Below are 230,686 nucleotides of genomic sequence, written 5' to 3'. Positions count from 1 at the left end.
TTGTATCCTTCAAAACTGCAGGGGCGACACTTCCCGCCGGGATTTTATCTTTTGAGGATATCTCAATTTTTTCTGCAGGTGCAGTATCTGCCTTGCATCCAACGATGGTGAGGATGACCATTAACACGAATACTCGCATTGAACTCAATCTTAAATGTCCAGTTTTCAAATATATAAATTTCTCAAACAGCAAACCCCCTCCAACTATCTCCCCTCTCCCGTCAAACCTTTTTATCCCTGACAACAGAAATTATTGCATTATTGGATTACTGCATTACTGCATTGTTCAGTTTTCCAGGAAGATGCTTTCGGTTTGATCGTCGTAAACAAAAATCTCGGCGTATCTGCCCCAGTTCATCAGGATGTCAATCTGGTCTTCAGCCTCCTGCGGTAAAAACTCGAGTTCGAGAGCTGAAAGTAGAATATTTCTCTCAATCTCATGATTTGCAGCCCGCTTCAACATGTTCAGGAGCCACTTGAAGATTGGAATCCGTTTTACTCTCGAGGCAAATATCTCTTTTCTTGCGGTGATTGACGCTTCTGCGTAGGTTTCACCGAGAGGTGTAACGGAAATATCCCCTGATGTGATAGTAACAAAGCCAAGCAGCTCCGCTGCCTCGGTAACTTCGAGAAGTTCATCTGATTCAAGTCCGAGTTCATCCGCCAGTTTGTAGATATCCGAGTTTTTACCCGGCATATCGATCAGATTTTCGAGAATGGAGGAGATGTTTGCCAGCGGAATGTTCGGCAGCTTACGGGTGATACCGGGCTCACCGGGTGCGGTACCATACTCGAGGTACTCGGGTTGTGTCTGTCCCGCAAGAACTGAATAGACCTGATCCACCATGTGCTGAAATTCGGCATTTTTCCTGTTCCGGGGATGTGCCATCGACACGACCATTTCGTTGATGATCTGACCGGGATTTTTATCCATCACAACAATCCGGTCTGCCATTAAAACAGCCTCTTCGATATTGTGTGTAACCATTAAAATCGCCTGAGTGGGGAGTTTTCCCTCGGTCCAAAGCTCAAGAAGTTCACCACGAAGTGTCTCGGCGCTTAATACATCGAGCGCTGAAAAAGGTTCGTCGAGACAGAGGAGCTCCGGTTCGGCAACTATCGCTCTGGCAAATCCGACTTTCTGCCTCATTCCTCCCGAAAGCTCTCTCGGGTACGCCATTTCATAACCGTCCATTCCCACTCTGTCAATCGCTTCAATTGCTCTTGCGGTTTTCATTTTAGCGGGGATGTCACGGTTGGCGAGCGCCAGTTCCACATTCTCGATCACATTGAACCAGGGGAAAAGAGCGAAAGTCTGGAATACAATTGTTGCGTTTGGATTTACCCCTTCGAGCTTCTCACCGTTGTAGAGGACGGAGCCCTCTGAGGCTTTCTGGAGTCCTGTTATTATCCTCAGCAGTGTGCTCTTGCCGCAACCTGAGGGTCCCACCAGAGCAACAAACTCACCCGGATTGATCTTCAACTCTATATCCGAAAGGGCAGTAAATTTCTTTTGATCTTTGCCATAGATTTGGCTGACTTTTTTTACATCAACCAGGGATGCGTTTTTTTTCATCGTGCTCATACTACTCCAACTTGAACCTGTCTTCAGCCAGATGGTAAAGACGGCGCCAAAAAAATCTGTTGATCAAAACCACGGTTATTACCATAACGAGTGTCGATGCGAGCAGTTTAGGGAAATTCCCCTCCGCTGTTGCTTTAGCTATCGAAGAACCGATGCCAATTGTTGAAACCGTGTTACCGCTAAAGGTTACAAACTCTGCAACCACACTTGCGTTCCAGGCACCACCTCCCGCTGCAATTGCACCTGTAATTAAATAAGGGAAAAGTGCCGGAAGTATCAGGGTTTTCCATTTTTTTATCTGCCCAAGATGCAGGAGCCGCGCGGTATATTTTAAATCCTGCGGAATCGCCGATGCACCTGCGATGATATTAAAGAGAAGATACCACTGCGTTCCCATTAACATAAGAAGAATTGACGCAAGATTTACACCAAAAGGAAGTGTAATGACGAACATCAAAACCACGGGGAAAAGGGCAGTTGCGGGAATGGACGCAAAAATCTGCACCATTGGTTGTAAAAACCTTGCCACTTTTTTGTTTGTCGCAATTAAAACCCCTACAGGTATCGTCCACATAAAAGCTATCAGCAATGCTGCACATACCCTGAGAAATGTAGCGAAGACACCCAATAGAATTTCCAGCCAGTCAGCCGGACCGACTTCGACCAGCATCACTCCCGCTCCTGCCAGACCGATCAAAATAATTCCGCCTGTAAAATAAACTGCAATCTTTGCGGCAAGATCAGAGGCTTTTGAGTGTTCAACCGGGACTACGGGTTTGCTTCGCCGCGAAAAAAAGAGGTCTATTTTCCTTCCAATCGGGAAAAGAATATTCTCTTTTATCGAGTAAACAATGTTGGAATTTACAATTACAGAATAGAACCATGAACCGGGAGGATCATCGCCCGTTGTCATTTCAAACTTGAATTTATCCGACCACGCAAGAAGGGGACGCCATATCACCTGATCGAGAATAACGATTATCAGGATAAGTGTCACTACTCCATACATAATTGCCGTATAGTTTCCCTTGTCGGATGCTTCGTGCAGGAAGGAACCCAGACCCGGAAGTCGAAAATCTTTGTCTCCCACGGTGAATATCTCGGCAGCCATCAGGAAAAACCAGCCCCCCGCCCAACTCATCATACTGTTCCAGATAAAGCTGATTGTTCCAAAGGGAAACTCAAGATTTCGAAACCGTTGCCACCTGTTCAGTTTGTTTATTTCCGCCGCTTCCTGCAGATCTTTCGGAATTGTGGTGAGCGACTGGTACCAGGCAAAAGTCATGTTCCATGCCTGCGAAGTGAAGATCAGGATAATTGAACCTGCCTCAACTGCAATTCCCTGCGGAAGTACAGCCGTTAGGCTAAGGACAACCACGGGTAAAAATGAAAGTATTGGAACACTTTGGAGTACATCGAGAACGGGGATTAGAAATTTTTCGGCTTTTTTGTTGTATGCTGCAACTCTGCCGTAAACAAGAGTGAAGAGTACCGACAGTGCGTAGGCTGCAAACATCCTCATGATTGAGAAGAATGCATAAACCGGCAGCGCTGAGGGGGAATCAGAAATGGTCGGTGCTGCTATATATTCGGGAGCGTATGCGGCAAGCTGTACCCCGGCATAGAGCAGGGAAACAAGGCAAAGCACTACAAAAAGATCGACCAAACTGAATTCGCGCCGGTCGTTGAAAAAGAGGCTGTATATGAAGTTGCGCATAATTTCCTGAAACCGTCCCGTAAATTTACGAATTTAGCAACTATCGGGAGAGAGGAAACCAAGAATTAATAGTGAGCCATTCAGGTGTTGTACGCTAAACCTTCGATTGGTTAGTAACGTTTTTCCACCACCAGTTTTCCTTCCTCTTTTAACCTGGCGATGATAAGCGGAATTATTTTCTCCCTGCCAAGTATTCCCATCTGAGCGAATGAAATGTCATCGGACGCCGGATTTTTGGCAGACCCGATGAAAAAATTTATCCTGTCCGCTGCAGTAAGGAGAGAATAGAGCACTGTTACCGGATTGTCAGCATCGAGTTTTCGTGAATCTTCATCCCAAATATTGTAAACCTGATTAAGTGTGACAGCTCCCTCGGTAACGAGATCGACACCTTCAATTTCGTAATCGGGCGGGGTTATCGAGTCAGAGAAATCCTCATTTACTGAGAGCGGTTTATTCAAAAACCGGGCTGCTATTTTCGCAGTTGAAGCTCCGCAGACAATTTTTACCCCCGAATTTCCAAAAAATGAGTCAAATGCTTCATCGTCCCGTGAGGGATCTGCAGGTGGACCGGTAAAAACATTTACAATTCTACCTTTTCTTGCAAATCCGAGAGCAACGCTAACATCGTCCCCCTGCTTCTCTCCCCAGTGAGTCACCGCTTCATCTCTGACAAGATCAGGGAGATGCTTAAACGATTCCCCTTTTTTCAGGAGATGGTTTAAGTGTGCGGTAAGCCCTTCAACTTCCCATCCGTGAGTGAAAGATTTTCCGATTCCTGCCTGAGTAACCCCGTCGGTCACTGCAAGGATTCCCTCTCCCAAATTTAAGACACAGTTGATCTCCGTAATAAAGGCGGTTCCGTTGTTATAAACTCTTCCTTTTAACGGATAGGCTGTTTTCCCCGAAAGGAATACCGGAAGCGGTGTCTCATACGACAGAATCGTGGTCAAACCATCGTTGAGCACCCTGATGATGGTAATTGCAGAGTAAGGAAGATCAGCCCTTTTGGCATCCTCCATGGTAACGACTGTGTTTGTGAATGCTTTGCGGAGAGAGAAACCCGTGCTCAGTAATTCTTTAAGTCGTGACGCTGCCATTTCCGCGAAAATGTTCGCCCTGACTCCGGAACCGAGCCCGTCACACAGAATCAGGGTTGTATGTTGTTCTGTTCGAAGAATTTTAACTACATCACCACTGGGATGCCCTGTTTTTTTTGCTTTCTGCGAAACCTCTATTTCGATGTGTAGATATCCCATAGCCATTTCGATTTATTTGTTGATCCCTTTCTGCTTTCATCTTCGGTAATTTTCATCAGATTTTCGAGCAGTTCCTCACTTTTTGCAGTTCCCTCTCCGAGAATTTTTGCGAGAAACTGAGCTGTTTTTATCTGATGCTCGAGCAGTTCCTCAGCCTTTTTAAGTGTCTCTCCCCTTAGAGTGTCAAGCTGTTTCTTTTCAGATTCACGGGTCGTTATATCCACAAAAATGCCAACAAACGCATTGTCATTTATCCTGAAAATTTTTGCTTCGGTGGTTAGACTGTACCTCGACAGTGTGACTGTTTCTTCGATCAAATCGACACCTCCGCCGATAATTCTCTCGAAGAGGTCAGGATCCATGATATTGGAAACATGTTTCCCGATTGATGATCCGGTGCACATAAACATTTTTTGAAAGGCTTCGTTTATGCTGATTATCGAGAGGGTTCTGTCTAAAACAATAATACCGTTAGGGGTTCTGTCAATTATCTGGTCAGCCCTTCTTTCGGCAAATCTCCTCATGTATGGGATGCACATGGTGGTTTCGGCCATGCCTGCCAAAACAGCTTTTGCTTTGTCGCGACACGATTCATAGCCACAGGCTCCGCAATTCAGTTCGTCGTCTTTTGTGTATTTTCCCGTTTGCAAAAGAATCTCTTTGATTTTTGCCTCTTCAAAATCGCTGAGAAAATTTTCCGACTTGTCGTGAAAGATTGTCGTGAGCTGCAATTGCTCTTCCACCAATGGTTCACCGCGCTCCTTTTTGGATTGAGCATAAGCAAGTACATTCAGTTTTCTTTTCAGAATGTTCACTTCCGACTTGATACCGGGCCCGTTTATGCACCCCATCGAGCAAACGAGAGGCTCAATCAGTATCTTGCCGCCCCTTTCCCCTGCAATGTTTAACGCCTCGAGAGTCCTCTCGAAGCCCGAAACAGAGATTATTTTTGTTTCATCAGCTTCCGAAGTGTTGCAGACCCCGGCTGTGTCCACAATACCTCCCGAAAGACAATACGACTCACCACCGGTGTGTTTTTCCCAATCGAATCCGCTCTCTTCAAGTTTGTTCAGATCGATGTTCCTCTCTTCAAACCAGTCAAAAAGCTCTTCCATTGTAATCACAGCGTCAATCAGACCTTTGTACTCTGCTGAGTCGGCTTCCATCTTTTTTGCCACACACGGTCCGATAAAAACTGTCTTGCTCCCTAATCCTCTTCTCCTTTTTATCAATTTTGCCTCAGCTATCATCGGAGATGGCACCGGAATGATGGCATCAATAAGTTCGGGACGGTACTTCTCGGTATATGCAGTTGCTGCGGGACATGAAGCAGAGATACAACCCCTCCCCTTGGAGACCGACTTCAACGATTCCTTTGTAGTATAATATGCACCTTCAGCAACTTCGACAACGAGTGAAAAACCAAGCAACCGGAGAGCAGAAGGAAACCTCCGGATAAGTTCAGGCGGAAGCAAACCTGCAAACGAAGGAGCAACCGCTGCCACCACTTCCTCTCCCGATTCTAAAAGCTCCTTGACCTTATCGGTGTCCTTGCGGTAATATTTTGCTCCCTGCGGACATTCGGTTATACACTCGCCGCAGAAAATACACCTCTTCTCGTCCACATATGCCTGACCGTTGCTTACCCCGACCGCTTTTACAGGACATACCCTCACACAGCGGTAGCAATCCTGACATTTTGCCTTATTGGTAAATATATATGAGTTTTCACTTATGGTGTTTATCATTTTATGCCTTCGTCAATCTTTACGAATTTAATAGTACAATTTCCGTGCCGAAGCTGATTTTCGAGATATTCGTACTGTTTTGTTTCGGTTTTTCTCTTTTTCATCAAAAAAAATCCCGTATTTGAAAAATTTCTCTTGACAAATATCGTAATTTTCCATATTTTAATCAGTATAAATTTCTCGATATATTTTTCTCGATATAAAATTCTCTATTTAGAAAGACTTTTGCCATGATGACCAAAGAGATAAAACAAGTTCCTGAACCCGTTCTGAGGAGACTTCCACGCTATCTGCAGATTCTTCACAGAATGAAAGAAGACGGTATAAAGGAAGTGTCGAGCACCAAAATTGCCGACGAACTTTCCCTCGATCCGACACAGGTGAGAAAAGATATCGAGTTTACAGGAATTGTCGGAAGACCTAAAACAGGTTTCCTGATTCCCGAACTGATTCAGGCAATTGAGAGCTTTTTAAATTGGGACAACATTAATGATGCCTTCCTCGCGGGTGCCGGAAGCCTGGGTACTGCCCTGATGGGTTACCCTAACTTCAAAAGTTACGGGCTGAACATAGTCGCAGCTTTTGACAACAACCCCGGGAAGACTGATGGTTTGATCCGTGACATCCCCGTTATTCACATCGACAAACTGACAGATCTCGCCCAAAGGATGCACATCCATATCGGAATTATAACAGTACCTGCCCCTCAGGCCAACGCGGTCGCCGCTATGATGGTTGAAGGGGGCATTAAAGCAATTTGGAATTTCGCCCCCGTGCAACTCCGGGTACCCGAGGGCATTATCGTTGAGAATGTTCTGCTACACGCAGGACTTTCGGTTCTTAAAAGAAAACTCGGACAAGTGTTAAAAGACCAGTTATAAGGATAAATTATGCAAAGCACAGAAACAGGACAAGCGGCAAGAAAATTTGCCAAAGTGTGCGAAATACTCGAAAAATATGAATATAAATCTGAAAAACTAATACCCGTATTACAGGCTGTACAGGAAGAATACCGTTATCTCCCCGAAGATGTTCTTGCTTTTATTGCCACAACTCTCGACATTTCACCGGCGCGCATCTACGGTGTCGCCACTTTTTACTCACATTTTGCTCTCGCCCCGAAAGGTAAATTCGTTATCAAAGTGTGCGACGGCACTGCCTGTCATGTTAAAGGTTCACTCCCTTTGATAGATGAAATAAGAAAAACCCTTAACCTGAAACCGGGGAAAGAAACAACCGACGACCTCCTCTTCACACTCGAGACCGTGTCGTGTCTGGGTGCCTGCGGAATTGCCCCCGTGGTTGTAGTGAACGACGAAGTACACTCACTCATGACACCGGGAAAAACCACTGTCATGATTGAGGAAATAATCGGCAAGGAGAAATTAAACGATGAATAAGACAGAGTTAAACAGAATAAAGGAGGACTTCTCCAAACGGTATGCGCAGGTTAACCGGAGGATTATTATTTGTGCCGGAACAGGCTGTATGGCGAACGGTGCCCTCAAAATAAGCAACGAATTTAAACACATTACAGCCCTTATGGGGTTGCAACTCGAAACCGAACTAAAGCAGGAAGAGAACAAGTTCAACCTCCTGACAGGAAGCGGTTGTCAGGGTTTCTGTCAGATGGGTCCCCTTGTAACAGTGGAGCCTGAAGGAATCTTTTATGTAAAAGTTCAACCCGAAGATGTGGCGGAGATTATTCAGGAGACTGTCCTTAACGGAAGACCGGTGGAAAGACTCCTTTATAAAGGGAAACCCTCCGATAAAATCTGCAGAACAATCAATGATATTAATTTCTACAAAAAACAAACGAGAAAAGTGCTCCACGACTGTGGAAACATCAACCCCGAAGATATCGAAGAGTACATTCACAGAGGTGGATATGCTGCTGCCGAAAAAGCACTCACTGAAATGAGCAGCGAGGATGTCTGCAAAGAGATTCTCAACTCCGGACTAAGAGGCAGAGGCGGTGGCGGATTCCCGACCGGAAGAAAATGGCTCATGGCAATGGGTGAGAAAAACGAAAAGAAATACATAATCTGCAACGGTGACGAAGGCGATCCGGGTGCATTTATGGACAGAAGTGTGATGGAGGGAAATCCCCACTCTGTGGTCGAAGGAATGATAATTGCCGCCCGTGCTACCGGTGCTGACGAGGGATATGTCTATGTTAGACTTGAGTACCCTCTCGCTGTTAAAAGAATTAAAAAAGCCGTTGAGACCGCCGAAAAATATGGCATTCTCGGAAAAAATATTTTTGGAACAGACAAAAATTTTACGATTCATGTAATGGAGGGCGCCGGTGCATTTGTTTGTGGCGAAGAAACCGCACTTATCTCTTCCATCGAAGGAAAACGGGGCATGCCCGCTCCCAAGCCTCCATTTCCTGCTCAATGCGGGCTTTTTGGGAAACCCACGATCATTAATAATGTGGAAACACTCGCTTCCGTTCCGGGAATTATTCTGAATGGTGCCGCTGAATACCGTTCTCTCGGAACCCCAGAGTCACCCGGTACAAAGACCTTCGCCCTTACGGGTCATGTGGTAAACACAGGCCTGATAGAAGTGCCTTTCGGTTCAACCTTGAGGCAGATAATTTTTGATATTGGCGGAGGTGTAACCGATGATGACGGGAATCTTGATCCCGACGGATTCAAGGCGGTACAGATTGGCGGACCCTCCGGTGGATGCCTTACAAGCGAGCACCTGGACCTCCCGTTAAGTTTCGACTCGCTCCGGTCGATTGGTGCAATGGTAGGTTCAGGCGGCCTTGTTGTAATGAATAAAAATACCTGCATGGTAAAAATTGCCAAATACTTTATGCAATTCACGCAGAACGAATCGTGCGGTAAATGTGTCCCCTGCCGCGAAGGAACAAAACAGATGCTCGCCCTCCTCGACGACATCACAGAGGGTAAAGCTGATGAACATACCCTCGAGGTTCTCGAAAATCTCGGAAGGGCAATCACCAAGGCATCACTTTGCGGACTCGGAAAGACGGCACCAAATCCCGTCCTCTCTCTTATGACCAGTTTCAGAGAGGAGATGGAAACACATGTGATGCAGAAAAGATGTCCCGCAAAGAAATGTAAAAGCCTCCTTACTCCCGTCGTGATCGAGGAGAAGTGTAAAGGCTGTGGACTCTGTATCAAAAAATGCCCCGTGGGTGCCATTAGAGGAGAGAAGAAACAACCCCACTTTATAAATGAATCGCTTTGCATCAAATGTGGTGCGTGCGTCGAAGCATGCCGCCTCGATGCAATTGCGGAAGGAGTGTAAAATGAATAACGACAATATTGTTCATATCAATGGACGCGAAATAAAAATAGAAGGGGAGAAAAACCTCCTCGAAGTAATCAGAAAAGCCAATATCGATCTTCCGACTTTTTGCTACCACTCGGAACTGAGCGTTTATGGTGCATGCCGCCTCTGCCTCGTGGATGTGGATGGAAGAGGAATAAATTCATCATGCTCTATGAAACCCGAACCGGGAATGAGGATAAAAACCCACACCAAAGAACTCCGGGATATAAGAAAGATAAACATCGAACTTCTTCTCGCAGCCCACAAAAGAGAGTGTACATCCTGCGTAAAAAGTGACTCGTGTAAATTGCTCGATATCGCCTCCAGACTCGGAGTAGAAGATGTCAGATTCAAACAGAGCACCAAAAACCTGGGAATCGACACTTCCTCTCCTGCCCTGATGAGGGACATGGACAAATGTATCCTATGCGGTGACTGCGTGAGAGCCTGCGATGAAATTCAGGGAATAGGTGTACTCGATTTTGCTCACAGAGGAAGTGAAGCCGTCGTGGTGCCTTCCTTCGGGAAAAACCTCGGTGAAGTGGAATGTGTTGACTGCGGACAGTGCGCACGGGTTTGTCCGACTGCCGCAATCACCCCGAAATCTGATACCGAAGAAGTATGGAAAGCTCTCGATAACCCCGGGAAGTATGTTGTTATCCAAATTGCCCCGGCAGTTCGCGTCTCACTCGGTGAAATGTTTGGATACAGGGAAGGTGAGAATGTAACGGGACAAATGATCGCTTCCCTGAAACAACTCGGATTCAAAAAGGTTTATGATACCTCTTTTGGAGCAGACCTGACGGTGATGGAAGAAGCAAATGAATTTCTCGAAAGAATCAATTCAGGTGAAAAACTTCCGTTGATTACTTCCTGCTGCCCGGCATGGGTGAAGTATGCAGAGCAGTATCAGCCCGAGTTTTTGGGGAATTTGAGCTCCTGCAAGTCACCACAAGGAATGGTTGGAGCCCTCATAAAAAACCGGATTCACGATAAACTGAAAATGGAGAAAAAGGATATTATCTCGGTTTCCGTGATGCCATGTACCGCCAAAAAGTTCGAAATAACCCGTAATTCCGGTCCTGACAAAGATGTTGATTTCGTAATTACCGTTCCTGAACTTGCCAGAATGATCCGCGAAGCAGGCATCGTGTTTGATGAACTGTCACCCGAATCATTCGATATGCCGCTCGGCTTCAAGACGGGCGCGGGGATCATTTTCGGGAACTCGGGAGGTGTTGCAGAAGCTGTTGTGAGACACCTGAGTGCCACAATAAACGGTGAAGACGCCACCATTTCCGATGTAATCGAACTTCGCGGCAGCACCGGGATAAAAAAGAAAAAAATAACAGTAAACGGCAGAGATTTTGCAATCGCAGTTGTAAGCGGACTTAAGAACGCCAAGGCCCTCCTCGCCAAAGTGAAAAGCGGCGAAGAGCATTATGACTTCATCGAGATTATGGCCTGTCCTGCAGGTTGTGCCGGCGGTGCAGGTCAGCCTGTCACCCACAGCGAAGACACCGTGGCAAAACGCGGAAAAGGGCTCTACGAAACCGATAAAATGTTGCAACTGCACAATGCACATGAAAATCCGTATATCAAGGAACTCTATAACAATTTCCTCGAAACTCCCGGCAGTCATGTTGCCCACGAATTGCTGCATACCCATTACAAAAACCGCAAGCGGTTCGAGGGTGGAATAAGCCTTATTCAAAGCGGTGAAGAGAAAAAGAAGATTTCTGTCTGTGTGGGTACTTCCTGCTTTATAAAAGGATCACAAAAGCTCCTTAACAGAATAGTGAGACATGTATCCGTTGAAGGACTCTCAGAGGAATTTGAGGTCTCTGCAACTTTCTGTGCAGAAAATTGTGACAAAGGACCCACAGTCGTTGTTGAAGGTGAGCTCATTCACCACTGTTCATTTGAAGAGATTAGGGCAAAGATCGACGGTCTTCGCTCCTGAATGATACACGAACGGTATTCACTCCTCTCCCTTTCCTGCTCGGAAGGGAGCAGGGGTGGATATTTATTTTGTCATTTCGATCAATTTCAGAACAGTGTTCAAATTTCGTGTGGTCGCAACAGTTTTCAGTTTTTTCTCGATGAACGGGTTGGAAAGTTTTGTAATACCGTACCCCTCGGGACAGTAAAGAAACATTACACTTTCAAAAAACAAGTACACCTCTGAATCAGATTTTACCTTGTCCAATTCTTCAAAAGGGATCTCCTGCTGTGGCTTCCGGAAAAACGAAATGTAAAGCTTATTCCCTTCGGCTTCAGGAAATGGATTATTTTCAATAATTCGCCCAAACTCCTCAACAGTCCTTACCATCACCTCCACATCAAAACCGTATTTCGAGGAGATCGCCTGCATGATCTGTGATTCGAGATTTGAAGGCTCTTTTTCGGAAGATTCAAAAACCACATTTCCGCTTTGGATGTAAGTCTGAACATTGTTGCATCCGAGAGACTGAAAAAGCTCTTTCAAATCGGTCATTTTGATAAGTTTTTGTCCGCTGACATTTATTCCGCGAAGCAGGGCGATATAGACAGGCATGGGCCGGATAACTCTCTGATTAAATATTAATAAAATTGTGCAATGATTTCCGCAAATACTCTCTGTTCACCACACCATGAATCACATCAACAAGTTTTCCGTCTTTGACAAACAAAAGTGCGGGTGTGCTTTGAATGTCCATCCTCTCCCCGACTTCAGGATGCTCGGAGAGGTCAATGATTGTTAATTCGGGGCTTGGCGATAACTCACCCAAAGCAGCCGACAACTCCCTCTCCATCACTTCACATGGCATACATCCCGGTTTCTTGAAGAGAAGGAGTTTCTTTTGGGGCATTAAGCAGTTTTGTTTAGTTTCTTAGGCGATGGTGCGCCGCGGAGAAATCCTTCCGTACTTAAATCTTCGTCAAGATCAGGCCAATGGATTCCATATCCTCCTCCGGCAATTTCCCAGTTCATTAATTGCTCAGGGGTAGCGTTCATCAGCGATGGATACCAGACCAGTGGCACAGAAATTATCCGTCCGTCCATAAGATCCACAGTGATCAGATTCTCATCGATCTTTACATTTTTGATTCGCTCATCTGCGACACTAGTTAAAGTACTCATACCATCGTTCCGTCATCATTTTGTTATTATTTCTGACTATCTCCATTATTTCTCTTAACTCCCTGGCGTTGAAGCCGATATTCTTTGCCATGGATAGTTCTATCAACCAGATTTTAGCTGTACAACCGCCTTTATCAACATGAATATGTGGCGGTTCAAAGTTTTCATGACTGTAAAAATAAAACCTGAAGCCATTTTCGTTGTGTACTGTTGGCATTAAAATCTTTCCAAATTACTTCAATAAAAGTAACGGTTAATCGGAATATATCAAAATACAAATATTCCTCTCTTGAAACGCTCTCCGGGGGATATTTTTATGTACCTGATGAAATGAAACAACTGATTAGTTTTGAATCGACGAAACTTATTATTACCGTACCATTATCAACAATTTGGATTGCCAAGCCAATGCTTAACAGACTCTACTTTAAATATTTACTTGCCCTTTTTACAATTACATCCCTTTCGGCTCAGTCACAATCTGAGTTCCAAAAATTCTTTGATGAGATCGGATTTAGAGGAAGCATTACCATTTATGATAAGAAGGCTGACAAGTGGATTTTCAGCGACACCCTTGACGCAAAACTTGAACTGTTGCCCGCATCATCATCAAAAATTTTCAATTCCCTTGTGTTTCTTGAAGAAGGCATTCTAAAGGATGAAAATGAAATCGTGAAATGGGACGGAATTAAAAGATGGGTTGACGACTGGAATCAGGATCTTGATCTCCGCAGGGCATTCAAATTCTCTGCTGGCTGGGTATATTTCAGCCTTGCTCCAAAAGTCGGCAGGGAAAAATATCTCGACTACCTCGACAAATGCGGTTACGGAAATAAATTCATCGGCGCGCATGTCGATTCCTTCTGGATCGATGGCTCCCTGCGGATTTCACCAATACAACAGGTCAATTTTCTCCGAAACCTTGACGCAGAGACACTTCCCTTTTCAAAAAGGACATTCTCAATCGTCAAAAACATCATGATAGAAAAAGAAGATTCAACCAGGATAGTTCGTGGGAAAACAGGCTGGGGCACCGTTCCCGGACAGGATGACACGGGTTGGTGGGTCGGTTATCTGACACTCAAAGACAATGTTGTCTACTTTGCCACCCGGTTGAGGAAGAGCGACGATGGCAGAGACTCCGCATTTTTCACAAGCAGAAGAACAGTGACAGCTAAAATCCTTAAGTATCTAGGCTATGGGGAGATATTTTAAGCGTAATTTCCGTATTCTGTTCCGATTTTATACTTTAAACAGTATAATAATGAAATAAAACAAGCAGAAAGCTCTTAAATCTAACAATACAACAATGGAGATCCGAATATCAGCAGAGTCAGGTATTTCAAGGAATTCATCGAGGGGTTGGGGAGAATACAGTTTTCATAAACAGCCGAAAAGTAATTACCCGGTTACCCGTGAATATTCTGCAAATTGTTATCTTTCAGTCCTTGACATTTATTATTTTGGAACATGAAAAAGCGAATTTATCAGACTCCCGATCTTGAGGCATTAGTTGCGAATGGTGGATATTATGTCGATAAAACGCATTTTATCCCGCTGATAGAGAATTTTGCCAATCCGAATCTCTTTTTCCTGAGACCCCGCCGTTTTGGGAAATCGATGTTCCTCTCTGTTTTAGAACTATACTACGGCATTGAGCATGGAGGTAAATTCGAGGAAATATTTGGCCAATATTACATTGGGAAACCTGAAAATACCACCCCCCTAAAGAACTCCTTTCATGTGATCAAATTTAATTTCAGTGGAATCAGAACCGAGAGCAGTGTTGATATTGAAAGAGAATTTTGTGTCGAGCTGTCCACTAAAATCGCAAACTTTCTAAGTACCTACAATATCGGTTCCATCTCCGAAAGAGAAATTCTGCTTAGCAGTCAGAGCGGTACAGAGTTATTGAGAAGATTTTTTTCGCTCTTTAAGCGGGAAATGCCGAGCGGCAAAATTTACTTGCTGATAGATGAGTACGATCACTTCACCAATGAATTATTCTCTTTCGATCGAGACAGTTTCAAAGAATTTGTCTCCACCAACGGTTGGGTACGCAAATTTTATGAAGTAATAAAACAGTATAACGGCGAGGGCGTAATAGATCGTTTTTTTGCAACCGGAGTAACTCCCGTTACGCTCGACAGCATGACCAGCGGATTTAATATTGCACGGGATATCACTCTCGACAACAGTTTTCACGAAATGGCTGGATTTACGGAAAGCGAGTTGAAAACCCTGATCCTGAATACCCTGAACGGGGATGGTGCATATGACATGGATACACTTCTTGACGATATGCGGTTGTGGTATAATGGCAGCAAGTTTTCCAGAAACGAAGCAGAGCGAATCTACAATCCCCAACTCGTACTCAATTTCCTGATCTCATTCCAAAATTCATGGCGTTATCCTGAAGAGATCACAGATAATAATGTGACAAGTGACTGGAAAAAGATAAAGGACATTGTATATCGCCTTCCGAAACCTGAGGCAGATGCTTTAATTGAGGAAGTTTACACAAATGAATCGATCAAAGGGAATTTGATTACCAGATTTAATCCTGAATTGACTTATACAAAATCAGATGCGATATCCATTCTTTTCTATAATGGTTTGCTGACTATTGACTCGGAAAAATATGGGATTATCAAATATGTCATCCCCAATTATGTGATTAAGAATGTGTACTGGGAATTTCTGAGAGCAGTATATGAGCTGGAGCTGAATCTCCAGATTGATTTGACAGGTAAAACAGAGATTTTTGAGGAAATGGCGGAGAAGGGTGAGATCAATAATCTCGTGAAAGAGACGCAAAGAATCCTGACTCTCCTGACAAATAATGACTTTCAGAACTTCAGGGAGAGCAACCTCAAAATGGTTGTTATTACCCTTCTGTCTCTGAATAAATCTTATATCATCCACAGCGAATATGAAGTTGAAAAAGGAAGGGTGGATATACTGCTGACGAAAAGAGAACCATTTGGAGGCAAATATCAGTTTTTGCTGGAATTCAAATATGTAAAAGTTCAGGACGAAAAAGAGTACGAAAAACGAAAAACTGAAGGCATCAATCAGTTGAAGAAATATCTGGCTTCAGAAAAAATTCGTTCCCTGCAAAATCTAAAGTCTTATCTGGTTATATTCCATCAAAAATCAGAAGGAGAGATAGTAAGGGTTGCTTGATTACCAAGTTATCTTCAATCTCCTCACTCCTCATCTCTTCCCCCAAACCCGATCCCACCCCCAAACTGCATGATCACTTTACCGGCAACTTCTTCAAGGAGAAGCCTGTCGTAGATGGTGTGTTTTTTTGCCTCGGTGGTAATGGTGTCGTAAACCTGCCAGATGGTGTCGGCTTTCTCAATAAACTTGATTAAATCGCGGGTTTGATAAACGGGTAGTGCCCGTGTAATCAAATCTTTGACGCGGAACGAGGTTTTTTTGTCGTATTTTGTGTTTCTGGCTTCTTTCAGGCAAATCTCAAAGTTGTCAACCCATTCTGAAAATTCTGTGGGGAACGATTCCAGCGAACTTGCAAACCCGGGAAGCCCTCCGGAATTATGATAATAGAAGTCTTTTTTTGCAAGTTCACTGCTTACAGCCCCGTTCTTGCACCAGTATCTTAAAATGAAGATTGAGCGGGTCATGGCACCAAATCCTGTCTGCGAGTTTGTGAAGTGCATCGAATACCCCATCCTGTCACCAACCACAGTTTCCTTCTGAATTTTAATCTCTGTAATAAAACGGGTAATGTGGTCATCATGAACAATCTTCTGAACACCAAATTCCTTTATGTACTCGTAAAGATCTCGATCTTCGATGGTCACATAGTTGTTGCCAAGAATGCTTAAAGCAACACCGTCTTCAATTCTTATCTTCACTTCGTTTACTTGATACTGTCTGCCCCTTTTGTAGATGGTGGATAAAAGATCATTGGTGATAGAATAAACGGAGTCGGGTGAAAGATAAGGAAGAATATCCGTGGAGGTGTAGAACCACCTTAAAAGCTTTTCAACAAATACATTTGAGACAGGGAAAAGGTCATTTTTCTGGTTTTCGATTTCAAGGAAAAGACGACCTTCCTTCAAAACGGTCTTGAGAGACCCGGGATTAACTTTAAGAATCTCTACCTTCTTCTTCTCGAGTAGTGAGAAATATTCATCGGGTGTGTAGCTGCTGTTGAATCTTCTGTTGGAATACACTTTTTCTCCGTGTGAAATTTTGGTTGTCGTACTTCCATAGAGTGAGAATAAGAGCACTTTTCCGAATTGTCACCCGTTTTCCCACAGTTTTTCCGGATTATGAACATACTCAATACATAGACTGTTTATGAAAGAAAAAGGAATCGAAATGCAGAAACATTATATAGCCGTCGGATCTTCTTCCGGAATCGGCGAGGAACTGACAAAAAAACTTCTCTCAGCAGGGCACAGGGTCACAGGAATCAGCCGCAGGGAAGTGTCGGGCTTATCCGGAAATTACTCCCATATTCAGGCAGACCTGGCAAATTTGGAGACCGTCCTCCCAAAAATTGAAGGTGCGGTTGATGGACTCGTTTATGCCCCCGGCAGCATAAATCTAAAGCCGTTCAGATCACTTTCTTTGGCAGATTTTCAGAATGAACTGAATATCAACCTCCTCGGTGCAATAAGGACGATTCAACACTTTCTCCCCAATCTGAAACTTTCGGACCAGGCATCGGTTCTTCTTTTTAGCACAGTTGCCGTCTCGACAGGAATGCCTTACCACGCATCCATTGCCTCGGCAAAAGGAGCAATCGAAGGACTCACACGATCACTCGCAGCAGAATTTGCTCCAAAAATCCGTGTGAACGCATTAGCCCCGTCCCTCACAGACACACCCCTCGCCGGAAAGTTGCTCGCAACTCCCGAAAAAGTTGAAGCATCCGCTAAAAGGCATCCTCTCGGAAGAGTGGGAAGCACGGGCGACATCGCATCTGCCGCTGAATTTCTCCTCGGCGACACTTCAAGCTGGATAACGGGACAAATAATCCACATTGATGGAGGGATGTCCTCAGTAAAACTGATGTAAAAATATTTTGGGCTCTCTAAGGGTTTTTCCGGAATAACAGGATTTTGTCCACTCTATCCCTGTAACAAACAATCATCAGGAAAAAATGGACAGCAAAGAACTTTACGCAAAAATTACCGGTCCCGAGAACCTCGAGAGAGCTTTTGTTTATGCATGCAACGAGAGGCAGCACGATTTCTTCCACGACCCGACCGAAATAGAGTGGGCAAAGACTAACCGCGATGCAATTATAAGTTCGATCTCCGAAATCCTCAAAGACCCTAAGTCCTACACACAGCAGACCTCATTTGCGTATTTTCCCCCAAAAACAAATATCTGTCGAAGACGAATGATCTTTATTCCCTTTAAAGATCTGGTTATCAGGTACGCTTTTGTTACCGTTCTTGCCGAACAGCTCGATATACAGCTTTCCGAAAATTGCTTCGCAAACAGAAGAGCCAAAGGGAAATCCATCAAAAAGCACCTTCTGCAAAACTACGGCAACGAGAGCTGGCCCCGGTTCGTTGACTGGCAAAAGGAAATGACGCCCAAATACAAATTCATGATCAAAACCGACATTTCATCATTCTACGATTCGGTCTCCCACAAGTACCTTATTAAAAAAGTTACGGAATCCCTCAACATCAAAGCCGGATCTGATGTCATCAAGCTTTTCGAAAACATCCTCAAGGTAAAGGTTGCAATGTACGGCCACCATCCGGGTTCACAGATCAGACCCGAAACGATGCGACAGGGGCTCGTTATCGGCTGCGGTACCGATGGCTTTCTTGCAAATATCTATCTGAAAGATGTGGATGAACTGATGGCAACCAAAAAAGTCGTGTTCGGAAGATATAACGATGACATGAAAATCTTTTCAAACGACAGGAAGGAACTCGATGATGCCGTTCTCCTGCTGCAGAAATCCCTTCTGACTCTCGGTCTGAACCTCAATTCCGGTAAAACAAGATTGGCTTCCAACGACAAGGAAAAGGAGGAACTTCGATCGAAGGCAGGAGACTATTATCACTACGGTGATGCTGTCGTTGAAATGCCCAACAAAAAGTTTGAAAAATTTCTCGACAAGCATTTCGCAGATGTCAAGCAATTTACTTCCGCATCTGAGATAAAAGACGATGGGGACGGCAGGGACTTCTGTAAATTTCTTTCCGCTCAGTCGAACTCCAAAAAAGGTAAAATAAAGATGGAGGAGAGAGCTCTTTGGCAGGTGGAGGCACTGGGGAATATATTCAAAAATTTTGCCGGGGCATCCAAACATGCTTCATGGCTGATTGTTCAATCCTCTTTCTTTGATGAAGTGAAACCGCAGGTAGCAAAAAGGGCAGTCGAAATTCTTGCAGAGACACTTCTCGATCCTAAAATAAATTCCTATAACCGGTACAGAATTCTCTATTTCTTGATTAACTCCCGAAACAAAAACAACAATTATCAGCCTTACCTAAAGCGGTTTCTTCCCCACAACAAAGACTGGTTTGTCGATCTTTGTAAACAGTTTCTCTCAGAACCTGCGATAGAATGCAATATTATAGCCATTCAGACACTAAGGACTCTTGGCTTCGGAAAAGATGAAATTTCACAGTTCGTTGCCAAACATTGCATCAAACCGCTCGCACAACCGATAGAGAACACACTCCACCATATCTCCGAAAAAACGGAAGTGCAGGTTCCTGAAATAGTCGAGCTGGATGTTTCTGAAGTGGAGGATATTTCGGGATATTTTTGAGGTACACTTGTAGAAGTGTACCCCAAAAGTTAAAATAAGACGGGTCGAATTAATCGACTTTCACCGTTACAGGCTTGATATTCCAGATGTTTTTGGCATAATCTGAGATCGATCTGTCGCTGGAGAATTTGGCAATTCTCGCTGTGTTAAGAAGGGACATTCTGGTCCATCTTTCGCGGTCACGATAGGCTTTTGCTACCTCTTCCTGAACTCTTACATAGTCTTCATAGTCGGCAAGTAACATATAATAGTCACTTCCCAGAAGTGAATCGATAATCGGCTGGAATATGCCGGGCTCAGCAGGAGAGAAACTGTTTCCGGCTATCATGTTGATTACGCGGCGAAGTTCGGGATTTCTGTCGTAGTAATCCATTGGATTGTAACCCTGTGCCCTGAGTGCCAGCACTTCATCAGCAAGAAGCCCGAAAATGAATATGTTCTCATCTCCTACCTCTTCCCTTATCTCTATATTTGCACCGTCCATCGTTCCGATTGTAAGGGCACCGTTTAATGCGAACTTCATGTTTCCTGTTCCTGAAGCTTCAAGACCTGCGGTGGAAATCTGTTCAGAGAGATCCGCTGCAGGAATAATTCTTTCGGCAAGCGAGACACCATAATTTGCAATAAAAACAACTTTTAACTTGTCACCAACTGCTGGATCATTATTTACCACATCACCCACGGCGTGAATAAGCTTAATGATGAGTTTTGCCATGTGGTATGCGGGAGCAGCCTTACCGGCAAAAATCACAGTTCTTGGTGTGGCCTCATATCTCGGATTCTCTTTGATACGGTTGTAGAGCGTAATCACATGAAGTACATTCAGCAACTGCCTCTTGTACTCGTGGAATCTTTTTATCTGTACATCGAAAATTGAATCGGTCGGAACCGTAATCCCGTACTCACTTTTGATGAATTTTGCGAGCAACTGTTTGTTGAACCACTTGATATGGCTCCAGTCGTTCAAAAATTCATGATCATCGGCAAATTTTTCGATTTCGGCAATTTTGTCATTGTGGAGTATCCAGTCATCATTTATTCTGTCGGAAATAAGGGATGAGAGGAGCGGATTTGCATGCCTTATCCATCTTCTGAATGTGATTCCATTGGTTACATTAGTGAACTTGGTCGGGAAAATTCTGTGAAAATCGTTGAAAATCAGTTGTTTCAGGATGTTTGAATGAAGTGCTGCCACGCCATTCACCGAGTGACAGGCAACTATTGCAAGGTTCGCCATCCTGATTCGCTTCTCAGGTCCTTCCCTGATTATCGAAATTTTGCTGATAACTTCATCCGTGAGGTTGAATTTTTCTCTAACATCTGTGAGGAAGTTGTGGTTGATGTCGTATACTATCTGAAGGTGTCGCGGCAGCAATTCTTCAAATATCGAGACAGACCATTCTTCGAGAGCCTCGGGGACGACGGTGTGGTTTGTGTATGCGAATGTCCCCTGGGTGATCTTCCATGCTTCATCCCATGACAAACCTTCTTCATCGATCAGAATTCGCATGAGTTCGGGGATCGCGATTACAGGGTGGGTATCATTCAACTGAATCGCCGTTTTCTCGGCAAATCTGTCAAAAGTATTGTGGTTATACCTGTACTTCCTGATAATATCCTGAAGTGAAGCAGAACTGAAGAAGTACTGCTGTCTTAGTCTCAGGAATTTTCCGCCGGTGTAGCTGTCATTCGGATACAAAACTTTGGAGATGTTTTCCGAGATGTTTTTCTTTTCAACTGCTGCAACATAATTGCCGTCGTTAAATTCCTTAAAGCTGAACTCCTCGTTCGCCCGGGCTGCCCAGAGTCTGAGGTTGTTGACCGTGTCCGATTTGTAACCGGGAACAGGCACATCGTATGCAGCGGCGAGAATCTCCTCGGTATCTATCCAATTGTGCTTCATCTTCCCTTCAGGAGTTCTTATCGAAACCACTCTTCCGAAGTATTTTATTCTGAAAGTCAATTCTCTTCTCGGAATCTCCCACGGACAACCGTATGCGAGCCAGTAGTCGGGCTGCTCCTGTTGTCTGCCATTCACAATTTCCTGCTTGAAAATACCAAATTCATACCTGATACCATATCCAAATGCCGGAAGCTGAAGCGTAGCCATCGAATCGAGAAAACAGGCGGCAAGTCTTCCGAGACCACCATTTCCCAACGCCATGTCGTGCTCAAGCTCCATGATATCTTCGAGGACATAATTGTCTTTGCGGAGAATCTGGCGGCACTCCTCGTAGTAGTCCATGTTGATGAGGGCATTCCCGAGGAGCCTTCCCATTAAAAATTCGAGGGAAAGGTAGTATACTTTTTTCACATTCTGTGTGTTGTATACATGCTGTGTGCGAAGCCAGTTTCTAACGAGCCTGTCACGAATCGAAAGCGACAGGGCATAATACATGTCGTTGTCGGTTACGGTTTGGCGCGTTTTTACGAGAATAAATTCGAGATGCTCGGAAAACTGGTTTGAGAGGGTAAAACTTTCAGGCGACTCGCGGTCGGTAAAAAACAAAGAATTTTTCATTTTTATTGTCTGGCGTTGTAAACAAATTGAGTATCAAGCTGTCCGAGGGGGACTCCCTGGACATCCTTTGGAGAAACTATCCCGGTCTCCACCTTCCAATCGATCCCAAGTTGTGGATCATTGTAGAGAAGGGTTCGCTCCGAGTCTTTATTATAAAATCCTGTACACTTGTAGTGAAAGATTGCTATGTCAGAGAGTACAGAAAATCCATGGGCAAAACCGGGTGGAATCCAAATCTGATGGTGATTTTCTTCCGAGAGGAGTGTCGAATAATGCTTGCCAAAAGTCGGTGACCCTCTCCTGATATCCACCACCACATCGAGAACTGTACCGGAGATTACCTGGCACAATTTCCCCTGTTGAAACGGCGGTTGCTGGAAGTGCAGCCCGCGGATGGTTCCTTTTGATGATTTTGAAAGGTTATCCTGAACAAATTCCATCGAAATCCCGGCTTCAGCCAGTTTTTCCTTGTGGAAACACTCAAAGAAAAAGCCTCTGTGATCTTCAAAGACCACCGGTTTTAATAAAAGTATGCCATCAAGATGGCTTTCTATTGCGTTCAATTTCTCCTCAATTCAAATATATTATCTGTTCTCTTCAAATTCCAGCAAAACTCTTTCGAGATAAGACCGGTACATGCTCTGCGGGATGGAGTTTATGAGAGACCTAAAGCCAGCCACATCCACAAAACCTTTGCTGAACGCGATCTCTTCGAGACATGCAACTTTAAGCCCCTGTCTCTCTTCGATTACACCAAAGAAATTGGATGCCTGAAGCAGTGCCTGAGGTGTTCCCGTATCGAGCCACGCCACACCTCTGCCGACGATTTCGACCCTGAGTGTCTCCTGCTGCAGATAAACATTGTTCACATCCGTTATCTCGAGTTCACCACGGGCAGACGGTTTCAAATTTTTCGATATTTCCACCACGCTGTTGTCGTAGATATAAAGTCCGGGAACGGCATAATTCGATTTCGGTACTTTCGGTTTTTCTTCGATGCTCAAAACCTTGCCGGTTCTGTCAAAATTTACAATTCCGTATCTTTCAGGATCGGTCACGCGGTATCCGAAGATTTTTGCACCCGTTTTGTGTTCCGCTACGGCATCGTAGAAGAATTCAAGGTCACCGAAAAAGATGTTATCACCGAGTATGAGGGTCACATTGTCATCACCGATAAAATCCGCCCCGAGGATAAAGGATTCAGCTATACCTCTGGGTGCATCCTGCAGTTTATATGAAATATTCATGCCAAGGTGACTGCCGTCATCAAACAATTTCTGATAAAGTGGAATTGTCTCCTCGTTCGAAATTATCAGCACATCCTTGATTCCTGCGAGCATAAGAACCGAAAGAGGATAATAAATCAGCGGCTTGTCATAGATAACCGCAAGCTGTTTACTGTAAACTTTTGTTATTGGGTAGAGCCTTGATCCGGAACCTCCGGCAAGAATTATACCTTTCATAGACTTCCTGTTTTAAAAATTAGAATAAATCGAAAAATAAATTTAACAGATTTTTGATTTTACCGGAAATAAATTAGTATAAAAATGGTTCTACAGTTTTTGGAAGGGGAAAATTTCAAAAGAAAGAGAACCAGATATGAGCTATGATCTATGAGCTACCCCGAACCTTGAATTTCGGAAAAGGAGCGACGATCGTCCCGATTGTCCAACCGACAAACCTCTAAACCAACCCGCCAGAGCGGTGTGATATGTTCGTAGCAATAAAAAAAAGGCTGCCCCTCTTCGGAACAGCCTCAAATTCACAGTATTCAGCCATCAACCTTCTGAAATTCAGCCGTATCTCACAGCCTCAATTCCACGAATTCAGCTTATAGCTCATACTTCATAGCTAATACCTATTTAGCCGCTCTTTTTCCCATGTCTCTGTCGAAAAGATAGAGGGAATTTTTCGATTCGCCGATCATTTCGAGTTTGGTTACGACTGCGAGAGCTGATTCCTCTTCTTCGATCTGCTCTTCAACGAACCAATTGAGGAAGGTATTGGTTGAGTAATCTTTTAGCTCATGTGCAAGTTCAACAAGTGAAAAGATGCTTTTTGAGATATACTGTTCATGTTCAAAAGCAGCTTTCAATCCATCAAGCGCGCCATTCCACTCGCTCTGTGGTTTTGCGATGGCTTCGAGGGTTACTTTACCGCCCCGGGTGTGCACATGATCAAAAATTTTCATTGCGTGAGCATATTCTTCACTTGCCTGTACTTTGAAGTAGGCTGCAAATCCTGAAAGATTTATCGACTCATAGTAAGTGGCAAGGCTTAAATATAAATATGATGAGAACATCTCTTTATTGATCTGTTCATTTAATGCTTTTTCCATTTTTTCGCTTAACACGGTTGCCTCGTTTTTTGTAATTAGAATTCAAAAAATTGATTTTTTTATATATCAATATAGTAACAAAGAATTATTGTTTTGTGTTCAACTCAAAAGATTCGATTTCTTCAAGCGTGTCAGGATTTACCGTTTCAACTGTAACCCTGTCACCATCCACGGTGATGAAAACAAGTGCATTTCTTGTGGTAAACGACTTACAATACTCGCTCCAAGGGAGTTTTTCCTTCGCATAATAAGGTGCACCGGCCGCTCCGTTGTTGATCTGAAAGATTGTCCTGCTCAACTTCACTTTTTTCTTGTCCCAGTTTTCAGGATACATCTTCATCTCAGGGTTTATCACGAGGTGGTTATAGTTGTGCTCGTCACCTGTGAGGACAGCTCTGGTTTTCTTCGACTTATTCACCATCAGATCGAGGAACATGTCGCGTCTCTCGATAATGCCTGTCTCCACATCCTTTCCGGCGATTCTTGCCCTCACGGAATTGTTGCCCGAGTACCACATGTCATCTCCCGAATGTCCGCCATTTGGGAACAAAGGAGTGTGAACCGAGACAAAAATGTGCTTGATGCTGTTGTCAGCTTCATATTCGAGCAATTTCTTGGCAAACCAGTTGAACTGATTCTCCATTATATACGCATGCGGATTTCCGGAAAGCCCCGGATTAGCTTTAGCATCGGGTGAAAACCAGTAATTTGAATTCATCACGATCATTGCACTGTTGCCAAAAGTGTAGCTGTACGCAGTTTCACTGTACGACGGGAAATCAATGGTTGAAGGGCTGGGATCATATTTCGATCCGTCCTCTGAAATCAGCTCTTCGTTGAGGGGATTCACCAGCTCATCGGCAAATACAGTCTCGGCAGAGAGTGAGTCGAAAGGAAATCTGTCCACTCTAAGATTCCGGGCAACCTTGCTTTCATCAATAAATCTGATGTGTTGTCCCTCGTGGTTACCCATGGTAGTGTATATCGGGAAGTATGCAGCGAAGGGTTGCACTGCATTTTTCCAGTTACGGAACTGCAGCCTCTGCTCCTCGGGGTTGTAGGAGTAACCGTTGATAAGATCACCCGTGAATTGCATGAAATTCACGCCCCTTTGACTGGCGAGAGCCATAATTTTCCGCATTATGTAAACATTTGAGCCAAAGAGACTCCTCTCACCACCACCTTGTGATGCCCTCGAATCACTTGCATAAGCGAAAGTAAATTTGGAATTGTCGCCCTTCCGGGGTGCGGTCTTAAATTTTTGCTCGAAAACTGTGTTTCCCGCTCTTACCGTATATACATATTCCGTGGAAGGCAGCAGTTCCGTGACCAAAAGTTCGTGTTTCCTGCCGGGCTCAAGTTCATATTCCCTCTTCCCGACCGTAACTGACGATTCGGTAACAAAATTTGTTCTGAATGAAATGATTGCGGAATTTTCAGTCACGACATTCACAAACGGACCGTCCACTATTGTATTTGAAACCATAAAAGGTTCACCAGCCACAAACTCCACTTTCCCGTCATACAGCATCGCACCTGCCGAATTGGTGATACGGTATCCGAGCAACCCGTATCCATTCTTCTGCCAGTCAATCATGTCATATGTGCCCGAAAGAGTTCCTCTGATATCAACGGAGCAGACCCCCTTTTCTATCGCAACGCTTTTGTTGAACCAGACAGGAAGCGGATACTTGCCGTCACCCACGGGAATCAATCCGTAGTAAAGTGTACCATTAAGAAGTGTATCACCGAAATTGAAGGAAAGCCCTTTGGAGTTGCCCGAAATTCCTGAGATGAATTTCTCGACATCATAACGCGGGTTACCGGCTTTTTCGTATAACTTTCTTCCATCCTCCTCGAAATAATAAAGCCTTTTGGAGGCATCATATTTGATATTTGAATAGGAGGCAGGCACCTCCTGACTGAGCGCGTTTGTTGCGAAAAGAATAAAAAGAACTGCTGTTGAAAAAATATATTTGTGCAAAATAGAATCCGTTCACATTTCATTATAATGATTATCAATTCAAATATATTAATTTTTTCCTCAATAAATATTATTTTTTCAAAATTCGATCATCCATGTCACAATTTCACGGCACAATTTCAATCAATGACGGGAAGCTCCTCCTCTTTTCCGGTGAGCAGGATCTTTCGGCACCCGATTTTCAATCCACCGGTCCCAATCTCATCCTTGCCCGGCATGGTGACTATTTGAATTTATGCCTGTCCGGTTTTGCAGTCTCATTAGAGGCCAACAGGGCAAAAATTATAACTGCGGAAAACCAGCAATACTTCTCCGAAACAAACAATCCGAAGCTTCCTTCCGGCCACTATGCGGGAGTTTATGTAGGTGAAAAACACATCCGTTTTTTTACCTGCGGGTCCGGATTGCGTGACATATATTTCATACAAACGGATGACCACATCCACTTCTCAACAGATTATCATACGCTTTTCCCCGTGGCAACTCCCGGTTTTGACCCCAAATCTCTCGGAAGCAGATGGCTCCTCTACAATCAGTTGAGTAACAGAAGTGTATTCAGGGACTATACCAGAGTCTGCTCGGGACAGGAATTTATCTTCGAAAAAGAGACTTCGAAATTCCATGTCACGGAGGGAACCGGCAGTCTCAAACAAGAACCGGCTAATTCCCCTGATTCCGAGGAAAAATTTACCGGTGCAATTAAATATTTCTTCACCTTGCAAAAGGAGAGCGGGCGACCGTTGGAGTTGAGTCTTTCCGGGGGTCTCGACTCACGGGTTTTGTTAAGCCTGCTTCTCTCGAGTGACATCCCTTTTTCGGCACACTCTTTCGGCTATCCCGATGACCCCGACGTGGCAATGGCAAGGAAGCTCTGCGAAAAAACGGGTGTGAACTTTACTAATTACACCCCCGATGAAATGACCCTCGAGAGCGCCATTCGGGATGTGCGGCTTCATGCCCGGTACTCGCTATTGAACCACCCGGCAACATCTCCCAATAACCTCGGTTATTACAAAAAAGTCGCTGAGAACGGATCGCCGGTAATTATTGACGGCGGATTTGGCGAGCTATGGAGACGACAGTTTTTCTACAAACTCTCAATAATGGGGAAAGAAGTCATTCTAAAAAGAGACTGGCCCGCGATTATCCCCTACCTTCGCCACCATAAAGCTGATATTTTTAGAAGTGAGGTGCTTGCTGAAATGGAAAGGGGCGTGATTCATGAGTTGGAGGAGGTGTCCTCCTCCCTTCCTGATCCTGAAAAGATCGGTGTCGAAAACTGGATTGATGCCTTTGCACTCAAAACCCGTCTCTCCAACTATTACGCACCGGAACAAACGATGATTGACTCCGTCGCCACATCTTTTATGCCCTATATCCAGAATAATGTGCTGGATATCCTCTTTTCGACACCTCTCGAAATGAGGAAAAACAGCACCATGCTTAAGAGGATAATCAGGAAGAATGCTCCAATTCTCGCATCGATGCCGCTTGTGAAGGGGAGAACAACAGTGCCGTTCGGTCTCGGCAGCCTGGGATCCAGTATCTGGTCAAAATTTTCGTCTTTAACGGAAAAAAGAGCCACAGCGGGGAATGACCATGAAACACAAAAACTGTTATTGCTTAGGGAGTTTGTCTGCGATCTTGCAAAATCGGGGAAGGTGAGAAACAGCGGCTGGCTTGATGATGCTAAAGTTGCGGAACTTCTGAAATTCTACAACGGCGACAATTCAAAAAAGAATGAACTTGCCTGGCTCATCTCTTTCATCGCTCTTCTCGACATCATGAAGCAATAAACGACAAAGCCGCGGTACCCCGCGGCTTTACATAATTTTTTTAGTCTTTCATGCGATTTCCCTTTTCTTCACGAATGAAGATCCAGGAAACAACCTTGCCTACATCGATGGTCTCGAAGTAATTCCAGTATTGCTCTGTTCTTACATGCAACGAACTGGTATCATCCTTCGCAATCGCATCGGCTTCAGCTATTATGGCTTCAATTCTCGATATCCACAGTTCCCAGTTTTTGGGTCGAAGGTCGATCCAGCCGGCTTCTGCCCATTTTTCGAGATTGTCTGGGGTGATTTCGAGTTCTGTTTCTGCTCCGAAAACGGGAATTTTCATCAGGTTTCCGCGGAGTAGATTTTTGCCATCGTTCATCAAAACAGGAATGCCCACCGAGATGGCTTCATTTCTGAATTTCTCGTTGTCGAGAATGAACTGAGTCGAAAGAGCGGTAAGCTCTTCGGGAGTTTTCTTTACGATCTCCTTCATGTTCCCGCAGGTTCTCTTCAGAATCTCGATTTCGAAAAGGAGTTTCGAAAGTCTCGGTGGTCCAAGCATCTCAAAAGCTACCGATGCCACACCGTGTTGCTCTTCCAGTTTCGAAAGTTTTGCCACGGCGAGGTGCTGCATATAACCCGCTCTGTAAGATGGTTGCATATTCGCATTGTCTAAAGCATTAATGATGTCGTGACCGGTGTTTCCGCCCATGATTTCGAAAACGGTGTTGTTTGCGATTTCTTCGGGGGTAACAAATTCCATCTGTTTTTGTGCGGTAATGGCTTCAAATTCGCCGCGTGAGAAGATTCCGTTCTCACCTGTGTCGATGTAAACAGATCTCAAAACGCCCTGGCGTTCAAATTTTCTGCCTGTCTCTTTGTAGATTTTCCCTTCAAGAGGAATGGCGGCATCGAGCGGGATGTCGTAGATTTCCACTTCCTTCCCCTGTTTCTTGATGGTACCGAACTCAATCTTTTTCCACGCAATCGCAGCAGCGGGTTTTATCTCCTTGGTGATGGCACTGTCAGGAGTTCTTGCCATAAGGAACAGCAGAAGTGTATGTGCACCGGCGATTGCCGACTTGCTCAAAAGCACCCTCGAAGGTCTCTCTTCGCTGTGTGTGTAGGGGATGTTCAGACCCATGCCGCCCGTGCCCGAAGTACCTATCTTCAAATATACTTGTGTTTCGAAGTGGTGCATCGAATTGTAGAGCACCTGAATATGCCTTATCAACTGAGGGATGTAGAGCACAGCTACAAGTTTTTCTGTCTCGGTAACAAGCTGATCTCTATCTTCCGACTCATAAAGCACTTTTTTTAGATTTTTGTAAGCCGTGAAAATATCCTGATAAGCAATACCGGTTGCTGTGTTGATACAGTCGATTATGATGTCAGGCTTGTGCTCTTCAAGCAGTTTGTAAAGCGACTGTGCCTTCAAAACTTCATCAGAAAGATCATCCATCACATCACTTATTATCGTTCGCCTCATTTCAGGATCTGCAAGCATTTCCTGACGGCTGAGGTCTTTATATTCATCACGAACAAGCACATTTCCCCACCACGGAACGAAGAAACCTTCGCCAGCTTCGGGGTATGTCTTTTTAAGATATTCAACTTCTTCTTTTGCTTCGCTCTCTTTCAGAGAGGTTATAATTATGCCGGCTGGTTTTTCAACCATCAGACGACGGGTTATGGCTTTTCCAACCAGTCCCCAGCCGCCAAGCACCAGTACTTTTTTTCCGTATATATCCATTTTTTCTATCCTTGAATAAGAAATTTTCCCATATTCAAACATACTAATAATAATATTCAGTACAAAGAAACTGAATTAGCTATCAGCTATGATCTATGAACTATGAGCTCTTTTTTTAGCTATTAACTATGATCTATAATCTATGAACTATGAGCCCTTTTTTTGCTGTATGCTTAATTCAGGACAAGACAAATAATACCTAATACCTAACACCTAATACCTCCTAAAGAGCCTTCTTTTCTTTATATTGCACCACTTAATAATTTAATATTGCCATGCCCGTACGAAAGATCAGCAGAAAAGCCGGCAAACCACCCGGTACAATTGAATACACCGGCCAGAATACCGAAACAAGAACCCGTATTATCGCTCTGAATTTTGATACTGAGCATTACGACAGAGTGATAATAAATTCCCTTCCTGACCTCGAGAAATATCTGCGCAAACACCACAAAGGACTAACCTGGATTCGTGTCATCGGTTTTAACGAAAAAGACTTCCTCTCCCTGCTCGCTGCAAAGTTTAAGATCCATGAACTGACTCTCGAAGATGTTATGAATGTCTATCAAAGACCCAAAATAGAAGAGATTGGGGATGCAGTATTTGCCGAGGTGAACAGACTGAGAATGACGACTCCCAACAACTATCTCTCGGAGCAGGTGAGCATATTCATGACGGACAACACCCTCCTTACATTTCAGGATTTCGATGACGATTTCCTGTCAATTATCGATTCGAGGATAGAATCAGGCAAAAATCTGATCAGAAAAAAGATCGATTTTGTCTTTTATGCAGTAATTGATTTGATGGTTGATGAATACTACATAGCACTGGAGCAATTGAATGATCATATTGAGGAGATTGAAGCCTTGTTCTTTTCCGATGTGGTGTCGGACAATTTTAAGATATTGCAGTCTCTGAGGAGTGAGTTGAGCAAAATCCGTCAGTCAATCTGGCCTGTCAGGGATATCATGAATAAAATTCACAAGAAGGAGATCACTCTTTTTTCAGAAGAAACCCTGTTTTACCTTAACGACACTTACGATCATGTAAATCAGATTATAGAAATTCTCGAGAATCTTCGTGAAAGCACCCTCTCCCTGATCGATGTCTACATGTCTTACACAAGCAACCGGCTCAATGACATCATGAAAGTGCTGACAGTCATTTCAACCATCTTCATGCCCCTCACATTTATTGCCGGTGTTTACGGAATGAACTTCCATTACATGCCCGAGATAAAGCAGGTTTGGGGATATCCTGCAGCTCTGCTACTTATGATAGTTGTAGCTCTTGGCTTCCTGAAATATTTCAAGAAAAAGAAATGGTTTTAGATTAGGTATCAGCTATGAAGTATGAGCTATGAGGTATGAGCTGTCTTGTCCTGAAATAAGTTTACAGTTATAAAAAAGCTCATAGTTCATAAATCATAGCTAATAGCTAACCTCATTCGTCCTTATTATACGCTTTTCGGATGAACGCATCGTAGCGGTCTTTTTTGATGATGCCGATGGGACCCGAGTAGATGCCCCCTTGCTGGAATGCGTCAAAAATTCTTACTGCCAGGATATTCGGACGGTCGGTGCGGATTAATCCTGCCGGAATTGTATAAACACGGTTCTGCATCCACTCTTCCGACTGAATATATTCCACTTTTGCATCCTTCATGTTGCCCGTCTTGCCGATCAGTCTGCCATTCAGATACACTTCATCAAAATCGTCAATTTTCCCGAGTAGCAGAAGGAGTTGTGACTTCAAATCGATCTTTTTATGATCAAATGAAAGCCGGTACCAGCCGTATCCCTCAAACTGTGAGAATCCCTGATTTTCGAGATATGAAGGCACAATCACCTCTTTCCAGGCAGAATCGTTTACAATATCACCCATAAAGACCGATGAGTCACCCGGAATAAACTTCCAGTTCCCCTCCAGATCGATGTCGGGAGTAATGTAGGTTTCATTCTCATAAATTCCCGGATCGCCGGACATAATTCCACCCTCAAGCTGGGCGTCATATACCCTCACGGCGATTGTGTTTTTCGAAGTGAAGTTTACAAGTGAAGCGGGGAGATAATAAATTCGATAGGCATTATATGCAGATCTGTAGTCCGGAGGGAAGCTTCCCGAAGTGCCGATTTTTACGCCGTTGAACCAAACTTCATCCACATCATCTATAAATCCGAGGTGAAGTGCAAGGTTCTTTCCTGCAAGGTCAGCAGAGCCGGTGAACGAGAACCTGTACCAGGCATAACCATTGTAACCGTGGAAACCCTGATTCTCCCATGAGGATGGAACCCTTATTTTATCCCATGCGGAATCGTTAAATTCAATCTTTGACCATGAAGAATCATCACCAATCTGGAATTTCCATTCTCCCGTCAGGTCAACAAGCTTATCATTCCCGGGTTCAGTTAAAGCCTTCTCACAACCTGTGAAAAGAAAGAATAAAACAACAATTATGGCATAAATGTGACGCATCTCGTTCTCATCCGATTTTTAATGATCTCCTTTCCAAAGATAATTTTTTCGGATCGATTAAGTTTCATTTTGCCGTAAAAGGTTGTAAAATCTTGTCACGCAAAGGAAGCTGTGAACTATTAACTTTGAACTATTAGCTATGATAATTCAAACTTCAAAATTCCTCTTTGCGTTCTTGGCGGCCTTTGCGGTTTGAGAGAATAAACCAATAAATCCTCCTGATAATTACCCCGTACCGAATTTATACTGAAAAAATTGCCCGTATCTTTCCCTTGTTTGTGAAATGAATATGTTGTATATTTGATTCAGGTTATGTGAGGTTTAATTAACATGTCCCTGTCACAAAAAACGGAGGTTGATCCCCTTTTTAGAGATTCAAAAAAAATAAGTAAATAAACAAAAGCAATGCACCCGAAAAATGAAGGGTGGATTTCTGTTTGTATCTGTGACAACTGTGATATCCTTGACACCTCTGTCCGTTATTTATTTTCCCCCTCAAAGCATTAACCTGCTCTAAAATCCCCGACAAAATCCACCGTATTTTCAATACACAATTCATTTTTAACTTTTTATTTTAGATTCCGCTGCAGTTCACCGGATGAATGCTTTGCATGTTTAGCATCACTCCGATAAGCCGGAATTAAAATATTCAATTCAGCAGGCAGATGCATTAACAAATCAGGAGACATGATAATGGCAGATCATTTAAGGATAAATATTCAACATTTGGTGAGGAATATGATTTTTACAGCTCTTCTCATCACGGCACTCATGCTAAAAGATGCCGAGGCTCAAACTGCAAACACTGATATGGCAGTTACAGATGGAAATGTAAGAGCAATCGTTGTTGACGGGAATTACACATACATTGGCGGAGATTTCACTTATGTGGGAACCAGTTCCGGACGCGGAGCAAAGGCGACTACTACAAACTCATCAATTGATAGCCGGTATCCAAAAGTTAATGCTCAGGTCATGGCCTGCATCTCTGATGGTTCAGGAGGATGGTATATCGGAGGTGATTTCACTGCTGTGGGCACTTCCATCAGAAACCGTATTGCCCATATCAAGTCAGACGGCTCTCTTGATTTAACCTGGAACCCGAATGCCTCAGGTATCGCGGTGTACACCCTGTTGCTAAATGGCACTGATCTGTATGTCGGTGGTTCTTTTACAGCAATTGGCGGCCAATCCAGGAGATATATCGCGAAACTCTCAACCACCGGCACTGGCGTGGCAGATCCAACATGGGATCCGAATCCCGATAATTTTGTTCGCTGCCTGTTGCTAAATGGCACTGATCTGTATGTCGGTGGTTCTTTTTTTGCAATTGGCGGCCAATCCAGGAGAAATATCGCGAAACTCTCAACCACCGGCACTGGCGTGGCAGATCCAACATGGGATCCGAACAGTAACGGTAGTGTCAGGTGTATACTACTCGACGGTAGTGACCTTTTTGTCGGGGGACTTTTTTCATCAATTGGTGGGCAAAACAGAAACCGTATTGCAAAACTCTCAACCACCGGCACTGGCGTGGCAGATCCAACATGGAATCCGAGTCCTTCCGATAATGTTACCTCCATGATACTAAACGGTACCGAACTTTTCATCGGAGGAGTATTCACAACGGTTGGAGGGCAAAACAGAAACCGTATTGCAAAACTCTCAACTACGGGAGCGGGTGCCGCGGATCCAACATGGAACCCTGGTGCCAACAATCTTGTAAATTGCTTCCTGCTCAGCGGAACGGATCTTTTTGTCGGAGGAGAATTTACTGCTATCGGAGGAACCGGTACAAGGTATTTGGCAAAACTCTCAACTACCGGAACGGGTGTAGTCGACGAAACCTGGAATGCCGGTCTTTCGGGAGGGGTTCTTTCAATCGCCAGCTATAACAACCAGCTCTATTTCGCCGGTAACTTTAATTCTGTGAACGCATCGGCAAAAGCCGGACTTGCAAGAGTTGACAATACAACTGGTGCTGTAGATCCGGATTGGGATCCGGGTATGAACGGTCCCGTCTATGCACTCGCAATAAGCGGCTCAAGTATCTATGCCGGTGGAGTTTTTACATCGGTCAACATCACTTCATTGCCGGCAACAAGAAAGTATCTTGCAAAATTTACCACTTCATCTCCCGCTGTTGTCGATCCGGATTGGGATCCGGGTATGAACGGTTCCGTCTATGCTCTCGCAATTAACGGCTCAAGTATTTATGCCGGTGGTAATTTTTTTTCAGTAAATGGTAGCACATCAAGAACTTTCCTGGCTAAATTTCCCCTCTCAGGTACCGCCATTACCGATCCGGATTGGGATCCGAGTGTGAACAGCACAGTCCAGGCACTGGCAATAGACGGCTCAAGTATTTATGTCGGTGGAGGGTTTACTACAGTAAATGCCGGAGTAACAACAAGAAACTACCTGGCAAGATTTCCCCTCTCCGGTAACGCGACTGTTGATCAGGATTGGAACCCGAATATGGACAACGCCGTTCAAGCACTGGCAAGTGATGGTTCATTCATTTATACAGGTGGTTATTTTACAACGGTTAATGGTGGTTTAACAACAAGAAACTATCTTGCAAAATTTCCCCTCTCCGGTAACGCGACTGTTGATCAGGATTGGAACCCGAATGTGAATGGCGTGGTAAGTGCCCTTGCAATAAGTGGTTCGAGTATTTACGCCGGTGGAGGGTTTTTTACAGTTAATGGTGGTTCAACATCAAGAAACGGGATTGCAAGATTTAATATGGTTACGGGATTGGTAGAACCATGGAATGCAAATGCCAGTGCCGAGGTACTTGCCCTGGCTGTAAGCAGCAATGATGTGTATGTGGGGGGGCGGTTCACATTGATGGGTGGAAAAATTCAACCATACCTCGCACTTTTCACTGACCGTGCCCTCCCTGTCGAACTTGTCTCTTTTACTGCTTCTATAACAAAAGGAGTTGTAAATCTGAACTGGCACACTGCTACTGAAATTGACAACAACGGTTTTGAAGTGCAGCGGGCTGTAGCCGGCAGCGGTGACTGGAAGAAAATAGGTTTCATTCAGGGGCACCACACAACAAACTCCCCCAAATACTACTCGTTTACCGATAACCCCTCTGTAACGGATGCGAACAAATACAAATACCGCCTGAAGCAGTTGGATAACTCGGGGAGTCATGAGTATTCGAACATCATTGAAGTAAGTCTGGGAGTACCAACCAACTTCCTTCTCGAACAGAACTACCCGAATCCTTTTAATCCCTCAACGGTTATAAGATATCAGTTGCCTGTATCCGGAATGATCACTATTGATCTTTACAACGCTACGGGAGAAAAGGTAGCAACACTTTTAAATGAAACAGAAGAGGCAGGTGTACATTCTCTCTCATTTGATGCAGTAAAATACGGACTTTCATCAGGCATCTACTTTTACAGGATGACAGTTGTACCGGCATCGGGTGAGGTTTTTTCGTCCGTCAGAAAGCTAAGTCTTATTAAATAAACCGCAGAGGCCGCGAAGAGAGGATTTCAAGTATTTAACCGCAGAGGCCGCGAAGAGCGCAAAGGGAAGGTTAAAAGATTTTCTTTGCGATCTTTGTGCTCTTTGCGGTTTCTCTCCTTTGCGTTCTTTGCGCTCTTTGCGGTTTCACACACTATCCTGGCGGTTTAATATCAAATCCTAAAGCAATCCGGCTGCATTAAACCAGTAGGTTACTTTTGCCATGAAGATATTGTTCGACTCTGAATTTATCAGGTTCGAGAAACTTTTTCCCATCTGAAACTCACCGGGATCATCGAAATTCGTGCGGTCGTGGCTCCAAACGAGGAAGAGTGTCGAACCGGGCAGGAATTCCCACCTGTAGATAATGTTCAAACGAAGCGATTTGAAATTGAAATCAGGATTACCGATTCTGAATGAATTGGCGCCTCCTCCCGGATTGATTTCATATTCACCATTCTCTTTGTCATACTGTATCGTGGTTCCCTTTGTACCATACACGGTAAAATCACTTGTTCTTTCTCTTTCAAACTCCTTGATATCGGAGTATTTTCCGATTGATATGAACGGCTGTGCGAAGAGTTGCAGCGACATCGTGGGAGTAAATGTATAGTCCAGGCGAATTGTAGCAAAAAGGGTTTTTTGATCAAGGAATCCAAAGATGTGTCGTGTACCATAGGTGTTCACCGCAGCGGGGTCATCATAGTTTGCTATCCACTGACCTGCATCATAATTCCACTCGTAACCGGGATAGATGGTGAGTCGTACCGCCTCGCTCGCTCTCCATGATCCGCCAAGCTGCAGACTGTAATTGTTACCTCCGAGTGCATCGCCACCGTAGTAGAAATCGCCGTCAATGGTGATGTCTTTTCTCTGATCAGTAGAGAAACCGATGGCGCCGTTGTAGCCTTCGGGCAGTTTTACGGTAGGGCCGCCTCTTGTGTGACGGGTGCTGTAAGATTCAAAGTTTACACCAAAATTGAATCTCAGACGGTGAAAATTTTTCATCCAAAGATTTCCCATCGTGAAAATACCGTCCGCTTCCTTGTCGCCGTCGAAGTTATATGATCTGAAATATCCTGCATAAATGCTCTTTGATCTGCTCCACGAGTCCTCTTTATAATCCCTGTAACCTGTTACGAGGTGCCCGTTTATGTAGCTTGTACGCCATGAAAATCCGAGATCATTCGAGTTGAAGCCGGGAGATATTGCACCGAGGGCTGCGTTGAAGTAGAACTCACCTTCCTGCTTGTTGAATGTTATTCTTCCTGCCCATCCGTTAAGTGAAGTGGCATTCGTATCAAGTTTTTGATATTTTGCATCAGGACGCTGGAACGAGTGTATCGGCCTTTTCTGCAATTCTGTGATGAAATCCTTTGTTCCGTTGATGTTCGACATCATGAAATAACCATTCATTACATACACTTTTGCCGAGTCGAAATTGATCCACCCGTCTATTCCACCCGTAAATGAATTGCGGCTGAAGCTGTTTTCGAGTCCGGGTTCATCAAATTTTCTGATGAGTGATGTACCCATGAAACCGAGACCATATCTCGAATTATCGAATTCTTTCAGGGTTCTGAAGACAGTTGCATTTGCGAGAGGCTCCACTTCCCTTTTGGTTGTAACTCCATTGGTGTATGACTTTGCACTCATTGAATTTGTGAGGGCATTCAGTGCATATACAGACCATCCGTCTGAGATTTTACCCGTCAGTTTTGCGGCACCGAGTATCTGTGTATTTGTGGGATAGTCAACAAAATCTCCGTCAGCAGCATCGCCGTTGGGGCTTTTACCGATTCTTCTTGAGTAGAAAAGGTCGGGATTTCCCCAGTTGAAGCCCCAGTTGTTGTTCGACCCGCCGTAACCGAACTGCAGAAGATTACTTCCCTCGATAAAGAAGGGGCGCTTCTCCTCGAAAAATGTCTCAAATGCCGAGAGGTTAAGCACGGCTGGATCCACTTCAACCTGTCCAAAATCGGGATTTACCGTCATGTCAAGCGTCAGATTGCTGTTGATGCCCCACTTCAGATCCGCACCGAAAGAGGTACCGTACTGGTTGCTTTTGTAAAACGGATCGTTTTGGTCGTGAATGAGATATTGTGCTTTCGAAAGGAGGTAGGGCAGCACTTCAATGTTTGCGTTGTTTCCAATCTCCTGAAAACCTTTCAGTTCGGCAAATTTTTCAACAAAACCGCTCTCGTTCTTTTTCAACAGTATATAATAACTCTCCTCACCTCTCCGGGCAATATTCCTTTTGAAGTTGATGCCCCATGTCATGTCTGGTCTTTTGTTGAAACGGAGCTGCGAAAAAGGAATCCTCATTTCTACCGTCCAGCCGTCACCCGTTCTCATGGTTTTTGCTTCCCAAACGCCATTCCATGAGCTCTCGTCCCAGTCCCTGTTGAAAAGGGTTCCGTCACCTGTCGAGCCGCTGGGGGTTGCATAAAAATAATAGCCCGATCTTTTGTCGTTGTAGGGATCGAGGAAGAGCATAAAATAGTCGGATTGAACCCACTGGTCTTTTCTGGAGAGAACTGTAACAATGGAATCAGGGTCGGTATCATAGCAGTATGCAGCCAGATAAAATGCTTCATCGTCATATGTTACTTTTAAAGCAGTTTTTTGGGATGAAGGCTTCCCCTCTTCAGGGTCTCTCTGAAAAAACTCCAGTACCTGAAGGTTCTGCCACACGGGCTCATTTAGCTTTCCGTCTATCTCAATGTTTCCGGAGAGCTTTGATATTTGAATTTCTTTCGAGCCTTTATTGCCACCGGCAAACGAAGTGGCTGTTGCGATTAAAGCAAAACAGAGTAGAGCTAATCTTCTCATATTTGAATGATTCCTTGTTTGTTTGTCTCTTTAGACCGGGAGAGTAAAAAATAGTTGTAGCAAAATTAAGGCGAAGGAATGCCATTTTTATGAATTAGTGATGAGTGGCGAAAAATCAGGGATGAAGGCTGAAAAATTGAGGGATGCAGGATGACTAGCGAGGGATGAATGTTTGAGATATGAGGTTTGAAAACCAAATGTCTTCGGATTCCAGGATGCAAAGCTGTTATGGAAAAGAGATGGACTTCATCCTTTCGAAACAATATGTACTGGCAGTAATCTTTTAAGATACGAACTTGAACCGTGGACATACTTTGTCATGCACTCAACTTTGGGAAACAATGAAGTTAGCTATCCACCCAAGGATACAAAGGAAATTACTGTAACCATCAAAGCACCCAAATGAGAAAACACATAGGGTTTAACGGTACATTATGGTGACAGAATCACCTGCCGCATCCACAAATTCAATGGTGATGGATCATTTCAGTAAAATTGCCCTAAGATAGTCCCGTTTATCTCTATGTAAGTGACAATTCAAAGAAACCGAAATATGGGAGTGCTGTTTTTTGTGTCACAGAAAATAAAGTTAATGAGAATTACACAATACCGTATTCCCTAAAAACTGAGAAGGGAGCTTCAATCATGCTTACAAAAATTCTTAATTCTGTACTTTTCATCTACGATAAGATCGATGTTGTCTCACTGATATATTCAATCATAACCAAAACATGGGCTACGACAACACATGTACTCGGGATTTTTGAATTTTCTTCGACTTTTAAGGATGGTTCAGTAGAACTTTCTCTAAGTGGAACACTTGTTGACGAAATTGCTGCTGTTTACTTTTATATAAATGGAAAAGATTTTATGATGTAGATGGCGAAACCATCGGAGCAGGGCTATACCTGTCCAGACTATTTCTTCTCCCCGATCTCAAGGCTGATATGCTCCACTTCGACTTTCCCCTGGATTACGAGGGGCTGTAGGTTATCGGGCATTTGGTGGATGGAACCACCGGGGTGGATGCGAAGTGTGAGGTTGTGGAGGGGCTCACCGCTTTGAGAGAATATGTAGATCTTTGTATCGTGCCGGGTAATGTTTGCTTTTATCAAATAGCGTTTGGTGCTGTCTATAAAAGTTTTGGAGGTGACACTCTCTTCCACTTCCACGGAGGCAGCGCGGTACTTGAGTTTTGGCTGTTTCTTGATATCAGAGCCGGATTTAAGAGGATACAAAAAAAATATCCTGTCGTTTGGCATGTAAACGCCGATTTTTGAGAGAATCAGGTTTCTGTCACTGTCGGAAATGTTTTCACTTGCACTCATGGCAAGTTCGCGGAAATGGCTGATTGATTCTTCAAACTTACTGTTCCCTGCAATATACTCCCTCTTTTCATTGCCGAGTTGTTCGGGATGAAAAACAAATAAATACAAATCATATTCTGATATTGAAGGGATAAGGTTCATTTTACTTTTTGGTTCTTTCTGATTAATAGTTAAAAAAAATGGTTACTCGGAGAATTCCGATTTTACCGATAGAAGGTGTGCAATTTCTTTTTTCAGAATCTTGAGGAGGTATTCCAGAATATTGTGATATTTCTCTTTGTAAATTTCGGGTGAAATGGTATTATCCAGATACTCAATATAATGGTATAACCCCGTTCTGACCCCGCCATCTCTCATGTCAGTGAGCATATCGTTCAGGGCTGTCTCAATCAGAAGTGCTTCCTTTTCCGTCAGTTTCCCTTTTTGCAGGTAGGAATGTTTTAATTTCTCAAACACCCTTAGCTTTGCACTCGATGAGAGCCTTTCAATGTCATATTCCGTATCAGTTGCCTGACAAACAATCACTGGATTTTCATATGCAAGATTCACTTCCTTAACCCTTTTTGCGAGAGCAAGAAGAGGAACTGCCGCCGGCTTGTTGTCATCTCCCGTCAACTGAGAGATAATCCCGCCTAAAGATATATGTTTGATTGTAAAAATATCAGAATGAAGTTTCAGCAAATCTTCATAGCTAAAATATTCAATGTCAAACTTTGCTGGATCAAGTTGCGACACATATCAGACTTTCAATCGTTCCGATTTTATCAGCTTTTCTTTTTTGATGTGGTAATTCAGCGAATCCAGAATTTTGGCAAAAAAGGGATCGCTTTCTCTCATCATTGTGTGGATGTGTTGCTTCACCCGGTGTGCGACTACTGATATTAGCATAAATCCGGCTTGCTCCTCTGTTGTTACGGGAGGAGTCCAGTCTGAGCATACACCTGCGAGATGATGGATGAGACCATCGGGAGAGGGTGTAAATAGCGGGGCTATTGCGTCAATGGCAATGTCTTTTGCGGTCAGATCACCCATGATGCCCGGTTTGTGAAGTTTTATGATCTGATACTTCACCTGAACTGTAGCAATTTTAAAACACTCCTCGATCAGCAAGTTAAGCTCTGACCGCTGTGTTACGGGGTCAACCGGCGATACTAATAATTTTAGTAAGCAGTATTTCACTTCCCGAAATTCTTTGTATTAGAAACTGACAATTTCACAAATGAAATTACAAATTTCAGAAATGTCAGCCAACAGAAAAGTAAAAAAAGAAGGCTATTTTATGGAATGGTTGTTTACAGCAACTTTTTGTGCACGGCGATATTCATTATATGAAACCCATTTGCCGTTAAGTTTGTATCTTGCACCGTTTTTGAGTATGTCGGTATATTCTTTTGTGTCTGTGTAAGGCAAGGGAAGGGTGCCTGCCTTAACGAGGGAATCTCTATTGCTTCTGAAAGCCCCCTCAATAAAATAGTCGATTTCATGAGTCTTTGTGTTTACAACCAGTTTATACATCCCGTGATTGATACTGTAGGTGAATCGAGAGAAAAAACCAATTCTGCCTGTTTCATCCGGATACAGTGTGCGGGCCATGAAGTTGTCCCTGTTAAAATGGGTGATTTTTACAGTATAATCGGTTGATACTAACGAAATCTCAAGTACAGGATCATGCTTTTTTTTACCGTGCAAAAAATAGTCGGGTCTTGTTTCAAGCATACCATCCTTAAAGGGGAACTCAACAGCAGCGATTTTATTAAAATTAAGTCCATTATCAGTGCATAGAAAAACAATATCCCTTTTCCCGTCAGAATTTGCATCAACGACCCCGACCTGGTGGATGAAACCTGCATTCCAGATTGTTCCGCTGACTCTTTGACCTGTCTCGGGATTAATTGTAAATAGTGCACTGGGATAAGTGGAAATATTGTTTGCCCCAAGAAGAAGCCTCATTTTACCGTCAATGGTGACTGTGTCGTAAATAGTCAGATGGTATTCAGCCGGCATGTTGCTCTCTTTGGGTGACGATACCGTGTCAAGAATTGTAACGCGCCACAATTCCTCTCTTCCACTATTGAAGCAGTAAAAGTATTTCCTTCCGTTCACATCTTTGGAATAAATAAACTCGCCGGATGCTAAAACCTCATTTTCTCCATCATTATTAACATCAAGTATCCTGATTCTCGTTTTGAGTTCATCAATATTCAGTTGTTCACCTATATTCTGATGCACTACCCAGCTCCAAAGGACCGCACCATATTTGTTCTTTATTTTAAGGTCAGTTTTGTCAAGCTCGAATGAAACAGGATTTGTGTCAAACTCTCTCGCATATAAAAATCCGAGCAATACCAAAAACGGAAGCAGTATCAGCGAACCATACCGGTATTTTTGTGCTCCCTCTATAACGCGTTCCTTAAGCGGTTTTCGGGAGATTCTTAAAATATCGCGTCTGTTTATTATCTCTGAAATATTGTTCACACCCATTACCTCGAAATTTCTTTCTGGCATGCGTTTTTGAAGTTTGGAAACTTCAGCCAAAGCCGCAATTTCATCTGCTTTAGTAACAATAAACCGGGAAACACCCGAGTAGAAAACAGCCCTGGTTTTTCGAGCTATGTGTCGTTTCCCTACCGGTTTTACACCACCCGAAATGTCTGTGGCGCCAGTGAATGCGAGACGGGGAGCAAGACTTAAAACCAGATTTGTATTAAAAATCCGTGTGAGTTCGACATACAGAAGTGTGGTTAACAGTGATCCGAATGAATTTCCCGAATAGATTCCAAGCATGGAGGCAAAGAAAACCTGGACTTCGAAAAACGGGATTTTCTTTTTCTTTTCAGCAGGTATCATGCTCAAAGCCGCCTCGAATGAAGTCCTTACCTGTTCAACAAGAAGTGTATCTTCATCCTTGTAGGTCGGGTGAATGATAAACCTCGTTCCGCTCTTAGAGGGCGCTACCTTCACTTCGAGACTGTCTAGGTGAGTAAAACCAAATGATTCTCCCGCGGATTCAATCACGGGGAACAACGGAATCTCTCCATCTCCGGAAGTCTCTTTCCCTTTAAGAAATGAGATTAAATGCCGGTACTCCTCTTCAATCCGCAATATCTGAGCTTTAAATTCATTTGATTTGAACTCACCCGAAGGAAGCCTGTAAAGCACCTTGGCATTGGTGATTAGCTTTTTTGTTCCTGAAGGATTTTGCCCAAGGGGATGATACCAGCCGAGCAGTTTCAGATAGAGAGGGAAAAATTCAGTGAAAGAGGATTCTATAAGAAGGGGATTGCTAGCGGAATCAAGCAAAGAGAGAAGATGATCGAAACTCGAGAGAATTAAGCCACGGGAGTGGTTTAAATTTACGACATCACGAACCTTCTCAATATAACTTTCAATTTCATCGAAATTGGGAGTCCTGCTGTTGCCTGCGCTTTCCATGCCTTATTAAATTGGTGGTAAACTCTCCCCAATATAATAAAAAATGAATTTATTTCATAAAAAACTATTATTCCACAAAAAATCTTTTCAGCCTTCAATCATCTTCTATCCATATGTCGCCACAAGGGCTCATTTGTGTTTGGGAACCGGATTCTACCCACATGCCACCCCTGCGGGGTTTTCAAACTTCATACCTCAAACTTCAAATTTCAGCCTTCAGCCCTCAGAAATTCAGCCTTCAAATTTCATCTCTTAAACTTCGGCTCCTCGAGTGTAAGGGTGATGGAGATTCTGTGAGAGTCGGGAAGTCTGTCGTCTTCAGCCATATTGAAACGGGCGAAGGAGTAGTCGATATTAAGTTTTGGGAGTTTTACACCGGCACCGATGGTGAATTGTTTTACATCGTTGTAGCCGGCTCTTACCATCACAACATTTTTGAAACTGTATTCAAATCCGAAGTGGGGATCGATCGATACTGGACCCACATTCATTGTAGCGGCGTACTTTCTGTTTTCAAATCTTACATCAAAATCGACTGCAGGAAGTAGGACACCACCGAGAATTTCAAGCGCATAAGCAGCACCGAGCTTTAGTGTCGGGGTAATGAGTTCATTTCGTCCTGTACTCCATGCAACGAGTGTTGTGGTAACATCCTGCACGGAAGCACCGAGGAAAAGTGCGTCGGTAGCTCTGTAACTTGCACCGATATCGAAACCGATACCTGTTGCGCCGTATTCGGCAATATCTCTGCGGATTACTTTAAAATTGGCACCGAGGGAGAGTCTGTCGTCAATTCTTTTTGCAGCGGAGAGATAAAAAGCCCAGTCCTGGTTGGAGAATTCTTTTATTTTCGAATAGTCAAGCTTGTCGTTTGTTCTGATATCGAGAACACCGTCACCATTTGCATCGTAGAGAGCTTCACGGGTATCGTAAATTCCATCCACTCCGAGGCGAAGGGCACTAATTGCGAAAGTATAGTCTTTCCCGAAAGGAATTGCCACACCTCCATAGTTGTAATTCACGAGATTTCCGTAGCGCTGGTCGTGCATCAGTGAGAGCTGTGGATAGTCGAGAGCAGCAAGTCCGGCAGGATTGTAATATGCCGCGGTTATGTCGTTCGCCACTGCAGTGAAGGCACCACCCATGCCGAGGGGTCTTCCGCCGACTCCAATCGCAAGGAACTCACCGGCATACTTTCCGGCTGCAGTCTGTGAATATATAAGGGGTGTTACTGTCAGGATGAAAAGCAGGCTTAAAAGGCTTCTTTTTGCCATTATTAATGATTCTCCGATACCTTTGAAAAACTGTTTGCTTTGAATTCGAATTTGTGAAATAGCAGATTCAAATTTATCAAATATTTTTTTATAAAAAGGGGGAAAATTTGGTTGGCTATTCGGGGAAAGGGTTTTGTGTGACTGTTATGTGACTGCTATGTGACTGAGATGCAATATTTTGCACATTAGAGATTCTGCTCCGATAGCTAACTGATTATTTTTTAATAGGTTAACACTTTTTCGGTTTTGTAGCTTTATGTGACTCTTATGTGACTAGTATGTGACTGAAGGAGATAAAGCATTAAATATTGATGATTCTTTCATGAAGTTTATTAAATTTGATTAACTGAAAAGAAAGTTTCGTAGAGAGACATGAACCCTGTAAAAGTAATTCAAGAATTGATCAAACTCCCCAAGGAAAGTGAATGGGTGGAGTTTAAACGGAATAATTCCAACCCAGATGAGATAGGCGAATATATTTCAGCAATCTCCAATTCTGCGGCACTTTGGAACAAGACCACCGGTTTTATCTGTTGGGGAATTGAGGATTCCTCTCACGAAATCACCGGAACGACCTTCAGTCCTTCAGATGTAAAGATCGGAAATGAAGAATTGGAGAACTGGCTTTTGCATCACCTCAATCCCAGAACCCATTTCTCTATCTACAAAGAATTTATTAATGCAAAACCCGTAGTACTAATTCAAGTAGCTGCTGCGACCCAAGCGCCCGTAAAATTTAAGAATGAAGCCTTTATCAGAATAGGTTCTTACAAGAAAAAATTGAAGGATCATCTGGAAAAGGAGAGATTGTTGTGGGATATCCTTTCCAAAAAAAGATATGAAGAAGAGGTTGCCCTTCCTGATCTTGATGAAGACTCGGTAATTAAGCTGCTAAACTACCCCTCCTTTTTTGAACTTCTGGGTCAACCTCTGCCTGATAACAAAAAGGGAATTTTGGAGCGGTTGAGCAAAGAATCATTTATCAGGAAAAATCTCAACGGGAACTATGATATTCTGAATCTTGGTGCCATTCTTTTTGCCAAAGATTTTAACCAGTTTCCGAGACTATCCCGGAAATCTGTAAGAGTTATCGTTTATAAATCCACTTCCAGAATCGAAACCGAGCGGGAATTTATCAACTCTAAAGGTTATGCTACTTGCTTCGGTGAGGTGGTTGATCTTGTAAACAGTCATTTGCCTCAAAACGAACTTATCGGAACAGCATTCAGGCGAAACATTAAAATGTACCCCGAGATTGCAATTAGAGAGTTGATTGCCAATGCCCTAATCCATCAGGATTTTTTTATTGCCGGTGCAGGACCAATGATCGAAATTTTTACAGATCGTATCGAAATAACGAACCCCGGTAATCCTCTAATCGATACCTTAAGATTCATCGATGAACCTCCGAGATCCAGAAATGACACCATCGCTGCCTTTATGAGACGGATAAACATCTGTGAGGAAAGAGGTAGCGGTATCGACAAAGTCATCTTTAGCATCGAGGCATTTCAGTTACCTGCTCCTGATTTTCAGGCGATTGGGGATAACACAAAATCCATACTATATTCGCCAAAGATATTTAAAGTCATGTCTCGTGAAGAGCGAATCAGAGCCTGTTATCAACATTGCTGCCTGCGTTATGTCTCAAATATGGAAATGACCAATAATTCTCTTAGAATCAGATTTAATATTGCCGAAGAAAATTATTCCATGGTTTCCAGAGTCATTTCAGAAAGTATAAAAACAGGTTTTATCCGCCAGAAGGATTCAGACAGTAAATCACGAAGATTCGCAAAATATGTACCGTATTGGGCTTAAACTTCATAAACATTTATGTGATTCTTATGTGATGGCTATGTGACTGGCGTGTCATTTTGACCACTATTGCCACGACACTCAAAGTCTTAACCTGTTGTTTTGCAAGGATTTAACCTATCTTGTTTTTACGGGTTTTATGTGACTGCTTTGTGACTCTTATGTGCACCCTTCAAAAAGTTCCCTCGTTTCTGTAATGCCTGTCACCCTCTGTTTGTGTGAATCTTTTAGTTTGCAAACGGAATTCATCATCTTATTCCGTAAAACTCTACAACAACTTACACGGCACGATTATGTCAACGAGCAAACACAATTTTATATCAGGGGCATTTCGCCTCTTTTTTGCATCACTTTTCCTGATAATCACAGTCCCCGCACAGATTCAGGTGACACTTCCTGACATGCTGAAGCTTTTCAACGCGGGGGATCATCACTACGGCACCAATTTTGACGGACAAATTAACATCGGACAACCGGGAGCAAACAGGATTTACGATTTTTCCTATATCCCCCTTTCGAACGAATTTTCGCTAAACCTTCTGACCGACAATATCCCTGCACTCGCAGCACGATATCCGGGATGTGTAACTTTCGGTGAGACTCCGCAGACCATCGAAAAAAATCCCGTCTTTCTTTTTTCGCCCGATTCGTTCTACATCGTGGGTCAGGCATCTCTCGTTCCAGAATGGCGGTTTATGCACCGGGAGCCATACGATGTTTTTCCTCTGCCTGTTATCTACGGAGCGACGCATTCCAGATTTATCAAACTGACCGATTCAACTTTTACAACGGGAGGAAGCCTGCTTCATGTAGATACATCCTCCAGTGAATACCGCTCCACAGTCGATGGCTGGGGTACTTTGAAGATTGGGCAGATGCAATTTCAATGTTTGAGAGTAAAGAGGGAATATGTTCAGTATGGAGATAAGGACTTTGTTTATCTCACGAAGGATGGTGCGTTTATCACTTTTATGACCTCTGCTCAGAATCCCGACTCCGGAATAGTAACGGGAGGAGGCACTATCCTCCTCGCCGCTAATCTAGTTGGTATTAATGATATGTCGCCCGTCCCCTCGGAATTCACACTTGAGCAGAATTACCCGAATCCTTTCAATCCCTCAACGGTCATCAGGTTCGGATTGCCTGCAACAGGTTACGCAAGACTCGAAGTGTTTAATTCCCTCGGCGAGTCTGTTGCAGTACTGGTCGATGGCGAATCTTCTGCCGGAACTCATTCAGTACGATTCGACGGTTCCAAATTTGTTTCCGGGGTGTATTTCTATCGTCTAACATCAGTGTATGGAATTCATACACAAAAACTGACACTTATAAAATGATTTCTGTGGGCTGATTCCTTAATCCAACGAAAACTTTATCAGATTGAAATATCCGCCTCCAAAAGCGGTTTTGCTGTTGATAATTTGCAGCATCTCGATTTTGTTCACTGTACTAAAAAGCGACCAGGTTTTTCCACCGTCTTTTGTGCGGTAGATGAAACTCGGTGAAAGTGGTGCTCCATAAGCTTTAAGCATCCATCCGTTCATCGGATCCAGAAAGAGTAATTCTTCAATGATGTCCTGTGTTCCTGCGAGGAATGATTTGTCCCAGGTTTTTCCGCCGTTTGTTGTTCTCCAGAGGACATAGGAAGTGTCGTTAAAAGTGCTTGTGTACCAGCCGTGATTTTTATCGAGAAAGCGGATCATCGAAGGATAACCCTGGTCATCGAGATATCTTTCAGACCATGTTGCGCCCCCATCGGTAGTGCTCTTCATATAACTGACCATTCCGTTGTTTTTCGTTGCCCCCGGAAGCAATGACACACCGGTTACCCATCCCGTGTTTTTGTCGAGGAAAAAGATTTCGAAAAGTTGCCCGTCGGGTGATGTATCAACCAGAATATCTTTCCAGGTTTTACCGCCATCGTCGGAACGAACTACACTTCGGCTCTTCTCTCCCATGGTCATGGCGAAAAATGTCTTCATATCGGTAAAAAATGGAGTTATCAGGTACATTTCAGTATTAAGCTTTGAGACCGACCAGTTTTCACCACCGTCTGTTGTTGAATACAGAAAAGCCGTTCCTGCATCATCATATCCTGTGGCAAGGCCCTCTTTCGAGTTGAAGAATTTTAGATTGTCAAACATGGTAGCCTCCACTTTCTTGACGACATTCCAGGTTTTTCCTCCATCGGCAGTCTTTACGATGCTGTTTTCACCAAAGGCGATTCCCGATTTTTCATCAAAGAAATGGAATGTGTGGAAGTGGTACCCTTTCCCTTTTACGAGCTGCTCAACAGTTTTGCCGCCATCGGTTGTTCTGAAAATCTTTGGCTCCATATACCAGAATCCGGGCATAAGTATACCGGTATTCTCATCAAAATATGCGATTCTGTTCACACCAGTGTCGTCGCTTGTGTAAATTTTTATCCAGGTTTTGCCACCGTCATCAGTTCTGAACACCTGATTTTGTACCGGTCCCTCCACTTCATTCGCTTTAATAACCCACCCGGTTTTAGGGTTTTTGAAATAGACAACATGCGGTTCTTTAATCTGGTTTGCTGCCACCTCAGCCGGGAAATCAGACTGTTTCCATGATTTACCACCGTCGTTGGTGCTAAAAATTACAAGTTTTGTTGCAGGACTCCCATCTTTGGTATTTGTGACTTCAGCTATTACAAATCCGTTTTTTGCATCCGGGAATGACATTGTAGAGAGGGATGCATTCGCAAATTCCTTCACATCAGTCCATGTTTTGCCACCGTCAACTGTCTTCACAAATCTGTCTTTTCCCGTTTTTTCGTCATTCTTTACTATTGTGAAACCCTCTTTTGCCGAGGTGAAATACATCTCCATAGGGAAAAATCCGAGGGATGCATTTTGCAGTTTCCAGGTCTTTCCGCCGTCGGCAGTTACATACATTTGATAAATCGATTCGGTCTGATTCTCGGAGAGAATTGCTGCTCCGGCTACAAATCCGTTTTTTGCATCAAAGAACTGAACTTTATATAAATACGCGATTTTCCCGATTTTTTCATTTTTCCAGGTTTTGCCGCCATCGTGTGAGGAGACGAGGAACTCACTAGGTCCCGTAGCCCAGATATGGTCATTTCCGACTGCAGAAATAGAGTTATACCAGATATCCTCACCGGTTTTTAGAGTTTGCCAGGTAAGACCGGCATCTGTGGTTTTTAGAATACTTCCGAGAGTTGCAGAGGCAAATGCAGTGGTTTTGTCGATCACTACCACATCGGTGATTATGTTTGGTGTCGGTGTGGGGAGGATTACTTCCATCCCTTTTTGCGGGAGAATTGTCCCCGATATGATTATAAGTGCTGTTAAAAGCAGGAAAATATTTTTACGCATGGCGTTACCTGTGGATTGATTGTTTAAAATTGGGAGGTTTATTTTTATTATACTTCCGGAGTATATTTGGATGTTCCGAAAAACTATTAAATCAGACGCAAAAGATATAATTATTTTTGTGAATTACAGCGAAATAATGTAATTATGTGCTGTTTTTGTGGGGAATAATTTAGTGAATTGCGGGGAATTTTGGGGGAATGATAATCATGCGGTCTGAATCATCCCGTCCTTCGGGAAGGATTTAAGTGCCAAAGACATCCCTTCGGGAGATCCACAGGATTGCCTGCTTAAGTAAAAATCCGGGACTAATTTCGCTCAGACATCATACTAATGACTGCTGCCTGCCCTTTAACTGGATTTCTCTTTTTTTAAATTTCAAATAAAACCCTTCACCGGAATTATGGAATCTTCCTTTACTATCGAAAATATCGAGACCACCGGGGATGTAGATCTGAACATCATCATAGAGAAGGTACCGTTCTTTGTGCCCGATTGAGTCATGATAAACGAAATCATAATAGATAAACTTGACCTTGGTTCCATTCCTAGTGAGTTGCTGAATGAAATTATAAAATTCAGTCATATCTTTTGGTTTGCCATCTCGAGACTTAAGAGTCTTTAAATCCCCGCATTTTATTATAATTTTTTTGAACTTACGCTGGCATGCGAGTTTTTTAAATTGGTTGAATGCCCGTAGATTGTGAATGTAAGGGTCAATAATTGAAAGTGTTTTTGAATGACGGGCATATGGTTCTACAATTTTAGGCAGGTCATAAAGCTCTCCATCCTCAATTAACAGTTCAAATGGTAACTTCTTAACAATATCAAATACACTTTTCCCATTACAAAATTTGATCTCAGAGAATGTCTTCGAAATCAACTCAAGTTCTTCAACAGATTTTTCAGGTAACAGGTATATTTTATCGGCTGAATTATTGCAGAGAGCGATTTCAGAATAATCACTTTCGACATTGAGTTCTTTTTTTCGCTTTTCGATAAATTCAAGAATCATAGATTCGTATTGTCTACTTATTGGAGATATAGTATCCATCTCACAAAAAGATTTTCCTAATTCTTCAAGATATCTTCCATTATTGTCAATGCAAATACGGTTGTCGAACAACAATGACAATAGTTCCTTATTGCGGTTCCATACATTTTCATACTCCTTGCACAGATATACCGGCAACCTCGAGGATATTGTAAGTTCCTGATTCATCAGTTTCTCCCGAGAAGAAGCTGCCTGTTCAGTTCCAGACTTTCATCAAAAAAGCCTTTGGGGGTTTCGGTCTTAAAAAAGCCATTGTTATCAAGCTCCATCTCGATGGCTTTTGTGTTCCCGTTTTTATCCTTTGCAAAATAGTAGATGGAGAGGGCGTCTTTGAGTTGAACTGATTTAGGCTCAATTACTTCTGGACCTGACTCCAGATATCTCCAATCAACAAAATACATTTTCATTCCCCGTGAGACCAGAACTTGAAGTTTTTTAATAATATGTTCTGAATGCGTTTCTAAAACTATAAATTTTGGTAATGTGAAGTCATCTAAGAATGATGAGATCTTATCCTTTAAAAGCCCGATTTTCCATGAGGGGTCCAAATCTAAATCTGAATTTATTGAAAGACTTTCAAAATTTGGATTTAATCGATCGATTATAAAATCCACAACTCTTGATTGCATCATGGGATGCAAATGTAACTCTGGCTGCTGAATCAAAAATACTGAACTTGAGGAAGGATTGGTTGTTAAAAAATAAATCACTGGGATAAATTGCAATGCACCACTACTTGCTTCCGCAAGTCTAATTTTCCTTCTCCCATTTATGCCCAATGCGATTGTTGAAACTTCTGTTTTTGAAAATACGGAAATGGAATTGCCAAATTCAAATTGGTTTATCCAATGATTTAAAGTTCTTTCGATATAGCTCCAATGATTGGCTTCATTATAATCGGCGGATTCAGTTAACTTCGATATTTTTTTAAGACCTTCAAACATACCATAATATGTATCTTTGTTAAGATATTCATTGAGATATCGACTTTTCGGAATTTCTCTTACAGTCCCCACTGAAAAAATATTGAAGAAAATTCCAAGACTAAACAATTTCTTAAACCCAAAGATATCGCGGGATAAATTGTGAACTTCATTGAATTTCTTGATAATATTTTTCTCATCCCATCGTTTAAGTATGCTATAAACGAAATAGGGCAAGTTTTCTAAATAATTTGAAGATGGTTGAATGTCGAATTCAGACATAACACATTCAATTACCTCAGATTCCGAATAATCAACATCAATCCAGAGCAGTAAACTGCTGAAAGCCACATTGAACAAAATTAGAGATAATTCCGCTGAGATTTCAGTCTTTCTGTTACTTATGTCATTTATTCTAAATAGACAGTCCAAATATTCAAGAGAAATTGCTCTATTGTTATATTTTTCTATCCATTCGGGAAATGGGCGGTGAAGGTATTCATAATTAAAACTGTATTTGTCTGCAAAAATTACATTTATATGATTTAATCGTCCATCTTCAAAACAATATTCATTTGAACTTGTCAATTGAGTGAGGTTTGTGCATTTTTCACGCGAACCAACAAATTGATCATTAAAAGGGTCATATGTGTCTTTACGGGTTTCCTTCCAATGGGCGTATCTCTCCTCCGTTGGATTCAGCTCAAACGGGCAGTTATCGATATCATATATCTCTTCTACTTCGTGGTCATAACCCCAGGTTTCCTCGGTGATTTTAATTGATATTGGCTTTTTCGGATCGTTTGCGATATGTTCCCAGCCGCCGAGATTGATGTCGTCGTCGATTACATATTTCAGTTTTTTGGCAGCTTCGTGGTCGTGGTTGTGCTTGAGGAAGAGGAGAGCTTTGAAGAGGGTACTTTTACCCGAGCCGTTTTCACCGGTAAGAATTGTCAATGGACTGAGCGTCACCTTCACATCTTTCAGATTTCGGAAGTTTTTGATGTGAACATGATATTTCCGCATGATCACTTCGCGGTCAATCACTATTCTCGATACGGTTTTCTTTTCGCTGTTTTCCATTTTCAATTCTTGCTTTTGTTCAAAATTGTTTAATATATGATAGAGTGCAAAATATATATTTTTTCTAAATTGTTACCCGCTCCCCAGTAAAAAACCCTCATAATTCTCTATGTTGACCACATTAATGTCTGCATCATATGTGGACTTAAATATATCCATCGACTTTACCTTCGCGTCCTTTGAATATTTAAATTCGAAACCGGTTATTTTACCTCCCGACTCTTCTACATAGTCCACCTCCTTTTGATCGTAAGTCCTCCAAAAGTATGAATTGACCCTTTTGCCAGAATTGTGGAGATACTTGATTCTCTCGGCAACACAGAAATTCTCCCAGAGCATCCCCTTATCCTGACGAATATCGAGCGGATTGAAATTCTGAATGAGTGAATTTCTTATTCCCAAATCGAAGAAATATATCTTTACTGATTTTGTTATTTCATTCCTCAGATTTCGTGAAAAAGAGTAGAGACGGAAAATGATGAATGACTGCTCAAGCAAGTCGATATATTTTTGAACAGTGATTTTATTGATCCCGAGTCGGTTTGAAAGTTCATTATATGTAACTTCACTTCCAACCTGAAGTGACAGACTGATAAGAAGGTTCTTCAGCACTTCCGACCGTTTTATATTCTCAAGCATTAGAAAATCTTTATACAGGTAATTGGAGGCTATTTCATCAAGTCTTTCAGATGATATCTCATCAGGAGAGGAAAAAACCTCGGGATATGAACCCATTCGCATCATTCTTTCAACCGAATTACCCAGACCGATTAAACCATATTGGTCTGAAATTTCCTGTAACGAAAGAGGGAACAGGGTAAACCGTATAGCCCTTCCCGTCAGGGGTTCATTAGTTTTATTTGCTATATCAAAACTGGAGGAGCCTGTTGCTATAACTTGTATTTCGGGAAGTTCATCGGCAATAGTCTGTAATATTTTACCGATATCGGAAATCACATGAGCGTCATCGAGCACAATAATTTTTTTATTCCCAAAATATGTTTTCAACCTTTCGGGTTCAGGAGCCGAAAGTGCGTTTTGAACAGAAAACATCTTGCAGTTGTAGTATCCCCCGTCATCACCAAACTTTGCCAATATGTCTTTTGCCAAGGTGGTTTTGCCCACATACCGGGCACCATAAAGGATGATTGTTTCCCCTGAAAAGAGGGATGAGATGATCCGGCTTTTGAGGATTCTGTTGATCATTGTCTTGTTTTCCTAAATTTCGTCAGTCTGCTGACCAAATTTAGTAAAATTTAGTCATTTGAGTGACTATTTTTAGAAAATTGTTTTATATTTCCTCTCTACGAACATTTCTCCCTCTACGACAGAATTTCGGCCACCATCAAATGGTATTCGTTTATTTGATCTTTTATCTTTTCGTTGGTGATTTCAGATATGTTTTTCATTTTCTCTTCATGGTTGTTACAGATAAAGAGTGAAAAAAAGGCGGATTTTCCGGAGTCTTCAGAAACCAAGAAGGCTAATTAAAGTAAATTAAATGTGTCAGCACGAATTCCGGAAAACCCGGTTCTCTTCCACTCTATCATACTATATCACAATCATAAAAGGAGAAATAAAATGACAACAATCTACACCCGATCCAAAAAATGCCCAAACTGTGGTACAATAAATGAAATAACTCAACTTGGCAGTACCAATGCCTTTGGTTCTATGGATCTGGACACCCGCCCACCCGAAATGCAGAGAAGCACGATGAGATACTGGCTGCAATCGTGTACCAAATGCGGATTGTCTGTATCTGACCTCTCCAAAGTTGAAAATGAGACCCTGAAATATTTCAAATCTGACGAATTCAAGCAAAAGCATGCCTCAGAAAACTTCAAATCCCTTGCGGAAAGATTTTGGACAGCTCATCTTTTATCATTAAAATCCGGAGACACCCGGGAAGCAGCAGGGAACATTCTCCACGCTGCATGGGCATCTGACGATTCGAAAGACACCCAAAGTTCAATACGCGCACGCGAAATTTTTATTGAAACACTCAAAGAAACCGGCAACGACCCATCCTTCCTGTCACCAAATGAACCTCTCGCAGGGTATTTGATGCTGTCCGATATTAACCGGCGAATTTCAAGATTTGACGAGGCAAAGAGACTGGCTCAACATGTTGTTGAGAACGGAGAAGGCTTCATTCAGAAAATCGGACAATTTGTCGTCGACCTGTGTGAGAAAAGGGATTCCGGTTGCTACAATGTTCAGGGACAAAAAGTAGCTTTTTAGCACCGTTTTCGTTGATTTCCTCCCCAGATTTGGAGTAATTCACTCATCCGGGGTTCGACAGGAATCTATTAACATCATGATTTTTATTATATTTAGAATTGGGTTTTTAAAATTCCAAAAAACGGAGAAATATAAACATGAGTAAAATAGTTGAATTATTAGGAAATGAAGCCGAGGGTCTGTTAACCCATGTGGCTAAGGTTCCAAAAGAAAGTCTGCACTTACCCGGTCCCGATTTTGTTGACAGGATATTTATCCCTTCAGACAGAAACATTAATGTATTGAGAAGCTTACAGACCATTTTTGAACACGGAAGACTTGCCGGCTCAGGCTATATGTCAATCCTTCCTGTTGATCAGGGTATCGAACACTCGGCTGGCGCATCATTTGCTCCAAATCCGATCTATTTCGATCCTGAAAACATCGTAAAGCTCGCAATTGAAGGCGGTTGCAACGCAGTAGCTTCCACTTTCGGCGTTCTCGGTGCAGTTGCAAGAAAATATGCACACAAAATTCCTTTCATCCTCAAACTGAACCACAACGAACTCCTTACCTATCCTAACAAATTTGATCAGGTAATGTTCGCTTCAATTGAAGATGCCTACAACCTCGGCGCAGTTGCCGTTGGTGCAACCATCTACTTCGGTTCAGAAGAGAGCACCCGTCAGATTCAGGAAGTATCGGCTGCATTCAAATATGCACACGAACTCGGAATGGCTACAATTCTCTGGTGCTATACAAGAAATGACGCTTTCAAAGTAAAAGGCGACAAAGATTATCATGTTTCAGCCGACCTTACAGGACAGGCTAACCACCTCGGCGTTACCATCGAAGCTGATATCATCAAACAGAAAGCCCCTGAAAACAACGGCGGTTACAATGCAGTTAACTTCGGAAAAACTTCACCAAAAGTTTATTCCGAACTTACAACCGACCACCCGATCGATCTTACCCGTTATCAGGTAATGAATTGCTACATGGGAAGAATGGGCTTGATCAACTCAGGCGGCGCATCAGGAAGCAACGACTTCGCAGAAGCAGCACGCACTGCAGTTATCAACAAAAGAGCCGGTGGTATGGGTCTAATCCTCGGAAGAAAAGCCTTCCAGAAACCACTCGATGAAGGTATCAAGCTGGTAAATCTTGTTCAGGATGTTTATCTTGATGAGAGCATCACTATCGCTTAATTGGGTATCTTGTTGATGCTTGATCTTTGATGTGATTTAATTGTTTTGAGGCTGAGTCATTAATTTGATTCAGCCTTTTTTATTCAATATCGAACCGTAGCCCAGCCAAAAATCGCGGCACTTCGGAAATGTATGACTCCAAAAACCAGCTTACCGCCTTTCGGGAAGTGATGGTTCCCTTAGCCTCTATGGTTACCGAGTTGCCAAACTTATAAAAATCATCGGTTAAAATTCCCCGCAACCCAATATTACTGTCGGTGTGATTGAAATAGACCTTCAAATCCATGTATTTGGCGAGGTCTTCCTCAATAAATGCAAGTGGAGCCGTAGTTACTGTAAACCCAAAGCTCAGGCTCTCCCTCTGAGTGTTGTAGAGCCCTTCGATCGCGAATTCCAGATGCTTTTTGCTCCCTTTTATCAAATCATAACGGTATTCGCTCCTCAAATAGTCAGATGAACCAAGTTTCTCATAGGAAAATTCGATAACGGAATTGGGGATGAATGTTCCCGAGAACTCAAACTCAAAGAAATTGGATACAAAAACCCTGTCGAAGAAATTCGGGTTGTTTATTTCGTTAATGCTTCCTCCGGCAACTTCGAATGTACCGATACCTGTTTTTTGGTCGAGCCTTAGTCCGTCCATCCAGCCATTGCTGCCAAGTCCTGTGGAAGAAACAAACCCTTTTATGGCAGGCAACGCACCAAACTGCACTCTGAAATCACTGATCTTTTTCTCGAGATAAAACTGCCTCAGATTCAGGTTAAATTTCCTGTTCTCCTCTTTCTTTTTCAAATCCTTGAGGGTTTCCCATCGCGACTGAAAACTGCTCCCGGTGGATGTCAGCCCGTTAATATTGAAAGCCCCTGCAATATCAATCTGAAAAGGGATCCGAAGTGATGCCTGAAGCCGGTTCTGCTCATTACCAAAATCGATCAGGTCATAACGGGTTTCCCAGATCATGGAGATCTTTTCGATTTTTTGAGCGGATATATCGAACCAGACTACAATGAGGAAAGTTAGAACGGGAAATATTTTACGCATTGAATGAGCCGCATTTAGTTGAAGTTATCTATAGTTACAACCCGGAAACGGCAAATTTTGTTCAACTGTGAGGACCGCACCGTTCTGTGACTGATCAGTTCATAGCGTAATAGAAGGTTAATCGGGGCGTAATGGCAGTCTTGAATGATGTTCCGTTAGGAAGGGATTCGTAGCTCTCGATCACAATGTTGGAACTGAAAATAACTCCAACAGCCGGATACCAGTTAACGGCGAACAAAAACAAATTTCTGCTGTCCCCGTCCTGAGATGTGAGGGGGTCAAAATAATCGTATCGGGCAGCAACTGCCATTTTTGGTGAGAAATACCATGTACCAAAAAGCGACAAAGCGGCACTGTAACTGTGACCTTCCAGATTCCTTTGTTGCTCGCCATTCTGTCTTATCCCGTAAAAAGCTTCAATTCCTGCTGATACCCTCTGTTTTTCCCTGTATCCTGCGAACAATGTGAAGTTAAAATCATCGTTAGGATATTCAAGATCAGTAGGTCCGGGAGTTCTGATAAGCAACGCAGGTTTCGAGACATAATCAAACGAAAATGTAAAAGTGAAGCGTTTGTCGGGAGAAAATTGGAGGTGGGAATATGCCCTTTTGTGTTTATCTGTTTCGGGTGAATTTCCGTTTCCGTTGCCAAACATTAACCAGTATTTCAGGATGCCATTCCCCCAAAGATTTCCGCGCAGTGATATCCCAAGATCGGATGAGGGTGAAATTTTCCGAAGGTCGAGCTGTGTTTTCTCAAGAAATCTGTTCTCCCAGTATGACTCGGAAATCCCGTAGACAGGTGGAGGTTGAAGCCCGAGAACAAGGTCACTCCCCGGAAAAATTTCGCTCCATTTGATATAGGCATCTTTCAGGAACACACCAAATTTGTTGTTAACCGTCGTGGCATTCTCAGCTTCAAGCCGAATTCTCCCGGAAAATTCTGCAGAAATATCATGGTCATAGGTGAGGTATATCCTGCGGATTTGAAAGGCATTCATTTTTTCAGCACCGGGAAGTGCCACATTATTCATAGACGCTGCATTGGAATCCCGTTGCAGATTGTAGTAATAGTCCCCAAAAATGAGACCTGAAAGTCTTCCTTTCCCAATATCTTCCTGTGAGTAAAGGGTAAAAGATAAAATCGAAAAAATCAGGATGGCTTTGTGCATCCGCTTCATTTTGCCTCGGATTGGTTGATACAGTTAACAAATGTTAAAAAACCGGTACCCAATTTTAACACATTCTGCTGTCACCACAAAAACGGAGCATTTAATATTTTATTAATACCTGCATAACATTTGCTTAACATTCATTTCAGAAATTTGGAGATTAAAAAAGGAAAATCATGATTAAAAGTTTGCTCATCTTATTTCTGGCTTCTTATCCTCAGGAATCCGTCATTCAGGATTCACTTCCCGCCAAGGAGTCATTTCTTGTGGAAGTGGTAACTTCGGCTGAAGAGATATATGATGACGGTGCCTACCGGTTGAAATATGCCCCCTTTACTGTGAGTGACTCAACAGGTGTAATCGTGTTAGAAGTTGCAGCAAAATATGACAGACCCGCAGTGATATCCCTCCCCAAGGGGAAGTTCCTTCTGCGAACAAAAATTCCGGAGCTGATCGAAAAGTTTATAACCACAGGGAATTCTTCAACCCTCAAAGTTGTCCTCTAATAGCAATTACCATATCCACCAATAAAAAAAGCCGCCTCATTTCTGAGACGGCTTTTTCACTAATTAGAATCAGAGAATAGAACACGGATTCCACGGATTAAACGGATTTACGCAGAAGGCTTTTCAGCCTTCATCCTTCCGAAATTCAGCCTTATTTCAGCAGCATCAATTTCTTGATTTCAGAGTTTTTACCTTGAACCAGTTTATAGAAATATGTACCTGAAGGGAGGCTTGAAGCTTCAAACTTCACTTCATATCTTCCGGGTTGTTTCACTTCGTTAACCAGTGTAACCACTTCATTTCCGAGAATGTCATATATCTTCAACGAAACCAGACCGGCCTCTTTGATGCTGAAGTTGATCATCGTTGAAGGGTTAAACGGATTCGGGTAATTCTGACCGAGGTTGAAGTTAAGATTCATCAGATCATCTTCAATTCCAACAGGAGTTGAGTTGATAACGAATGAATATGTTCCACTGGCGGTTACTGAAAACTCATAAGAAGTCTGCACAAGCATGTTGATACCTGATGAGATGCCGGGACCTCTGAGAACAAAATTGTAGCTGTCCCTGATTTCCTGAGGAACCTGGTTGATGATATCAAGCCAGCTTATCTTGAATGTACCAGCCTGCTTTGCATAAACTCTGAACGACCACGATTTGTTTACTCCATTCTGAAGTGGTGCTTGAATGTTCGTTGCGAATCGGGTGGCAAAGTTTGTCCAGCCCGACTGGAAGAAATACGATTCGATTGCGTTGGCAGCAGGTGCTATCGGTGCTTTTACATTATCGAATCTGTTATCAAATCCGTCGGTAGCCAGTTCATTGGTTCCGAATGTAAGGTAATTGTCTTTTATTCCGTTCATTTCAGAAAGGATGTTCACAAACCAGTTCGAAGGTGTTACCTCAATTTCAGGAACTGCCTTTGGCTCTGACGCATCACTCAAAGCATAAACATATTTCACACTAAGGTCTGAAGCCAGGGTGAAGAACCAGTGACCGTTCCAGGCGTCAAGCGAAGTCACCGTTGCATATCCCGGGGTTACTGTGTTGTTATACTTGTAGATGTTTGACTGAACGAGATTGGCAGTTACCGCTTCATCTATTGTGTAGGTGGTTGAACCCTGTATGATTCTCAGGTTGTTCTTTGGTGAGCCGCCTGCAAATGGTGAAGCGATCAGGTTCCATCCCCCGGCAAGAGTTTTGGTCTGGTCGGTTAGAAGCGGAGTACCTGTTAGATTTACAGTATCTGCGGTCTCTATTCCGAGCCAGTAACCAACAGCAGGGTCGATGGTTGTCGAACTCTGGTATGTTCCGCTCGCATACTTGTAGAGCAGGTATGAAGGAATTCCCGACAGCACATCCGAAGCGAGATTTGATACCGGATTCAACGGTATCGACATCAGGTTCCAGCCCGCAGCAAAGATTTTGGATGAGGCGGAAGTGGTGCCGGTACCCTTCAACTGAACCGTCTTTGTCGGTGTATCAGGGTCGTTGCTTGTGATTGTTATGGTTCCTGTGAACGATCCTGTAGTTGCAGGAGCAAACCTTACGGTCACCTGATTTGAATCATTAACAGCTACTGAAAATGAGGTGCTGCCACTGTAACTGAATCCTGTACCTGAAGCCACAACATTTGAGACAGCAAGAGCTGTATCACCTGTATTGGCCACATAAAACCCGAGATCGGAGGAAGTTCCTGCCACCACATCACCAAATTTGAGTGTATCGACCCAAACCGAGATGTTTGGTGACAACGACTGTCCGATACCAGTCAATTTAACGGTATCTGAAGGCGTAGCAGGATCGTTGCTCGTGATTACCAGTTGTCCGTTGAAGGTACCTGTAGCCCGGGGAGCAAATTTAAGGGCGCGGGTTGTGGATGCATTTTTTGCGAGGTAAGTTGTGGTATCACCACTGATCGAATAAAAATCGCCTGTAAGAGTCAAACCTGTAAGACGGAGTGTCTGATCACCCGTGTTCGAGATTGTAAGGGTGAATGTCGAGTCCTTGTCTGTTTTTATCACACCGTAATTATAGGTTTTGGTACTCAGATTAATCGTCGGATTGGAAAGGGTTACCCCGATTATCAGTTCGAAGTTCTTTGCGGTTGCTTCTCCTGCATTCGAATAGGTGTAGCTTCCCGTCCTGAGGTTGGTCAGTTCATTGTTCGACAAATCTTTCAGTGTGATTGCATAAGCGGATGGTATATCCGCAAATGAGGCTGCACTGATGGTGATATTGCCGACCACATCGGAATTTACTGTAAAATCCCACTTCGAAGTGGTAGCTGAAAGATCTGTGTGAAGTTTGAAATCTCTTTCATATTTTGGTCCAAGAGCAGAACCCCAGTCGTTATGCGGGAAGTAAACTTCAATAAAATTACTAGGAGAAGACGGTGGTTTGGGTAAATCAATACCTGCATCATAACCGTTTGTTGTATTCAGAAACATGCCTGCCAAAGCAGTGGTGTCAGACACGGTTCCGTTCATAGCTTTTAGTCTGAGCGACCAGCCAAAGTTGTTTAGATTGGCAGTCGAATTCGGAGCAATTTTATCGAGGAAATTGATATTCAGGAATTTGTTGTTGAAGGTGATGTTTCCCTGTGTCTGGGTGTTGGTGAAAAGTCCTTCAGGAAGACCGCCGGATATCCATGCAGTTCCACCCGTCCAGTCTTCTTCAACATACGCAACAATACTGATCTGGTTCGGGTTGCCGATACCTGATTTTGCGATCCTTGCTTCTAAATAGTTTGTACTGGTATTTTTCCAATTATTTGTAGCAAATGATGCATCCTGCCAACCGCTGCCATTATATCTTCTCTTAACTTCTTCTGGTCCTGTGGTTTTTACAACATAATGATAATTGGCTGTAAATGGCAGAGTCGGATTCCAGTTCCAGGCATTTCCTCCGGTGCTTCCTGTTCCTTGTGTCGGATTCAACTGCGGATCACTGTCGATATAGATGTGAATCGCTCTTGAATTGTCAGTCAAAGGACCGTTTGGAGTAGAACCCGAGAAAGCTATATAAACATAATCCTTGTCCCAGGTAACATATGATGATATCTGAGTTCTGGTTGTGTTAAATTTTTCGTAGGAGTTGTTGAAAGTGTTGTTACCGTCAATTGGTTCGGTTCGGAAAGTCGTATAAGTTGACTGTGCCATTCCCGCTGTGGCAAGCAAAGCAAACAACATGAGCCCGAAGAATCTTTTCATGGGGACCTCAATAATAGGTTGAACAAATCGTGATTGGCCTGCTTTATCTTGTCAATAACAAGTTAGTAAAAATACAAAAAAAAAGGGATGCCAAAAAGATATTTAGCATCCCTTAAACTGTATTTTTATTCTGTTACAGTGGTTTTTCGATATCAAAAACCCTGAAAGCACAGAATTTCAGGTATGATGTCTCAGGCATCGAAGGAATAACAGGATGATCTTTCGATGCTCCATTGTAGTGGATCATCTGAAGTTGTTTTTCTTCCTTGTAAGCAGACTCACGGATTATATCGAGCAGGTCTTCTTTCGTAATATGGAATGAGCAGGAAGAGGTTATGAGGTAACCACCGTTGTTAATCAATCTGAGGGCACTTCTGTTCAGTTTCTGGTAGCCTTGTTTCGCCGGAATGATGTTCTTTTTCTGTTTCGCAAATGCGGGGGGATCAACTATGATCATGTCATATTTTTTTCCTTCATCGGCACAGTTTTTCAGAAATTCAAACACTTCGGCAACAACAAAGTTTGCCTCTGACTGGAACTTGTTGAAGTTGAAATTGATCTCTGCATGACCAATTTCAGCAGGAGATGAGTCGACGAAATCAACCGACCTTGCACCGTTGTAGGCACAGTGAAGACCAAATCCGCCTGAATTGCAGAATGCATCCAGTACATCAAGTCCCTCGGCAAGTTCACCGGTAAAGGATCTGTTGTCGCATTGATCAAAATAGAAACCGGTCTTTTGACCTTCCTGGAAATTTACCAGATATTTCACTTTCCCGTCATCAATCTGCTGGACATCGTCAGTACCGAGCAAAATTTCATCGGTAAATTCAAGTCCTTCAAGCTGACGGAAATAGGGGGAATTGCGGGTGAAAATATTTTCAGCACCAAGGTTCCTTGAAAGCACATCAACAATAAGATCGAGATTTCTCTCCATGCCGACTGTGTTGACCTGCAATACATAAGTATCATTGTACTTGTCGATTATCAGACCGGGGAGAAAATCACTCTCGCTGAAAACCATTCTGTAAGACTGTCTGTTGGGATACACTTTTTCTCTTAGACCCAAAGCGGAGAATATTCTCTCAACAAACATCGTTCGAAGATCTGTGATCGGTTTTCTGTCGAGCAGCCTGATCGCAAACAGTGAATGCTTGTTGTAAAATCCTGTTCCAAGGTACTGCCCGCCCGAATAATAGACATCTACTAAAGCGCCGTTTTCAGGGTTTCCTTCAACATCCTGAATTTCATTGCTGAAAACCCATTGATGCCCTGTCTTAAGCCGTCGCTCTTCGATTCTTCTTAATCTTACTTTCGTCATTTTTTATTCCTGATACGATTACTTGTTGATAACGAATTTTTTGGTTATGGTTGTTGCATTAATATTGATTTCGTAGAAATAAACACCCGAACTTAAAGCAAGTCCTGCTGTTTTTGAGTTAAATTTCACATCATAATTTCCGGGTTCCTGAATTCCCTCGACAAGGGTTGCCACTTCTGCACCGAGTGCATCATAAATTCTCAATGCAACTCTTGCAGGTTCGTTCCCGCCGACGGTATATCTGATAACTGTTTCGGGATTGAACGGATTCGGGTAGTTTTGTCCAAGATCATGGGAAAGTACCAGTCCGGTGAATTCAGCGAATACCATCATTGAGATACTTGTCGTACCGTCATAGTCAACCTGACGGAGACGGTAGGCGTAGGTGCCTTCTTTTCCCGGTTTATCAATAAATGAATATTCGTTTTTAGAAGTGGTGGTGCCCTTTCCGGCTACAAATCCGGCATTTGTCCATTCCTGTTCCAGACTTCCTTTTCTCTCGATAACAAAACCTGAATTATTCAATTCGGATGCTGTTGTCCAGTTTAATTTTACTCCACCTTCAACAGCCTGAGCTGTAAAGGATTCGAGTTCAACGGGAACGATTGAAGAATCGAGGAAAGGATTGAAAAATACCCATCCGCGTGCGGGATCATCGACTTTGTGAGTAATGTGGAGTTCTATTGCAGCCGAGTCATAAACTGCCCAGTCGTTGTTCTGAGCGTAAATGTCGTTCGTGCAGTTGTTGAACAGGTCGAATGGCACGCCAGTCTGGAGATTGCCGTAAATTTTATTGTATCCGTTATCGGATGTATCGGCGTTTGTTATGTTTCCGAGCGATGGTGTCGGTCCGGCTGCTATGGCAGAACCGTTATATACAGTTATACCCCAAAGGTTACCATAAATTTTGTTACGGGAAACGATCGGTCTGTTTGTACCGTTACCACTGATGCTGATACCACTTCCCGTAGTAAGCGGATCGGGGTTGATGTTGTTGTTGTAGATCAGATTGTCATGAACATAGCATGTAATTTCAGCACCCGCCAGAGCGATACCATAGCTGTTGCTATAGATTTCATTGAATGCAATCTCGGATGAAGACGAACTCCCCGAAAGAAGAGTGGAAATGCTTATACCACCGGTTCTGTTGTAGGAACCGCCGTGTACTTTGTTATACCTGATTCGGGGTGAATTATTATTCTGTGTACCGAAAGTTATCTGGTTTTTCGGACTTGTGTTCTGACTGTTGTTGTTGTAAAGTTCGTTGTACTCAATTACCGGAGATGAACCTGTGGTACCGTAAATGCCATACTCATAAGCTTCTGAAATGTAGTTATACTTGATAACCGGACTTGAGTTTGAAGACATGTAAATTGGTCTTCTGCATTTGTAGAAGCGGGAGTTATATACTCTCGGGCTTGAATTCAGGCATCTTACCGGATAGTAACCGTGAACAAAAACGGCGTACTTTATTACTGAAGTGGTGTCTGCACCTGTGTCACGGAAGTAGAATCCTTCATAGACACCCTGTGGACTTTCAGTGGTACCCTTAAAGTAAACACTGTCTCCCGGTGCGCCATTTACTTCAACTGCACCAAGGATGACAAAGCCGTTTCCGGTCGTCGAAAATGTTACGACTGAACCTTGGGGAATAATCAGTCTGTCATTAACTGAAACCGAGCATACTGTGGCTACTGTGTAGTTCGGAAATGAACCGGTAATCAAACCACCTGATCTGGCGACCAGACTGTCCATATTCCATGTGACTCCCGTTCCGGGGGTGATGAATTGAGCGTTAATGGCTATAACGCCTAATATGAGAATCGTAAATAATTTTTTCATAGGGAACTCCTGTATCATAATTTCGAAATTTCCCCTGCAAAAATGACTGCCGGAGGGAGATATTTCCCCTTCCGGCAAATTAAAACTATTTTAAGTAATATTTATTCAATACTTTGCCGTCTTCAAACTCATATACGAGCGGAACACCGGTTGGAATATTGAGTTCAAGTACTTCCTCCCGGGTAAGACCGTCAAGGTGCATTACGAGTGAACGGAGAGAATTGCCATGAGCAACAACCCAGATATTCTGTCCCGCTTTCACCATCGGTTCTATTTTTTCAACATAGTAAGGAATGGTTCTTGCGGCAGTATCTTTCAGGCTTTCGCCGTTCGGGGGGTTAATGTCGTAGCTTCTTCTCCAGAGGTGCACCTGTTCGTCACCAAACTTTTGTGCGGTTTCGGCTTTGTTCAAGCCCTGAAGGTCACCGTAGTGGCGTTCATTCAGTGCCTGGTCTCTGTCCACAGGTATTTCATCATAACCGGCACTTTTGGCTGCCAGTTCGGCAGTCCTGATTGCTCTCTTAAGAACTGAAGTAAATAGATGATCAAATTTTAGATTTTTCGCTTTCAAAAGTTCACCGGCTTCGGTTGCTTCTTTTTCACCAAGTTCGGTGATATCAACATCAACCCAGCCTGTAAATCTGTTCTCAAGGTTCCATTGAGACTGCCCGTGCCTTAACAGAACTAAATAGTTCATTAGTCTCCTCTTTCTGTGTTTTGTGAAAAGTTGAGTGTCAATTTACAAAATCTTTGGGTAAATATTTGTAATCTTATTATTACAGCGAAGAAATTTCAACATTTTCAATCAATTTTGTTATGAAATGGAACAATTTTTCGATATTTTGGTAAATCATTAAGAAACTTAATTTTTATACTAATGCACCACGGAAAACAGATGCGATTCTCACTCATTCTAACAATCACACTTCTTTCACTCATCTGGCAGGGATGCAGTTGCCCCGTCTGTGAAATTACAGATAACAGATACCCAAAAACCTTCAAACTAACGGGTGTACCGGAACAGTTGAAGCCTAAAGTTGACTCCTATATCGCCGGGAAAACAGGCGAAACCTTCTTCACAAACTACATCAAACTGAACGAAACCGCCTCTTATTTCGATTCTGTGAAATACTTTTGGGTATATGACATCGTAGTACCCGATAAGGAATATGTTAGAGGTAAAATCGAACTTTTTACCGATGCCAAAGGTAACATCGACCCGCTGATGGAGGTGAACGGCATCCCGGACTGCGAGGCGAACCCTGCAGGCTGTTCATTTGACATTACTCCGCAAAAAGCATTTGTTTTAGCCACAAAAGAGGGCCTGAAACCGGGAATAAATGAATGGAAACTGAAGTTTATCTGGAGCCCCAAGTTCAACCGTTATGTCTGGCAGATAATCTCCACCCTCGAAGAATCACAAGGGAGCCAGGGCTTCCGCGGCTCGGGACAGGAACTCCTCCTCGATGCCTCAACAGGCGCAAAACTTGAGCTTTCGGAGTGGAAGGTGCGCTGACGCAGCTATTAGTATGATCTATGAACTATGAGCTGAAAAGAGCCCTTGCGGCGACATATGGGCGAAACTCCGCTCTTCCCCTACCACCCCTCGGGTTTTACCACATTTCCAGGTGCGTGTTTGAATTTTTCGATCATGTATTTTTCGGCGAAGCCGGCTATACCGCAGCCGACTTTGGTGAGGAGGAATTCGAGGTCGGGATTGGTTTTTGCGCATGCAAAGAAATCTTCAACACTTTTATTGATTTCATCATCGGTTCTCATTCCGAAATTTTCATCGAGTGTCGGGAAGGCATAACATTGTCCTGTGAAACCTTCACCGACACCAAATTCAGCACCAAATTTTTCCTGTGCCTGTCTTGCAGCACCACCGTAATGTTTCCCGGCGAGGTTTGATCCAAAAACAAATATTTGATTTGGTTTTAGTGATTCGATCATTTCGTTTTCCATTTGTTAGATTCTTGAATCATTTTCTTCATCAAGGTTCCCCTCTGCGAAAATCTCCCGAAGGGATGCCTTCGGCGTATCTAATCCGCTTGTACTTGGTCCGCTGTGGCGGATCTGCGTCCCCTACCCATATGTCGCCCTAAAGGGCTTTTTTGATGGATTGTCGTGTTTCTATACATATACCGCCCTAAAGGGCTTTTCCCCCTCTGCGAAAATCTCCCGAAGGGATGCCTTCGGCATGTCTAATCCGCTTGTATCTGCGTCCCGTTAAAAAACCTGTTCTCAATATAAATCTGTAATTTCGCAAAACCGTACCCGATTGCACTTCCGATAAGAGCTCCGGCAACAATATCGGAAGGATAGTGCAAACCGAGATAGGGTCTTGAGATTGCGATAAGTGCTGCAGTGATAAAAAGCACCCATTTTAGATTCGGAAAGAGGATCGCAAAAAACATCGCCACGGCAAAATTATTTACAGCATGACTGGAGGGAAACGACAATGTCCCTTCAGGTCCGATTGGTGTTATCACATCGGGGAGAAAGTTACAGGGTCGAACCCGATCGAACAGGTTTTTCAGGAAATTTGAGCTGATTTGATCACTCGTTGCAATCAGCAAAATTGCCATAACAGCAGCAATTCTTCCTCTTTTTCCCCCTTTCGTAACCAAAATTCCAAGCATGATGATATAGGTGATATACCAACTGTTCACATCTGTGATGAGCGAGAAGAATCTGTCGAGTGGTTTTGCACTTATTGTGTGGTTGAAAAAATAGAAAACCGCTTTATCTATCTCAAAAAGAAAATCCATTGTTGCCCCTTAATTCAAAAATTCCCAGGAGATGCCAAATCGGATGTTCCTTGGCAACACAGGGTAATATGATGAAAGATAATATTTTGATCCAAGAAGATTTTCCCACGAAAAGTAGAGAGTCGCAACCTTCTGAATTGTACCTGCAAGAGCGAAGTCAAGTTGTCCCGAAGCCGGAACATCATCCATGAAGGGGGTATAAAGCACCCGGTCAGTGAAGAAATTATAGAATGTCGCCACCGAAGAGGTTCTGTAAGAATATGAAAGAGTGGTTTTCAGGTCGAGAGCATCATTGAACAAGGTGTTCCTGAAAACTATTCCCACCTTTGAATTGAGCATCGGGATTATGTTTTTTCCCGAATCTTTGAGTTTTTTGCGGTTGTATTGGATATCTGCAAAACAGGAGAATGGTCCAATTTTGTAATCCGCAGATACAGCCGCTCCAAAAGTGAGGTTCTCGGGTTCTATCAAAGGTACAAAGCCAATTGCAACCATCGGGTCCATGGTTGGCATAAAAGTACCAACTAAAGTGCGGTCAGTGTTTGCAACCCAACCCAGAAGTTTCAGGGAGAGAATTCCGTCGGCATATCCAAGCTCCCCTTCCGCTCTGGTGACGGAAGATTTGGCGTTTATGTAACCATAATCCTGTTCAAAACTGTTAAGCCATGAAACTCCGCCCCTGAATTTGAAGTACTCCGCAAATTCGGCTTTCCCTTCACCACCAAATCCCGTGTAAACCTCCCCGTCATAAATAAAAATCTTTCCAAAACCGGAGAGAGCAAACCCGCCCGCTTTACCTGTCAGAATGCCCCCTGCAGAAAAGGAGTTTTTCCTCGCCAGACCTGATGGGACGAAGATTCCGCTTGAACTGTCGAACCAAAAAGATTCCTGCGTTACAGCATCATAATTTGCATGGACATCGGCTGCGAAATATTTGGTATCGAATGTCGTTCTGAACGATCCGCCCGTGGCTGAAAACTTTCTGTCAATCAGGAACCGGTTTGCATTTGTGAATAACGAATCCTCATTCTGACGGAATTCATTGGTATTGGTCTGGTGATACAATGCCCCTTCGAAATAACCTTTGCCGGCAAAATAGCCAAAAGCCTTAAGATTAATTCTGTGTGAAGCATTTTTTTGATATCGGTTTAGAAAATTCACGGGAGCAGCTCTGTCATCATACAATATGTCATCTATTGTCCTTCCGGGAATTGAAGCTGCAAGTGTTTTTGCAGAATCGTAATTTACACCACCGTTGAGACCAAGTGACTGTTGAACATAGTTGTATCCTGCCGAAAGATTAAAATATCTCGAAGCGATATATTTCAGATTTACTTTCCCTTTCCAAAGAGAGAGATCACTGTTTCTGAAGCCGTCATCAACCTTTTGGTTTGTGACTTCCGTATAAAAGACCAGTCTGTTTTTAATCGTCTGGTTGAACTGCACATCGATGTAACCCTCGCCATAAGGTCCCTCAAAGTATTTTACCCGTGAGTATGGTGCTCCTGAGACAAAATCCCGTCCCGTAATCGACAAAGTCATCTGGTTGGGTTTATTTCCGTACAAAAATCCCATGTAAGATGGGTAAAGGGAGAGTTTTTCGATATAACTCTCCTGAACATCATCAAAATAGAGAGTGTTTGTTGTTCGATTGTTGATTTCTATTCCATCTTCGAGAAAACTGATTCTCCCTAGTCCCTCACCATAGTAAATAATCTCGGAGGGAAGCCCCAGGAATCCCATGCTTCTGTTGTAAGCAACTGGGAACTGAGAGAAGAGCGTAGCACCATTTCGATAATTCAGATACCTCAGGTATTCTGAATTATACTCGTAGAGAGCTCCATGCAATGGAATTTGATAAACGGGCACGAGAGTATCCACAACTACACTGTCACGGGGAGACCGGGGCAGGCGGGTTGTATCTCCCGGCACCGGCAGCCTGTTTTTTGAAGTGTCGATCTTTGCCGGATCGAATGCCTGCGCAAATATCATGGCTGAAAAGAGGACAAAAATGAGCAGAAATCGCATTAAAACTTTCGGACTGATGATATCAAATAAATAATCTTTAAATTTGCTTCTTGAAAAATATTAAAAGATGGATTAAAATTGCCGGAAAATAAATCTCCCTTCCTTCCCGGAGGGGATTCACCCGTGAAATTCTTTCTGAAGGAATTCCCCGAAAGGGATTGTTCACTTCTAATTCTTGGGAATGGTTTCCCGCAACTCGTTCCTTTCTTCGTTGATGCGGGGTTCTCCTCGATCAAAGCTGCATCTGATGACAACACCGAAGTTTTCGAGTATAAGGCAAACACCCCCAAAGAAAAGCAGATTCCCTCTCTCTGTGTCGATTATGCATCACTCGACTATAAGGACGAATCATTCGATCATGTTTTCTGTCAGGCAACCCTTACACTTTCGGGCAGAAACAAACTGATAAAGCAAATCCGCAGGGTTCTTAAACCGGGCGGTCACCTGACAACCTCCGAAATTCTTTGCAACAAAAAACCTGCACCCACATTTCTGAATGACATCTGGGCCGAGTCGGGACAGGATCCGCTCTACGCTGATGAATTTGAGCCTTACTACACCTCCCGGGGATTTGTAATAAAATCCTCTGCAGATTTTACAAATGACCTTGATGAATTTTACATTAAATCCTACAAATTACTGGAAACGAGTTTGAAGTCACTGCCCGCCGATAAGAGGGTGCAGTTCCGGAAAGATTTTGTTCAGGAGAAACACGAGATTACCTCACTCGTAAAAGGAGGAGCCTTAAAATATATGAACCTTAAAACGATGATACTGCAAAAACCATGAAATTAGTAAAAAACAGCATAATTGAACTTGAAATAGAGAGCTACGCATTCGAAGGCAAGGGCGTTGCATTCCTGAAAGATGATGAAAATCCCGAAAATGAAAGAGGATTCGTGGTTTTTGTTCAGGGTGCTTACCCGGGTGAGAAGGTTCTGGCGAAACTGATCAAAACAAAAAAGAACTATGCCGAATCCGTTGTTGTTGAAGTGCTGCAGAAATCCCCTTTGCGTGTAGAACCCCTCTGCTCTCATTTTGGTGTTTGCGGTGGTTGCAAACAGCAGGACCTGGTATATTCAGAACAGATAAAGCACAAACAACAGCAGGTAGCTGAAATATTTAAAAATATCGGCGGCATCACTGATATTGATCAGGAACCGATTCTCGGGGCTGACAAGCAGTTCTATTATCGAAATAAAATGGAGTTTTCTTTTTCGCAAAAAAGATGGCTGACTTCAGATGAGGCGGGGAAGCCCGATGTTACAAATCAGGGGCTTTTTCTCGGGTTGCATGTTCCGGGAGTTTACGACAAAGTGCTTGATCTGAAGGAATGCAAACTGCAGTCGCCGGTCTCTGAAGAGATTGTTGATTTCACGAGAGAATACTTTACGGAGCTTGGTTTCGAGGCATATTCCACCAAAACACATACCGGTTATCTCAAAAATCTTGTAATCAGACAGTCAGCAAACACTCCCGACTTGATGGTCAATCTGGTCACGGCAGGTGAGGATCAGGCTGTAATTTACAATTATGCTTCTGCCCTCAGGACTAAATTTCCACAGATTACCACAATAGTAAACAACATCAACTCATCAAAAGCGCAGGTGGCAAAGGGTGAATATGAGATTGTGCTCTTTGGTGAAGGAAAAATTTACGACAAAATTGGTGATTACACATTCGGCATAAGCGCCAATTCCTTCTTCCAGACCAACACTTCACAGGCTGAAAAACTATATGATACAACTCTTGAGTATGCAGGACTTACGGGTTCGGAGATTGTATATGATCTCTATTGCGGTGCCGGAACGATAACAATCTACATGTCGAAACACTGTAAGGAAGTCTACGGCTTCGAGGCGGTTGCCGATGCCATTATGGATGCCGGAATCAATAAAGATTTGAACAAGGCACCACATCTCCATTTCTATCTTGCAGACCTCTACAAAAGTTTTCTCCCCGTTTTGGCAGCAAATGACATTCCAAAACCGGATGTGGTAATTCTTGATCCGCCGAGAAGTGGTATGCACCCGAATACTCTTGCCGATATGATAAAAATAAAACCGGCAAAAATTGTCTATGTAAGTTGCAATCCAACGACTCAGGCAAGAGATATTAAAGAACTCCTGGCTGAAGGTTACAAACTTGTGAAAATGAGAGCAGTTGACATGTTCCCGAATACATACCACATTGAAAATGTGGCTCTATTGATTTTGGAGTGAGAGGATTCAATTATTAATTAGATAACAAGGGATTATCATTTTAATAATTTCCTGTTTGAACGACCTGTATAACCCCTTTAGTTTTATTGATTTAGAGGGGTTTTAGGGCAAAATTCTGATTGGTACAGTTATTGATGAATAGAATTCATATTGCCGTGTGCAACAGTTTCATCTTTAATCAATTGGAGCTCCAATGAAAAAGTATTTCCTTCATTTTTTTGTAATCACAGTGCTCTCAGTAAGCACCCTCTTCGCACAGGGTCAGCCAACCCTCCCTTTCGATTTTGAAAATGGCACCCTCAACTACACATTCACCGACTTCGGCGGCGGTCTGGCTACCAGAGTTGCAAACCCGGTCCCGGGCGGAATCAATACCACAGGATTTGTCGGTAAAATGATCAAAAATGCCGGTGATCCATGGGGCGGTTCCTGGATATCGATGGCAGGAAATATCGATTTTTCTGTCAATAAAATATTCAAAGTAAAAGTTTACATGCCAAGAGTTGGAGCAAGACTCCTTCTTAAAGTTGAAAACGCTACCAATGGCGGAATTGCCTTTGAAATGCAAGATACCGGAACTGTCGCAAATGCGTGGGAAGAACTCACATTCGATTTCTCAGCTATCAATACAACCAACACCTATGCTAAAATGGTCTTCATTTTCGATCTTGGTACAGTTGGTGCAGGTGGTGCAGACTACACATACTACTTTGACGAAATCAGACTCGTTCAGGGCGGCGGCGGACCAACACTTACCCAGATGAATCTCCCCGTTACCTGGGATGATCCAACCATCAATTATGGTGTTGTCGGTTTTGAAGGTGCTGAACAATCTTCAATCATCGTTGATCCAAACAATGCTTCCAACAAAGTTGTCAAAGTCATCAAATCTGCAACTGCTCAACCTTGGGCAGGAACAACAGTTACTGCAGTTACCGGTGGACAGCAGACAGGTTTCTCTGCAAAAGTGCCCTTCACTGCAAACGAAAAAAGAATGAATGTAAGAGTTTACTCTCCACATGCTCCGATTCAGGTAAGACTGAAAGTCGAAAATTTTCAAAACGGCGCTGTCTCATGCGAAACTGAAGCGACTCTTGCTATCGCAAATTCATGGCAGACACTTGTTTTCGATTTCGGAAACCCTGCTCCTGGAACTGCTACCCTCGACCTCAACGCTTATCTTAACAAAGCTTCCATCTTCTTCAATTTTGGAGTTAATGGTGCAACTGCAGGTGAAAAAACCTACTACTTTGATGATGTAAGATTCGGGCTCGATTTTGTTCCAGTAGAACTCACTTCTTTCACCGCCAATGCAAACGGCTCTTCAGTTGATCTTAACTGGGCAACTGCTTCGGAAACCAACAACAAAGGTTTTGAAATTCAGAGAAGTGTAAACAACATCGATTTCGCTACCGTAGCTTTTATAGAAGGAAAAGGAACTTCAACCTCAACTTCAAACTATACTTATTCAGATGCAGTTCAGCCTGGTAAATATACCTACAGACTGAAACAAATCGACTACAACGGCAGCTTTGAATATTCAAATGCAATCGAAGTTGATTTGGCTCCATCATCCTTCAGTCTCGATCAGAACTATCCAAATCCATTCAACCCTTCAACTGTTATCAGATTTACACTTCCTGTTTCAGGATTTGTTACCCTCGCAGTTTACAACAGCATGGGCGAAATGGTCGGACAGCTCCTTAGCAAAGACCTCTCAGCAGGATCACACAATGTCTCCTTTAATGCTGCAAATCTTCCAAGTGGAACATATTTCTATCGCCTGAATTCAGGTGACTTCACAGCCACAAGGAAAATGCAATTAATTAAGTAATTTTGAGTTCAACTCATAATTCATAATTAATAACTCATAAATTGAAAGAGGTTGTTCGGAAACGGGCAACCTCTTTTTTTAATGCAGTAATCCAATAATGCAGTAATGGAGTTGGAGGTTTAGTGAATTTTGTGCCGGGTTTTTCTGTTTTTTAGATAATAATTCCCATTTTTGTATTGAATTTTTGGAAAAACGAGATGGATGAGATTTTAACAGCAGCACAGAAATTATTCGACGGTATTAAAAGACACTCCAATCTGACTCCGGAGTGCGAAGCTATGATTGCCTCCCGGCTGTCAAAGAGGATAATAAAGAGGAAACAATATTTTCTTCATGAGGGACAGATAGCCAAATCAGCGGCTTTTGTGATCAACGGTTGTCTCCGCTCCTTCTCGATAGATGAGAACGGCTTCGAGCATATCCTGCAGTTCGCTCCCCAAAACTGGTGGATAACTGATATGTACAGCTTCATTTCCGAAAAGGAAAGTTTCCTGAATATAAATGCACTCGAAGATTCCGAAGTGCTGATTCTCACCCGTCGCGATCAGATTGAACTCTTTGACAAAGTCCCCGCCCTCGAACGGTATTTCAGAATCATCACAGAAAACTCACTCGTAAACAGCCACCGCCGGCTCCTGGACAATCTTGCCCTCCCTGCAAAAGACAGGTACCTGAAGTTTTGTCAGATATACCCCACTCTCGTGAATACTCTCCCTCAAAAACAGATTGCACAATATCTTGGAATTACACCCGAATTTTTGAGCAAGGTAAGAAGTGAGGCCTTAAGGGGGAGGTAAAAAGAGTAACCTCATTCAACATACTCGTTAAGAATTTCCATCAGTTGGTAAACTGTTGTACATGACTCGCTACGGGAAGGAAGGGAAAGAATTTTGTCTTTATGAATTCTTGCTGCTCGACTGATTGCCAGATGAAGTCTCGGAACCCCACTTACTGGTTCAGAAGCTGACAACTCCCTGAAAAATGCTTCACTCACCTGCTTTTTACCGTCGATATTGTATTGTGCTTTTTCGTCTTTGATAAATCGGTTTATCCTGCTTTGGTAGTCATCCCGGTGGATTGATCCCCCTTGATGATCCTCAAAATGAAGAAGCAACCAATACTCGAATGACTGATTTGACCATGCAACCCCAAAACCGTTTTTTTCGGCTTTATCTATTGCCGTATCAAATAGATCGGAAGAAAAATCGTCCTTATCGAATACGCACCACTTCTGATCCGAAGCCCCGTCAAATTTTTCCGTCTTAATCCACCTGATTGCTTTTTCAACCAGCCCAAGGGTGTTGAGACCCAACCCGAGAGGTTTGATCTTAACTGTGGAAATCCGAAAAGAGTTGAAGTAATCCGGCTCAGTATTCTTCCCTTCACAAAAGATGTAAAACACCGGAATTTGTGACTTAAATGGTCTTCTGCGTTTTGTAAACTTAGGTTTTCCCATAACTCTTCTACACTGGTTGCACCTTATTTTGCTTTTTAAAATCTAGCTTGCTTTAATTCCAAATTTCCCCAAGTATGGCACCGCACCAAATCTGCCATCGAGATACCTTGCCTCAAGATTTTCCTCTTTTCTTGGTCCGTATTTGTAATCGGAAAGTGGCTCGACCGTTGCAACCCCCAATCCATCCTTTTTTGCGAACCAGATTTGATCCCGCCTTAGATTTCCCAGGGTGGCAGTATTATGAGAGTTAAAAATTAGCTGTGCGTTTTTGGGATTCTTTTCCTGGGAGTTAAATTCTTCAATTATTTTCTTAACAAGGTTGGGATGCAATTGGGTGTCGAGTTCATCAACCAATAGAATACCCCCCTTAATTAATGTATCCAAAATTGGACCGGCAAGAGCGATAAACTTTACAGTTCCTGCAGATTCTTCCGAGCGGGAAAATTCTACGACATCATAAGTTCCGTCATTTTTTAATCTTTTATGCTTTGTTTTTAATTCAATGACAGTTTTATCGGGAATCAGTTCCTGTACTTTATGAAATAACCGGGACACTTCTGCCACCCACACAGGCTGGCCTTCCATCGAATCGGGAAGCACTAATGAACCTTTCGATTTACTGAAAACGACATCCTCGATGCTAAAATCAGCGTTACGAATGAATTCAAGATGCCTGTCTCTGGTCGAAGTGTTGTAGTGATTTCCGTTCATGAACACCTCAAATCCGGATGAATCATTGCCGGGGAATGTACGAAGTCTGTCAAACCAGTCTCTGACCTCAAGAATCAGTTCATTTCCCGGTTGTTCATACTCGAAAGCCTTCGTCAGGTATAAATTCCATCCTTTAACCTGTTTGGCTTTTTGAATTATTTTACCTACCTTGAAATACAAAGAACTTGATTTTAACCCGGTCCCATCCCGGTGATATATTACAGTTTTACGGTTGGTAATCCATACATTCAACCATTCTTCAATAACTACATTGGTTCCGAGTACGATACCATATTCAAAAATCTTCTCATTCTGGAGAAATACGATTGTAAATGAGGTTGGACTCGAACCGGAGTGTTCGTCCAGTCGAAAACGGGGAATTTCCAGATGATCATTCCTGCTCGATCCTCCGGAAACAACAAAATGTCTCAACCATGTGAGAGCGTTGAGTAACTGAGACTTTCCCGATGCATTACTTCCATAAATAGCAGCAGTCTTTAAAAGCCTCAAATCATGATTCGGAATTTTTGCAACATTTTCTTCCTCAAAAGTCGTCTTGTCATAATTGGACGCAACCATCGAAAGAAGTATCTCGTCTCGAAAAGGACCAAAATTCTTAACTTTAAACTCAATTAACATGTTTTCACCGATGTTTTTGCATATTATCTGCAAATATCGCATTTAAAACATTAAAAACAAAATTTTATTTGTGATCTTAAAAGGGCACTATTAAACCCCGATCTTCCTGAATTTTATATACTCCCCAACCGGTAAAGGTCTCGCAAATATTGCCGGCATTCCTCCGGAATGAATGAAGATCACGGGTACTTCCCCGTTCAGTATACCGGCGCAGGCAAGCTCGAACAGCCCGTACATCGCTTTGCCTGTATATACCTGATCGAGAATCATTGCTTCGAGGTTTGCACAAACGGCACTTGCTTCCTGAGCTCCTTTGACCGGAACTGCATATTCTTCGTAATATTCGTCATAAATGTGGAGGTCTTGCTCTGCATATCTGTGATCAGCTCCAAGTAACCGGCAGCTTTCAGCCATCAATTCCCGGGTCCGTTTTTCAATAAATTTTTTGTCGTGTGAAACACTTATCCCGATGATTTTTGCTTGAGGCATGTACATCGCCGCACCAAGGGCGACTCCCGCGTACATGCCGCACGAGCTGACAGTAAGAACCACCTGAACGGGTTGGTCTCCGAACTGGTCTGCGATTTCTTTCATCGCTGCAACATACCCGATTGCTCCGAGCGGAGTGGATGCCCCCATTATGATCGTATATGGTTTCTTCCCCGAAGAAATGAGTTCGTCCGACCATTTGTACATTTCGCTGTTCAGTACATCTTCATCACAACTTCCGACTATATATCGGATATCCGCTCCATACAACGCATCCAAAAGGAGGTTGCCGTTCAGTTCATTTACATCATCGCCACCCAAAACGAGTTTGATATCAAGTCCTGTTTTCCGGCATGCGGCGGCAGTCATCCTCGCATGATTCGACTGGGTAGCTCCAACCGTAATAACGGTATCGCATCCCTTTTCGAGTGCCGCAGCAAGTTCAAATTCAAGTTTTCTAATCTTGTTTCCACCCAGTGCGAGACCCGTCATGTCGTCTCTCTTGATCAGGAGTGATTTTAAGCCAAGGTGTTTGGCAAGTGCGGGTGCGTTTTCAAGCGGGGTCGGAAGTGTCGCCAGACTTATCCGGGGGATATTTTCAAACATCTTTTATTCCATTTTAATTTGAAAATGACAAAAATAACGAAAAACGGCGATTCCCACCTCCGGAAACCCAAAAACACTTAATCTACATTAAGAGAATTTCATAATCCAGTTCATCGTTTCGCGGCTCCACATCACCGTAAGTTTGTACAGTTAATTTTTGAAAACAAGGAATTAAAATCATGGCAAGCTCAATTTTACACAAGTCAGCGACGCGGGGCCTAGCAAATCACGGATGGCTCGTTAGCCGCCACACTTTCAGTTTCGCAAACTACTATGACCCCGAAAGAATGAATTTCGGTACACTTCGTGTTCTTAATGATGATTTTGTTGCACCGGGCATGGGATTTGGTACACATCCGCACGACAACATGGAAATCATTTCCATTCCTTTGGAAGGCGATCTTGAACATAAAGACAGTATGGGAAACAGCACGGTAATAAAGCACGGTGATATACAGGTTATGAGTGCCGGCACAGGTATCAGGCACAGCGAATATAACAAGAACAAAGAGGTGCCGGTAAAATTTTTGCAGATCTGGGTTTTCCCGGACAAGAGAAATGTAACTCCAAGATATGATCAGATTACACTGAATGCAGAGGACAGGAAGAACCGTTTTCAGCAGATTCTCTCCCCGTCAGCAGATGATGAGGGTGTCTGGATACATCAAAACGCATGGTTCCACATGGCTGATCTCGAAAAAGGGACATCAACAGAGTATCAGATCAAAGGTGAAGGAAACGGGCTCTATGTTTTTGTTCTGAGCGGCGATGTTAAGGTAGATGGACAGCCCCTTGCAAGCAGAGATGGTTTTGGCTTGTGGGATACAAAAACAGTAAATTTTGCAGCAGATTCAAATACTTCCCTCCTCCTGATGGAAGTTCCAATGACAGTTTAATTATTAAAAACAAACAATAAAAAACCGGAGAAAAATACAATGGCAAAGTCAACATGGTCAATCGACCCGACACATTCCGAAATCGGATTTAAAGTAAAACACATGATGTTCACAAATGTTTCAGGAAAATTTAATTCCTTCGAAGCTGCAATTGAGAACGAAGACGACAAATTTGAAACTTCTAAAATCTCTTTCAGTGCAGATGTCAATTCCATCAACACTAACAATACTGACAGAGACAATCACCTCAGAAGTGCTGACTTCTTCGATGTGGAAAAATTCGCAAAACTTTCATTCGTATCCACTGACATCGTAAAAGTTGACGAAAACAACTTCAAGGTATCAGGCGACTTCACAATTAAAGATGTAACAAAGAAGATCACACTTGATGCTGAATACAGCGGATTGATGAAAGATCCATGGGGAAACACCAAAGCCGGATTCGCTCTTGAAGGAAAAATCAACAGAAAAGATTTCGGTCTTACATGGAATGCAGCTCTTGAGACCGGTGGAGTACTGGTAGGCGAAGATGTGAAACTGCTTATCGAAGTGCAGCTCGTTAAAAGCTAAATATTTCTTCGGGAATACCCAAAAAGCTGCTCTCTTAATTGAGTGCAGCTTTTTTTATACTCTCTTCCTCAAAAAGATCGGGAACAACCACCACACAAAAATAATGAGCAACGCAACAAATGCGGTAACAAAAACACTCGCTGTTGTCTCCATTACCTGCCAAACAACGAGCTGTGTCACGAGAATAAGTGCGAATGAGAGGAACAGAAGTCCCGTTAGTATCATTCGTGTCGCAAATAATTTGAATGTCATTCGATGGATAAGTGGTCTTATGAGGCGGTGATGAGCTGCCGGGGCGCTGAAGAATACCAGACTGGCAACGGAACACATGAATGTTGCAATGAAAACCCATTTCTCGAAATCATGGATATTTTCAAAACTTTGGTTGAAAGGGAGAACTATAAGAAATGCGGTTAATACCTGGGCACCCTGCAAAAGTATCCTGAGCTCTTGCAGCATATCATTGAGACTGTGCCCTGACTGAGCTTCATTTTCTTCCTGAGGTGTCAGCTTTCTGTCATTTGTTTCTATTTCATTCATTTATTTTTCCTGATTAAACAGCGAAAAATAATCACTTCCATACAAATCACACCATGATGATTTTCATCCCGCTTTCTTTTAATTGGAACGGGAAATCAGACACGATTTAATTCGACCACGGAAGATTTATATAGAGCTTCCCAAGACTTGTGAGTTCACCCGGAGTCGGATTAAACAGATAGGTATATTTGTTGTCAGGGAGTCCGCCCCTGCCGATAAACCACGCATATCGAAATACATCACTTCTGCTTTCACAGATAGCTACCATCTGTCGCATCTGCTCTGCCTGTTTGTCGTAGGAGTTGATGTTGGCGTTCCAGTTGGCAAGTTCTGTTATCCAGATCTGTTTGTTGTATTTCTTCAACCTGTCGAGTTGTGCGGCAAGGCCGTAGTCATACCAGTGAAAAGCGAGGTAATCGATGCGGGGAACCTTGCCCGGGTTGGCAATTTTATATGCAGCATAAAAAGCATCGAGCCACACAACGGGATCGGAATAACCTGTCATTGTCCCCCAGTTCATTGCGGGTCCGACGAGAGATATCGTTCTCCCCTGAGCTTCAAGGTCTGCTGCAACCTGTTCATACTTTAGCCAGTCAACCGCCGCCTGCTGAGGTGTTCTGTTTGCCTGATCAGTGAGATTTGGTTCATTCATCACGAGAATATATTTCACTTCGGGGTGGCTGAGCACAAAGTTTTTAATCGCCAGAATCTCGTTGTTGCTTGGGGTGCCGCCCCAAATCATCGGAATAAATTCCATTTTGTATGTGGAATTGTAGCCTGATGGTGCTGTAGTCGTGTAAAACCAGTTGTACCACCATGAAACACCGCCTTTTAGAGCTTCAAGGTCTGCAGCGTTCGTGAGATTATAAGCAATCCCCCGTTTCGGGCTTTTGGTAATCGTCACAGGTGGTGGATCTCCGCCGGTTGAAACTGCATCCTGTTTGCATCCAAACAATATCATTATCAACGAGACTGCAATAAAAATCTTAACTGTGTTTTTCATATAATACATCTCAAAAAATAAATATACGCGCTATTTTAAAAGTACAATCTTTCGAACGGAGACAAAACTTCCCGATTCCATTTTGACAAAATAAACTCCGCTTGAAAATTCCTTTGCATCGAAGACAACCGAATGAAATCCTGAATTCATCTCTTTGTTCACAAGCGTCTCAACTTTTTCACCAAGTGAGTTGTAAACGGCAAGTTTAACAAGTCCCGACTCAGGAAGTGAGAAACGAATCGAAGTTGAAGGATTAAACGGATTCGGATAATTTTGTTCAAGTGCAAATTCAACGGGCTGATTTCCTTCCGTGGCAATATCTGTAAGATCCCGTTTCACATTGATGTAGTTCAGGTTGAATTCGGGTCCCTCGACTTCAAATCTCATGATATGAACGCCGGCTTCAAGTCTTATTCCGGTTGAGACCACATCAGTCCAGAACTGCCATCCTCCCGTGACGGGGACATTCTTCTTTCCCGTAACATTAACACCGTCGATTGAGATATGATAACTTCCACCGCCCGGAACCGAAGCAACACGAGTCGATAATTCATAGTATCCTGTTTCGCTCACATTGATGGTATATTCCATCCACTCTCCCGTAACAATCCAACCGACATCGTATCCACCGCCGACATCTCCGCAGCCTTCGATATCGACACCTTCATTAGCACGGAAAGGAACTCCCTTGTTTTGCGGATCACTGTCATGATATGCGACACCTTCACCACCAAGATCGTACTCTTCTGCCTGAACAACTGCTGGAACGGTTTTGGGAGTACCTGCGTATGGTGTGCCATTCCCGTCAACCGTAATTACGATTTCACCTCTGCCAATAAGGTTCAGATTGTTTTTAACAGTCAGAACCGCCGTGTAAACACCCGGATACCTGTAGAGATGAGTGGTGTCAGCACTGAAAGCCTGGGTTGTATCACCAAAATCCCAGTGATACGAAGTGATGGTTCCATTTCTGTCAAAACTGTTGCTCCCTTTGAACTTGACAGTAAGAGGAGCTTTCCCCTTTGAAATATCTGAAATTGGAACCGCAACAGGGAGGCCGGCTCCCGAAGTGTCGCTGTTAAAAGAGTGCATCGAACGGGCAGGAACAGGCATCGAATAGCCGTCTGAGAAATTTACCACAACCGGATTGTTGCCAGGGTTATAAGCGACATAAGTCTTTTTCTGATTGTTTGCCGTGAAAACCGCATAAGTCGGAATGTCTGCCGTCACCGTTATATTCAGTCTACCGATTCTCCTGAGATTGCCAAGCCAGTGATAAGTATGAGCTTTTGTCTCACCGTCGAACGCTTCATAATTTGGATCAGCGTAAAACTCGTTCATCGCAAATTGCGGGTCGGCGAAAGCATACCACTGCCAGATTACATCTTTCCACTTACGGGGTTTGCTGCCGATTTCATTCACCATTTCAGCGTAATTCAATCCTATATACTCGGGATTCCTTCCATGGTAAAGTGAACCACCTGTCATTGGCAGGAAATTTATTCCGTGAATAAATTCAGGATCAGCACCAAACCATGTCGAGTGAACTCCCTTTCCTCCCCAAACCATCCCGAGAGCTTTTCTCGGATATGCGGCAGGAAATGTAGCATCGTTTATGTCAAAGAAATATTGCTCGATTGCTGATCTTTCATTCGCATAGAGATAGATACCAAGATCACGAATCGTGTCATTATGAGTTGCCGCGCCCCAGAGAGCCACCCCGGTTGCAAAATTCATTGACTCGGAGCTTGATTCCTCGTTGTTACCGTCTCCAAAATCACCATGACCGGCTTCCCACGAGTGACCCTCATACGGATCAAAACTTCTCAGGAAGGGGAATCGCCTGTCATTTCTGTCCCAGTTCACGCAATCCTTGATCAGGAGGTTGATCATCCCTCCCCATTGTGATTCAAGAGCCCATTGGGGGTCATACTGTGCAACCGTAGCCGCAGCTATGATCAGATAGCCATAATGAAAGTTATGATCGTTAAGCTGGTTGTCAGCCCCGTATCCCGAGGGGTATGCAGAAATGGTGTTCCAGTTTGCGATATACGACATCTCATGCCCGCCACCGACGGTAAGCCATGCTTCGAGTCTGGTTTTAATTTGCTGAAGAAAATGATCACGGGCAGCGGTCTTACCGAGCTGATCTGCTATGTGTACCACATTTGCGAATCTGGCAATTGCCTTGCCGTTTTCATAAATCGGACCTGCGGGGAGCGTTTCGCGGGCAACCGTATCAATATATGCCGCCAGGATCGAAGGATTATAAATTCCCTCATTTGGTAGTGCCGGCAGGATTCCGTTAAAATCGTGAGTTGTTGAAAATGTACTGCCGTCAAATATTCTCATTTGTCCGCGGACCGAAACATAGGAATAGCTTGTGAGTGGTGCGGTTGTATTCAGCCACTGGTGCCTGAAGAGTGCTGTCAGGGTACTGTTCAGATTTCCGGCACTGCTGTCTTTAAGGACTGTTTGAAGTGTAAAATTTGAGATCACTTTTGCATTTTGCTTGTCGTAGGTCCAGGAGACGGTACTTCCCGTAACAAATGCGTAGGCTCTTTTTCTGTAAAACTCAAGAGTTGCAGGGGAGTTGTCGGGTAAAACCGCAACAGAAAGGAAATCCTTCCCGTTAAGGTTTGAAACGAGTGTTGTGGTGCCTGTCCAGACCGAACCGGCAGGAGCAAATATCCCATAATGTCTGCCTGCGACCGTCAGACCAACCACTCCGTTTGAATTCGACCATATTACCGGGTTCTCAGTACACACTACTTTCGCATTTCCACCTGTCATGGTAAAGAATGCGTAAGGCAGACCATGCCCGATTGTCGATTTCATCGATCTGACCCCATCATTCCATGAAGCTGTCACGGTCCAGTCACCATAACTGTCAACGAGGGTTCTTGATGCCGCAAGTCCCTCGACTCCAACTGTAAGCTGTTGTTGATACGGATAGAGATAATCTGCAGCAGCGTAAACAGGATTCAGAGTGTAACCCATCCCAAGACCGTCACTTCCCGCTTTAACAACCAATGGGAGAACATACATCGTATTTGAATGCTGACTGCCATAGAAGGGGAAAATCAGGCTGCTCCACCAGTCATTGGTTTGAACAGGCTGATTGAAATTTGAAGAAACTTTTGGAACCACAGGAGAGCCCTGGGAAGAGGATGGACCAACCGCTCCGGAAGGGAGGACGGTGCTGTAACTTCCGTTGCCAACCTGGACGGACTGACTGTAGATGATTTCACCCTGACATACAAGGAGCACAACCATGAATAAAAAAGATCTGAATTGTGATTTTTTCAGACTCATAATGACTCCTTTTTCAGGCGAGTTTAAAGTTATTATAATTGATTACCTGAGTACTTCCAAGAACCTCGGTACTTCAGAACCCCGGAACCTCGGTATCTCCGAAGTTCTGAGGTTCCGAATCTCTGAGGTTCTACTTGAGCAGTACCATCTTTTTGGTGGAAACGAAGTTACCCGTTTCCATTTTGCAAAGATATATTCCACCTGCAAGGTCTTTTGCTTCGAATGAAACGGAATATTCACCGGCATTCAAGTTGTCATTTACAAGTGTTGCCACTTTTTCACCGAGTGTGTTGAAGACACTGATGTTAACAAATCCGTCCGAAGGAATGGAGTATTTAACCACAGTGGAAGGGTTAAACGGATTTGGATGATTCTGGCTCAATGAAAATTCAGCAGGAAGAGCCTTTTCGTCCTCAACATCAGTAGAAACAAGAGTAAAATCGATGTTGCTAAGATTGAATCCACCCGTGTAAAATCTGATCATGAATTTTCTGACTCCGGCAGTGAGATTCACATTTTCGAGTGTAACATTCTGCCAGCTCTGCCAGCCACCTGTTGCGGGAACATTGAGAAAATTGCCGAGTCCCTGTCCATCCATAAGGAGGAAGATGCTTCCGCCACCGTTTTGCGAAGCAACATTCAGTGAGATGTTATAAACACCACTTTGCTGAATTTTCACGGTGTAAGTAAGCCATTCGTTATTGTCAATCCAGCCGACATCATACCCGTTTGAGGAAAAATCGCTGCATTTTTCAATATCCACACCGTCATTTCGGTATTCATAACCTGAGTTGTAAGCTGTTCCGTTGTTGGTATTTTGATAAGCTGCATCTGAATATGCCACTCCATGTTTTCCCATGTCATAATCGGGTGCATATATTGTCCCGGGGATAAGATTTTCAGCATAAGGAGTAGTGGAATTCGAGAAGGGCTGTTTCAGGAGTGAGTGGATATAATCCTTGTTGTATGTGCAAAGTTCGAGCTTTAAGGCATTTGCCTGGGCACTAAGGGCACTTTGCGCATACGAAGCTGAAGGTCTGGGACCACTTCCACCCCAATAATTTAATAAAGTCTGATACAGTGGCGAAAGAGTAACCGAGAGGGGACCCACAGCGGATTTAATCTTCTTGTGGGGCCAGGTAGCCCAGCCGATGTTATTGTTTTTCATCAGTTCTGCCATGTCGGTTAGCCACTGATTTGAATTTTCACCTGTTTCACCAAGCCAAAGAGGTCTGTTTGTACTGTTTCTCATGTCGAGCAGATACTGAATTGAACCGGTATTGTTGGTATTCCAGTATTTGTGGAAACTGTAAACCATGTTGGCATCCCAGGGCGGGGTAAGTCCCGTAAAATTGGTTGCAAACCAGTTACCTTCGATATAGATAATGTGGTTGGTATCGACCGCTCTAATTGTATCCGTCAAGCGAATATAAATATCGCGAAGAGGCTGATTGTTGGCTCCGAGATCCCATTTGGGTTCGTTCAGAAGGTCATAACCGCCAATCCATTGTTTGTCTTTATATCTTTCAGCAATTTTTCGCCAGATTTTCACAGTCAGGTCTCTGTTCTGGGCACTTTGCCACAGGGACGGTAGTGCAGAGTTGTAGTCACTGATGGGCTCGTCGCTCTGCCCCCCCGGTGCTGCATGCATGTCGAGAATCAGGTAAATCTGATTTTCTTCACACCATGAGAGAAGGGAATCTACTATGTCAAACCCTTTAGTCAGAAACTGTGGCGGATTTGTATTCGTGGCAAACAGATTGTAGTGAAACGGCAACCTGATGGAATTGTAACCCCATGCTTTGATGGAATCAATGTCAATTTTTCTGACATAATTCTTTCTCCAGGTTTCATAAAACTGCTCAGTATTTGTTTCACCGATAAGATCAACTATTTTAGCTCTAATCTGCCATTGTGCATTGGCAAAAGCAGAGGTGTGGAGCATGTAACCTTCCTGCAGAAGCCAGCCACCGAGACCGACACCCTTAAGAAAGACTTCCTGTCCGTTACCATTAACAATTGTTTTTCCGCTTACTTTAAGAAACCCCTGGGCAGAGGGAGTAGCCGTTAACATCAAACAGAAGACTGCCCCGGGGAACAACATCAACAAAGATTTCATTTTAAAACTCTTTCGGAGATAACTCCTTATTTTAGTGTAAACTTCGCCTGAAGATCGTGAACTGTTACCATAAAATCACCTTTTTCGACAATTCTTTTGTTCTGAATGCCGATAAATGAAAGATGATCTTTGTTAATTACGAATGATACAGTTTTTGTTTCACCTGGTGAAAGTTCAACTTTTTCGAATCCCTTCAATTGTTTGTTGGGTCTGCTTACCGTACCAAACATGTCAGTCAGATAGAGCTGTACCACTTCCTTACCTTTTTTATCACCTGTGTTCTTAATATCAACGGTAACTTTGATTTCACCGTTTTCGGTCATTTCAGAGTCGTTAAGTTTCAAATTCGAGTATGCGAATTTTGTATAGCTAAGACCATGTCCGAAGGGGAAAAGAGGATCATATTTATTTCCGTCAAAGAACTCAATCGGTTTGTAGTCGTAGAGTGTAATACCATTTGGTGATTTTGGATAGGTTATCGGAAGTTTTCCACTTGGGTTTACATTACCGTAAAGGATATCGGAGATGGCTACACCGCCCTGCATACCGGGGAGAAAAGAAACTACAATTCCGTCAACTTTATCAGCAATCTCGGTTATTACTCTCGGTCTTCCTTCGAGCATTACAAGGACGACAGGTTTTCCGGTGGCAATAATCTTTTTGGCATAATCAAGTTGTGCTTTTGGAAGTGTAAGGTCTGTGATGTTTCCGGGTGTTTCGCAGTAAGCCGATTCACCGAGACAAAGAACCACGACATCGGATTCCTTTGCCAGCTTAACAGCGTTATCAACATCGAGCATCTTATCGAAAGAGCATCCTTCGTTAAAGATTATTTTCTTGGAAGAAACCTCGGAGACCATTGCTTCAACAACAGTTTTTTTGTCCATCTGCATGAGTGATTCTTCGTTCCCCTGCCATGTGATTGTCCAGCCGCCGTTAAGTGCGGATCTCAAGTTGGAAGTGGGACCTGTAACAAACACTTTTTTATCTTTTTTAAGAGGCAAGATGTTTTTGTCGTTCTTTAACAGTACTACTGATTCATGAGCGGCATCAAGATTTGCCTGTGTATTTTCCTTGGTTGCGAATTTTGAGAGGTATGTTTTGTCAGGGTAAGGATTCTCGAAAAGTCCGATTTTCATTTTTACATAAAGAATTCTGCTTACTGCCTCGTCGATTCTCGACATTGGTACCTTGCCATCTTTTGCAAGTTCGAGCAACAATTCATAAAAGCTAAGGTCATTGGGCACCATGCTCATATCGACACCTGCCATAACAGCCATGCGAACAGCTTCCTTTGGTGAATCTGCTACTTTGTCACGGGTGAAAAGTCTTTTGATGTCTTCCCAGTCGGAAACCACAAATCCCTGAAAATTCATCTCGCCACGAAGTACTTCTGTAAGAAGATGATAGTTTGCGTGACCGGGTATTCCGTCAACTTCAGCAGAGTTGACCATTACTGTAAGTGAGCCTGCTTTCACACCAGCCTCGAACGGAGGGAGGAAATATTCCCTGAGCATTCTCTCGGAAATCCATGCGGGAGTTCTGTCCAAACCGTTAATGGGGAAACTGTATCCGACATAATGTTTCAGACATGTTGTAAATCTGTTTTTGGGAATTAAGTTGTTTTCCTGCGAGGCTTTTATGTAATTAAACCCCATCTCTGATGCGAGGTAAACATCTTCACCGTAGGTTTCCCAGAGTCTTGGCCAAAGGTGCTGTCTGCCGAGATCGAGCACGGGATTGAAATTCCAGGGAATGCCGGAAGCATAGGTTTCAAGTGCGGTTATCTCACCTGCTTTTTTTGCTATTTCCCTGTTAAATGTGGACGCCATCGCCAAAGCCTGCGGGAAGAGAGTGGAATTTACCGTGTATGTGGCGCCATGAATTGCATCAATACCATAAATTACAGGGATGTTCAGTCTGGTCTTTTTTGTGGCAATATCCTGAATTTTTGTTATAACTTCGTGCCAGTAATCAATCTCATGAGCTTTATCGTAAACATTGAGAATGGAGCCGACATGATATTTTACAATCACTTCTTCAAGTTTTTGCAGATCAAGTTCGTGATGCTGGTCCTTGTTTCCTTGTTTTTTGGAAACTGCCTGAATTGTAAGTTGTGTCATCTGACCAACTTTTTCTTCAAGGGTCATTTTACCGACAAGCTTTTGAACTTCATCTTTAATTTCCTTGTCAGTCTTCTGGGCGAAGAGAACAACCGGAAGAAAAGTCAGAAGGAATAATGCTATAATTGACAGTCTGAGAGTTTTCATGGTATTTGCTGTTTTTTGTTGTATATGATAAATTTGTTTTAACCGTTTAGTTTAAGAGAACAAGCTTTCTGGTTTCAAATGACGAAGGGGTGGCAAGAGAAAAAAAATAGATGCCACTGGCCGTCAACTCCTTCCTCCCGAGGGGGAAAGAATGTGATCCTTCTTCCAGCCAGCCAAGCTCCCTTTTTACTATCTGCTGCCCCATGGAATTATGGAGTGAAAATGTAAAAAAGCCTGGTTTGTTCACAGAAAAGGAGATAACCGTTTGTCCGTTGAAAGGATTGGGGTAGTTCTGATTGAGTATGAATGATTCAGGTACATCAGTCGAACCCTCTTCGATACCGGAAGCCAGTTTCTCTATTACAATTCCGTTGATCAGAGGTTTATCCAGATGTGTTACGAAATGGAGGTCAATTTTGCCATCGTTAACTGCGATGTTGTTGAACTCTTTAATCAATGCAGTGTTTGCCCCGACTTCTGAAAAAATGTCGAGCTGATTGATAACTCTACTGTTTTCGAGAAACACACTGAAGATTCGTTTGCCCGCCTGTGTAAAATAGTTCTCAGCAAACATCAGTTTTACTTTGTAATTTCCGTTTGGAACTCTTACAGTGTAGGTGGCAAGTCCATACTTTTCACTTCTGAAAATTTCGTCCTCATCTGTTCCGTTAATCTGTAGTCCTGCTGAAAATGACCCGTTCGAGCCATCGAGTGAACCGTAATCCGTAGTATAACCATAGTCACTTTCGGGGAGGTACCCGAGTTGCGCAGTGCCGCCGCAATTAATTTTAACGGGCCAGCTCCAGTTTCTTTCGAGGATGATCGAGATTGCTCTCGCAGCAATTGTGTTATTGAACCGGTCTTTTACATTCAGTACGATAAGGTTTCTTGCCGAAGTGAAGTCCCATCCGTCCACTGTCAGTTCCACGCTTTTCAACCCGGTAAGGATTCTGGCAGAAGTTACTGTTGAGCCGGGGATGTTAAAGTTACCGGGTGTCTGAGCCGATGTTGAATCAAGCTCTTCGGAAAAATAAGCGATCACTTTGTTGTTGGTTACTCTTGCAGAAAGAAATACAGGTGACTTAACATCGGTATATCCGAGGTTGACGGCGTCTGTAAGGCAGAGAATCAACTTCGAATTGGTAATAACCGCGTTGGAAGCAACAAAATCACAGCCATTACCATTAAATGTGTGGGTTCCTTTTTCCCATCTTGCCGTATTCCAGTAGTCGAATTCATCAGACCATGAGAGAGAAAAATTGTTCCCTGTTCCATAGTTACCCGATCCGGGTGTATATGTGTAATACTTCACCCAGTCATAGTATGCAAAAGCAGGAAGAGCATTGGGATCGAACACACCCGCCCAATTGGTGTATGTAGGATTCCAGATGTTCATCATCAGCTTCTGAGCTTTATTGAGTGTCTGTATGTGTGCAGCTGTTTGTCTGTAAACTTCGACACCGTCGACAAACCATGCTACATAGTTTGGAGTCCATTCAAATCCGTAGGTATGAAAATCAGCACTTGGGAGGAAATTCAAGGGGTAATGACTCTCATGATTCACCTGATTTGGGGTAATGGCATTGAACTGGATATCATTTTCATATCTTCCGAGAATTTCGATATCGATCTCGTTCCAGTCCTGGATACCTGTGCTAAACTCGTGATAAGTAAAGAATGAAGAAAGCATTCCTTCGCGGGCGGCTGATTTCAACGAAACCTCGAACCTCCCGTAAAGGTATGTCTGCTTTGTTCTGAACTCGGCACCTTTGTAGTCCTTTGCGGCGAGATATCCTGTGAGCAGAATGGTAATAGTAACAAGTAGAAGCAGTTTCTTGGTCATGTTTTTATTTTCTTTTGTGAGAAACAAACCGGCTCCCGCATCGATGGAAGCAGGAGCCGGTTAAATAATTAGAATGTTACGGACATTGTAAATTTCTGAATATTGGAGAACCTTCCAAAATCCTGGTAGGCATAATCAAATATTACAGAAACATTGTTCATAAGATGCTGTTTGATACCAAATCCTGCGGTAAATCTTTCTTCTGAATCCTGAAGAAAAGCTGATTTGTAGCCGCCACGGATAAACAGGAATTTGTTGAAGCAATATTCAGCTCCGATGTTCAGACTTTCATAGTCATCACTCGGGTGGGTTGCATCAACAGCCAGGATAAGGTTGTGCATTTCAGATTTCACGGGTGCATACATTACACCAACTCTGAAATTCAGAGGCAGTGACCATGCACCTGTTTCAAGATATGCAGGAATCTTTCCGTTGTTTCCTGTACTTCCCGGATCGAGATCGTGAAGTACGAGATTTGAGTTTCCGAGCAACTGAACTTTCGTTCCGAAGTTTGAAATTGACATTGCAAGCACTGCATCGTCAAACGGTGTAACATACTGCACACCCATGTCGATTGCAAAAGCGGTTGCACTCATCTTCCAGATGCTTTGATAGATGAATTTCGGGTTAAAACCGATCGAGAACTTGTCCGTAAGTCTGATAGCATAAGCAAGGCTTATTGCCACATCACTTGCGGTAAAGGTTTCTCCCGTTCCACCGGGATAATCGATTGTTGTTACCTTCATTTCACCAACATTTGAACTGAGAAAACTAAAACCAATCGTTCCCATGTCACCGAGGTTATAGCTGGCGGCAAGGAAATTGTATTTTATATCCGCAATCCATGATGTGTGATCGAACATCATCTGAAAGCCGTCTGCCTTTGTAAGACCTGCAGGGTTCCAGTAGATGGAGCTTACATCGTTTGAAGCACCCGAAAAGGCACTTCCCATCGCAACCGATCTTGCACCCTGACCTATGGAGAGGAAAGGGGCTGCGGTTGTTCCGCGTTTGGAGACATCAGACTTGAAACCTTGGGCAAATGCCACATTTGCGGAAATAGCAATTAACATTATGATAAATATCTTCTTTTTCATTTCAATCCGTCCGCTTATTTGATTAGAGCAAATTTGCCGATGTGTTCTCCGACATTCGGTGCATCAACATGATAAATGTAAACACCGTATGCAGCGTCCATACCGTCATCTGTAACAAGGTTCCAGGAAATGCTGCCATCAAGATAGGTCGAGTTTTTATAAAGAGTCTTTATAAGCTGACCTGTGATGGTGTAGATCCTGACCGTACATTCACTCGGAAGATTTACAAAATCGATCTTCCTGTCTCCTCTACCGGTGGAATTGAGATTTCTTCTTTCCCATGAAGCAGCGCCAAGATATGGATTTGGTACTACATCAATTTTACCAAGCTGTCCTTTGGCAAGACTGTTGTCTACTCCGGCTGACTTGGTGGAGAAAAGGATTTTATCACCTTTCTTGAACGGTTTCTTTGTTGTGATCCGGTATTTGTCATTTGCAGCGGGATAAACCAGCGGAGCATTTGGATCAGCAGGCACATCGTAGGAGAGGTTCCATGCAAATCTAATATTTGCAGGTACAGGTGAACCCTGGAATTCGAGTATCTGTATCTGATCACCAATCGAAAGATCCTTCGAACCGTCATTGTCTTTTACGGCAACCTTGGAATATTTTTGTTCAGTGTTGTTCCAGACTTTCAAATTCAGAGGGAATTTTGTATAAAGTGGTGGTGACTGAATAAAACATGTATCCTGTGGTGTATCGTAGAAAGTGATTTCATAGTCAGCGGGCCATGCAATACCTCTTACAGGGGTCGGATCGGGAGTTACCAGCATCGTAAGATTACTCTTTCCGGTTACCCAACCTGTCAGTGTATCTCTCAGAGAGACAACCGAATCATTCAATACGGAGATTGCAAGTCCGTCGAATGGAGGGCCAATTCTCTCGGCTCCAAAGTAGGAGGAATCGACTGTGAAAAGTGTATCAACAACTCCGTTGTAGGATTTTATGACTTTATAAGAAAGAGTCTTGTAAAGCGGATAGGTGATTGTCGAATTGAATTCAACATCGTATGACGCACCGTTCTTAACTGCCGAAGGATCGAGAACTGTCACATTCAAAGCACCGGAACCGATACCCTGATTAACATTCTTGATGTCTCCGACTATGTTTGGAGGAATATATCCGGCAGCCGGTGCATTAGGAACTATGACCGCACAATTGATATCCACAAATTGCAGATTACCGGCGAAATCTTCTGTAATGATTTTTGTGCACTCGGAGGGTTGCAATCCGGCTGTACCGAAATTCGGATCTCCCATATCGTAGGAAACGAGAGCGTAATAGTATTTCTGTCCGTTATTCACATCGTTATCAATATAGGAATATCGCAAACCTGAGTTGTCGCCTCTCCAGAAATGAGCTCCATTGATGCCGACAGGATCGGGACCTTTGATACTGTCTTTAAGGTCAAACTGTGCAATCGGCTTCCAGTATTTTGTTGAGCCTTTCGAATCGGTGATAAGTTTGATATCATTAAATTCCGGTTCCTGACTTCTGTAAATGAGGTAGCCTTCGAAATCCTTCTTGTAACCCTTGGTCGGATCGTTATTCTGGAACCCGAGGAAAGGATCGCGTGATTCTTCAGCTATGTTGTCCCAGTAAAGATAAACCTTTCCATCACCGGGAACAGCAGTAAGCTTTGGTTTCAACGGAGGTTTCGAGAAGTTGTAGTTCGAGTTGTATATCTGCTGAACTGTCTCTTTGTTGAACATGATGTCGTTCAGGTCTTCGCCGAAAAGGAGAGCCATCGAGAATCTCTCTCTTAGACCCTGCTGAAGCGGGAAAGGACCGGAAGCAAAAACCATACTGATGTTTGCTCTCTGGAGCGAGGTATCGAAGGTTCCTGCTGACATCTTCAGCCACATCGCTTCATCATCTTTGGGCCAGCCACCGCCTGTACCACCCTGACCAAGTCTGTAGAGTGAAACCGCAGTAAGACCTATCTGATCAGATTCGTCTTTATCTGTTTTATCGAAATTTGGCTCGCCATCGGTAGGTATTCCGTCGCCTTCGCCTTCGTCGGGTCCGGTATATTGTCTGTCATAAGGACCAACACCGTCTTTTCCAACATCATCGTTCAACGGTTCATTGTCTGTAGCATCCCATTTGCCGTTGCCGTTAAGGTCGGTATATCTGACCCAGTCGCCATCGTTATCGATGTTGTCGTCTCTTTTTTCATCTGTGAGACCATCCTGGTCATTATCTATCGCATCATAACCGTTACCCGGGCTTTCGAGATATGCATATCCGTAATAGCCGGTTTTCCAGCTGTCTGGAAGACCGAGACCGTTGTTGTCATAGCAATAAGCCATGTCAAGTTTCAGATCGAATGAGGCGTTGTCATCTTCAGAGTCATCTGTTCCACCCACACCGCAGTCGGTATAGAAGCCGAAGAGGGTTTTTGGGTAGTTGTAATCTGAAATGTTCACGATGTCGTAATGCCAGAAAATAATGTCTTCTGCGAGTACATGTGACCACTGGAACCCTCTTACTTCAACTCTTATTCCGAGACCGCCACGGTTGGTATCCGCTGCAATCGGTTTAAAAAAGAAGGGATTTCTCATGAATTCCTTGTCCTTCGAATCATCCATGACAAAGAAAGTCTCGAAATCAGAGTTTAAAACTCCTCTTCCGAAATAACCGTACCAGTAACCATCCCACTCGGGTGTTAGATTAAGAGCAGGGGGCCAGAATTTAGGCCATGAGGTTGGATCGGTATTAATTGAAGGTTTCTTCGACGAAGAATTGTTGTAGCCGGGAACGGGTTCAAATCCCCAGATTTCACCTGTTACAGGGTCTTTATCCATCCATTCACGATAAGAAGTCTGGAGGGGGTGCACTATCTGTCCTGTACCGGGAGCGGTTATTTCGGAAGAAATAAGCACGCTTACACCGTCGAGGTATGAGTGTCCCGATCCTTTTGGCCATTCACCCGAAGGCTGGTAGGGCCACTGACCGACTTCACCGTTGTTGTAGAAGAGAGTTCTTACCTGATTTCCATCCATCACTCCTTCTCTTCTAAAGGAAATGTTGCCGTACTGATCGTTACGGTAACGCTGGGTGGAAGGGGATACCTGTGCAAAAACCAGTTCGGTAAGGAGCACAAGGGAAATTATAAATATTTTCTTTAACATTCTGAAGCTCCGGGAATTAAAAATCGAAACCAATTCCAACTCTGATCTCTCTTGGTGTCGAGTACATCGAAGGATTGTTAATGTATTCTTCAATAGTGTTCAAACCGATCACATCGACAGCGTACTGAGTGTTCAGGTCCGCATTGGCTCTTCCGGTTGTTCCGTAAACACCAAACTCATTTTTGATATCCAATGCGTTATAGATGGAGATGTAAGTTCTTACATTGACACCGAAAACATTGAATATTTTGTCTGCTCTTATATCAAGATTGAAATAAGTTGGTTTTATTCCACCATTTTCGAAACGGACACCTTTTGAGATCTTTGGATCTTCTGTGTAAGGCATACCTGAACCATACTGGAATATAGCACCTACTGTCCAGTCACCCGGTACACCGACATTGACACTCAGGTTGAATGTATGTCTCTGATCCCAGCTAAGAGGAACAACAGTTTTCGATTCTTCAATCGGTGGATTAGTCTGATTCTTGTTGTAAACTGCATAAGGATCAGAGGAATTGCCTTCGGCTATCTGATATGTGTAATCAAGTTTTGCGCTGAAGTAGTTTGAGAATCTCTTGTCGAGAACGAGTACAAGACCTCTTACATTTGCGTAATCTCTGTTGATGAATCGTGCATATTTGAATCCTTCATAGGTATTCACGATTTCCATTCCGAGCCAGTTTCTGATGTCTCTGTAATATAGAGACATATTCAGGGAGATATCCTCGAAAAGTGCCTGTTGAAGACCTATTTCATAGATGATATTCTTTTCAGCATTCAGATCGGGATTTCCGACAACCGTATTCAGGCTGTTACCCGGTCTTACAATGAAGTCGGGGTTCTGGTAGAGATTTTCGAATGAAGGAATCTTGAAGAAATGTCCATAAGAGAATCTGATGATACCACGGTCGGTAATCGGGAATGAAGCGCCGAGTCTCGGACTTACCTGCCACTTGGCATCGGCATCAATCCACTGGTCTGCACCGGGGAATGAAGCGTTGCGGGTCGGATTCTGTTTATTAACGGGCATTCTTGCATTTGATTTGAAGTAATCGAATCTGACACCTGCGTTTATGATCATGATGTCATATTCCATTTTATCCTGGATGTAAGCCGACACTTCAAGCGGTTTACGGGAGTATTCGATATTCGAACCCTGATCGGACATGGTACCTACAGCCGGATATCCGGGAGTAAAGATTACATTTCCGAGAGAGTCAATTTGACCGTCTGTCAGATTAACAAGGTCGTAATTGTGATTGTAGATCTCATGTTGTCTTGCTTCAATTCCCAAACCGATCTTGTGCTCTTTCGAGACCTGTGAAGAGAGGGAGTATTGTGCAACATAAGTTCTTGTTGTTCTGTAATATCTTCCACCCTGGTTTCCACCCGAACGGAATGTATAGTCCGAAAGGGCGATACCCTGGCTTGGGCTTACATATCTGGGGTCGAAAGGATCTTCATAAAGATAACCTTCAAACTTGTAGTTGTTAACCGAGAACTTAAGAGCATGGTTTGTAGAAGATGAGAGATAATTTGTTATCTGGAAATTTTGTATCCAGTCATCTCCGTAATTGGTCATAACACCATCAGGTGTCCATGAAAATCCGTGATCATATCCTTTGCTCTTTGTTTTATCCCAAAAGATCGAGTAAGTGAATGCGACAGTCGGGAGAGCATAAGTAAGTTTTGCGTTTAGTGAATATTTGGTATAAGGATTCATCGAAACATATTCCCCGTCACCTGTGTTGCGGGGTATCCAGAAAGATTTGTCAGCAGGATTTGGATAGAAGGGGACATCATCTGTTACATTATAAACTCTTTTCCCGTAAAGATGTCCAATATTATCAAAATATCGCCCTGTTACGAAGAAGTAAAGATTCGGTACAGGCGAAATTGGTCCGCTGAATGTCAATTGGAAATTTTTCTGTGCGAGACGGTCAATTTTGTCAAGATTCCTGAAAATTGAGCTGTGGGTTGTTACAAAATTACCCACATAAGCTGAAAAATCTGTTCTGAATTTGTTTGAACCACCTTCGGTTACAATATTAACCACACCGGAAAGTGCCTGTCCGTACTCGGCATTAAATGTACCGGTTATAACCTCCATCTGCCTGATGGATGCATTTTCCACTTCAATATTGAAGCCTCCGTTAAACGGGTCGGTAACCGAAACACCATCTATCAGGTAGGCAACATCGTTCGATCTTCCACCTCTGAAGTGACCGTCTATAACACCAGCCTGAAGATTAACTATCTGGCTGACATTTTCCACGGGCATCATTTTAATGTCGTCGGAAGAAATCGTTACCGAGGTGGAGGTAAGATCCTTCTGCACGAGTGGTCTGTCTGAAGTGATAACCACTTCCTTGTCAAGTGTAATGCCTGCATTTTTCAACTTTACATCGATGTTCGTTGTAAGGTCAATCTTTACAAGCACTTTTTCCATAATGGTTTTTTGATAACCAACCGCGGTAAAAATCACCCGGTAGGTTCCCGGTGGGACATTATTGATGGCGTAGTATCCGTCTGCATCTGCGACACCACCGAGAAATGTACCCTCGAGAACAGCCGTAGCACCAATAATCGGCTCGCCTGTCTTCTCGTCCATCACTCTGCCGGATATCTTGCCTGTCACACCACCGTAGGCGATATCAGTACCAATAATGCAGAGCAACAAGAACACTGCTGCATAAATATTATTATAAAAATGGTTTGTTTTTTGTCTCATCGGAATATCCAATAGTTATCTGATCAAAACGATGAGTGCAGAAGCACGGCGCTTCTGCACTCACGGGGAGAAATGCTACTTTACAAGCATCATCTTATTTATTTTCGTGAATGATCCACTTTCAAGTTTGTAGAAATAAATTCCACTTGAAAGGAGGGAAGCATCAAACTTAACCGAATAAACACCGGCTGCCTGATCCTGATTTACAAGGCTTGCAACTTCTTTTCCAAGGACATCGTAAACTTTAAGGGTTACGAGACCCGGTTTTTCAATCGCATACTTGATTGTAGTGCTTGGATTGAAAGGATTTGGATAGTTCTGAGCAAGAATGTAGCTGTCAGCAGTCAGTTCGAGATCATTGATGCCGGTTGGCTCCCAAAGGTTGCCTATCCAGGTATATATCCATCTTGAAACATCCTGATACGACTTGTCTTCGTTGTATGGTGAGTAGGTCATGATACCTTCTCTTGTGTTGGTTGCATCTGCATCGTTCAAAGCGAAATCGATAGGAATTCTGAAACCTTCTCTTGGAACGAATGTAAGATCGCCGCCATGGAGAGCGAGATCTGCAAGGCTGATACGGCATTCAACAATGTAACCTGAAGGGAATTTCTCTTCCCAATAGTAGTTGGCACCTTTACCGATAAGACTGTCAGTTCCGGCTGAACCATCGATAAGAACGCGGTTCCATGCGAATCTGAAGTGGTAATCAGGCTGCGCACCTCTCTGATATGAAGTGTGCGGCATTCCGCGCCAGTTGTAAAGACCGATATAGAGATCAGGACAATCGTTCAAGTATGATGATCCTTGTGCATTTGGAACCACGATATCATCATCGACATCAAATGCGATATACATATACTGGTTGTCCATTGCAACATAAGCTTTGGCCGAACAGTCAGCATCACCACTGATTGTAGTGTTGGTTACAAGGTGACCTGTACCGTCAGAAAGGTACATTCTGAATGGAGCGATTTGCTGCCATTCAGCGAGGTTACCATCAGCAACAAAGTTTGTGGGAGCATTAAGTGAAATTGTAGGTCTTCCTTTTGCTGTGTTGGTAATAGCTGAGGAGTTCTGACTTACAACACTCTTGTTGCCTGCAAAGTCTTTACATGTTACTGCATAGTAATATGTAACTGCCTGGTTTGTGTTTGGAGCGAGAAGGATGTGCTCGAAAAGCTGAGCATTCTCTGCAACACCGAGTTTCACAACTTCAACACCGGGTGCTGTAAGATCGGTAATCGGGTTCTTTGAATAATATACATCGTAGGTTTCGCCTGTTTCACCCGGAACATCAAGCCAGGTAACAACATTCTGGAATGTTCCTGCAAAAGCCGCAACACTTTGTGGTGCACTTGGAGCAATAACATCAAATTTAGGATTGCCTGTCCACCAGTCTGTTATCCAGACTACTGTTCCGGCGACACCCGAAGCTTCTGCCATGATCTGAACAACATTCACCTGAGTTGAATCGAAAAATGTTGTGTTATCCTGGAAAGCCATCTCCCTTAACGGGAATGAGTAACTGTGCCACTGATCATCAGCAACAGGTGTGAATACTGTACCTTTTTTACCGCCGCCGCCTTCGAGCTGAACTCTGAGCGCACCGGTTCCGGCAGGACATTTCAGTTTTATCTTCATGCTGTCCACCATCCATGAACTTCCGAGGTTGAAGACAGGGCTAACATTAAATCCTGTACCTGTCCATCCGTTACCCCATTCATTTCCCTGGGTCCATTTTGCAGCGTTGCTGTTTGGAACAGGGCCGGCACCGGCAACCACTTCAAGATTCGACTGTCCCCAGTTGAAACCTGAAAGATTACCCATGAACTGTAAACCGTTAAAGAAAACTGCAGGTACTGATCTGTTACCAAATCTTCTGAAACCGTCAAATCTTACTGTAAGTGAATCTGCAGGAAGGTTGGTTCCTGGTGTGTAACCTGAAGTGATTGCACCGATGTTGAACCCAACGATATGATCCCAGTCAAGTTCCTGGTTGTTCCAGAAATTGTTTGGTCCACCGCCCCATCCTGAAGGGAAAATAACAAAACCGGAATCTGATGGAGTCTGGCTTCCGTCTGTGCAGAGGAGTTTGATTGGTATTTTCAACTCTACCCAGTCACTCTGAGCGTCGAGAATGGTGGTATGTTCAAATACCCATTCTTCAAGAGTTGCACCATCATTAGGCCTGTCTGCAATGTGGATTCTGAATACCATGTTTACAGGAATTGTAGGAGGTGTAACCACCTTAATCCACAAAGCCAGTGAATCGGTAGCTGACCAGTCATAATACTGACCGGCAGGAAGTCTTTTAATCAACTGTCCATAGCTACCCCATTCGTGAACAGCACCGATCACAAATTTGATATCTCCCGCTGCTGCACCTTCTTTTTTGTCGGCAGTATTGACAGTGTAGTCCATACGACTCGTGTTTCCCTCAATGGAGAACTGATAGGTCGTATCTTCTCTAAGATTATTATCAAAGCTTTCTATGATCTGCGGAATTGCAGAGGTGGAAAGTCCGATAACAAAAAGAATTGATAGTACGATTCTTTTCATGTGTTTTACCTCAATAATGTGGTTTTTGGTTAATGAAATTTTGGTTTTCTTAAATTCTTTTCTCTATGACCAGATACTCCACAATCCGAGTATCATGATCAACACGATTGCAGAAAGAACAAAACTGGGACTAAGAGTATGTGTCTTTATAATATTTGAAAAACCCGCCGCCATTTCCCTGCCGCTTTCCCGGAATGAATTCTTAAATTGAACAGCAAAAGGGTTTGTGTCTTTACTCTTGCCTGTATTCAGACCCATGATCATTGCTACACTGATAATGAAGAGAAAGAGAGAGAAATGGAGAAAATTTATCGCCAGAACAGCTTCAAAAAATGAATGAAGTGCGACTCCGTTGGTTTGGAGCAACTCAAGCACCAGACGGCTAAGTCCAAGAGACTCCGTTACCGAAAGGGTAATAATCGCAGTACGCGAATTCATCTTCCCGGAAAACAATCCAAACAGAAATACCGCAGTAATCGGAGGACTAACAAATGACTGCACACTCTGTAAAAACAGATACAATTGCGAACTTACAATCTTCACCAAAGGAACTATGAGGATTGCAGCTATTACTGCTGTTGTGGTAGCAAGTCTGCCCACGAGCACAAGCTTCCTCTCATTTGTCTCGGGATATTTCAACTTGTAATAATCGTTTGTAAAGAGAATTGCGATACTGTTGAAAGCACCGGAGAGTGAGGACATGATTGCAGCCAAAAGCCCTGCAATGACCAGCCCTTTTAATCCTACAGGGAGTATGTTTCCATTGATTAAAGCAGAGTAGGCACCGTCACCTCTCGACTCGGGATATAAAATTGCGGCGAAAAGACCGGGGAGCACTAAAATAAAAATGGGGAGTAGTTTGAAAGTTGCAGCGAGGAGAGAACCTTTTCTTGCGTCTTCGACAGATCTTGCACTGAGCATTCTCTGTACCATGTACTGATCGGTACACCAGTACCAAAATGCGATAACGGGAGCCCCGAAAACGATGCCTGTCCAGGGATAATCGTTATCGGAGGATGATTTGAACATCGTGAAAAAATCGGCGGGAAGTTTTGAATATAATCCATCTATCCCGCCAACTGCTATGAAACCAAGTATTGAGAGAATTACCGCACCCGTAATAAAGATTATTCCCTGAAATGTCTGTGTCTTTATTACTGCGTGTGCCCCGCCTATAACGGTATACAGCCCGGTAATAAGAACTATCAGAATGGAAGATGCGTAAATATTGAGACCGAAAATGTTGTAGAAAAGAATTCCTGCCGCAAACAGCGACACAAGAATCTTTGTGAGGATGTAGATTACAATTGAGAAGGCTGCAAACAGCTTCCTCATTCGTACATCGAAATTTAACCCCAGAAATTCGGGAACTGTAAACACCCCCGATTTGAAATAGACAGGAGCGAGAAACCAGCCCGCAAACAGTAGAGTGAAAATTGCCATCAATTCAAACTGTCCGACTGCCAGTCCCCTGAGCGATCCTGCACCGGCAAGACCTATGAAATGCTCACTCGAAATATTAGTGGCAAATATCGACAGACCTATCGCGATCCAGCCGGTGTTTCTTCCCGCGAGGAAGTAGCCGCTGTAGCTTTCGTCATTCTTCTTCGAATAATAGAATCCGATACTTAATACCACGATCAAGTAGAGAACTATTACAAAAGCATCTAAATAGGTAAATGTGTTGGGCATCTGTTAAATTGTTTGTGCAATTTTGAAGATGCACAAATCGTGCCAACACTAATTTCCGTAATAACAAAGGAATAATTATCAAAAGTGAGAATTCATCCCCGACAGAAAGTGGCCACTATTATTATTTTAATAAAGATATTTTATCAAAATGATAAATTACCTGGCTTTCACATCCTGCTTCAATCCCAACTCCTTCATCATCCTGTAGTAATTTGGAGGAGCAAGTCCCATTTTCTTCGCAGCATCCGAGTCGGAGACAGAGTGAATTCTGACAAAATTAAAGTACCGCTCTCTGAATATCCTTTCGGCATCCTTGAGATCGAGGATTTTCTCTGCATTGAAAAGGTCCTTTAAAGTGTCGTTATCCGAGAGGACATCGAACATCATCCCGAGCGCCTTTGTAGCTTCAATTGGTGAAATGACCTTGTCAGAACTGAAAAGTACCCTCTGAACCACATTTTTTAGTTCCCTCACATTGCCCGGCCACTCATACCGGGTGAAAATTTGCATGGTTTCGGACGGAATGTGGGGTTTCTCCCTCCCCATATCCACACTGTTGTTGTGGAGGAAATGATGGATTAACAGAGGAATGTCTTCCACTCTCTTCTTTAAATCGGGAACAATAACAGGCAGCACATTCAATCTGTAGTAAAGGTCTTCCCTGAACCGTCTGTCCCTTACTTCCTGCTCAATATTCCTGTTTGTTGCGGCAATAACTCTTACATCAACTTTTACAGTCTCGGTTCTGCCGATTTTTTCTATCTCACCCTCCTGAATCACCCTGAGGAGTTTAACCTGTGCAGTCAGGGGAAGTTCAGTTATTTCATCGAGGAAGATTGTTCCGTGATTTGCGATCTCAAAAAGTCCCGGTTTTTTCTTGTCGGCTCCAGTAAAAGCTCCCTTTTCGTACCCAAAAAGCTCACTTTCAACAAGCTGTTCGGGAAGACTTCCGCAGTTGACCACCACAAAGTTCTCATACTTTCTGTCACTTCGGTAATGAATATTGTGAGCAACAAGTTCTTTTCCCGTACCCGAAGCACCCTTTATCAGGATGTTGATGTTGCTTTTTGCCAGCCTCAAAATGTCTTCTTTAAGCGATGTCATCAGGGGGGAGTCGCCGATTATTCTCCTCTGATGGAGAATATCTTCCACATTCCTTTTGATTTTTTGCAGGGATCGCATCCGTTCCCTCTCGAGCCAGCTTTTTTCATGGGCATTAAAGATACTCAGAATGAAATCGGTCGGCTGGTAGATGTAATCATCGATATCACCGGGATATTTGGTACAGTACCAGAACGCACCTGCCTTGATAAGTTTATTGGCAAAGTGATAATCTGTCAGATTTATCGTCATTTTTGTAATAACAATAATCTGGATTGACTGGTCGACTGTCTTAATCTTATGAATCAGTTCCTCACCCATCAGACCGCCCGAAATCTGGTAGTCCATAATCACTATATCGATTTTCCCTTTATTTGTCTCAAGGTACTCGAGTGCCGCTTTTCCGTTCGAGACATAATGAACAATCTCCATCTTGTCGGAAAACGGTTGGACTGTCTTTTTCACCCTTCTCACATCGAATTCTTCATCTTCAATCAGAAGGATACTTATATTTTTATCTTGAAAAATCATTACACTCTCCGGATGGTGTTAGCAGTGTTTTATTGTAATTGTAAATTGGCATCCTCTTTCAGGAAGGTTTTCGACATCGAGTTCCCACCCGCAACGCCTTGTCATTTCCCAGGCGATGTAGCAACCGTATCCAGAATTTCGCAATCCCTGGGTTTTTGTCGTGGTGTTTTCCACAAAAATCATCTTTAACCCGTTCTCATTTGCTTCAAGAAGATGCTGGTCTATTCCTTTCCCGTTGTCGCGAATAATCAGTCTGGAGCATTTTGCCGGTTCATCGTGGATGGTCTGAACCGTAATGATGAGTCCCGATTCAGAACCGTGATCAATGCTGTTTTGTATCAGTGGCTCAACAATTTCCCAGACGACGAACTCGTTTACATTAACTACAGGTAAATTTTGTTCCAATTCACAATTTATCTTAAATGCGTCGGATTCTGTGGAAGTACGGCGGAAGATGTTATCCACTATGAAAGTGACCACTTCGTTCAGATTTGTTCTGAAAATCTGATTCCTGATCGTCTGGATCGGGGGTTCGTACCACTTCATGTCATAGATTACACGGGATACGAAATTGGAATATTTGGTTACCCTGTATTTTATTTCATCGCTGTTCCCTGCCTCGAGTTTCCGAAGGTCTTCCTTGATGAATCCCATTATTTTTTCGGCTTTGTGATGGGTATGATATATCCTCTTCGTAAAAATCAGTTCATTTTCATAGTTTATCTGCTTTTTCAGATTCTTTTCGTGCTCTTCAAAAAGAAGGTTTTGTGTTTCATCCCTCTCCTTTACAGTATAGGAAGAGATAAAATACATTGCCAGCAGACCCAGCGTAATCAGGGAAAGGTAAATAACAGAAGTTTCATCATAACTGCTGATCACCTGATCGCTGATGGTACTGAAATCAGGTGAGATGAGCATATAGATGGCTCCAATAAATTCGCCCCTGATCACAAACGGGACGAATATATGGAAGGTTTGTTTGTCCGGTATTACACTTTTTATCCTCTCAGTTGTCTTAAGTTCCTCCTCAACGGATTTGTATAAGCTTATCACCCCATTGTCTGCAGTCGATACCTTTGACGGAAATTTCTTTTCAATAAGCGCTGAATAGAGGGTTTTCCCGTCGTTGATGCTGTATATTTCACTGCCATCGTGCACAATCAGGAAAAGTTTGTCGACATTATGGGTAAGCTGTTGCTGGCTGAATATGATATCGAACGACTGAATCACCTGCCTCTCCCGCTCAGGTTCGAGGTTTGTGGCAGGATTCACGGATTCCACAGCAAGTTCTATTGCGGTCGCAGTCAGATTGGCGATCTCTTCAGCCGACTCTTTCTGATACCAGTCCTGAGTGGTATCCAAAAAGTTTTTAATGGAAGACTTGTTGATAAAGGAAACTATCAACTGAAAAGAGAAGAGTATAATAAAAAGGACAGTGACATGCCTGAACTCGAAGTGGTACTCTTTTATCTTGTCAGAAAACTTCTGTTTCATGAATTACTCATTTTAATTTCAGATCTTTCTTGATACCTGTAACTGTTGCATCTCCGCTTTTATTGTTTTTTATTGCATCGTTAAGGTGTTTCACAATAATGTCCGACAAACCGGTATAATCTTCAAATATCGGTCGGTGAACGCCCGATTCAAACAATTTGGCGTAGAATGTCAGTTCCGGATGTCGTTTGATAAATTCTGCATCTTCATAAACCGATCTCTTCACAGGCAGTACATTTCCTTCTTCATAGTGAAATTTTTGATTCTCATCAGTTAGCAGATAATTAACAAACCTGACAACCTCGGGGATGTTATCGGAAAATTTTGAGATCATCAGATTCCAGCCCCCGAAAACATAAGCCGGCTTACTTCCTGAAATGTGTGGAAGTGGTACCGCCTTTACTTTACTTCTGTACTCTTCTTTCAGTGCCGTTGTTGACGGGCTCAGAAAACCGGGCCAGCCCCTCAGAGCAAACCCCTCGTTGTCGAAATAATATTGATAGCTCTGGTTTTCTTTTAACCCGGAAACCACAACCGGTGAAATCTTTGACTTGTGAACGAGATCGACCAGGAACTGAACAGCCTCTCCGGCAACTTTGTCATTTTTGCTGATATTGTCGTTTTTCAGATTGATCTGGTTGTTCATATTAGCCATTATTTCCACGAAACTGCACATAAGCCCTTCATATTCATCTGCCTGAAAAATGTAAAAAGGTTTGTTTCTCCTGTTATTGGCATCATCAACCAGACTTCTTAACTCGATGAACCGTTCCCAGGTGATCGATTCTGCAAGTTCCTTTTCAAATACTTCATAACCCGGCACCTTCTTCAGAAGATCATCCCTGTAGAACATTACTGCAATGTCAAAATAGAGTGGAATTGCGACAAGTGAGTCACTCGTGTAACTTGTCGGCAGGAAGTGCGGCATGATGTCGCCAACCAGATTGGAATCGAGTAACCGGTTCAACGGTAAAGCCCACCTTGAGAATCTTGGAACCCAAATGATATCAACGCTGAAAAGATCTATCCTGCTGCTTTTACTTCTCAGATATCTCGCTAAAAGCTCTTTTCTCTCGTTTGTGCTGAATTTGTCGAAAGAGAGGTCTATCGTCTCAACCCTGATCCTGCCGCGGTATACGGTGTTAAATTTATTAATTATCTTTTGAAGCGCCGGGGAAATGTTGTCTGCGTAATAGATTACCTTCTCCGATTTCTTGAGATTTTCATCATAAGAGACCGGAGAAAAGATAAAAACGATAAGGACAAAAACCGTTACGAGAACCGTACTCGCCACGATATAAAAGATCTTTTCAAGATTCATGGAATTTCCGCAAACTTTTAGTGCAAATATAGAATATTAATTTTCCTCTTTTCCCACCGATTTTATTCGTCTGTTTTCACCGGGATTATTATTTTGATAAGCAAAAATTATCAAATTAATAAAAACGAACAGCAGCGCGTGAAATAATAATACAAAAATAATGCCTAAAGTGAATTAAACAATTCGGGCACAGTTATTGCGTAGATATTATCTTTGTTAAAAGTACTTTCAGTCTTTCTATTGGAGAAAAAATGGCAACCATGGTTACTAATGCCGGCAAAACAAAAAGCAGCGGAAGCAATAAAAATTATCTTCCCGAACTGAGTATTCTTACATCCCTCTTTTTTATGTGGGGATTCCTCACATGTCTGAACGATATTCTCATTCCTCATCTGAAGAATGTTTTCTCACTCAGTTATACTGAGTCGATGCTGGTACAGTTTACTTTTTTCCTTGCTTATTTCCTCGTCTCCCTCCCATCGGGGAAACTGGTCGAAAAGGTGGGCTATAAAAAAGGTATCGTTCTCGGTCTCCTTATTGCCGGTGTGGGCACTTTAATTTTTTATCCCGCAGCGGGCATGAGGTCATATCCTGTTTTCCTGCTGGCATTTTTTATCCTCGCCGCAGGCATCACACTCCTTCAAGTGGCAGCAAATCCTTATGTTACCATTCTTGGTAAACCTGAGACAGCTTCATCAAGATTGAATTTAACACAGGCTTTCAATTCACTCGGAACAACAGTTGCCCCTTACTTCGGGTCTTTGCTTATTCTCTCTACAGCAGTAAAGTCTTCAGAAGAAATGGCAAAGATGGCTCCTGCACAACTCGAACTGTACAAGGCAGCCGAGGCAGCCGCTGTTCAAACTCCTTATCTTGGTCTCGCAGCAGTTCTTATTCTCCTTTCTGCTGTCTTCGCCTACATTAAACTTCCCCAAATAGAAGCCGGAAGTGTTGAATCCGATGACGGCGTAAAGCAAAGTTATGACGATCTTCACCCGAGTGCATGGGGATATAAACACCTGATCCTCGGAGCAGTTGGAATCTTTGTTTATGTAGGTGCAGAAGTGGCGATTGGCAGCTTCCTTGTAAACTATTTTGTTACCCTCGATAAAACCCTCGCCGAAGTGGATGCAGGAAAACTTGTTTCCTTCTACTGGGGTGGTGCAATGGTTGGAAGATTCATAGGCTCTGCCGTTCAAAGGAAAATCAATCCGGGACAGGTTCTTGGTTTCAATGCAGTAGCAGCAGCAGTTCTCGTGGTTGTTTCCATGCTTACAGATGGACAAATTGCAATCTGGTCGATCCTCCTCGTCGGACTTTTTAACTCGATCATGTTTCCGACCATCTTCTCACTCGCTATTAAAGGTCTGGGTAAACATACCGGACAGGCATCTGGTATTCTTTGCATGGCAATAGTTGGTGGAGCTCTTATCCCTGTTGTTCAGGGTGCAATTGCCGATTCAATCGGAATCCATCACGCATTTATCCTTCCTGTTATTTGTTATGCTTTCATCGCCTTCTATGGCGTGAAAGGAAGTGTTCCCACATTCGAAAAACAGGCACGGTAGAGGCTGACGGTGAAATATCTTCTCTTTGTCTTATTGATAATTTCTTTTGGCACTTTGAATGCACAAGGAACGGGTTATTTTTCCACAAAAGGGAAGGAAATTGTTGACCCGCAGGGAAAGCCGGTTCTCCTGAAGGGAATCGGGCTTGGAAACTGGCTCGTTCCTGAAGGATACATGTTTAAGTTTGACAAAGTGAGTTCACCACGGCTGATAACCGACCTCTTCAGGGTTCTTTTGGGTGAGGCGGAGGCGGAAAAATTCTGGAACAGATTCAGAGCCGACTACATCACCCGCGAGGATATCAAATTCATAAAGGAATGCGGATTCAATTCGATCCGCATTCCCTTTAATTACAGACTCTTTGTTTCCGAAGCCCCTTACCATGAACTAAAAGGTGTCGGTTATGCCCTGCTCGACAGTGCCGTAAAATGGTGCAAGGAGTTCAACCTCCCCGTGGTTCTCGACATGCACTGCGCCCCGGGCGGTCAAACAGGTGACAATATCGACGACAGCTACGGCTATCCTTTCCTTTTTGAGTCAGAAGAAAATATCCTCCTCACAGAACGGATTTGGGTAAAACTCGCCGAAATCTACAAAAACGAAAAAATTGTAATCGGTTATGATCTCCTAAACGAACCGATTGCCCACTATTTCGACAAGGATAAACTGAACCCTTTGCTTGAGCCCTTCTTCGTTCGATTGACATCCGCGATCAGAAAAGTCGATAAAAACCATATAATTTTCATTGCCGGTGCACAATGGAACAGTAATTTTTCCGTTTTTGGCAAACCCTTTGACGACAATCTGGTTTATACTTTCCACAAATACTGGACTCCCCCCACAAAAGATGTAATCATTGACTACATCAACTACGGTCAAAAATATAATGTACCGATATGGCTGGGTGAGTCGGGTGAAAACACAAACGAGTGGATTAACGATTTTCGTATTGTTCTTGAGAAGGAAAATATCGGCTGGTGCTTCTGGCCCTACAAAAAAATGGAGAGCACCCGTGGAGTAGTCTCGATATCAGCACCCGAAGGATACGAGAGTGTCATCGATTTTGCCAAAAATTTTGATATCTCCTATGGGTATATTAGGGATGCAAAAATTGATTATTCAAAAATGAAAACGGTTTTTAACCTGTACCTCGAGAATATTAAACTGAAAAACTGCACAATCAACAAAGAATACCTGAAAGCACTCGGATTGAAATAGATGTTCAAATCCCTCTCCATTTTTTTATTCTGCATCGCGTTATCCTCTGCATTTGCCCAGGATAACTCCGCCATTTTAGCAGAAATCGGCTCTGACAAAATAACATCGAACGAATTTAAATTCAGATATGAACTCTCTCCTTTTGTCTCACACAAAAACGGATGGAATAAAGATTCCCTAAAGGCTGATTTTCTCTATTCAATGATAGCTGAAAAGCTCTGGTATCTTGAGGCTCTCGATAGAGGACTTGACCGTGCGGAGAATTTCAAATTCTATTTTAACCCCGTAAGAGACATCTATTTACGCGATGCCCTGTTCAAAAAAGAAGTGGAATCTGCTATTGTCATCTCACCTGATGATATCACACACGGTATTTTTAAAGCGGGCAGAACCCTTAAAACAACAGCGATAGTATCGAAGGATTCTTCTCTGATCTACGAGTTCCACTCACTAATCTCGAATAAAGCCGTATCTGTCGATTCCATCTTAAGACTGCCAAGGTTTGCTTCAATCGCACAAAATCCTTTTGAAGTGGAACTGGGCACCCTGATGGATGAGGAAGTCGAGAACCTCCTTTTTAGTCTGAAACCGGGAGAATTTACATCCCCGATCAACAGTGAAGCTGGTAGAATAGTATTTTTGATCAAAGATATTATCAGTAAACCACTGGATTTGACTGACAGCAAAACCTCCCAACAGATCAAACAAAAAATCAAAGAACGGCGGGCGATGCACAGAACCCGTGACTACATGAGGGAATTGATTGCAGGAATCACAATTAATATCGACGAAAAAAGTTTTCGAAAAACCGGTGATGCGATATTTAAGGTACTCACACAATCAGCAGTCAATGGCAAACCGGCAGCGGACTCTTCACGAATTCTGACTGACGGTGAATTCGCCTCAGTGAAATCCATTCTCGGTGAGGACGGCTTGAAACAGCCGCTTTTTAGCTTAAAATCAAAAACTGTAACCGTTTGGGATTTCCTTGCAAATCTCGCGTTCGAAGAACACAGATTCAACCTAACAAATAAGAAAATACTCCTGCAAAAGCTTAACAAGCTTGTTAAAGACTTTGTGCAGCAGCAAATTCTCACCTCTGAAGCCGAAAAACAGGGACTTGAAGCCTTGCCGGAGATTCAAAAGGAATTTGTGTCATGGAAGCAGAACATCCTCTCACAGATGCTAAAAGTCTCCTTCCTCGACTCAACAAGGGTATCCGATCAGGAAATTGAAGATTATTACAGAAAAGATGTTCTCAAGGACAAAGATTTTCTCCTTGTAAACCTGCAGCTCATCACCGTAAATAACCTTGAAGAGATTGAAACCATTCTGAACTCTACCGGTAAGGAGAAATCGTTTGATCAGATAGTCCGCGGGTACGGAAAGACCGATCCGCTTGTGAATGAATCAGGTGAAACAGGACTGAAGCCTGCCATCTTTCTTGGAGATATTGGCATAATCGCTGCCAAACTTGAACTGAATCAGCTTTATGGACCAATTAAAAGAGGGGATGGATATTCACTTCTGATGGTAAAAGAAAAGCGGGCTATGAACGATTCACTCAAGATTGATTTCGAAAACTCAAAAGAACTGCTTCGAGGCTACCTTTTCCAGAAAAAGCTGAACGAATTCATCTCGAAAAAAACGGTTGAACTGTCAGCGAAATACAACGCAAAAGCTTACGAAAACCGTATTAAGGATATCAAAACCACTGATGTTGTCATGTTTGTTCATCGCCTCATGGGATTTGGCGGCAGAGTTTCAGGAGTTCCACTTCTCGACAACTGGGCAGATTTTATCGATATCAAGGAACTAAAAAGAGAGCTGATTCCTTAAAGATTCAATAACAGTCTCTTTCATTCTTTCTGTTTTACAACCACTAATGTAAGATCATCTTTGAGTGCGGTTTCTCCCCTCCACTTTTCTGCGGATCTAAGAATTGCGCCAAGAATTTGTTCTGCGTTCTCTGTCCCGGAATTACACAGAACAGGTTGGATTGACTCTATTCCCCACAATTCGTCTTTTCCGTTGAACAATTCCATCAATCCGTCACTCATAATAACCAGCACATCACCACTCTGGAACTCAATTTCTTCCATCGAATAAGGGAAGTCCAAAACAGCACCCAGTGGCATCGCCTTGATTATGCGGTTTTCCACGGTTCCCGTTTCTTTCCTGAAAATCAGAATTGGCGGCATCCCCGCGGATGTGTAGATGATTTTTCCATCTCTTATATTAACAAGTGACAGACACATCGTCAGCATCTTCAGATTCATGTTCTTGATGGCGATGTTGGCTCTTTTTAAGATTTCCAAAAGAGATGCTTTCCCGGAGAGCACATTCAAAAGACCTTTTGTTGCAATTACCATGTTTCCGGCTTTAAGTCCGTGCCCGGTAGCATCACCGACCGCGATTGTAAGTGATCCGTCTTCCTGCGGAAAGAAATCATAGTAATCGCCCCCCACTTCAGTTGCTGTCTGGAGGTATACCGCAATTTCAAGACCCGGAACTTCCGGTATCTTTTTCGGCAGCAGTGATAGCTGAAGTTCTCTCGCAGATTCCAGTTCCTTGCTCTGTCGTGCGTTTTCAGCCTCGATTAATCGTCTCTCAAGCTCCAGTCCGGCAGCAATTCTTTCCTGTTCGAGTGCTTTTTCCGAGAGGGATTTTACATTTTCCAGTTGAATTTTCAGATCTTTGTTGACATAGGCAAAATTGTAGGAAAGATACAGCGACATGGCAGCGATCAGTCCAAGCACACCAAAAACATAAACCTGGTTCGATCCGAAGAAGCGGGTCTCGACAAAGCCGTAGTCGAGCAGAATCTGGTATCCGACAAAAAATACCAGGATGGCAAATCCCGCAAACGATATCCATCCCCCCTTTCGGGAAGTTTTTATGTCACTTTTAAGTATGGAATAACCAAGGTCTGCCATGGAGATGCCGAAAAATATATAGTTTGCCGTGGAAATGTTCCCAACAGGTCTGAGATATGCCCAGATTGCAAGACAAATAAAACCAGCGACATAGACAATCCAACGACGGGGAAACTTTACTCTGCAAATGCTCCATGATGAAAAAAGCCCAAAAAGAACTGCAAATGGTACTGCGATCGAATTCAAACGGTAATAGAATATCACCAAAGAGGGGTCGGTAACTACCTGCTTCTCATATCCGAACCATGTGACTCCCGCAAGTCCGAGAAGGCTTAGTGAATAAAATAAATTTTGTCTCTGCCCCGGGTAAAAAACATAGAGAAAGAAGTGAAGAATAAACAGAATAAAAGGAACCATCGAAAAGAAAGTCTGATTGAAAGTGTATCTTTTTGCATCGGTGAGGAGTTTGTTTATAGTCTCTTCGATCGGGAACAACTTTATGATGAACCCTGCATCAAAATTCAGATTTGTGAGTTCCTCCTGATCATGATTCTCATAACGGACTGCAATCAGGTGCTCCCTTTGCCAGTCGAGTTGCAGCTCCTTAATCTCAGTCATCAACCATGTTTCGCTTCTGCTGTCAGCTTTTGACGCCGAGTTGACAGGATGAATCAACCTTCCATTATAGTAAACATCGCTCCTCCCAAGCTGAAACAAAGAGAGACCCAAAGTTTTTCCATAAAGTGTGGAGTCGATTATGAAATTAAATCTGAACCACCCCGTTCCCTTCCATTCTCTCGTTTCAGAGCTGTCTGGCAGAAGCATTGAATTGGCTCTCTTCCAGGTTCTGTCATCCACTCCGGGAAGAGCCCATTTTGGGTTGTCAACCGGATTGTATTTTCCACTAAAATTGAGATCAACCGACCTTTTCCCCGGAAAAAATCTTGATTCCGAAAGTTTCAGAGTATCACCCGAGAAATCATTCAACCAGCCATTTAGTTTTATATTGATCGTTGTATCTCCCTGAGGAACCAGCGGGTAATCCTGAAATGGCAATCCGGATTTGTCTGTTGCCTCCCTCCACCAGTCACCCGCCGTAAACTTGAACCGGATTTTCTCACCCTTTACAACATTGAAAGTCTTCACCCACTGAGTGTCGTTCAGTCTGTCCAGCTTCACTTTTCCGGCATCCCATTCACCCAGATACTTTGCATCCCCTGAAATATACACCTGATCATTTTTAATCGATTCATCAACCGTTACAACAATTTTTAGCTTTTGAAAAACCGGTTGTTCTCCACCACAGGAAGTGATTATAAGAGAAAAGAGAATTACCGGAATAAAGAGAATTTTTTTTATCATATTCTGATGAGTGCCTGGTCTATGAATGATTGTCAGTTGTGAATTAATACCGGTTTCCATTCCGAAACAATTGCTGAATCATCTTGATTAACTGTTTTTTGCTTTCAATTAATCTGAATAACCAAAACTATCCTTGCGGATTGTATCCTAAATGGAAGAATGGAATAATTTGATTAAGTTTCCCTCCATATTTTTTCAGATTAAGTACTGTAAATTAATAATGAACTATGATTATCTTATTATCGGCGGTGGAATTGTCGGCGCTGCCACTGCTTATTCAATTCTTAAAAAGAAACCCGGCAGCAGACTTCTCCTTATCGAAAAGGGCGACTCCCTCTCACAACATCAAACAGGCAACAACAGCGGAGTAATCCACTCGGGTCTCTACTACAAACCCGGCTCGTTAAAAGCCCGAAACTGCACAATCGGCAGGGAAATGATGTATAAATTCTGCGAAGAACACAACATTTACCACGAGAGATGCGGCAAGGTGGTGGTTGCCATCTCAAAAGAGGAGGTTCCACGACTCAATGACATCGAAGCCCGCGGAAGGGCAAACGGACTTGAGGGAATTAAGCGACTTTCGATCGATGAAATCCGCCGGTACGAGCCTCACTGTGCAGGAATAGACGGCCTGTTTGTTCCCCAAACGGGAATTGTTGATTACAGAAATGTTGTGGCAAAGCTTGCGGAACTGATAACCGGTCTCGGCGGTGAAATCAAACTGAATTGTGAATTTATTGTCCTCAAAACATCGGGAGATGAGTTGATTGCCCAAACCACAAAAGGCGACATTTCTACCCGTTTTTTGGTTAATTGTGGCGGTCTCCATTCAGATGTGATTGCGAAACAATGTGGCGTCGATCCTGAGATAAAGATAATCCCCTTCCGTGGTGAATATTATAAACTCGCTGCTTCGAAAGAATACCTCGTCGAGAATCTTATCTATCCCGTTCCCGACCCGGCATTTCCGTTTCTTGGGGTACACTTCACCCGAATGGCAAAGGGAGGGGTGGAAGCAGGACCAAATGCCGTACCCGCTTTCAAGCGCGAGGGATATAGTTGGGCAGACTTCAGTATGAGCGACACGATCGAATTTCTCACATTCCCCGGTTACCTCAAAATGAGCGCCAAGTATGCAACAATGGGTATGAAGGAGATTTTCCGCTCGTTGAACAAAACTGCATTTACAGAAGCACTTCAAAAACTGCTGCCAGAAATTCAGGAAGAAGACCTCGTAAAAGGGGGAGCCGGAGTAAGAGCCCAGGCACTCGACAGGAATGGCAAACTGCTTGATGATTTTTATTTAAAGCACACGAAAAACATGCTGCATGTGTTGAATGCTCCTTCACCTGCGGCTACTGCTTCATTGAGTATTGGAGAGTATATAGCAGAAGAAGTGTTTAAGTAGAACGGGGGAGAGATTATCCCCCGATCATCTCCGATTCAACGATATTAATTCCATGTTTTCCGGCGAGTGTGGCATCGATCATTGCCTTTGCAACAGCAGAGCCCTGAACCGGTTTGTATCTTTTCAGACTGCCGAAGAAGAGAAACCCAAAAACCTTAAAGAAAAACTCTCCGATTTTTTCTCCCGGTCTCGATTCTCCTCTGTTACCAAGAAGAAGTGACGGTCTGAAAATATGGACAGCGTCAAATCCCAATTTTGAAACCGCTGACTCCATCTCTCCTTTTGTTCGCAGATAGAAATTGGAAGTGCCGGTTTTCGCTCTGACAGAACTGACAACACAAAACTGTTTAACCCCGTTTCTTGCAGCCGTCGATGCAAAATCAACCACAAACTGATAATCAATCTTACGGAATGCATCCTGTGACCCCGCTTTTTTAATCGTGGTTCCCATTGCACAAAACAGAACATCTCCCTTGAGCAGCTCCTTGTATGTCTGAGGATCATCAAAGTTTATGACATGCTCTCTCAGTTTTGGATGGGTAATTCCCGTGCTTTTTCTCACCAAAACAGCAACCTCGTCATATCCGGAATTGTCCAAAAGCTGCCTGACAAGTTCCTTTCCTATGAGTCCTGTTGCGCCGATAACGATTGCTTTCATATAATAGCTCGATAATTGAAACAGTTTTTAAGAAGTAATTTCTTCAATATTAAAATAAATAATTCAAAATTCAATATGGTATGGAACAATGAAATTAAACCAAAAGTAAAAGAAAAAGGTCATTTCAGATAAAAAATAAACTTAAGCATTTCCAAATTTCTTTTGCTAAAATTTGATTAATTTTAATCATATTTGGGTATTACTTTAATTTTTTTTAATCGTTGTATTGTCTTTCGGGGAAACGGTCTTTATAATTTCCCCTTCTTTTAATAATTTCAACCAATTGGAGTACCCGATGAAGTTCATCGTATTATTTTTAATCGCAACGGTTTCCGTTTTTACGCAGGATTTTATTCCTAATTCTGAACAGTTTCAGACTTACGTTATTGATAAAATGCGCGATAACAAAGTTAAAAGAGTCGATATTACGACTTATGAAACAGATGCTTATTTCAAACCTCTCTCTGACAAAGCCAAATATGTTTACAGCTACGACTACGACCGGAATGGTATGCTCGTTTTGGCTGATTACTATAACATTTCGCAAGACATCAGAGTTGAGACCTCTTACGCTTACACAGAAGGAGGCACTCTCGAAAGTATCGTCTCCATCCAGACCGAATATGGCTCTTCAGGGAATCCGTTTGTTACAACCACAACCTGGTGGGCAACCATAACTGACGGCAGAATTGAGTATATAACCAAATATGTTTCAAGCGGTTCAGACAATAATGCTAATTCAACAGTTCCAAATAAATACATCTTTACTTATGATGCAAACGGGACACTCCTCACCATTCTCGATTCATCAACTGATCCTCAGTCAGGAGTCCCAAACACACTTTACGAGATGAATGTTCGCGGGGATGTACTTACCAAATCTTCAGATAACCAGGTGACCAATTATTTCTACGATAACAGAGGCAATCTGTTTCAGGAAATCATGGATATAAATGGTTCCAGATATGTAACCACATATGACTATGACATGGATGGAAATCTTTTATCCATTGGTGTCGATGGCAGTACTGATTCGTTCTACTGGTCAGCTCAGAACGATGCCATAGGTCTTCCTGTAAATGCATATTCGACATTTACCTCAAAGACAGACAAAAGCAAGATATACGAGTGGAATACATACACCTACACTTTCTATTGAAAAAAAGCCTCCGGGCTTTAGTTTTCGCAGCATTTTTTATTCCCTCTCTCACGGGTCAGGATTTCATTCCTTATGATATGAAATACTCACAGAAGGAGTGGGATTATTATGCTTCAAATAAAATAGTTACAGAAAAGATTACCCGATATTCAACAGGGAAAAATTTTATTCCCGACGGCAAACCGGTGGACAGGAAGATTTTCACCTGTTCACCGGATGGCAGGCTGGTATCTGCTGTTACCATCGATTCCACAGGCGAGAGAGTGGATTCTTTTTTCTACTATGCAAAAGGGAATTTCAGAAGAATCACCTCACACACCAGAAATTCCAAGGGTTTTGATCCAATCAAAACCCTTCAGTTTATCAATCAGTCAGGAAAATCACCTTCTGAAGTGCTGGTATTTACTCATTCTTCCCCAGACGGTCTTCCATCAGCAACTTACCTGTACGATTACAGTGAAGATAAAAGGAAAGTGGAGATTCTCTTCATGAACCTGACAGACAGTTCAGTGATTGATACATCGTACATTGAGTATGATAATTCCGGAAGGAAAACGAAGAAGTGGAGCCGACAGGAAAGCACAGAATTCAAATATGACGCTGCCGGCAATCTGATTGAGAAAAAGGAAGTGACAAAAGCAGGAACCGCCATCACAAAATATACACTTAACAATTCCGGAAGACCTGTAAAGATAGCAGAATCATCTCCGGGACAAACCACCACATCCGAACTCCTCTATAACATGAATGGAATCCTGATCCTCACGAAAACCAAAATTGATTCAGGCAAAACCTCCCCCGAAAAATACGAAATCGAAATCAGAGAGATCAGCTATTAGCTATGAGGTAGTAACGATGAGCTGTCAGCTCATAGATCATAGCTAACAGTTCATGGCTTTAATCGTTCCACAGTTCCCTGTCCAAAGTCCGGTACTGAATAGCCTCTGAAACATGAGCCGCCGTAATGTGGGGTTCCGCTTCGAGGTCTGCGATGGTGCGACTCACTTTCAGGATTCGATCGTATGCCCTTGCCGAGAGACCAAGACGGGTCATTGCGGTTTTCAGCAGTCCTGCTCCTGCATCGTCAAGATGGCAGAAATGCCGTACCTCCCTGCTTCCCATATCAGCGTTGTTAAAAATGTGCTTGTAATCCTTGAATCTCTCCTGTTGTATGGCTCTTGCCGCGATAACCCTGTCCCTGATGGCATCGGAACTTTCCCCCTTGTGGACTGATGTCAGGTCTTTATATTTTACGGCAGGCACCTCGATGTGGATGTCAATTCTGTCGAGAAGGGGTCCCGAGATTTTACTCATATACTTTTGAATCTGGTTGCCGTTGCAATGGCAGTCGCGGGAAGGGTCGGTGTAATATCCGCATGGACACGGATTCATTGCTGCCGCAAGCATGAAGTTAGCCGGAAACGAAAGGGTCATTTTTGATCTGCTGACTGTGACGACTGAATCCTCGAGGGGTTGCCGCAACACTTCGATTACATTTTTACGAAACTCGGGAAATTCATCGAGGAACAGAACGCCAAAATGGGAGAAAGATACTTCTCCGGGTCGTGGCACTGTTCCGCCTCCAACCATCGCAGCATCAGACACAGTATGATGCGGGTTACGGAAAGGCCGTTCGGTGATCAGGGCCGTTCCTTTGGGGAGTATTCCGGCGATGGAGTAAATTTTGGTGGTCTCCAGCGCCTCATCAAAAGACAGAGGTGGAAGAATTGAGGGGAGCCGCTTGGCAAGCATCGTTTTCCCGCTTCCGGGAGGTCCAATCATCAGGATATTGTGTCCCCCTGCGGCTGCGACTTCGAGTGCTCTTTTTACATTTTCCTGACCCTTGACATCAGCAAAGTCAAGATTATATTTATTCAGATATCCAAAAAGTTCGGAAGTGTCGGTTACAACAGGTGTCTGCGATAGAGAGCCGTTAAGAAACCCGAAGATATCGATAAAATTCCTGAAGCCGTAAACTTCCACACCCTCAACAATTGAGGCTTCCTTTGCAGAGTCTTCAGGCAGAATGATTCGAGTAATCCCCTTTTGGCGGGCACAAACAGCGAGTGGCAATGCCCCCTTCACCGCTCTTAAGGTTCCATCAAGCGATAATTCTCCGAGGAAAATGGTGTTTTGAAGCTGTTGTTGAGGTACAAGGCCTTCGGCGGCGAGAATACCGATACCGATGGGCAGATCGAATGAACTCCCCTCTTTTTTGATATCGGCAGGAGCCATGTTAATGGTGATCTTTTTACCCGGGAACTTGATTCCGCTGTTTTTAATCGCTGCGGTTACCCTCTCTCTGCTCTCTTTCACGGCATTGTCAGGCAAGCCAACAATGGTGAACGCCAGCATCGCCTTTTCAAGATGGGTCTCAATTTCAACAATAAAAGCATCGATGCCAAAAGTGGCGCCCGATAAAACCTTCGAAAAATTTATCCTGTCTTCCATCAGTAATTTATTCCGGAATTGTCGTCTGAACAAAAATATTCAGTCTGAGTGAACAAACAATATCTATTTTAATGTTATCTAAAATAAGTAACTATCGTTAATTTTGAAGCGACATTTCAAAAAAAAGTGAGAAATTTTATGTACCGGTTATCAGCTTCAGGAATCGCATATACCAAAACAGGTAACGGCAAGCAGACCATCGTTTTTATTCATGGATTCATTTTCGATTCCTCTCTTTGGGACAGGCAGGTTGCTGAGTTTCAAGATGATTACACAATCGTCACCCTAGACCTAAGGGGCTTCGGTCGTTCCACCGATTGTGACGGGATGATAACCCTCGAGAGTTATGTTGATGACATTCTCGATCTGATAAAGGAACTCGGGATTAAAAAGCCTGTGCTCGCAGGTCTCTCAATGGGCGGATACATCACTCTCAGAGCAGCGGAAAGGGACCCGGGAAATGTAGCCGGACTAATACTTTTTGACACCCGCGCCACTGCTGACAGCGATGAAGCAAAAATTAAAAGAGCTGCCGGAATCCGCATCCTTAAGCAGGGCGGAATCAGGGTCTATGCAACAGCTCTCATGGAATCAATCTTCTCGAAATCTTTCAAGGAAAATGAACCCGACGAGTACAAAGGTTTTATCGACAGGGGGGCTGCTGTAAAACCAGAGGGAGCCATTGGTGCGCTTCTTGCAATGATGGGAAGAACCGGCACAACTTCATTCCTCGAATCGACTGACCTTCCTGTTTTGGCAGTATGTGGTGAATCGGACGCACTTACACCTCCCGCAGAGATGGAAGGGATGATGAAAAATGTGAAAAACGGTGAGTTCCATGTTGTAAAAAATGCCGGACACGGTACTCCCTATGAAAATCCGGCAGCGTCAAATGAACCTATTCGGGCTTTTATGAAGAGGTTTGATTGAGCATAAATAATGGCTCTGAAGTTCCCGTACCTCACCCTTCAAGATTGGATCCCGAGAGATACGATTATCAAAGGATACTGGAGATACATGAAGAGGCGTGCAGAAAAGGAGAATCGGTTTATCGTGATCCCTCCACAGGTTATTCGGTGTTCACTGCTTTTTATCATTTAAGAAGAGGTAGTTGTTGCAGAAGCGGATGCCGGCACTGCCCGTTTGTGAAGGACTAAACGGAGGCAAAAGTACCCATTTTGACAATAAATCTTGTCCCTTGGTTCTTCTCACTCTCGAAGGTTATTTCCGCAGAATTGATATCACAGTACTTCTTTACGAGGGCGAGCCCGAGTCCGTTGCCCTCAAAATTTCGTCCGTAACCCTGATCCTCCTGCCTGAAAGGAGAAAATACTGTATCACGAAATTCATTGGAGATGCCTATTCCTGAATCCGCCACTTCAACAATCAGCTTTCCATCCGGGGAAAGCGACGAAGTAACCTTGACGGCTCCTGTATTTGTGTATTTGATTGCATTATCCATCAGATTGCCGAATATCTGGGTTAGACTGTATTCATCACCCAGGACATGGTGGTCACCCTCGCCGAGACTGATGGCAAAATCCAGTCCTTTGAACTTACATTTCATAAGATATTCCCCGGCAAGTTTTTTAAGAACCGGTTTAAGATCTACCGTCCTGATGTGTGGAACAAAATTCCCCGACTGCAATTCAGCCATATTGAGAATCATGTTCAAAGTCCTTACTATCCTCTGTCCTGAATTTTCAATAGCTGTGAAGGTCGAAGAAAGATCCACACCTTCGGGGTTCTCTATTTCATCCCTTAAAATGTCGATGGAACCAAGAATTACATTCATAGGAGATCTGATTTCATGCGACATTTGTGAAAGGAAGTCAGATTTCAATTGGGCCGCTTTTTCCGCGTGTTCTTTTGCTTTCCTGAGTTCCTCTATGAGTCTTTTCTTTGTGATGACTTTCCATAATTCAGAGGAATAAATTTGAAGGTCTCTTATATCCTCTGTTGTATATTCTGTTTTTTTGTTACCTACACCGACAATGAGTTTTGGGAGTTCATCTTCAAAAACGGGAACGCTAAGATGCCTTTCAACAGGGAAATGTCCTTCCGGATAGCCGCGTTTTCCTGCCATGTGTTGATAATCGTTATGGACGGCGGGCTTCCCTGTCCTGACACAATCAGCCCAGACTCCCGCATCTTTCATTGGGTACTTAATCAGTTCAGGAATCAGACACTTTCCACCAACCGACTTCGACCAGGTAAATAGGTTCAGTGAGACATCACCTTCGACCTGTGTCTCCACGAAATGAATATACCCCACTTCACTTTTTGTGATTCTTACCACTTCCTCCATTGCAAATTCCACAACCTCTCTCTCCGAAAGATCCTGAATAGTCATCAATTCATGGAGTGAATTCAGCCTTTCATTCTGAAGTCTGAGATCTTCTCTTACCAGAACCACTTCCGTAATGTTGGCTGCTGTGAATGCAACATATCTTATTTCACCGGAATCCAGTATAATCGGTCTGTAAGCAACCCTCCACCAAATGCTTGTTCCATTAATATATTTTATTTCCACTTCCTTGCTTAGCGGGATTCCATTAAAGGCATCGTTCACATTTCTTTTAAACTCTTCGATGGAATCGATTGTAGAATAGTCGAGGATCGATTCTCCTTTTTGAGGACACCTCCGGTAAATGCTTTCGATCATCGTTTTTACCGATTTATTAAAATATTTCATCCTGAAATCGCGATCAATCAGAACAAGAGATTCTGCGGTATTTTCATACAACGCAACCAGGGTATGCGACAGGTCATCCAAAACCGCTTGAGCAGCCTTTTCTGCTGTGATATCTTTCACTATGACAAGGGTAGCTGTTCTGTCCTCAAAAGAGATTGTGGATGCCGAGACAGTTGCCGGAAACAAAGAACCATCCCTCCTCTTGCCGGTGATTTCGTATGAGGAAGGTATAAGATCCCCGCTTTCTCTCATCTTGTTTTTAACAATTGGAAGGGTTTCAGCGGGATTGACAGAGAAAGCTTCCAACGGTTTTCCGACTATCTCTGATTTATCTGTAATTCCGGTAAGACTGTAAAATGCCTCGTTGGCATATACAAATTTCTGTTCCTGCGTGACACAAACTGCGCTAAGGGAGTGGTCAAAAAGTTGACTCAGGGTTTCGGTGGTTATCAATTTAGATCATACTGTTCATGTTTAAGAAACTGACGAAGATGTAAGAAATTTTCTACAATAAAAGTCCAAATTAACTAAGTTGTATAAAAAAATTATTACGGTTCTCACAACTTCTGAAAATTTTTATTTCTGATTCATTAAAATTCCACGCAACGGGTCGATCCCGGCTCCACTTTACCACTTCTAAATGCACTCTCCTCGAAAATCGTTATATTTGCAGTTCTATTTTACAAGGAATCCATGAACTTTTTTGAAAAGCTTGCAAAGATAAAGGATAAATTCGACCGCATAAACGAACAACTCGCGGACCAGGAAGTCCTTTCTGACACCGATAAACTGATCTCTCTCAGCAAGGAGAGAAGCGACCTTATTCCAATGATGGAAGCTTTCGACAAATATTCCCGCGTAATTTCCGACCTTGCTGAATCGAAGGACATCCTGGAGAATTCAACTGACAAGGAGCTCATCGAGATTGCCCAGATGGAACTCGAGGGCTTAAAGGAACAGAAAGAACTTTTGGAGGAAGAAATTAAAGTTCTTCTTCTGCCAAAAGACCCCAATGATGATAAAAGTATTATCCTTGAAATCCGTGCCGGTACAGGTGGTGATGAAGCCGGACTTTTTGCCGGTGACCTCCTCAGAATGTATATGCGCTATGCCGAACTGAAAGGCTGGAAAACCGAGTACATCGATTTCAGCGAAGCGGGTGGACTTGGTGGCGTAAAGGAAGCAGTAGTTTCGATCTCCGGAACAGGTGTTTACGGTGAACTGAAGTGGGAAAGCGGCGTTCATCGTGTGCAACGAGTCCCGCAAACAGAAGCACAGGGAAGAGTCCACACATCAGCAGCTTCTGTGGCAGTACTTCCCGAAGTGGAGGATGTTGCGGTCGACATCAACATGAACGATGTGAAGATTGATGTGTTCCGAAGTGGTGGCGCCGGTGGTCAGAATGTGAACAAAGTGGAGACCGCCATCAGAATGACACATCTTCCCACGGGTATTGTTGTTCAGTGCCAGGATGAAAGATCGCAGCTTAAAAACCGTGAAAAAGCCCTGAAGGTTTTGATGGCTCGACTTTATGACCTCAAGAGCAGCGAACAAAATTCCGAAATTGCTGCCCAAAGAAAACTTATGGTAAAAAGCGGCGACAGAAGCGATAAAATCCGCACCTACAATTTCCCTCAGAACCGCGTAACCGACCACAGAATCGGGCTTACTCTTTATAATCTCAGTGATGTAATCAACGGTGATTTGTTTAATTTGATAGAGCAGTTAAAAATTGCCGATCGTGCTGAAAAGCTGCAGGCGGAGGTTTAGGAGAACAACAAAAATTTGAGGTTTGAGGTTTGAAGTTTCAGGTTTGAAAATCAAATAAGATGCAACTGCCTCTCCTCCAATTCCTCTTTCAGCAGTCCATAGACGAGCAGATCCCAGTCCTGATCGTTTTTGTGGAAGGATTTACGGAGGGTACCTTCGAGTTTAAAACCGTTTTTCTCGAGGACACGGGCTGAAGCTGAATTGGGTGACGCCACTTCTGCTTGAACTTTTATAATATCAAAATAAGTAAATGCAAAAGTTGTTATCTGACGGCAGACTTCGGTTGCAATCCCTCTGTTCCAGAATTTCTCACCAAACCAGAACCCGATCTCGGCAGTTTTCTTTTGCACATCGGTAAGAAGGTGTGCACCTGCAATTCCGGCCATCTCTCCATAATATCTCACTGCGAAAACCGATTGTATATTCCCCTCATTCATCAGTTTAATGAATTCTCTTGCGTGCTCGACTGTGTAGGGTTGCGGGAAGGAATCTCGAAGGTAGAGGGCGACTTTGGGGTTGTTCGCCACCTCGGCAAGCTCGGGAGCATCCTCAGGGAAAAGGGAAGTAAGTTCTATGATTTTTGATTCTGTCAGCAATCTGATTTCAATTTAAAAAGAAAACTCGAGTGCTAAATTAAAGAATCTTTCCGTGAAAATCTGTGGTACGCGTAACGGGGAACGAACCCCGGGGATTACCTGATACCAGGAATAACCTGCTATGTTGTAGTTATTAAATACATTTAGCACCTCTGCAACCACGGTAAGAAATTTTTCTTCACCAAGCTGAAATTTTGCGGAAAGCCCCATATCCGCCCTCATATAGAAGGGGAGCTCCCACCTTTTGTTGTAGTCAACCACGAGGTAGTTTTTATTGTCAGTGCCAACTTCAACTCTTCTCGGATGGTAGAGTGTCCCGGTAGCCACTGAAAAACGGAGGTGCGACTGCCAGTTCGGGTGTTTCTTGATCTTGTCCTGAAGAAAAATCTGCAGATTGTGCGTCTGATCCAAAAGTCTTCTTTCATACCCGCCGCTGCTCCCTTTCAGCCTCTCACCGCTGTCAAGGTAGCCATAAACGAACCAACTGTTCAGCCCCTGCTGAATCTCACCTCTGAGCATTATATCGAACCCCCGGGCAAATCCTTCGAGCGAATTTGATTTCCCGTAGGACATTCTCATCCCGTCAAAATCCACCGGAATAAGGTCATCAAGTGATTTATAAAAGAACTCTGCCCTCATCTCAAGTCCCTTTTTGAAGACATAGTGAAGTGCGGCGATGTAATGAATCGACTTTTGCGACTTAAGTGTCTGTGTCTCATCGGGTGAAAGATCACGAAGCTCATAAAAGAAGGGTGGCTGATTGTAAACCCCCGCCCTTAAATTCACGCTGAATTTTTCGGTAAACTTGTACTCGATACTGACTCTTGGCGACCAGAATGTCTCACCGTTATACCCTGTGGAGGTAAACCTCAAGCCCGCATTGATATCGAGTCTTTCATTCAAAGACATCTCATCATTCAGATAAACCGAGTAACTGTTCAGGGTCTGTCCGATTGTATATCTGATAATCTCGGGTGCTGCAGGGATGGAAATACCCCCCTGTTCTTTTCTCTCTTCATAGACCGAGTTGTCGAGATTGGCAAATTTGAGTTCTGCCCCGGCTTTAACTTTGTGGACTCCCTTCGTCCAGATAAACTCAGGTGCAAAACTGACAACAGCCAGATCGAGTGTGTTTTCCCCTTTTTCAATTGCTGATTTGAGGTATTCTCTCGTGTCGGGGTCGTAAGCATCGGGAATCAGGTAAATATCTGAAGTCAGATTTCTGGTTTCTGTTTCCTTGATATTGAACCAGGAAAGAGAAGCACCAAAAACGAGATCATTGCCAAGTCTGATTCTCGAATTTACCCCAGCAAGTGAAGTGTTGTAGCCATAGTTCGTGGCACCCGAATAGTCTGCGGCAATGCCCTGAATCACTCCATCAAGCCGGAAGTGCCCTGTCCAGTTAGAGGGTGTGAGATCGTAATTGTTGATAGCCTTCAGGAGGAAAAATCGGGTCGATATGTTCCTGTCGGGAACCCAGTTCACCATCAGTTGAAGGTCTTTGAAGTCGGGTCTGTAATCGCCTGAAGTGTGTTGCTTGCTTGAGAAAATCTTGGGATAACTCCACCGCCCCGCGAGCGACGCCGAGAGCCCCTCTGAAACATGATGAAGTGCAAGTCCGGCTGAGAGTAGGCCCGCCCTGAGTATGCCGCTGAAAGAGGGTCCCGCACCCCTTCCGTAATTAATCTGAAGTGCGGAAGCCATTTTGTCGCCAAATACCGCGGGAAATGCACCACCGAAAAAGGAGAGGTCTTTCACCAGATCCTGATTTACGAGTGACTGGTTTTCCTCGATTCCCTGCCTTAAAAGAAAGGGCCTGTATATTTCAAAACCGTTCAGGTAAATTAAATTTTCATCGAAACTGCCACCCCTGACATTGTAACCCGAAGTCATTTCATTGTTCATTTTCACTCCGGGAAGTATCCTGACCGTCTGCAGCACTTCCCCGTTCAGAGTCGGGATGTTTGCTATCGTCTCGGCTTCCAGGGTTTCTTTTTCCATTCCCTTTCTTTCACCAACAACAACAAATTCCTCTTCCAGATATGAAGCATGCGAAAGAATAACGAGTATGGAATCATTTTTTTTCGAAGAAACTTCCACCTGTATGGATGTGTCGGTGTATGCGATGTGTCTTACACGAAGAGTGTAGGTGCCGGGGAGAAGATCGAAACTGAATTTACCGTCTGTGGATGTGATTACACCAAGGGGAGTTTTTTGAATAAACACGGCACAGCCATGTAGCGGCTCACCGGTGGGGGTTACAACTTTCCCGGACAATGTGACTTGTGTGAAAATCGGCACTGTAACGAGGACCAAAACCAATAATATATACTTCAGACAGCTCACGGCATTCTTTGTGAAATTTTAAAATGGTAAAACTGTTACGCCGCCGAATCCTCCGGGTTTTTAATAAAATGGTTACTCAATATACCCTTCTCGAACTTTTTTAACAATTGCAAAGTTTATCTCTATGCAGGGTAAAGATTTTAAATCAATCACAAGGAACATAACAACATGAGAAAACTTTTTGTCATTCTGACGTTTGTCATCCTCACTTCGGGTGCCTATGCTCAGGAAAGCTGTTGCAGCCCTTCCGGGAAACAGGACAAATCCTCCACTTCAACCAAAACAGCAGGTGATGCTGTTGCAATGTTTGCAAGCAATGCAGACGATCCAAATTTTGTCGCCGCCCACCTCGCTCCAAAACCTGTAGCTCCTGTAAACGGACGCGGTGCGATGATCGAACTTACTCTTGCAGACAGATCAAAAGCATCGGCCTACTTCGTAAGAGCAAACTCGAAATCAAATAAATGGCTTATCGTTTTCCACGAATGGTGGGGATTAAACGACTACATTAAAAATGAAGCCGAAAAATATGCAAACGCTTTTCCAAATTTGAATGTCCTCGCTCTCGATTTGTATGATGGACAGGTTACAGCCAGCCCCGATACGGCAGCGATGATAATGAAGGGGATAAAAACTGAGAGGTCGATGAAAATTATTGAAGCCGCAAAGAAACATGTCGGCGGTGCCGCTGAAGTGGCAACCCTGGGATGGTGCTTCGGTGGTGCAATGTCGATGCAGGCAGCCATAATTTTTGGGAAACAGGCTAAAGCCTGCGTGATGTATTACGGTATGCCGGAGATGGACGCAAAGAAATTAAAAAATCTTACCGCACCGCTTCTTGGTATCTTTGCTGAGAAAGATACATGGATCAACAGGGATGTGATCAACGGATTCGACAAGGTTTACAGAACATTCAAACGCAAATATGAAATTAAATGGTTTGACGCAGTTCATGCATTCGCAAATCCGAGCAATCCCGAGCACAACAGTGCCATGGCTGCGGAAGCTGAAGAATTGTCAATGAAGTTTATTAAAACCCACTTAATGGGCAAAAAGTAAACTCCATCTTAAACACGAAGCTAAGAAGGAAAGAAGCTAGAAAGACAGGAGAAGTAACTGATTTGTGCCGGGGCACCGGTATGAAGCTCATACCATCATACTTGAATCTTCTTCGCTTCTTTTCTTCGTGTTAAAATTTCTTTTGGGGAATTTTAATTAGTCGACTAAACTAAGTGAAATTCTTTTCCTGTCAAGATCAACTTCAGTGATTGTTACATCAAGTACATCACCTGCATTGACAACTTCACTTGGATTTTTAACAAATCCTTTTTTCATTTTCGAAATATGAAGAAGACCATCCTGCTTTACGCCGATGTCAACAAAAGCACCGAAATCAACTACGTTTCTTACGGTTCCTTTGACTTTCATTCCTGGTCTGAGTTCTTCCATTTTCATAATGTTGCTCCTTAGTATTGGTGGGGGTAATTCTTCTCTCGGATCACGCCCCGGTTTTTTGATGTTTTCGATTATATCTTGAAGTGTTATCTCACCGACATTTATTTCCTGCGAAATTTTCTTCAAGCCAATCTTGTTTAAATAAAAATCTATTACTCCACCCGTCTCTTTAATCTCTTCAGGCTTTATATTAACCATCTGAAGCAGTTTTTTTGCTGCATCGTAAGATTCAGGGTGGATTGATGTATTGTCAAGCGGTTCTTCACCATCGGGAATCTTGAGAAACCCGGCACACTGTTCATAAACTTTGTCTCCCACACCACGCACACCAAGCAGTTCGCTTCTTCTTTTGAATTTGCCTTTGCTCTCTCTGTGTTTCACTATCCCCTCAGCGAGTCTTTTATTAAGTCCCGATACATAGGTAAGAAGTGAAGTGGATGCGGTATTGAGATCTACTCCCACATAGTTAACGCAACTGACGACAACATCGTCCAGCTTCTTTGCAAGGAGTTTTTGATCGACATCATGCTGATATAAACCAACACCTATCGATTTGGGATCAATTTTCACGAGTTCGGCAAGCGGGTCGAGCAATCTTCTTGCTATCGAAATGTTGCCTCTCTGTGATGCTTCAAGATCCGGAAATTCTCTTTTTGCCACCTCTGATGCGGAATAAACCGATGCACCCGCCTCGTTCACAACGATATACTTGCAGTCAAGCGAGTTTTTGTTGATCAGCTCCGAAACAAATATTTCAGTTTCGAGACTTGCAGTACCGTTGCCGATTGCGATTACATCAACTTCGAATTTTTTGATCAAAGCGGTTATAATCTTTTCAGCTTCAGCCGTTCTGTTCTGGGGTGGATGGGGATATATTGTAGCCCCGTCGATATACTTCCCTGTTTCATCTATTATCGCCACCTTGGTGCCTGAAGCAAAACCGGGATCGAGCCCCATTATTATCTTGCCGGCAAGTGGTGGTTGAAGGAGTATGTTGTGGAGGTTTTCGGCGAATACTTCGATTGCGTGCAAGCCGGCCTGGTAAACCAGTTCGTTGCGGACTTCCCTGTCGATCGAAGGGAATATCAATCTTTTGAATGAATCTTCAACAGTTTTATCAAAAAACTCCTCAAAATTTGAGGTTTTGAATTTGAAGAAACTCTCTTTAATCTTTAAGTTGGCTGCAGCAGGCTCCACTGTGAAGTGGACTTTAAGGAATTTCTCCCTTTCGCCTCTGTCCAAAGCCATAACCTGATAAGGTTTTAATTTCGTAATGTCAATTTGGAAATCGTAGTAGGTTCTGTAAACATCCTGTTCACCTTTTGCCCGGAGTTTAAGATTTTTCTCATCCTGCTCGGGTGCATCCGATGATTTTTCAGATTTAACAAGTGCCTCGTTGGAAACATGTTCACGGACGACTTTTCTTACTTCCGCATCCTCGCTGATCATCTCGGCAATAATATCGCTTGCGCCTTTTATTGCTTCTTCAACAGTAAGAACACCCAACTCTTCGTTAATGAACGGAATTGCGAGCTCTTCAAGTGATTGAATTTCATCGGGATTTGAAAGAAGGTGAAGCGCCAGCGGTTCAAGACCTTTTGCCTTGGCTACAGTTCCGCGGGTTTTTCTCTTTGGTTTGTAAGGGAGATAAAGATCTTCAAGTTCCTGGAGCTTAAGCGAGCCCTCAATCTTAAATCGAAGTTCATCCGTCAGCTTCCCTTGCTCCTCAATACTGTTCAGAATAACAGCTTTTCTCTCCTCAAGCATATTGAGGTAAGAAAGCCTGTCTTCTATGGTTCTGAGCTGATCTTCATCGAGACCGCCTGTCCGCTCTTTTCTGTACCGGGCAATAAAGGGAATTGTAGCTCCCTCTGCCAGAAGTGCCAGAACGGTATTTACCTGATCTCTGCGTAAGCCAAGCTCTTTTGTAATTTGATCGGGTATATTCATGCTAATTCGATTGGATTAATTCTTCTAATTCGGTTGGAATACTTCTTAGGCGTGGAGTAACTTTAAGGAATAAACTGTAAAAATAAATGTCAACAATTCGGGGGACTACTACTGCTTCTGCTTAAAAAATTGATTTCAATGGTTCAATGTAAGCAATTAATTTAATATGCAAGCAAAAAATTTCATTTTTCTCACTTTTTTTCGATTAATTTTTTCCAAATTTGATGATTTCGCCCGGATTTGGGAGCAAAAGCCTGAATTTATACTTCCTTTTGTTGTATTCTTTGATTATTGTCCGCTGAGGATCACCAATCGGTTCATCCCCCATAGCGAAGGTTCCGTAGTGCATCGGGATTAAATTTCTGGTTTTCATCTCCCTTGCACCTCTCAATGCCTGAAGCGGAGAGGTGTGATTTGGATGCATAAACCATCTGGGTTTGTATGCTCCGATTCCTATCATGGCGATATCCACCTCACCAAAGAGCTCACCGACCTCTTTAAAATGACTGCCGTATCCTGAATCGCCGCCAAAGTAAATCTTTGTCTCTCCCGATTTTATGAGGTATGCACCCCAAAGACGGAGGTTTCTGTCAAATGGTCCCCTTTGGCTCCAGTGCCTCGAGGGAAGAAAAATTACCGATAAGTCCTTCAGCCCGAGTGAATACTCCTGATACCAGCCCGCTTCCATCACCTTTACTCCCGGAAGCCATTCAAGCAACAAGGGAGTTGTACGAAGTCCCGTGAGGATGGTTACATCCGGATTTTGTTTGTAAATCAGCTTCAGGCTCTCCTCATCCATATGGTCACGATGGTCATGCGACAGGAAGATGTAATCAATCCCCCTCAGGTCTTCCGTTTTAAACGGGAGAGGGCTGTATCTGATGTGAAACGCTGTGGGAGCAGTAAGTACGGGATCGGTTAAAATTGTTTTACCACCAATTCTTATCAGGAACGAAGCATGCCCGACCAGCACCACACCCTCTTCCTTGCTTTTAAGGAATTGTGTGGCATCCACTGTTTTCATCCTGAATGTATCTTTTTTCTTTGCTTCAGCTTCAGGATTTCCCCATGCCTGCCAGAGGAAAAAACTGTTGAAATCCTGATCAGCGGGAAACTCGTGATTCTGAAACCTGCCGCTTTCATCCACAGGTGTACCCTTCCAGCCCAGTTTCACCGTTTTCAGCGTGTCAATCCTCATCGTCATGGTTGCGCGGTCAAAGTCTTTCAGGGAGACACATCCGCTGAAAACAATTGTCATGACGATTGTCAAAAGCAGACTTGATGTGAATTTCGGGTGGAGTTTCTTCATATTAGTTTAAATCTGATTGAGGGGTGAAAAGGTTCCATAAATCCAAAGTGTGATTTTTATTCAACTCATGCGAATAATGTAACAGCAAATATCTAAATTTTGGAAATGAATTCAATGAATATAAATCCGTGTCCCGGTTTGCAATCCGGCTCTTTTGGAAACAGATCGACAGCAGCAGAGAAAAAAACAAATGCTTAAAAACGAATCAGCTTTTGAAAAATTGCTCGAACAAAATTACGGCATCATCCGGAAGATTTCCAATCTCTATGGACAGTCACCCGACGACAAGGCTGATCTCTCCCAGGAGATTTCGATTCAACTTTGGCATGCTTTTTCGAAGTATGACGAAAATCAAAAATTCTCAACCTGGATGTACAGAATAGCCCTGAATGTTGCCATTACGCATTGCCGGAAGAACCGGACAAAAGGAAATTTCTTCACACGGTACGATGAAAATATTCACAATATCCCTGCTTCCGGAGGGGAGAACGACGAGAACAGGCTGGCTCTTTTGGAAAAGTTTATTTCCGAACTAAAGGAACTCGACAAGGCTTTGATGCTGCTCTACCTCGATAAGAAGAAACATGAGGAAATCGCCGAAATCCTTGGCATATCAACCTCAAATGTCGGCACAAAAATTGCCCGCATAAAACAATCTCTGAAACAAAGATTTGAAAATCATAAAGGAGAAAATAATGGAAGATAACACCCTAAACGAACTGATGTCTGAATATGACAAACACCTTGATACGGAAGGTAAAATCGAAAAACCGGTTTTGAAAAAAACGAATAATCCAAGAACCGGTATGAGGTACTACTTCATTCGCACCTGTTTCGAACTTTTGATCGGGCTGATTACAATTAACTTTTTGGGGAGTCTTCTCCTGAATAACACTGAATCCCCGTCTTTGGTAATCTCAGCTTCCCTGATAATGGTTTTTGCTGCAGCGATAATTGTCGCATCAGTACGACAGTTGCGGCTGATTCTGAAGTTTGATTTTAACAGGGATATCGTAACAAATCAGAGCATTCTGACGGAGTTGCAGACCCGTTTTCTCTTTTGGCTGAGAATTTCAATTCTGCAAATACCCTTTTTTCTCGTTTACATCATTCTCGGCTTCGCAATCTTTTTTAATGTGGACATCTGGGTACACGGCGACAAAACCTGGCTCTACAGTAATATCGTGTTGGGAGCAGTCCTGTTGATACCTGTAATATGGCTGTTCACAAAACTCACTCCCGGGAATGTTGAAGTGCCGTGGGTCAGGAAAACGATCATGCTGGCGGGCGGTGACCACCTGATTCAGTCAATGGAATACCTGGAACAGTTGAAATCATTCAAAAACAGTTAACTGCCTGTCCCCGGTATCCATCAAGTCCGGGTTATAATGCTCATTTTTTGGGGGGAGTTACCCGATCATCAAAGATGACATCGAAATGGAGCCGAGCACCAGTTTGTCATTGAACCATGAGATTTTTTCTTCCTCTTCCTTCAAACCAAGAGTATAGAGGAGAGGAAGGAAATGCTCGGGAGTTGGAACTGCAAGATTCATCTCTCTCCCGAATTTTGAATAGTCGAAGAGACTTTTGAAATCACCGTTTCCGATCGTTTTTTTCAATTGTGAATCCGCTTCATAAGCCCAGTCGTATCCGTATTCACTCTCGTTCATCTTGTCCCACGCGATTACACGAAGATTGTGAACCATGTTACCACTTCCAACAATAAGAACCCCTTTTCTTCGCAAAAATGAGAGCTCCTTTGCAAGTTCATAATGATATGCAGGGTCTTTTCGTCTGTCGAGACTGAGTTGAACCACCGGCACATCCGCATTCGGGTACATATGCTTTATCACGCTCCACGCACCATGATCCAGACCCCACTTCTCATCAAGCCCCACTTCTGTGGATTTCACCCCCTCTTTAATATCATTCGCCAGTTCGGGACTTCCCGGAGCGGGATACTGAACCGCAAACAGCTCTTTCGGGAATCCGTAGAAATCGTGAATCGTCTCGGGCTTTGGAACTGCCGTCACATATGTGCCGTAGGTCTCCCAGTGCGCCGACACACAAAGGATCATCGAAGGCTTCGGAAGTGTCTCTCCCGCTTTTCTCCACCCCGCTGAAAACTCATTCTCCTCTATCGCATTCATCGGACTCCCGTGCCCCACAAACAATACGGGCATCTTCCCCGTCGATTCATGCGTGTTTCTGATGTTTTTGATGTCGTTAAGGTTCATTTTTCTCTCCGTGTAAGTGATTATATGTTATAACATATATTTTTGGGGGGAAGTTCAATTTGGGGGTCCCCGTTATTTCTACGAACATTCATCCCTCTTCGAGGGAAGGTGTGGTAGGAGATACATTTTTTCTACGAACATTCATCCCTCTTCGAGGGAAGGTGTGGTGGGAATACATTTATTTCTACGAACATTCATCCCTCTTCGAGGGAAGGTGCGGTGAAGAAGACATTTATTTCTACGAACATTCATCCCTCTTCGAGGGAAGGTGCGGCGGGAATACATTTATTTCTACGAACATTCATCCCTCTTCGAGGGAAGGTGTGGTAGGAGATACATTTTTTCTTCAAACATTCATCCCTCTTCGAGGGAAATTCATTCATACAATTTTATCACAAAGGATTCCTGAAAGAATATTCATTCCATCCTTTCAAATCCTGAATATCGTGTTCAACACAAATGTCGCCCGGGCGAGTTTCCCACAAAGTTAGAATTTGTCGGTTGGACAATCGGGACGAATGTCGCTCCTTTTCCGAAACCGGAAGTTTCAACCAGATCATAGATCATAGATAATAGTTCACAGCTCCCCTCCCATTCCTGTTCAAAAATTATTACAATTCATAAAAATTTTGTTATTTAGAGGTTCCATTAATATATTTTTTAAAGGAGTTATACGAAATGGCGGTCATAAGACCATTCAGGGCATTGAGACCCGAAAAAGGAGTAGCCGAGCAGGTAGCAAGTGTCCCTTACGATGTGGTAAGCACTGACGAAGCAAGAAACCTGGCGGAAGGAAATCCACTCAGTTTTTTGAGAATTACACGGTCGGAACTTGAATTCCCGAATTCACAGGATCCGTATGCATCAGAGATATACGCAAAAGCAAAAGAGAATCTTGAATCAATAACTGCATCCGCCCCTCTGATTGAGGAGAAGGACGCTTCGTTTTATCTCTATCGCCTGACGATGGATGGAAGAAGCCAGACCGGAATTGCAGCTACATTTTCTGTTGATGACTACGACAACGACATCATCCTGAAACATGAGAAAACCCGCAAGGTTAAAGAAGACGACAGAACAAACCACATTATAACCACCGGTGCACAAACCGGAGTGGTTTTCCTTACTTATAAAGGTGTGCAAAGCGTCAATTCACTTGTGGCTGAGATCATCAAATCGACCGCACCGTTGTATGATTTTACCGCTCCCGATGGCATCCGTCATGAAGTGTGGCAGATACCTCTTGAAAACAACGGAAACATCGTTGAAGAGATAAGAAAAGTAAAAAATCTCTACATTGCCGACGGTCACCACAGAGCTGCTTCAGCTTCGAGGGCAAGAGCAGTGGCTAAAGAGAACAATCCGGCACACAGAGGTTCGGAAGATTACAACTACTTTATTGCCGTCCTTTTCCCTGCGGAAGAACTGAAAATACTCCCTTACAACCGCGTTGTAGTTGATTTGAACGGCAACTCCGTTTCAGATTTCTTTACTAAAATTCAGCGCAATTTTGAAGTGGTTGAGCACGGCGCCCCCTCACCTGCAAAAAAAGGTGAATTCAGCATGTACCTCGACGGAAAGTGGTACGGACTTAAACTCACCGGCGACCATTATGCCAATGGAGTGCTGAAGGGCGCAAATTCAGTTGGTGATACACTCGATGTAAGCATTCTGCAAAACTTCCTTCTCGAACCGGTGCTTGGGGTGGATGACCCGAGAACGAGCAAAAGGATCGATTTTATCGGTGGCATCCGCGGAACTGCAGAACTTGAAAAATTAGTGGACTCGGGTAAATTTGGTGTGGCTTTCTCACTCTACCCTGTAACCGTTGAAGATTTGATGAAAATCTCCGATGCAGGCGAAGTGATGCCCCCTAAATCAACCTGGTTCGAACCAAAATTGAGAGACGGACTCCTTACCCACCTCATCGAAGTGGAATAGGAACGGATTAAAAAACAACAAAGGAATACGGATATGGAAAAAAGAATATATAACTTCAGTGCAGGTCCCGCAATTCTGCCCGAGCCTGTAATCAAAAAAGCCCAGGAAGACCTCTTTATGCTTCCGGGTGTTGGCATGTCCATTCTTGAGATCAGCCACAGATCAAAAACATTTGATAAAATACTGCAATCAGCAAAAGACGGATTGAAAAAACTGCTCGACATCCCCGACAACTACGACATTCTCTTCCTTCAGGGTGGTGCAAGCCTTCAGTTTTCGATGGTGCCTCTTAATCTGATGCCCCCTGTCAACAAAGCAGACTACATCGTAACAGGTGCATGGTCGAAAAAAGCAGTAAAAGAAGCCAAAAGGGTTGGTGTTCCCAATGTTGTTTATACAGCAGAAGCAACCAATTTCGACAGAGTCCCTACACAGGATGAACTGAAATTCGATCCCGAAGCTGCTTATGTCCACTACACATCGAACAACACGATTTTCGGTACGCAGTTTGATTATGTCCCTGAAGTCGGAAATATCCCTCTCGTTTGCGACATGTCATCCGACATTCTCTACAAAAAAATTGATGTAAGCAAATTCGCTCTCATATATGCGGGTGCCCAGAAGAACATCGGACCTTCAGGCGTTACTCTTGTAATTATCAGAAAAGACATGCTCGAGAGATGCCCCGATTCGCTTCACACGATGTTGAATTACAAGACCCATACAGAGAACGATTCAATGTATAACACTCCGAATACTTTCGGAATCTACATCATCGACCTCGTTGCTCAGTACCTCCTCGAAAACGGCGGACTTGATGCAATGTATGAAACCAACAAAAAGAAAGCAGCACTTCTTTACGATTGCTTCGACAACAGCAACGGTTTCTACAAACCACATGCTCTGCCCGGAAGCAGATCGTTAATGAATGTTACCTTCAATCTGCCGACTCCGGAGCTCGAGAAACAGCTCATCGCTGATGCAACTGCTGCAGGATTCGACGGACTTAAAGGTCACCGTTCGGTTGGTGGTTTAAGAGCCTCCATCTACAACGCATTCCCGCTTCAGGGAGTGGTTGATCTGGTCGCTTTCCTCAACGATTACAAGAAGAAAAACTCGTAATCAGCCGTTTTAATCATTTTAATGAACGGAATGTGAGAAACTTTATTTTTCTCCATTCCGTTTGTTTATAAAAAAGGATGTGTCAGAATGAAAAAACTTCATTTTATTATTCCATTGTTTGCCTCTTTAATCCTGATTTCAGGGTGCAAAAGTGAGGAAAGGGTTTTTGCAATCGTAAAAACTGAAGTATATCCGATGTTGATCGACAGCACCGCTCAGCAATGGGAAATCAATATCCCCGTGATAGTAAAGGGACATACAGAAAATCCCGATGGTGAGAAATTCAAACGGGAAGTTTTGTTCTCGGTCGATCTTATTGCTCCTGACGGTAAAAAACTTGATACTTTCGAAGAACTCGATTTCGGCACCGAGGATGAGAGCAAACCCGATACCAAAATGGATGTGCAGTTTTACATTCAACCTGCAGACTCGGGTGAGTACACAGCAAAGATCAGAATAACCGACAAATTCACTAAAAAGACAATTACAAAAGACCAAAAATTTAAACTAAAATAAAGAAATATGACATCTCAAGAGATCAGACAGCAGTTTTTAGACTTTTTCGCTTCAAAACAACACAGAATCGTTTCGGGCGCCCCCGTGGTTCCTTACGATGACCCGACACTTCTTTTCGCCAACGCCGGAATGAACCAGTTCAAGGATGTTTTTCTCGGAACGGGTAAAAGGGAATATACCCGAGCCGCCGACACGCAGAAGTGTATCCGCGTTTCGGGCAAACACAACGACCTCGAGGAAGTGGGGCACGACACCTATCACCATACTCTGTTTGAAATGCTGGGTAACTGGTCGTTTGGTGATTACTACAAAAAAGAAGCGATTGCATGGGCTTGGGAATTGCTGACCGATGTCTGGAAACTCCCGAAGGAAAGACTCTATGCAACAGTTTACAGAACTGATGATGAGGCTCTTGAGATTTGGAAAACCGTGACCGACATCAACCCTTCTCATATCCTGAAATTTGACGAAAAAGATAATTTCTGGGAGATGGGTGAAACCGGTCCGTGCGGTCCCTGTTCCGAAATCCACATAAACCTTAGTGACAACTACGAAGATGCCTCCCTGGTTAACGCCGGTTCACCGGAATGTATTGAAATCTGGAACCTCGTCTTCATTCAGTTTAACAGGGATGAAAACGGAGTATTGCACGAACTCCCCGCAAAACATGTGGATACAGGTATGGGTTTTGAAAGACTTGTAGCCGTGATTCAGGGAAAAAGATCAAACTACGACTCCGATGTTTTCCAGCCGCTGATTAAAGAGATCGAGAACATTTCAGGTGCAAGCTATGCATCCAAAGATGATATCGTCCCGATAAGAGTGATAGCTGACCATATCAGAACCCTCTCGTTTGCAATTGCCGACGGCGCTGTTCCGAGTAACGAGGGAAGAGGTTATGTACTAAGAAGAATCCTCAGAAGAGCCGCAAGATATGGAAGAAAAATTAATCTTAACAACCCTTTCCTTTTCAAGCTTGTGGATACTCTCGCAGAGCAGATGGGGCACCAGTTCCCCGAGATAGTTGAAAACAAGGAATTTGTGAAGAAAATCATCAAAAGTGAGGAAGAGAGCTTTAATAAAACCCTCGACAGGGGTATCAATCACTTTGAGGAAATCGCAACACAGCTTTCAAAACAAGGAATAAAAGAGATTCCCGGTGCAGATGCCTTCAAACTTTATGACACCTACGGCTTCCCTGTAGATCTTACCAGAGTAATCGCTTCGGAGCAGGGTTTTACCGTGGATGAAGCTGGTTTCGAGAAGCACATGGCAGAGCAGAGGGAAAGAGCCCGCGAAGCTACAAAAACCAAAATCGGCACTGTAAACATTATAGCAGGCGGACTCGACAATTTCGAGACCATCAGCAGCGACAGCACCGCATTTACAGGTTACGAATCGCTGTCAGACATCGCTACGGTCACCGGATTAAAAAGGGAAGGCGATGCCGAACTGATAATCCTCGACAAAACACCGTTTTATGTGGAAGCGGGCGGTCAGATTGACGACACAGGTATCATCCGCATCGGTGAGAACAGCCTCGCAGTGGAGGATGTCCTCAAAAATGAAGGGAGAGTGATACATGTTGTTGACAATAAATCGGGTGTTCTCGTTGATACAGGGATGGAAGTAATAGCCGAAGTTGACCGTAAAAGAAGATGGGATATTATGCGCAATCACTCTGCAACCCACTTCATGCACTCGGCTCTCAGGAAAACGCTCGGCTCACATGTCCAGCAAGCGGGTTCCTATGTGGGTCCCGACAGACTAAGGTTCGATTTCTCCCACTTTGGGAAGGTATCCAAAGAAGAGCTCGCCGACATCGAGGCACAGGTAAATGAAGTTTTGAGGGAGAACATCCCTCTGACACACCACAGAAACATGCCGATTGAGCAGGCAAAGGGAATGGGTGCACTCATGTTCTTTGGCGACAAATATGGCGATCTGGTGAATGTGGTTCAGTTTGGTGACAAATCAATCGAATTCTGCGGCGGAACTCATGTTCGGAATTCATCCGAAATTGGAATTTTCAAAATCATCTCCGAGTCCTCCATATCAAGCGGTGTAAGAAGAATCGAAGCTGTAACCGGTGCGGGAGTTGAACGGTTCATCAACTCGCAATTCGAGAAAATTCACGAGGCAAACGATTCGATCGCCAAACTTCTTGATGAGAAACGAAAACTTGAAAAAGAAATAGCTGATTTCAAACTCTCACTCAAGAAACAGCAGATTTCAAAAGTTGTTGCCAATCCTGTAAGTTTTGAGGGAATAAACCTTTACAGTGCGAAGATAGAAGCTGAGAGCAACGAGGAACTGAAGCAGCTCGGTGACGATCTGAGAGACCATATGAAATCGGGTGTCGGGCTACTCCTCTCGGTGTTCGATGGTAAAGTCGGACTCGTTTGTGTGGTTACCGATGACCTTGTGAAAGGTAAAAACCTCTCCGCCGGAAAGATTGTTGGTGATGTTGCACGGATACTCGGTGGTGGTGGAGGCGGCAGGCCTCAGTCAGCCACAGCAGGCGGCAAGGATATTGAAAAAGTAGATGAGGCTCTGAAAGAATTCAGGAACATCACCGGTAAATATCTGTCAAACTGACAAATCACCCTGTTTACAGCCGGTAATATGAATTAAGAGTGAAAATTTCACATTTATTTAATTTTTTTCTTTGAAATAAGATCAGATTTCGTATTTTGCAGGAAGGAAAATCGATAAACCTAATTACATTATTTTAAATTAATGCGGCATGGTTTATCGATCGTTAAATGTGTCTTGAGAGAGTGTTCGAATTGAGGAACATCCGTGAAACGGGGACAGTTCTTTTGCCGCATACATCTCCGGGTATTTATCAAATCATCAAGGAAGAAGTGCAATGAAAATAACAAGGTTTTCACTGACAAACGGATCAACCAACACCAAAGCTCATTTTGATATTGAGACCACTGACGGCATCATATTAAAAGGTTTCCAGGTTGTTGAAGGAAGAGAAAGTCTTTTTGTAAGGCCTCCAAAAGAAAGAGGAAAAGACAATCAGTGGTATGACAGAGTTATTCTGCCCGAACCCATGAAAAGCGACCTGGAAGAGATGGCTGTCAATGAATATAACAACAGACGCGATCAATAACTAAATTCAAACAGGTTTTTAACCCCTCAAGACAACACTTGAGGGGTTTTACTTTCAAAACCTGATTCAAATCACTCTCGTGATTTTATATGGTTGGCGCCTTGCACACGCAACCAGAAAATAACCATGACGCATTCAGAGAATTCTGCATTATTGCTGCAAGTAAAGCGTTCGAGCTTTCGGACTGCGTTGATTATTGCCCTCGCCGGATTTCTGATCACCACGGCAATCGCCCTCTACATAAAATACTCCAACAGTTTAAGTCTTAACACCCGGTTCCATGAAGCAGCCCGTGACAGAGTGGAGAGAATTACTGAAAAACTGCGGAATGACATCGATGAGTTGAATGACATCAGGAAATTCTTTGAAGCAAGTGATAATATCACCCAGTCGGAATTTACTCAGTACGCCTCTTCTGTAATTCAGAATAATCACTTTTGGATCATTTCGTGGGCAGACCTTCTCAATCCAAGTGAACTCGGGAAGTCCGTTCCCAAAAAGTACCGGAAAGATTCTCTTGTCACCTCCGACGAAAAGAAACAGTCTTTTTTCCTTATAAAGACTATTGAGCCTTATTCCCGGTTTCTCCACTTTATCGACTGGGATGTGTCAACTGACAGTTTTATCAAAAGTTCAATAGACAGTTCCCTTGCCGATCAGTCAGTCTATATTTCTGAACCTCCCCGGACCCATTTCAGTGATACAACTGCCAATTTCAGGCTCATTCTTACACCCGTTTACAAAAATAAATCGGGCAGGAATGAACTCGATGGAGTACTCGTCGCTGTTTACCCTATAGATTCAATTGTCCGCTCTCTCTCAGTTGTTGAGCAACCGAAAGGATTAAGTTTCACTCTTTTTGAGGGGGATACAACCGGGAAAATGAGGGAAATCTACCATCTTCCCCCAAGGGTTGGAGCAGAGGAAGTGGTCGATGACTCTGACCTTCTCTACACTTCAAATTTCACAATCGCTGACAAGGCATTTATGGTCGAAGTCAGACCGAATGATTATTTTATAAGAAATAACTATGCAGCGAGTCTGTACAGTGTTTTAATTTCCGGGTATTTATTAACATTTTTCCTCAGCTTTTTTATCTATCGGTATTTGACAGGTAAACGGTTTAAGAAACTGGTGGCAGGGATTGCCGAGGAAGCCCGAAAGAAAAATTTTTCCATAATAACAGAGTTCCTGAACAGCTCAGTCGACATGATGGGGATGAAAACAACGAGGGGCACTCCTGTAACTTTCAATAAAATTTTTGCCGAATTTGCCACAGGTCAGAAATTGGACAAACTTCCGGCGGCAGGTGATCTGAATATTATTCCCGAATTGAGCGAACATTTGAGTACTCTTGATGACAGGATTCAACCCGACTCCGAAGTGGTGCTCTATCAATTTGAATTCAAAGGATTTGTATATGATGTACGGAAATTCCCCGTCATACTGGATGAGGACGAGTATTATATCGGTTTCATAATTCGGGACATAACCACGGAGATAAACCAGCTAAACGAGATTCTAGGTTATTCAAAAAAACTCGAAGACAACAACAGAACCAAAAATAAGTTCTTCTCAATCATTGCTCACGATCTTAGAAGTCCGTTTCAGGGGATACTCGGTTTTTTGGAAGTCATTCTGGATGAGTTTGAGGAGATCGATGATTCTGAGAAGAAGAAACTGCTCACACAGATTTTTGCCAGTACACAAAACATCTACGACCTGCTCGACAACCTGCTGGAATGGTCACGTACACAAACCGACCGCATCCCCTGCCAGCCGGAAAAAGTACTGATGACTGATGTATTGGATGTGATTACCGGATTGTACGGCACCGCTGCAGAGAAAAAGAAAATTAAAATAGAAAACAAAATTTCTGAACCTGTGTCGGTTTTTGCAGACAGAAACATGGTTCGCACCATTTTCCGTAATCTGGTTTCAAACGCGATAAAATTCACACCGGCCGGTGGAAAGATAACACTTGATTCCCGTTTCGTTCCCGCAGCAGCACATTCACTGCCTCATATCGTCTTTAGTGTCTCGGATACAGGTGTCGGTATCGACGCCGAGACAATCGGTAAGATTTTCAGGCTTGACGAAAAAACCGTAACCCGTGGTACCGAAAACGAAAAAGGAACAGGCCTGGGCCTGATCCTCTGCAAGGAATTCGTCGAGAAGAACGGGGGCGAAATCTGGATAGAAAGCACCCCCGGTAAAGGCAGTTCGTTCTATTTTACACTGCCTGTCAGCGAAGACTGAACAGGAATCTTCCTAAATTCTTCTCCTGAAGCCATCTCCAAGGATCTCATGTACATTATTGATAATCATAAATGCTGTCGGATCAACTTTGTGTACAATTTCGGTTAGAATCGGCAATTCTTTGTTTGTAACAACAGTATAAATGACCTCACGATCCACATTTCTGTAGAGACCCCTCGACTTTAAAGCTGTTGCACCACGGCTCAGTTCATTCATAATCGCTTCACCCACTTCATTGTGTTTATCGGTTATTATCAAAGCGGCTTTTGCATAATCAAACCCGTCGATGATAAAATCGATCAACTGTGACGAAACGAACAGAAGAAAAATTGCATAAAGTGTGAGAGAAAGAGCCGGTTTTTCGGGACTGAGACCCTTCTGATCGATGATAAACCCCGCAAGAAGTATCACAAAAATGTCGATCATTATGATGGCTGTACCCGGCTTGATTCCGTATTTCTTTTTCAGAATTGCTGCCACTATATCGGATCCCGCTGTTGTTCCTCCAAACTTAAAGATTATCCCGAGCCCCGTTCCAAGAAGAACCGAACCGATGAGAATCAGAAAGAGGAAGTCGTTTTGGAGCAGATCCTTCACTGTCTGGGTATCCTGAAGTCTGATAAACGGGACTCCGGGGAAATCGCCCCGTAACAGATCGATAAAGAATGAGTTTAATGTAAATCCATAAAAAGTCCTGATTCCGAACGATTTTCCAAGTTCTTTCAGTCCCCATATGTAAAGCGGCACATTCAATATCCAGATAGCCACACCAACTGGCAATGCCCCGTTCGTAAAATAGTAAAGCGCCATCGAAAGTCCGCTGACTCCACCCGGCACCACCTTTGCATCAATAAGGAAGATGCTGATTCCGAGTGCCATCACAAAAGCACCGAAAGCAATCAGTATATATTCAAGGATTATTTTTTTCTTCGATTTAAGTATTTCCATGGTTTCTCTTTTTTCAAAAATTCAAACCGTAAAAATACCCAATATATGGATGGGAATAAAATTGATTTAAATGGAAACCGGCAGACCCCCGTGAGAGCAGTCTGCCGGAACAACCCAAAAACGCCGGTCGTTATTTTAGAAGTGTAAGTTTTTTTGAAGCTGAAATGTTTTTGCCGTCAGCGCCCGTATGGTTCAGTCTGTACAGATAAACTCCGGAACTGAGACCCATTTTGGTAAAATCGACAATTCTGGAGTGATTTCCTGCTGTGAGGTACTCAGAGATGAGTGTGGCGATCTTTTCCCCCTGCATATTGTAGAGCAACAGTTCGGTTTGACCCTCACTCTGCAGGGTAAATGAAAAGGTAGTCGAGGGATTGAAGGGATTGGGGAAGTTCTGATTCAGAGTAAAATCAACCGGGATTCCGTTTTCTTCCTCCACCGAAGTAGTGCCCGATAATTTGTAGATCGCGCTTTTATCGCCAACTGCCCAGCCGGTTCCGTTTGGAGTGAACACAACCGATCGGAAGTTTTCAAACATCGGTACAGGGTTTGTTGTCTGAGCAGTCCATGTTGTGCCACCATCTGTTGTCTTGTAAATTCCATGATTACCGAGAAAAAACATTGTCCTGCCGACAACATAACCCGTGTTAACATCGGTGAAATGAACACCGTGGAAATAGTATGGGCCTGTGGTAATTGTGGTTGTAGCCTGCCAGGTTGCACCCCCGTCGGTGGTTTTATGAACGAGATTGTCCTGTCCCCAGGTATCCGAGACAAATCCTGTATTGGCATCAAGAAAATGGATGTCGCGAACCTCTGCAAAATGGTTTACCTGTGTCCAGGTTGATCCACCATCTGTCGTCCTTAAGAATTTGGAACCACCACCAATCCAGCCGATATTGCTGTTATAAAATTTAATGGATTCAAAACCCGAAGTTACATTCGTGGGTACTGTCTGCCAGTTCGTTCCTCCGTTGGTGGTCTTCAGCAAGAGTCCGTCAGTTCCGGCAGCCCAACCGTTATTTTGATCATGGAAAAATATGGCGTCAATGCTCGAGAGGTTTGGTGCCCCGGTGGTCTGGGCAACCCATGTAGTCCCACCGTCAGTTGTTTTGCTTATTTTGCCAAATGTACCACAAATCCAGGCGGTAGTGGTGGAGATTGCATAAAATCCCCTGGTATCGTTAATATTGGTGTTTGCCTGACTCCATGTATTGCCTGCGTCAGAGGTACGAAGCACTTTTGATTCAGCAGCGATCCATCCATTTGAGTTGTCGAGGAACTGCACTTTCACAAATCTCATATCAGAAACGGGCGAAGAGACCACTGTCCATTGGGCTGAAACAGTGAGGGTAATAAAGAAGCCGAGCAGCGTTATATTAAACAGAATTTTTATCATTTCGATTACCTTAAATTGTTAATTGTTTAATCGCAATTTAAGGTGGGGCCATATCAGGGTCAATAACGCAAATGTGTCATTTTACAAGGTTTTCCCGCAATGCCTTTGCGACTGCCTGAGCCTTGGAGGTCACTTGCAGTTTGCCGTAAATGTTACGGAGGTGGTTCCTCACAGTTTCGTAACTGATGAAAAGATTGTTCGCTATTGTATGAGAATCCGTGCCGTCGACCAGACAGGCAAGAATTTCATTCTCTCTTTGGGTCAGTTTATAATCATTGTTTGCAGGACTTCCTGTTTTGAAGAAATCCACAACCTTCCGTGCGATGTAAGGTGACATCGGGGCACCACCTGATACCACTTCTTCTATTGACGATATTATCCTGCCAGGTGGGGTGTTTTTCAGAAGATATCCATCGGCTCCTGCCTGCATTGCATTAAATATGTTTTCGGAATCGTCGAAAATCGTCATCATGATTATTTTCAGGTCGGGATTGAGGTCTTTCAGGAGCGGGATTGCCTCGATACCCGATTTCCCTGGCAGGTTGATATCCAGAAGAACCACTTCAAACCCTGTTGGCGATTCAAGTGCACTTTCGACAGAGGGAAATGCGGCTACACAACGAAAGCCGGGTGAAAAACCAAGAAAACTCACCAGTCCTTCGCGGAAGTCACGGTGGTCTTCAACTATGGCGATTTTTATTTCATTCTTTTCCATGTGCTAAAATCGTGAAACTTTGCCGTTGATGAAATAGTCCAAACGGGTCATTTCTTCATCTCCCGATGGATCTCGATTATAGTGCCTTTTCCCTCCCCGGTTGAAATTTTTACTTCCGCACCGATCTCTTCACACCGCTTTCGGATATTTTTAATACCGTTTCCGCCGAGTTTTTCAGCCTGCGACTCCATCCTGAAACCCCTGCCGTTGTCACAAATTACAATCGAAATACCGGTTGCCTCACTACTGATCGAAATCGAGATGAGGTCAGCCCCCGAGTGTTTTACTGAATTGATTACAGCCTCTTTTACTGACAGGTACATGTTTCGTCTGATTTCGTCCTGCAGTATCATGGATGTATTTCCCATTTTTGAAAATTCGAATCTTATTCCTGCTGCCTCACACAATTCACCTGCCAGTAATTTTATTCTAAGCACAAGATTATCAACCGAATCATTTTCGGGAGAGACCGACCATACTATGTCCCGCATAGCCTGCTCCGCCTCCTGAAGAAGTGAAGCCGACTTCCCGATCATTGTTTTTGCCACCTCTTCATTCTCTCCGAGTATACTGTTTGCCGACTGAATGTAAAGCCCGGCACCGCTTACTGTGGAAGCGAGATCGTCGTGAAGATCACGGGCGATTCTATCGCGTGTTTTTGCCCTCTCCGCCATTACAAGGTTTTCCTTCTCCAGAGCTTCAATCTTTTTCCGCATTTTTCTTTTTGTGATCATTATCGGAATTGACACGATAGTCGAGAGCGCTATGATTGATGCGAGAGCCGTAAACCAGACGGTCTTCCAGAATGGAGGGGTTACGACAATCTTTGCGAGGAAGGTTTCATCGCTCCACACCCCTTCACGGTTTGAAACTTTTACAATCAACCTGTAATTACCGGGCGGAATGTTTGACAGATCAACTGTCCTCCTGTTTCCGGAATTTACCCACTCTTCCGTCAAACCTTCAAGTTTCCACATATACCCGTTGTACGCAGGATTCTCAAAATTCAGTGCCGCCATCTCGAAAGAAAAGAAGTTTTCGTCATAATTCAACTCCACTTCCCTGTTGACTATTCTGTTGAGAGAAGGTTTGTTAAATATCCTGAAATCGGTCAATGCCACCTTTGGTTTTACCGTGTCGGGAATCATCTCACCGGGATTAAAAACGGTAATGCCGTCTGTCCCTCCAAAATAGAATTTCCCGTCATTTCCCCTTAAATATGAATTCTGATTGAAACTGCCTGACGCAAGTCCGTCACTTTTTGTATAATTCCTTGACTTCAGTGTCAGAGAGTTTATTTTGGAGATTCCTTTGTTCGATGAGACCCATATGTTGCCCGACTCATCTTCGAGAATTCCGTATAGCGTGTTATTGGCGAGCCCCTCAGCGGTTGTAAGAGTTCTTACAGTCTTCAGGTCAGCCCCAAGCCTACTCACACCGCCCCCCATCGTGGCTAACCAGATGTTTCCATTTCTGTCTTTATGAATTGCCATTATCTTGTCGTTGTTCAGCTTGAGCGGGCTGTTTGCCTGAGTGCTGTAGCGGGTGTGGGTCATGTCCCGGGTATTGATCCTGAGCAGCCCTTCGGAATTTGTCCCTGCCCAAAGATATCCGTCATCATGGAGCAGTGAAAGGATGTAAGTATCTCCTTCCTGTCCAAAGTCGGCATGGTAATTGAATATTTTATAGTCTCCGGTTACCGGATTATATTTTATTATCCCGCTGACGGTCCCGATCCAGAGGTGTCCATCTTTGTCTTCGGTAATTGAAGTAACTCTGTTGATCCACTCATCAACCGAGGGATTTGCCCTGAAAGGAATTGCAGTTGTACCCGGTCTGTCACCCGTAAACTGCAGTTTCAGCAACCCCTTCTTGGTACCTGCCCAAATATCCCCCTTACTGTCTCTGAACAACCGGTACACCAGCACTCTATCAAAACCGGGAGGTAAATTTTGATTTTTGATGAATTTCCCAGTTTTCAGGTCCAGCGTGTAAATTCCTCCGGTTGTACCTGTCAGGATTTTGGAACCTGGTAATTCGATCATCGAAGTGATCCGGTCGGCCTGCGGGTTGATCCCTGAATCATCATCTTCTGGATAGTTGATAAACCTGCCACCCCGTTTCTCCAGTTTGATCAAACCCGAAGAGGTACCCGTCCAGATATTGCCTGCATAATCCTCTGATATGGCGAAAATCCTGCCGTCGATCTTTATTGTCTCTTCATTTTCTCCTGGTATAAGTTCATTAAAAACCTTCCTCTCTTTATCCAGACTAAAAAATCCTTCCGAAGTGGCAACTCTGATCACACCTTTATCATCGATGTGGAGTTTGTACCCGTCAAAGGAGGGCGGAGTGGCTACACTCAACACCCTGACCACCCTCTTAAACTCTCCAACGGGAACATTATATTCGAACAATTCCCCGGACTTTGAAAGCACCAGTACTGTCCCCTCTTTTATCTCAGAAATCATAATCACATCGAAACCTGTAGCAACTCTCGTCACTTTTTTCGACCTGTCAACGAGAAGAAGGTCTTGTCCGGAATAAAAAACAATCACCTCTTCCCCCTTTTGTGATTTAACCGCGCCTTTCTTTACTTCGTCAAGTTTTACAGAGGTGAGATCCGAAATCCGGGTAAGAATTACCCCATCCGGAGAAAGGAAGATCATGTGGTTTTTATCGAATTTTACAGGAAACCCGTTGTAAACTGCCTTAAGAAGCTTCCCTTTGCTATCCCTGAGCAAAGAAAATTTGTTTGTCCTTCTGTCGAGCAGATTGATTTCACCACTCACCGCTGTAACCCAGGGTCTGTCAATGCCGTCGATAGCAACATTCAAGAGATTGTTGCTGGAAAGAGAATAACTGTCTCCTGGAGTGTGATTGAAGTTCCTGAATTCGTGTCCGTCATACCGGTACAGACCGTCCCAGGTCGCAATCCAAAGGAAACCTGCAGAGTCCTGTTGAATTGACCTGACTGCAGACGACGAAAGGCCCTGCTCAACTCCGATGAAAACAGGTCTGTACTGGCAGAATATTTGTTGCCAGAGAACAAGCGTCAGGATCAGATAACGGAATCGCATCTTTTCTCCTTGACTGTACGGCAATTTCCATGGTTAATTCCGGGAACTGTGGATTCCTTCATGTCTGCTTGGTGATTTTTCAAATTTTTGAACGGGAAACTGCAAAGATACCCATTAGAAAAATTCTAATAAAATGCTTTGAAACCGTGAATTATGAGTCAAAATTCATTTTAAATTTTGTTCTTAAATTTAAAACTGTATATTAGTATTCGTTCACTGTCATCTTTTTTATCAACTATACGCACAGGTACATGTTTGGATGAAATTTTTACCCGGGATGAACTTGCTGAAAAGCTCGGAATCTCGAAAAGAATTCTTGCAGAATGGGAAAAAGAGGAGCTCGTAAAGCATTCCGGAATATCGGACGACGGCACGGAGCTCTATTCCCTCTATCAACTTGAAAGATGCCAGCATCTTAAAAAATTGCATGATTTGGGTTATGGTATCGAAGCAATCAAAAAGATAATCAAGAAGGTTGGCCTTCCCAAAATGTCGGTTGACAGCGAGAGATACAGACTGAATGTCACTTTTTTAACCGTTGGTCAACTCGCTGAACATGTAAAGGTAAGCCCGAGAACAATAAAACACTGGGAAGACATGGGAATAATCGAACCCGAGATGCGAAGTGAGGGTGGATACCGGCTCTATGCTCCGAACTATATTTTTATCTGCAATCTCATCAAAGACCTTCAGTTGTTCGGTTATTCACTCGAGGAAATCAAAAAGGTCGCAGATAAATTCAAGGTCTTCCTCGGTCTGACTCAGAACCTTGAGTCGCGCCCCTTTGATGAGGCTGAGCAACAACTCGAAGACCTGCTTGCTGCGGTGGATGGCTTGTTCACAAAAATGGAGCAATTCAAAGAGGGTATTGTCAGATGGGAGGATATTCTTCGGAAAAAACGAAAGGAAATTGTCTCACTGAAACAACGAAATGCTAAAAGAGTCGCAGACTCAAAAGGAAAAACCCAATGAGATACTCAAAATTGTATCCTTTGTTGAGAGAAAAATATTCCATTGAATACGACTCTCTTATAATCGATGAGCTTGATCTAAAAATAAGTAATCATGAGTTCAAAAGCGACATCACCGGGCTCTACCCGGAGGGAGATGAATATTCGGATCTCAATCCACTCGTAAAAGCTCTGATGAAATATTACCTCTCGCAAAATGAATTTTCCGACCGCTATCTTCTGAAGATGCTTAGCGTCCCCGACAGTGAGGTCGAAGAAAACAACCGGTTTCAATACTCAATTTTGTCCGATTCAAGAGTTGAAAAATCCTCTTCCGCTATAATTCTTCTTCATGGTTTGAATGAACGAGGCTGGGAAAAATATCTCACATGGGCATACTCTCTTTTGAAAAAAACAGGCAAACCCGTGATTCTTTTTCCCAATGCGTTCCATATGAACAGAGCCCCGAAGTGCTGGTCAAATTTCAGACTGATGAACGAAATTTCGAATGAACGGAAAAATCTTCTCCCCGGAGTGGTACTCTCCAGTCCCGTTAATGCGGCAATTTCAACGAGGCTGCAGTTCGTTCCACAAAGATTTGTCTATTCCGGAATACAAACCATCAGGGATATCATCGCTTTGGCCGGGGATATCAGGGATGGTCAGATCAGCGGACTTCACAAAGGAACCACCGTCGATTTCTTCGGATATTCGATCGGAGCTTTCATCGCCCAAATTATCATGATGAGCAATCCTCTTGGTGTTTTTAACAGTTCCAGATGTGTCCTGTTTTGCGGGGGAACCACCTTAAACAAAATGGCTCCCGTCAACAAATACATACTCGACAGTGAAGCCGCAAATACCATTCAGGATTTTTATGTACATAAACTTGAGCAAAACCTTCTGGTGGATGAAAGACTCAGGTCTCTCTTCGGATCGGAATCGGAAGAAGCATTTCTGTTCAAAGCAATGCTGGGGCATGATGAAAACCTCCCTGTGAGAAAACGGTACCTTGCCAAGATCAGGGACAGGATATTCGCAATGGGACTCGCCAAGGACTCCGTTATCCCTGCCGGTTCAATTCGGGATGCGCTTATCTCTGATCATCCAAAAAAAATCAGATTCGAATTGATAAATCCCGGATACAATTACACACACGAGAATCCGTTCCCTCTACTTCTGAAAACGGAAAATGAAGTGGAACAGGAGTTTGAACAAATATTTTCAAAGGCGGCAAATTTCCTGAGTTAGAAAGGAATTTGCTTTTTAATAAGAGAGATCCTCCGTAAGCATTCTTTCATATTTTTAAATTTTTCCGTCAATCTCCATATTTCGAGAACCTGTGATCAAGCGAGTTACGGTCTGAAAGAATAATTATCGAATCGTATTATTATACTAAACTATTTTATAAATATTGACATTTTTCTTGTTTGTCATTTAGAAGAAATTTATTTTAGGGTATAAAGTAATTTTAAATTCTGAATTAGAACAAGATTCTCAAAATGAAAAAAATAGTCATAATTCTGCTGGTGTTTTTTCTGACAATCGTGAGTGTGATACTCTTCCTTCGCCCAAAGGAAGTGTCACAGGATATGACTGTCAAACTGAAGGAAAAATACTCCAAAAAACATGTCCCGTCGGTGGATCACTCAAAATTTGCAGTACTTCAAAAGAAATTCAACCGCCCTCAGGAAATTACTGAGGCCTGTATTTCTTGCCACACCGAAAGACACAAAGAAGTGATGAAATCAAGTCACTGGAACTGGGAACGGGAAGAGTATGTGAAGGGTCGCGGCATCATTCACATCGGGAAACACAACGCGATAAACAACTTCTGCATCGGAGTGGAAGGTAATGAGCAAAGTTGTGCGAAATGCCATATCGGTTTTGGAATGACTGACGCCTTAAAAGGGTACACGGATTCCACAAATATCGATTGCCTTATCTGCCATGACAATTCGGAAACCTACGCAAAAGGTTCTGAGATGGGTGGCGCTCCCGATCCAAAACTTGATCTTAACAAGGTGGCTCAAAGTGTTGGTCAGCCAAAACGGACAAACTGCGGAGTCTGTCACTTCTTCGGCGGTGGCGGAAACAATGTTAAGCATGGCGACCTCGATAAAGCGATGTTTGACGGTTCAAAAGATATCGATGTTCATATGGGTACTGATGGTGCCAACATGTCGTGCGTCGATTGCCACACTTCACAGAACCACCTGATGAAGGGGAAGGTTTATTCACTTTCTTCGATGAACCGTGACAGATCAACCTGCGAACAGTGCCATACGGAAAGCCCGCATGAAGCTGCAATTCTAAACGAGCACACGCTTAAAGTCGCATGCCAGACCTGCCATATCCCCGTGTATGCTAAAGTAAACGCTACAAAAATGGAGTGGGACTGGTCAACGGCGGGTAAGCTAAAAGACGGCAAGCCCTTTGAGATCGATGACAAAGACGGAAACCACACCTACCTCTCAATAAAAGGCAGCTTCACCTGGGGAACCAATGTAAAACCCGATTATATCTGGTTTAACGGTACTGCGGATCATTATTTAATTGGAGACACGGTATCCGACACAACAAAACCGCTTCAGGTAAACACACTTAACGGCTCCTATTCCGATCCCGAGTCGAAAATTACCCCCGTTAAAATTCACAAGGCAAGACAACCATATGATCCTGTCAATAAAATGCTTATCCAACCCAAACTTTTCGCCGACAAAAAAGGTGAAGGAGCTCTCTGGAAAGATTTTGACTGGATCCGGGCTTCCCGCGTTGGCATGGAGGAAGTGGGACTTCCATTCAGCGGTCAGCTTTCATTTATAAGAACCGAAATGACCTGGCCCGTTAATCACATGGTCTCCACTAAGGAGAAAACGGTTTCTTGTACCGAATGCCACAGCCGCAATGAAAGCAGACTCGCCGGATTAAATGACTTTTACATGCCCGCAAGAGACCATTCACCCGTGATCGATACAGCCGGTAAATGGATTATTTTCCTGAGCATCCTCGGTATCTTTGCTCACGGCTCACTGAGAATATTCTCGAACCGTAAACAAAGAAAGGAAGGCTCAAAATGAAAAAACAGGTTTATATCTACAGATCATTCGAAAGATTCTGGCACTGGACTCAGGCATTCCTGATATTTTTCCTCGCAGCAACAGGGTTTGAGGTGCATGGATCATTCAAGTTCTTCGGCTATCAAAATGCAGTCGAATACCACAACATAGCTGCCTATGCTTTCATAATTCTTATTGCCTTTGCGATTTTCTGGCATTTCTCAACAGGTGAGTGGAAACAGTATCTCCCCACTTTTACAAATATGAAGGCACAGATCAATTTCTATCTGACCGGTATTTTCAAAAATGCACCACATCCTACAAAGAAAACGGTGCTTAGCAAGCTGAATCCTCTTCAGAGACTCGTTTATCTGGGACTGAAACTTCTCGTCATACCCGTCATGGTGGCTTCGGGACTGCTCTATATGTTCTACCGCTACCCTCAAAAAGGGACAATTGTCGGACTGAACATCGACACCATCGAGCCGATTGCCCTCTTCCATACAGCCGGTGCTTTCGCATTGATCGCATTTATTGTGGTTCACCTTTATCTGATTACCACAGGTCATAAACCGACTACAAATCTGAAAGCCATGATTACCGGGTATGAAGAACTCGATGACGAAACAGGGGAAGAAAACACAAAAAAAGAGGTTGAACCTGTCGCAGATTCAGCCGTAAAAATTGAGAATTGAGGTTTGACATGAACGAAACAAAATATATGAATCCCTATCTTGCAGGCTTTTTTCTTGGTCTGCTGTTGCTCGTAACAATTTTTGTGACCGGACGCGGTTTGGGAGCAAGTGGTGCAGTTAAAAGCGGCGTGGTTGCTACCGTAAGCAGTGTGGCACCCTCACATGCTCAGGAATCCAAATTCTACAAGGAATATCTCGATGAACACGAGAACAATCCCTTGAAAAACTGGCTCGTTTTCGAAGTGCTGGGAGTAATCGTCGGCGCCTTCATTTCGGGACTTGTATCCAACAGGCTCAACTTCACACTTGAAAAAATTCCGACCGTTACCACCAAAACGAGGGTGATTACCGCATTTATTGGCGGGGCACTCTTCGGTCTGGGCTCACAGCTCGGAAGAGGTTGCACCAGTGGTTCCGCACTTAGTGGAATGGCGGTTATGTCAACGGGTGGACTGATAACTATGTTCGCAATTTTTGGAGCTGCATATGCTTTCGCATGGTTCTTTAGAAAATTGTGGCTCGTGGAAGGAGGTAAATAATGGGACCATTAGTGCCCGATTTTATCGGAAATGAACTGAATTTTGTAGTAGCTATCCTTATCGGAATCGCTTTTGGATACATCCTCGAGCAGGCGGGGTTTTCAACCTCCAAAAAACTTGTAGGCCTGTTCTATGGATATGATTTTACCGTTCTTCGCGTATTTTTTACAGCCGGTATCACGGCGATGATCGGAGTAGTCATCCTCGGACATTACGGACTCCTCGACCTTAGCCTGATATATGTTAATCCGACTTTTCTTTGGTCAGCAATCGTTGGTGGCTTGATTATGGGTCTGGGATTCGTTATCGGAGGATTTTGTCCCGGTACAAGCGTTTGTGCAGCCGCTATTGGTAAAATTGATGCGATGATTTTTGTTGTCGGCGGTGCTTTTGGCGTTCTCTTTTTTGCCGAAGGTTATCCGTGGTTTGAAGAACTCTACAAAGCTGAAAACTGGGGAAATGTAACCATGTTTGATACGCTGGGAATATCTCAGGGCATCTTTGCATTCGGTATGACTGCAATGGCAGTGGGTGCTTTCTGGTTCACTACCTGGGTCGAAAAGAAGGTAAACAAATCTGAAAACCCCGAACTGCAGCCTAAAAAACTCTATCTGGGTCTCGGACTAACCCTTTTTGTTCTCGGAATTGTGACCATCTTCATGCCCGAAAGAAGAACAGAACTTCTCGCTGATGCTGCAACAGCCGCCACTTCCGAAAAAGTGAACACAGTATCAGTGGATGAACTTGCTTTCAAACTTCTTGATAACGACAAAAAGCTTCAGATAATTGACCTTCGTCCTGCAAAAATGTTCGCTCAATTCAGCCTTCCCGGCTCAGTAAACATGACATTTGAAGAACTTTTCGGCAAGGATGCATTCAAGATTCTCGCCCTTAAAGACAAAAAAATACTCTTCATTTCCAACACCGAAGCAGATGAGAAAAAGGCAGCTTTCATAGCCGATGAACTGGGATACAAAAACTTCTCAATCCTCGAAGGCGGTCTCGACACATTCAAAAAGGAAATCCTTGAATACGCTCCAAAATCCGAACCCGTCACCCGTCAGGAGAAAGACACACACAGGTTCCGCTCAAGAGCAGTAAACGAACTTCCCGTTCTCATTCAGAACGCCAAGAAAAGCGCCGCCCCCAAGAAGAAATCCGCAAGAGTAATTGGAGGATGCTGATTAATCCAATAATGCAATAATGCAGTAATATTTCATTAAGAATATTCACCGGCAATCTAAAAACCGATAGTTGAATCATTATTGCATTATTGGATTACTGCATTATTGGATTATCCTTTATCTTTCCATTCCTGATTTTTTAATTTTTGAGAGATATGAGCAAGCAAGAGATTAAAGAGAATGCTGTAAATATTGCCGGTTTTATGCCGTCAACATTGAGGCCTCCGCATTCTATCGAGATTGAGCAATTTGTTTTGGGCGCACTTCTGATTGATCCTGAATCGATAAACAAGGCTGTAGCCGTAATCGACAAGGATGCGTTTTACAAGCCGGCACACCAGTCGATATTTACCGCAATGCTTTCTCTCTATAATGAGCGGGAGCCTGTGGATGTATCCACCGTTTTTAACGAATTGATGCGGCTAAAAAAGCTTGACGATGTGGGTGGTCTCGGATATCTCTCCGAACTCGGGAACAATATTTCTTCCGCTGCAAATGTTGAATATCATCTCAAAATTCTCGTTGAGAAAAAGATTCTCCGCGATCTGATTTCCGTCTCCCATGGAATTGCAGGTAAGGCTTATCAGGCTGAGGACACAGCACTCAAAATACTTGATGAAGCTGAATCGAAGATTTTCCAGATTTCCGAAACCCGCTCGAAGAAAACCTATATCGACATGAAACGGGCGGTTACTCAGACGATGGAGTATATCGAGATCGTCCACACTAGAAATGCTGCCGGTGTTGTTGGTGTTCCGACAGGTTTCTACGACCTCGATGAGATGCTCGGCGGCTTTCAAAATTCCGATCTGATCATCCTTGCGGCAAGACCTTCGATGGGGAAAACCGCTCTTGCCCTCTCATTTGCCAGAAATGCGGCTGTTGATTTCAAACTTCCCGTGGCAGTATTTTCCCTTGAAATGGCGACAACTCAGCTTGTTACCCGTTTAATTTGCGGTGAAGCAAAAATCTCGGGTCAGGCGATCAGAAAGGGAAGAATGAGCGCGGAAGAGAGCTCCAGACTCGCAAGATATGGCGCCAAACTCGCAGACGCTCCGATGTACATCGATGACATGCCGGGTCAAACGGTGCTGGAGATCAGGGCGAAATCTAGAAGGCTGAAGGCTGAATACGGAATCAAACTGATAGTGATCGATTATCTCCAGCTCATGCAGGGACATACCGACACCGAGAGCCGTGAACGGGAAATTTCAATGATCTCCCGGTCGCTAAAAGGACTTGCGAAGGACCTCGACATCCCCATTATTGCGCTCTCGCAGTTGAATCGTGAATCAGAAAAAAGAGTGGACAAAAAGCCGATGCTCTCCGATCTTCGTGAATCGGGTTCAATTGAACAGGATGCGGATGTGGTTATGTTTATCCACAGACCCGAATATTACGGCAAGGAAGTGGACAACGATGGTAACTCTCTGAAAGGTATTGCAGAAGTGATCATTGCCAAACATAGAAACGGTCCCGTAGGAGATGTGAAACTGAAATTTTTACACGAATATACCAAGTTCGAAAACCTTGCACACTTCAATCCTTATGCAGCACTTCCCGAGGATGGTAAAAGCCCGATGTAGGAGATTTTAGGTGTTAGGTATTAGGTATTATTTTCAAACCATGAGACTTTAATGTCCTGCCGGGTAAATCCGACTCCGACCAGGAAAATCTTTTTGCCGGATGAGAGATATTTTTCGTAATATTTTTTCGCGAGAATCTGTTTCAACCCTTCTTCGGGAGGAAGATTAAACTTGAATTCGAGGATGTATATTTTGTCAGGAAACTCCATCACGCCATCGATTCTACCGATATTTGTACTCACCTCTGCCTCCACTTCGATACCTGACAGGTACATAATCATTATAAATAATGAATGATAGAACCTCTCCTGCTCAATGTGTAAATTGGAGGGAATTTGAGCAAACAGGAATCGCAGTGCTTCCTCGAATCCCGTAAAATCACTCTCCTCTAAAGCATCTTTAAGCACTTTTGCTTTGGTCTTGATATCATCTGCGGCTCTGTTGGCAGCGTTAGCAAAAAGATAGTCAAAATATGAACTCTGCACTTCATAATTTGGGAAATCCAGCAGAAACTCTTCCTCGCCTTTAATTGACTTCTTCTCCTTTATAGTCAAATAGCCTGTCTGAAAAAGAAAGTTTTTTGCAGAGATATTGGTCAGGCTGTCCACATCAAATGTGTAATAATTTGCGGTTACATTTCTAAAAAGGTCAAGACCCGGCTTGCTGTTTTCAATAAACTTTATCAATTGCGAAGGGGTGCCTGTGGAGAACCAGTAGTTCTCAAATTTACCGTTCTTAAGAAAATTAAGAATTGAAAACGGATTATATAATTTCTCTTCTCCGTCCCAACTGTAACCATTATACCAGAATTTTACTTTTTGCAACAGCTCGGTATTTGAAATTCCAAATTCGTCTGCCAAAATTGAAATGCGGTCACCAAAATAAGACTTAAGTTCTGTCTGAGTATATCCAAACAAGGTGCCAAATTCCTTGTTCATGGAGATATCAGACATTTGATTAAGACCCGAAAAGAGGGAAACTTTTGAAAACTTGCTTATCCCGGTGATAAATACAAATCTGATATACTCATCCGATGCCTTTATTCGGGCGAAAACAGACTGAAGAAAATCCCTCATACTTAAGGCAATTTCTGTTTTATAGAGATGATCTGTCAATGGTTTATCATATTCATCAACCAGAATCACGACCCCCTTGTTGTATTTCTTATAAAGTTCTTTAATCAGGCTGGAAAAATAATTTGAGGGGATATTTGATTGAACATCCAGATTTTCCTCGTTGGCAATTTCTTTGAATCTGTCCATCAATGATTCACTGAAATTTGCCAAAGTACTTAGCTCCATGTCCGAGAAATCCAACCTGATAACGGGATGTTTCTGCCAGTTGGGGTAGTCATATAATGCGAGCCCGCTAAAGAGCTCTTTATTTCCCAAAAAGAACCCCTCCAAGGTTGAGAGAAAAAGAGATTTCCCAAACCTTCTGGGACGAGCCAGGAAAGCATATTTATGCGAATCGATCAACCGGGAGATGAAACCGGTCTTATCTACATATATATAGTCATTACCCATCAAATGGGAAAAGGTTTGGATTCCTAAAGGAAGTCTTTTCATTGATTTCTTTTTGTCAAATTTTTGTTATTCCATTCAATAAATATAATGATTTTTTGAAATGAAAGTTAGCTGATGCAGTGTTGTATTTAGTTGAGCTGGAAAACCCATATTCTACCCATTTGTCGCCACAAGGATATTTCCAAGGTTTTAGGTTTTAGAATAGTCACCTCAAAAACTTAAAATTTGTCGGTTGGACAATCGGGACGATTGTCGCTCCTTTTCCGAAAATAACAACTTCAGCCTTCAGCCCACCGATATTCAACCTTCAGTTATTCAGCCCTCAAATATTCAGCCCTCTATCAACCTTCTCAGTCTCGCAAGGTTTTCGAGGTCTTCGAGTTGTTCCTTGCCTTTTGGGGTTTCGAGGATTTTTGGGATGTGCTGCAATCTTTTATCATTTAGCAGATTCCGGAAGCCATCGAGACCGATAAACCCGTCACCGATGTTTTCGTGACGGTCAACCCTGCTGCCGAGTGGTTTTTTACTGTCGTTGAAGTGGAAAGCCTGCAGGCGATCGAGTCCTATGATTCTGTCGAATTCGGCTATTACACCTTCATAGTTTGCGGGGTCTTTTATATCATAACCTGCGGCAAAGATATGTGCCGTGTCAATACAAACTGACATTCTTTCCTGCTCTTTAACAAGTGCAATGATATCACGGGCGTGTTCAAATTTGTATCCGATTGCAGTCCCTTGTCCGGCTGTCAGTTCAATCATGCTTTTAACTTTGAAGCCGGGTGTCCGGTCGTGGATGATGTTCAGAGCGTGAGCTATTCGTTTAACTCCGAAGTCCTCCCCTTCACCAAGGTGTGCACCGGGATGGAAATTGAGCTGCGGGATACCGAGCATTTCACACCTTTCGAGTTCATCCACCATGGCATCCACTGATTTATTAAACATTTCATCGGCAGGGGCACCAAGGTTAATCAGGTAGGAATCGTGAGCCATCACAAATTTGATGCTGCTTTTCGCAATTCCAGCCTTAAAAGCTTCGGCATCTTCGAGTTTTAGAGGTGGTGCGCTCCATCTGTTGTTGTTTTTTGTGAAAATCTGCATTGCCGTAAAACCGAGATTCTCAGCGAGAGGTATGGCAGCATTTACTCCCCCCTGAACAGAAGTGTGGGCTCCGAGTAACTGGTCATGTGGATTCATTCAAATTCCTTTTTTGTATTTTAGACTGGAACAGCAAAAAGATCCCGTTCCGGTCTCTTTTGTAAGGGAGTTGTTATGGTAATTCTTTTACAATTTCATCTATTGAGTCATCAACTGACAACGGGGTAATTCCCAGAGACAGAAGCCTTGATATATCCAAAGAAACATCTACCACGCGGGGAAGGTTCGGAAAATCATCGAGAGATTTGAGCACAAGATATTTTTCGTCAAGCCCCGCTTTTTTTGCAAAACGCGAAAACAGATCAGCCCTCGATGTCCTTTCGGGTGCCCCAAAGTTGATAAATTTCTCTGTTGTCCCGTTTTTCACAAGATTAGAGAGCATTCTTGCACCGTCAATTACTGATAGTGATGAACGAAACTGATCATGAAACAGCACCACTTCCTGCCCTGACCTGACTTTGTTGTATGCCTCCTGGAAAAATGCTTTCAGTTTCCCTTTTGAAAACCCGTACATCAGTGCAACACGGAGAATCAGATATTCATCGGTGTTCTCCATAACTGCATGTTCGCCATCAAGTTTGGTAGAAGCGTAAAGGGAGAGAGGGTTGAGCCTCCCCTCTTCTTTCACCATGCCGCCTTCATCTCCCGAATAAACAAGGTCGGTTGAAGTATAGATGATTTTTGCAGAGTACTCTTTTGAAAGTCGGGCGAGGGTGCCTGAAGCGGTGACATTTATCGCCTTCACATCCTCTTCAGTAATTGCAAGAGCATGGGAGACTGCGGTTATTCCCGCGAGATGAATCACGAGTTCAGGCTGAAATTTCTTGAAAAGTGCTGCAAGGGCGTATTCATCCCTGATGTCTGCAATGGTAAAATCACAGTCAGGGTTTTGATGGGGCGTGCTGTGGAAAAGGGCATGTACCGAATGTTCTCCCGCGAGCAGAGGGACAAGCCTTTGCCCGAGAAAACCACCGACACCGGTTACTAAAATTTTGATTTGGCTACCAGCTTATTTTTACACCTGCAATTAAATAATTTACATCGTAACCGTCAAATTTATTATACTGATAACCGATATTTATAACGGTTCGCCAGGTGGCATACCAGTCTATGCCCGCCGAGAGCATCATTTCCTGATTCTCATCCTGATTATAGATAGTGTACAGGTCGTTGTCATAGTAGTATGCCCTCTTCCCGAAAGAACCGCCGAGTTTGCCCACCCATCCCGGGGTCAGGAGATAATTGAATTTTAACGCAACCGAGAGCAGATTTCTCTTGTTTTTACTCTCCATACTCGAAACAGAATTATCGGTTGTCAACATCGTAAAAACCGGTCTGACGGAGAGATACCAGACATATCCGCCGTAGTAATCCACTCTGGCGGTCACCTGATTAACATTCCTTTTCTCAAATCCGTTAAGGTACATATGGTTGATGCCGGCTCCGAAATAGAAGGATTTCTCTCTTAAAAGAACTTCGGCACTGTAAATATTCAGATAATCATAAGAAATGTAACCCGTGGTATCGTCATATTTTCCGTTGATATGTCCGTAAGAGAATTTTGCATAAAAGGGATCGAAATTTAGAGTGACACCTGCGGTACCCAGGTGCTGTTTATATCCCCAGATGCCGCCGTCTTTATGGAGATAGTCGTATCCTATCGTGAGGTGGTGCCTGTAATTAAGACCTGTTGTAAGGAAAACGGAACCGCTTTTTGAAGTGGTGCCATCTGAGTAGGTGCCGTAAGTACCGAAGGTTGAAGTGTAAACCTGCAAAGAATCGGCAAATACCCCGACAGATACAATAATCATCAGAAAGAGAATTTTTCTCATTTAATAAGTCCCAACCCTTTTATGGCGAGTGTGTCACCCTTGCTGACTAAAAGCACATTGTTAAAACTTTCTCTTGCTTTGTCGTTGTAGCCGAGGGCAAACATAGTATAACCGTAAGCGAGGTTGGCTTCATAATCGCTTGGATAAGGGTTCAACACTCTCTCAAGATATGCTTTCGACTTTTCCCAGTCTGGTTTGGCTTTTACGAAAGATTCATTGAATTTTGCGAGTCCCTTGTAGTAATAAATCTGTCCGAGGCGGAGATTTGCTTCCTTGTTGTTGGGGTCAAGTTTAATTATCTGGTTGTAAAGTTCTTCAACCTTTGCCCACTCGTTGTTTTTTGCGTATGGCAGTCTGAGACCCAGCCTGGCTTCGATGCTTGCCGGTTTTAATTTAATGGCAGCTTCATAATAAGCTGTTGATTTTGTAAAAGCCGAATCATAATAGTTCAAGTATCCCAACCGGAGATTCAGGAGATAACTTGTTTTATTTGCGACATAAAATTCGTCGAGAACAGCGATCGCCTCCTTTATTTTACCATCTTTTTCGAGATCAATCGACTGGTTGAATGCCCAGGTCAGGTCTTTATTTACCTGAGATGCAATATCGACGGCAAAGAAACCGATTACGATAACAATTGCCGTGATGCTGAGAGCAGCGAATTTTTTCATTTATCTTCTTCCTCGTTTATAATACTTTTGACAAAAATCTTATCTTTTCCCTGCTGATCGAAGCTGAAAGACTCGATCTGCCCGTCATCATTAACCACCACCTCTGTTTTGTAGTGACGGTTAAACCAGGCAAACAGGAAATTACCGGTAAGTGATATTTCACCCTTTAATCTCATCTCTTTTTCATCTTCATTTTTGTGATACTTGAAATTTCCTTTTGAATGGATAAAAGTACCAAAAAAGATGAAAAACTCGGAAAGAAAGCGGACAAAACCGACAGGTAGTTCCGAAATGCTGTAGGAATCTTCCCAGATCAATCCCTCGTGATAACTTAACGGAGCCTGCATCGCTGCAAGGTAGAAATAGTAGAGGGCACAGTCTCGGTTACCCGAGAAACTGCTAAAATAGAAAACTTTTCCCGATGTGTAAATATAAGCAACCGCACCGGCAGTTGATTCAATATATTTGGTACTGGTGATGTCAATCCCGATTTTCCACTCCTCAAGCTTTGTCTCACCTTTGTGCTGATATTCAAATTTGTAGGTTTCACCAAATCTGAAATCGAAAGCTTTTGCGAGGGTTTTGTGTTTTTCCAGATTCTGAACCATGGAATTAACCTTCGGATAATCGAATGATTTCAGAGCAAGCTCCCCTTCACTTTTTTCAAGATAAAATGCGAACGGGAACTTGTGAGTGTGTCCTCCGATTGTGTCATCAATCTGGAACTGGAAGTGAAGGTGAGGGTATGGCGATCTTCCGCTGTTTCCACATGCAGCGATAATATCCCCTTTATCGACTATCTGACCTTCCTCGACTTTTATCGAGCCCGGTTTAAGGTGCGAGAGTGCAGAATAGAGCCCTTCGCTGTGGTCGATTACAATGGTGTTTCCCCAGTTTTTCGCAATATTTGATTCACCGATGACATTGTCAGGAATTCCGTCAACCACCTTTACAACCTTGCCATGCAAGGGGGCACAGACAGGAAGTCCGTAGCAAAAATAGTCTTCCACTACATCACCTTCATTCTCAAACTGCTTGCCGTCCTCGGTGAGAATGAAATCCCATGCATATCTCCATTTGTCCTTGTGAGTGTATTCACCGTCAAACGCCTGAGAGATGGTCCACTCACCCCAAACGGGGAGTTCAGGGAAGAACAACTTAAAATTGTCGAATCTTGCCTGCCTGTTCTGATGGTAATACAAATTCTCTTCAGGTGAACCCGGTTTGAAGTAGAGCAAGACAAGATCCGTCTGGTCTTTTCTGAATTTTAGACTGTAGATGGTAGCAAGTGTAACAAAATTAAAGGGGAGCACGAGCACAGGCAATCCGTAACCTGTCAGGAGAATCGAGAAAAAACCCGTCATAAGAACGATCACAGCAGTCGCAAAAAGAGTAAGCATAAAACTCTTCCCCGAGGGGAGTACGAGACTTCCGCCAAGGGCAAAAGCGGTAATAATGGCATTAAATCCAACAATTATAGCGAGGCTTTCAGACTGCCCCGGGAGGAGCAATTGGAGCACCAGTCCCGAGAGGAAAAAGGAGGTAATGCTGAGAACAAACAAAGCCCTCGAGAAAACAAGAATCGCAAGTGCAATGATAACACCCGTAATGATGTTCGGCTGAAAGTAAATCAGGGCAAGTGACTTGAAATAATTCTTGACTAATACAGGCAGGAATGAGAAATATTGAACATCCGTCTGGTTTTGAGCGAGTTGAATGTCTGAATAATTCCCCAGAAATACGATATAGATAAAAACCGTAATCACAAATGGAAGGCTAAGACCGGGCAGATTAAATGTAACCGCAAGGTGATTCTCGAGCACAGCGGATATAAGAAACGATATGACAACGAACAGCGGAATGAGGAGCAGGAACAAAGGCGTCAGTTCATAATAGAAAACGGTGGCTGCCCCGAAGAGAATTCCATTGAATCCGTAGAATCCCGATTCTATTTTTGCCGGTTCAAACCTGAGCAGATAAGCAGTATAATTGCTCAGAATCACCCCGAGGAGTGACATAAGAGCGATTTTGGGCGATGCGAAAGTTGCCAATAGCACAACAGCCCCCAGCCATCTCCTGTTGGAAAACAGGATCTGGCTGTAGCTGAAGAAAACTGAATTCAGAAAGAATTGCACAGAAAACCTTTACAGTTTGAAGTTCTTAAGTTTTTCAGGGATTCTTTCGTTTGTCATCAAATAGTCAATCGTCTCTGCTTCTCTGATCAGTTCGACTGTTTTATCTTCCATGATCATGACCACATTCGGTCTCATCTGGATGAACTGCATCCATTGGGTCATATCGTATGCACCGACATAATCTATAACCAGTTGATCACCCTTTTTCATAACGGGAAGTGTAATACTCTCCGCAATGCAGTCGATATTCATGCAAAGCGGTCCGTAGATGGCAGTATCTTCGGTCATCATTCCACTGTCCTGAGCGGGGGTGATCTGGTGTTTGTACCAGAATCGTGTGAAAAGCAGATTCACACCTGCATCGATTATCATGGCTCTTCTGCCGTCTGAAAGCCGTTTCATGGCAAGAACAGTTGAGAGAAGATGTGCTGTGTCGTCGATCAGGGCTCTTCCCGTTTCAAGAACGAGCATCGGCAATTCATCTTTCGCATAAGGGAGCTCCAACAGGGAAGTTGTAATTGCATCCGCAAACTGTTCAATGGATGGTAAAATCTGTTCTGCAGGGAGATACTGACCATTTAGTGTGTTGTTCGATGGAAATCCACCCCCGAGATCTATATAGTCGAGAACATGATTGTACTCTTTTTTGAGCCAGGATGCGAGTTCAACCATTTTATCGCCGGCAATTTTGTAAGCGTCAGCACTCATCATATAGGTGCCGATGTGGGTATGCAGTCCGACAAGATTTAAGCCGGTGGAAGTAATAATCCTCCGAAGAGCCTGTTTTGCTTCACCGTTCTCATAGTTAAAGCCGAATCTGTCCCACTTTGGATAAATTCCTGTATCCATATTAACCCTGATAGCCACCTGGGCTTTTTTCCCTGTTTCCTCAGCAAGCTCAATTATGTCATAAAGTTCATCAAAGTGGTCGATGTGTATCTTTGCACCTTCGTTTATTGCTCTTTTAAGTGATACTTTGTCCTTATCGGGACCGTTGAAAAGGATATGTTCCCCTTTCACACCAAGACGGCGTGCCTTGTCATATTCAAATCCTGACACCACTTCCGCCCATGAACCTTCCTGATGGAAAACCGAGCAGACTGCATTCAGGTAGTTTGTTTTGTATGACCATGCAAACTGCACTTTTGGATAGCGGGTTTTAAATATTCTGTTAGCTTTCTTTTGATTTTCCCTGATTTTTCTTTCAGAAATAACGAAAAGAGGAGAGCCATATTTTGCAGTGAGCTCACTTACAGGAATTCCATCAATATTTGTTTTTGGTGTATTTACAGGTCTTGAACCAAATTTATTCATAAATCCCGAAAACTGTTTCAGCACTACGGGGCGTTCGTATCTTTTTTTATCTGCCATTTTAAATAACTCCTAAAGTGGAAATTTGAGCAAGTTTGGAGACATCTGCGAGGAGGTCCCATGAGCATCTTACAAACATTTTACCGACTGTATAATCTGTGAAAGGGGTAACCTTCTCACCGTTAGCCATTTTAACCATAGCAGCGGGAAGGTTTTGTCCCGCACCGGGTGCCAGATATACCCATGCGGGGAATCTTGGGTTAATTTCAAGGAGATAGTATTCACCCGTTGATTCAGATTTCATAAACTCGAGTTCCATCCCGCTTTTCCATTTGATTTTCGAGATTACTTTCCTCGATATTTCAAGAAGTGCCGGCTCGGTGATTGTAACTCCCGACCACCCCTTCCCCTTGTCGGTTATGTAAAGTTTTTTCATCGGTACAGCTCCGGTCATTCCGCCTTCGCCGTCACCGAGAGCAACCACATTATATTCAGAACCTTTTACAAACTCCTGGATAATTATTGGATAGCCCCATTTATTCGCAAGTTTTTTAAAGTGGGCAGTTGCCTCTTCAAAATTGTTTGCAATGTAAGCCTCGTAGAATATCCCCTTTATAACCACAGGGTAGCTGAACTCCGAGGGGATCGAGTAGAGGTCCTGTATGGATGTTGCGAGGGTGTTTTTTGGCACCGCTATACCGTTCGCTTTGCAAAAGCCGAACAACTTGTCCTTCCCTCTGATGTTGAGTTGCTCTACCGTTGGCAGAAATGTCTTGATGCCGAGTGCATTCAGCTTCGGTTCAAGCTTCACAAAGCCATAGAGTTCACTGTCAAGTGTAGGGATTATCATATCGATTTTTTCGATACTGTGGATATAAGCTATCCTGTCGTATAAAGCATCCAACCCCGAGGAGGGATACGGAATCTGGTAACACTTGTCAGCCGCATTATCCATATAGATCCCCGGTTCAAGGGAATCATAAATTAAGCCAATTAATTTAAGGTCGGGGATACCGGCCTCTTGCAGGCTTCGCATTACCGGAATACCGGGACCGGGATTATCTGTGGCGTTTAAGCCGGTTACTGCTATTTTCATATCTCTTTTACAAGTCCGAAAGATAATAATCGATTAATGTAATCTTCGAAATCTCTTTCAAAGGTTTGTTTGTCAACTTCATAATTTTGAAGAATGTAAGTGAATATCTCATCGGTATTATGGTTCCGGTGGATCATTTCATATATCTCTTTCGCAATCTCATTCATATTAAAGGTTTCACCGGTATTTCCAAGAAACACAAAACCTGTATCACTTACAGCAGCATATCCGGGCACTTCAAACTGACGCATATATATTTCTCCTATTTAAGAATAATCATTTTTTTTGTTTGGGAAGTGTTGCCCGTGGTGAGTGTGTACATATAAACACCGGTAGGCACCCGTATTCCTGAATCGTTTGAACCATCCCATTGAACGCTTTGTACGCCGGCAGGCATTTCATTTTGAAGCAATGTTTTTACTTTAGCTCCGTTCATATCATAAACCACGAGCGAAACAGGAGATGCTTTTTCAAGACTGAATTCTATTTTTGTCTCGGGATTAAAGGGGTTTGGATAATTTTGCATTAACTTAAAACCGTATTCGATCTTTCCGTCAGCACCCACTCCTGTTGCGCCCGTTGAATAGACTTCGTAGAAAAAATTACCAAACAGTGGATATTCATACTTTACAACTACCAACTCCAGCAAACCGTCATTGTTTATGTCTGAGACACTGGGATAATTGTAATAAAAATTCGGGTCGTTCTTTTCCATGAGTACATCACCGGATGCAAGATCAACTATTTTAAAGGACTGTCTGTAATTGGTGGAAACTCCGTTGTAAGCAAGTATGTAGGCATCTACAAAGCCGTTCCCATTTAAATCCTGTTGCAGTGAATACAACTGTGCCCCTGCAAGTCTCTCGGGATTGCTAAAAATGTATGAGTACTGCACAGTTGTTGAAAAGCCGGTTTGCATTATATCGAACCGTGTGCTGTCGATAGTATAAATTCTTTTTAACCAGTTATCTCCCTGTTTCTCAAAGTTCATCCATCCCGAAAGCTTTGAGTAGGGAAGCCCCGAAGAAGTCCATTGTAATTGAAACTGTGGCAGAAGTGTGAATGAAAAAAGTGCAAATGAAAGCAGCAAATATTTTTTCATTTTAATAGCCTTTTATTAAATCGTATTTTTGTTATTTAAAGTAGTTTTTTTAATGATGCAAAGTTAATACATCAAGTTGTTTAATTTTGTGTCTGTATGACAGAAAGTTACAGAACAAGGTTTAAACTGAATAAAGTCACCCATTTTTTTGGTACCAAATGAAAATTTTAACAGCGGTCTTTTTTTTGATGCTACTCTCATTTGAATCGTTTCCTCAATCAGGATTTAAAAATGTTGATGATCTGTTTAAAAACGGAGAGTTTAAGAAAGCCGCTTCAGAAATTTACGGTCTCCTTTCGGACAGTAAACTCTCGCCGTCTCAGGTCTATGACTTGAGGTTCACCCTCGACCTTATGGAACGGATAAAAAAGGATTTTACGAAATCGAGAGAGGAAGTTAAAGCTTTTCTCGTTAAATACTATCCTGCCGTTACCAATGAACAGTTGGATGCATGGGAAGCAAAAAGGGCTCTCGAAGTGAAACTGATTGACGGTGAGAAAAAATACTTTAAGCTCGCTGCGCGAAATCTTTTCAGAATTGACAAGGAAGCAAAGAAAAGATGGGAAGAAGTTGAAGGGAAATCACCCGATCTTCTCGATGAATTTCTGCTCGATCTGCTCCCCGATGTGATAAAAGAGAGCAAAAAGCGGGACAACAGGCTCGTTAAACCGGTAACGATCAAGGTAAAATATACTCTTACGGTTAAACCAAATGCCGTACCATCGGGTGAAATTGTGCGTTGCTGGCTACCCTATCCCGCTGAGGTTCGTGACAGACAGACGGGTGTGGAGCTTATCTCAGCCAATTATGAAAATTTTGTAATTTCTCCTTATACAACGACTCATCGTTCCGTTTATCTTGAAGCACCCGCAGAAAAAGACAGTCCGCTGGTTTTTGAAGTGGAATACAAATACAGAGCCTACTCGGAATTTAACAACATCGATTTTACAAAAAAATACACCATTGACACCTCTTCCGACCTGTATGACATTTATACAGCCGAAAGATTGCCGCATATCCCCTTTACTGATGAACTGAAGGCTCTGTCGGCGAAAATTATCGGAGGAGAAACCGAACCCATAAAGAAATTTAAACTTATTTACGAGTGGATCAACGACAACATCCCGTGGGCAGGTGCTCTCGAATACTCGACCATACCCGATATTGCTTCCTATTGCTACCAAAACATGCACGGCGACTGCGGAATTCAGTCTCTTCTCTTCATAACACTCTGCAGAATGAACGGAATTCCCGCAAAATGGCAGAGTGGATGGATGCTCCACCCGCCGGAGGTGAACCTTCACGACTGGGCGGAGGTTTACTTTAATGAGACAGGTTGGATTCCGGTGGATCAATCGTTCAAATTGAAACCTTCCGATGATCCTGTTGTCAGATATTACTATCTTGGCAATACTGATAACTACCATTTTATAGTGAACGATGATTTCTCAGGAGAATTCTTCCCGGCAAAAATCCACCCGCGAAGTGAAACAATCGATTTCCAGCGGGGTGAAGTTGAGTGGAGAGGCGGAAACCTCTACTTCGACAAGTGGAATTACAACATTTATTTAGATTATACATCAGAGAACTGAGGCATTTGTGTTAAAAAAACTTTTACTCCTCCTTTTTATTTCCCTTGGCGTTGTTTGGGCTCAAAATACGGATGAAGACGACTACGAACCGATCGAGAGAGCCCCTGCTTTCGATTCACCGTTCGGTGGAGGTGGTGGTTACTTCGGTGGAATAATGTTCACCGATCTTGCAAAACTGAACAGTGCACTCGCCGGATTTGGCACACCCGATCTCTCACAATCTTCCTACTTTTCAGGCGGAGGCGGATTCGTCTATATTGGCGTCATAAAACACCTTCGGCTCGGTGGAATCGGGATGACCTCAGGTACCTCTTCTAAAGGAACCGTAAACGGATTCGAGAAAGAAACCCGCTATTCAAATTCTTTTGCAGGCGTAACGCTCGAATATTCACTCCCCTTCATCAGAAACTGGGCACTTTCCATAGGTGGAATAGTTGGAATTGGTGGTCAGGATATCGAGATTTACAGACACAAGGGAGCTGTTGACTGGAATTCCGATCTCACAACTTTCAAAGATGACCCCCTTGGCACCACACAAAGCCTCGGAAGGAAATATACCAATACCTACATGGTTTTGGCACCCACTCTGAATGCAGACATCCTGCTTCATCCGCTGATCTCATTGAGAGTCGGAGCAGGTTATTCATTCTCCCTTTTTGGTGAGACATGGAAGGCTGACAACGGAGTGGCAGTTAATAATTTTCCCGCAAATGATGTGAAGGGTAACTCCTTCTTTATTCAGGTTGGGGTGCTGGCTGGTCTTTTCTTTTATTGATTTTTTTAATTATCTAAATTTCAAGGATTATTCTTAGTATGAAAAACATTCTGGTTACAGGAGCCGCAGGTTTCATCGGCAGCAATTTTGTTAATGCACTTTTGAAAAAAAGAGATGACATTTTTATAGTTAATCTCGATAAACTGACCTACGCAGGCAACCTCGAAAATCTTAAGGCTTCTGAAAATCATAAAAATTACAGATTTATAAAAGGTGACATTGCGAACCCTGAACTGGTTGAATATGTCTTTCAGAAATACAAAATAAAATTCGTCGTCAATTTTGCTGCGGAATCACATGTCGACAGAAGCATACTCGGTTCAAAAGTGTTTTATGAAACCAATGTAATCGGAACAAATGTACTTCTCGAAACTGCCCGCAGATTTGAAGTGGAGCGATTCCTGCAGGTTTCCACTGATGAGGTATACGGTTCCCTTGGAGCCACAGGCTACTTCACCGAAACCACACCGATTTCACCAAACAGCCCCTATTCCTCAAGCAAAGCTGCAGCCGATATGATGGTTCAGGCATTTTATCACACTTACGGCATGCCTGTGCTTACAACCAGATGTTCGAATAATTACGGACCTTTCCAGTTCCCCGAAAAGCTTATCCCGCTGATGATTATTAATACTCTCAACGGGAAAAAACTTCCCGTTTACGGTGACGGATTGAATGTAAGAGACTGGATATATGTTCTCGACCACAACTATGCAATTGAAACTGTTCTCGAAAAAGGTAAACCCGGTGAGGTTTACAACATCGGTGCAAAAAACGAAATGACCAACATCGAAATCGTTAAACTTATTCTGAATCACCTCGGAAAAGGTGAAGAGATGATCGAGTATGTGAAAGACAGACCCGGACACGATCGTCGTTATGCCATCGACAACACCAAAATTGAAACTGAACTCGGCTGGAAACCTGAATTTTCCTTCGAAACCGCAATCGGTGAAACAATCGACTGGTACCTGAACAACAAAGAATGGTGGCAACGGATCATTTCAGGCGAATATGAGAAATATTACTCACAACTATACGGAAAGAGGTAGTTGATGAAGCAATTCCTTTTGTTGCTTTTCCTCCTCTCGCCTCTTCTCGTGGCCCAAAAAGACAAAACCCCGATGGGAGTGAACGAAGGGAAGCTGAGTGTCAGCATCGTTGGGAACCCTCAGCTTGCAGGCTCTTTTCCCGCAGCACCCGGTGAGAGAGTTGACCAGTTCCTCACCAGAGTAATGTATAATGCTGCTGTGGAAAAGGCCACCATCTGCCTCAGAAATATAAAATTGAAGAGGGAATCAGGTGAGATTCTTACAATCGACATACAGAAATTCCGGATTAACGGCGATGTCAACCAGAACCCTTACCTTAAAAATGATGATGTGATTATCCTTCCGATTGCGGATTTTAAGGCAATATATTACGAGATCGAGGGAGCCGTAAACAACGCAGGCAGGTACCACTTCATTGATGGCGACAATCTGCAGGATGCCATCTATTACGCACTCGGAAACAGTTCCGCTTTCCAGGGTTACGACTCCACTACCATCTACAGGTTGAGTTACGACAGAACAAAAATGGAAAAAATTCGCGTCGCCACCACTTCAAACATTAAACTGCAAAACCGTGACCGGATTGTGGTTGGTGATGAACAACCATTTATGGATGACTTTAAAATTCTTGTTATTGGTGAAGTAAACAGACCCGGTTATGTCCCTTTTGGAAGAAAACAGCAAACCCTCAAGGATGCTCTCGAACTCGCGGGAGGACTGACTCCAACTGCTTCGCTTAACAATATCCGCCTGTTAAAAAGCAAAAACCTCCCTTCAAGCGTTATCCGTGCATACTATGGTGTCGATGCTCCAAGAGAAAAAGTGGATATGCAGGAGGATAAAAATGTCGTGGATATTCAAAAATTTATGGCTGAGTTGAGTTCGCTCGATTTTCTTAACCTTTACAGACTCTCCGGTCTGAACGAGAGGGATACCTCATACCTCAAACTCGAAGCTCAATTGAATTTTTACAACAACAGCCAGTTGATAGATTTGACGGTTAAAAATGACACCCTGAGAAGTTTCTATGAAAACTATCGTGTCCAGATGGGTGACATCATTGTGGTCTCCAGCCTTCCGATTGGAATAAACATGGTCGGGCAGGTGCCTTATCCGGGTTGGATTCCATACTCTCCCGGAATGGATTTTCAGTATTACATCCGTCAGGCCGGGGGATTAAACGACTATGCAAATGCCGATGACATCATGGTCATCAAAGGGAACACAAAACAGTGGCACAAGGCTTCGGAATTCAGGGGTTCTCTCGAGCCGGGCGACTATATCTATGTCCCGAAAGAGGCTCAGCGTTCGTTCTGGTCTTATCTCGGTGATACGGCTCTCGTACTGGGAATCATTGGCAACATCGCCACCCTCGCAATTCTCTTCATAAATGTGATGAAATGATTTTGACACGGGGAGCGGGAAAAAAATTCCGTTCCCCCTGCAACCTTTTTTAAGTTGTCCTGGTCTAAAAACATGAAGTCATAACAACGCATGAGACCAGACAATGAAAACAGTATTACTCACAATCGCACTTATTTTAATAGCTATCATCCTCTTTTTTACAACCGTTAGCGCCGCCGGTTGATAAATTATTCCTTTCAACCGAAAATTTTTTAGATTTTTGTTTTTAAATCTTAATTTTGCAACTGTAATCATTTCCAAAAAGGACATAAAGTGAAAATATAACTCCCCATCACCGCTAAATACAATTAACAATTCATGTTAGCAATGGAGTTATTATGTCCCGAATCTCTGTATCAAACATTTCGCTTGTTTTCCCAAACGGTTTTACCCTCTTATCCGATATTTCCATCTCCTTCAATCCCGGAGTAACGGGACTTGTCGGCAGCAACGGCTCAGGGAAATCCACACTCGCCAAAATTGCCGCCGGTTTGATCGTCCCTTCATCAGGAAGTGTAACCCGCCCGGAAAAATTAATATACCTTGAACAGGAGTTTTTCGAATCATCAGGTGACACCGTAGCCTCACTATTGGCAGTCGAACTCAAATATCTCGCTTATCTCAAGATCACCGCAGGAAGCGGAACAGAAGCGGATTTTATCGAACTTGATGATGACTGGGAAATTGAGGAAAAGATTCAAAAAGCTTTGGCAAAGACCGGATTAACCGGGTTTTCGGGTGCTTCTCCTGTCTCCACGCTGAGCGGGGGTGAGATCATAAAAGCCCGCCTTGCCTCCCTTTTCATGAATGATTACGACTTTGTAATCCTCGATGAACCGACAAACCACCTCGACAAAAATGGACGAAATGCCGTTTTCTCATTCATTGAAGAATTTCCAAAAAACAAAGGTCTGATCGTTATCTCACACGACAGGGAATTGTTGAGGAGGGTCGACAGAATCTTTGAAATATCGGAAGCCGGCATCAGGATTTTTGGCGGAAACTACGACCTCTATAAGGAAATTACTGACTCGGAAAAAGAAGCCGCTATCAGAATGTTTGAGGAGAAAAAGCGAAAATTGAACAACGACATTTCGAAGGCAGAGGCTGTAATTCACGACCAGACAGCAAAAAGCAAACGGGCGGGAGATTCAAAAAAAAATTCGGGGGTTCCTAAAATTATGCTCGGAAAAATGAAAGAGACAGGCGAAAAAACCCTTAAAAAGAAAATTGAGGCTCATACTGCCAAAATCGTGAGAGCCAAAGAAGAAATTACCGAGGCAGAAAAGAGAATAAGGAAAGAGAAAAAAACCACCTTCGATTTTTCATCAGGTGGGAAAAATTCTTCAGTTGTATTCGCCTGTACCGGGTTAAATATCAATTTTGATGACAGAATACTCTGGGATTTTCCTCTGAACCTGACAATTTCCCGCGGCGAAAGAATCCGCGTAACGGGATCAAACGGTTCCGGGAAGTCCTCTTTTTGTAAAGTGCTCACCCGTGATATAACGAATGTTCTCGGGGAGATACACATCCTCCCCGTAAACACAGTTTATCTCGACCAGAAACTTTCCTTCCTCGACAGGTCAAAAACCATACTCGAGAATGCAGCTTCGGGAAACAAAGGCAAATTTAACGAGACCGAAACGCGAATCAGACTCGGACGACTCGGATTTTATGGCGATGACTGTCACAAACTGACGGGTTCTCTCAGCGGAGGTGAGTTAATCAGGGCAGCAGTCGGGGTTCTTGTTTCTCTCAACGAACCCCCTGACCTCCTGATATTGGATGAACCGACAAACAATCTCGACCTGACCGGAATTGAAATGCTGCAAAAAGCCATCGGTTCATACCCCGGTACTCTTGTAATAATCACTCACGATGACGATTTTGCTGTCGGGTGTGACCTTACAATGGTTGTTGATATGGATGAACTTTTATGAGTAGAGTTTTTCCGCTTTTTCGGCCGATATGACAATACCTTTTATAAGTGAGGAACTGAATCCCGAGTGTTCCATCTGGTTCAGTCCGGCGATGGTACAGCCGCGCGGAGTGGTCACTTTATCCACTTCACCTTCGGGGTGGGTTCCCTTCTGCAAAAGAAGTGAGGCTGCTCCCTTGGCTGTCTGGGCTGCCATAAACAGTGCATCCTCGGCGTGAAATCCGATTTCGATTCCACCCTGTGAAGCTGCCCTTACCGCCCTGAGGAAAAATGCAATACCGCAGGCACAAAGAGCTGTTGCCGGAACCATAAGGTCTTCTCTGATCACAATTGCTGCACCCAGAGGTTCGAACAGTTTTACCGCTCTGTCAAGTGCATCTTTATCCTCGGAATCCCCGCAGAGGCAGGTCATCGATTCTCTTATCGCAACGGCAGTGTTGGGCATGGCACGGATAACGGGCACCTTTTTGGTCAGGTGTGACTTCATATCCTTTACCGAGGCACCGGAGACAATCGATATTACTTCATGCCTTCCCTCTACAAGTGCAGAATCAATCTCTTCAAGAATCCCGTTCAGCTCCTTGGGTGTAACCGCCACCACAACCAGATCAGCCATCTCAACAGCGTTTTTGTTGTCGGTTGTTACCGTCATACCAATCTGTTCAAACTTTTTCAAACCTTCGAGGCTCCGTCTGGTGACGATGATGTCTTCACTTTTTATCAATTTCGATTCATTTATGCCCAATGCAATTGCGGAACCAATATTTCCCGCTCCAATTATTGCGACTTTTTTGTTGTTCAATGTTTTGCCTTTTTGTTAATATTTTGACCGCAAATAAAAGAAATTATTGATTAACTGCTCTATTTTCTTTAAACTTTCATTTCCATGCAACGGTCTAACTTTCATAAAAAAGATCGAGAGAATAATGTCAAAACCAAACATAACCGCCCTGATTTTCCACACACTCATAATATTTTCAACCTTACTTTTTACCTCCTGCTCCTCGGGTATCGAAGTGATGAGCAAGCAAACTGACAGCCCCGTTCAGGTTAATGGTGAGCGAAGCGACTGGGCTGGAAATCTCACTCAAGTTGACGATGGTAAAATGGCATTCGGATTCAAAAACGATGCACAGTCACTTTACATCCTTGTTGTTACTCCCGACCGCGCAAATGCGATGAAAATTTTAATGCAGGGACTTACACTTTGGATAAAGAGTGATGACGGCGAAGAACTTGGGATTAAATATCCGATGAAACCACTTACCGAGGACTTGAGGGAAATCCGCGGTGCCGGTAACAAAAAAGAACTACCCGAGCTCCCTGAATTTGTCACTGCTTTGAAGAGAACCAACGACCAGATTCAGGTCATCACAAAAGATCAATATCCAATCTACACTTCAGAAGCATCAAAAGGAAAGTATTTGAGAGGTAGCTTCGGAATGAACGAGGGGCAGTTTGTTATCGAAATGCAAATCCCCCTCTCAGGTGATGACATCTCACAAAGACTCTTTTCCGCCAAGCCATCCAACATTTCCCTCAAATTTGAAACAGGGAAATTCGAGATGGAGGGCGTTCGTCCCAGTGGCGGCATGGGAGGTGACGGTGAAGGAAGACCCGGTGGCGGTGCCATGGGTCGCGGCGGAGGTAAAGGAAACCACGGCGGCACCCGTCCCGGTGGTGGTGAAAGACCAAACTTTGAACCGCTTAAATACTCGTTTAAGGTTGTGTTGGGGAAGTAAGGAGATTTTTTCTGAGTGTTAGGAGTTTGGCTTAACTCCAAGTTCGATATCATGAATAATTTAGTAGAGGATTTTCGCTAATCTAAGGGACTAATTATAACTCTGAAGCAAGGTGACTAGTTTAAATCATCTGCGTTTTTCTGCCCAATCTGCGTGCATCTGCGTTCTCAAGAAGAATTCCTTGAAGATTCGTGTTTATTTTGTGTAATCAGTGGAACCATTCTTCCGCCTCTCAAAAAAACCCAATTTTCATATTTTTATCAATAAATTTTTCAATTCAGGGGTTACTCTCTTTTGTCTGAAAACTCAGAAACACATACATTCCGAACAAGATTTTTTTATTCTCCTGCTTTTGTTAAATTTGTAACGCTAAATCACTTTTGGATCGGAGGAAAATTGGTTACCAAAAAAAAACTCGCCCGTGCGATAGAAATTTGCAAGGAAAATGGCGTGACAAAAATTTTACTTTTTGGAAGTGCGGCCAAAAACCTGCATGAAGCAAGAGATATTGATCTGGGCGTTGAAGGAATTAGCGGTTGGGAGGCTTTGGCCCTTGCCGGGAAAATTGAAAATGAAATTGGTGTTGATGTTGATATAGTCGATATTACAAAAGAATCCGACTTCATAAATCATATCAAGCAACATGGCAAAGTAATTTATACCTGATTAATCCCTCCACCCATCTGCGTTTTTCCGTCTAATCTGCGTGTATCTGCGTCCCAAAAAACTCTCCGTGAAATCCGTGCCAAATCCGTGTAATCTGTGGAACCATGTTTCCGCTTCTCAAAAAAAACCTCCTTGTTTCACCCTTTTTTCCGATAAATTTATTAAGTTACGGGTGACCTAACTTAAACTTGTTCGAGGAGTGAAACATGAAAAGGTTGTTACTGTTTTCGTTCATGATTCTGGTCGCGTTTAATAGTGTTTCAAGTGCCGGGTCAAAGGGTCCGACACTTACCACCGTCACAGAATCCATACTCAATTTTATGGATGACGGCAGATGGTATCCCAAGACTGTATGGAATATTCTCGGGATGCAAAGCGGGGAAGAACTAAAAACTACCATCAAAGATATGAATGGTAAGATCGTTGCAGATGCAACATGGCAGTTTACCGCCAACTACGACGGTGAATGGGCAAAAGTAACAGATTGTCTTAAATTCTCACCAACAGGTCACCCAACTACAGCTTTCGACAAGCTGCCCGTCTTCGCACCGGCAAACTATAAACTTGAAATCTACGCCGGCGGGAAACTGATCTGGGAAACTCCTTTCGAAATCACTAAAACCGTGAAAGCCGGAAAGGCAAGGTATGCCTGCACCGGTCCCTGGCAGGACATCGCATACATCTATGAAGATGACGGTTCAAACGGAGGTATTGTGTCATTCTGGTTTGCAGGTCCAACCGATGTAAAGTGGTTCTGGGAAAACAACGACGGATACGAGCGAACCATGGAACTGAGGTCGGAAGTGATCAAAAATGGTGAAGTGCTGGTTACAAAAGGTCCCGAACAGTACGATCATTTTACCAGCTACCCGGGTCAAACAAGAAAATTCGGAAAATCTGTTGCCTACACAATGGATTTCAAACCGAAAGTAATGGCCAAGGACGGCGAGTACAGAATTGTGATCTATGCAAGCGACCAGTATAAAAACCAGTGGAATCCGATTGTCGATTTTACCTTCCCGGTTGTCAATGGTAAAATTCCGATAAACGAGGAGCTCTCGGGGGAGAAGTCAGACCCTCTCCACAGGTGCATTACATCGTCTGCTTATTATAAAAAAGGAGCCGTGAAGAATACTGTACCAAACTATCGTTAACAGGCTGAAAAACTTGGAATACGGGCAGTCTCGAATGCGGCTGCCCTTTTCAATCCGGGGCAAACAACTTTCCATTTTTCTTTTTGAGAGAAAAGACCTATATTTGTGGTCTAACTTTATCCCTTTCCGGAGGGGTGGGAGAGTGGCTTAATCCAACGGTTTGCTAAACCGTCGTAGGGATTATACCTTACCGCGGGTTCGAATCCCGCCCCCTCCGCCAGTTTTGTCCCCTGAAACGGGGACTTTTTTATTTTAAAGGGACCTGCCCCTCCGCGGGTTCTGCCAACGGCATCCCTTGGGGAGAATCCGCCCCCTCACAGCTCATGTAAGCTGCTCCAAAAGCGAGGCGTCTTTTTTGTAATGCAAAACTGTTGACTGATTAGAAATTAATTCGTATCTTTCCGAATGAGATTTTTCAAATTCCGCCGGTACTCTTGTTTCATCCCGACGCTGGTTCTGGCGATTTTCCTTTTTTCCTTTTTTCACTCCGAACTTGGACTGTTTAATTATGATCATGGAAATCATTCAGAACATGACCATTGTGAAATCGTTCAGGTAACCAACACAGCCGGTGTTTCCTTTAAGTTAACTCACCCCAAATTGGAGATAAATGAGTATCTCTCTGTTACTATCAATTCAGGAAACAGAGCCTGCGATTTTAGAAAACAAACGGGTGTTGAAAGCAACTTCTCTGTAGATAATCCTTCTTCGTTATCCGCCTGTATCCGAAATCGTGCACTTCTGATTTAGCCTCTCCTAAAACAACAATTTAATTATGATTTTTCGCTCTTCTTTTGAAGGGCTTTCACTGTTTTATTTGTTTTGGAGCAAAATTGGATTCTTCACTAAAAATGTACTCAATTATTACGATGCTTTTATTTATCCTTGTGGGTTGTTCCGGGGATGAACAAAAGGTTACGAAAGAAGAACATCACGATGAAAAAAGTGGTGCGATCGAAATTAAATTAACAAAAGCGGTTCAAAAAGATATTGGACTAAAGGTCGAAACCCTTCAACTGACGAATGCAAAAGGGTTTCTAAGTATACCTGCCAAAATTGTAACAAACCAAAACTCTGAAGCCTTGATCGGATCACTGGTACAGGGAAGAATTAAGAAGGTCTATGTAAATGTTGGAGACAATGTCAAGCAGGGGCAGGTCCTTTTCTCAATCGAAAGTCTGGAAATTGGCGCACTAAAAGCCGGTTTGATAAAAGCCAAGGCAAATCTGGATTTCGCAAAATCGACTCTTGAGAGAGAAAAAACATTATTCGAGAAAGGGTTCAGTTCACAACAAATGCTGGACCAGGCTAACGCTGAATATAACAGGGCACTGGCAGATTTTAATGCTGAAGATAAAAAAATACATGCTGTCGGGCTTGAAGACAAGGATGTTTTTGATGTAAAAGGGGATGCCCTGCACTCTTCGGGACTCCTCTACATAAAATCGCCGATCAACGGGACTGTAGTTGAGAGAAACCTGGTTACGGGTCAACTTGTTGAATCAACTTCAAATGGTTTGCGGATTTTAAATACAAGCAGTGTCTGGGTTGACGGGCAGGTTTATGAAAAAGATATAAACAGAATAGTAAAAACAGGGAAACTAACCTTTGTCACCCTTGCTTATGATGATGAGGAATTTTCCGGCAATATTATAAATATCGGTCAGACGGTTGATGAAAAAACCCGCACAATTACTATTCGGGGTGAGATTCCGAACAGAGGAGGCAAACTTAAACCGGAAATGTTTGGCGAGATGACTATCCGTATTGGAGAAGAAGTTGAAACCTTGATGCTGGATTCTGAGGCTCTCGTGAAAGAGGGGTCGGAAGAGTATGTTTTTGTCCAGATTAATGACACTCTTTTCGAGAAACGAATTGTAAAAACCGGATTTCATTTGGATGAAAAGGTTGAGATTACTAAAGGTCTTAAAGCAGGCGAGAAAGTGGTTACTAAGGGTTCATTTTATCTAAAATCAGAGCTTAAGAAGGAAGAAATTGAAGGGGATGCGCACTAATGCTTGAAAAAATAGTAATCTTCATACTTAATCAACGAGGATTGGTGGTATTTGTTTCCCTTGTAATTGCTGTTCTTGGGATATATTCTTATATCAATCTCCCCATTGACGCTTTCCCTGATGTAACAAACAATCAAGTCGAAATAATTAGCCATGCAGACGGTTTGTCTGCTATTGAAATAGAGAGGGATGTTACATATCCTATTGAGATGTCGATGCGGGGTTTGCCCGATGTTGAGCAATTAAGATCGGTTACCAAATTTGGTCTCTCGATAGTGACTATAATTTTCAAAGATAATGTTGATATCTATTTTGCAAGGCAGCTTGTTTTCGAAAGACTTGCCGAAGCCAGGGAACAGGTGCCTGCAGGCGTGGAGATGACTTTGGGTCCAGTCGCCACGGCGATGGGTGAGATATATCAATATACAATTGAGGGGAAATCCCCAGCGGATTCAATAGAAAGAATAAAATATCTTACTGAATTGAGGACTCTGCAAGAATGGGTAATCACTCCTTTCCTTAAGAGTATAAATGGGGTGAATGAGATAAACTCATTTGGGGGATACTTTAAACAGTATCAGGTGAATATAAGTCCTGAAAAATTAGTAAAGTTCGATATCTCGGCAAATGATGTTTTTGCTGCAGTTACGAATAACAACCAGAATGTCGGTGGGAATATTCTCGAGAAGAACTCCGACCAATATATTGTTCGTGGGGTGGGATTGATTGAAAATCTGAATGATATCAGGGATATAGTGCTTAAATCATCGGACGGAACACCGGTTCTTTTGGGGGAAGTTGCCGAAATTAAAATTGGAGAAGCTGTAAGAACCGGTGCAGCCATGATAGATGGTAAGCAGGAAGCTGTTGGAGGAATTGTAATGATGCTCAGGGGGGAGAACAGCAGAGAGGTTGTGGAAGCGGTAAAAGAGAAAGTGGAAGAAATCAACACAGGTAATGTGCTTCCGGACGGATTAAAAATTGTACCCTATTATGACAGGTCAGAGATTGTAAACGCCAGTGTAAACACAGTTAACAGGGCGTTAATGGAAGGAGCAATTCTTGTCCTTTTGATTCTTTATCTCTTGCTTAGAAGTTTCAGAGCAAGCCTTGTAGTTCTAATTGCTCTGCCATTAACTTTGTGTGCAACATTTATCGTGATGAAAGTTGTTGGTTTAAGCGCAAATTTGATGTCGCTTGGTGGACTCGCAATTTCGATTGGTATAATCATTGACGCAGCGATTATTCAAGTGGAAAATGTTCAAAGACATTTGAGTGAATCAAACGGTGATTCTCAAAAACTTTCCACAGTACTTAAGGGTGTGCTTGAAGTGAGGAAACCAAGTATCCTCGGCGAAATAATCATAGCAACCACATTTATCCCGATTCTCACCCTCGAGGGGATTGAAGGGAAGATGTTCGCACCGCTTGCCCTTACAGTAGGAGCCGCGATTATATGCTCTCTCTTGATATCAATTTTTATAACTCCTGTGTTGTGTTCAATCTTCTTAAAAGCTCAGCCTGAAAAAGAGAGTTTTGTTATGAAATATGCTCAGAGGTACTATCTGAGGATATTTGAGATTGCCCAAAGGAAGAAAGCAATTATTCTGGGTGTTGCTTTTTTGTTTTTGGCGGCTGCACTCTTTACTTTCACCAGGTTGGGAACAGAGTTTATTCCCATTATGGACGAAGGAGCATTTGATGCGGATGTTGCGTTGTTGCCCGGTGTCTCTCTCGATAAAGCAATGGAAATCAACAAACTTGTTTCAAAAAAACTTAAGGAATTTGCAGAACTTGGAACAGTTGTAAGTAAAACGGGGCAGACAAGCACAGCTCTTGATACCCGGGGTGTTGATAAGACGGGACTTGTTGGGATACTGAAGCCGAGAAGTGAGTGGAAGGAAGATATTTCGCGGGAAGAGTTGTTTGGCAGAATGCGTGAATCGCTTGAAACCATCCCCGGGATAGGATTTGGATTCAGTCAACCGATCCAGTGCAGAATTGATGAGTTGGTTGCCGGAACAAAGTCACAATTGATCATCAAACTCTTTGGAGAAGATTTGGATACCCTTAAACTCAAAGCTGGGGAAATAGTCAGTATTCTCTCCTCTGTTGATGGAGCGGAAGATATTATGGCTGAAAAAGTAGGCGGGCAACCATATCTAACCGTCAAAATTGACAGGAGTAAAATTGCTCGGTACGGACTGAATATAAGTGATGTGCAAAATATTATTGAAATTGCGATTGCGGGAAAAACAGCTTCCCGTTTTTTTGAAAAAAATCGAAGTTTTGATATTGTCTTAAGACTTCCTGAGAGATACAGGAATTCGGTCGAATCAATTGGTAATATCATGGTCCCGACCAAAACGGAAAACCGTCTTCCACTTCGACAGTTGGCAACAATAGGGATTATCGAAGGTCCTGTCCAGATCAGCCGTCAGGATGGTATTAGAAGGATCGGGATAGAATTGAATATAAGTGGTAGAGACATGGGTGGATTTGTTGCAGAAGTGAAAGAAAAGCTCAAAGAAGGTGTCAGACTGCCTTCAGGATATTATCTTTCCTGGGGTGGGCAATTTGAAAACCAACAGAGAGCTACCGAAAAACTGGTAATAATTGGGCCTTTGGCGGTTGGTTTAATATTTTTATTACTTTTTGTTACTTTCAGATCAATCAGGCGAGTGCTGTTGGTGATGTCAAATCTTCCATTTGCATTAATAGGAGGAGTGTTTTCATTGTACATTTCAGGGCAGTTTTTATCTGTTCCTGCATCAGTTGGTTTTATCGTATTATTTGGAGTTGCGGTGTTAAATGGTGTTGTACTTGTGTCATATATTGCTGATCTGAAAGAAAATGGGATGGAACTTCATGAGGCAATCAAAACAGGAAGCATGTCACGCTTGAGACCTGTGTTAATGACAGCATTGATAGCAATTACAAGTCTTATTCCAATGCTATTTGCCACGGGTGCCGGATCTGAAATACAGAAACCGCTGGCAACCGTTGTAATCGGAGGGTTAATCTCTTCAACATTGCTGACACTTGTTTTGATTCCGGCTTTTTATCCATGGTTTGAGAAAAAGGATTCTTAGAGAACAACAGAGGGGAACAGCGTGAGCTTATGGTTATAACGCGACGAGGCTGATCATCCCGGATTTTTGATGGAGGATTCAAGGGTTTAAACCGGCACGGACAGTGTGAACCTGCTCCCTTTTCCCTGTTCCGATTCCACGGAGAGTGTGCATTTGTGGATATCGGCGAGTTCCTTAACCAGTTTTAAGCCAAGCCCGGTTCCTTTTTCATTTCCGGTGCCGGGAGCTGACTCGTTTGGACTGTTATCGAAAAGGGATTTGCGGACAGCTTCGTCCATTCCGGTGCCGCGGTCAAGTACAGAGAGCTCCAGGGAGTCCGGTTTTTTGATCGCTTCCATGAAGATGGAACTGTCGGGATAGGAAAATTTTATCGCATTGTTGAGGAGGTTACCCAGAATTGTCTCCAGGATATATTTGTCGCCTTTAAATGTTACATCCTCAGGCGATTTCGCCACCACCTTAATTTTCTTGGCAGATGCAGAAGGTTCAAATGATTCCATAACGGTGGCAAATATTTCAGAAACCTTCAACTCGGCAGGGTTGACCACAAGTTCTCCCCTCTGAGCTCTCGCCCAGGTCAGGAGGTTGTTCAGGAGTTGAGAAAGATGTCCCGAGGTTTTGTTAATAGACTTTGCCATCTCCTTCCTTTCAGCGTCATCCATCTCCTCATAGTCATCGTGTAAAATCTCAGCAAGATTTTTTACAGCGAAGAACGGGTTTTTAAGATCGTGTGCCAGAATGGAAAAGAACCTGTCTTTAGACGAGTTTAATTCTACCAGAAGGAGTTTGGCTTTTTTCTCCGACTTATAGCGGAGGATCATCAGGATAATTCCTCCTAAAACGAGAAGCGAAACAATAATCAAAAAGGAAGTCGTCACCTTCTGATATTCGACATCTTTTCTGAGGATTTCATTTTCACGGTCTTTTCTTTCGGTCATGAAAGCAGTTTGCAGATCGGCTATCTTGTTCAATGTAGTTTGACTGAATATTTTGTCTTTCAGAAGGGCGTGTTCTCTGAGAGCAATATAAGCCTGCTTGTAATCACCCTGCATCACAGCGAGGTCAGTAAGGTACTCGTAGGCGACCATTAACTGATCCTGATGACCTGTTTTTTGAGATTCTGATTTTGTATAGTCAAGGGATTTCTGAGCGGCAACCAGATCCCCGAGTTCCATGTATATTTTGGCAATCCTGTTGGTATTGATTATCTCCCCGTATTTGTTTTCTATTTTTTTATCGATTTCGATCGATTTCAGGGAATAATCGAGAGCGGTTTTAAAATCATTCTTCTTAAAGTATACATCACTCATGCCTCGAAGAGCTTGAGAGATACCTTTGGAATAATTAATTTGCTTGCTTTGTTCAATAGCCTTTAAAAAGGCTTCTTTGGCTTTATCGAGTTCACCCAGATATGTGTAAGCGTTAGCGATATTTATCAGCGACTTTGCATGACCTCTTTTGTCACCTCTTTCGATTCTTAGAGCTGCGGATCTCATAAAGTAATCTAGGGATTTGGCATAGTCCTGTTGCGTCAGATACACTTCACCTATGTCGTTGAGGGCATAAGCCATTCCTTGCTTGTCACCGATATTTTCGAAAATATGAAAGGCGTGCATCATATTTTCGAGAGCAGCGGAATAGAGTGCATTTTTGAAAAAATAGTCACCAAGATTGTTGTAGGAGTAGGCTATTTGAGTGGAGTCGCCGACCAGTTTGGCATACTTGAACGACTCATTGTAATAGTAGTAAGCAGAGTCAAGATTCCCCGTTTCCGAATGAATTACCCCGAAATAATCAAGTAGCAAACCCTTGTTCTTGGCATCGCCCAGTTTTTCATAAATACCAAAAGCTTCCCTGCCGAATTTCAGAGCGAGTGAGGGGTTATTGGTTCTGTTGTCCCAGCATATGCGGGAGAGAATGCCTGCTTTGGAAGTGTCGTCGAGAGATTGTATTGATCTGAGAACACTGTCTAATTTGGGTTGGGCAAGAATCAGCGGAGTAAACAGCAGAAGACAGAAAACGGAAATTTTCAGCTTGTTCAATAAATCATGTATTTTCATATAATTAACTTACAAAATTTCCAATCGATAATAAAACCAGAAAAATCAGAATTTTTAATCCTGTTCTACATTAATTACAGGAAAAGTAACCGTAATTCTTGTTCCTTTGGGGAAATTGTCGGTGAGTGCAATATTGCCATCAAACCCGTTTATGATGGTTTTGGCGAGGGATAAACCAAGTCCATACCCGTTAATGCCATATTTTTCGGCATTGGTGGCTCGATAGAAACTTGTGAAGACTTTTTCTCTCTCTTCTTCGGGGATTCCAATTCCGTTATCCTCGACAATAATGGATGCAGAGCCGTTTACCCGCTTTAAAGCGAGCACTACTTTTTCACTTTCATCAGAATATTTCAGACCGTTTTCGACCAGATTTCCAACTACCATCGCAATGAGATCTGCATCCCCTTTCACAAACACCGAGTGTTCGATTTCCGATAAAATTCTTTTATTGTCCTTTCCTGCGGAATCTTCGACGATTCTTGAAAGATTGATAATCGAGCCGTTTTTCTCCCCTTCCATTTTAATTTTTGAGAGAGTGAGAAGTTTTTTAACAATGGCTATCATTTTTTCGGTTTGAGAATCGAGTACCTTGAAAGCCTCCATATATTCCTCTTTGGTTCTCTCCCTTCGCATGGCAAATTCAATTTCGGTTTTCATTGCAGTAAGGGGATTCATCAACTGATGTGAAGCATTGTTGTTGAAGCCGCTTATTTGTGAGAACTCAAATTCAAGCCGGTTGAACAACTGGTTAAGAGTGTCGCGGAGTCCGCCGATGGGGTCTTCGGGTTCAGCTTTGTTTTCGATTCTGCCGTTCAGATTGTTCGCAGAAATCGATTTTGCGATGTTGACTATTTCCTCAACGGGACGGAAAGTTCGCCGGGAGATGTAAACGGAGAGGGGGATTATCACCAGAATGGTTATCAGAATCAGGAATGCATGATACTTAATCGATTCGTCGAGCCTTCTGAAGAGTTCGTTGTTAAGAGTAGCGAGTTGGAGAATCGCTTTTTTACCCTCTTTGGAATTGATCGCAGAGTAATAGACTCTGAGATTGTTTTCACCGATTTCCATATCATCGTACAGCGGAAGTTCCACTGGATCAGCCAGGGGTTTTTCGATTCGATTAAATTTGGTAATGTTTTCGCTTAAAAGCAGGTTTTTGCCGTTCAAATCATAAATCTGTAGCAGGAAGGGGTGCTGTGTGATCTCGTGAAAATCCCTTTCGGCAAGTTCGACATTACTGACAATCCTGATGGAATCTTTCTCGTAAGCGAGGGTGTTCAGGAGTTTTTCAGTTTCGTGCCTGAGGCTGTTATCGACCGAATTTTGCAAAATTTTCCTGATCGAAAAAATCGAAAAGACGGAAAAAATCATGAAAAAGGAGATGAAAAGGAAGAGTATCCAAAAAAAGATGTTTCTGACAGAAAAAGTAAAGACGCTTCTGATTTTATTCATCAACCGAGAAAAAATAGCCTTCGCCATAGACATTTTTTATAAATTTCTTTTCAGAAAACTCTGCGAGTCTTTTTCTGATGTTTTTTATTGAAGCTTCTACAAAGTTGGTTTGGGGAATGAAATCGAGCCCCCAGACCCCTTTGATAATGTTCTCTTTTGAAACGAGTTTGTTTCTGTTCTCGAGAAAGAATTTAAGGATATCAAATTCTTTTTCGGTGAGTTTTATATTCCCGGCACTACACTCAAGTGTGCGGGCAAGAAGATCGAGAGAGAAAACATCGAAATGGATCACCTCGTTTGTCTTGTCGTATCTTCTGCTGACAGCCATCACCCTTGCAATCAGTTCTTCGAAAGAGAAGGGTTTTGTGATGTAGTCGTCTGCACCGTGGTTGAGGCCCTCGACAACATTTGAGACATTTCCCATTGCGGTCAGAAGGATAACAGGGGTCGAGATGCCTTCCTTACGGATTCTGCGACAGAGGTCGATTCCGTTCAGTTTTGGCATCACCCAGTCGAGAATTATAATATCAAACTTCAGGTCTTGCAGCAATTCCCACCCTCTTTCGCCGTCAAAAGCGATGGTTGCATTATGCCCTTCCTCCTGAAAAAGTTTCTTCAGGGAGAGGGTAAGTTGTTCTTCATCATCGACAATTAGGATGTTCATTTAATAATTTTCAGTTATTGACACAAAAACATATTTAATAACGATGAGAATAAAAAATGAATATTTTTTCATATTTGTTTATGATGCTGATATCTTAAAAAGAGTTAAGTTTGAATTGAAAGCGATCAATTTCTCATAAAGAGGTAAAAATAATGAAAAGAATCCTAACCCTGTTGCTGGTTGCACTTACTTTTGCAGCCAATGCACAAAATTATGTTGGAGTACAATCCTGCCAGATGTGTCATCAGGGAACGCTCCGTACTTTCCCCGGTTTTAATTCGTGGAAAGCGACATTACACTCGAAAATCCATCTTCTCCCTTCTACCGAGACCATGAAAGGTGATTATTCACAAACCGTCTCGATGGGTGCTGCTTATGGAAACGCTACCGTTACTTTCCGCACCTCAGGAGCAGATTACTTCATACAATTAAATCCTGTCTCAGGATCACAGGTTGAATACAAAGTTGAATACACCTACGGTGGTGGCTGGAAACAGAGATACCTCGTAAAAATTGGCTTAAGCTATTACATTCCACCTGTACAGTGGAACCTCAAGAAATATCTTGACAACTCCACCGGAAACTGGGCGGCTTACAATCCTCAGAACTGGTTTACATCAACCGGTGCTTTGAAACCTCAGGACAATGTTTTCCGTGCAAAATCATGGGATAAAAATTGTGCCGGATGCCATGTTGTTCCGGGTAACAACACCAATACAGTTACTGTAAATGTAAGTGGCACCGACACATCATGGACTTACGGCTGGGCAAACAGCAGCAGCGCTGACAACATAGTTGTTGGTTGCGAATCATGCCACGGACATCCTTCTGCATTCGCAGGACCGGGCCATGTCAACAAACTTACCGACCTTTCATACGACAGAAAACTTGATGTTTGCGGTCAGTGCCATTTCAGAGGAACCAGCAAGGGTAAAGTATTCGAATATCCGTATGATGAAGTAACCGGCAAAACCTACCCTGTTGGCGAAGATCTCGCTGGATATGTAACTTACAAAGGCGGCTTGTGGCCCGATGGAAAAACATCGAAACAACACCACCAGCAGTCGATGGATTTCAAATACGCCAAACACTTTAACTCCAATTTTGGAATGACATGCGTTACCTGCCATGATCCTCATCAGGAAACAGCACAGTCACATCAGTTGAAACAGGATTTCAACTCCCTTACACCTGGTGTCGGTTGCGTTTCATGTCATGCTGACAAAGCTGCTGAAACAGGCGGTATCAACAACCATACAAAACATTCACAGTCAATCAGCCAGTGCGTTAACTGCCACATGACTCAGAATGCCACCACTGCAAGAGCTTATGACATTTCCAACCACAGCTTCATGCCAATCAGACCAAACCTGACTATCACTTATGCAAATGTTACCGGTGGTCAGATTAATACATGTGCTGTTTCGTGCCACAGAAATGGTCAAGGCACAAGAGGAACCGGTTATGGTTTCGGTATCACAGATGCAACACTTACAGACTGGTCAGAATCAACAGATATCGCGCTTGCAGATACTCTTTGGAGATACTATCAGGCAATGTGGGGAATCGTTGGTCTCGAAAAAGAAGAATCAGGAGTTCCATCAGAGTTCGCTCTAAACCAGAACTTCCCGAATCCTTTTAACCCGACTACAACGATTTCATTCAATGTAGCAAAAACAGCCAACATGCGTCTTGAAATCTTCAACGCAGCAGGCGAACTCGTGAACATCCTTGTGAATCAGGAACTTGCTCCCGGAACATATAAATATCAGTGGGACAGCAGAGCCGCCGCCGGTTATACAGTACCAAGCGGTATCTACTTCTACAGACTCGTTTCCGATAATGTAAATCTTGCTACGAAGAAAATGATCTTAATGAAGTAGTTTAGTTGTGATTTATGAGTTATAAGTTATGAATTGTCCCTTTGACTAAATCATAATTAATACCAAAAATTGTAAAAGAGCCTCTCATGAAAATGGGGGGCTTTTTTTTTAAGGATGATGGCTGAATAATTTCAAACTTTCAGCCTTCTCTCTTCAGCCCTCTGCCTTCTTCATTCAGCCTTCTTCATTCAGCCTTCAAACATTCATCTCACTCTGTATCCAAATGAGTCGACATAATCGAGGTCAAACAACAATATCTCTCTGGTAAGCATATAGGAACCGAAGACTCCCAGACCGCCTTTCACATTTGTAAAGACATTTTCATCGAGTCTGACTGAATAGGGATCGAGATATCCGTTTACACTTGAGTAGTATTTTGCCAAATTTGTATCATAAACCAGAAGTCTAAGTTCAGCCCTAAGAACCCTGAACATCCCTTTGAAATCGTAGCCGGCAGAGATCTTCTCCATTGTCGAGTCGATTGCACGGTAGTCAAAAGAGACCCATCTGTTTGTGTTAAATGTTGGAAAGACGATTTGAAGTTGTTTATTTACAGTCAGATAGTCAGTCGGCACCTCGATGGAGAAAACCCCCGGCTTATCGTCGCGCATGTAAAATATCTCCAGTTTGGGGACATACAAATAGAGGTCCTGAGTTCTCCACTGCAGGGTATATCTTCCCGCAATTGAACTCTTGCGGTCGTAGCCGATCGCAAAAACCGATTTTTCCACATACACCTGCGGCGGTACAACTGTGACAGCTTCCAGTACCTTCCCCTCGGGAGTAACGATTTTTGCAGTTACCGGTTTTTCTGCCTGCGGTTTAAATTCGGTGGACACATAAGCGGGCATCTTCTTCCCGTAACGAGTAGAATCCGACCTGTCAATGAGTGTGTCGCGGAATCGGTATGTTACTCCATCCTGCGTGACTTCCACAAGACACCCGGCAATCTCGGGAGATACTGTGTTCGTTGAGGGGTTAAAATTTGAGACATCGTAGCTTTTTGCGACTACAATTATCTGCTTTGTCGAGTCTCCCTTAAGCGAAGAATATACAAACAGCTTCTCTTCAAACGGGAGTTTAGGAGCAAACTCCTCATCACAGGAGAGGTTTAAGAGAGAAATCAGGACAATAAAGATCAGTCCGGTGATTTTCATATTTCAATCCTTATGCTAGCTGACGGGAGGAAGGGGAGCATATCCACTCTTTCACCCGTGTCACGAATAAAATAAAAGATGTTCCTTCTGTCATAGACATTCAGAAGACTTACATCAAGATCAATTTTTGCAAAGAACAATTTGAACGATTTTGACAGACTCAGGTCAAGTCTGTGATATGAAGGGAGCCTCTGTGCGTTTCTTGCACCATAGAGGTATGAAGGGTCGTAAATCCCCTGAGCATACCACGAACTCCACGGATCCATAATGTTCCACTTGTCGTAGAAACCTGCAATACCTGTATATGGAAGACCGGAGGAGAATCGCCAGACTGCATTGAACTGCCATCCTTCCCAGAATATCCAGCCGATTTGCAGATTAACAGTATGCCTTGTGTCATATCTTGGGTTGAACTCGATCCCGTTTTTCTTTTTAAAAGAATAGCCAAGCGAGTAGGAGCCTTTAAAGAAAAAGGTCTGAAACGAAACATCGAAACTGAAATCGAGGCCGTATGATCTTCCGTCTGCCTGAACAAAATCGGGATCAAGATTTGTATATTTCAATTCATTTATATCGACAAGATTATCGATGTCCTTGTAATATCCCTCAACCGAGAGCTTGCACCACTCGGTCAGATAGTAGTCAATACCACCGATCAGGTGGGTTGCCTGAGCGGGTTTAAGATAGTCGGGCACAACCACCCACGGTTCAAAAATCGAGATGAGCTCTTCCTCGTTTGAGAGGGTCACGAGATTCTGCGAAAACCTGCCGACACCGAGTCGAAAGGCAAGAATTGGAAGTGGCACCCAGGTAACATTAAGCCTCGGCTCGAGAAAGAACGGACTCTTCTCCGATGCCGATACAACATTAAGCCGCATTCCGGCGTCCACTCTAAAAGTTTCATAGCGGAGAAGTTTGTATTTTACATACGCTACCATGTCAAGTCCGCGCTGCCTGAGTTCGGTCTTGCTGCCAAACAGATTGGTAAGTTTCAGCTCGGTAGTGAGAATTTTATTGTGAAAACCTGCCCACAACTCATCCCTGCTGTCAAAGATATAAGTAAAATCCCAGTTGCTTGTGAAATCGGCAATGATGTTTTTTCGCGGTTTCGAAGTTGTCAGATTCGGCACCACTTCTCCTTCGAAAGTGGTGTAAGTGAACGACATATTGGAGTAGAGAGGCGAAGCCCAAACCTGATACCAGTTCAAACCAAAACTTGAATTGTTGAAGTAATAGTCCTCTTTTGCCAGATTTTTATTCTCAATTTTGTCATCGCTGAAGAAGCCGTGTACTGTAAACCAGCCGTTTTCATAAAATTCGGGATTCGAATAGTTAACCTTAAAGGAGAGATCGTAAAACTCAAAAGGTGCAGCCCTGTTGTTCAGGAATTTCTGTACAGCTTCCGGTCTGTAACTTTTTCTGCCGGTAAAAAGGAATGAACCACCCGGAATCGGGCCCTCAAATGACATTTTCCCCGACATGGTGCTCGCTGCCGCAGTGCCGACAAACCTGTTTTTATTCCCGTCACGGGTTACAACATTCAGAATCGAGGAGAGTCTGCCGCCATATTCGGAAGTGAAGCCCCCTTTGTAAAACTCGAGCATCTTGATCATCTCCGGATCGATAACAGAAAACAATCCAAGGGCATGAAACGGGTTATAAAGAACCGATCCGTTAATTACAACGGCATTTTGATCACTTCCACCTCCTCTGACATAGTACCGTGCAGTAATGTCCCCGGTGGATGTAACCCCGGGCGATACTTTTAGTGCCCTGAGCATGTCGGCTTCGACTCCTGCGGGAACCGACTTGATCTGCTGGAGCGGTATCTGCTCTATGCTTATGGAGGGGTCGTTAAGTTCGGGTCTTCGAGTCCCCGTGATCGAAACTTCATCAAGAGTGATTGCTGACGGCATCAGGGCGATGTTCAGTTGAGTAATCGTGTTTTTGATTATCCTAACTTCAACTTCACGGGTAACATATCCGATATTTGAAATTCTTATGGTATGCTTCCCTGTAGAGATACCGGGGATAAAATAATATCCCTGCAAATCGGTTGATGCCCCGCGGCTTGCGCCGACAAGAATTACATTTGCAGAAATAATGGAGTTACCGTTCGTTGAATCTGTTACAAAACCTCTTAGAGTACCTGTGCTTTGTGAGAAGAGGAGAGTCTGAAGAATCAAGGAGGCAAAAATCAGTTGCTTGAGTGAGATGTTCTTTGTCAAAAGGGAGACTTGTTTTGTTAATTTTAATAGTTTTGTTATCAAATTTAATCATTTTTACCCTTTTTTAAGAGAATGGTAAAAATTTAGTGTTAATCGTCCGATTTTATTTATTTTTGCCTGATACATTCTACGAGAGATTGAAATGAAGAGAATTCTGGTTGTTGATGATGAAGAATCGAATATTCTGATACTAAAAACAGTGCTTGCTGATTGCGGCTATCAGATTTTCAAGGCGAATAACGGGGAAGAGGCTCTCAGGCTTCATCAGGCAGAACCTTTTGATATGATAATTACCGACTGGATGATGCCCCTAATGGACGGGATTATTCTCACCTCGACCATCAGGCTTCATCGTATCGGGAGCCCGGTTATCATTCTGATTACTTCACTCGCGATTGAAGGAGCCCGGGAGAGGGCAATGATGTGTGGCGCCGACTTCTATCTTCAGAAGCCGCTGGTTCCTGATGTGGTAAGGAACATGGTCAGCAACGGATTCAAAAGACAGGAATCGGGAAATGTAAAAATCAGGATACCCGAAGCGACAGCGATCAGACAGTCTGTCCCTTTTTCTGCAGTCGGAATTGCAGCCAGTACCGGTGGTCCCGCTGTTCTCGTGGAGTTTATGAAAACCCTCACTCTGGACAGCAGATTAAGCTATTTCATTGTTCAGCATGGACCTGACTGGATGATTGAGACTTTTGCAAAAAGCCTTGCGAATCTTACGAAGCATGAAATAATTTTGCCCGATGAGAGACAACCGGTGAAGCCGGGGAAAATCTACCTCGCTCCCGGTGACTTCCACCTGACAATCGAAAGCAACAGCCTCACTTTCCGGCTCGAAGACACTCCACTGATAAATTTCGTAAGACCTTCGGCTGACCCTCTGTTTTATTCGATTGCCAACACTTTCGGTATTAAATCGATGGGTGTGGTTTTGTCAGGTATGGGGTGCGACGGATCAGCAGGTGCAGCGAAAATAAAATCAGTCGGCGGACAGGTATTTGTGCAGGACCCTGCCGAGGCAGTCGTGCCATCGATGCCACAGGCAACTCTGGACCTGGAGGCAGGCATAAGGAGTTATAAAGTAAGCGAAATAAACGATCAGATAAGAAACAGGTTACGGCAAATCAGTTCGATCGCATATATTTGAGAGCTTTAAACAGGCTGTCAAATTTATGAATTTCACCGAACCTGATTTCATTCACACCTACTTCAGATGCAACAATTATAACATCTGCCAGGTTATGAAATATGCCATGACCTGCAATCCCGGCTCTTGAGTCAAGAAGTTTCGAGAGTTTGTTTGCATCCGGTATCTCACCAAAATTTGTATCCAGTATATAGTTGCCGTTATCGGTTATATAGGGGTCGCCGGAAGCGTCAAGTCTTAATTGTGATACAGCATTCAGGGTTTTAAGGTATTCAGCCTCGACCGCTGCTGCCATAGGGAAAACCTCGAGCGGAACAGCCCATCTTTCTCCGATTTTATCCGAGAGTTTCGATTCGTCCACGATAATTACCCGAAGACCGGAGTTCTGAGCAACAATCTTTTCCCTGATAAGTGCACCGCCTCCCCCTTTTATCATGTCGAACGAGCTGTCAACTTCGTCAGCACCGTCAATATAAACATCAAGGGTGGTAACCCGTGAGAAAGTAATCAGCGGGATTCCAAGTTCAGTTGCGATTTTTTCGGTGGCACTTGAGGTGGCGATGCCCTCAATATTCTTTAGTGTACCGTTTTTTAGATTGTTTGCCAGGCCCTCAAGCGCGAATTTTACAGTGGAGCCTGTACCCAAACCAACCTTGTAGCCGCTTTTCACATATTTCAGTGAAGCAAGGGCTGCCAGTTCTTTGAGAGTATCAGTTTTGGTCATAGTAACCGGTTACTTAAATTTTCAACAATGATTTCTAAAAATACGGAATTACCCGTTTACATATTTAAATTCTGTGAGTAAAAATGCAAAAAAATCTTAACTTTTCTACACTTCTTCTTATCGCTTTGTTCCTGTCGGGATCAAAGATAACTGACACACCGAAACCATGGGTTTTTAACCCCGTTCTGCCACCGGAGATTACCGTTTTTGGTGAGAGAGTCCCCCTTGAAGACCCGGAGGTGAGGGAGAGAGTTGAGAACGAAATCATTCTTATGAGCAGACAGGAGCACCTGATGCTTCGCTATTTCAAGAGATCGGGGAAGTGGTTCAAAAAATTTGATGAAATCCTCACCCGCGAGGGTGTCCCCACAGATTTCAAATATCTTGCAGTTGTCGAAAGCGGACTTGACAACCTCGTATCATCAGCAAAAGCTGCGGGATTCTGGCAGTTTCTCGACGAGACGGGTCGTCAGTTTGGCTTGAAAATAAATCAGGAGATCGACGAAAGATATGACCCCGAAAAATCTGCAATGGCAGCGGTAAGGTACCTTAAAATGGCAAAGGGCAAATTTGGCACCTGGGCAGCGGCTGCAGGTTCGTATAACTGTGGAATGGGTGGCATGGAGACGAGGATGGCTGCTCAAAAAACGAGGGGATATTACGATCTGCTTCTTCCCGAAGAGACCATGAAGTATGTCCCACGAATTGCTGCCATGAAACTTATTTTTGAAGACCCCGCAAAATATGGCTACATCCTGAACGAAAACGACTACTGGAAACCCAATACCGGGCGGGAAATACAGATAAATGAGACCATCACTGACCTTGCTGCATACGCAGTCCAGAATGGCACTACATACAAAACATTGCGCTATTTGAATCCATGGATCAGAGGCACTCGTCTGACCGCTGCAAAAGGTTCGCCGGTTACCATCAAACTCCCGTAGGTTGAAAAGGAGTCAAACTTCAAATATTCAATTCTGGTCGCCGGAATCGTGAGAAAAAACCGAATCGACAAACTCCTTTAGTTCTGCCTTGGAGAATGGCTTCGCGAGATAATGGGAAAACCCGTGTTTGATAAAGATGTCTTCCTGCCCCGACATGGCATAAGCAGTAATTGCCACTTTGGGGATTTTTGAATATTTGGGGTCGTCTTTTATTTTTTGAACGAAGTCGATCCCTGAAATTCCCCGTCCGAGATTGATATCCAGCAAAAACGCATCAAAATCCTTGTCTCCAAGCTGTTTAAGTGCCTTTTCTGCTGATCTATAAGTTTCGATATCATAGTCAGATTCGAGTACCTTGGTGGTAAACCAGATAGAGGCATCATCATCTTCAACGAAAAGAATTCTTTTCCTCCCTTCTGTGGTTGTTTTATTTTCGTCCTTGCCGGGATTTATTTCATCCACCTGCAGAGTCTTTGATCCATTCTCAATCTCACACCATGGAAGGGTAATGGTGAAAACCGTTCCGAATCCAAGCCGGCTTTGTAATTCAATATTACCCCCAAGGAGATCAATATATTTTTTTACAATAGAGAGTCCTAAACCTGTCCCTTCAAACTGTCGGCCGTATCCTTCGCTCGCCTGACGAAACTCATCAAAAATCAGACTTTGTGCATCTTCCGGAATTCCGATACCGGTATCCGAAACTTTTATCAATGCCTTTTTGTCTCCATCAATCTCGAGAACCCCGGTTTCAATCTTCACTTCTCCCCGGTGAGTAAACTTGATTGCATTATTTACGAGGTTGTTTACTATACTGTCGAGCAGTCTTCTGTCTGCGATCACTCCGGCTTCAGGGTCCGAGTTTATAATTTTAAACGCCAGCCCCTTTCCTTCTGCAAAAGCCCGGAAGGATTCAAAATCCTCTTTTACCACTTTTGCGAGGAGCATCTTTTCCTCTTCGATTTCCTCTTTCCCCGATTCCACCCGTGCGAGATCAAGGATAAGATTAAGAGTACCCATCAATCTCACTCCTGAGCGGTGTATTGACTCGACAACACTGAGAATATCCTCATCCGTAACCATGTCTTTAAGTACTTCTGTAAATCCCATGACACCGTGGAGGGGAGTACGAAGTTCATGACTCATGTTAGCGAAGAAGCTCGATTTAGCCCGGTTTGCTTCCTCTGCCCTGTCTTTTGCTTCCATGAGTTCTTTTTCCAGATGGACACGGTCGGTGATGTCTCTTGTGATACTGATGAAATACTTCATTCCATTGAGTTCGATAACACTTGCCGACATCAAACCGTACTTTGTCCTACCATCTTTATGTTTAAACTCGATCTGAATATTGGTTACACTTCCCCTCTCCTTGATATGCTCCGCCAGCCGTTTTCTGTATTCCGGTGTCGGCAAAAACCCCAGGGTTAGCGCTGTATTACCCGCCACTTCCTCATCGGTATGCCCTGTTATTTCGAGCAGACCCTGATTGTAGTCTACAATCCTGCTGGAGACCAGCTCAGTAATCATGATGGCATCTGGAGAGGTATAAAATGCCTTTGAAAATTTCTCTTCAGAAAGAGCGAGTTGTTTTTCCCGGTTTCTTATCTCGGTTCGGTCTTTGAAAACCAGAACCACACCTGTAACTTCGCCGGTTTCCAAATTATGAATTGGTGACGCACTGTGAGAGATGGGGATTTCCTCACCCGTTTTGGTGTTGAGCAGTGTATACTCAACCGATTTAACCACATCTCCTGTTTTTATTACTTCTTCAACGGGATTTTTGGCGTGATGACGGGTTGCATCATCCAAAGTGTGAAAAACTGTTTCAATATTTTCTCCCCGGACTGAATCCAGACTCCACCCCGTCAGTTGCTCAGCGATTTGATTCATCTGTCTGATTTTTCCGTCAGGGTCGGTTGTGATAACACCATCTCCAATGCTGTAGAAGATGGTCTTAAACTCCTGACCGAGCTTGGCAAGTTCCTGTTCGGCCTCAAGAATTGTCCCCAGATACCTGCTGTTTTTTGATGAAAAATAGTAGCCGAGACTGATAAAGAGTGTCATCAGAGACAACCCAATAATCGAAGAGAGGAGTACTGTATCTTTTGCAATATTTGCAACAACTTCCTCAACATCAACTTTCGCTATAAGTATCCAGTTTGTTGTGTTAATATTTTTAATAACCGAAAGAACCTCTTTGCCCCTGTAATCGATCCCTTCAAAGTTACCATCGAAGCCTTTACTTCCCTTTACAACAGGACGATTGTCAAGTTTGTTATCAACTTTAAAGGTTAGTACTGCGTTTTCAACATATTTTAAGGGGCTTAAAAAGACGATGGAATCACCGTCTGTTTCAGCAATGTAAGATTCCCCTGTTTGTGATTCCGCGGGCCACTTTGTGAGTATGGGAAACAGATGCAATGAGGGATCTGTCCTGAAAACAATATACACTTTTTTACCGTTATGTATTAAATCAAGGGAGGCAATGATATCCAGATGGTAGTCGAGGCTTTCCCGGTCCTGATAAATAGTTGTAAACCGGAAAGGTTTGGTGGAATCGATTAAGGCTGCTTTTTTAAGTAATTCGCCGTTGATTTTTTCAATTGCATTAGAGCTTAACAAGATTTCCCCTGATTCATCAAATACGACCAATCCCTGATAACCGTAATTCAATTTGATCCGTTCGAACCTGTCATTCAACCGCTCTCTAATTTGATTGTTTGCCGGGTTCTGTAGCAATTCCTTTACAGCGCTGACAGTAACCGGGCTGTTACCCATCATCCGGATATCATTCGATCGCTCTTTTAACCAGGCTGCGATCATGTCCATTTTGTAGTCAGTAATGGCCAGTAACTCTGAATATTTTCTCTTTATAACATCCCTTTTATCATTGTTGTAATTAAGAAATCCAAAAGCTATGGAGATGCAAACCGCGACAGTTCCCAGAATGATTGCGATGCGGTACTTCAACACTATTTCTTTGAGAATATTCATATTTATGGTGCTCAGCTTTGGTTGAATCAGGTTAAATCAGGCTTTGCATCCGCCTCAGCCGTCACGCAACAAACCACCGGTTACGGATTGCAAATTTTACAAATGAAATATATGTAAAATTGATCCAATTCGATTGCAATTTAGACGAAATAAGGCCCCTGCACGATGAAACGGATAAAAAAAAGGGCTGCTCTGAAAAACAAAGCAGCCCGGATCAGAATTTTATTTCTGCAGATTTTTATTTGAGCAGGGTGAATTTCTTTGTTGCTTTAAAGCTGCCGGCTTCTATCTTGTAGAGATAAACACCACTTGCGAGTTTTGAAGCATCAAATGAGACATTGTAGGTTCCGCTCTGATGGAATCCGTTAACTATCGTTCCAACTTCTTTTCCAAGTATGTTGTATACTTTTATCGATACAACGCCTGCTTCAGGTATTGTATAGCGAATGGTTGTCGAAGGGTTAAAAGGATTCGGGAAGTTTTGTGCAAGCTGGTAGCCAGTAACCACAGAACCGTCGGTAACATCAGATGGAGAATCATTCATGAGTCTGACATTTACAAATGGATTGTAGTTATTTGCTCCAACAACTGCAACAGCAGTAACAGCATTCATGAAGTCAGGTCTGTCAGGCACAACCGTGTACTGACCCGGTAAAACGCCGTCGAGAACGAAGTTGCCGTTTTTATCTGTCATGGCGAAAGCTACAACTTCATTATCGGAATCGACTGCATAAACAAACGATTCTGAAGCAGCTTCGGTCAATCCTGCCATCACCTTGCCTGATATCCATGCGAAACCGCTGTCGGGTCTTGCACGAACAGTAAAGTTGATATTCGAAATGAGAGTTGTTTCGTCAACAACTACCGAATCAGCCTGACTTCTTCTGTAAGCCTGAACTCCGTCATATCTGAAGTAGGTTGGTTTATAGTTGCCTTGTGGTTTTACAAAAAGAATATACTCACCGGGGACGAGATTTGCGAAGGCATAACTACCGAGTGAATCGGTATGCACTGCATAATGCTTCTGTCCGAAGAGATTTCCTTCAACTCTGTAAGCCGACACATATCCCGGTACAGGTGTACCGACTGTATCCACAACGGTTCCGCTGATGCCATTGGCATAAACAGGGAGGGGATCCATTACGAAATCGATGCCGGTTACATTTCCTGATACGGCAATTTTGTCTGCTTCAGTGATGACTCTTTTATTGTTGTAGAACTCGGGGAAATAAGCGAATCCCGGAGCTTTTGCATAAACAATAACAGTGTCATTTTCTTTAACAGGCACGGAGTAGTTGCCAAGACTGTCGGTGTGGGTTCTTTTTACCATGTAATGATAGTTGTTCAACCTTACCTTGTAAACATAAATCTCTGCCCTCTGAGCAGCACCCTGATCGTTGGTAACTGTACCTGTCAGGGTATATGTTGCCGGCGGAACGAAGGTTGCAAGATCGATGGCGAGATTAACGGAATCGCCAACTGCCAAAACTACAGGTGTTGCATTTGCAAAAGAGGTAACATTGTCATAATATTCAGAGATATAGCCCGGCTTCGTGGTCTGTACAAAATATGTGCCGGTCAGGACGGTTAATGAGAATGTTCCATCTGTTTTGGTTTTTGCTGAACGCATGTAATTGGATGTTTGTGAAAACACCTTTACAAATGCATCTTTCAAAGGTGCACCTGTTGCATTAAGAACAGTTCCTGTGATTTTAGCATAAGCCGGTGGAGGTGGAGGTGGTGCCAGAGTGATCTCTGCTGTGTTTGAAGGATCACTTGTTGCTGCATTTGTATAAGCCACAACATAATACTGATATGTAGCTCCGGGGAGTACCCGTGTGTCACTAAACCTTTTATCCCAAAGGTTGGAAGCGATTACTACAAAATTAGTACTGTCCGCATGTTTCTTGAATACTTTGAAACGAACATAGTTTCCGGGGGTTGGAGGTGCATATTTCCAGACAAGACTTACGAACTTGCCATGATGACTTGCGCCACCCTCGGTTGCCTTTAAACTATCCGGTGGTGCCAATTGCGAGAACACCGGAATTGTTGCGAACACAAATACTGCAAGCAGGAAAGTTGCAAGTTTTTGACGCATAAGACTCCTTATAAGTTGGTTAAAAAAAATAAACTGCTGATCCTTAAACTTGGACATCCTAAACCAGACAAGGGTTTAAAAAATTATCAAACTTTTTTGGGGAGTAAAATTACACATTAATTTCTTTTTAAGCCGTGATTCAGCATGAAAATCACTCTTGAAACAGCTTCAAATTACTTTTTTTTCGATAAAATGCCATTTTCTGTCGGTGAATATGCCGTAATTTTATTCACTTTTCCCGATCATCCTGAAAATGCTGACTTCTAAAGGTTAATTTCATATTTTTGCCATTGGCTTTAGCCTAATTTTTTCTTTTTTTAATCAATCAGAGACTGAAATGGAAAACGAATTTGAACGGGAAGACGAATTTCTACCCGAAGAACTTTCTTTTGGCGACAAAATAACAGGAGTGATAACAAGCCCTGCTTCAACTTTTGAGTCGATCGCAAAATTTGAAATAAAAACATCCGACTGGCTTGTCCCCTTGTTAATCCTGCTCGCAGGAGCCGTACTCTTCACCATACTGAAGTTTACTGATCCTCAGGTAAAGGCTGATCTGTGGGCGAAACAGAAGGCACAAACACTCGAACAGCTTAAAAAAGAGAATAAGAGTGCCGACGAGATAAAGAAAATGGATGAACTAATGGAACAGCAAAAGACCATGATGAGCGGACCGCTCGGTTATGTCTTCATGGGAATTCCGATTTTCATCGGTGGATTCATTATGTTTTTCATTGCTACCGCCATCTACCTGGCACTTGCGAAGCTGATCCTGCATTCACCAATTAATTACAAAGGGATGATGGTGGCATACTCCCTGCCGGCTCTAATCCCCCTTGCGGGAATGGTGATCACGACAATTCTTACCCTTCTTCTCTCGACCATGTATGCCGATACTTCCCTGGCAACATTTCTCGGGATCGAGAAAGGACCCGAAAAAAGCTTCCTGGCGATACTCGATCCAATAAAGCTTTTCAGTTGCTATCTCACAGGAATTGGAATGGCAAAGCTCTCCAATTCGGAAGAGACCAACAAATATGTGATTTTTTCAATCGGGGTACTGGTTGCTTTCTACCTGATACTCGGCTCATTAAGCATGGCATTCCCCGGGTTGCAAAGTTTCGGGTTGTAAATGGAACAGGTAGCTTCTCTCATCCAGGCGATGCTGGCACCGGGAATAATGATTTCCGCCTGCGGTTTGCTAATCCTCGGTATGAACAACAAGTATTCGCTCGTGGTCAACAGGATCAGAGCGCTAAATGAGGAAAAGAGGAAATATGCAAAATCAGCGGACACGAAGGATTTCGAGTATTTTGATGAGATTCGATTAAAAAGCATTTCGGTGCAACTCAACTCACTCATTATACGCCTCTCACTTGTAAAAAATGCCGTGGTATGCTATTCCGTTGGAGTGGGCTGCTTTGTAATCACCTCGATCTGGATCGGAATCGGAATGGTTGTCACCAAAACCGAATTGCTGAATTTTGGCATTATCTCGATTGTTTTCTTTGTTCTTGGGATGACCATAGTTCTGGTCGGAATTACCTTCGCCGCAAGAGAATCGATTAAAGGATATGAAATAGTCAGTTTTGAATTGAAGGCGGACGAATAGACGGATGACAGAGGAAGAATACCTTTCCCCGGAGAATATGATCAGACTTTACTCCATGGGGGCTTTCCCCATGGCTGAAAGCAAAGATTCTCCCGAAGTCAACTGGTATATTCCGAAATCAAGAGCGATTATTCCTCTGGATAACTACAACATACCGAGATCGCTGAAAAAGACAGTCAGAACGGGAACATTCGAGATCAGAATCAACGATGATTTTGACCGGGTCATCGATGGCTGTGCCGACAGGGAAGAAACCTGGATAAACGCTCCGTTAAAAGATGCTTACAGAAATCTTTTCGAGATGGGCTATCTCTATACTTATGAGGTGTTTCAGTCTGATGACCTGCTCGGAGGATTGTACGGCATCTGCCTTGGAGGTGCTTTTTTTGGTGAGTCGATGTTTACAAAGAAGAGTCAGGGCTCCAAAATAGCCCTGACTTTTCTAATAAACCGGTTAATCAAAAGGGGGTTTGTTCTTCTGGATGTGCAACTGATGAATCCGCATCTGAAAATGTTCGGGGCAGTCGAGGTACCGGAAGATGACTATAATCACCTCCTTCACAAGGCCCTCGCCACGCGTACCGGATTTCTTTAATTTGCGGTTACCTGCCGTGTTTTTTCATAATCTTCTCCCACTCCTCCACTTCGAGCACTTCCGACTCGTCAATCAGCATAACGGGAATATCGTTTTCAATTCTGTACCTGCGACGGGTGTTTTTATCGGTTGAAACCAGAAAGTCACCCTCGAGAACGAGGTCGGCTTTTGTTTCGGGACAGCACATTATACTTAACAGTTCTTCTGAAATCATTTTATTTCCTTGTATTCCTTTAATCTGCCTAACGATTCCGCCCAATAAAAGAGTTCCGTTGCGGCTTCCCGTTCAAGTTTTGTAACTTCCGGATTTGTCAGAGCGGTTACAAGCTTCTCAATCATGAGTTTGTAATGCTCTCTGAAATTCTCCTTTAAAAACAATCCGTCTTCAATTTTGTTTTGTGAATATGCAAAAGCAAAAGCTTCGGTGAAGGAATTGTAGTCCTTCACATCACCCGGACGGGTCTGCGGAGCGGAAGCACATCCTGCTAAAAAGAGAATGAGTAAAACTGATATGACGGTTTGGTGTCGGCGGTTCATAACCTCAAATAATTAATATTCAAAGTTAGAGAACCGCCGTCAATTATAAAAATCAGAAAATCCAGGTGAAGGTTACTCTGTATGCATCAGAGAAAAAAGGTGCTTCAGTATCGAAGGGCCAGTTCATCTTCTCTTTTCTGAGTTCATATGCGCCGTATGAGAGGGCATTTTTCAAAAGGAAGTAAACTATTGGTGTGGCTCCGGGTGAGGATTTGTGTATTCTTGCCACGAATTCATCTATCAAGCCGTGTCCTATCTCTTCGATAATGGAACTGCCTGCCCAGTACCAGAACATGGTTCTCGGATAAACAATCGATCTCTGCCAGCCGGCTCCAATTTCCACGGTCTCATTTACTCTAAACTTGAGACCACCTTCAAATCTGTTTCCAAATCTTACAGCTTCGTTATAGAGGTCCATTGTTTCCCGGGCTTTCCCGAATATATTAAAAGTGTCGACTGTCATATACGACCACTGCATACCGCGGGAGTTATATGGAATTATCTTAAGACTTCCTGCATCGTATGCTATTCCTGATGATGCGTCGAAACCAAACTTCCATGCGGTAGTCTGTATTTTGCTTCCATCAGTTGAGCTGCCGATATTGTAGGCATGTTTTCCGAAGTATAAACCGGATTGTTTTTCAAAAGGGGCTCTCCATGGATTGGAGGTTGTGCTTGAATAACCGAGTTTAGCCTCTATCGAGCCGGTATTTGCTATCGAACCGGGTAATCCGAAGTATGTGTTCTCCGCCATTCCGTATGACAGGGAGATATATGGCTTTTTATGATTCCAGCCAAAATCGAAAGTCCAGTCGTCAAATTCCCACCAGTCGTCATTTTGGGCAAAAGCCATGGAACTCGTTAAAACTGTAAAAAGAAGGACCAATCTGTATTTCATTGTTACTTTTCTCCATATTTAAAATCTGCACTGCAAAATTATCAATAATAAGCGGTTAATTCGAAATATTGTGATGCCCGATTTTATTTTTTGACAAGCGGTAGTTATTATTGCCTGACATTTTTTGAGGAGTTTTCATGAAGTATTTAAGTTTTCTTCTTTTGGCTGTTTTGGTACTGCCGGCATATTCCCAGTCTGCTTTTCATCAGGTGATGAAGACAGAACTCGCTTTTTCCGCACTGAGTGTGAAATCGGGAATAAAAACATCATTTCTGGCATTTCTTTCCGATTCGTGCAAGATGTATGACAAAGATACACTCGTCGATGGCAAACCCCTCTATGAAAAAAGAACAGGTGAAGAGAAAAACACTCTGGTTTGGTACCCTGATCATATAATTGCCCCTGAAGACGGGGAGATTGCTTTTTCGACCGGTGTGTATAACCTGAAGAGGAAAAGTGACAGTTCAGTCATTTCCAACGGAAGATTTTTCACCGTCTGGAAAAAGGAAGGAACGGATTACAAAGCAATATTTGACGGAGGCAATGAGACTGATGATAAATTTCAGCCGTTCGATGAGAAAAATGTAAGGAGTGTGACAGTTTCGGAAAAAGACAAATCGACTACCGGTTTCGAAGACTTCTACAAAGACTTTATGAATCGCCTCTACGAAGGAAAACTCGAGAGAAATGATATTTCGGATGGTTTTGTTGGAATAATCAGCGGGAAAAGTCACAATGACACAGAAAGTTTGCTTGATGCACTTAAAGAATTTCGTTATGTATCAAAAGTAGAGGAATTGAAAGAATTTTCCTCAAAATCAGGAAATCTTGCCATCAGGGTGGGGAGATTTGTATCTGCTAAATTTGTCAGACCGGTGATGTTTCTTGCAGTCTTTACTCTTCAAAAAAACAGGTGGATGCTGGACACTGTTTCAATCTCTCTCTGATTTTCCCCTTTTTGACTCCCGAATTTTAAGTGAAGGATGACAGGGCAGTACTCCTGTCATCCTTCAATCATCATTTCAAACTTATTACCGCGAAAAGTTACAAAGTTTTTGATGTTCCAAGTTTGTTGTTTTTGTAGTCAAATTCGGAACCCATCGCGCTGTGAGGAATGTAATACATCGCCAAAAGCACGATCAGGGCTACAATTCCCAACCAGTAACGGGGTTTCTTGATACTGAACACCCACGCTCCCAACCAGAACAAGAAGGAAAAGAGCAATTTGTTGTCGGTCAAATCCCAGCCAAAGGGAATTCCCGACCAAAAGACTCCGAATGCAAATTTCTGCACTATCGGACCAAGAATCAGCCCTCCGATGAAGAGTACGATTGTGGTAATCAAAGCAAATTTTGTAAATGACGGGTGCTTTAGAAAAGCATAGAATCCCGTTATATTCGACATAAACATGCCTGCGAACATAAAGAGAACATGAACAAGCACTATCCACAGAGGCACATGCCCCTTGAAGCGGATTACAACTGTTTCGTGCCCGGTGATATCCTGAGGCTCTTTATCTTTTGCCTGAAGTACAATGGAATATTCAAGCTTACCGGCAGGTGGCTGCTTCGGGAGAAAAGCCTGAATTATCGTGTCTTTTTTTTCAAAATTTACTTCCTTGTACTCCTCATTCATTTTGAATCTTCGGTAGAGAAGTTTCGCTGTGATTGAAGTATCGGAAACCGGAAGGATGACCGGGCAATCGGTGTCATCTCCGTGAGAACGGGGAAGTTTTACCTTGTATTCCTGCCCTTCGAATGTGAAGGTAATCTTTTTATCGTAGGTTGGTCCCGTTACCCTTTGGTAATAACCTGTAACCAGCATAAGGACTGCCGCGACCACCCACCAGATCCACAGTTTTCTTTTTTTGTCTGTCATATTATAAATATTCGTTGTGTAAATATCAGTTTTGATTCTGAATTATACCTGTTCCTTTAAACCGGAACTGATTTCACTTGCAAAAATAATCAATTCAGCAGGTATAAGGGCTTTTTCGAGACTTTTATTTTCAATAAATCTCATTGCTCCTTTCAAATCAGATACTTAATCACATCATAATATCCAAATATTTTCATAATTTAAGCATCCACTTCAGAAAGAATAATTATGTCGACCGATAATGTTTCCAAATTCCTCGGCAACTACAAATTCAAGAGAGCAGGCCTCTTCCTCGGCATCATCTCTTTTATATTATTTGTTCTTCTTTCAGGAATGCCGCACAACGCCAAATACTGTGCGGGAATAGCAATTTTAATGTCGATATGGTGGGTTACAGAAGCGGTCCCTCTGGCCATTACATCCCTTGTCCCTCTTGTGCTTTTCCCGCTTTCGGGAGTAATCAGCGGAAAGGATGCGGCCGCGGCATACACAAACTCGACCATCTTCCTCTTTCTGGGCGGATTCATCATTGCCCTTGCAATGGAGAAGTGGAACCTGCACAAAAGAATCGCTTTGGGACTGGTTTCCCGCTTCGGAAAAAGTCCTTCAACGATTGTTCTCTCATTTATGATCGCAGGTAGTTTCCTCTCAATGTGGATTTCCAATACCGCCACTGCGGTGATGCTCCTTCCAATAGGAATGGCAATCGTATCCAAGATGGAGGAGGAACACGGGCTTGCAGCTACTTCAAATTTTTCCAAATCGCTGATGCTCTCCATAGCTTATGCAGCATCAATCGGAGGCATCGGGACATACATTGGCACACCCCCCAATCTTGTTTTTCAAAGAATTTATACACAGACATTTCCCAACAATCCGACCGTGGGATTCGGACAATGGATCCTCTGGTTCTTCCCTCTTGCGGTCATTTTAACAGTTTTTGCCTGGTGGCTGCTTACAAAAGTGATGTTCAAAAGTGATGACAAGTTCGAAATCGATCGCTCTGTCATGAAAAAAGAGTATACAGACCTGGGGAAAATGAAATACGAAGAGAAGACTATCCTGACTCTATTCGCATCGACAGCTATGCTTTGGATTTTCAGGGAGGATATAAAAGCCGGATTTGTTACCATTCCGGGATGGTCAAACATTTTCCCGTCAGCCGGTTTTATCGATGACGGGACAGTATCCATTTTTGCTGCACTCCTTCTTTTTATCCTCCCCTCAAAAAAAGAAGCAGAGGAGAAGGGAACAATAATTGACGCATGGATTATTCGGGACATTCCCTGGGATGTTATCCTGCTGTTTGGTGGTGGATTTGCTCTTGCAGAGGGTTTTGTGAAAAGCGGACTTTCAGAACAAATAGGTAAAAGTTTCGATTTCGCTTCCGGAATGCCCGTAATCGTGATCATATTTGCAATTTCCATGATTGTAACATTCCTCACCGAACTTACATCCAATACGGCAACAGCTCAGATATTCCTGCCAATCCTGGCAGCTTTTGCAATCGAGTGGCATATTGATCCCCTGCTTCTTATGCTACCGGCAACCATCTCCGCCTCCATGGCATTCATGATGCCCGTTGCTACCCCTCCAAACGCAATAGTCTTTGGCTCCCGTCGCCTCCAAATAGCCGATATGGCGAAGACAGGATTTATCATCAATATTTTCGGGGCGGTGGTGATTACAGCGCTAATCTACCTGATAATTGGGTAGAGACTCAGAGACTCAGAGATTCAGAACTTCAGAACCTCAGAACCTCAGTACTTCTGAGATTCAGAGATAACGGACTGTTCCTGTTATTTAGTTGATGCATCGAGTTGTTCTTGAAGAGAATGTACGAGTGCTCCGATGCTCTTGTAGTTATTTCTGAGATCTAATATCAATTTATCGAGGTTGTAATTTTTAAATTCCCCAATTTCTTTCATGATTAAAAGCATGGATTCAACCTCATTGCAAGAGCCTTTGGAGATCATTAAAAACTGTATGAACTCTTTCTTTGATTTTCTTCCGAAGCCTTCTGCAATATTATTAGAAATGGATAAGGTTGCCCTCAATATCTGACTTCTAAAAAAATAGTCTTTGTAGGAATCAAATAATTTGTGGATTTCAATATAAATTGATTTTGCAGCAACCCAAACTTTGAGTTCACTAAAATGCTCTACCATATTTTCATTCTCCTGTGATCAATTAGTAAAAAACTAGTCCATATTTCCATTCTTCTGTATAAAACGAGTGCTTCTCTTTCAATATACCCCAATAACTGAAGTTCTGAGGTTCCGAATCTCCGAAGTTCCTAGAAGAGCGTGTAGATGAAAGGAGCGAGCGGGCTGCCTTTGGCGAAAACGAGGAGCAGACCGATAAATATTACAATAATGACGATTGGCATCAGCCACCACTTTTTGTTTTCCTTCAGGAAGGAGAGGTACTGGGAGATTATTTTGATTTTGCTCATTAAAATTCCTAATGCATTTTTTCGTAATCGATTGTGTGATTTTGTTTTTTGATCCAGTAGGAATCTTTCTTTTTCCTGAAATCAAGATCAAGGAATTCCTTCCCGAAAAGTTTTGCAACAACTCCCACGGGAGCGACCACAAGATAGAAAATTATTGTGAAGATTATTTTTGAAACAAACCACCCGAGGGTGAATGCGAATGTCATCCAAACTTTGTAGATATCCACCGTCTTCGAAGGAGCTGTGAAAGCTACCAGTGTGAGAAATGCTCCGAAAGCAGCTACAAGGATACCCGTTGTCTGGTATGAGGTAAAAGACTGAAGCAGAACACCCGCCAGCACCAGCGTAATCCCAAGTGTGGCACTCCCCTTTCTCAGGGCACGAGGGGATAAGTCCAGTTCATTTACTTCTTTTTTTATGTCTTTAATCAAGCTCATATACTTCCTGCCATTTTATATCATCGTGAAAAGCCGGTTGATTTTCTTTATATAGAATAAAGTTTTCGAGTACAAGTACATCTATTTCTGTACGCATAAAACATTTATATGCATCGAGTGGAGATTCGACAATCGGTTCCCCGCGCACATTGAAACTTGTGTTTACAATAACCGGACAGCCTGTTTTTCCATAAAACGAATTGATCAGGTCATAATATCTTTTGTTGTCATCGGGATGAACGGTCTGAATTCTTGCGGAATAATCCACATGAGTGACGGCGGGGATATCCGACCGTAAAATATTGAGAAGATCGATTCCCCACAGTTTCGACTCTTCTTCGGTCATTTTTCTTTGCTTTTCCCTCACCACATCAGCAACCAGAAGCATGTAAGGACTTTCACAGTCGAGATCGAACCATTCATGAACCTTGTCATACATCACTGATGGTGCAAACGGTCGAAAACTTTCCCTGTATTTGATTTTCAGATTCATTTTCTTCTGCATCTCTGGATTTCGTGCATCTCCAATAATGGAACGGTTGCCAAGTGCACGGGGACCATATTCCATTCTTCCATGGAACCACCCGAGTATTTTTCCTTCTTTCATCAAATCAGTGGCTGTATCAAGAAGCTCATCCGTCCCTAACCTTACAGCAGGGAGATTATATTTTTTCAGAAACTCTTCGATCTGCTCATTTTTGTAAGCGGGTCCGAGTGATGACCCCTTTTGAAGGTCCCTCTCCCCTTTTTTAGGGGCTGTATTTCCGAAGTGGTGGTAATGGGCAATCAGTGCTGCACCGAGGGCACCACCTGCATCACCAGCAGCGGGTTGAATCCATAGATTATCGAATATCTTTTCACGGAGAAGAATACCATTCGCCACACAGTTTAGTGCAACACCCCCCGCAAGGCAGAGATTCTTCATCCCCGTCTCTTTTCTGATATGACGAGCCATCCTCAAAACAATCTCTTCCGTCACTTCCTGAACCGAACGGGCAAGATCCATCTCTCTTTGTGTAAGATTTGTTTCGGGCTCACGGGCTGGTCCGCCGAATAATTCAGAAAACTTGTCGTTGGTCATTTTCAGACCCGTATTGTAGTCGAAATAGTCCATGTTCATTTTGAATGAACCGTCTTCCTTCAGGTCAATCAGGTATTTGTAGATGTTTTCGACATACTTGGGTGTGCCATAAGGAGCAAGACCCATCACCTTGTACTCACCGGAATTCACTTTGAATCCTGTATGGTATGTGAATGCCGAATAGAGAAGTCCGAGGGAGTGTGGGAAGTTGATCTCGCCAAGTATATTCACAGAATTTCCCTTGCCAACCCCGTATGAAGCTGTGGCATACTCACCCACACCGTCAATAGTCAGGAAAGCTGCCTCATCAAACTTTGAAGGGAAAAACGCACTCGCTGCGTGTGATTCATGATGCTCAGGATAGAGAATTTTGCCTGTGAATCCGGTCTCTTTTTCAATTATGTCGGGAATCCAAAGTTTTTGCTTTATCCATAATGGAATCGCCATCATGAACGATTTCAGCCCTCTTCCGGGGTAACTCAAATAGGTTTCGAGCAACCGGTTGAATTTCAGAAACGGTTTGTCATAAAAAGCGATTGCCTCAATCTGCGATATATCAATCCCCGCCTCTTTCAAACAATATTTCACCGCATTGGACGGGAAGTTATGATCGTGTTTCTTTCGCGTAAACCGCTCCTCCTGCGCAGCGGCAATTATCTCACCGTCTTTAATTAAAGCAGCCGCCGAGTCATGGTAAAAAGCTGATATTCCAAGTATGTACATGTTTTTTGTCGTCATTTAGTTAAATGGTTACACAGATTGCTCAAGACAACCGCTCAATCACATCGTTCAATATTTTGTCTGCTAATGCGGTTGCATCGGCTGTGAGGGCTTTGCACTCGGTTTTCATTGCGGACACATAATCCTGATCTTTGATATCTTTGAGGTTAATGAGCACATTGAGTACTCCGCCTTGAACACCGGTAAGTGCCATACGGGCACCGACAGTGACATCAGTGATTGAGTTGGGGTTTCCATGCAGTTTCACTATTTCGCAGATTTTTATCGCTTCATAACTCAGTTTTGCAGTAGTCAAAGGAACCTGCACGGCTTTTTTCAGTCCTGCCTGCATTGCAGCAAAGCGGATATTTTTCTCTTCAGGAGTGTTCTGAGGGAGCCTCATTGCTTCCATATATTCATTGAATGCATTGGAGTCGTCATCAATGTTTTTTATCAGTTTGTCTTTTATTTCAATTGCCTTAACTGAGAGATCATCGAGCATTTTATCGATTTCCCCAGCTCCTTTTTTATAAGCTGTGAGATTCACCACCATTGAAGCAAGGGAGGCACCGATGGCTCCAGCCATTGCAGCAACCGAACCTCCGCCGGGTGCGGGAGATTCACGGGATACCTCATCGGCAAATCCTGCCACCGAAAGGGAAGAGAGAGCTTTTTCATCATATTTTGGCAAGCCCAGTACCCGCTCTTCAATTTTGAACGGCGATACATCATTCAATCCCAGAGATTGTGCAGCAGTTTTGAGGACATCCATCACGGGAATACCCGTAGGTCTTTCCTGTCTCTTCAGGTAGGAAATTCCACTCTCATAAAGCGCTCTAAACGGAACCATTCCAACAATTTCACTTCCCGTTACTGTTATTCCACGGGTTTCTGCGAGTTTTTTTGCCTCTTCATAAACGAGATGCATCGGTGTGGTTTTGTAGTCTGTCAGGTTAATTGAAATCTGAGCCCTGTCGTATTCGGGTACCATCCAGCCGATTGCTTTGCAGTTTTTGAATTTACCTGGGATCTTAACCGATTCCCCTTCAGGTTTTTGCGGATTAATACCGTTTAATTCAAGCAGTTCAAAAAGGTCAAATCCATATTTTTCTTTGCAATATGCGGCTGTTTCATCAATTGTCTTACCAATGAAGTCATCCAGTCCCGAAGGGTAGCTCCCTTCGCGATATTTCAAAATTGCCGGTCGTTTATAATAAAAAACTCCGCTTCCCCCTGTTCTTGCGGATCTTCCTTTTTCTCTCAGTTCGAATGCGATATCGGTAGCTGCTTTCACTTCCCGGGTGTTCAGATTGATATTGTAAGCGATAAGGAATTCTCTTACCCCCATTACCGTGGCACCTGCTTTTGCATTAAATTCAACCGGTCCGTGGTCGGGTTTCCATTCCGGTCTTTTCATTTTTTCTTCGAGGGCTTCGTATTCACCTTGACGGATAATTGCAAGGTTTTTCCTTTTGGGATCATTTTGTGAAAGTTCGTACATGTAAACAGGGATTCCGAGTTCTTTCCCGACCCGCTCAGCAACACGGTGAGAAAGCTCGATGGCTTCTTCTGTAGTGATTCCACTGACAGGGATGAAAGGACACACATCGGTGGCACCCATCCTCGGATGAGAACCCTTATGTTTCGACATATCAATCAGTTCGGACGCCTTTTTTATCGACTGAAATGCTGCTTCGGCAACAGCTTCCGGGTTCCCGATAAAAGTAACCACAGTCCTGTTCATTTCAAAACCGGGATCGACATTCAAAAGTTTTACACCCTCCACTGCCTCAATGACACCGGTGATTTGTTTTATGGTCTCAGGATTTTGTCCTTCAGAAAAGTTTGGTACGCATTCAATTATTCTGTCTTCCATCTAAGTATCCTCAAATTCAAAAAAAAGCAATTTTTAAATTTAACGAATTGCAGGGTATCTTAAGTCAGGAACGGTTTGGGATTCATATTCTCTTGAAGTTAACCCCTCTTTTGTGAATATTTGATAATTAATTTACAATGCCGTTTTTCCGGAAGTGATTAGATTCAGGTTTGATTTTCTAAAAATTCCGACGAGAAAAAAATGACTGACAGAAGAAACTTCATCAAAAATTCACTCGGGATATCTGCCCTTTTTGTGGCAGAATCCGTCGCATCCCCGCTTCAAAATTTCATAAATCCACCTAAAACTCAAGAAAAAGGTCTCAGGAAAATATCGGGAAAGGTTACATCGGGGACCAAGCCCATAAAAGGAGTTGCTGTTTCTGACGGAGTATCGGTTGTCACCACTTCGGCAGAGGGAGATTATGAACTGCTTGCCGGGAAAGATGAAAAATTTCTCTTCATTTCGAATCCTGCGGGTTATGCTATCAATACAAATCCAACCGGAACTGCAAGGTTTTATGAGAAAATCACTGACAAGACTGAACAGGTGATAAATTTTGATCTAAAAAGTACCGGTAACGACACTAAACATTCATTTTTCCTTCTCGCAGATCCGCAGCCATTGGACATGGAGGATATCGGACTCTTTAATGCCGAGACAATTCCTGATTTAATCGAAATGGCAAAAGGGAGAACTAACCTCTTCGGTGTTGCATGCGGCGATATTGTCTTCAACGACCTGAAACTTTTCCCCGAGTATGAAAAAGCGATCAAAAAAACAGGGATTCCCTTCTTTCAGGTACTCGGAAACCACGATACCGATCATGGCGCGGGAACGGATGAACTTTCGGTTGCAACCTTCAACGAGTTTTTTGGACCCCGCTATTATTCCTTCGATAAAGGTGAAATTCACTACATAGTACTCGATGATATCTTCTGGTTTGGAGATTACATCGGTTATCTCGACCAAAAGCAGCTTGACTGGATGGAGCGGGATCTGTCTCTCGTTCCAAAAGGACAAACGGTTGTCGTCTTCTGTCACATCCCTCCCTACAACACGGAACACATCAGATACAACAAGGCAAAGCCAAGCAATAGTGTGGTGATAACAAACAGAAAAATGCTTTACAATCTTTTAAAACCTTACAAATCATATGTACTTACGGGGCATATGCACGAAAGCGAGTATATCGAAGAGGAGGGAATAGAGATACATGTTTGTGGTGCTGTGTGTGGTGCATGGTGGACTGCCCCAACATGTTTTGACGGCACCCCCAAAGGATATGGCATTTATGAAGTGGATGGAACTGAGATAAAATGGAAGTATAAATCGACGGGAAGGCCCATTGGTCAACAGATGTCTCTCCACAAAATTGCAGCAACTGCCGGGAGCCAGCTTGAGATAATGGCTAATGTCTGGTCATGGGACAAATATTGCAAGGTCAACTGGTATCAGGATGGGGCCCTCATGGGTGAAATGGAGAAAAGACGCGGCTCCGATCCCGAAACCGTACTCCTCTTTGAAGGTGACAAAAAACCAAAGAAACACACATGGGTGGAACCTGGTGTCACCGATCATCTTTTTTATGCTAAACCATTGCCCGGTACAAAAACAGTTGAAGTTGAGTACATAAACAGATGGGGAGAGAAATTCAGAGAGAAACTCACGCTCTAATCAGAAACGCCGGGAGCGGAATAATCAAATATTCCACTCCCGGTTATTCACACTTTTATTCCTGCTAAAGAAAATATTGACAGACCGGCAACTATTTCATCAAAACAAGTTTTCGTGTGGCATGAAAAGCCTTTCCTGTGGCATCCACTGAGCTCAGTCTGTAAGCATATACTCCTGAAGCGAGTCCATATTTTGTTGCATTCAGAGTTACCGTATGATATCCGGCATCCATCACTCCGGTGAGCAGAGTAGCAACCTCCTTTCCCTGCATATCATACAATTTTAGACTGATATTTTCTGTAAAGGGTAGAGAGAAATTTATTACAGTAACAGGATTGAAGGGATTTGGATAATTTTGTGCCAAACCGAAGACTGCGGGGGTTTTGGTATCTATCTCGATAACATTGCTGTACGAAAAATCTCCATCGTTATCAAGTTGTTTTAGCCGGTAGTGGATTTTTCCGGTTGCTTTAACGGGGTCGGAGTGGGAGTAATATTTAGGTGAATTTGAGGTGTTGTGCCCTTCGATAAAAGAAATTTTCTCCCAATCAGTTGCAGGAGTCTTTCTCTCCACTTCGAATCCATAGTTATCAACTTCGGTAGCAGTGTGCCAGGAGAGTTGAACGGCATTATTAATATGTTGTGCCGAAAAAGAGACGAGTTCAACAGGGAGTGCGGGATCTGACGGATCAGAAAGTGACACAAAACTGCCGATTGATTCTCCGGCGATTCCAAAAAATTGTCCTCCAACCAAAATTCTTGAGTAGTCGTAATCCACAGAAATTGCTTCCACAGACCTGTCGGGATTCGGATTCCACGATGCTGCCAATCCATCAGACTTGTTGATCGACGCAAGATAGTTTCTTGTTTGACCACCAATGTTTGTAAAGTTTCCTCCGACATATACTTTTGTACTGCTAAGCGCAATCGCAGTTACTTCATTATCCGCATTCGGGTTCCACGAAGTGGCTGACCCGTCTGAGGAGTTAAGTGCGGCAATTCTGTTTCTTGACTGACCGCCAATGGTCGTGAAACTTCCACCTGCATAAACCGTTGTGCCATCAAGAGCAATTGAGTAAACAAATCCTCCGGAGGTATTCGGATCGAAGGAATTTGCCAGTCCATCGGAAACATTGAGTGCTGCAATTGAGTTTCTTGTCTGCCCGCCGACGGTCGTAAAAGCTCCACCGGCATAAATGAGAGTACCTGATTTTGCAAGTGTAGAAACTGTGGCGCTCGCATTCGGGTTCCAGCCTGTCAAACTTCCGTCTGTCAGGTCAAAAGCTGCCAGTTTGCCTCTTGATTGGCCGGATATAGTGGTAAACGCACCACCGACATAAAGAATTCCGTCAGCAGCAATTAAAGAATTAACCAAAGAGCCGGGTTGAGGATTCCAGCTCGTGGGGACGCCTGTGATTCCGTCAATCGCTGCCAGATACTGTCTTGCCTGTCCCCCTATAGTGGTAAAAATGCCTCCGACATAGACTGTATTACTGTTTACGGTGAGAGTATTAACGATTGATTCGCAATCAGGATTCCACTCAGTCGCCTCACCTGTGGATGCATTCAAAGCTGCAACATAATTCCTGAGTTTTCCTCCAACCGATTTGAAATCCCCGCCCACATAAACATTGCCTCCATCGATAGCAAGTGAGATAACAGCGCCAGAGGCGTGAGGTGACCAGGAGGTCAGATTGCCTGTGACCTCGTCCACTGCTGCAAGTCTGTACCTGGGTTCCCCCGCAAATGACCTGAACCGCCCGGATAGATAGGCAATTCCGCCTGAGAATGCTATATCCTCGACTATTCCTTCAGGGTCCGGTGCCCATGCGGTAATTAAACCTGTGGTCGCATCAAAAGTTGCCAGATTATTCCGCGATGAGCCACTAATACTGGTGAAATATCCACTTACATACAACGAGTTTCCGTGTGAAACAACAGTTTCGACACTAGAATTGGGGTTGGGATCCCAGCCGGTCAGGGAACCGCTGATCACATCAACTGCTCCAAGTTTATTCCTTCCCACCCCTCCAATCTGTGTAAAAGTTCCTCCGACATACAGAGTATTTCCGCTCAGAGCCATTGAATTGACAGTGCCATTGACATCAGGGTTCCAGTCTAAAACCTCGCCTGTTGTTTTATGAACCGCACCAAGGCCCGTTCTTGAAATGCCACCGATAGTTGAATAAAGACCTCCGAGGTAAACATTTTCCCCGCTGATGACGAACTGATGAACAGAGCCTCCGACATTCGGATTCCAGGAAGTAGGAACTCCGGTAACGGGATCCAAAGCAGCTATCCTGCCTCTTGACTGACCTCCGATAGTAGTAAAAACACCACCAACATAGAGTTTACCTGAATTTAACTCCAGGCAGTTAACAGTGCTGCTCGGTCCGGGGTTAAAATCAGGATCGACCGACCTGTCGGCTTTGATGCGTGCAAGGTTATTCCTTGTTAGACTCCCCACTTTAGTGAACAATCCTCCGATATACCAGCCACCGGAACCGTCTGAAATAACAGCATACACCGGGCCATTAACCAGGGGCATTGAGGTGTTTGGTTCACCTGTGGCAACACTTAACATCGTTCCCTGTCCTGTGTATCTGCCAACATAGTTAAAATTCCCGCCAATATAGATTGTATTTCCTGATTGACTTATGGCATTCACAAATCCATCTGTCATCCAGACATTAGGGTCATAAGTTTGAGGGAAAGACAGAAATGAAAACAAAATAAACAAGACTACAGCTTCTCTGCTTCTCATGGATTACTCTTCGATTAATTGGTATAAAGTAGACTGATAAATTACCGGGACATAACAAATCTAAAGTTAATATAACTGAACAGTACAGTTCATTCTTTGACAATGACAAACTTGTTTAGTTAGATGTATGACTACAGGTAATGAAAATTAAATCCTTTGGATTTTAGGGCAGGTTTGCTTAGGGAAGAGCTATATTTAAAAAAAATGCGTTCGATCAATTTCTTGATTATTCCTTTGCCGGAATTCGAACTGCAAAAATTTCTGGTGATTATTTGGAATCTTAAAAAAGACCTCTGTTGCTGGTGGACAAAAATGTAATTAAACCTAACAAAACCTGATTCAAATTTACAGATAATTTTAATAAGAAAAAATTATTATTATTATTCGAAGGGGTGTTTATTGTGGTGGTATGTATGGGAGATCACACCAATAAAAAAGGCAGGACCCGTCTAAATGTTTCGAGGAGAAACTTTGGATCCTGCCTCTATTGATCTCCGCGGATATACCGGCGGATGGTAAAGGTTACAAGTTGAAGTACATTTTGAATTCAAACGGATGAGGCATCGTGCCTATTGCAGATATCTCTTCATGTTTGATTTTCATCCATTGTGCAATCAACTGATCTGTGAAAACGCCACCTCTTTTAAGGAATTCGTTGTCAATTTCGAGAGCATCGAGAGCTTCATCAAGGTTTCTGGGGAGGAAGTGGAGCCTGTCCTTGCTTCTGTCGCTGAAATCAAGCTTTTCTGATGGTCCAAATCCTTCAGCTTCAGGATCAATTTTGTTGACCACTCCGTCAATTCCTGCCAGAATGATTGCGCTCAAGCAGAGGTATGGGTTTGCTGTTGCATCAGGCGGACGGTATTCGAATCGGGTCTCGTCAGGATTGTTGATATACTTGGGAATTCTGATGGCAGACGCCCTGTTTCCCTGACCATAAGTAAGTACTACAGGTGCTTCAAATCCGGGGACGAGTCGTTTATACGAGTTGGTAGATGGATTTGTAAACGCAGAAAGAGCAGGTCCGTGTTTCAGGATTCCACCCATGAAATATCTTCCCAAATCATTGATATTACCGTATCTCCCCTTTTCATAAAAAGCGTTTTTACCGTTTTTCGTAAGGTAAAGGTGGAGGTGCATCCCGTTGCCTGCCTGCTGATACATAGGTTTTGGCATGAAGGTAATAAACAGATTCTGCTGCCTTGCAAAATTCAAAAGCACATACTTTGAGGTAACAATGTTGTCAGCGGTTGCAAGCAGATCTGAAAAATAAGTTTCAATTTCCTGCTGTCCTCTTTCACCGACCTCATGATGGTGGTATTTTACATCAACACCTACCTGTTTGAGAAGGCTGCATGCCTTGTCCCTGAAATCATCGTATACATCAAATGGATTTGCAGCATGATATGCATTACGATGAAATTCCTCTTCATGTTCAATTTCATAGTAGGATGAGGCTGTCCTTGTATCGTATTTCACTTTTGAGAAAATGTAAAATTCGAATTCAGGACCCCACATCGATTTATCAGCTCCTGTGTACTCTTGCAGCAGGGCTTCCACTTTCTTTGCCATATGTCTTCCGTCCTGTGGGAACGGAGTTCTTTTTTCATCAGTCAGATGAACCGTTGAATAGAAACTGAGTGTCGGGGCATCCCTGAACAGATCGACGACAGCGGTTGACAGATCGGGGATCTGCACCATGTCACTGTTCTCAACTTTTGAAAATCCGTAGCTCGATGCATCAAACCCGACACCTTCGGCGAGAAGTTTTTCGAGTATTCCACTTCTTACAGGGAGAGAGATATGATGGAGTCTTCCGGTAAGATCTATGCTTTTAAGGTCGATCACTTCAATGGCATTCTCTTCAATGAGACGATTGCAGTGGCTTAATAAATTATTAATCATTATTTGCTCTAATTTGTATGATCCTGTATGCAAAATTATAACATTTTTTAATCAGATAAAAACCGGTCCAGCCTTATTTATTAAGGTTTGTTACCGATTAGCACTATTTCTCATCACTCCTTACCTAAATATGTAAAATATTTAAGTATGCTTGCCTTATTTTCTTAAATTTTTAAGGTTTTGGAATATTTTTTTCAGGGCAGCTTTTTTTAGCTGTTATTGTCAGCTTGAATTGTTAAATTGAACCAAATTAATTCAGTAATTTTATTGATTAATTTAGTTTTTTGAACGCCGTAATATCTTCCTTTGTTAAATGAGGCATGAATGCTTAAACACATTTTATTTATCGGAACCCTGATTCTATTTGTAGCTGTCGCTGCAGCAGTGGCAATCAACAAGCACAGCCAGTTAAAGCAGATAAACAGCACAGAGAAGAATATGCAGGATTCAACAGTAATTGACAAAAAAGGAAAAGATGTGAAAGACAAGGTTGTGAAAACTGAAGAGGAATGGAAAAGCCTGCTGACAGAGGAACAGTTCTTTGTTATGAGGCAGAAAGGGACAGAAAGACCATTTACGGGTGAATACTGGGATCACAAAGCTGCGGGAGTTTACAAATGTGCTGGATGTGGCACCGTCCTTTTCGCTTCTGATACAAAATTTGATGCTCATTGCGGCTGGCCCAGTTTCTATGCCCCTAAAGACAGCAATATCATTGCAGAACATACCGACCGCTCTTATGGAATGGTGAGAACTGAAGTGACCTGCGACAAATGTGGTGCCCACCTCGGACATGTCTTTAATGACGGACCTAAACCAACGGGATTGAGATACTGCATCAACTCGGCAGCTCTGAAGTTCGAAAAACAGTAGAAGATGAATTTTTAACATGCAGACCCGGAATTTTACATCCCGGGTCTGTTTCATTTTAAAGGGGTTACGGAAGTTTTGCCATGGCAATTACTTCAGAGAATGCGGAAAAGAACTTATCGAGTTCCTCTTTTTCAATGATCAAGGGAGGGAGAAGCCTGATAACCCGGTCATTGGTGCAATTCACCAAAAACTTTCGTTTCAGCATCTCCTGAACGATTCCCGCTCCGGGAAAAGTCAGTTCCACACCAATCATCAGTCCCATTCCACGCACTTCCTTGATTTTTTCAGGAAATTGTTTCTGAAGTTCTTTCAACTTTTGGATCAGGTACTCGCCCTTCTCTTTAGCGTTTTCCATCAGTCCCTTTTCGAAAACTTCCTTCATCACGACAATTCCAGCGGCACAACTTACGGGATTACCGCCAAATGTGGTTCCGTGTCTGCCCGGTGTCAGAATTTCCGAGTATTCCTTGCCGACGAGGAGTGCACCGAGAGGAAGTCCGCCACCAATTGCTTTGGCAGTGAGTATCATATCGGGGAAGAAATTAAAATGTTCATGGGAGAATGGCTTCCCGGTTCTGCCAATGCCGCATTGAATACAGTCGGAGACAACTAGGAACCCGAATTTTTTCCGTAATTCTTCAAGTTTTGAGACAAATTCACCCGTTACAGAGTAAATTCCCCCCTCTCCCTGAATGAACTCAAGGAAAATGGCTGCGGTGTTTTCATCAACTTTCCCCACAAGATCATCGATATCATTATATCTGATCATTCCTGTTTTGGGGAGAAGCGGTTCAAATCCCTTTTGGTATTTCTCCTTGTGGGTAAGTGAAAGTCCGCCGTATGTCCTGCCATGAAATCCACCGGAGAGTGAGAAGATCATTTTTTCGCTTCCCTTTGCGGCACGGATCAGCTTGATTGCAGCTTCCACAGTCTCGGTTCCGCTGTTGGTGAAAAAGAGTTTCTCCATTCCGGAGTACTTTATCAGAAGTGATGCCATTTCGACCTGGACATCCGTGAGAAACATGTTTGACAAATGTCCAAATCTTCCGATTTGTTTGGAGACCGCTTCAACCACTCCGGGATGTGCGTAGCCGAGAGCATTCACGGCGAGACCGCCGAACAGATCGAGATACCTCTCTCCGTCTTTTGTTATAAGGTATGACCCGCTGCCATGATCAATGTCAATCTGCAGTCGGTTGTATGTATTCAGAAAATACGATTCAGTTAAATTCATGCAAAAAATCCTCTTTTTTAATTTCAAAATTGCTGATTTTGCCTTTTCCCGCCAAACTTAATAATTCATTATATTTATTATTTCGTTTTAATAATTTCTAAAGGACTGCAACGAATGTTCAAAGGAACAGGAACTGCCATAATAACACCATTTCTTGAAGATGGTGGAGTGGACTACAATTCTTTAAAAAGCTTTATCCGTTTCCAGATCGACAATGGTGTTGAAATGCTCATTGTCCTCGGAACCACCGGAGAAGCACCCGTTATCGAAGAAGATGAACGGGAAAAAATTATCGCTACCGTTGTTGAGGCAAACAGCGGGAAAGCAAAAGTAATTGTCGGAACCGGCACAAACAGCACTGCCCATGTCGTAAAAAACAACAAGGTGGCGGAAAAGCTCGGCGCAGACGGCTTACTGATTGTGAATCCTTATTACAACAAAGGAACTCAGGCAAGTCTTTACGAACATTACAAATATATCGCTGAGAAAACCGATCTTCCGATAATTTTGTACAATGTACCGTCCCGTACTGCCATGAACATGCTTCCCGATACGATGCTCAGAATACACAGCGACTGCAAAAATGTAGTGGCGATAAAAGAGGCATCGGGTGACATTTCGCAAATAGCAAAACTGCTCGCTGCGGCTCCCGAATCTCTTACCGTCCTTTCGGGAAATGACGACCAGACACTCCCAATCATGGCTCTTGGCGGCAAAGGTGTTATCTCCGTCTTTTCCAATGTCTTCCCAAGAGAGATGAGCGATCTGACCACCGCCATGCTCGAAGGAAGAAACGGGGATGCGTTAAAAATTCACAACAAATATCTCGATATGATGAACCTTTTGTTCATCGAAACCAGTCCCTCTCCCGTAAAAGCGGCCTGTTCTATTCTGGGACTCTGCAAAAACACTCTTCGCATGCCTCTCGCTCCTGTTTCCGATAGAAGCTGTGATCTGATCAGATTGGCTATTAACAAACTGAAAGCTTAAAAAATGAAATACGGACTGTTTGGCGCTTCCGGCAAAATGGGCAGGGAGCTGCAGAGCGTTTTTTCCGAAACGGGACACAAATGCGTTTTCACCCTCGATCTAGACGGTATGAGACACGACGAAGATCCCGAAGTGCTTATCGATTTCTCGCAACCCGAGGTTTTTGACACGGTGCTCCATCATATGACAAAATTTAAATGTCCTCTCGTTTCGGGTACTACCGGGCTAAGTCAGCTTCAACTCGATGCCCTGAAAGAGTTTTCGAAGGAGCTGCCGATCGTGCAGAGCTACAACTATTCAAAAGGGGTCCAGATACTCCTGAAAGCAACTGCAATCCTGAATGAAAATCTGAAAGGCTGGGATGTGGAGATATCCGAAACCCACCACCGTTTCAAAAAAGACAAACCTTCGGGAACTGCAATAATGCTAAAAGAGGTTGTCGGAAAAGATGTGCCGGTCTCTTCTCTTCGTCTCGGTAATGTTCCGGGAGACCACACCATCTATTTCGCAGGACTTGGAGAGGTGATTTCCATCTCACATTCTGCGACAAACAGAAGAACTTTTGCCGAAGGTGTGCTGCTTGCAGCCGAGTTTGCGCTTACCAAAAGCAACGGACTCTATTCATTTACAGATGTTGTATTTCAGGACAAGTAACGGATAACATGGACTCTTACGAAATAATCGATTTTATAGCCAAAGCCACAAAAAAAACGCCCGTGAAGGCTTATCTTGCGGGTAATCTCGCGGGAATCGACTTCTCAGGTCTGGAGTTTTATGGCGATCACAAATGGGGAGTGCTCTTCTGTGAGCACTCCGAACTTGTTGCCCTGCTCAAAACCCACAAGGAGAAATTTTCACACTACCGGATTGAAAACGACAGAAGACACTCGGCAGTACCACTTCTCGATCTTACGAAAGTGAATTCCAGAATTGAACCGGGTGCCATTATCCGCGACAAAGTTGATATCGGCAACAATTGCGTTATTATGATGGGAGCGGTGATCAACATTGGAGCCGTAATTGGTGACCGGACAATGATCGACATGAATGTGGTAGTTGGCGGTCGGGCAGTAGTGGGAAAAGACTGTCACATTGGTGCCGGAACTGTCCTCGCAGGTGTCATCGAACCCCCGAATGCAGAACCAGTAGTAATCGGTGATAAAGTGGTTATCGGTGCCAATGCTGTTGTGCTTGAAGGAATAAAAGTTGGCGAAGGTGCTGTGGTTGCCGCAGGTGCAATTGTTGTCTCTGATGTGGAGCCTTATACGGTTGTCGCCGGCGTTCCGGCTCGGGTAATCAAAAAAGTTGACGAAAAGACAAAGTCGAAAACCATAATAATGGATTCCCTGAGGAGTCTATAGAGATGGGCACCACACTTGTCGTTCAGAAATTTGGCGGAAGTTCCGTCGCTGATGCACAAAAGATCCTTGGTGTTGCTGCCCGGATAGCAAAACGGGTGGATTCCGGATTTAAGCTGATTATTGTTGTCTCGGCAATGGGAAAAAGCACCGATGGCCTGATAAAACTTGCCAGGGAAGTTTCGCCCGATCCCGATCCGAGAGAGTATGACATGCTGCTTAGCACGGGTGAACAGGTTTCGGTCTCTCTTGTCTCGATGGCTCTTAAAGATCTTGGTGTAAAGAGTAAATCGCTCAATGCTTTTCAGGCAGGGATAAAAACCACAAAAAGCCATACTCAGGCGAAAATCCTCCACTTCGATACAAACTTCATCAATGAACAATTGAAGGAATACGATGTTCTGGTTGTGACCGGTTTTCAGGGTGTCACAGAGGACTGGGAGATTACAACCCTGGGAAGAGGTGGATCAGACACTTCCGCTGTCGCTCTTGCTTCCGCTCTCGGTGTTGATTGTGAGATTTACAGTGATGTGGCGGGAATCTACACAACCGATCCGAAACTGCACCCCAATGCCAAAAAACTAAAGCAGGTCTCATATGACGAGATGCTCGAAATGGCTTCACTTGGCGCAAAGGTTCTGCACAGCCGCTCGGTGGAAATCGCAAAAAAATTCAATATTAATCTCTATTGTGGTTCAACCTTTTCAGATGAGGAAGGAAGTTATGTCGTGAACGAAGATATTTTAATTGAAGAACCCGTGGTCACAGGTTGCAGTGTGACTGAGAACGAAACTCAGGTAATTATAAAAAAACTCCCTGTAGACTACTCAATCGTGCAAAACCTCTTCGAAAAGGTTGCTGCGGAGGGATTGAATGTCGATATGATTTCGATGATCAACACCGGAGACGAACTGGTTGTTTCCTTTACTGTCATTTCGGAAAAAGTAAAAGACCTCGACGCTGCCATCACCCGTTCTCTCTCTGGTATCGATACACATGTGGTCGAGTATCATTCAGACTATTTGAAACTCTCTGTTGTGGGGATCGGGATGAAATCCGAGGGAGGTGTCGCCGCTACATTTTTCCGCGCACTAAAAAACATACCCGTAAAGCTTGTCACAACTTCCGAGATAAAAATTTCATGCCTGATCGACAAGCAATTCAAAGAGGAAGCTGTAAAAAACATCGTTAACGCATTCAACCTGTAAGACTGTATGCTAAAACCTGTCGAACTTAGACATAAACTCCACAGCCTCCCTGAACTTATGTATCAGGAGTTTGAAACCACGAAAACCCTGGTTGAAAACATCGGAGAAATTCCGGGAATCGTTATCCATCGCCCTCTTGAAACAGGACTTGTGGTTGAATATACTGTAAACAATGGTGATTATCTCCTTTTCCGTGCTGATATTGATGCCCTTCCGATAGTTGAAGAGACGGGACTCCCGTTCGCTTCAACAAACAATCTGATGCACGCCTGCGGACACGATGTGCACACCTCAATCCTCTACCGTTTTCTGCTTGAAGTGGTGGCAAAGAAAGTGGATCGCAATATCATTTTTCTCTTTCAACCTGCCGAAGAAGGTGGTGGCGGAGCACTTAAAATGCTTGAATCGGGTGTTTTCGATCAATTCAACATTTCAAAAGCCTTTGCGCTTCATGTTACTGATGATTATGACAGAGGCACCATAGCTTCAACTCCCGGTGTACTTTTTGCCTCAGCCAACGAAATTGTACTCGAGTTTCACGGCAGACAGGCGCATGTTGCCTTTCCCGAAAACGGGATTCACGCCTTTGATGGTCTGATGGCTTACCTTTCCCGTGCAAAAAAACTGATTGAACCCAAAAAAGACACCATGCTCTTCGGATACGGGAAAATTCAGTCGGGAACAGCACGGAATATCATCCCTGCTCATGCAATCGCTGAATGCACCATAAGAGCTTTGAATATTGATGACTCCTGGTGGTTTATCGACCAACTCAAATCCCTCTCGAAAGAGATCGAAAAAGAGACGGGAGTAAGAACAGAAGTCATCCATGGTGATCCCTATCTTGAAGTAGTGGTTGACAAATCATTATACCATAAATGCACCCCCGCCCTGTCAAAAGATTTCACCGTCATCGACTGCGGCAGCAAAATGACCGGTGAAGATTTCGGCTTCATCTCAAAAAAATATCCCTCCTTCATGTTTTGGCTCGGCACTTCCACCGGTGAAAGACACGGACTCCACACCCCCAAATTCTTCCCCCCGGATGAAACAATAGAAGACGGCTTTAAAGCTTTTTGGAGGATACTGGAGGGGGAGTAAAAGATCACGCTAAAGTATCCCTGAAATCATGCCTGATTATTAGACAACACAAACCTTGATATCCTGTTACGGACTAATTTATTTATATTAACTATCCATTAATAAAAAATTCAGAACAACTGATGAACAAGAGTCTCCCGTTGCTTACATCTCATTTTCCTTCGCTTATTGAGCGGAATGCCTGGTATGTTGACAAGACAATGTTCATTCCTCTTCTCGAAAAACAGAATTCCCCTGCGATATTTTTTCTCAGACCACGACGGTTTGGGAAATCCCTGTTCCTTTCTGTGCTGGATCATTACTATGGCAAACAATATGATGAAGATTTTGACAGACTTTTCGGCAACCTGTTTATTGGGAAACCGGAGAATGTAACTCCTCTTCGAAACGAATTCCTCATACTGAAATTTGATTTTTCGGCAATTGATACGGGTGACAGTGCACTGATCCGAGAGTCGTTTAATGCGAAAGTAAAGATCGGGTTCAACGATTTTAACTCTCATTATAACTTTCTCACAAAAGAGGAAATGGAGGAAATTTTGGAGGATTTACTTGTCTCCGGGAAGATTTCCGAGAGTCTGACACTTCAATACAATTTCGAAAAAGAGTTCACAAAAGCTGATGCTGTATCACTTTTGTTTTATATTGGACTTTTAACCATCGAAGATCATTTTGCCGGATTGATCACTTTCCGCATTCCTAACTATGTCGTAAAGCAGTTGTACAATAAGGTGGGGTAAAGGTTTGTATATTAATCTTTTGCGGCATTTCCGTTGCCGTTTGATCTGATTGACGATGAAAACGGTTTTGCATACATATTTGGAAAGCAAAAGAATTAAATATTGAGATTTTGAAAAAATTTGAAACAGATTATTAAATTAAGAATTGAGCTTTAATCATTCAAAAATAAAACTGACCTGAGGATAACATGGCAGATCATTTTGGTGGCAATTGGACAATAACGAAATTGAGAACACTAAATGACTATTTAGAAGCATACAAAAAAATTTTTGACAAGAATTTAAAGGCACAGTCATTCACGACTCATTACATTGATGCATTTGCAGGGAAGGGAGACCTCGTCTTTGAAGATAGCATTGAAGGCAACTTATTTGAGATGGAAGCACATTATCCCGGTAGTGCAAAGATTGCATTAGACATAAAAAGTCCTTTTCATCACTATCACTTTATCGAAAAAGACAGAAGCCGGTGTCAAAAGCTTGAAGAACTAAAAAGACAATATGCTTGGGCAAAAGATCGAGTTCATATTTATAATGGTGATTGCACACAGGAGCTCACGAAAATATTGAAAAGTTTTCATATCACTAAAGACAGGGCGGTCATTTTCCTGGACCCGTTTGGAATGCATGTGGAATTTGATCTCCTGAAGACAATCGCTAAAACAAAAATGGTGGATTTGTGGATTCTCGTACCTCATGCAGTCGGATTTATGCGTCAACTACAAAAAGATGGAGAAATTATAGACTCAGTCAGGGGAAAATTAGACCGTGTTTTCGGTGAAACGGATTGGTTCGAAAAGTTTTACAAAGAATACTCGGTTGAAAATTTGTTCGGTGAAGAAGAGACAATCTTAATAAAAGCTGTTAATGAGAAAGAATTGATAGAATATTATGTCTCAAGATTAGGCGAAATTTTTCATAAAGTTGCACCAAATCCTTTGATCTTGAAAAATACTAAAAATATTCCTATCTTCGCCTTGTGTTTTGCTGCTTCAAACGAAAAAGGTTCAGAAACTGCGATCAACATTGCTCGACATCTAATTGAAAAGAAACATGGCTGATAAAAGTTTAATTGAGTGGACTAACGCTACATGGAATCCCGTAACCGGATGTGACAAAGTAAGTTCCGGGTGTAAAAATTGCTATGCCGAAAAAATGGCCAAACGGTTACAATTGATGGGACAGCCAAATTACAAAAACGGATTTAAGTTGACGCTCCAACCTGCTACCCTGGACATTCCACTGAAATGGAAGACACCTCGTCTGATTTTTGTAAATTCAATGAGTGATCTTTTCCACGAGGATGTGCCTTTTGATTATATCTTAAAGGTTTTTCAAGTAATGAATCAAGCCTCGTGGCATGTATTCCAAATTCTTACGAAAAGACACGAGAGGTTGTTGGAACTTAGTAAAAAATTGCCCTGGTCTGAAAACATCTGGATGGGGGTTAGTGTTGAGTCTCAAACATATGTAAAAAGAGTTGATTACCTCAGACAAACAAACGCATTCACGAAGTTTTTGTCGATTGAACCATTAATCGGGGAAATTAACAAAATTGATCTTGAAGGGATAGACTGGGTGATTGTGGGAGGGGAATCAGGACCTAAAGCAAGAGAACTTAAGGAAGAATGGGTTACAAAATTACGAGACATCTGCAATGTGGCTGATGTACCTTTCTTTTTCAAGCAGTGGGGCGGTACTAGAAAGCACAAAACAGGAAGAGAATTACAAGGTCGTTTGCATAACGATATGCCCCGAAGACATATGTTTTTGACATAAAATCTGCGGTTTGGTAAACAAGCAGCAGTTGTCTTAACTCTTCGTTTAATTTTCCCCCGTCTGATGTAAAATAAGAAACGCCCCAGTTAAGGGGCGTTGGGCCTAAGATGCTATCTTAAGGGGGGTAAATCTGAATGCAAAATTGCTAAATTTTTTATAAATATCCAAATCACAATCGACACGGGGTTTTGCATAAGTTACAGTTAACTCCTTCCCTCCTTTCCCCTTTCCATAACAGCTCATATTTCATATCTTTGCCGTTTATTTAATGAAGATTTTGTATTTAATAACAAATAAATAGAGTTACATGTCTAAAATCAAAGTAGCAGTTCTCGGTGCCACCGGCAGTGTGGGGCAGAAATTTATTCAACTTCTTGAAGATCATCCTTTTTTTGAATTGTGCGAACTTGGAGCTTCCGACCGCTCGGCGGGGAAGAAATACAAGGATGCAGTCAACTGGTTTATGGCGTCCCCGATTCCGAAAGGGGTGGGAGACCTGATTGTAAAGAATTGTGAGCCCCCATTTGAGAGCAGGATTGTTTTTTCGGGACTTGATTCTTCCGTAGCGGGTGAAATTGAAGAGAATTTTGCCAAAGCAGGTTACATCGTTGTCTCCAATTCGAGAAATCACCGCTTTGATCCCGATGTACCGCTTCTCGTACCTGAAGTTAATGCGGATCACCTGCAGCTCCTTTCGATTCAAAAGTACAACGGCGGTGCAATAGTTACCAACCCCAACTGTTCAACAATCGGAATGGTGATGGCGCTAAAACCTCTTTTTGACAATTTTGGACTTGAAGCCGTGAATGTGGTCACGATGCAGGCTCTTTCAGGTGCCGGTTATCCCGGAGTTTCGGGACTTGACTCCACTGATAATGTCATCCCGTTTATCAGCGGCGAAGAAGAGAAGCTCGAAACCGAACCCCTGAAAATTCTTGGAGCTTTTAACGGATCGGGGATTACGAACACCGACATCAAAATCAGTGCTTCCACCAACAGAGTGCCGGTTCTCGACGGTCACACCGAATCTGTTCAGGTTAAACTGAAAAACAAAGCTTCAAAGGGTGATATTTTGAAGGTCTGGGAGGAATTCTCTGCTGAACCTCAGTCTCTTCAACTTCCCTTTGCACCCGTTAAACCGTTGCATTATTTCCATGAGGATAAATATCCTCAGCCGCGACTCCACAGAAACATCGATAAAGGGATGGCAACCTCTGTCGGAAGGCTTCGTGACTGTAACCTGTTCGATTACAAGTTTACAGTTCTTTCCCACAATACGGTCAGAGGTGCTGCCGGTGGAGCAATACTTTGTGCCGAATTGATGGTGAAAAAGGGTTTAATCTAACCGTCTTACTTTAAAATCAAAAGTGCCGAAGGACTTCTCCGGCACTTTTTCTTTTTAAATACACAGGTGAATTCGGACGGGGCTATTTTTTCAGAATTTCTCTCAAGACCCGCTTTGTGTCATCGGGAAAGTCATTTTTAAGGATCCACTCTGCGTACCCTCTCTCGTCTTTCACCCTTTTGCCGATATGTTTGCCAAAATTATAGACAACTTCCCCCTTCTCGTTATAAACCAGCTTCCCTGAAATGTCGGCATTTTTGCTTCTTCCCACTCCCAGATATTGTGCAATTTCTTCGGGAGTGTCTCCAACATCGTTGTATTTTTCAAGTTGAGCGATAAACACCTCCATAGTGGCGGTGATGTCAGCCTCGGCAGAGTGTGCGCCCACCATTTTCTTGCCACAGTAATAGCGGTATGCATCCACCAGACGGCGGGTATCCGCAGGGTTGCCGGGATTTCTTGGTTCCTTCTTTGCATAAAGCAGATACGGATCGATTGCAACAGTTCCTTCCGCGGGGAATTCGATTCCACATCTTTTAAATTCCTGCTTGATGAGAGGAAGGTCGTAGCTTAAAATATTATACCCTGAAATGTCGCAGGAGTCGAAAATCTTAAGAAGTGAATTTGCGATTTCGGGAAATGTCTTCTCGTTAGCCACCATCAAATCATAAATGCCGTGAATTTTACTCGAATCTGCGGGGATGCTTCTTTCGGGATTCACGAGCACCGTTTTGATCTCCCGTCGCTGATCGGGGTAGAGTTTTAACAGCGATATTTCAACGATTCTGTCTTTTTCGACATCAATCCCCGTGGTTTCCAGGTCAAAAAATACAATTGGTCGTTTTAATTTTAATCTCATTTTGCCTTTCGCAAATATTTGTAAAGCAAAAATATCAAAGATTTTGCTCCCTGACGAAAAAATATTGTTAAGGGGGTATTTTTTATTTGTATATACAACCATTTCATATTATATTTGTGGTATATGGAAGAAAAAAGTTCTAAATTTTGCAAGTGCCTTTACTACTCGTCCAATACGCTGGCGCGGATAGTTACGAAAATGGCTGATGAAGAGTTTGCCCGCACTGGACTGACGACTTCATTTGCTTTTCTTGTAATGTCCGTTGTAGAGCAACCGGGTATTCAACCGATGGATTTGAGTAAAATTATGATGCTCAATCCTTCGACAATAACCCGTTTGATAGAGAAACTGGAACAAAAGGGGCTCGTTTCGAGAGAAACAGAGGGGAAGTTTACAAGAATTTATCCAACCGAGGCAGGCAAGGAAATGGAGCCTGTTGTAAAGGAGTGCTGGATGAATTTTTACAAACGGTACACAAAAACTCTC

At 43.2% G+C, this 230,686-nt stretch carries 179 protein-coding genes and 1 tRNA gene (2 of these 180 only partly in view); 82 read left to right on the top strand and 98 right to left on the bottom strand.

Annotated elements, in window-relative coordinates:
• The 5 genes from J0L60_03995 to J0L60_03975 form a co-directional block, all read right to left on the bottom strand.
• A protein-coding gene (locus tag J0L60_03995; GenBank protein ID MBN8545276.1) for a protein tyrosine phosphatase crosses the window boundary here: on the bottom strand, nucleotides 1-139 show its 5' end (the start). Its footprint begins 674 nt before the window's first position; only the first 139 of its 813 coding nucleotides appear in the window; its start codon is at nucleotides 137-139; its stop codon lies off the left edge, out of view.
• Nucleotides 140-286: 147 nt separating this feature from the next.
• Nucleotides 287-1,585 carry an AAA-associated domain-containing protein gene (locus J0L60_03990; protein ID MBN8545275.1) on the bottom strand — a complete coding sequence of 433 codons (1,299 nt, stop codon included), beginning with the start codon at nucleotides 1,583-1,585 and terminating at the stop codon, nucleotides 287-289.
• A gap of 1 nt (nucleotide 1,586) precedes the next feature.
• Nucleotides 1,587-3,302: an ABC transporter permease subunit gene (locus tag J0L60_03985; protein ID MBN8545274.1), complete on the bottom strand. Its 1,716-nt coding sequence runs from the start codon at nucleotides 3,300-3,302 to the stop codon at nucleotides 1,587-1,589.
• Between the two features lie 110 nt (nucleotides 3,303-3,412).
• Entirely contained in the window at nucleotides 3,413-4,561 is a 1,149-nt protein-coding gene (locus J0L60_03980) for a SpoIIE family protein phosphatase (GenBank protein MBN8545273.1), read from the bottom strand.
• The gene (locus tag J0L60_03975) at nucleotides 4,537-6,309 is read right to left on the bottom strand and encodes a 4Fe-4S binding protein (protein MBN8545272.1); all 1,773 of its coding nucleotides are present in this window, start codon (nucleotides 6,307-6,309) and stop codon (nucleotides 4,537-4,539) included. Before J0L60_03975 ends, J0L60_03980 begins: the two co-directional genes overlap by 25 nt.
• Nucleotides 6,310-6,542: 233 nt before the next feature.
• On the opposite strand from J0L60_03975, the gene J0L60_03970 reads away from it, so the two are divergent.
• The 4 genes from J0L60_03970 to J0L60_03955 are packed head-to-tail and all read left to right on the top strand — an operon-like array spanning nucleotide 6,543 to nucleotide 11,581.
• Nucleotides 6,543-7,190 carry a redox-sensing transcriptional repressor Rex gene (locus J0L60_03970; protein MBN8545271.1) on the top strand — a complete coding sequence of 216 codons (648 nt, stop codon included), beginning with the start codon at nucleotides 6,543-6,545 and terminating at the stop codon, nucleotides 7,188-7,190.
• Between the two features lie 9 nt (nucleotides 7,191-7,199).
• Nucleotides 7,200-7,709: an NAD(P)H-dependent oxidoreductase subunit E gene (locus J0L60_03965; GenBank protein ID MBN8545270.1), complete on the top strand. Its 510-nt coding sequence runs from the start codon at nucleotides 7,200-7,202 to the stop codon at nucleotides 7,707-7,709.
• The gene (locus tag J0L60_03960; protein ID MBN8545269.1) at nucleotides 7,702-9,594 is read left to right on the top strand and encodes a 4Fe-4S binding protein; all 1,893 of its coding nucleotides are present in this window, start codon (nucleotides 7,702-7,704) and stop codon (nucleotides 9,592-9,594) included. Before J0L60_03965 ends, J0L60_03960 begins: the two co-directional genes overlap by 8 nt.
• 1 nt (nucleotide 9,595) lies before the next feature.
• On the top strand, nucleotides 9,596-11,581 hold the full coding sequence (locus J0L60_03955; GenBank protein MBN8545268.1) for an iron hydrogenase small subunit: 1,986 nt from the start codon (nucleotides 9,596-9,598) through the stop codon (nucleotides 11,579-11,581).
• 63 nt (nucleotides 11,582-11,644) lie between these two features.
• Here the strand turns inward: J0L60_03955 and J0L60_03950 are convergent, their stop codons facing one another.
• Genes J0L60_03950 through J0L60_03935 form a run of 4 tightly spaced genes read right to left on the bottom strand, consistent with a single transcriptional unit; the run spans nucleotide 11,645 to nucleotide 12,959 of the window.
• Nucleotides 11,645-12,175 (bottom strand): DUF1697 domain-containing protein, encoded by a 531-nt coding sequence (locus tag J0L60_03950; protein ID MBN8545267.1) that lies wholly within the window; start codon nucleotides 12,173-12,175, stop codon nucleotides 11,645-11,647.
• A 19-nt stretch (nucleotides 12,176-12,194) separates the two neighbouring features.
• Nucleotides 12,195-12,470 carry a thioredoxin family protein gene (locus J0L60_03945; protein ID MBN8545266.1) on the bottom strand — a complete coding sequence of 92 codons (276 nt, stop codon included), beginning with the start codon at nucleotides 12,468-12,470 and terminating at the stop codon, nucleotides 12,195-12,197.
• Nucleotides 12,470-12,742: a DUF2442 domain-containing protein gene (locus J0L60_03940; protein MBN8545265.1), complete on the bottom strand. Its 273-nt coding sequence runs from the start codon at nucleotides 12,740-12,742 to the stop codon at nucleotides 12,470-12,472. Before J0L60_03940 ends, J0L60_03945 begins: the two co-directional genes overlap by 1 nt.
• Nucleotides 12,726-12,959, bottom strand: coding sequence for a DUF4160 domain-containing protein (locus J0L60_03935; GenBank protein MBN8545264.1), 234 nt, complete (start codon nucleotides 12,957-12,959; stop codon nucleotides 12,726-12,728). The genes J0L60_03940 and J0L60_03935 overlap by 17 nt, the downstream gene beginning before the upstream one ends.
• 113 nt (nucleotides 12,960-13,072) lie before the next feature.
• On the opposite strand from J0L60_03935, the gene J0L60_03930 reads away from it, so the two are divergent.
• Complete coding sequence (locus tag J0L60_03930) at nucleotides 13,073-13,957, top strand: class D beta-lactamase (GenBank protein ID MBN8545263.1); 885 nt, start codon at nucleotides 13,073-13,075, stop codon at nucleotides 13,955-13,957.
• 255 nt (nucleotides 13,958-14,212) lie between these two features.
• Nucleotides 14,213-15,928, top strand: a complete 1,716-nt coding sequence (locus J0L60_03925; protein MBN8545262.1) for an AAA family ATPase — start codon at nucleotides 14,213-14,215, stop codon at nucleotides 15,926-15,928.
• Nucleotides 15,929-15,951: 23 nt separating this feature from the next.
• On the opposite strand, the gene J0L60_03920 is transcribed toward J0L60_03925, so the two are convergent.
• Entirely contained in the window at nucleotides 15,952-17,004 is a 1,053-nt protein-coding gene (locus J0L60_03920) for a hypothetical protein (GenBank protein MBN8545261.1), read from the bottom strand.
• A 91-nt stretch (nucleotides 17,005-17,095) separates the two neighbouring features.
• On the opposite strand from J0L60_03920, the gene J0L60_03915 reads away from it, so the two are divergent.
• Together J0L60_03915 and J0L60_03910 are read left to right on the top strand one after the other, a co-directional pair.
• Nucleotides 17,096-17,797: an SDR family oxidoreductase gene (locus J0L60_03915; protein MBN8545260.1), complete on the top strand. Its 702-nt coding sequence runs from the start codon at nucleotides 17,096-17,098 to the stop codon at nucleotides 17,795-17,797.
• An 85-nt stretch (nucleotides 17,798-17,882) separates the two neighbouring features.
• Complete coding sequence (locus J0L60_03910) at nucleotides 17,883-19,520, top strand: RNA-directed DNA polymerase (protein MBN8545259.1); 1,638 nt, start codon at nucleotides 17,883-17,885, stop codon at nucleotides 19,518-19,520.
• 49 nt (nucleotides 19,521-19,569) lie between these two features.
• Here the strand turns inward: J0L60_03910 and J0L60_03905 are convergent, their stop codons facing one another.
• The 5 genes from J0L60_03905 to J0L60_03885 all read right to left on the bottom strand — a co-directional run bounded on the left by J0L60_03905 (nucleotide 19,570) and on the right by J0L60_03885 (nucleotide 26,363).
• Entirely contained in the window at nucleotides 19,570-22,041 is a 2,472-nt protein-coding gene (locus tag J0L60_03905) for a glycogen/starch/alpha-glucan phosphorylase (protein MBN8545258.1), read from the bottom strand.
• Nucleotides 22,042-22,043: 2 nt separating this feature from the next.
• The gene (gene rfbC, locus J0L60_03900) at nucleotides 22,044-22,604 is read right to left on the bottom strand and encodes a dTDP-4-dehydrorhamnose 3,5-epimerase (protein ID MBN8545257.1); all 561 of its coding nucleotides are present in this window, start codon (nucleotides 22,602-22,604) and stop codon (nucleotides 22,044-22,046) included.
• Between the two features lie 21 nt (nucleotides 22,605-22,625).
• Entirely contained in the window at nucleotides 22,626-23,504 is an 879-nt protein-coding gene (gene rfbA, locus J0L60_03895) for a glucose-1-phosphate thymidylyltransferase RfbA (GenBank protein MBN8545256.1), read from the bottom strand.
• 395 nt (nucleotides 23,505-23,899) lie between these two features.
• The gene (locus J0L60_03890) at nucleotides 23,900-24,394 is read right to left on the bottom strand and encodes a ferritin (protein MBN8545255.1); all 495 of its coding nucleotides are present in this window, start codon (nucleotides 24,392-24,394) and stop codon (nucleotides 23,900-23,902) included.
• A gap of 70 nt (nucleotides 24,395-24,464) precedes the next feature.
• Complete coding sequence (locus tag J0L60_03885; protein MBN8545254.1) at nucleotides 24,465-26,363, bottom strand: metallophosphoesterase; 1,899 nt, start codon at nucleotides 26,361-26,363, stop codon at nucleotides 24,465-24,467.
• 95 nt (nucleotides 26,364-26,458) lie between these two features.
• Between J0L60_03885 and J0L60_03880 the strand changes: the two genes are divergently transcribed.
• Nucleotides 26,459-28,159: a hypothetical protein gene (locus tag J0L60_03880; GenBank protein MBN8545253.1), complete on the top strand. Its 1,701-nt coding sequence runs from the start codon at nucleotides 26,459-26,461 to the stop codon at nucleotides 28,157-28,159.
• Nucleotides 28,160-28,199: 40 nt separating this feature from the next.
• On the opposite strand, the gene J0L60_03875 is transcribed toward J0L60_03880, so the two are convergent.
• The gene (locus J0L60_03875) at nucleotides 28,200-29,897 is read right to left on the bottom strand and encodes a short-chain dehydrogenase (GenBank protein ID MBN8545252.1); all 1,698 of its coding nucleotides are present in this window, start codon (nucleotides 29,895-29,897) and stop codon (nucleotides 28,200-28,202) included.
• A 275-nt stretch (nucleotides 29,898-30,172) separates the two neighbouring features.
• Between J0L60_03875 and corA the strand changes: the two genes are divergently transcribed.
• The gene (gene corA / locus J0L60_03870) at nucleotides 30,173-31,231 is read left to right on the top strand and encodes a magnesium/cobalt transporter CorA (protein ID MBN8545251.1); all 1,059 of its coding nucleotides are present in this window, start codon (nucleotides 30,173-30,175) and stop codon (nucleotides 31,229-31,231) included.
• Between the two features lie 112 nt (nucleotides 31,232-31,343).
• On the opposite strand, the gene J0L60_03865 is transcribed toward corA, so the two are convergent.
• Nucleotides 31,344-32,375: a glycoside hydrolase gene (locus J0L60_03865; GenBank protein MBN8545250.1), complete on the bottom strand. Its 1,032-nt coding sequence runs from the start codon at nucleotides 32,373-32,375 to the stop codon at nucleotides 31,344-31,346.
• A gap of 693 nt (nucleotides 32,376-33,068) precedes the next feature.
• Between J0L60_03865 and J0L60_03860 the strand changes: the two genes are divergently transcribed.
• A complete protein-coding gene (locus tag J0L60_03860) occupies nucleotides 33,069-35,867 on the top strand; it encodes a T9SS type A sorting domain-containing protein (GenBank protein ID MBN8545249.1) in 2,799 nt (932 codons plus the stop codon).
• A gap of 177 nt (nucleotides 35,868-36,044) precedes the next feature.
• Here J0L60_03860 and J0L60_03855 read toward each other — a convergent pair whose 3' ends face one another.
• Nucleotides 36,045-38,696: a carbohydrate binding family 9 domain-containing protein gene (locus J0L60_03855; GenBank protein ID MBN8545248.1), complete on the bottom strand. Its 2,652-nt coding sequence runs from the start codon at nucleotides 38,694-38,696 to the stop codon at nucleotides 36,045-36,047.
• A gap of 645 nt (nucleotides 38,697-39,341) precedes the next feature.
• On the opposite strand from J0L60_03855, the gene J0L60_03850 reads away from it, so the two are divergent.
• A complete protein-coding gene (locus tag J0L60_03850; GenBank protein MBN8545247.1) occupies nucleotides 39,342-39,575 on the top strand; it encodes a hypothetical protein in 234 nt (77 codons plus the stop codon).
• A gap of 38 nt (nucleotides 39,576-39,613) precedes the next feature.
• Here the strand turns inward: J0L60_03850 and J0L60_03845 are convergent, their stop codons facing one another.
• The 5 genes from J0L60_03845 to J0L60_03825 all read right to left on the bottom strand — a co-directional run bounded on the left by J0L60_03845 (nucleotide 39,614) and on the right by J0L60_03825 (nucleotide 44,730).
• On the bottom strand, nucleotides 39,614-40,165 hold the full coding sequence (locus J0L60_03845) for a hypothetical protein (GenBank protein MBN8545246.1): 552 nt from the start codon (nucleotides 40,163-40,165) through the stop codon (nucleotides 39,614-39,616).
• Between the two features lie 42 nt (nucleotides 40,166-40,207).
• Complete coding sequence (locus J0L60_03840) at nucleotides 40,208-40,759, bottom strand: hypothetical protein (protein ID MBN8545245.1); 552 nt, start codon at nucleotides 40,757-40,759, stop codon at nucleotides 40,208-40,210.
• Nucleotides 40,760-40,762: 3 nt separating this feature from the next.
• Nucleotides 40,763-41,203 carry a hypothetical protein gene (locus tag J0L60_03835; protein MBN8545244.1) on the bottom strand — a complete coding sequence of 147 codons (441 nt, stop codon included), beginning with the start codon at nucleotides 41,201-41,203 and terminating at the stop codon, nucleotides 40,763-40,765.
• Between the two features lie 93 nt (nucleotides 41,204-41,296).
• The gene (locus J0L60_03830; protein ID MBN8545243.1) at nucleotides 41,297-43,456 is read right to left on the bottom strand and encodes a hypothetical protein; all 2,160 of its coding nucleotides are present in this window, start codon (nucleotides 43,454-43,456) and stop codon (nucleotides 41,297-41,299) included.
• Nucleotides 43,457-43,701: 245 nt separating this feature from the next.
• Nucleotides 43,702-44,730 (bottom strand): PorV/PorQ family protein, encoded by a 1,029-nt coding sequence (locus tag J0L60_03825; protein MBN8545242.1) that lies wholly within the window; start codon nucleotides 44,728-44,730, stop codon nucleotides 43,702-43,704.
• Between the two features lie 372 nt (nucleotides 44,731-45,102).
• Between J0L60_03825 and J0L60_03820 the strand changes: the two genes are divergently transcribed.
• The gene (locus J0L60_03820; protein MBN8545241.1) at nucleotides 45,103-46,551 is read left to right on the top strand and encodes a putative DNA binding domain-containing protein; all 1,449 of its coding nucleotides are present in this window, start codon (nucleotides 45,103-45,105) and stop codon (nucleotides 46,549-46,551) included.
• Between the two features lie 290 nt (nucleotides 46,552-46,841).
• Nucleotides 46,842-47,885: a T9SS type A sorting domain-containing protein gene (locus J0L60_03815; protein MBN8545240.1), complete on the top strand. Its 1,044-nt coding sequence runs from the start codon at nucleotides 46,842-46,844 to the stop codon at nucleotides 47,883-47,885.
• Nucleotides 47,886-47,903: 18 nt separating this feature from the next.
• Here the strand turns inward: J0L60_03815 and J0L60_03810 are convergent, their stop codons facing one another.
• The 4 genes from J0L60_03810 to J0L60_03795 form a co-directional block, all read right to left on the bottom strand.
• Entirely contained in the window at nucleotides 47,904-49,910 is a 2,007-nt protein-coding gene (locus J0L60_03810) for a hypothetical protein (GenBank protein MBN8545239.1), read from the bottom strand.
• Between the two features lie 322 nt (nucleotides 49,911-50,232).
• Nucleotides 50,233-51,129 carry a hypothetical protein gene (locus J0L60_03805; protein ID MBN8545238.1) on the bottom strand — a complete coding sequence of 299 codons (897 nt, stop codon included), beginning with the start codon at nucleotides 51,127-51,129 and terminating at the stop codon, nucleotides 50,233-50,235.
• A complete protein-coding gene (locus J0L60_03800; GenBank protein MBN8545237.1) occupies nucleotides 51,129-52,967 on the bottom strand; it encodes a DUF3696 domain-containing protein in 1,839 nt (612 codons plus the stop codon). The genes J0L60_03805 and J0L60_03800 overlap by 1 nt, the downstream gene beginning before the upstream one ends.
• A 72-nt stretch (nucleotides 52,968-53,039) precedes the next feature.
• Nucleotides 53,040-54,173 carry an ATP-binding protein gene (locus tag J0L60_03795; GenBank protein ID MBN8545236.1) on the bottom strand — a complete coding sequence of 378 codons (1,134 nt, stop codon included), beginning with the start codon at nucleotides 54,171-54,173 and terminating at the stop codon, nucleotides 53,040-53,042.
• Nucleotides 54,174-54,548: 375 nt separating this feature from the next.
• Here J0L60_03795 and J0L60_03790 point away from each other — a divergent pair, with 375 nt between their 5' ends.
• A complete protein-coding gene (locus J0L60_03790; GenBank protein ID MBN8545235.1) occupies nucleotides 54,549-55,211 on the top strand; it encodes a hypothetical protein in 663 nt (220 codons plus the stop codon).
• Between the two features lie 137 nt (nucleotides 55,212-55,348).
• Nucleotides 55,349-56,398, top strand: coding sequence for a class I fructose-bisphosphate aldolase (locus tag J0L60_03785; protein ID MBN8545234.1), 1,050 nt, complete (start codon nucleotides 55,349-55,351; stop codon nucleotides 56,396-56,398).
• A gap of 79 nt (nucleotides 56,399-56,477) precedes the next feature.
• Here the strand turns inward: J0L60_03785 and J0L60_03780 are convergent, their stop codons facing one another.
• Together J0L60_03780 and J0L60_03775 are read right to left on the bottom strand one after the other, a co-directional pair.
• Nucleotides 56,478-57,440, bottom strand: coding sequence for a hypothetical protein (locus tag J0L60_03780; protein MBN8545233.1), 963 nt, complete (start codon nucleotides 57,438-57,440; stop codon nucleotides 56,478-56,480).
• Nucleotides 57,441-57,534: 94 nt separating this feature from the next.
• Nucleotides 57,535-58,620: a hypothetical protein gene (locus J0L60_03775; GenBank protein MBN8545232.1), complete on the bottom strand. Its 1,086-nt coding sequence runs from the start codon at nucleotides 58,618-58,620 to the stop codon at nucleotides 57,535-57,537.
• A 167-nt stretch (nucleotides 58,621-58,787) separates the two neighbouring features.
• Here J0L60_03775 and J0L60_03770 point away from each other — a divergent pair, with 167 nt between their 5' ends.
• A complete protein-coding gene (locus J0L60_03770) occupies nucleotides 58,788-59,117 on the top strand; it encodes a hypothetical protein (GenBank protein MBN8545231.1) in 330 nt (109 codons plus the stop codon).
• Nucleotides 59,118-59,268: 151 nt separating this feature from the next.
• Here the strand turns inward: J0L60_03770 and J0L60_03765 are convergent, their stop codons facing one another.
• The 4 genes from J0L60_03765 to J0L60_03750 all read right to left on the bottom strand — a co-directional run bounded on the left by J0L60_03765 (nucleotide 59,269) and on the right by J0L60_03750 (nucleotide 66,191).
• The gene (locus J0L60_03765; GenBank protein MBN8545230.1) at nucleotides 59,269-62,331 is read right to left on the bottom strand and encodes a choice-of-anchor D domain-containing protein; all 3,063 of its coding nucleotides are present in this window, start codon (nucleotides 62,329-62,331) and stop codon (nucleotides 59,269-59,271) included.
• A gap of 133 nt (nucleotides 62,332-62,464) precedes the next feature.
• Entirely contained in the window at nucleotides 62,465-63,652 is a 1,188-nt protein-coding gene (locus tag J0L60_03760; protein MBN8545229.1) for a class I SAM-dependent rRNA methyltransferase, read from the bottom strand.
• Nucleotides 63,653-63,670: 18 nt separating this feature from the next.
• Nucleotides 63,671-65,494, bottom strand: a complete 1,824-nt coding sequence (locus tag J0L60_03755; protein ID MBN8545228.1) for a right-handed parallel beta-helix repeat-containing protein — start codon at nucleotides 65,492-65,494, stop codon at nucleotides 63,671-63,673.
• Nucleotides 65,495-65,579: 85 nt separating this feature from the next.
• Nucleotides 65,580-66,191, bottom strand: a complete 612-nt coding sequence (locus J0L60_03750; protein MBN8545227.1) for a 2,3-bisphosphoglycerate-dependent phosphoglycerate mutase — start codon at nucleotides 66,189-66,191, stop codon at nucleotides 65,580-65,582.
• 198 nt (nucleotides 66,192-66,389) lie between these two features.
• Here J0L60_03750 and J0L60_03745 point away from each other — a divergent pair, with 198 nt between their 5' ends.
• Nucleotides 66,390-67,010 (top strand): hypothetical protein, encoded by a 621-nt coding sequence (locus J0L60_03745; GenBank protein ID MBN8545226.1) that lies wholly within the window; start codon nucleotides 66,390-66,392, stop codon nucleotides 67,008-67,010.
• A gap of 80 nt (nucleotides 67,011-67,090) precedes the next feature.
• On the opposite strand, the gene J0L60_03740 is transcribed toward J0L60_03745, so the two are convergent.
• The 3 genes from J0L60_03740 to J0L60_03730 form a co-directional block, all read right to left on the bottom strand.
• The gene (locus J0L60_03740) at nucleotides 67,091-67,447 is read right to left on the bottom strand and encodes a hypothetical protein (GenBank protein MBN8545225.1); all 357 of its coding nucleotides are present in this window, start codon (nucleotides 67,445-67,447) and stop codon (nucleotides 67,091-67,093) included.
• 251 nt (nucleotides 67,448-67,698) lie between these two features.
• The gene (locus tag J0L60_03735; protein ID MBN8545224.1) at nucleotides 67,699-68,265 is read right to left on the bottom strand and encodes a phosphatase PAP2 family protein; all 567 of its coding nucleotides are present in this window, start codon (nucleotides 68,263-68,265) and stop codon (nucleotides 67,699-67,701) included.
• Nucleotides 68,266-68,274: 9 nt separating this feature from the next.
• Nucleotides 68,275-70,293, bottom strand: coding sequence for a hypothetical protein (locus tag J0L60_03730; GenBank protein MBN8545223.1), 2,019 nt, complete (start codon nucleotides 70,291-70,293; stop codon nucleotides 68,275-68,277).
• 78 nt (nucleotides 70,294-70,371) lie between these two features.
• Here J0L60_03730 and J0L60_03725 point away from each other — a divergent pair, with 78 nt between their 5' ends.
• The 4 genes from J0L60_03725 (at nucleotide 70,372) to J0L60_03710 (ending at nucleotide 75,146) form a co-directional block, all read left to right on the top strand.
• On the top strand, nucleotides 70,372-71,082 hold the full coding sequence (locus J0L60_03725; protein ID MBN8545222.1) for a class I SAM-dependent methyltransferase: 711 nt from the start codon (nucleotides 70,372-70,374) through the stop codon (nucleotides 71,080-71,082).
• On the top strand, nucleotides 71,079-72,515 hold the full coding sequence (gene rlmD, locus J0L60_03720; GenBank protein ID MBN8545221.1) for a 23S rRNA (uracil(1939)-C(5))-methyltransferase RlmD: 1,437 nt from the start codon (nucleotides 71,079-71,081) through the stop codon (nucleotides 72,513-72,515). The genes J0L60_03725 and rlmD overlap by 4 nt, the downstream gene beginning before the upstream one ends.
• 193 nt (nucleotides 72,516-72,708) lie before the next feature.
• Nucleotides 72,709-74,349, top strand: coding sequence for a T9SS type A sorting domain-containing protein (locus J0L60_03715; GenBank protein ID MBN8545220.1), 1,641 nt, complete (start codon nucleotides 72,709-72,711; stop codon nucleotides 74,347-74,349).
• Between the two features lie 197 nt (nucleotides 74,350-74,546).
• Complete coding sequence (locus J0L60_03710) at nucleotides 74,547-75,146, top strand: Crp/Fnr family transcriptional regulator (protein ID MBN8545219.1); 600 nt, start codon at nucleotides 74,547-74,549, stop codon at nucleotides 75,144-75,146.
• Between the two features lie 11 nt (nucleotides 75,147-75,157).
• Here the strand turns inward: J0L60_03710 and J0L60_03705 are convergent, their stop codons facing one another.
• From J0L60_03705 to J0L60_03695, 3 genes are all read right to left on the bottom strand, one after another.
• Nucleotides 75,158-75,805, bottom strand: a complete 648-nt coding sequence (locus J0L60_03705; GenBank protein ID MBN8545218.1) for an RloB domain-containing protein — start codon at nucleotides 75,803-75,805, stop codon at nucleotides 75,158-75,160.
• A gap of 42 nt (nucleotides 75,806-75,847) precedes the next feature.
• On the bottom strand, nucleotides 75,848-77,155 hold the full coding sequence (locus tag J0L60_03700) for an ATP-binding protein (protein ID MBN8545217.1): 1,308 nt from the start codon (nucleotides 77,153-77,155) through the stop codon (nucleotides 75,848-75,850).
• Nucleotides 77,156-77,245: 90 nt separating this feature from the next.
• Nucleotides 77,246-78,250: a D-cysteine desulfhydrase family protein gene (locus J0L60_03695; GenBank protein ID MBN8545216.1), complete on the bottom strand. Its 1,005-nt coding sequence runs from the start codon at nucleotides 78,248-78,250 to the stop codon at nucleotides 77,246-77,248.
• A gap of 179 nt (nucleotides 78,251-78,429) precedes the next feature.
• Here J0L60_03695 and J0L60_03690 point away from each other — a divergent pair, with 179 nt between their 5' ends.
• Together J0L60_03690 and J0L60_03685 are read left to right on the top strand one after the other, a co-directional pair.
• Nucleotides 78,430-79,146 (top strand): pirin family protein, encoded by a 717-nt coding sequence (locus J0L60_03690; GenBank protein MBN8545215.1) that lies wholly within the window; start codon nucleotides 78,430-78,432, stop codon nucleotides 79,144-79,146.
• Nucleotides 79,147-79,185: 39 nt separating this feature from the next.
• Nucleotides 79,186-79,716: a YceI family protein gene (locus tag J0L60_03685; GenBank protein MBN8545214.1), complete on the top strand. Its 531-nt coding sequence runs from the start codon at nucleotides 79,186-79,188 to the stop codon at nucleotides 79,714-79,716.
• Nucleotides 79,717-79,770: 54 nt separating this feature from the next.
• Here the strand turns inward: J0L60_03685 and J0L60_03680 are convergent, their stop codons facing one another.
• From J0L60_03680 to J0L60_03615, 14 genes are all read right to left on the bottom strand, one after another.
• Nucleotides 79,771-80,175, bottom strand: a complete 405-nt coding sequence (locus J0L60_03680) for a hypothetical protein (protein ID MBN8545213.1) — start codon at nucleotides 80,173-80,175, stop codon at nucleotides 79,771-79,773.
• A gap of 187 nt (nucleotides 80,176-80,362) precedes the next feature.
• On the bottom strand, nucleotides 80,363-81,268 hold the full coding sequence (locus J0L60_03675) for a hypothetical protein (GenBank protein ID MBN8545212.1): 906 nt from the start codon (nucleotides 81,266-81,268) through the stop codon (nucleotides 80,363-80,365).
• A gap of 21 nt (nucleotides 81,269-81,289) precedes the next feature.
• Nucleotides 81,290-84,574: a carbohydrate-binding protein gene (locus J0L60_03670; GenBank protein MBN8545211.1), complete on the bottom strand. Its 3,285-nt coding sequence runs from the start codon at nucleotides 84,572-84,574 to the stop codon at nucleotides 81,290-81,292.
• Nucleotides 84,575-84,704: 130 nt separating this feature from the next.
• Complete coding sequence (locus J0L60_03665; GenBank protein MBN8545210.1) at nucleotides 84,705-86,693, bottom strand: cellulase family glycosylhydrolase; 1,989 nt, start codon at nucleotides 86,691-86,693, stop codon at nucleotides 84,705-84,707.
• Between the two features lie 26 nt (nucleotides 86,694-86,719).
• Complete coding sequence (locus J0L60_03660) at nucleotides 86,720-88,963, bottom strand: glycoside hydrolase family 3 C-terminal domain-containing protein (GenBank protein ID MBN8545209.1); 2,244 nt, start codon at nucleotides 88,961-88,963, stop codon at nucleotides 86,720-86,722.
• Nucleotides 88,964-89,009: 46 nt separating this feature from the next.
• Nucleotides 89,010-90,806: a family 16 glycosylhydrolase gene (locus J0L60_03655; GenBank protein ID MBN8545208.1), complete on the bottom strand. Its 1,797-nt coding sequence runs from the start codon at nucleotides 90,804-90,806 to the stop codon at nucleotides 89,010-89,012.
• 68 nt (nucleotides 90,807-90,874) lie between these two features.
• Nucleotides 90,875-91,903: a PorV/PorQ family protein gene (locus tag J0L60_03650; protein ID MBN8545207.1), complete on the bottom strand. Its 1,029-nt coding sequence runs from the start codon at nucleotides 91,901-91,903 to the stop codon at nucleotides 90,875-90,877.
• A 14-nt stretch (nucleotides 91,904-91,917) separates the two neighbouring features.
• Nucleotides 91,918-95,037 carry a hypothetical protein gene (locus J0L60_03645; protein MBN8545206.1) on the bottom strand — a complete coding sequence of 1,040 codons (3,120 nt, stop codon included), beginning with the start codon at nucleotides 95,035-95,037 and terminating at the stop codon, nucleotides 91,918-91,920.
• Nucleotides 95,038-95,053: 16 nt separating this feature from the next.
• On the bottom strand, nucleotides 95,054-97,771 hold the full coding sequence (locus tag J0L60_03640; protein ID MBN8545205.1) for a TonB-dependent receptor: 2,718 nt from the start codon (nucleotides 97,769-97,771) through the stop codon (nucleotides 95,054-95,056).
• Between the two features lie 75 nt (nucleotides 97,772-97,846).
• On the bottom strand, nucleotides 97,847-98,227 hold the full coding sequence (locus J0L60_03635) for a T9SS type A sorting domain-containing protein (GenBank protein MBN8545204.1): 381 nt from the start codon (nucleotides 98,225-98,227) through the stop codon (nucleotides 97,847-97,849).
• 2,169 nt (nucleotides 98,228-100,396) lie between these two features.
• On the bottom strand, nucleotides 100,397-102,025 hold the full coding sequence (locus tag J0L60_03630; protein MBN8545203.1) for a sodium/solute symporter: 1,629 nt from the start codon (nucleotides 102,023-102,025) through the stop codon (nucleotides 100,397-100,399).
• Nucleotides 102,026-102,181: 156 nt separating this feature from the next.
• Complete coding sequence (locus tag J0L60_03625; GenBank protein ID MBN8545202.1) at nucleotides 102,182-103,657, bottom strand: sigma-54-dependent Fis family transcriptional regulator; 1,476 nt, start codon at nucleotides 103,655-103,657, stop codon at nucleotides 102,182-102,184.
• An 18-nt stretch (nucleotides 103,658-103,675) separates the two neighbouring features.
• Nucleotides 103,676-105,151 carry an ATP-binding protein gene (locus tag J0L60_03620; GenBank protein ID MBN8545201.1) on the bottom strand — a complete coding sequence of 492 codons (1,476 nt, stop codon included), beginning with the start codon at nucleotides 105,149-105,151 and terminating at the stop codon, nucleotides 103,676-103,678.
• 7 nt (nucleotides 105,152-105,158) lie between these two features.
• Nucleotides 105,159-106,472, bottom strand: a complete 1,314-nt coding sequence (locus J0L60_03615; protein ID MBN8545200.1) for an extracellular solute-binding protein — start codon at nucleotides 106,470-106,472, stop codon at nucleotides 105,159-105,161.
• 251 nt (nucleotides 106,473-106,723) lie between these two features.
• On the opposite strand from J0L60_03615, the gene fucP reads away from it, so the two are divergent.
• From fucP to J0L60_03600, 3 genes are read left to right on the top strand one after another with little or no spacing between them, the layout of a single operon-like run.
• On the top strand, nucleotides 106,724-108,040 hold the full coding sequence (gene fucP, locus J0L60_03610) for an L-fucose:H+ symporter permease (protein MBN8545199.1): 1,317 nt from the start codon (nucleotides 106,724-106,726) through the stop codon (nucleotides 108,038-108,040).
• A 9-nt stretch (nucleotides 108,041-108,049) separates the two neighbouring features.
• A complete protein-coding gene (locus J0L60_03605) occupies nucleotides 108,050-109,258 on the top strand; it encodes a cellulase family glycosylhydrolase (GenBank protein ID MBN8545198.1) in 1,209 nt (402 codons plus the stop codon).
• The gene (locus J0L60_03600; GenBank protein ID MBN8545197.1) at nucleotides 109,259-111,097 is read left to right on the top strand and encodes a hypothetical protein; all 1,839 of its coding nucleotides are present in this window, start codon (nucleotides 109,259-109,261) and stop codon (nucleotides 111,095-111,097) included.
• Between the two features lie 20 nt (nucleotides 111,098-111,117).
• On the opposite strand, the gene J0L60_03595 is transcribed toward J0L60_03600, so the two are convergent.
• On the bottom strand, nucleotides 111,118-113,496 hold the full coding sequence (locus tag J0L60_03595; GenBank protein MBN8545196.1) for a SpoIIE family protein phosphatase: 2,379 nt from the start codon (nucleotides 113,494-113,496) through the stop codon (nucleotides 111,118-111,120).
• Between the two features lie 220 nt (nucleotides 113,497-113,716).
• Between J0L60_03595 and lhgO the strand changes: the two genes are divergently transcribed.
• Nucleotides 113,717-114,907: an L-2-hydroxyglutarate oxidase gene (gene lhgO / locus J0L60_03590; GenBank protein MBN8545195.1), complete on the top strand. Its 1,191-nt coding sequence runs from the start codon at nucleotides 113,717-113,719 to the stop codon at nucleotides 114,905-114,907.
• Between the two features lie 13 nt (nucleotides 114,908-114,920).
• On the opposite strand, the gene J0L60_03585 is transcribed toward lhgO, so the two are convergent.
• On the bottom strand, nucleotides 114,921-115,565 hold the full coding sequence (locus J0L60_03585; GenBank protein ID MBN8545194.1) for an NAD(P)H-binding protein: 645 nt from the start codon (nucleotides 115,563-115,565) through the stop codon (nucleotides 114,921-114,923).
• 394 nt (nucleotides 115,566-115,959) lie between these two features.
• On the opposite strand from J0L60_03585, the gene J0L60_03580 reads away from it, so the two are divergent.
• Nucleotides 115,960-116,724: a hypothetical protein gene (locus J0L60_03580; GenBank protein ID MBN8545193.1), complete on the top strand. Its 765-nt coding sequence runs from the start codon at nucleotides 115,960-115,962 to the stop codon at nucleotides 116,722-116,724.
• Nucleotides 116,721-117,563, top strand: coding sequence for a hypothetical protein (locus J0L60_03575; GenBank protein MBN8545192.1), 843 nt, complete (start codon nucleotides 116,721-116,723; stop codon nucleotides 117,561-117,563). The genes J0L60_03580 and J0L60_03575 overlap by 4 nt, the downstream gene beginning before the upstream one ends.
• 58 nt (nucleotides 117,564-117,621) lie before the next feature.
• On the opposite strand, the gene J0L60_03570 is transcribed toward J0L60_03575, so the two are convergent.
• Nucleotides 117,622-119,175 (bottom strand): YifB family Mg chelatase-like AAA ATPase, encoded by a 1,554-nt coding sequence (locus J0L60_03570; GenBank protein MBN8545191.1) that lies wholly within the window; start codon nucleotides 119,173-119,175, stop codon nucleotides 117,622-117,624.
• Between the two features lie 138 nt (nucleotides 119,176-119,313).
• On the opposite strand from J0L60_03570, the gene J0L60_03565 reads away from it, so the two are divergent.
• Nucleotides 119,314-120,105 (top strand): alpha/beta hydrolase, encoded by a 792-nt coding sequence (locus J0L60_03565; GenBank protein ID MBN8545190.1) that lies wholly within the window; start codon nucleotides 119,314-119,316, stop codon nucleotides 120,103-120,105.
• A complete protein-coding gene (locus J0L60_03560) occupies nucleotides 120,102-120,332 on the top strand; it encodes a hypothetical protein (GenBank protein ID MBN8545189.1) in 231 nt (76 codons plus the stop codon). Before J0L60_03565 ends, J0L60_03560 begins: the two co-directional genes overlap by 4 nt.
• On the opposite strand, the gene J0L60_03555 is transcribed toward J0L60_03560, so the two are convergent.
• Nucleotides 120,329-122,323 (bottom strand): PAS domain S-box protein, encoded by a 1,995-nt coding sequence (locus tag J0L60_03555; GenBank protein ID MBN8545188.1) that lies wholly within the window; start codon nucleotides 122,321-122,323, stop codon nucleotides 120,329-120,331. The two genes, J0L60_03560 and J0L60_03555, sit on opposite strands and share 4 nt — an antisense overlap.
• Before the next feature lie 240 nt (nucleotides 122,324-122,563).
• On the opposite strand from J0L60_03555, the gene prfA reads away from it, so the two are divergent.
• Complete coding sequence (gene prfA, locus J0L60_03550; GenBank protein MBN8545187.1) at nucleotides 122,564-123,640, top strand: peptide chain release factor 1; 1,077 nt, start codon at nucleotides 122,564-122,566, stop codon at nucleotides 123,638-123,640.
• Nucleotides 123,641-123,690: 50 nt separating this feature from the next.
• Here the strand turns inward: prfA and J0L60_03545 are convergent, their stop codons facing one another.
• Nucleotides 123,691-124,236 (bottom strand): GNAT family N-acetyltransferase, encoded by a 546-nt coding sequence (locus J0L60_03545; protein MBN8545186.1) that lies wholly within the window; start codon nucleotides 124,234-124,236, stop codon nucleotides 123,691-123,693.
• 12 nt (nucleotides 124,237-124,248) lie between these two features.
• Nucleotides 124,249-126,513, bottom strand: coding sequence for a TonB-dependent receptor (locus J0L60_03540; GenBank protein MBN8545185.1), 2,265 nt, complete (start codon nucleotides 126,511-126,513; stop codon nucleotides 124,249-124,251).
• 237 nt (nucleotides 126,514-126,750) lie between these two features.
• Here J0L60_03540 and J0L60_03535 point away from each other — a divergent pair, with 237 nt between their 5' ends.
• The gene (locus J0L60_03535) at nucleotides 126,751-127,641 is read left to right on the top strand and encodes a dienelactone hydrolase family protein (protein ID MBN8545184.1); all 891 of its coding nucleotides are present in this window, start codon (nucleotides 126,751-126,753) and stop codon (nucleotides 127,639-127,641) included.
• A 156-nt stretch (nucleotides 127,642-127,797) separates the two neighbouring features.
• On the opposite strand, the gene J0L60_03530 is transcribed toward J0L60_03535, so the two are convergent.
• Both J0L60_03530 and J0L60_03525 read right to left on the bottom strand, forming a co-directional pair.
• The gene (locus J0L60_03530) at nucleotides 127,798-129,987 is read right to left on the bottom strand and encodes an RNA-binding transcriptional accessory protein (GenBank protein ID MBN8545183.1); all 2,190 of its coding nucleotides are present in this window, start codon (nucleotides 129,985-129,987) and stop codon (nucleotides 127,798-127,800) included.
• 205 nt (nucleotides 129,988-130,192) lie between these two features.
• Complete coding sequence (locus J0L60_03525; protein ID MBN8545182.1) at nucleotides 130,193-131,296, bottom strand: MBL fold metallo-hydrolase; 1,104 nt, start codon at nucleotides 131,294-131,296, stop codon at nucleotides 130,193-130,195.
• A 190-nt stretch (nucleotides 131,297-131,486) separates the two neighbouring features.
• Between J0L60_03525 and J0L60_03520 the strand changes: the two genes are divergently transcribed.
• The gene (locus J0L60_03520) at nucleotides 131,487-132,002 is read left to right on the top strand and encodes a sigma-70 family RNA polymerase sigma factor (protein ID MBN8545181.1); all 516 of its coding nucleotides are present in this window, start codon (nucleotides 131,487-131,489) and stop codon (nucleotides 132,000-132,002) included.
• Complete coding sequence (locus J0L60_03515) at nucleotides 131,992-132,648, top strand: hypothetical protein (protein ID MBN8545180.1); 657 nt, start codon at nucleotides 131,992-131,994, stop codon at nucleotides 132,646-132,648. The genes J0L60_03520 and J0L60_03515 overlap by 11 nt, the downstream gene beginning before the upstream one ends.
• A gap of 57 nt (nucleotides 132,649-132,705) precedes the next feature.
• Here the strand turns inward: J0L60_03515 and ygiD are convergent, their stop codons facing one another.
• Nucleotides 132,706-133,533: a 4,5-DOPA dioxygenase extradiol gene (gene ygiD, locus J0L60_03510; protein ID MBN8545179.1), complete on the bottom strand. Its 828-nt coding sequence runs from the start codon at nucleotides 133,531-133,533 to the stop codon at nucleotides 132,706-132,708.
• A gap of 59 nt (nucleotides 133,534-133,592) precedes the next feature.
• Between ygiD and J0L60_03505 the strand changes: the two genes are divergently transcribed.
• From J0L60_03505 to J0L60_03475, 7 genes are all read left to right on the top strand, one after another.
• Entirely contained in the window at nucleotides 133,593-134,024 is a 432-nt protein-coding gene (locus J0L60_03505; protein MBN8545178.1) for a hypothetical protein, read from the top strand.
• A 187-nt stretch (nucleotides 134,025-134,211) separates the two neighbouring features.
• Nucleotides 134,212-135,474, top strand: a complete 1,263-nt coding sequence (locus J0L60_03500; GenBank protein MBN8545177.1) for a DUF1015 domain-containing protein — start codon at nucleotides 134,212-134,214, stop codon at nucleotides 135,472-135,474.
• A 33-nt stretch (nucleotides 135,475-135,507) separates the two neighbouring features.
• Nucleotides 135,508-136,596: a 3-phosphoserine/phosphohydroxythreonine transaminase gene (gene serC / locus J0L60_03495; protein ID MBN8545176.1), complete on the top strand. Its 1,089-nt coding sequence runs from the start codon at nucleotides 135,508-135,510 to the stop codon at nucleotides 136,594-136,596.
• 87 nt (nucleotides 136,597-136,683) lie between these two features.
• On the top strand, nucleotides 136,684-137,112 hold the full coding sequence (locus J0L60_03490) for a hypothetical protein (protein MBN8545175.1): 429 nt from the start codon (nucleotides 136,684-136,686) through the stop codon (nucleotides 137,110-137,112).
• 6 nt (nucleotides 137,113-137,118) lie between these two features.
• On the top strand, nucleotides 137,119-139,710 hold the full coding sequence (gene alaS / locus J0L60_03485) for an alanine--tRNA ligase (GenBank protein ID MBN8545174.1): 2,592 nt from the start codon (nucleotides 137,119-137,121) through the stop codon (nucleotides 139,708-139,710).
• Nucleotides 139,711-139,984: 274 nt separating this feature from the next.
• Complete coding sequence (locus J0L60_03480; protein MBN8545173.1) at nucleotides 139,985-140,236, top strand: hypothetical protein; 252 nt, start codon at nucleotides 139,985-139,987, stop codon at nucleotides 140,234-140,236.
• 126 nt (nucleotides 140,237-140,362) lie between these two features.
• Complete coding sequence (locus tag J0L60_03475) at nucleotides 140,363-142,495, top strand: CHASE domain-containing protein (protein ID MBN8545172.1); 2,133 nt, start codon at nucleotides 140,363-140,365, stop codon at nucleotides 142,493-142,495.
• A 12-nt stretch (nucleotides 142,496-142,507) separates the two neighbouring features.
• Here J0L60_03475 and J0L60_03470 read toward each other — a convergent pair whose 3' ends face one another.
• From J0L60_03470 to J0L60_03455, 4 genes are all read right to left on the bottom strand, one after another.
• Entirely contained in the window at nucleotides 142,508-143,443 is a 936-nt protein-coding gene (locus J0L60_03470; protein MBN8545171.1) for a YitT family protein, read from the bottom strand.
• Nucleotides 143,444-143,573: 130 nt separating this feature from the next.
• Entirely contained in the window at nucleotides 143,574-144,842 is a 1,269-nt protein-coding gene (locus J0L60_03465; GenBank protein ID MBN8545170.1) for a T9SS type A sorting domain-containing protein, read from the bottom strand.
• 76 nt (nucleotides 144,843-144,918) lie between these two features.
• Nucleotides 144,919-145,557: a response regulator transcription factor gene (locus tag J0L60_03460; protein MBN8545169.1), complete on the bottom strand. Its 639-nt coding sequence runs from the start codon at nucleotides 145,555-145,557 to the stop codon at nucleotides 144,919-144,921.
• Nucleotides 145,558-145,604: 47 nt separating this feature from the next.
• On the bottom strand, nucleotides 145,605-148,637 hold the full coding sequence (locus J0L60_03455) for a hypothetical protein (protein ID MBN8545168.1): 3,033 nt from the start codon (nucleotides 148,635-148,637) through the stop codon (nucleotides 145,605-145,607).
• Between the two features lie 255 nt (nucleotides 148,638-148,892).
• On the opposite strand from J0L60_03455, the gene J0L60_03450 reads away from it, so the two are divergent.
• The 7 genes from J0L60_03450 to dnaB all read left to right on the top strand — a co-directional run bounded on the left by J0L60_03450 (nucleotide 148,893) and on the right by dnaB (nucleotide 156,650).
• Nucleotides 148,893-149,609 carry a MerR family transcriptional regulator gene (locus tag J0L60_03450; protein MBN8545167.1) on the top strand — a complete coding sequence of 239 codons (717 nt, stop codon included), beginning with the start codon at nucleotides 148,893-148,895 and terminating at the stop codon, nucleotides 149,607-149,609.
• Nucleotides 149,606-150,838 carry a hypothetical protein gene (locus J0L60_03445; protein MBN8545166.1) on the top strand — a complete coding sequence of 411 codons (1,233 nt, stop codon included), beginning with the start codon at nucleotides 149,606-149,608 and terminating at the stop codon, nucleotides 150,836-150,838. The genes J0L60_03450 and J0L60_03445 overlap by 4 nt, the downstream gene beginning before the upstream one ends.
• Before the next feature lie 251 nt (nucleotides 150,839-151,089).
• Nucleotides 151,090-152,667: a tetrathionate reductase family octaheme c-type cytochrome gene (locus J0L60_03440; protein ID MBN8545165.1), complete on the top strand. Its 1,578-nt coding sequence runs from the start codon at nucleotides 151,090-151,092 to the stop codon at nucleotides 152,665-152,667.
• Nucleotides 152,664-153,341, top strand: coding sequence for a cytochrome b/b6 domain-containing protein (locus J0L60_03435; GenBank protein ID MBN8545164.1), 678 nt, complete (start codon nucleotides 152,664-152,666; stop codon nucleotides 153,339-153,341). Before J0L60_03440 ends, J0L60_03435 begins: the two co-directional genes overlap by 4 nt.
• An 8-nt stretch (nucleotides 153,342-153,349) precedes the next feature.
• A complete protein-coding gene (locus tag J0L60_03430) occupies nucleotides 153,350-153,880 on the top strand; it encodes a YeeE/YedE family protein (GenBank protein ID MBN8545163.1) in 531 nt (176 codons plus the stop codon).
• Nucleotides 153,880-155,064: a YeeE/YedE family protein gene (locus J0L60_03425; GenBank protein ID MBN8545162.1), complete on the top strand. Its 1,185-nt coding sequence runs from the start codon at nucleotides 153,880-153,882 to the stop codon at nucleotides 155,062-155,064. The genes J0L60_03430 and J0L60_03425 overlap by 1 nt, the downstream gene beginning before the upstream one ends.
• Nucleotides 155,065-155,267: 203 nt before the next feature.
• Nucleotides 155,268-156,650, top strand: a complete 1,383-nt coding sequence (dnaB, locus tag J0L60_03420; GenBank protein MBN8545161.1) for a replicative DNA helicase — start codon at nucleotides 155,268-155,270, stop codon at nucleotides 156,648-156,650.
• Nucleotides 156,651-156,670: 20 nt separating this feature from the next.
• Here the strand turns inward: dnaB and J0L60_03415 are convergent, their stop codons facing one another.
• The 10 genes from J0L60_03415 to J0L60_03370 all read right to left on the bottom strand — a co-directional run bounded on the left by J0L60_03415 (nucleotide 156,671) and on the right by J0L60_03370 (nucleotide 167,478).
• A complete protein-coding gene (locus J0L60_03415; protein MBN8545160.1) occupies nucleotides 156,671-158,218 on the bottom strand; it encodes an AAA family ATPase in 1,548 nt (515 codons plus the stop codon).
• 288 nt (nucleotides 158,219-158,506) lie between these two features.
• Complete coding sequence (locus J0L60_03410) at nucleotides 158,507-159,370, bottom strand: deoxyribonuclease IV (protein MBN8545159.1); 864 nt, start codon at nucleotides 159,368-159,370, stop codon at nucleotides 158,507-158,509.
• A gap of 73 nt (nucleotides 159,371-159,443) precedes the next feature.
• Nucleotides 159,444-160,328: an NAD(P)-dependent oxidoreductase gene (locus tag J0L60_03405; protein ID MBN8545158.1), complete on the bottom strand. Its 885-nt coding sequence runs from the start codon at nucleotides 160,326-160,328 to the stop codon at nucleotides 159,444-159,446.
• 4 nt (nucleotides 160,329-160,332) lie between these two features.
• A complete protein-coding gene (locus J0L60_03400) occupies nucleotides 160,333-161,163 on the bottom strand; it encodes a hypothetical protein (protein ID MBN8545157.1) in 831 nt (276 codons plus the stop codon).
• Nucleotides 161,160-161,834 (bottom strand): hypothetical protein, encoded by a 675-nt coding sequence (locus J0L60_03395; protein MBN8545156.1) that lies wholly within the window; start codon nucleotides 161,832-161,834, stop codon nucleotides 161,160-161,162. Before J0L60_03395 ends, J0L60_03400 begins: the two co-directional genes overlap by 4 nt.
• On the bottom strand, nucleotides 161,831-163,969 hold the full coding sequence (locus J0L60_03390) for an urea transporter (GenBank protein ID MBN8545155.1): 2,139 nt from the start codon (nucleotides 163,967-163,969) through the stop codon (nucleotides 161,831-161,833). Before J0L60_03390 ends, J0L60_03395 begins: the two co-directional genes overlap by 4 nt.
• 9 nt (nucleotides 163,970-163,978) lie before the next feature.
• A complete protein-coding gene (locus J0L60_03385; GenBank protein ID MBN8545154.1) occupies nucleotides 163,979-165,340 on the bottom strand; it encodes an alanine racemase in 1,362 nt (453 codons plus the stop codon).
• Nucleotide 165,341: 1 nt separating this feature from the next.
• Complete coding sequence (locus tag J0L60_03380; GenBank protein MBN8545153.1) at nucleotides 165,342-166,376, bottom strand: ATP-grasp domain-containing protein; 1,035 nt, start codon at nucleotides 166,374-166,376, stop codon at nucleotides 165,342-165,344.
• Nucleotides 166,373-166,627, bottom strand: a complete 255-nt coding sequence (locus J0L60_03375) for a PqqD family protein (GenBank protein ID MBN8545152.1) — start codon at nucleotides 166,625-166,627, stop codon at nucleotides 166,373-166,375. The genes J0L60_03380 and J0L60_03375 overlap by 4 nt, the downstream gene beginning before the upstream one ends.
• Before the next feature lie 11 nt (nucleotides 166,628-166,638).
• Nucleotides 166,639-167,478, bottom strand: coding sequence for a T9SS type A sorting domain-containing protein (locus J0L60_03370; protein MBN8545151.1), 840 nt, complete (start codon nucleotides 167,476-167,478; stop codon nucleotides 166,639-166,641).
• Between the two features lie 188 nt (nucleotides 167,479-167,666).
• Here J0L60_03370 and J0L60_03365 point away from each other — a divergent pair, with 188 nt between their 5' ends.
• The 5 genes from J0L60_03365 to J0L60_03345 all read left to right on the top strand — a co-directional run bounded on the left by J0L60_03365 (nucleotide 167,667) and on the right by J0L60_03345 (nucleotide 174,244).
• Nucleotides 167,667-169,070 carry a transglutaminase domain-containing protein gene (locus J0L60_03365; GenBank protein MBN8545150.1) on the top strand — a complete coding sequence of 468 codons (1,404 nt, stop codon included), beginning with the start codon at nucleotides 167,667-167,669 and terminating at the stop codon, nucleotides 169,068-169,070.
• A 7-nt stretch (nucleotides 169,071-169,077) separates the two neighbouring features.
• Nucleotides 169,078-169,845 (top strand): hypothetical protein, encoded by a 768-nt coding sequence (locus J0L60_03360; protein ID MBN8545149.1) that lies wholly within the window; start codon nucleotides 169,078-169,080, stop codon nucleotides 169,843-169,845.
• Between the two features lie 38 nt (nucleotides 169,846-169,883).
• Complete coding sequence (gene rfbB / locus J0L60_03355; protein MBN8545148.1) at nucleotides 169,884-170,897, top strand: dTDP-glucose 4,6-dehydratase; 1,014 nt, start codon at nucleotides 169,884-169,886, stop codon at nucleotides 170,895-170,897.
• Between the two features lie 3 nt (nucleotides 170,898-170,900).
• Complete coding sequence (locus J0L60_03350) at nucleotides 170,901-172,301, top strand: SLBB domain-containing protein (protein MBN8545147.1); 1,401 nt, start codon at nucleotides 170,901-170,903, stop codon at nucleotides 172,299-172,301.
• A gap of 338 nt (nucleotides 172,302-172,639) precedes the next feature.
• Complete coding sequence (locus J0L60_03345) at nucleotides 172,640-174,244, top strand: ABC-F family ATP-binding cassette domain-containing protein (GenBank protein MBN8545146.1); 1,605 nt, start codon at nucleotides 172,640-172,642, stop codon at nucleotides 174,242-174,244.
• Here the strand turns inward: J0L60_03345 and proC are convergent.
• The gene (gene proC / locus J0L60_03340; protein ID MBN8545145.1) at nucleotides 174,239-175,045 is read right to left on the bottom strand and encodes a pyrroline-5-carboxylate reductase; all 807 of its coding nucleotides are present in this window, start codon (nucleotides 175,043-175,045) and stop codon (nucleotides 174,239-174,241) included. The genes J0L60_03345 and proC overlap by 6 nt on opposite strands.
• A gap of 124 nt (nucleotides 175,046-175,169) precedes the next feature.
• On the opposite strand from proC, the gene J0L60_03335 reads away from it, so the two are divergent.
• From J0L60_03335 to J0L60_03305, 7 genes are all read left to right on the top strand, one after another.
• The gene (locus J0L60_03335) at nucleotides 175,170-175,985 is read left to right on the top strand and encodes a hypothetical protein (protein ID MBN8545144.1); all 816 of its coding nucleotides are present in this window, start codon (nucleotides 175,170-175,172) and stop codon (nucleotides 175,983-175,985) included.
• A gap of 396 nt (nucleotides 175,986-176,381) precedes the next feature.
• Nucleotides 176,382-176,651 (top strand): nucleotidyltransferase domain-containing protein, encoded by a 270-nt coding sequence (locus J0L60_03330; protein ID MBN8545143.1) that lies wholly within the window; start codon nucleotides 176,382-176,384, stop codon nucleotides 176,649-176,651.
• 206 nt (nucleotides 176,652-176,857) lie between these two features.
• Entirely contained in the window at nucleotides 176,858-177,805 is a 948-nt protein-coding gene (locus J0L60_03325; protein ID MBN8545142.1) for a hypothetical protein, read from the top strand.
• A 128-nt stretch (nucleotides 177,806-177,933) separates the two neighbouring features.
• A tRNA-Ser gene (locus tag J0L60_03320) sits at nucleotides 177,934-178,025 on the top strand.
• Between the two features lie 185 nt (nucleotides 178,026-178,210).
• Nucleotides 178,211-178,555, top strand: a complete 345-nt coding sequence (locus tag J0L60_03315; GenBank protein ID MBN8545141.1) for a hypothetical protein — start codon at nucleotides 178,211-178,213, stop codon at nucleotides 178,553-178,555.
• Nucleotides 178,556-178,638: 83 nt separating this feature from the next.
• The gene (locus tag J0L60_03310; GenBank protein MBN8545140.1) at nucleotides 178,639-179,820 is read left to right on the top strand and encodes an efflux RND transporter periplasmic adaptor subunit; all 1,182 of its coding nucleotides are present in this window, start codon (nucleotides 178,639-178,641) and stop codon (nucleotides 179,818-179,820) included.
• The gene (locus J0L60_03305; GenBank protein ID MBN8545139.1) at nucleotides 179,820-182,912 is read left to right on the top strand and encodes an efflux RND transporter permease subunit; all 3,093 of its coding nucleotides are present in this window, start codon (nucleotides 179,820-179,822) and stop codon (nucleotides 182,910-182,912) included. Before J0L60_03310 ends, J0L60_03305 begins: the two co-directional genes overlap by 1 nt.
• A gap of 86 nt (nucleotides 182,913-182,998) precedes the next feature.
• On the opposite strand, the gene J0L60_03300 is transcribed toward J0L60_03305, so the two are convergent.
• From J0L60_03300 to J0L60_03290, 3 genes are all read right to left on the bottom strand, one after another.
• Nucleotides 182,999-184,954, bottom strand: a complete 1,956-nt coding sequence (locus J0L60_03300) for a tetratricopeptide repeat protein (protein ID MBN8545138.1) — start codon at nucleotides 184,952-184,954, stop codon at nucleotides 182,999-183,001.
• A gap of 72 nt (nucleotides 184,955-185,026) precedes the next feature.
• The gene (locus J0L60_03295; GenBank protein MBN8545137.1) at nucleotides 185,027-186,430 is read right to left on the bottom strand and encodes a HAMP domain-containing histidine kinase; all 1,404 of its coding nucleotides are present in this window, start codon (nucleotides 186,428-186,430) and stop codon (nucleotides 185,027-185,029) included.
• A complete protein-coding gene (locus J0L60_03290; protein ID MBN8545136.1) occupies nucleotides 186,423-187,094 on the bottom strand; it encodes a response regulator transcription factor in 672 nt (223 codons plus the stop codon). The genes J0L60_03295 and J0L60_03290 overlap by 8 nt, the downstream gene beginning before the upstream one ends.
• Nucleotides 187,095-187,246: 152 nt before the next feature.
• Here J0L60_03290 and J0L60_03285 point away from each other — a divergent pair, with 152 nt between their 5' ends.
• Nucleotides 187,247-188,977, top strand: coding sequence for a T9SS type A sorting domain-containing protein (locus tag J0L60_03285; protein ID MBN8545135.1), 1,731 nt, complete (start codon nucleotides 187,247-187,249; stop codon nucleotides 188,975-188,977).
• Between the two features lie 203 nt (nucleotides 188,978-189,180).
• On the opposite strand, the gene J0L60_03280 is transcribed toward J0L60_03285, so the two are convergent.
• On the bottom strand, nucleotides 189,181-190,134 hold the full coding sequence (locus tag J0L60_03280) for a DUF4249 family protein (protein ID MBN8545134.1): 954 nt from the start codon (nucleotides 190,132-190,134) through the stop codon (nucleotides 189,181-189,183).
• Entirely contained in the window at nucleotides 190,131-192,362 is a 2,232-nt protein-coding gene (locus tag J0L60_03275) for a TonB-dependent receptor (GenBank protein ID MBN8545133.1), read from the bottom strand. The genes J0L60_03280 and J0L60_03275 overlap by 4 nt, the downstream gene beginning before the upstream one ends.
• A 142-nt stretch (nucleotides 192,363-192,504) precedes the next feature.
• Here J0L60_03275 and J0L60_03270 point away from each other — a divergent pair, with 142 nt between their 5' ends.
• Nucleotides 192,505-193,512, top strand: coding sequence for a response regulator (locus J0L60_03270; protein MBN8545132.1), 1,008 nt, complete (start codon nucleotides 192,505-192,507; stop codon nucleotides 193,510-193,512).
• Here the strand turns inward: J0L60_03270 and rpiA are convergent.
• Nucleotides 193,490-194,236, bottom strand: a complete 747-nt coding sequence (gene rpiA / locus J0L60_03265; GenBank protein MBN8545131.1) for a ribose-5-phosphate isomerase RpiA — start codon at nucleotides 194,234-194,236, stop codon at nucleotides 193,490-193,492. The genes J0L60_03270 and rpiA overlap by 23 nt on opposite strands.
• Before the next feature lie 83 nt (nucleotides 194,237-194,319).
• Between rpiA and J0L60_03260 the strand changes: the two genes are divergently transcribed.
• The gene (locus J0L60_03260) at nucleotides 194,320-195,183 is read left to right on the top strand and encodes a lytic transglycosylase domain-containing protein (protein MBN8545130.1); all 864 of its coding nucleotides are present in this window, start codon (nucleotides 194,320-194,322) and stop codon (nucleotides 195,181-195,183) included.
• A 27-nt stretch (nucleotides 195,184-195,210) separates the two neighbouring features.
• On the opposite strand, the gene J0L60_03255 is transcribed toward J0L60_03260, so the two are convergent.
• Together J0L60_03255 and J0L60_03250 are read right to left on the bottom strand one after the other, a co-directional pair.
• Nucleotides 195,211-198,177 carry a PAS domain S-box protein gene (locus tag J0L60_03255; GenBank protein MBN8545129.1) on the bottom strand — a complete coding sequence of 989 codons (2,967 nt, stop codon included), beginning with the start codon at nucleotides 198,175-198,177 and terminating at the stop codon, nucleotides 195,211-195,213.
• Nucleotides 198,178-198,415: 238 nt separating this feature from the next.
• Nucleotides 198,416-200,278, bottom strand: coding sequence for a carboxypeptidase regulatory-like domain-containing protein (locus tag J0L60_03250; protein MBN8545128.1), 1,863 nt, complete (start codon nucleotides 200,276-200,278; stop codon nucleotides 198,416-198,418).
• Nucleotides 200,279-200,615: 337 nt separating this feature from the next.
• Between J0L60_03250 and J0L60_03245 the strand changes: the two genes are divergently transcribed.
• Genes J0L60_03245 through J0L60_03235 form a run of 3 tightly spaced genes read left to right on the top strand, consistent with a single transcriptional unit; the run spans nucleotide 200,616 to nucleotide 202,485 of the window.
• Nucleotides 200,616-201,410, top strand: a complete 795-nt coding sequence (locus J0L60_03245) for a YIP1 family protein (GenBank protein MBN8545127.1) — start codon at nucleotides 200,616-200,618, stop codon at nucleotides 201,408-201,410.
• A 30-nt stretch (nucleotides 201,411-201,440) separates the two neighbouring features.
• Nucleotides 201,441-201,890 carry a DUF2721 domain-containing protein gene (locus tag J0L60_03240; GenBank protein ID MBN8545126.1) on the top strand — a complete coding sequence of 150 codons (450 nt, stop codon included), beginning with the start codon at nucleotides 201,441-201,443 and terminating at the stop codon, nucleotides 201,888-201,890.
• A gap of 4 nt (nucleotides 201,891-201,894) precedes the next feature.
• Nucleotides 201,895-202,485 (top strand): leucyl/phenylalanyl-tRNA--protein transferase, encoded by a 591-nt coding sequence (locus J0L60_03235; GenBank protein ID MBN8545125.1) that lies wholly within the window; start codon nucleotides 201,895-201,897, stop codon nucleotides 202,483-202,485.
• A 7-nt stretch (nucleotides 202,486-202,492) separates the two neighbouring features.
• Here the strand turns inward: J0L60_03235 and J0L60_03230 are convergent, their stop codons facing one another.
• The 3 genes from J0L60_03230 to J0L60_03220 are packed head-to-tail and all read right to left on the bottom strand — an operon-like array spanning nucleotide 202,493 to nucleotide 203,920.
• On the bottom strand, nucleotides 202,493-202,699 hold the full coding sequence (locus J0L60_03230; protein MBN8545124.1) for a hypothetical protein: 207 nt from the start codon (nucleotides 202,697-202,699) through the stop codon (nucleotides 202,493-202,495).
• On the bottom strand, nucleotides 202,696-203,022 hold the full coding sequence (locus J0L60_03225; protein MBN8545123.1) for a hypothetical protein: 327 nt from the start codon (nucleotides 203,020-203,022) through the stop codon (nucleotides 202,696-202,698). The genes J0L60_03230 and J0L60_03225 overlap by 4 nt, the downstream gene beginning before the upstream one ends.
• A 52-nt stretch (nucleotides 203,023-203,074) precedes the next feature.
• Nucleotides 203,075-203,920, bottom strand: coding sequence for an outer membrane beta-barrel protein (locus J0L60_03220; GenBank protein ID MBN8545122.1), 846 nt, complete (start codon nucleotides 203,918-203,920; stop codon nucleotides 203,075-203,077).
• 137 nt (nucleotides 203,921-204,057) lie between these two features.
• Here J0L60_03220 and J0L60_03215 point away from each other — a divergent pair, with 137 nt between their 5' ends.
• Entirely contained in the window at nucleotides 204,058-204,867 is an 810-nt protein-coding gene (locus J0L60_03215) for a hypothetical protein (protein ID MBN8545121.1), read from the top strand.
• Between the two features lie 97 nt (nucleotides 204,868-204,964).
• Here the strand turns inward: J0L60_03215 and J0L60_03210 are convergent, their stop codons facing one another.
• The gene (locus J0L60_03210) at nucleotides 204,965-205,798 is read right to left on the bottom strand and encodes a hypothetical protein (GenBank protein MBN8545120.1); all 834 of its coding nucleotides are present in this window, start codon (nucleotides 205,796-205,798) and stop codon (nucleotides 204,965-204,967) included.
• Between the two features lie 228 nt (nucleotides 205,799-206,026).
• Here J0L60_03210 and J0L60_03205 point away from each other — a divergent pair, with 228 nt between their 5' ends.
• Nucleotides 206,027-207,514 carry an SLC13/DASS family transporter gene (locus tag J0L60_03205; protein ID MBN8545119.1) on the top strand — a complete coding sequence of 496 codons (1,488 nt, stop codon included), beginning with the start codon at nucleotides 206,027-206,029 and terminating at the stop codon, nucleotides 207,512-207,514.
• A gap of 83 nt (nucleotides 207,515-207,597) precedes the next feature.
• On the opposite strand, the gene J0L60_03200 is transcribed toward J0L60_03205, so the two are convergent.
• From J0L60_03200 to ftcD, 5 genes are all read right to left on the bottom strand, one after another.
• Nucleotides 207,598-207,966: a four helix bundle protein gene (locus J0L60_03200; protein ID MBN8545118.1), complete on the bottom strand. Its 369-nt coding sequence runs from the start codon at nucleotides 207,964-207,966 to the stop codon at nucleotides 207,598-207,600.
• Between the two features lie 128 nt (nucleotides 207,967-208,094).
• Nucleotides 208,095-208,253 carry a hypothetical protein gene (locus tag J0L60_03195; protein MBN8545117.1) on the bottom strand — a complete coding sequence of 53 codons (159 nt, stop codon included), beginning with the start codon at nucleotides 208,251-208,253 and terminating at the stop codon, nucleotides 208,095-208,097.
• A gap of 8 nt (nucleotides 208,254-208,261) precedes the next feature.
• Nucleotides 208,262-208,690, bottom strand: coding sequence for a hypothetical protein (locus J0L60_03190; protein MBN8545116.1), 429 nt, complete (start codon nucleotides 208,688-208,690; stop codon nucleotides 208,262-208,264).
• On the bottom strand, nucleotides 208,677-210,494 hold the full coding sequence (locus tag J0L60_03185) for a carbamoyltransferase (protein ID MBN8545115.1): 1,818 nt from the start codon (nucleotides 210,492-210,494) through the stop codon (nucleotides 208,677-208,679). Before J0L60_03185 ends, J0L60_03190 begins: the two co-directional genes overlap by 14 nt.
• Before the next feature lie 40 nt (nucleotides 210,495-210,534).
• Entirely contained in the window at nucleotides 210,535-212,367 is a 1,833-nt protein-coding gene (gene ftcD, locus J0L60_03180; GenBank protein MBN8545114.1) for a glutamate formimidoyltransferase, read from the bottom strand.
• Nucleotides 212,368-212,568: 201 nt separating this feature from the next.
• Between ftcD and J0L60_03175 the strand changes: the two genes are divergently transcribed.
• Nucleotides 212,569-214,044, top strand: a complete 1,476-nt coding sequence (locus tag J0L60_03175) for a calcineurin-like phosphoesterase C-terminal domain-containing protein (GenBank protein MBN8545113.1) — start codon at nucleotides 212,569-212,571, stop codon at nucleotides 214,042-214,044.
• 91 nt (nucleotides 214,045-214,135) lie between these two features.
• Here J0L60_03175 and J0L60_03170 read toward each other — a convergent pair whose 3' ends face one another.
• Nucleotides 214,136-216,808 carry a T9SS type A sorting domain-containing protein gene (locus J0L60_03170; GenBank protein MBN8545112.1) on the bottom strand — a complete coding sequence of 891 codons (2,673 nt, stop codon included), beginning with the start codon at nucleotides 216,806-216,808 and terminating at the stop codon, nucleotides 214,136-214,138.
• Between the two features lie 522 nt (nucleotides 216,809-217,330).
• Nucleotides 217,331-218,713, bottom strand: a complete 1,383-nt coding sequence (gene glnA / locus J0L60_03165; GenBank protein ID MBN8545111.1) for a type I glutamate--ammonia ligase — start codon at nucleotides 218,711-218,713, stop codon at nucleotides 217,331-217,333.
• Nucleotides 218,714-219,037: 324 nt separating this feature from the next.
• On the opposite strand from glnA, the gene msrB reads away from it, so the two are divergent.
• A complete protein-coding gene (msrB, locus tag J0L60_03160; protein ID MBN8545110.1) occupies nucleotides 219,038-219,586 on the top strand; it encodes a peptide-methionine (R)-S-oxide reductase MsrB in 549 nt (182 codons plus the stop codon).
• A gap of 64 nt (nucleotides 219,587-219,650) precedes the next feature.
• On the opposite strand, the gene J0L60_03155 is transcribed toward msrB, so the two are convergent.
• Nucleotides 219,651-220,820, bottom strand: a complete 1,170-nt coding sequence (locus tag J0L60_03155) for an acetylornithine/succinylornithine family transaminase (protein ID MBN8545109.1) — start codon at nucleotides 220,818-220,820, stop codon at nucleotides 219,651-219,653.
• A 114-nt stretch (nucleotides 220,821-220,934) separates the two neighbouring features.
• Here J0L60_03155 and J0L60_03150 point away from each other — a divergent pair, with 114 nt between their 5' ends.
• From J0L60_03150 to asd, 9 genes are all read left to right on the top strand, one after another.
• Nucleotides 220,935-221,810: a 4-hydroxy-tetrahydrodipicolinate synthase gene (locus J0L60_03150; protein MBN8545108.1), complete on the top strand. Its 876-nt coding sequence runs from the start codon at nucleotides 220,935-220,937 to the stop codon at nucleotides 221,808-221,810.
• A 3-nt stretch (nucleotides 221,811-221,813) separates the two neighbouring features.
• The gene (locus J0L60_03145; protein ID MBN8545107.1) at nucleotides 221,814-222,464 is read left to right on the top strand and encodes a 4-hydroxy-tetrahydrodipicolinate reductase; all 651 of its coding nucleotides are present in this window, start codon (nucleotides 221,814-221,816) and stop codon (nucleotides 222,462-222,464) included.
• Between the two features lie 8 nt (nucleotides 222,465-222,472).
• Entirely contained in the window at nucleotides 222,473-223,171 is a 699-nt protein-coding gene (gene dapD, locus J0L60_03140; GenBank protein ID MBN8545106.1) for a 2,3,4,5-tetrahydropyridine-2,6-dicarboxylate N-acetyltransferase, read from the top strand.
• 2 nt (nucleotides 223,172-223,173) lie between these two features.
• Nucleotides 223,174-224,376, top strand: a complete 1,203-nt coding sequence (locus J0L60_03135) for an aspartate kinase (protein ID MBN8545105.1) — start codon at nucleotides 223,174-223,176, stop codon at nucleotides 224,374-224,376.
• A gap of 6 nt (nucleotides 224,377-224,382) precedes the next feature.
• Nucleotides 224,383-225,477: an amidohydrolase gene (locus J0L60_03130; protein MBN8545104.1), complete on the top strand. Its 1,095-nt coding sequence runs from the start codon at nucleotides 224,383-224,385 to the stop codon at nucleotides 225,475-225,477.
• Between the two features lie 122 nt (nucleotides 225,478-225,599).
• Nucleotides 225,600-226,217 (top strand): AAA family ATPase, encoded by a 618-nt coding sequence (locus J0L60_03125; protein MBN8545103.1) that lies wholly within the window; start codon nucleotides 225,600-225,602, stop codon nucleotides 226,215-226,217.
• 188 nt (nucleotides 226,218-226,405) lie between these two features.
• Complete coding sequence (gene tcmP / locus J0L60_03120) at nucleotides 226,406-227,278, top strand: three-Cys-motif partner protein TcmP (GenBank protein ID MBN8545102.1); 873 nt, start codon at nucleotides 226,406-226,408, stop codon at nucleotides 227,276-227,278.
• Nucleotides 227,271-227,996 (top strand): phage Gp37/Gp68 family protein, encoded by a 726-nt coding sequence (locus J0L60_03115; GenBank protein ID MBN8545101.1) that lies wholly within the window; start codon nucleotides 227,271-227,273, stop codon nucleotides 227,994-227,996. The genes tcmP and J0L60_03115 overlap by 8 nt, the downstream gene beginning before the upstream one ends.
• 307 nt (nucleotides 227,997-228,303) lie before the next feature.
• The gene (asd, locus tag J0L60_03110; protein ID MBN8545100.1) at nucleotides 228,304-229,341 is read left to right on the top strand and encodes an aspartate-semialdehyde dehydrogenase; all 1,038 of its coding nucleotides are present in this window, start codon (nucleotides 228,304-228,306) and stop codon (nucleotides 229,339-229,341) included.
• Between the two features lie 82 nt (nucleotides 229,342-229,423).
• Here asd and J0L60_03105 read toward each other — a convergent pair whose 3' ends face one another.
• Entirely contained in the window at nucleotides 229,424-230,200 is a 777-nt protein-coding gene (locus J0L60_03105; protein ID MBN8545099.1) for a 3'-5' exonuclease, read from the bottom strand.
• A gap of 123 nt (nucleotides 230,201-230,323) precedes the next feature.
• Between J0L60_03105 and J0L60_03100 the strand changes: the two genes are divergently transcribed.
• Nucleotides 230,324-230,686, top strand: partial view of a MarR family transcriptional regulator gene (locus J0L60_03100; GenBank protein ID MBN8545098.1) — the 5' portion only. Its footprint extends 69 nt past the window's final position; only the first 363 of its 432 coding nucleotides appear in the window; its start codon is at nucleotides 230,324-230,326; the stop codon falls past the right edge of the window.

The sequence above is a fragment of the Ignavibacteria bacterium genome, from assembly GCA_017302895.1.
In the GTDB taxonomy this organism is placed as follows: domain Bacteria; phylum Bacteroidota; class Ignavibacteria; order Ignavibacteriales; family Ignavibacteriaceae; genus UTCHB3.
This window is presented reverse-complemented; position numbering and strand designations above follow the sequence as displayed.

What these genes read in the sequence shown, in the direction of transcription:
- J0L60_03990 (MBN8545275.1), bottom strand. Translation starts at nt 1,585, where the DNA reads ATGAGCACGATGAAAAAAAACGCATCCCTGGTTGATGTAAAAAAAGTC.
- J0L60_03985 (MBN8545274.1), bottom strand. Translation starts at nt 3,302, where the DNA reads ATGCGCAACTTCATATACAGCCTCTTTTTCAACGACCGGCGCGAATTC.
- J0L60_03980 (MBN8545273.1), bottom strand. Translation starts at nt 4,561, where the DNA reads ATGGGATATCTACACATCGAAATAGAGGTTTCGCAGAAAGCAAAAAAA.
- J0L60_03975 (MBN8545272.1), bottom strand. Translation starts at nt 6,309, where the DNA reads ATGATAAACACCATAAGTGAAAACTCATATATATTTACCAATAAGGCA.
- J0L60_03970 (MBN8545271.1), top strand. Translation starts at nt 6,543, where the DNA reads ATGACCAAAGAGATAAAACAAGTTCCTGAACCCGTTCTGAGGAGACTT.
- J0L60_03965 (MBN8545270.1), top strand. Translation starts at nt 7,200, where the DNA reads ATGCAAAGCACAGAAACAGGACAAGCGGCAAGAAAATTTGCCAAAGTG.
- J0L60_03960 (MBN8545269.1), top strand. Translation starts at nt 7,702, where the DNA reads ATGAATAAGACAGAGTTAAACAGAATAAAGGAGGACTTCTCCAAACGG.
- J0L60_03955 (MBN8545268.1), top strand. Translation starts at nt 9,596, where the DNA reads ATGAATAACGACAATATTGTTCATATCAATGGACGCGAAATAAAAATA.
- J0L60_03950 (MBN8545267.1), bottom strand. Translation starts at nt 12,175, where the DNA reads ATGCCTGTCTATATCGCCCTGCTTCGCGGAATAAATGTCAGCGGACAA.
- J0L60_03945 (MBN8545266.1), bottom strand. Translation starts at nt 12,470, where the DNA reads ATGCCCCAAAAGAAACTCCTTCTCTTCAAGAAACCGGGATGTATGCCA.
- J0L60_03940 (MBN8545265.1), bottom strand. Translation starts at nt 12,742, where the DNA reads ATGAGTACTTTAACTAGTGTCGCAGATGAGCGAATCAAAAATGTAAAG.
- J0L60_03935 (MBN8545264.1), bottom strand. Translation starts at nt 12,959, where the DNA reads ATGCCAACAGTACACAACGAAAATGGCTTCAGGTTTTATTTTTACAGT.
- J0L60_03930 (MBN8545263.1), top strand. Translation starts at nt 13,073, where the DNA reads ATGAAACAACTGATTAGTTTTGAATCGACGAAACTTATTATTACCGTA.
- J0L60_03925 (MBN8545262.1), top strand. Translation starts at nt 14,213, where the DNA reads ATGAAAAAGCGAATTTATCAGACTCCCGATCTTGAGGCATTAGTTGCG.
- J0L60_03915 (MBN8545260.1), top strand. Translation starts at nt 17,096, where the DNA reads ATGCAGAAACATTATATAGCCGTCGGATCTTCTTCCGGAATCGGCGAG.
- J0L60_03910 (MBN8545259.1), top strand. Translation starts at nt 17,883, where the DNA reads ATGGACAGCAAAGAACTTTACGCAAAAATTACCGGTCCCGAGAACCTC.
- J0L60_03905 (MBN8545258.1), bottom strand. Translation starts at nt 22,041, where the DNA reads ATGAAAAATTCTTTGTTTTTTACCGACCGCGAGTCGCCTGAAAGTTTT.
- rfbA (MBN8545256.1), bottom strand. Translation starts at nt 23,504, where the DNA reads ATGAAAGGTATAATTCTTGCCGGAGGTTCCGGATCAAGGCTCTACCCA.
- J0L60_03880 (MBN8545253.1), top strand. Translation starts at nt 26,459, where the DNA reads ATGTCACAATTTCACGGCACAATTTCAATCAATGACGGGAAGCTCCTC.
- J0L60_03875 (MBN8545252.1), bottom strand. Translation starts at nt 29,897, where the DNA reads ATGGATATATACGGAAAAAAAGTACTGGTGCTTGGCGGCTGGGGACTG.
- corA (MBN8545251.1), top strand. Translation starts at nt 30,173, where the DNA reads ATGCCCGTACGAAAGATCAGCAGAAAAGCCGGCAAACCACCCGGTACA.
- J0L60_03865 (MBN8545250.1), bottom strand. Translation starts at nt 32,375, where the DNA reads ATGCGTCACATTTATGCCATAATTGTTGTTTTATTCTTTCTTTTCACA.
- J0L60_03860 (MBN8545249.1), top strand. Translation starts at nt 33,069, where the DNA reads ATGGCAGATCATTTAAGGATAAATATTCAACATTTGGTGAGGAATATG.
- J0L60_03855 (MBN8545248.1), bottom strand. Translation starts at nt 38,696, where the DNA reads ATGAGAAGATTAGCTCTACTCTGTTTTGCTTTAATCGCAACAGCCACT.
- J0L60_03850 (MBN8545247.1), top strand. Translation starts at nt 39,342, where the DNA reads ATGCTTACAAAAATTCTTAATTCTGTACTTTTCATCTACGATAAGATC.
- J0L60_03845 (MBN8545246.1), bottom strand. Translation starts at nt 40,165, where the DNA reads ATGAACCTTATCCCTTCAATATCAGAATATGATTTGTATTTATTTGTT.
- J0L60_03830 (MBN8545243.1), bottom strand. Translation starts at nt 43,456, where the DNA reads ATGGAAAGCGCAGGCAACAGCAGGACTCCCAATTTCGATGAAATTGAA.
- J0L60_03825 (MBN8545242.1), bottom strand. Translation starts at nt 44,730, where the DNA reads ATGGCAAAAAGAAGCCTTTTAAGCCTGCTTTTCATCCTGACAGTAACA.
- J0L60_03820 (MBN8545241.1), top strand. Translation starts at nt 45,103, where the DNA reads ATGAACCCTGTAAAAGTAATTCAAGAATTGATCAAACTCCCCAAGGAA.
- J0L60_03815 (MBN8545240.1), top strand. Translation starts at nt 46,842, where the DNA reads ATGTCAACGAGCAAACACAATTTTATATCAGGGGCATTTCGCCTCTTT.
- J0L60_03810 (MBN8545239.1), bottom strand. Translation starts at nt 49,910, where the DNA reads ATGCGTAAAAATATTTTCCTGCTTTTAACAGCACTTATAATCATATCG.
- J0L60_03805 (MBN8545238.1), bottom strand. Translation starts at nt 51,129, where the DNA reads ATGAATCAGGAACTTACAATATCCTCGAGGTTGCCGGTATATCTGTGC.
- J0L60_03800 (MBN8545237.1), bottom strand. Translation starts at nt 52,967, where the DNA reads ATGGAAAACAGCGAAAAGAAAACCGTATCGAGAATAGTGATTGACCGC.
- J0L60_03795 (MBN8545236.1), bottom strand. Translation starts at nt 54,173, where the DNA reads ATGATCAACAGAATCCTCAAAAGCCGGATCATCTCATCCCTCTTTTCA.
- J0L60_03790 (MBN8545235.1), top strand. Translation starts at nt 54,549, where the DNA reads ATGACAACAATCTACACCCGATCCAAAAAATGCCCAAACTGTGGTACA.
- J0L60_03785 (MBN8545234.1), top strand. Translation starts at nt 55,349, where the DNA reads ATGAGTAAAATAGTTGAATTATTAGGAAATGAAGCCGAGGGTCTGTTA.
- J0L60_03780 (MBN8545233.1), bottom strand. Translation starts at nt 57,440, where the DNA reads ATGCGTAAAATATTTCCCGTTCTAACTTTCCTCATTGTAGTCTGGTTC.
- J0L60_03775 (MBN8545232.1), bottom strand. Translation starts at nt 58,620, where the DNA reads ATGAAGCGGATGCACAAAGCCATCCTGATTTTTTCGATTTTATCTTTT.
- J0L60_03770 (MBN8545231.1), top strand. Translation starts at nt 58,788, where the DNA reads ATGATTAAAAGTTTGCTCATCTTATTTCTGGCTTCTTATCCTCAGGAA.
- J0L60_03765 (MBN8545230.1), bottom strand. Translation starts at nt 62,331, where the DNA reads ATGAAAAGATTCTTCGGGCTCATGTTGTTTGCTTTGCTTGCCACAGCG.
- J0L60_03760 (MBN8545229.1), bottom strand. Translation starts at nt 63,652, where the DNA reads ATGACGAAAGTAAGATTAAGAAGAATCGAAGAGCGACGGCTTAAGACA.
- J0L60_03755 (MBN8545228.1), bottom strand. Translation starts at nt 65,494, where the DNA reads ATGAAAAAATTATTTACGATTCTCATATTAGGCGTTATAGCCATTAAC.
- J0L60_03750 (MBN8545227.1), bottom strand. Translation starts at nt 66,191, where the DNA reads ATGAACTATTTAGTTCTGTTAAGGCACGGGCAGTCTCAATGGAACCTT.
- J0L60_03745 (MBN8545226.1), top strand. Translation starts at nt 66,390, where the DNA reads ATGCGATTCTCACTCATTCTAACAATCACACTTCTTTCACTCATCTGG.
- J0L60_03740 (MBN8545225.1), bottom strand. Translation starts at nt 67,447, where the DNA reads ATGATCGAATCACTAAAACCAAATCAAATATTTGTTTTTGGATCAAAC.
- J0L60_03735 (MBN8545224.1), bottom strand. Translation starts at nt 68,265, where the DNA reads ATGGATTTTCTTTTTGAGATAGATAAAGCGGTTTTCTATTTTTTCAAC.
- J0L60_03730 (MBN8545223.1), bottom strand. Translation starts at nt 70,293, where the DNA reads ATGCGATTTCTGCTCATTTTTGTCCTCTTTTCAGCCATGATATTTGCG.
- rlmD (MBN8545221.1), top strand. Translation starts at nt 71,079, where the DNA reads ATGAAATTAGTAAAAAACAGCATAATTGAACTTGAAATAGAGAGCTAC.
- J0L60_03715 (MBN8545220.1), top strand. Translation starts at nt 72,709, where the DNA reads ATGAAAAAGTATTTCCTTCATTTTTTTGTAATCACAGTGCTCTCAGTA.
- J0L60_03710 (MBN8545219.1), top strand. Translation starts at nt 74,547, where the DNA reads ATGGATGAGATTTTAACAGCAGCACAGAAATTATTCGACGGTATTAAA.
- J0L60_03705 (MBN8545218.1), bottom strand. Translation starts at nt 75,805, where the DNA reads ATGGGAAAACCTAAGTTTACAAAACGCAGAAGACCATTTAAGTCACAA.
- J0L60_03700 (MBN8545217.1), bottom strand. Translation starts at nt 77,155, where the DNA reads ATGTTAATTGAGTTTAAAGTTAAGAATTTTGGTCCTTTTCGAGACGAG.
- J0L60_03695 (MBN8545216.1), bottom strand. Translation starts at nt 78,250, where the DNA reads ATGTTTGAAAATATCCCCCGGATAAGTCTGGCGACACTTCCGACCCCG.
- J0L60_03690 (MBN8545215.1), top strand. Translation starts at nt 78,430, where the DNA reads ATGGCAAGCTCAATTTTACACAAGTCAGCGACGCGGGGCCTAGCAAAT.
- J0L60_03685 (MBN8545214.1), top strand. Translation starts at nt 79,186, where the DNA reads ATGGCAAAGTCAACATGGTCAATCGACCCGACACATTCCGAAATCGGA.
- J0L60_03680 (MBN8545213.1), bottom strand. Translation starts at nt 80,175, where the DNA reads ATGCTGCAAGAGCTCAGGATACTTTTGCAGGGTGCCCAGGTATTAACC.
- J0L60_03675 (MBN8545212.1), bottom strand. Translation starts at nt 81,268, where the DNA reads ATGTATTATATGAAAAACACAGTTAAGATTTTTATTGCAGTCTCGTTG.
- J0L60_03670 (MBN8545211.1), bottom strand. Translation starts at nt 84,574, where the DNA reads ATGAGTCTGAAAAAATCACAATTCAGATCTTTTTTATTCATGGTTGTG.
- J0L60_03665 (MBN8545210.1), bottom strand. Translation starts at nt 86,693, where the DNA reads ATGAAATCTTTGTTGATGTTGTTCCCCGGGGCAGTCTTCTGTTTGATG.
- J0L60_03660 (MBN8545209.1), bottom strand. Translation starts at nt 88,963, where the DNA reads ATGAAAACTCTCAGACTGTCAATTATAGCATTATTCCTTCTGACTTTT.
- J0L60_03655 (MBN8545208.1), bottom strand. Translation starts at nt 90,806, where the DNA reads ATGACCAAGAAACTGCTTCTACTTGTTACTATTACCATTCTGCTCACA.
- J0L60_03650 (MBN8545207.1), bottom strand. Translation starts at nt 91,903, where the DNA reads ATGAAAAAGAAGATATTTATCATAATGTTAATTGCTATTTCCGCAAAT.
- J0L60_03645 (MBN8545206.1), bottom strand. Translation starts at nt 95,037, where the DNA reads ATGTTAAAGAAAATATTTATAATTTCCCTTGTGCTCCTTACCGAACTG.
- J0L60_03640 (MBN8545205.1), bottom strand. Translation starts at nt 97,771, where the DNA reads ATGAGACAAAAAACAAACCATTTTTATAATAATATTTATGCAGCAGTG.
- J0L60_03635 (MBN8545204.1), bottom strand. Translation starts at nt 98,227, where the DNA reads ATGACCTACTCACCATACAACGAAGACAAGTCGTATCAGGATGTTTCA.
- J0L60_03630 (MBN8545203.1), bottom strand. Translation starts at nt 102,025, where the DNA reads ATGCCCAACACATTTACCTATTTAGATGCTTTTGTAATAGTTCTCTAC.
- J0L60_03625 (MBN8545202.1), bottom strand. Translation starts at nt 103,657, where the DNA reads ATGATTTTTCAAGATAAAAATATAAGTATCCTTCTGATTGAAGATGAA.
- J0L60_03620 (MBN8545201.1), bottom strand. Translation starts at nt 105,151, where the DNA reads ATGAAACAGAAGTTTTCTGACAAGATAAAAGAGTACCACTTCGAGTTC.
- J0L60_03615 (MBN8545200.1), bottom strand. Translation starts at nt 106,472, where the DNA reads ATGAATCTTGAAAAGATCTTTTATATCGTGGCGAGTACGGTTCTCGTA.
- fucP (MBN8545199.1), top strand. Translation starts at nt 106,724, where the DNA reads ATGGCAACCATGGTTACTAATGCCGGCAAAACAAAAAGCAGCGGAAGC.
- J0L60_03600 (MBN8545197.1), top strand. Translation starts at nt 109,259, where the DNA reads ATGTTCAAATCCCTCTCCATTTTTTTATTCTGCATCGCGTTATCCTCT.
- J0L60_03595 (MBN8545196.1), bottom strand. Translation starts at nt 113,496, where the DNA reads ATGATAAAAAAAATTCTCTTTATTCCGGTAATTCTCTTTTCTCTTATA.
- lhgO (MBN8545195.1), top strand. Translation starts at nt 113,717, where the DNA reads ATGAACTATGATTATCTTATTATCGGCGGTGGAATTGTCGGCGCTGCC.
- J0L60_03585 (MBN8545194.1), bottom strand. Translation starts at nt 115,565, where the DNA reads ATGAAAGCAATCGTTATCGGCGCAACAGGACTCATAGGAAAGGAACTT.
- J0L60_03580 (MBN8545193.1), top strand. Translation starts at nt 115,960, where the DNA reads ATGCGCGATAACAAAGTTAAAAGAGTCGATATTACGACTTATGAAACA.
- J0L60_03570 (MBN8545191.1), bottom strand. Translation starts at nt 119,175, where the DNA reads ATGGAAGACAGGATAAATTTTTCGAAGGTTTTATCGGGCGCCACTTTT.
- J0L60_03565 (MBN8545190.1), top strand. Translation starts at nt 119,314, where the DNA reads ATGTACCGGTTATCAGCTTCAGGAATCGCATATACCAAAACAGGTAAC.
- prfA (MBN8545187.1), top strand. Translation starts at nt 122,564, where the DNA reads ATGAACTTTTTTGAAAAGCTTGCAAAGATAAAGGATAAATTCGACCGC.
- J0L60_03535 (MBN8545184.1), top strand. Translation starts at nt 126,751, where the DNA reads ATGAGAAAACTTTTTGTCATTCTGACGTTTGTCATCCTCACTTCGGGT.
- J0L60_03530 (MBN8545183.1), bottom strand. Translation starts at nt 129,987, where the DNA reads ATGAATATACCCGATCAAATTACAAAAGAGCTTGGCTTACGCAGAGAT.
- J0L60_03525 (MBN8545182.1), bottom strand. Translation starts at nt 131,296, where the DNA reads ATGAAGAAACTCCACCCGAAATTCACATCAAGTCTGCTTTTGACAATC.
- J0L60_03520 (MBN8545181.1), top strand. Translation starts at nt 131,487, where the DNA reads ATGCTTAAAAACGAATCAGCTTTTGAAAAATTGCTCGAACAAAATTAC.
- J0L60_03515 (MBN8545180.1), top strand. Translation starts at nt 131,992, where the DNA reads ATGGAAGATAACACCCTAAACGAACTGATGTCTGAATATGACAAACAC.
- ygiD (MBN8545179.1), bottom strand. Translation starts at nt 133,533, where the DNA reads ATGAACCTTAACGACATCAAAAACATCAGAAACACGCATGAATCGACG.
- J0L60_03500 (MBN8545177.1), top strand. Translation starts at nt 134,212, where the DNA reads ATGGCGGTCATAAGACCATTCAGGGCATTGAGACCCGAAAAAGGAGTA.
- serC (MBN8545176.1), top strand. Translation starts at nt 135,508, where the DNA reads ATGGAAAAAAGAATATATAACTTCAGTGCAGGTCCCGCAATTCTGCCC.
- J0L60_03490 (MBN8545175.1), top strand. Translation starts at nt 136,684, where the DNA reads ATGAAAAAACTTCATTTTATTATTCCATTGTTTGCCTCTTTAATCCTG.
- alaS (MBN8545174.1), top strand. Translation starts at nt 137,119, where the DNA reads ATGACATCTCAAGAGATCAGACAGCAGTTTTTAGACTTTTTCGCTTCA.
- J0L60_03480 (MBN8545173.1), top strand. Translation starts at nt 139,985, where the DNA reads ATGAAAATAACAAGGTTTTCACTGACAAACGGATCAACCAACACCAAA.
- J0L60_03475 (MBN8545172.1), top strand. Translation starts at nt 140,363, where the DNA reads ATGACGCATTCAGAGAATTCTGCATTATTGCTGCAAGTAAAGCGTTCG.
- J0L60_03470 (MBN8545171.1), bottom strand. Translation starts at nt 143,443, where the DNA reads ATGGAAATACTTAAATCGAAGAAAAAAATAATCCTTGAATATATACTG.
- J0L60_03465 (MBN8545170.1), bottom strand. Translation starts at nt 144,842, where the DNA reads ATGATAAAAATTCTGTTTAATATAACGCTGCTCGGCTTCTTTATTACC.
- J0L60_03460 (MBN8545169.1), bottom strand. Translation starts at nt 145,557, where the DNA reads ATGGAAAAGAATGAAATAAAAATCGCCATAGTTGAAGACCACCGTGAC.
- J0L60_03455 (MBN8545168.1), bottom strand. Translation starts at nt 148,637, where the DNA reads ATGCGATTCCGTTATCTGATCCTGACGCTTGTTCTCTGGCAACAAATA.
- J0L60_03445 (MBN8545166.1), top strand. Translation starts at nt 149,606, where the DNA reads ATGAGATACTCAAAATTGTATCCTTTGTTGAGAGAAAAATATTCCATT.
- J0L60_03440 (MBN8545165.1), top strand. Translation starts at nt 151,090, where the DNA reads ATGAAAAAAATAGTCATAATTCTGCTGGTGTTTTTTCTGACAATCGTG.
- J0L60_03435 (MBN8545164.1), top strand. Translation starts at nt 152,664, where the DNA reads ATGAAAAAACAGGTTTATATCTACAGATCATTCGAAAGATTCTGGCAC.
- J0L60_03430 (MBN8545163.1), top strand. Translation starts at nt 153,350, where the DNA reads ATGAACGAAACAAAATATATGAATCCCTATCTTGCAGGCTTTTTTCTT.
- J0L60_03425 (MBN8545162.1), top strand. Translation starts at nt 153,880, where the DNA reads ATGGGACCATTAGTGCCCGATTTTATCGGAAATGAACTGAATTTTGTA.
- dnaB (MBN8545161.1), top strand. Translation starts at nt 155,268, where the DNA reads ATGCCGTCAACATTGAGGCCTCCGCATTCTATCGAGATTGAGCAATTT.
- J0L60_03415 (MBN8545160.1), bottom strand. Translation starts at nt 158,218, where the DNA reads ATGAAAAGACTTCCTTTAGGAATCCAAACCTTTTCCCATTTGATGGGT.
- J0L60_03410 (MBN8545159.1), bottom strand. Translation starts at nt 159,370, where the DNA reads ATGAATCCACATGACCAGTTACTCGGAGCCCACACTTCTGTTCAGGGG.
- J0L60_03400 (MBN8545157.1), bottom strand. Translation starts at nt 161,163, where the DNA reads ATGAGAAAAATTCTCTTTCTGATGATTATTGTATCTGTCGGGGTATTT.
- J0L60_03395 (MBN8545156.1), bottom strand. Translation starts at nt 161,834, where the DNA reads ATGAAAAAATTCGCTGCTCTCAGCATCACGGCAATTGTTATCGTAATC.
- J0L60_03385 (MBN8545154.1), bottom strand. Translation starts at nt 165,340, where the DNA reads ATGGCAGATAAAAAAAGATACGAACGCCCCGTAGTGCTGAAACAGTTT.
- J0L60_03380 (MBN8545153.1), bottom strand. Translation starts at nt 166,376, where the DNA reads ATGAAAATAGCAGTAACCGGCTTAAACGCCACAGATAATCCCGGTCCC.
- J0L60_03375 (MBN8545152.1), bottom strand. Translation starts at nt 166,627, where the DNA reads ATGCGTCAGTTTGAAGTGCCCGGATATGCTGCTGTAAGTGATACAGGT.
- J0L60_03370 (MBN8545151.1), bottom strand. Translation starts at nt 167,478, where the DNA reads ATGAAAAAATATTTGCTGCTTTCATTTGCACTTTTTTCATTCACACTT.
- J0L60_03365 (MBN8545150.1), top strand. Translation starts at nt 167,667, where the DNA reads ATGCTACTCTCATTTGAATCGTTTCCTCAATCAGGATTTAAAAATGTT.
- rfbB (MBN8545148.1), top strand. Translation starts at nt 169,884, where the DNA reads ATGAAAAACATTCTGGTTACAGGAGCCGCAGGTTTCATCGGCAGCAAT.
- J0L60_03350 (MBN8545147.1), top strand. Translation starts at nt 170,901, where the DNA reads ATGAAGCAATTCCTTTTGTTGCTTTTCCTCCTCTCGCCTCTTCTCGTG.
- J0L60_03345 (MBN8545146.1), top strand. Translation starts at nt 172,640, where the DNA reads ATGTCCCGAATCTCTGTATCAAACATTTCGCTTGTTTTCCCAAACGGT.
- J0L60_03335 (MBN8545144.1), top strand. Translation starts at nt 175,170, where the DNA reads ATGTCAAAACCAAACATAACCGCCCTGATTTTCCACACACTCATAATA.
- J0L60_03325 (MBN8545142.1), top strand. Translation starts at nt 176,858, where the DNA reads ATGAAAAGGTTGTTACTGTTTTCGTTCATGATTCTGGTCGCGTTTAAT.
- J0L60_03315 (MBN8545141.1), top strand. Translation starts at nt 178,211, where the DNA reads ATGAGATTTTTCAAATTCCGCCGGTACTCTTGTTTCATCCCGACGCTG.
- J0L60_03305 (MBN8545139.1), top strand. Translation starts at nt 179,820, where the DNA reads ATGCTTGAAAAAATAGTAATCTTCATACTTAATCAACGAGGATTGGTG.
- J0L60_03295 (MBN8545137.1), bottom strand. Translation starts at nt 186,430, where the DNA reads ATGAATAAAATCAGAAGCGTCTTTACTTTTTCTGTCAGAAACATCTTT.
- J0L60_03290 (MBN8545136.1), bottom strand. Translation starts at nt 187,094, where the DNA reads ATGAACATCCTAATTGTCGATGATGAAGAACAACTTACCCTCTCCCTG.
- J0L60_03285 (MBN8545135.1), top strand. Translation starts at nt 187,247, where the DNA reads ATGAAAAGAATCCTAACCCTGTTGCTGGTTGCACTTACTTTTGCAGCC.
- J0L60_03280 (MBN8545134.1), bottom strand. Translation starts at nt 190,134, where the DNA reads ATGAAAATCACCGGACTGATCTTTATTGTCCTGATTTCTCTCTTAAAC.
- J0L60_03270 (MBN8545132.1), top strand. Translation starts at nt 192,505, where the DNA reads ATGAAGAGAATTCTGGTTGTTGATGATGAAGAATCGAATATTCTGATA.
- rpiA (MBN8545131.1), bottom strand. Translation starts at nt 194,236, where the DNA reads ATGACCAAAACTGATACTCTCAAAGAACTGGCAGCCCTTGCTTCACTG.
- J0L60_03260 (MBN8545130.1), top strand. Translation starts at nt 194,320, where the DNA reads ATGCAAAAAAATCTTAACTTTTCTACACTTCTTCTTATCGCTTTGTTC.
- J0L60_03255 (MBN8545129.1), bottom strand. Translation starts at nt 198,177, where the DNA reads ATGAATATTCTCAAAGAAATAGTGTTGAAGTACCGCATCGCAATCATT.
- J0L60_03250 (MBN8545128.1), bottom strand. Translation starts at nt 200,278, where the DNA reads ATGCGTCAAAAACTTGCAACTTTCCTGCTTGCAGTATTTGTGTTCGCA.
- J0L60_03245 (MBN8545127.1), top strand. Translation starts at nt 200,616, where the DNA reads ATGGAAAACGAATTTGAACGGGAAGACGAATTTCTACCCGAAGAACTT.
- J0L60_03240 (MBN8545126.1), top strand. Translation starts at nt 201,441, where the DNA reads ATGCTGGCACCGGGAATAATGATTTCCGCCTGCGGTTTGCTAATCCTC.
- J0L60_03235 (MBN8545125.1), top strand. Translation starts at nt 201,895, where the DNA reads ATGACAGAGGAAGAATACCTTTCCCCGGAGAATATGATCAGACTTTAC.
- J0L60_03230 (MBN8545124.1), bottom strand. Translation starts at nt 202,699, where the DNA reads ATGATTTCAGAAGAACTGTTAAGTATAATGTGCTGTCCCGAAACAAAA.
- J0L60_03225 (MBN8545123.1), bottom strand. Translation starts at nt 203,022, where the DNA reads ATGAACCGCCGACACCAAACCGTCATATCAGTTTTACTCATTCTCTTT.
- J0L60_03220 (MBN8545122.1), bottom strand. Translation starts at nt 203,920, where the DNA reads ATGAAATACAGATTGGTCCTTCTTTTTACAGTTTTAACGAGTTCCATG.
- J0L60_03215 (MBN8545121.1), top strand. Translation starts at nt 204,058, where the DNA reads ATGAAGTATTTAAGTTTTCTTCTTTTGGCTGTTTTGGTACTGCCGGCA.
- J0L60_03210 (MBN8545120.1), bottom strand. Translation starts at nt 205,798, where the DNA reads ATGACAGACAAAAAAAGAAAACTGTGGATCTGGTGGGTGGTCGCGGCA.
- J0L60_03205 (MBN8545119.1), top strand. Translation starts at nt 206,027, where the DNA reads ATGTCGACCGATAATGTTTCCAAATTCCTCGGCAACTACAAATTCAAG.
- J0L60_03200 (MBN8545118.1), bottom strand. Translation starts at nt 207,966, where the DNA reads ATGGTAGAGCATTTTAGTGAACTCAAAGTTTGGGTTGCTGCAAAATCA.
- J0L60_03195 (MBN8545117.1), bottom strand. Translation starts at nt 208,253, where the DNA reads ATGAGCAAAATCAAAATAATCTCCCAGTACCTCTCCTTCCTGAAGGAA.
- J0L60_03190 (MBN8545116.1), bottom strand. Translation starts at nt 208,690, where the DNA reads ATGAGCTTGATTAAAGACATAAAAAAAGAAGTAAATGAACTGGACTTA.
- J0L60_03185 (MBN8545115.1), bottom strand. Translation starts at nt 210,494, where the DNA reads ATGTACATACTTGGAATATCAGCTTTTTACCATGACTCGGCGGCTGCT.
- ftcD (MBN8545114.1), bottom strand. Translation starts at nt 212,367, where the DNA reads ATGGAAGACAGAATAATTGAATGCGTACCAAACTTTTCTGAAGGACAA.
- J0L60_03175 (MBN8545113.1), top strand. Translation starts at nt 212,569, where the DNA reads ATGACTGACAGAAGAAACTTCATCAAAAATTCACTCGGGATATCTGCC.
- J0L60_03170 (MBN8545112.1), bottom strand. Translation starts at nt 216,808, where the DNA reads ATGAGAAGCAGAGAAGCTGTAGTCTTGTTTATTTTGTTTTCATTTCTG.
- glnA (MBN8545111.1), bottom strand. Translation starts at nt 218,713, where the DNA reads ATGATTAATAATTTATTAAGCCACTGCAATCGTCTCATTGAAGAGAAT.
- msrB (MBN8545110.1), top strand. Translation starts at nt 219,038, where the DNA reads ATGCTTAAACACATTTTATTTATCGGAACCCTGATTCTATTTGTAGCT.
- J0L60_03155 (MBN8545109.1), bottom strand. Translation starts at nt 220,820, where the DNA reads ATGAATTTAACTGAATCGTATTTTCTGAATACATACAACCGACTGCAG.
- J0L60_03150 (MBN8545108.1), top strand. Translation starts at nt 220,935, where the DNA reads ATGTTCAAAGGAACAGGAACTGCCATAATAACACCATTTCTTGAAGAT.
- J0L60_03145 (MBN8545107.1), top strand. Translation starts at nt 221,814, where the DNA reads ATGAAATACGGACTGTTTGGCGCTTCCGGCAAAATGGGCAGGGAGCTG.
- dapD (MBN8545106.1), top strand. Translation starts at nt 222,473, where the DNA reads ATGGACTCTTACGAAATAATCGATTTTATAGCCAAAGCCACAAAAAAA.
- J0L60_03135 (MBN8545105.1), top strand. Translation starts at nt 223,174, where the DNA reads ATGGGCACCACACTTGTCGTTCAGAAATTTGGCGGAAGTTCCGTCGCT.
- J0L60_03130 (MBN8545104.1), top strand. Translation starts at nt 224,383, where the DNA reads ATGCTAAAACCTGTCGAACTTAGACATAAACTCCACAGCCTCCCTGAA.
- J0L60_03125 (MBN8545103.1), top strand. Translation starts at nt 225,600, where the DNA reads ATGAACAAGAGTCTCCCGTTGCTTACATCTCATTTTCCTTCGCTTATT.
- tcmP (MBN8545102.1), top strand. Translation starts at nt 226,406, where the DNA reads ATGGCAGATCATTTTGGTGGCAATTGGACAATAACGAAATTGAGAACA.
- J0L60_03115 (MBN8545101.1), top strand. Translation starts at nt 227,271, where the DNA reads ATGGCTGATAAAAGTTTAATTGAGTGGACTAACGCTACATGGAATCCC.
- asd (MBN8545100.1), top strand. Translation starts at nt 228,304, where the DNA reads ATGTCTAAAATCAAAGTAGCAGTTCTCGGTGCCACCGGCAGTGTGGGG.
- J0L60_03105 (MBN8545099.1), bottom strand. Translation starts at nt 230,200, where the DNA reads ATGAGATTAAAATTAAAACGACCAATTGTATTTTTTGACCTGGAAACC.